The sequence below is a fragment of the Paenibacillus sp. FSL k6-2145 genome, from assembly GCF_037976585.1.
Classification (GTDB): Bacteria; Bacillota; Bacilli; order Paenibacillales; family Paenibacillaceae; genus Paenibacillus.
In genome coordinates this window covers 3,229,376-3,460,061 of the sequence record NZ_CP150267.1, presented here as the reverse complement: position 1 = coordinate 3,460,061, position 230,686 = coordinate 3,229,376, and the positions used below count along the sequence as shown (strand labels likewise).

Below are 230,686 nucleotides of genomic sequence, written 5' to 3'. Positions count from 1 at the left end.
CAATCCTTCCTCCACGTTCTGGGTCTATTTCAGACAATATGTAGTGGATTGGGCCGTGAGTGTTACGGGTGAGCATTCCATTGATTATTTCCAACAGAATCCCTTGTTGATTGCGCAAAAGGCTGCCCCTCTCCTCATTGGAGCTACTGGTGCACTGCTTCTGCTGAATCAGTCCGACCGGATAATCCCGGTGTGTTCTGCCATCAACATCACACTCATGACACTCCAGATGACCGATGACTTCACAGACACGCAACAAGATGCTGTGCATGGAAACTACAACAGCTACCTCTCCCACATATCCGCAGCACTGAATCACAACTATCCAGTTCATCCTCTAAGCGAACGTATACATGACAATGTATATAATACACAACTCATGAACTCTTACGTAGACATTGCTTATCGCTATAATCGTACACTGACATCGTCTAACTTAGGAATATCGCATCTCGAGGCGTTTAATTCTTATTTATGCAGCACTTTAGTACAAGCTGTTCAGGACATTACACAACGGAAGAAACGGCTCCTCCAAGGCGGGTTTCATCACTGGATTAGCGAGCAACAGTTAGGATTCTGAGCATAAGGACTAAGCTGATTCAGTTTAATTTTAAATATGAAGGGAATGTTGACGATGATGGTATCAGAGAAAACGTTGCATGAGGATATTATTGAAAAGGCTTGGACTGACGAGCACTTCAGACAACAATTGCACTCCAATCCGAAGCAGGCGCTTCGTGAAGCTTTCGGTATCGTAATCCCGGAGCACATTCAGGTGCGTACCGTTGAGGAGCAGCAGAATGACTATGTGCTTGTCATACCTCCCAATCCTTCCAAAGTAAATTATGATGTGAATTGCGGACCTTGGAGAAGTTAAACCGGGTGAGTTATTGGTAATGTAAGAAATTAGGGGTAGGAACAAAAAAAGCCGCTGTATCCTTCTGCGAGTTCGTCAATCGACGAACTCGGCAAAAGATACAACCGCTTCTGTTCCTACCCCTTTGGTGCTTGTAAAGCTGATCTGTCCTTGCATCGCTTCAACAATTCGGAATGTCACCATCATGCCCAGGCCTGTGCCTTTGATTTTATTGGAGAAATAAGGCTCGCCCAACCGGGAGAGTGCTTCCTCGTCCATTCCTTCTCCGTTATCCCTGACATGTACCTTAATCATTCCATCCTGCTTGTACGCCCAGATATCAATCTGGCCTTGTCCCTGCAGAGCTTCAATACTGTTCTTGATAATATTGATAAAAGCCTGCTTAAACTTCGAGGAATTGCCTCGAATATATAGATCTGGCGGAATGTCGGTAGTGATTTTACCACCTTCCAGATTAGCCATCGGTACAAGAATGCCTTCAATATGATTGAATTCATCCGAGATATTGAGCGAGATAATATGGTCAAACTCAGGTTTGGCAAAGGTAAGAAAATCCGTTATGATGCCCGAAGCCCGATCAAGTTCTTCCAGTGCAATTCGCACATACCCCTTATTTTTGTTGTCTTCCTGTTCCGTCATAAGTTGCAGGAACCCTCTTGTCACCTGAAGTGGGTTACGTACTTCATGGGCAACGGAAGCAGCCAGTTCGCTAATAATCTCCATCTTTTCGGATCGCTGCAACTCATTGTTGAACAGCTCCAGTTCCTTGGAATACTCTAGAACTTTAGTATGTTTTTCGGCAAAACGACTTCCGAGAATGGCAATCAACGAGATCACAAATGCAACCATGGACCATTTCCACCATAACAGATGATACGTCCCACTCCGCTGATAATACCACAACAGTTCAGCCACACTGATCAAGGCAAATGTACCAAATCCCGTTGCAAGCAGCATAGCTTCCCGATTTCGCTGCAGCGCTTTGGCGATGGTACCAACCAACAGGATTGTCAGCAGAATGACCAGCACAATGCCAACCACACGCTGTACGAGCAGATTGTAGAGGATCTCCCATTGCCCACCTGAAGTAACATAGATAAATAGAGAGAACACAGCGATAACTGAATATATGAATAGTATTTTTCGCAGTTTGGTGAAGATTCCATGCAGTCCTGGCCCGATAATCTGTTCAAAAAAATAACATAGCGCTGGCATACCCAGCAGCATCGCCAGATCAAAGACTACGGAATACAGGTCACCATATACCTGATAGAACGTATACAAAAATTGCGAGTACGTGATGATCATCGTGCCGATGGAACCCATCACGATGCATAGCGAGATCCATAATCCCTTATGGAATTTGCCAAGGAAGAACGTACAACTTAGCATCGTAATCGCTGTGAAAACAAAGGTCGCGCCCAAAATTACATCAATAAGTCCGTTATGAATATATTTCTCCTGTAACGCGGCATAAGGTCCAACCTGAACAGTACCTTGTATCCCCAGACGGCCTTTTTCATTTTGCGACCATACATAGAGCGTATCACCTGAATTTTCGCTGGATAAGGGCAGCAACACAGCATTATTATCATAATTGTAATGGTAGTTCTCGTAGACCTTTCGGTCTTCCAGATAAACAACAATATGATTGCCTTTAATGTTCTCAAATCGAATGGCTGAACTTTCCTCACTCAACTCAGGAATGGTCAGGCGCGTCCATAAGGAATTCGATCGATCCGTATTGCTATACTCTAACTTATCACTGCCCTGCTTTTCCCATATCTCGTCTGCTCCCTTAACCTCACTGATGAACCCTTGATCGTCAACGTTCCCCCATTTTACTTCCCATCCTGTAATGGATACAGGTTGCTGAACCGCTCCTGTAGTTGCAAAGACTATCCCATGTGGCATGCCTAGAATAATCAATACACTCATCCATAAGATGACGATAGCTTTGGGCACATTTTTCATTCACAGCACCTCAAAGTTCTAATTTTCCCTATCTTAAATTCTCTCATTTATCATTCGCCACCGTTTGTCACGTCACCTTCTTGAGATAAAATGAAATTTCACATTTAAGTCGATTTATAGTCTTATTTCCATTTTATTGTTAAAGTTACCCGATTAATCACGCAAGTCTTCGAACTGGTTCACTATCATTTCCCGTTCTTTCTGTTCAACTTGACTGCGAAATTCAAGCCACTGCTCTGTCTCCTCATCATCATAGATGGTCCATATGTCTGAGAAAAGGAAATCCCGTAACTGTACAACTTGCCCGGACCATATACCGCCTACCCAAAACAAACCATCCGGACGACGGATGACGGTACGGGAGAACCCGGGTGTGGACGCCTTTTGTCCGATACGGATGCGTGTGATCATATTGCCCAGTGTGAACCAGTCCACATGAAATTCCTCCCTTACATATTCAAGCTTCATCATAACATAGGCAAAACAGGAAAAGCTGTAAAAACGGTGGCTGCGATTCAATCCTTTGTTCCGGGTGTAATGGTTTCTCAAAGCAAACAAACACGCTAAGGAGATGATTACAATGAATGAGCCACATCGTACGGTTGAGGTGGAACATAAGGATGTTCAGCATAAATCGGATTCAAGTATGGTCGCTTCCACATTTATTAAATATGCCGCATATATCATTATCTTTTTCGGATTCTTATACTTCTTGGTTAAATATGTATTCCCCAAATTCTAAGGCATTCATATCGTAGTGAACACCCGGAGATAATAACCTGTGCAAGATTACAACACTAGCGCTTTGGGTAACTACGGGGTAAGAAGCATTTGGGCAACCGACAACGAAAGGAAGTGTTACTCATGTCTGACAAACCAATTAGTAACGAAGAGAGCGACCGCTATTATGACCGTTATCAGAGGTCCCGCGATATTCCGCCAGAGACAGAAGTCCCGGAAGGCGATATGGATACCTTTGATGAAGTTTCCGGCAGACGGATTGTAACGGAAGATTCGGATCTGGCACCCGTAGCCGCAACTGCTGTGGACGAGCCGGAATTGGATTCACGTTTGGCTGAGACACCGCTGGAATCTGTACCGGATGCAGATCTTCTGCAACCGAACAGTCCGGTTGATCCTGCTGCACCCGATCCGGATGCGCTGCATGGTACCGATCTGCTTAATGGTGCTGGTGCGGATGCCAAACCGGAGAACGACATTCCACCACGCCATTAACGGCTGTTATGACATCCTGAATGAGGAGGTGCATACACGATGAAGGAAGATCGCCAAAAGAAGGTGCATGAACCGGTTAATCTCGTGACCGAACGGGATATTGACCCGGACTTCGGACTGTTCACTGAGGACTCCTTCCCCGAAGCACTTGAGGACGAGGACCAACGTGATGCGGTCGAGCATGCCATTCCCAAAGAGAAGGCTTCTCGTAAGCCCTCTTCGGATGACTAACTTATATAGATCCGTAGTAGACTTAAAAAAGATGACGTCTGTAATTTCACAGCGTCATCTTTTTTGTTACCTGTAAGTTCACTTACTCTTAGTGATTTAGCATCATCGCTTAGCGGAAACCTTACTTGTCACGGGCAGTTTGTGATCCAATCCTGACCACTTGGCTACAATCGCAGTGATGATCAATGCCACTCCATTAATAATAAATATCCAGCGTATCGGCAGCCAGCCACCGAGAACCCCACCAATGATCGGTCCCGCCATCGTCCCGATCTGGGCAGCGGACTGATTCAGACTAAAGGCCCTTCCCCTGAAACTTGATGCGGTAGCCTGCACAATCATGGCGTTAATTGCCGGAAATACAGCCGCAAAGAATAAACCATACACAAATCTTAAAATGCCGAATGCGATATAACCTGTTGTAAAGAACTGCAGAAGATTCCCTACAGCCCCACCAACCAGTCCAATGATCAGCACTTTACCGTATCCAATCCTTGAACCAATCTTGCCCCACCGCGGCGCCATAATAACTGTTGCTACCCCCACCGCTGAGAAAATAATACCCGAGCTGAGTGAGGCACGATCCGGCTGAACGCCCATCTCCATCACATAGACCGTCAATAGTGGCTCCAGAATCATGACAGAGAATGTACATATGCCCATCATGCCAAGCACCGTCATAAACAAACGATTTGCTCTCGCTTCACGAATGTCATCCATGACGTGGGAACGAGCTTTGTTCCGGTTGAAGTTCTCTTCTTTTACCCAGAAGGTTGCGATGATTGCTGAGACTAACACAACAATAGCCGAAAACAAAAATGCATTCCGGTTGCCATAATAGTGACTCACCACGCCACCAATTAACGGTCCAATAATACCACCAGTGGCTCCTGCAGTAGACATAATACCCAGTGCATAACCGGTCTTCTCCTCAGGTGTATTCGTGCCTACCAGAGCAATCGCAGCTGGAACAAACCCTGCAAGCAGACCCTGAAACAATCGAACAACAATCAGCGAATACGGGTCCTGCACGAAATAATTGATTAAATACAAGACGGCAAGGCTGTATCCCGACCGGATCAGCATCGGCTTGCGTCCGTATTTATCAGCCAGTGATCCCCAGAACGGAGACACGAGTGCACTCGCGAGAAACGTAATGCCAAATGCCAGTCCTGACCATAACTCCAGGTGATCACGAACCCCCAAGTCAGCACTTAGAAACAGGGGCAGAAATGGAATCGAGATCGAATAGGCGGTGCTGCAAAAAAATACACCAATCCACAATATGACCAGATTGCGCTTCCACGAGAAGTTCATATACCCGCACGCCCTTTCCGTTACTGACGCCGGGACTGCCGTGTATTGGAGCGGACGGAACAGACCCGTACGTCCCGATGCGGAAGCATTTTCCTTATTTTACACCCATCATTCCACGAAGGCCATCCCTTGTTCACCACAAACACATGTATTACATTGCCATCCTGTCCACAAAAACGGTATGATAGTTGGGTAAATATCCAAATATGATTTGGAGAAAATATATAATGCAGAGATGCAAGGAGGAACGTTTTCATGTCTTTACGGTGGAAAAAAAATACAGTGGTCTCGCTGGTAATCGCGATGCTGCTTATCGTCATTAGTGGTTGTGGACGCCCTTCGAGTGGCGCTACAGAAACACCAGCTCCAGTTGAACCAACGGGTCCCAATCCGGTAGCTACCATTGAAATGGCAGATGGACAGAAGATCGTCATTGAGCTGTATCCGGAAATTGCGCCCAATACGGTGAACAATTTTATTTCACTAGCGAATCAGGGTTTCTATGATGGCACAATCTTTCACCGTGTTATTCCAGGTTTCATGATTCAGGGCGGAGATCCAGACGGTAATGGTCGAGGTGGCCCAGGGTATGCCATTAAGGGTGAATTTACATCCAACGGTCACAAAAATCACCTGAATCATACCCGCGGAGTCATTTCCATGGCACGCGGAGATAATTTGGATTCGGCTGGTTCTCAGTTCTTCATCATGTTAGCTGACGCGGATCATTTGGATAACGCCTATGCTTCCTTCGGTAAAGTAACGGAAGGCATAGAAACTGTGGATAACATTGCAGCTCAGGAAATCGGTGAAGGTGATAAACCCGTTAAGGATCAAGTTATGAAAAAAGTTACGGTAGACACCCATGGTCTGGAGTATCCAGAACCGGTAAAAATGCCTTAATTACCATCCTTGCCAAATGGATGATACTCCATGGTTATGATTTGTAATGAACTCTAAACAAACAAAAGCTCTGTCCTGTGCGAATTTCGCAAGGCAGAGCTTTATTTACTGATACTAATGATAGCGGTTACATCTATGACTTTATAAAAAATGACCTCTTCCGGCATCATCCTCAATACATCCATCCCATCAAACGTAACCAGCCGATAATCGCAATCCATAACGGGCAGCTAAAGGCAACGCCCCATGCAAGCCCTTTCAGTAAACCACGGTTTACTTCCACGAACAACGACTCCTTTCTCCAGGGAATAGTCGCAGTATCGGTAATAGTATATGATTTTATACCCGTTTTCATTCGTCACGCAACCCTCGTTTTCCTGCTTTTGTTGCGCAGATTCATGGAATGCTTTACGGGAACCTGATATACTATGACTACTGTACGTTAAATGGAACCTGATTCATGTTTGGAAAGGAGATTTTCCTATGGCAAAATCCAAAAAACGCACTCCTGCTCCCAAAGCAGCAGTAGCACAGGATAAACCCACAACACTGAAGGATCTGCTTAGCAGTGATGTGCTGGAGAAGCTGAAAGCTCAGGCGGATGAAGCCAAGGCTGCCGAAGCGGCTCTTAAAGAGCAGGAACGTCAGCAAGCAGAAGAAGCTCGCCAAGCGGAGCAGAAGCGCCGGGATAACGACTTCGAATATTTGCTTAATAACAGCGCTATGGACTGGAAGAAACATAAGTAAACCAGGGCATGACCTGAGGGTGTCTCCTACCATTCACATGCCAAAATAATATTACAGCAGACAGATCATGAAGATGATCTGTTCAAAGAACAGGACCGCATCGCGGTCCTGTTCTTTTTGATATATACACATATGATTCACGCGTCTTGAGCCGGGTATGTTAGAAGTAGAGCGTACAACGATAATCTAACTCATGGAGGGATCAGAGATGACAGAACAACGTTTGGAAGGCAAAGTCGCGATTGTAACCGGAGGTGGATCGGGGATTGGTCAGGCTACCGCTATTCGTTTCGCCGAGCATGGAGCCAAAGTGTACATGCTGGATCGCACACCCGAAAATGCGGAGGAAACCAAGCAGACGATTGAAAAGGCTGGCGGAGAAGCGTATGTGATCGAATGTGATATCTCCAAACCGGATAATGTGCAGAAGGCGATCAATCAGGCTGCGGCTGAAGCGGGTAAACTGGATATTATATTTGCGAATGCCGGTATCAACGGAACGATGGCCCCGATCGAAACGATGGAAATCGAGGACTGGGACCAGACGATGGAGATCAATATGCGCGGAACCTTCGCAACCGTCAAATATGCCATCCCCCATCTGAAAGAACATGGCGGCAGCATCATTATCACCAGTTCAATTAACGGTAACCGGGTCTTCTCAGGGATCGGTTTCTCTGCATACGCTTCCAGCAAAGCGGGACAAACTGCGTTTACAAAGATGGCTGCACTGGAGCTGGCTCGTTATAAGATCCGTGTTAACGCCGTCTGCCCAGGAGCCATCGATACCAACATTGATGATAACACCTACCCGTCGGATGATCTGAAAGAAGTACAGATTCCTGTTGAATTCCCTGAGGGTCATGAACACCCGCTCAAGGGCGAACCTGGAACATCGAAGCAAGTGGCAAACCTCGTTCTGTTCCTCGCTTCCGATGAAGCCTCTCATGTTACAGGTACACGAATCTATGTGGATGGTGCGGAATCTCTGCTCCGTGGATAAAATATAAATATAAGTTGGCCCCCTTTCAGGGACAACGCCCGAATATCCCGCAAGCGATCTGATCCGGTCAGATTACTGCGGGATGTTTTATTTATAAGAAGTTTATAATCCTGCGCAGTTGCAACTACAAGGATTATCACTACACTGCGGAACTTTTACCTTTTTTCACACGATGCTTCAACCGATCTGGAATGGCAAAGAGCAAAATGTACATCAGCGAGAACAAAACTAGCGCAAGTATCTCTTCCCCAAGGATGTACATGGGATACGGACCTAACATATCAAGCACCGAGGGTGTACTCGGCTTGTGTCTCAAAAACATATAATTCGCGTCCAGCAAAACATCTACAACGTATACGATTAGTGCTGCCACATTCACAAATATCATCGAACCTGCTACAGATCTCCAGCTAGGTCGCAGCTGTTCCACCCAGGTCATGTATAGTAAAGCCAGAATGATACAAGCATGAGCAACGAAAAATTGAATGAATCGAAAATGTGCATAACCATAACCCAGATTAGGAGTCAGGATCGCCATAAGGGCTCCAGCAATGCCTGCAAACAGTAGTGCAGAATGTAACAATCGACTGCGTGTCAGTAGCAACAACGCCGATAATAGCAGAGACAGACTGCATAATTCGAGTGGCAGTGACGTTTGCAGGCTCCATATCTCTCCATACACATACCAGAGTTGCAGCACAATTTCGCAGGCAAACATGATAAAGGCCAGAACAATCCGCACTATGCGGCGTGCCCTCTCTGACCATGATCGAAGATGGTGTCGAAGCAAAAACAACAGTACAATCAATACTGTAATTACGCTAATTGAAACGATATGTGAACTGGAGAACAGGATAAACGGCTCTGCGTCATAAGGGTCCAGCCATGGTGGATACGCCATGCATCTCTTCTCTCCTTTGCAAGGATCTTACCAACATTATCTCTCTTTAATGTTAACTTTTTCATTTTGCCATTGAATGAAAATACTGTCCAGTTGGAATTCTAAATAAGCATTGTAATTTAAATATCTTTATGTTAAGATAAATTCAGGAACAAAACACACAAAAAGTTAGTAACTTTCTTAACCGAAATAACAATAAATATAGCACTCAACAAACGTTCAACTGAACTTTTACGCGATAACGGAGAGGACAGAAATAACCTGAAGAAGCGAAGCGTTCGCCTAAAAGCTTTCTGAAAGAAAGCTACATCGGAAGCATATGCTTTCCCCGGATTTCCCCTTTCAAAAAAGGAATCAAAAAATCTGGGGATAACAGCGATCGGAAGGTTGTTCTGTCATCGTAGTATCAGTGTAAATAATCCTTAGTTGAACGTATAACCTAACTAGGAGGAATTATTATGCAAATCAAAGGACTTCACCACGTATCAGCTCTAACAGCACATGCCGATCAGAACTATCGTTTCTACACCAACATCATGGGTCTGCGCCTCATTAAAAAAACGGTCAACCAGGACGACGTGTCCGTCTACCATCTCTTCTATGGCGATGAGAAAGGTAATCCGGGTACCGAACTTACCTTCTTCGAGATTCCGATGGCCGGACAGACTCGTGAAGGGGTGAACAGCATATCTGGAACGTCACTGCGCGTTCCAAGTGATGCGGCACTTACGTACTGGCAGCAACGTTTTGACGAATTCGAAGTCCCACATGGAGAGATTGTTGAACGGGGTGGTCGTGCCACGCTCTCGTTCACAGACTTTGAAGGACAACGTCTGATTCTGGTCTCGGATGAAAACAATACAGGTGTCGCTGGTGGTAAACCATGGGATCAGAGCCCTGTGCCTGCCGAGTATGGCATTGTAGGCCTAGGCCCTATCCATCTTACGGTAAAAGATGCTTCCCTTACCGCTCCGGTTCTTACCGAACTGCTCGGTTTCAGAGCTAAAGGAAGTTACCCTGCCTTTACTCCAGGTCAACCTGATGTACTCGTTTTTGAATCCGGCGAAGGTGGCAGCGGCTCAGAGGTGCATGTTGAGGAACGAAATGACCTCGCCCAAGAGCGTCCTGGACGTGGCAGTGTACACCATGTTGCGTTCCGTGTGGATAATGAGGAAGAGCTCAAACAGTGGGTAGAACGGGTTCATAACTTTAAATTCCCTAACTCCGGGTTTGTAGATCGCTTCTACTTCCGCTCCCTGTATTTCCGTGAAGCAAATGGTATTTTGTTCGAACTTGCAACCGATGGTCCGGGATTTGATACAGACGAAGAATTGGAGCATCTGGGTGAATCACTGGCGCTGCCTCCGTTTCTAGAAGGACGCCGCGCTGAGATTGAAGCGAACCTGAAACCACTGGATACCATGATCCGCTAATATTCGTAACAAAACGAAAATAAAAACGATGTTCACCAGGCAACTCTGAATACCGGATACGGTTCAGGAATCGCCTAGTGAATCATCGTTTTTTTATGTTTATGCTTGCCTTGCCCCTTCTGTAAGGTAGCAAACTTGCAGATTGTGTTTTACTTCGTCAGATACGATGTTGTGAGCGGTACAAACAGAGCCGAACCCGGATCTTCAGATACAATCTCTACATAGACAGCGTCTGTACCTTTAACATCCACATCCAGACTCATCATACCGCTTTCTGGAGTGATATTGAACTTTTTGAGTGTCGCGAGATCCTGATCATAGATATGAATCTCCTGATTTCCTTTCAGCGCGGCAAGTTCCAAGTGCAGAGAAGAATACTTTTTACCCGTATTAATCTGGATATCATCCCCCTGTTTCGTAGGATCATTATGCAGATAAACATCCTTGTAATCCTTGCCTTTATATGTGGTATCCTTAGGATCTTTGGTGTGCCAAGCGGTAGATCCCAGTACGGATGTTCCAAGTGCACTCAGCGTTACTTTTCCGTTGGTTACGGGCGCAGATCCATTCGTTCCGCCAATCAGGACGGATGAAGTTGCACTGTCATACGTGATCTCTGTCCCAAGCAATGATCCCACAGCACGCACAGGCAAATAAGTTGTTCCGTTGTAAGTGATAGGCAACACCGTTTTACCATTGGCATCTTTGGCTGTCACCGTGGCACCATCCATTTTTAGCGTAATCTTGCTGTTTAGATAGGCTTTAATCTGTTCCAACCCTGTTGCTGCGAGTGCACCCGTCCCGATCCCAAGCGTTAATGTGCCTACCATCAAACCCAGTACAACCTTTTTCTTCATCAAAATCCCTCCTGAATGTTAAAATGATTTGTCCTTTATACATTTAATCGACTAAAGTGATAATGTCAATTGTTTACTGCATTTTTAGTACAAAGTTCCTATCTGTAGGCAGCACAAAACGAGGCTGTATGTCCCGATTTTTTTCAGCCTCGCCCTGTTTCCCACTGTCTATATGCGGAGATAGGAAGATATTCTTGTCAGATGTTCACTTAACTCCACACTCGATAACTTTCAATTCCCGCTTTACTACGATATCAACAGGATGATATCAATCAAAAGATTCATAATATTCTTCTTCATACACTTCCATGCTGTACTTCAAATCTACGGCTTTCCACTCGCCATCTTGATACTCATAAGTGAATGTCAGATCACCCGCATATAAAGCCGCACCGTAAGATCCTGCTGCTGATACGACAAGCTGACCATCTTCTACACTGTAATAGGTTACTCCACCGAATCCCAACTCTTCGTTATATACGCCGCCACTCGTATCCTCCTCGATCCGTAAAGGTTCTGCTTGAACGCCATCAACGGCGACATCAACATCCACACGGTCTGATCTAACCGTAACTTTTGATTTCACATGCTGTTTTGCAATCTCATCCAAAGATTGCATCTTCATCTCTTCCAGCGTTACCGGATTAATGATACGTGCTTGTCCCAAATAAATACCTGTTCCATGACCTTTCGTGTACAAAACGATAATTTCTTTCTGGCCGTCTCCATTCAGATCCAGCTCGTGCACTTCGGGTTTGTAAGACCCGCCTTCTCCCTGCCAATCACTAAATTCTCTTGTCTTGCCGTCCACTTCCAAAATCATTCCGTTGTATATATATCCTGAACCCTCAACTTTCATAGGGTATAATCTGACGTTCTCATTCTCTGGAGCTACCGAAACATATTCCTCATTCACAGGAATGGATTCCTGTGTTGTCTTCGCTGTGTCATGCAGTTTATCTATATTGGAAGCCTCGACCTCTGCGGTCTGGCTGGATTGATCATCTATATTAAGCTGTTTTTGCGATTCATTCATGGTTCTGGCAGCCGAAGTTGTACTAATCGTAGCTACCGCCAAAATAATCATCAGCAGGATACCTGTCCAAGTTTTCAATATACTGGGCTCCTTTATCTGTTGTGATAATCCTATTATATCTTCATTTATCGCCTGCAAGTTGCGAATTTGTTAATCTTTCATAAAATAATCTTTACAAATTTCCGTTTTCACGAAAGAACGTTCGGCTTTAACCAGAATAAGCAAATTATCATACCAAAACTGTTCTCCAAAAACAAAAAAAATCCCGAACACAGCTTAAGGCTGCATTCGGAATGCTTTGGTTTTGTCCAATAACCGATCGGTTAATTGTCTCAGTTCTTCCGCCGAGGATGAAATCTCCTCCATGATGGCTGTCTCTTCGTGTGCGGCATCCATAATTCGTCTCGCCTCATCCGAGAACGATCCGGCTTTCCCCTGGATCTTCTTCACATGACCGTGCGTTTGTTCCACGCGACCAGTCTGTTCTGCAATCTTGGAACCGATATCATGCGCACCCTTCATAAATATTTCCACCGTTCCTGTCAGTTCATGCAACGTCTGATCCACAGAGACGGTCCGCTCCGATTCATTAACCACGAGACCATGCTGCTCATGAGACAGTTGGGCTGTCTCCCTGATCCGCTGCTGCACACGACTAATCAGCTCATTAATACGGTGTACCGATTCCTTACTTTCGTCTGCCAGCTTGCGGATCTGCTGCGCCACGACTGCAAAACCAGAACCTTCTTCGCCAGCTCGTGCAGCCTCAATGGAAGCATTCAGGGCAAGTAACCCTGTTTCCTCAGCGATGTTTTTGACAGATTGGGTAATTACCTCGATATCGGAGGCTTCCTTCTCCAGCAACAGCATAATGTCGCGGGAACGATTGTGCGACTCGGCCAGCTCGTCCATCCCTTTCATCAACGATGAGAAAGTCTGTTTTGTATGATCCACCGATCGTTCCATCTGACCGGACATCTCTGTCATGTCCATGGACTGGCTATGCATACGCTGGAAATCGTTCAGCATCTCATCCGCAGTGATCAGAGATTGATGGGAAGTAACCTTCTGCTCTTCTACGCCTACCGCAATATGATCCACCGCATCCGACATCATCTCGATCTGTTCGGCGGCCTGGGTAATCGCTTCACTCAGAGACTGTGCGTTCTGTGAAGTCGTTCTTGTACTGTCTGCAATATCATTTACAATACTTCGAAGGTTAGAAACCATTGCGCGAAAAGCATCATATAATACGGTAAGTTCATCTTGCGTGCGTCGCTGCGGAATTTCGGTTGTCAGATCACCCGCTGAAACCTGTTGCGCAGCCCGGGACAGGTGGACGATTGGACGAGTCAGCCAGCGTGAGGCAAACCATCCCAGAATCCCGTTCCAGCATACTCCCATGATCAGGATAATCGATATGTATACCCAATTCGGAATATCTAACGTAATCCAGTCTTTGACAAAAAATATAAAAAAGCCGCTAGTTCCGTAGGTAATAATCGAAATCAGTACCAGACCTGCGACAGTCTTTGCTCCTAAAGTCCATTTCATGTGCACACCCCGTAGTCCTTTTTTCCTATTTTACCAATCATGTACCAAATTTCATGTGATATACATCACTGAAACCGTTCTATTTCCCCCATACTTGCCGTTCATGCATGACTTCTCTACCATAAAGCGCATAATGTATAAGACAAGCTTGGCCGCCCCTCCCTTTCTTAAAAATTGAATAATATTCCATTTAAATTCCCTAATTTTATTTATTATCGGCACAAGAGGCCAAATGATTTAGATTGGCATCCATTTTGCTTAAATGATATACTGAGTGCGCTTCAGCAACGCTGGAGCCGAACTATTTTTATTGATGCCACTGGAGGCGAACGAGATGTCTACTATGTCCACACGGACGGAGAAAGATTTTATCGGTGAAAAAGAAATCCCGGCTTATGCTTATTACGGAATTCAGACGGTACGGGCCGTGGAAAACTTCCCGATTACCGGCGTTCCGGTACACCGGGAGCTGATCACGGCTCTGGCTGCGGTGAAGAAGGCAGCAGCGATTACCAACATGGAGTTGAAGATGCTGCCAAGCAAGATTGGCGAGGTGATCGTCATGGCGGCTGAAGAAATGATGAAAGGCCATCATCTGGATCATTTTATTGTAGACTCCATTCAGGGCGGTGCAGGCACCTCCATGAATATGAATATGAACGAAATTTTGGCCAACCGCGGGCTGGAACTGTTAACCAAAAGCAAGGGAGACTACTTCCATTGCAATCCCAATAATCATGTGAACATGTCCCAATCTACTAATGACGTGGTTCCTACAGCACTGCGCATTGCGGCGTACCAACTGTCGGAGACGTTACTCGCTACCATGAGAAGACTACAGGATGCGTTCCGTAAAAAAGAAGTGGAATTCAACGATGTGGTCAAGGTTGGCCGTACCCATCTTCAGGATGCCGTACCTATTCGCCTTGGACAAGAATTCGGAGCTTATGCCCGTGTAATCGGACGGGATATTGAGCGTCTTGAATTCGCCAATCGCCGCTTGCTTACCATTAACATGGGTGCAACTGCGGTAGGTACAGGACTCAATGCCAAACCCGAATATATCGTCAAAGTTACAGAGCACCTGTCAGCTGTTACCGGACTACCACTACAAACAGCTGAGGATCTTGTGGATGCAACCCAGAACACTGATGCCTATCTGGAACTTTCAGCGGCGCTGAAGGTATGTGCGGTTAGCCTTTCCAAAATCTGTAATGACATTCGCTTGATGGCTTCAGGCCCGCGTGCAGGATTCAATGAATTGCGCCTGCCACCGCGTCAGCCAGGTTCGTCCATTATGCCGGGCAAAGTCAACCCCGTTATGGCGGAAGTCATTAACCAGGTATCCTTCCAAGTGATGGGGAACGACCATACGATCTGTATGGCTTGTGAAGCTGGTCAATTCGAGCTGAATGTCATGGGCCCAGTTATTGCGTTCAACTTGCTGCAATCGCTGAAAATTATGAATAACGGCATCGATGTTTTCACGCGTTATGCAGTTGAAGAGATGGAAGCTAACCGTGAGCGCTGCGAATTAATCATGAACCAAAGTTTCAGTATGGTTACGGCGTTGAACCCGCACTTAGGTTATAATGTGGCAGCTTCCATCGTGAAGGAAGCGCTCAAGACTGGACTTTCCTTGCAAGAGATTATTTTGGAACGCGGATTGCTGACACCGGAAGAACTTGAAGAGATTCTGCATCCGGAACAGATGACTACACCAGGGATTGCCGGAGAACACTTCCTGCGTAATATGGAACGTTTGTAGGTGATCAGGAAAACTGGTGCAGCAACCTAAACACGAATGATTAACAAGAACCCCCGCAGACCGTTCATCCGGTTTGCGGGGGTTCTTGTATACAGAGAAGATAAGACGCCAGCGATTCGATTAAGCCCATCGTTTCCGCTCAAGGGAAGGCAGAATCTGAAGTTCCTCCCTGTACTTGGCAACCGTTCTGCGGGAGATAACAATCCCTTCCTCAGCGAGCAGTGTGGCCAAATGACTATCCGAGTATGGACGCTGAGTCTGTTCCATGCGAATGATTTCTTTTAATCTGCGTTTCACCGCTGATGCTGATGTTTTATCCCCTGACGTTGTACTGATTCCGGAGTCAAAAAAAGCCCTGAGTTCATATACACCATGTGGGGTCTCAATGTATTTACCGTTCACCGCACGACTTACCGTTGATTCATGCATGCCAATCTTCTCTGCAATAACAGCCAAATTAAGTGGTTTTAACGCGGATGGGCCTTTGACCAAAAAGTGCTTCTGCTCTTCCATCACGGCTCCCAGCACACGCACTAAAGTCCTGCGCCGCAGGTGTACACTCCGAATGATAGCCCTTGCCTCTGCCGCGCGGGTTGCCCAGATCTCGTCAGGCACCTCTTCCCTGATCCAGCGGATGCACGCTTCATTCATCGATACATGAGGGTTACCTGCCGCATGCAGGCTAAAATGGACCTCACCGTTACGAAACCCAACAATGGCATCCGGAATAATGTAATGTGGTCGTTCCGTACATCCGATGGATCGGCAGGGCTTAGGATCGAGACGTGTAATATAGTCGTAGGCAACCTGAGCGTCCCGTGAAGTCATGCCTAATCGACTCCCTGTTCTACCTGGGTGAAAAGGAACCAGTGATTCCAATCCCGCTTCCACCATCCGCTCCGCATTCAGCGCTGCTGATGGATCACGTCTAATCTGGAGCAACAGACATTCTTGCAGATTCCGCGCCCCTATACCAGCAGGGTCCAGCGATTGGAGAAGCTCCAGTCCCGCTGCAATCTTGCTCATCGGAAGCTGAAGAACTGCTTGCACCTCTGCCAGTTCCACCGTCAGATAACCATCATCATTGACGCATCCTGCCAAATACACAGCCATATTTTCCAATTCGTCTGGAAGTGTCATCACTCGAATTTGCGCAATTAGCAATTGTTCCAATGTAGGTTCTGCACCTTTAGCCTGAAGCAACGGATCATAGGAATCATACCTGCGCTGATCTATCCGCCTTGGAATCCGTGCGAGGGGCGCAGCTTGTTCTTCCAGTTCAAGTACTGGATTTTCCTCCGCCGCATCCAGCAAGTAACGGGTCAGATCCTGACCAGACATGGTTAGCAAATGAAAGGATTGTTTCATCTCCGGCGTGATGGACAGCCGAATACGTTGTTCCTGTACCAACTGAACACCTAACATCCGTTTCCCTCCTTATGCCTTCGGCAATAAGCATCTGTGTTTCTTATCCGAACAAAAGGATTTGCAGGGATAATAGCATATTATTCAAGCAAATGTAAGAAGTTTTTAGTTGGAACATGAGTTTCTGTCTAGTATTTCTCCGATACCAGCTTCGCCTGTGTAAACAGCAGCAGATAGTCTCTTCCACCTGCCTTGGAATCCGTGCCTGACATGTTAAATCCGCCAAATGGATGTGTGCCTACCAGTGCTCCAGTACATTTCCGGTTGAAATACAGATTACCCGCAAAGTATTCGCGTCTTGCCTGTTCCAGATGTTCACGATTACGTGAGATCACCGCGCCGGTCAAACCATAGTCTGTATTATTGGCGATATCCAAAGCGTCCTGGAAAGATTCTGCTTTGATGAACGCAAGCACAGGTCCAAAAATCTCATCTTGAGCAATCCGGGCTTTCGGATCAACATCGGCAATTATGGTTGGTTCAATGAAATAACCTTCAACGTTCCCTGTACCGCCACCGTGTACAAGACGCCCCTCACCCTTGCCGATTTCAATATATTCCGTGATCTTTGCATATGCCTTGTCATCGATAACCGGCCCAACCTGACTGCCAACTTCAAGTGGACTGCCCATCGTCAGTTTCTGTGTCCGTTCAATCACTTTTTGCAATACTTCATCATATACATCCTTATGAATAATGGCGCGGGAACACGCCGAACATTTCTGTCCTGAGAAACCAAATGCCGAAGCGGTAATGGACTCTGCCGCGAGTTCCAGATCACTGTCACTGTCTACAACGATGGAATCCTTGCCGCCCATCTCTGCAATAACCCGTTTGATCCACTTCTGACCTGGAGCTGTTCGTGCTGCACGTTCATTAATTCTCAGTCCTACATCTCTGGAACCGGTGAAACTGATAAATCTGGTGAGCGCATGATCCACGAGATAATCGCCCACTTCACTGCCTGGTCCTGGTAAAAAGTTCACGACGCCATCCGGCAGACCAACTTCTGCGAGCAGCTCCATAAACTTGGCGGCAATCACCGGAGTTGTGCTGGCGGGCTTTAATACCACCGTGTTGCCAGATACCAGTGCAGCAGAGGTCATGCCTGCCATAATCGCCAGCGGGAAGTTCCAAGGGGGAATGACAACGCCCACGCCCAGCGGTATATAACTCAGTTCATTATCTTCTCCTGCAATCCGCACGAGGGGCTGCGGTTCACTCAGTCGCTGCATATCCCGTGCATAGAATTCCATAAAATCAATGGCTTCCGCTGTATCCGCATCCGCTTCAGGCCAGGTCTTGCCAGCTTCATAAACCATCCATGCGGAGAACTCATGCTTGCGACGACGCATAATGGCAGCTGCTTTGTATAGATAACGTGCCCGCTCATTCGGGTCGGTATGTTTCCATGTGTGGAATGTCTCCGCCGCTGTCTGAATAGCCTTTTCGGCCAATTCCTGATCTGCCTGATGGATCGTTCCGACAACTTGATTCTTGGCTGCGGGGTTCACGGAAGTTAACGTGCGGCTGCTTGTTATTTTTTGCCCACCAATAATGATCGGGTATTCCTGCCCAAGTTCAGCTTCTACCTGACGAAGTGCGTCTTCAAATGCTTCCTGGTTCGCCTGGACTGCAAAAGGTGTGAATGGTTCGTTAACAAAAGGGATATTCATCAATGATTCCTCCTTCAGGATGTGGGGTTCGCTGGCTGCTCGCCTGAATTATTTTGTATGTTACTCATCACCAAATATATGTAGCAAAATCCGTGCCAACTCCGGTTGGGATTGAAATATTTTTCTCGTTAAATTCAACTACTGAAAATTTACACGGGCCACTCCGATGACAGAACAACCTTCCGATCGCTGTTATCCCCAGATTTTTCGAATCCTTTTTATAGAGGGAAAATCCGGGGATAAAGGCGAGCGCTCCGCTTCTTCAGGTTCTTTCTGTCCTCTCCGTTTTGTGTAAATGTTTAGTCCAATTTAAATAGATAATTTTCATGAAAAATAGTAGACCATCGCCAAATCTGGCACGTTTCTTGCTTGAATTAAGTTAGCACAATGCTGAAGGAGGAAACGAAAATGAGTGTGGGAACGGAAATATATCGCAAAACCTTATTAACCGTGGCAGGCAACAAAGCTGTAGAGAACCTGTCCATTAGATATGGTAAGAAGCTGGCAGGCAAGTTTATTGCAGGAAACACCTTGGAAGAAGCTCTCGAAGAGATCCGCATACTCAATAATAAAGGCATTATGGCTACGCTCGATCATCTGGGCGAAGGCATCACCCGCCTGAGCGAAGCGGCATTATATAGGGATGAGTATGTACGATTGGTAGAAGGCATTGCACGTGAAAGGGCAGACTCCAACGTCTCGCTGAAACCAACCCAGATGGGCCTCGCACTCGACCCGGAAGAGGGTTATCGAAATATCCGTACCGTTGCCGCACAAGCCAAATTGCATGATCTATTTGTTCGAATTGATATGGAGGATAGTCCATTTACTCAAGCGACGCTGGATATTGTTCGAAGACTGCACTCGGAAGGACTGCATAATACAGGCACAGTATTGCAAGCCTACCTGCATCGCACCGAAGAAGATACACGTGATATGATTCGGGAAGGCATTCGGCTTCGTCTGGTTAAAGGTGCTTACAAAGAACCCGGATCAGTCGCCTATCAGAATGCTTCTGAAGTCATTCATCAATTCAAAACGATGATTCGTAATCACCTCGACCAGGGTGTGTACACTGCAGTTGCCTCGCATGATGATCACATCATTAACTGGACGAAACAATACGCCAAGGATCGGGGAATCTCTCCGGATGCCTTTGAATTTCAGATGTTATATGGTCTTCGCATGAGCGAACAGGAACGTCTTGCCAAAGAAGGCTATCGCATTCGTTGTTACGTACCTTATGGCACCATGTGGTATCCGTACTATACCCGCCGTTTGGCTGAAAAACCGGCTAATCTCTGGATGGTCGTTAAGAATATGTTCCGATAGTTATTTTCCAGCTGTATCAATATATAAATAAAAAACAGCAAAAATAAAACCATGCTGCCTCTTTCTTTCTGGGCACATGGTTTTTTCTGTACAAACACTTTACCAGAGCATCCAACTTTCCTTTTCTCCGGTTCTTCTCTTAATGTCTAAAAAATTAGCATCCCCAATTTTAAATGTCTATTTTTTTGGACACACCCATTTATTAATCAAAATTACAAGCTCGAAAAGGCTAACTGCTTAACTGTTGAATAAGAATAGAAGCATTAGCATTGGTCTGTGTTCCACCTGCTAGTGTTTGCAGACCAACAGCTGATGCGCTGGAATGATTCCGCAATGTCAGCACATCACCGGGAGCAGCCGTAATAATGACCATGCCTGGATTCGGTTGAGTGCCAGCTCCTGAACCATAGACACTGCCACCTACAGGGGCTCCGTTTTGATAAAGGGTGAATTGGTTTGCCTGCACACCTGCAACGTTGAAAAACACCGCATAGTCCCCGGCATTACCAATAATAATCGCAGCGGTATTGGCCGTGTGAGTAATACCGGTAAGATTTGCGTTGCTGTCGAAGATTACATCCGCTTCAATAGCTACAGTTTGAGCTGATGTATTAAAAATATAAGCGTACGAGGACAACCCTTGCCCTGCTGTACCGGTTGCTCCAGTGACGCCTGTTGTTCCGGTAACCCCAGTGCTTCCCGTTACTCCCGTAACGCCTGTGGATCCTGTTACTCCAGTAGCTCCGGTGCTTCCCGTTGCTCCCGTAACGCCCGTGGCTCCTGTTACTCCAGTAGCTCCGGTGCTTCCCGTTGCTCCCGTAACGCCCGTGGCTCCTGTTACTCCCGTAACCCCCGTGGCGCCTGTCACTCCAGTAGCTCCGGTGCCCCCTGTTACCCCCGTAATGCCAGTGGCTCCTGTTACTCCGGTAGCCCCGGTACTTCCCGTTGCTCCCGTAACGCCCGTGCCTCCTGTTACTCCGGTAGCCCCAGTACTTCCCGTTGCTCCTGTAACGCCAGTGGCTCCTGTTATTCCGGTGGCCCCTGTGCCTCCTGTTACTCCTGTAACTCCAGTGGCTCCTGTTACTCCCGTAACCCCCGTGGCGCCTGTCACTCCAGTAGCACCGGTGCTTCCCGTGATGCCCGTGATGCCCGTCGCTCCTGTCACTCCAGTAACTCCTGTGACGCCCGTGGCCCCTGTCACACCCGTTGTGCTCAGCGTTTCTCCCAACAACTCCTGGGATACCAATCGGTGAGCCGCGACTAATTCGCCTTCGCCATCTTTACCCCATACGGATATTTGTGCTTCTGGAGCAGCCGTGTCTGAGGTTGAAAATACAAACTCAAAAGCATCAAAATTCCCATTATAAACTTTGGTGATGACCTGATTAGGTGATACATTGAGCAGTTCTTCTACATATAATGTTCTGACTCCATTAAGGTAATAGCCCCGAAGAAGCACCGTGAACATTTCTGTCGCATTCCGGTTATCGATTTTGACCGTAACGGATTGAGTTGGTCGGATCCCCGCTATCCCTGAAATATTATTCTCAATGGGCCCAGTTGATAGAATGGCCATTTCATCACCCTCCTTTGATTCTTCTTCATGCGGATTGCCTTCATATAGCATTATTCAGAAGTTTCTTAGTGGTTTGGACAATTCATGTACTATATGAATAATCACTTCAACTGCCGTGTAGCAGATTGAGAGATAACAGTTTTAATCAAGTAACTCGAATGTCAATTTAAATAACTCAACCCTCACCTAGATTATTGAATGGCCCATACGAATTAGCATTAATTCCTTTTAATAATAATAAAAGGGAATTCAAGAAATGAAAATCCAACATTTATCTCTTCTGTGCCGACAACATGTATGCTTCATGTCAAAAAATATATACACACCTCATTTGGAAAGTTATAATATGGGTAACCATCATTCTCCAGTCATTTCATAAGCAGATCACTTGTAAGTAACTTGTGTAAAAGAAGTTGTTTCCAAAAGTTATGTTCTAATTGAGGTGATACCGATGAAACATTTACTTCCAGAATTAATGTCTTTATTGCGTACGGATATGGATGTTCTGGATACAGACCTCTCCACACTTACCATTCCGTCATCAACATCGTTGGTAGATGCCTTCTGCTTATTCGACACATCTTCTTATCTATTCATTCAGGATGATGGACCCCTATTGGGATATATCGCCGTATCCGATGTTTTGCATGCCATGATGCATGCACATCGCCTAATAGAAGCTTATTTTGAGACCACACTGGAGACAGCGGGTTCAGCTCTGACATTAATTAATGAAGATGCCAAGGTGGCCTACTGGACAACTGGCGCGGAGCATGTTTTTTCGATCAGCAAAAAAGACATCATCGGACAACCCGCAGCGGACTTTTTTCCTCCAGATCGGCTACAGTCTCTCAAGACGTTATATACCGGCGAAACGGTCTATCGCAAACAGCATCAGCCACGGCCCGACCTGTTCGCCCTTATTAATGCTCGTCCTGTCCAACTGGATGGACATATTGTGGGTGCAGTTGCTGCCGAAGTGGATATAACAACCGAAATCCGATTACATCAGGAACTATTACATATGACCTCCAAAGTCCAGCATCTGGAGAAAGCCGTTGCTCGGCTACGGCCCGAATTAGATCCATTCGCCAGAATCAAGGGCAGCAGCTTGGTCATCAAGCAGTGCATGGAGACCATTCGCAAGATCAGTACCACCTCAGCAACCGTACTTATCCTCGGAGAGAGCGGCACAGGCAAGGAGTTATTCGCCAAAGCCATTCATGATCTTCGTGAATTGCAGACTGCACCATTTATCGCTATTAACTGTGGGGCAATCCCTGCTTCCTTGTTTGAAAGTGAATTATTCGGTTATGAGAAAGGCGCTTTCTCCGGAGCTGATCCCAAAGGCAAAAAGGGCAAGATTGAGCTTGCCGAAGGGGGGACTCTTTTTCTGGATGAGATCGGTGAGATGCCATTGGAATTACAAGTGAAACTGCTTCGGGTGTTGCAGGAGAAGAGTTACTTTCCTGTGGGGGGAACGCGAATGAAACAGGCCGACTGTCGGATTATTGCTGCGACCAATCAGAATCTATTAAGTATGATTGCCCGCAATCAATTCCGGGAAGATCTCTACTATCGGCTGAATGTCATTAACCTTGTCATCCCTCCTTTGCGTATGCGGAAGGAAGATATATATGAATTAACCCAGACGTTCCTTCAAGAATTCTCGTTGCTCTATAACCGTCATATTGAGTTGGTTCCACCTGAAGTGTTCAAGTTGCTGTTCCAATATGATTGGCCAGGCAATGTACGTGAATTACGAAATGTGATCGAACGCCTGACCATTCTGACGACAGATGGTGAGGTGAAGCAGGAATATCTACCTGATACCCTCACTTCCCTCACCATGCAAGAACAGTCCGAAGTTCAACTGACATCCGGAATTCATTCACATGCCAACATCGAATATCAGCAACGTCAGGATTCGGCGGGAGCAGAACCAGAACAAGAACCTCGAACGGTTGCAAATGTGGACGAATTAGATACCTCGGATGATTCCGAACTTGTCTCCGGTGTTACCTACCAGCAAAAATTGGACACCTATGAGGCGCAACTTCTAATTCAATATCTGAAAGCAGCAGGTGGCAACAAACGAACACTCGCCAAGCAACTTGGCATCTCCCGGGCAACGCTCTATAATCGCATGAAGAGGCTTGGTCTATGACCAGCCTCTTCTTGTCTTTATTATCAGTATGATGAACGAATAGAACCCTACAAAATCCGCGCCAAGCGAGTCAGCGCTGTTCTGAGATGGCGATAGAATGTCGCCCGACTCATGGAACACGTCTGGGCTGCGGCAGTTGGATTGCCAGCATGCGTCCAGTAGGCCGCGTATAACAGCATCTGATCCTGTGGAGATAGGCCATGTACTCTGCCTTCCAACAGATCCATGACATACAGCTGTAACTGGATTCCATCCTTTACTCCTCTAACCCTGCCAGCATATTCATGCAATTCTCCCGGGGAACGAAGATCCCCCAACATCTTGCGAACATCCTGTTCAGTCCAGATTACACCATCCACTTCCGTTGTTTCCGGCTGTATACGATCCTCTGTTGGTTCCGGAGCAAGAAGAGACATGACCCACTCTCCGAATTGCCCATTACGCAAATCCAAATCAAGTACGTCCGCCTGGTCCTCAAATCTGTCGCAGACACGAGTGCGGGTTCTTCGCATCCGGAATCCAATACTCTGCAAAAATAGTTTCAGGTGAGGGTTCGTTGCAACGAGCATCGCTCGCGCACCATCACCCAGTAGAGACAGCCGGTCCAGTGCCATGTATCCCACCAGTTCTTCTCGTGTATAACCAGGCACATCATCTCTTGCCGTAGCTAGCAAAGCAAAGTGAGTATCACTCTGATCCGGGTCATTTTCAAGTTCCTGTGGTGTGAAGCATTCATGCATCTCATTTGGAAAATATCTTAGTAACAACTCACTACTCTCCCTATGTACAAGGATGGTAATGAACATGGCAATTGTCTCCCCAAGCTTGTCACGCATTAATACAATTCCTTCGGGATAACGATGTGCCAGTTCATCCAGGAAGGGGCCATAGGATACCGCCTGCCATGGTTCCACGCTGTATTCGCACCATTGCTGTAACAGGCTGTGCAGAACGGGCAGATCCTCGCTTCTCATCGTTTCGAGAGGTGAGAACAAGGAATCACGGGACACATCCGCGTACTTTCGGTATTGAAGCATGGATTCCTGACACAGCAACAGCATCTTCCTAGCGATCTGGCGACGCTCACGCGGCCCCGCCTGTTCATGCAGCGGTTTCAGTAACTTCACGATCTTGATACGCATGGTCTGCAACCGATGAGGCTCACGTTGGCGAAAATCTCGTAGTAGATGTACTCTGGCCATATCATGCAGGGCAAGACCATCCGGGCCGGAACGGATAAACGACATCTGTCTCAGCATGTGGTACTCTTCTTTTGTCACGGTCATATCCAGTACTGATGATAATAATTCCTGATTGGCTGTCTCAAGCAGTGTTAGTACCTCCACCACAGGATGCAGCCGGGGTGTCGTAAGTTCCAATAATAATCGAGCACTGATCATATGTGACAGTTCAGCCCATTCGGACTGCGGAAGATTCCTCCTCTGATCCGCAGCTTCTACAGCAAGGGCCAGCCCCAGCGGATGCCCATCGGTCATTCTCGTAATGGTACCTGCCATCCCCTGATTCAGAAAGCCTGCCACCGTGATGTATTCCGTAATCTCATCAATTGTGAAATGTTGAAGCCGCATCTGTATAAACCTCTGATGTAATCGGGGATGTGTCCGCCAGGTGGACGCCAGCTCCGGGCGTGATGTAAGAATGACAAGTATCCCTCTTAACGGAAGTTTGGATACAAAGACTTCCATGAACCAGCTTTCTAACAGAGCAAGCTCTTCATAATTATCCACTGCCAGAACCAATCTCTTCTCGATTGATGTGTCTCTCAGCAGACTCAATGGTCGCGGGGATCCTTCACTATCCATTGTTTCCAAGCCTAATGTAGAGGACAAATAATCCATAAAAACGGAAGGAGTCGCCCCACATGATCGACCATCCATCCAGATAGCCGTCGCACCTCGATCCCGAGAGACAGATAACATCTCTGAAAGCAAGGAAGATTTACCAATGCCTCCCATGCCCGTAATTGAAAATATGGTTAATGGGGCTTCCGGATGATTGAACCACCGCTCCAGTGTCGTCAGTTCCTTGGTTCGACCAATGAAACGTTTGCCATCCTCAAGATATTTGTCGTATTGAGCCTCACTACTGTTTCCCATATATGTCCTCCGTACTAGATACTGGTACTTTTAATATACTTTTTTTCCTCACAAAATTGAGACTATATTGAGACGCGCAATTGCATGTGAAGTGATAGAATCTTGTTAAAAGCCAATTTATAGGAAATATTCAAAACAGCGGACATGGAAACGTTTAACACGGTATATAGACGCCTCCACGCTTCTTCTCAACGTAATGAATCATTCCGCCGATCAAGCACAGCCAACATGCATATGAGCATTTACTGATCTCGAATTCATGCTTCCCTTTCATACCCTACTACCAGCCCGATATTCCAGGAAAGGCGGATTTGTGTGAGAATAAACCTCGATATCTGTAATCTGAGCGGACAACTTGGAATCAATCCCAAACGACTTAATGAATGGCTGCACCAAAGTAGCATTTCAATGGAGGACAATGAAGCAGAACAGGAAGGACGTCCCGACCGGTCGTCACCCCCGTATCGACTGGCTGCTCCTTCTTCATTATCACTGGCACCTTCCTCCGGTCAAACGAAGCTTTATCGGGGCCGACGCTCCACTTCCACTCTGCAACGCCTGCCTGCTTCATTACGACATACCCGGCGGATTAGTAAAAACTGCTAGACTGTGCTCAAGGTAGTGTAAGATCGATGCACAGTCTGTCTTGCATCCCTTTCACCTCATCAAGAGGATTGCCACTGTCCATTCTCAATCATCGCGTGCGCGAGCAGCGCCATCTCCAGACAGATTCTTCTCCCTTGATCCATGTAACCTGGACCCATCAGTTCTTCCAGCTTCTCCAGTCTGTTGTACAACGTTTGCCGATGAATAAATAACTGGGCGGCCGCATCCCGCTTGGAACCAAAGTTCTGCAGGTAAGCATCTAACGTCTCTACCAATCGCAGGTGATGCGTTTGGTCATGTTCAATCAACATACCCAGGTGATCCTGGACAAAGGGTTGCAGGAAGGATTGGGGTAACGCCTTTAACATTTGATATATACCCATACGTTCGTAAAAGTGAACATGTTCCATCGGATCTACCGATCTCGAAACTTCGATCACCTGATAGGCCTCCTGAAGGCTCTCCGGCAGGCTGGTCAAACGGTTGCGTAACTTGCCAAATCCCACATGAATCATAACCTGTTTCAAGTTACGACTGGCAAACCGTTTCACGTCCTGGGCAATCCCTTCCAGTAATCGCAGCAGTTGATGACGTGCAGCAGCCGTTACCGCTTCCTTCGCACAGCACAGATATACCTGGTTGTTCTTCAGCATAATCAGGCTAGGCAGATTGTTCTTCTTGAGCAGGGAACGCAGCAGGACAAGAACATCCTGATGATTAGCTTCCATTCGCTCCCGGCCTGTACCCTTCAATCGATGCTCAATCTCGATGACACCTCCTGCAAACCAGTACTGTCCCTTTACCAGCAAACGAAGCCCCATTCGGGTCTGAGCCTGTTCCTCCTGATGGATGTTGCCATTCATCAGATCCTGGATCAGTTCATTCTGATTGCGGACCATCTTCTCCTCAAGAAACTGGGAACGAAGCGTGAGCGCTGCCGCCGCCTTCGCCGTATAATCGAGCAACAGCTTGAGGTACTCTACGGGAGCAGACGGATGGACGATCATGCCTACAGCGGAGAATACCTGCCCGAAACAGACGACCGGATGACACAGCAGAGCCTTCTCTTCGTCTATGTGGAACCATAATTCAGTATCTGAATCATTCAAATCCAGATGTTCTACCTCCTGCTCATACCAGGTATAGATGGCCTGTTCCATCTCCGGAACAAGTTCGGGCACAAAACTGCCTGGCTCCATGGACGAAATGTACACCACCGGTTTGGCAGCGTACTCATACAGCAGGTTCAGCACAGCAGACATATCCGTACTCTGTAATGTTCGTTGCTGAAGTTGACGGGAGTATGCTTCCAGACTTTTCAGCAACTGGTGTTGATGATTAATGAGCAGAGAGTGAATATCCTGTGTAATCTCGACAAATCGGACCGGTTGTTCAAATACGATCAGCGGAAACTGGTGTCTGTCCGCCAGTTCAATCAGTTCTTCCGGGATTCCGTATATGCTGGTACCAAACTCCACACATAGCCCCGCTGCCTCACTGCCGATGAGCTGAAGCAGATACTCTTCGCGCCCTTCTTTCGATTGAAGCCATAGTCCAGTGGATAAAATAAGATCATGGGGGCTTACGAATGGAGATACATTTGTAATCTCCAACACATGAACCCAGCCAACCTGACGGTTCACTCCATCCTTCCCTGCCGCTAGTCGTGCTCGGCCAAATACCGGACGTGCAAGGATATCTTTGATCGTAAACACACGGTCATTTCGCAATGGCGATCCCTCTTCGTGTTATTTTTTCTTACATTATAATCCATGGACAAATGTCCTGAACAGTCTTTTTCGACAATATGTTGAGTTCAATTCCTAAAGATTAGACATCAAGTAAGGTGCAAAACGATTATCCAAGTCATAAACTTGTAGTATAAGCTAACAACCAATAAATGGACGAGGTGCATGGTGATGAGAATCGGAATTCCCAAAGAAATCAAGAACAATGAGAATCGTGTAGCAATGACTCCGGCCGGGGCTGCTGATTTCATCAGAGCCGGTCACCAGGTACTGATTGAACAAGGCGCGGGGATCGGCAGTGGATTCACGGATCATGAATATCAAACTGCGGGCGCCGAGATTCGGATTGATGCCAAGTCAGTGTGGGCCGAGGCCGATATGATCATCAAGGTGAAAGAACCGCTTGCCAGTGAATATGGATATTTTCGTCCGGGACTGATTCTGTTCACATACCTGCACCTCGCAGCGGAACCGGAGCTTGCCAAAGCCCTTATTAAAAGTCGGGTAACGGCTATTGCGTATGAGACGTTGGAGGTCAACAGTGCTCTGCCCCTGCTAACCCCTATGAGTGAAGTTGCAGGCCGCATGGCCTCCCAGATCGGAGCACAGTTACTGGAGAAGACCGAAGGTGGCAAGGGCATTCTGTTGTCCGGTGTACCAGGCGTCAGTCGGGGGAAAGTGGTCATTATCGGTGGCGGAACGGTGGGAACAAATGCAGCCAAAATTGCTATTGGTCTTGGCGCCGATGTGACCATCCTTGATCTGAATTTGAATCGTCTGCGCCAGTTGGATGATATCTTTGGCAATCAGATCCACACACTGGTATCCAGCCCGTCCAACATTGCAACAGCTGTTGCGGCGGCAGATCTGTTGATCTGTGCGGTGCTGATTCCGGGCGCCAAGGCGCCAACGCTTGTCAGCGAGCAAGTGGTTAAGACGATGGCACCGGGCTCGGTCATTGTGGATGTGGCGATTGATCAGGGCGGGATCGTTGAGACCATTGATCATATCACAACACACGATGAACCGACCTATGTGAAACATGGCGTCGTCCATTACGCGGTGGCGAACATGCCGGGCGCCGTGCCGCGTACGTCTACGGTGGCGCTGACCAACGCCACCATGCCTTATGCGCTGCAGCTGGCGAACCACGGTGCAGCCGCCGCGATTCGCGGCAGTTCGTCCATTCGCAGCGCGGTTAACGCGCTGAATGGACATATCACGTATGAGGCGGTTGCCCGTGATCTCGGGCATGCCTATGTGCCTGCGGGTCAGGCGCTGGAGAATACCGCCGCTGTCCAGTAATCTGGATATGATCGTTCCACCCGGCGCCTTGTCGCCAGGCCTGTGGAACGCAATAGAAGCGCAAGTCGGGCAGATGATGTTCCCGGCTTGCGCTTCTTGATTTTTTTCACATATAGGATAGCTTGTTGGTTGGTATAAGGCCTTTTGGTTCCTCCGGTTTTGGTGTTTCAGACTGCTCGCTCACTGCACACTTCGCGGAAGTTGCAATCCCGGCAGGACCGGTGCGATGGCATCGCTGTGAAGTAGGTGACGTCCTTGGGACGGTTATAATACTCATCCTCCACACAGGATCGCATCTCCTCAATGTAACGACCCACGTTCTCCTCCACCTTCCGGATATCCTCTTCTGTTGCTGTAAACTCTCGGTGTTTCCCGGTTAACAAGTACTCCACTCGCAGCTCAATCTGCTCCAAAGGAATTCGGTAGTGTTCTCTCACATAGGATGCGTACAGCATTAGCTGATCCGAGAAGTCATCTTCCTTGCCCGTCTTCCAGTCCACAATGACAATGTTGCCGTTACTGCGCCGATACAACAAGTCCATCTTCACATAAACGCGCGTATCGTGCAGCATCATGGTATCCCATTTCTCAATCTCCAGAATGTCCGTACTTGCCCGGGACAAGTCCTCCCACGTAAGCGTCTGGTACAGGTTACCGACACAGGCCGAAGCCCGTTCCTTAATCGTGGCAATCCGGTCATTCAACGTATCATCCCCGTAATAGATCTCGGACAGCATCGTGCGATTCTTGGGGTTAAGTCGCCACTGATCCGCGTCCATTGATTCCACATACGCCTGATTCAGCAGCTTGCGTATCGTCTGTTCCAGAAAGTGTTCACGCGGTTTGTCTTTGCCCTCTTCCCTGCTGCGTACCGCCGACTCACACATCCGATGCGCGAGGTCCCCGAAGACAAGATACAGATTGCTGAGCTGCTTCAGACGGTACAGACGAACCTGCATCTCATCAGCAGAGTCTGCCTTCCAGCCGTTATGGGCACCGTAATAATGATAATAATATTTGCGCAGGCACTCATCGAACATACTCGCCCGCGACTGCGAATAAGACCACTGCGGGTATTGTGCCATAAGTAATCTGCCTTTCTGTATGCCGGATCTGTATGAGATCCCTTAATGCTCACAGTATAAAGCCCGGGCAACCTTGCCGCAAGCGCGCTTCCGTTATTTTCTTCTGACGCAACCGTTTCCGATTCGATCCGTATCGTTTATATAGTAACATCACCAAAAGATGAAATTGCGGAGCAGAACGCTTAATATACTTTATAGAGGGCAGCGAATCCGGGACCTGGATGCTAGTACGGGTCTAGCCCGGGGCCAGTGCGGGCCCGGCGCTAACGAATCTCACACACCTTATCACATGGATCATGAGGTTTTACGGAATCTAACGAACCCCAGACACGCTAATTAGTCTTATTTCGATTGTAGAACGTGTTTATTGCAAGCAAATAAGCCAAAAGCGTGTCTCTGATTCGTTACATTTTCAGATCTGCCGATTTTCGTGAAATAAGACTTACTCCGTTCGTTAGAAAATGATTATATGAAAAAAATTGTACAGGCATATCCTAAAAGGAGGCACCACCCATGAATCGACCGGATTGGTTCCAGGCGGAAGAAGCATTACAACAGATCCAAGTCATCGGAAGCGACCGGAATGAGCTCGTGAACATCATCGGCGATGTAGAAGGATTAAAATGCATTGGCACAGGTACAGACGCGGCTGTATTTACGTATGACGGCTTGCCGCAGTATGCCTTCAAGATGTACTCGGATCATGCCTTGGACAAACTCGAAAATGAAAAGCAGGTGTACGAACAGCTCAAAGGCCTGCCATACTTTCCTACCTATTACGGCAGTGGCCTGAACGTGCTCGTGATCAGTTTTGAACCCGGGGATACCTTGCTGGAATGTTTGGAAAAAGGAATCCCTGTCCCCGAGCAGGTGATGCTCGATGTGGACGCAGCGCGAGAAGCCGTTCGCAGCCGCGGGCTGAACCCTCGCGACATTCATCTAAAAAATGTAATTCTTCAGAACGGACGTGGGAAAGTGATTGACGTATCCGAGTATATTCAGGACGGCAATGACAATCGCTGGGAGCATCTTGTCTGGGCCTATCACAACATCTATCCACGGATCAAAGGAACGCCCATATCTCCACGCATGCTGCAAACGATCAAATGGGGATACAATCAGTTCGATCATGCCAACGTCAAAATGGACGACCTCGCCAAGAAAGCCAATCGTCTGTTCTCCAGATTTATGAAATGAGCACGTTGTACACATAGATAATTATCTTGATATTATTGAATCAAAACCACCCGGATGAACGCCTTGAATTGGCCTTTATCCGGGTTATTCTTTGTATATGTGCCTATGCGCATGATTATTGTTACGGTAATCACTGCTGTGTGTGCTCCACTTCTACTTCTACTTCTACTTCTACTTCTGCTCACAATTTCGACTGCGAGTTACTTAGGGTTACAACCATCTTTATAGACATTTTATTGGAGACTACGGCTAAACTGGTCGCGCTCAACCTTCTTTTCTCCCCCGCCCCTGCGAGGGGGTCATGCCCTTGTACTGTTTGTATAACTTTGTAAAATAGTTGGCGTTGTCGCAGCCGACTCTGGCGGCGATCTCTGTAATGGTCAGACTACTGCCTTGCAGCAGTTGCTCTGCCTCACTCATCCTGCACCCGTTCACGTATTCCACAAAGGTACGTCCGGTCAGCTTTTTGAACATTTTGCAGAAGTGATACGCATTCAATCCCACATGACTTGCCGCTTCCGTAACAGACATCTTACCTGTGGGGTCCGCTTCAATCTGTGCAATCAACTGTTTGAAACGTTCGCGGTTTGGAAAATACGATCCGACCGTTTTATCCGGTAGCTGCTGCGGCATAAAGGTACGCGCAAGCAGGGTGAACAAGGCATGCAGCTTGGATTTCACCACGAGCTGATAAGCCGGGGGCTGTAACGCCATTTCCTCTACGGCTTCATTCAGCAAAGAATAATAGCCTACGCAGGCTGTGTTTTCCTCTGCCGGTTTGACCGGAAATCTCACTCTTCCTTCCAAATACGGCGCGACATATTGCTCATGCACAGGATCATGAGTGAAATCATGGAACAGTGCACGGTTCACTACAACGGAATCATAATGCACATCCCCCTCATCCAGAGCATATCCAACATGCAATGTGCCTCCCGGAATGATAATGACCTCACCTGCTCGAACCACATAAGGTTTGCTATCAATATGAAAAAGCGCACTTCCCTTGCGCATGATAATCAGTTCGAAATGTTCATGCCAATGCAAATACAGAATGCATTCTTCAGCTTTCATATCTGAACACCGATTTTGGAACAGCTGAAATGGATGTGATTTATGGTCAATTCGGGTATTTTCGTGAAGCGCTTTCAGATCCAGCACGACTTCTTCCCCCTCTTCACAAGATCCGACTAATATTACACAAGATTGTGTAGAGCCATCCCATTAATGCACGGCTATAATGAGTGTGTCACGAAGTACTATAAGCCAATATTGGAGTGAATTACAACCATGAATAAATCATTACGCATCGGTACCCTTGTAGGCGGGCAGGACGCCGTCCGCGTTATCCCGCAGATCATGCAACATGGCTTTGAATCATTTAACCTGACCTTCTGGCAAACAACTGGTGATCTGGACCTGGCAGAGACAGCCAAACGTGTCCGTGAAATCGTGGACGAACAAGGTATTGTCATCTCCGCGGTGAGTGTATTTGGTAACCCGCTCACAGGAGCCGGAGACAACGCCGATACATTGGCAAGTTGGGAGCGAGTGATCGATAATGCACAGCTCTTCGGTGCAGATATCGTCTCCGGGTTCACTGGAAGATTGACCGATCAACCCATTAACGAGTCCATCCCCCGGTTCAAGGAAGTATTTGGTGAACTGGCACGCCGGGCAGCAGACCGGGGTGTACGCATTGCTTTTGAAAACTGTGATATGGGTGGCACCTGGCAGACAGGCGACTGGAACATTGCCCATAACCCGACGGCCTGGGAGATGATGTTTGATGCTGTTCCAGATGAAAATGTCGGGCTGGAGTGGGAGCCTTGCCATCAAATGTCCAGCCTGATCGATCCTATTCCACAGCTACGCAAATGGGCTCATAAAGTCTTCCACGTACATGGCAAAGATGCCACGATTGCCTGGGATATTGTCAAGGAATACGGCGTACACGGTCCACGGGAATTTGTCTGGCACCGCACACCCGGCTTCGGGGATAACAACTGGGCAGACATTATCACCATTCTGCGTCAGAACGGTTATCAGGGCACGATTGATATTGAAGGCTGGCATGATCCCGTCTACAAAGACGAACTCGAAATGACCGGACAGGTGCATGCATTGCGATATTTGAAACAATGCCGCGGCGGCGATTTTGTGCCTAATCCGGTATAGGAAACCATGCGAGCTGTATAACACAATCCATACGAAGGAGATGAGAACATGACTCATCCTTATCGGGTAATTATCGCTGGCTGCGGTGCTATGGCAAACACGTGGGCGGACTATGCCTTGCAAAGGCCGGATACAGAAATCGTCGGACTGGTCGATCTGTATGAACAGACAGCCATTACTTTTGCTACAAGACATGGCCTCACCTGCCCTACGTTCACCGATATCCGTGAAGGCATTCAAGCGACTGGCGCGAATATCGTATTCGATGTCACGATTCCGGCGAGTCATTACGGCATTGCCATGACAGCCTTGAAGGAAGGATGTCATGTATTTGGCGAGAAACCACTAGCAGAGTCCTTCTCCGAATGCACAGACATTGTGCAAACCGCTCGCAGCACAGGACACATTCAAGCCGTCATGCAAAATCGCCGGTTCGATCCGCGTATCCGCGCCTACCAGCACCTCATTTCCGGCGGGGCTATAGGGCAGGTAGGTTACGCAGGAGCCGACTTCTTCCTCGGGCCACACTTCGGCGGATTCCGGGATATGATGGATAGTCCGCTGCTGCTCGATATGGCGATACATACGTTTGATCAGGCACGGTATATTCTCGGAGCCAACCCGGTATCGGTGTACTGCCATGAGTTCAATCCTCCAGGTTCCTGGTATCAGGGCAATGCGATGGCGTTATGTATATTTGAGATGTCTGACGGGTCCGTATTCAACTATCGCGGATCCTGGTGCGCAGAAGGTGTACCCACATCATGGGAAGCAAGCTGGCGCGTAATCGGTGAAAAAGGAACCGCCATCTGGGATGGTCATGATGACATCTATGCTGAAGTAGTTGCTGCGCAAAGCCTGGATGCTGACGGCAAACCATCCTTTTTCCAGCCAAGTGAGCGGATTGAAGCGGAACTGCCTGTCATGGACAAAACAGGTCATCACGGCTGTCTCGAAGACATGTTCGCTGCACTGGAATCCGGACGATTACCTGAGACCGATTGCAGCGATAACCAGTTCAGCATGGCCATGGTCCTCGCTTCCCTGGAAAGCGCCCGCACAGGCCAGAAAGTGTTCATCGCTGACCTGCTGAAAAACACATAGCGAAGCGCCTGTGTTTTTCAACTAAACAAAGCCCAAACTGCTGAACTTTGCAGTTTGGGCTTTGTTGTTTTTTTACCTACTCTCCTATTCTAAAAATGATATCGTTCAAAAACAGTCGTGCTCGATAGTAAAAGTAGTGCAGGGAACGAAATCGATTCTGAAGAAGCAAAGCGTTCGCCTTTATCACCGGATTTCGACTTTACAAAAGGCGATCAAGAAATCCGGGGATAACAGCGATCAAAAGAACGATTCGTAACCGGAACGGCCACTTTGCAGGCATTGAGCAATTATTTTTTTGAACTACGTCACTTATAGAATTCCTTTTTTCATTGCCTTATACACCAGTTGCGAGAACAGGCTGTTGGACCAGGCGAACCATGGTCTGGTGAACGTGTTGGGATCATCGGCGTGGAAGCCTTCATGCATATATCCGGTACCCGCATCCGTACTTTCCAGCAATGCAATCATCGCCAGTATTTCCTCGTCATTGTCTGCGGTTAAGCCCTGCATGGATAACGCCATGTGCCAGATGTATCCCGGAGGGGTGTGGGGGCTACCTATTCCTTTGGCTACCTTCCCTTCATAATAGAATGGATTTTCCTTACTCAAAATGAATCGCCGTGTGTTCTGATACACCTTGTCTTCAATCGAAGCATACTCCATATACGGAATGGACATCAGTCCAGGCGTGCCCGCATCATCAATCAGACAAAAGTTACCGTAACCGTCCGTCTCATAGGCATAAATCTGTCCATACTCTGGATGACGATAAGTACCGTACAGGGAGATACCGTGTCGTATTTCTTCTTCCAAACGAGCCATCCGGCTTACCAGTTGTTCATCCCTGAACACCCACTTCGCGATCTCCCCCATCTGACGCAAGGTTACCGCAGCGAACATGTTCGCCGGAATATTATAATGAAAATCACAGGCATCATCACTCGGACGAAATCCGGACCAGATCATCCCCGTGTAATTTACGGGCATACCCAATCCTTCATTACGCAGCGTATCATGGGCTGGACAATTTCGACGCATGAACCGGTAAGGTGATTGCTCTGTGTGATGCTGTTCTGTCTCCCATAGTTGTACGATATTCTCCATCACTTTCTTGAAGCGCTCATCGAATATATCCGTAAGTTCCGTCTCCCGCCAATATGTATAAGCCAGCTTCATGGAGAAACAAAGGGAATCCAGCTCAAACTTCCGTTCCCATACCCAAGGTGACATCTCCGTCTCATCATTAGCATCCCAATGCCATCCATTCGCCGTTTCATTGAATGCATTGGCATAGATATCCTTATCAGCGTAGAACGTATGACGTTTGATCAGGCCTCCAATGATACGCTGCAACTTCTCATCATTCTTCGCAAGTGGAACATAGTGCATGACCTGCTCTACGGAATCCCTTAACCACATGGCGGGAATATCCCCTGTAATTACAAAGGTTGTTCCATCATCGAGCAGCTTTGTAGTCGTTTCCAGCGTATTGGGAAAACAATTGCGAAATTGAGCCAGCAACCTCGGTCGATGTTGCAAACGCTCGTCCGCCTCAGTCAGAATATCCTGCACAGCTTGCGGTAATTCCAGATGCGGCATAGGGATTTTCGGTAATCTGAACTGTTCCATGGATGTTGTCTCCTTTGAATTGAGGTTTTATGTATAAGTTGACAAAAGATTATTTACACTGGCACTACGATGACAGAACAACTCTCCAATCGCTGTTATCCCCAGATTTTTTCGATCCCCTTTCTCAAGGGGAAATCCGGTGATAAAGGCGCACGCTTCGCTTTGTCAATTTTTTTCTGTCCTCTCCGTTATCGTGTAAATGATTAGTTCAACTTATATAGATTGGTTTAGATTGACTATATGATCCTAACACTATTGTTATTTTTGTTATGATAAATTATAATAACATTATTATTTGTAAGTGTACTGTGTCAGAAGATGATCGTCAAATGAAGGAGTAATGATATGTCACGCAAAGTATCCATTCAGACGCTGGCTGACCAGCTCGGATTATCCAAATATGCCGTCTCCCGCGCACTCAGTGGCAAGACGGGTGTCAGTGAAGCGACACGCGCACGGGTACTGGAACTCGCTCGCGCTTTAGGATATCGCCAAAGTACTCCGGGTACTAACAATATTCCTGCTGCAAACCATGCAGATCCGTCCGATCCACCGTTTGCTCTCATATGCATGAATCAGCTCAACCGCGGTGAACCTCACTACTGGCAACGTGTTCTGTCTGGCATGATCTCCGCCTGTAATGAGCGTGGTTGGCATCATGCCATCGTATCTCCCTCACTCGGAGTGACGGACGAGAACACCTCTCCCGAAAAAGCTATTGCTCCTCACTTGGACTGGGAACGTTGTGCCGGGATTATTGTCATGGGGGCTTTCCCGCATACGGTTCTGCAACGACTCTCTCAGACGGGTCGGCCTATTATTTTGGTAGATCATCAGGAACCCCTGCTGAATTGTGATACGATCAGCCATGATAATCTGGAAGCTGGCATCACTGTGGCTAGATATCTAATGTCTATGAATTGCCGACGGATCGGCCTCATCACAGATGATGGTCGTGCTGCCAGCTTCGCGCAGCGGAAGATCGGGATTGAGTTGGCCTTGAACCATTTTCATGTGGATACCAGTCATACGACCAGCTTCAGGGAATGGAACATCCCATATGAGAATGGGGAATGGGTTAACCAATTGGCTGCCACCATTCAAAACATGCCAGATGATGAACGTCCCGATGCCTGGATCGGTGTTAATGATGATATCGCCTTGCAGTGGATGTACAAATTACAGGAGATGGGCATCTCCACACCTAAAGATTGCCTTGTCATCGGTATCGACAATGTACACTCTGCCGTTACGTCTTCCCCGCCTCTGACCACAGTTAATCTGTGTAAAGAGGAACTCGGACAGCGTGCCGTAGAGGCTTTGCAACGCCGGATCGAACGCCCGGGGACGCCAAAAGAAACGGTTATGTTATCGACTACGTTGATTCCAAGGGAATCGGCATAATTCGGAAAGGGTAACCGCTCTTTTTTGAAGATGCATTCGTTAGGTACTTGCTGTCCCCGTAAGTCTGGTGCAAACGAAAGAGGCCCCGCATACCATTATGCAGGGCCTTTTCGTATATTAGGCTTATATGCTTATATGTCTATACATCCACACTTAAATCTGTTGATCCATCCTTATACATCCATTCGAAGCGTTCATTTACTTCATGGCTGTTGATTAAAATAGATGTACTAATCGTTATTTCAGCCAAGGTAGACTATTGTACGATGGAAGGTCCACTTCCCAATTCACATCACGATACTCTCTATTGACTACTGTTCTTTTCAAAGTGAATTTTGTACCCTTTTCTTCGTTAAACCCCCGAATTTTTAATTGCAGATCATCTTCAACGTATTCACCGTTATTATTAGGTTGATCCGGATAACCGTTCACTTCAACAGGATACTCTTTTCCATCCGAATCTACTGCAACCCAGCGATCACCCATGAAAGCATTTCGGAACGTCCCACTCCCCTTCAGAACTAGTGAATACCCTTCCTTTACATCAATCTTCGGAGGATCATACGATTCCATCAGTGGCTCGTACTCAAAATCATAGAATAATATTTTATCTCCAAGCTGTTCAAATTGTGCAAAAGTATAAAAATTCGTGTCCTTACGCCTCTTATTCAGATCAACTTCCACTGATTTCTCTTCTTTCACCGGCAGGGTGTAACCATCCAGAACAAAGCGAATGTTCTTCGCATCTACCGTTACCAACGCAGGGTCCCATGTCTCTGACAACTTCAACGGCCCACCGTTCCTTAAGTCACTCTGATCTTGGAGCTGGAACTTGGCTTGACGGGCATCTGGTCTTATTCCATTGAAAATTCGATATTCATTTGTTTCAGGAATCTCAAGATGGTAGATGATACTCATATAGCTCGCCCAATTCTCATCAACTTTGGCACGAAGTTCATCATCCAGACTCACATTCAGGTCAAGCCGGGTTCCGTTTGGCGTGCGTACAAGCTGTGTCATATCAAGCTTTAGTCCTTCTGGCGTCGTATATGTGTTATCCATAGAATTTTCAACAGCCAATGATTTGGCTTTGGTCATATCGATCTTGAATTTGAAGCTCCAATCCACCGTAACATCTCTATCTTCGTAGGATTTCTTCTCGTAATCATAATATCTGCCCACATTTAAATTACGCAGTTCACCCCGCACGACCACTTGATCCGGAATTTCATCATGAAACTGGAATAACAATCGTTCAGTTAGAGGGCCCTTTGTTCTTGCATCTCTTGCAAGAGTGGCAACCTGTCGCCCCTCTTCATCAGTAACATGAATTCTCCCCAACTCAGGCAGAAACCGTGATACCCCTAATCCATCAGGTGTTGTTTGTTGCATGGTCATTACCATATGAGATCGGTCTACAAGCACGTCTTCAATTTTAAGCGTGTAGCCCTGGTCATTGATATTGATATCCGGATTAACCACAAGTCCAAGAGGTTTAAGACGTTTATAATCATCCGCAAAATAGGAATATTTCAATGCTTCAGGCACAGGTATGTTAGGCAATGGCAGACGATCCACAGCATTTACCGCGGGTTGTGCTGGCTCTGCTGTTCGTTCGAAAGCAAACCAGGCCCCTCCGGCAAAGATCACAACTGCCGCTGCAGCGATACACGTCCGGCGCATCCAATGCGCTCTCTTGGATTTTTTCATGAATGGATGCTCGTCTTCTCCACTTTCCATGGACACCCCATCCAGCTTCCGCATGACCTTAAGCGTAAAATCCGCATCCGGCTCCTCACGGTACAGGTGCTCCTCCCACAACCGATCTTCATCCTTTGAAATAGGCTTCATACGTAGCTAAACCTCCTTTGCGTTCCATTTGCTTCCTCAGCGTTTTTTTACCGCGGTAAAGGGCGTTGCGCACTTTGGTTGAACTCATGCCTGTAATGTCTGCAATCTCTTCATAGCTCAGCTCGTTTGTGTACTTCAGTAATAACACCAGGCGATACGATTCCGGTAACTGTTCGAGCTGTCGATATATTTCACGCTGCATCTCTTTATGCAGCACACGTTTTTCCGGTGTTTCATTACTGACAGGTTCGATCCCTTGATCGACCGGAGACATCACGGGTTTCTTTTCCCGTATAAAATCCCGCATCCGATTCACCGCAATGGTGTACACCCACGACGAGAAACTGCTTCCCTCCCGCCGCGACGGGAGATAACGATAGATGCGAATGAACGTATCCTGAGCGAGATCCTGTGCATCCGGATGACTCGCGCCCATTCCGCGCATGATGCCGTAGACTTTATTTTTATATCGATCCACAAGCACGGAGAACAACTGCTTATCCCCTGCAACAATGCGCTGAATAAGCTCCTCCTCCGGTATCTGTTGAGTCATGTAATCCCCCTTCTCTACAGCTTCCATGCATGGTTCTGTACTATATAGACGGAAGCCGTTCCCGAAACCTCTCACTTTATCCAAAAAAAAAGAATTCGCCCTTATCGGCGAAGCCGACTGGGTGAACTCTGCTTACTTGCCTCTTAATCTTCCCTGTTCTTCTCCGCAACAAAATCAGCAAGCTGGGAATAGATGGCCACAATCTCATCCATCGACATCCGCACGAGTCCACTGGACGAGGGAGCGACAAACTCCTGAATCTCCTTGACGACCGGGTAATCCTGGAATCCCCATTGCACTTTGGTACGTTTGCTATACTGGGTGTACACTCCTTTTCCGACAAAACAGGCGATGTCCGGTCGGTATTCCTCCAGCTTTTGCCGCAAAATCTGGCGTCCTTCTGCATATTCTTCCTTCGTAATATCTTCCATACCTTTAGTGGGCCGGGCCACGATATTTGTGAATCCGTATCCCAGCTTCAGCAACTCTCCATCCTCTTGTGCATCATATAAACGCGGGGTTAATCCCGACCGTTCAAGGATGCGCCAGAACCGGTTTCCTTTGTAAGCATAGTGATGACCCGTCTCCCCAGACGTAATGCTCGGATTGAAACCAATAAACAATATCGATAAACCAACATCCAGATGATCTGGAATCATGACGCAACCCCTCCTGATGTTTTTTAGCCAATTCACACATTCGGTTGTGTATAAAATGATATAATGAGCAAAGCATTTTCGAAATCGGATTGAAATTTTCATGAAAAAGGAAGCTGAACTAATGATTGCAGACATCATGCTTGAAGTCGTCCTGCCCGTCTTTCTCCTGATCGCCGTCGGGTCCTGGATGCAAAAGGTGTTCAAGCTGGACTTGTACACCCTCGCCAAAATCAATTTCTATTGTATTACCCCCGCAGCCGTCTTTATGAGCATGTATCACTCGGATATGTCCGGGGAACTGCTCGGGACTGTGACACTCTTTTACGCAATATATGTATTGATTCTCTATATTGTAGGTTCTGTAGTTGCGCGTTCACTTAAGATGAATAAAGGCATGAAGGCTGCCTTCAACAACAGCATTATGCTGGATAACGCAGGCAACTATGGACTGCCCATCAATGCACTGGTATTCCGCGGCGATCCACTCGCCTCTTCCATCCAGGCGCTGGTCATGTCTTTACAAGCATTACTGACGTTCACCTATGGCGTGTTGTCCATTCAGGGCGCGAAGCTCAAAGGTAATTACCGTGCCGTGATTATTGGATTTCTTAAAATGCCTGTTCCGTATGCGCTCTTGCTGGGGATTCTGTTTCACATGTGGAAGGTTCCCTTGCCTACGTTCCTGTCCATGCCGCTGACCTATGCGCAGCAAAGTATGGTTGCCGTGGCGCTGTTGACACTCGGAGCACAGATTGTAAAATATCCAATCCGGCTGTACCGTCTTGATGTGTATATTAGCACATTTTTGCGTCTCCTGATTGGCCCCGCTATCGGGATTTCAATTGTGCTACTGCTTGGATTGGAAGGTATCGCTGCACAGGCACTCATTATCGCTTCGGGTATGCCGACCGGTGTCAATGCATCCATTCTCGCGGAAGAATACGATAACGAACCCGATTTTGCAGCCCAGACGGTACTGATCTCAACGTTGCTTAATATAATCACGATTACGGCACTGATCTCTTATGCCAAAACGTTCTAGTTGAGGAATGTCCATAAGTACATTCTCCTTGAAGACCAAACTAAAATTTACAAGTCCACGCCCCCTATAGGGGGTTGTGGGCTTCTTTGTTTATACTCTTCGTCCCATTTGCAGGAACAAAGTCTTACGAAAAGCACTAATTTAACCCAACCAAAGGACTGTTTTGCGCGTCAATTCCTTATTATCCGTTGCGAATAAACGTTTCGACCTTTAAAATTAGTGGGTAAATATTTCACAGCGTTTCATTTTTGATATATACATAATCTGTAGAAATTCTTAATTTTATCTTCCACGAGGTGAATGTCGTGACCAGGATTATTGTACCGCCTGAGCAGCTTCAGGCAATCTCCAAGCAATTTGCTCAAGCTTCGGAACATAGTCGTAGCATGATTAACAATTTAAGCAGACATATAAGTACATTACAAAGCCAGTGGTCGGGAATCACACAGGAGCGTTTCTTTCAGAACTTTCAGGTGGCACATCGGCAAATGGAAAGATTCTCCAGCTCAGTCTCTGCGATTGGCACGGAACTACATACCATCGCAACTCGTTTCTCACAAGCGGATCAATCTCAGTGGCATGGTGTACAGACCAGTACAAGCCAATCCACTTCCGGGAAAGATGTAAAAACGACGCTATCAGATATATATGATCAAGGAAGTAAGTCCTGGAATATAATTAATGGGATTCATGGGAATGTAGGCCTGATTGGAACAGGATTATATTCTGCTATGGCTACGTCCATGGTACTCTCCAAAACGGTTCATTTCAAAGTAGATCCCCGGAACTCTAGCCGTGCCAAAGTCCATAATGCCCCGTGGGTGAAGGGAAAGGGGAATTCCTTTCTGAGTAACATGGCACGTAAACTGGATAAACAATTCCGCAACCCCGGTCTGGTTATGAAAGGATTAAAGGGCTTTGATCGACTAGCAGGTAAATTAAAAGTAGGTGATATCGGGCTTGGTTTCAACAAAGCCAACAGCTTCGGTCAATGGACCCGCAATGTTATTGCCGGTGTGAATAAAGGTCAATACGGTATGAAAATTTCCAAAATCCCTACAATGATAAGCAAAAAACTGTTCCCTATCAACGTAGGACTTAATGTTTGGGATGAAGGGGTTAAAACGGTCTCCAAGTATAAGGAAGGAACATTAACCAAAACGGATCTCGCCGTGTCCACATCGAATATCGTGATCAAGTCTGCCTCTGCAGGAGCCGGGGCTATTGTTGGCGGGACCCTATTATCGTTCGCCGGGCCTGCAGGAACAGCAGTTGGAGCTTATGTAGGCGGAGCTATAGGTAGTTATGCCGGAAAACATATAGCCTCAGCGGCTGAAAAAGGGATTAGATGGGTTAGTAAACTCTTCAAATAATACTTAGGAGGTATCCATGCAGTTCGTTACATACCAACGCAAATATGCAATACGTCATACGCTGATATCTGCTCTTTTTATCATAGCTGGACTTGTCTTGATTGGTGATGTTATCTATGGTGACAATAGCGTTCTGCAAACCTTGTACTTTACTAGTGCGGCATTCTTAAGCTTTTGGTTTGTGGGACGTCTGTTTATCTGGAACATCACGAGAATATTTGGAACAAACATTTTATTTTCCTTCGATCTGTCTGGCATTAAGACAAATGCAGGAAAACAGTTATCTTGGAAGGATATACGTACCATTGATTTCGTAGCACCGGGACTAAACAAATGGATCCAGCCTACTCCATCCTATTACTTATTCAAAATGGTTGATGGAAAAAGCTATAAAATATATACGTATAGTCTTCTGAAACATCAGGAAAGCGACATTCTTAAAGTACTTCGAAAAACTTGGAATGAGCACAAATGACCTTTTAAAAAAAGTAACCTTTATCTAACAATCTACATAGAAAGTAGGCGGTTAAGCTCATGAATAAACCACTTGTTACCTTATCCATTGAAGAATTCGGATTTGCGCTGGCCACACTTGGCGCAGAGGACATTGCAGCCGGTCTCCTAAAACCGATGTATGGCGAGTTATCTGAACAACACTGGGAACTCGTTCTAAGGGCTGCCTCTCACGGTCTTTTATCCAAAGGGCTGATCTTGCATATGGAAGATACCGAGATAGAGATCGAGCCGGAGTTTTTGAAGATGCTTATGCATTTTGCCCAAAGCCGCAGCATGATTAGAGCGTACTCAGACAGCCTTGAACAAGAAAAGGTATTAACTATTCACAAAAGTACAGATAACAACGATACATACCTCTATCATTTGGCAGTGAATCAACGTGTGCATTTGTTCACCTGGACAGAACCTGAAGAATGGGAAGAGGAACTGTTCCAATTTTACATAGGGCAACACAAACCATTCATTGATCAACCTACTCAGTTCACGATAACGGAGGAACAATGGAATGTCTTGACGAACGAGGAAAACCGTATTTTGTTAGATAGATTCATGGACGATTGGGAGCTACCTCTAGAAACACGCGAGTTATTGAAGGTATGGTATAACTCTTTTGAAGCTTCTGGTCGTAGTGTGGATAACCTCAGTATCATCAATTATGCCGAAGATGTAATTCCTCTGCCTGATCAAGCTCTCCTGCTGCTTCATACCGAACAAGGTATCTGGAGCATGACTAACAGAGATTCCACCAGCGAAAATAATTCTAACATCGAGATTGACCAGCATACCAATTCCTCCTTTCGTAGACAATTGCGAGAATGGATCGATCGCTTCGCGGTTCCTGTCTCCCATACTTAAAAAAAAGTCCAAGAGCCACCACCTTTGGTCTCTTGGACTTCTTCCATTATTTAACCCATGAACTCTCAGCTGCCTGCTCAGCTACTTGTCATGCAGCCTGCCATAGGACTATGATTCAAACGTCGTTCGTTCCGGGAACTTGCCGCCTTCCCTGAATAAACATCGTACCAGTCGTTGCGCGGCTCGGTTAAAGAAAAAACTCGGGCTTACCCCATCCACCTGAACAGGTTCCAGTTCCCTCACACTTTCCTTGATCTTATTCATCTCAATGAGCCCCATCTTTCGCTCATTCGGTCCGAATCGATAAATAACCTTCTCATCGTCCTCCGTCTGTTTCACCAGCAGAATTACAGATGCCATACAGGTTACCCCCTATCGTTACGTTATGAGATTCCATTAATCACTTGCCTACTATAATTATTACCCAGATTCTAGGGGAAGGATATAGGACTTAAGTTAGTTATACCTAAATTAAATATCCTGATGTAAAGATTCTCCGAAATGAGTCGTTAGGCTTACTAACACCCTGCTCACGCTATCCTTTTGGATAGTCACTGTCATGAAAGTGCGTACTGCCCAAGTCGTTTTTCTCCGTTTATACTAACCATATCTTGAATTTCAAAGGAGAGAAACTTATGACTACAGCTCAAATATATAGCCACGGTGTGCCCTGGGAAGAAGCATTTAGCGTTGCTCAGGGATACAGCGTTAACGGTACGATCTACATTGCAGGACAATTTTCGCATGATATGCAGGGAACGTTTATTGGTGTCGATGATATTGAAGCACAGGTTCGCCAGACACTGGATAACTTGGATCGTGTGCTCGCAGGATTCGATGTGACCAAGTTGAACATTGCTGAACTGGAGATTTTTCTGGTTCACCCGCAGGAGCATCTTGAGGCATGTGTCGCCGTGTACAAAAAGTATATTGGTACGCATCGTCCGGCTGTCACGATGGTCGGGACCTCAGGACTCGCCTTCCCTCATCAACTGATTGAGATTCGCGCAGTTGCACATACAAACTGATCCAGATCATGTCAAACGTTGCAGTACAAAGCACACAGGCGTGATAAGGAGCTTGCTTTAACGAAGTTTATACGCCGAATAAGCTGGTTCGGATTTACTCCGAACCAGCTTCATCATCATTTCTTCTTCTTTTACCTTCGCACTTTACAAACGCGGGTCTACTCGCTCTGACTCCATCGAAAGCGTCGCCAGCACGCATTCATGAATTCGTTCCACTGGCTCTCTGCGTATAAAGCGCTCAATACCCTCCATGCCCAAAGCACTCTCCATTAAGGCGTGACGTTCTTTTTTGGATGTTTTGCGTTTACGAAGTCGGGACAAATTCTCGGGTGCCAGGTAATCCATCCCATAGATGATGTGCAAATATGCACGTCCTCGTACTTTAATCGCAGGTTGAATCATTTTGTTGTTATTCCAGGCGCGGAACGTTTCAGGTTTGATCACAATCCCCTCATGACCTTCCGCCGTAATCTCATCCCACCAACGAATGACATCCGCTTCATCTGCCTCACTTGCGATCATGCGATATTCCGTCTCCATCATCAAGGTCGACATCCAGGCGAACTCACGGTTTTGTTCCATATGCCATTCATGTGTTTGCTCCCAAAATGCTCCCGTGCTATGGGCAAGTGTGTGGAACGGCGCAATCCGAATGTCCCCGATATCATCCACATCCCAGCAGTATTTTTGGAATACATCGCGGAACGTCTCGGCATTAGCGAGTTTACCTGCTGTCTCCTGCAACCACTCATCTACCTTACGACCTGCTGCTTGAGCTTCGCGCAGTTTGTCCAGTACCGTAGAGCGATCCATAAGCGAGGCTTCGGCCACATGTGCATATTGCGAAGCAATCAGCTCACGCGCCTTCAGATTCCAAGGTACAATCTCCGCATCGAGCAATACAAATTCGGTCTGATGACGATCAAAATAACCATCTGCGGTCAAATCAGCATGTAACCTTGAGAGCACAGCCTGCTCTATCGAAGGGTCAAAAAAGGATCGGCCCGTCCGGGTCACAATGTTCCCCAACATCGGCCTACCCACTCGCTGCACCGCAGCTTGCTCATCGCGGAAGAGAAGTAAAATGGCCCGGCTGCCCATGTGTTTTTTCTCGGCAACCATACGGGTAACGCCCTGTAAGCGATAATACTGGAACGCATCCTGTGGATGCTCCAGATACCCCTCCACAGAACAGACACCCGGCGGCGGACTCATCGTAGGCGGGATGTAGAGCAGTTCTTCCAGCGGTACAGTATAATGGGAAAACGTATCAATTGCCGTCTTCGCCACCTCACCGTGCACAGACACGTCGAGTTTGGATGCTGTCTGAACCGTGAAACCCTCCTTGAACTTACGTATGTTTGGCGGAGCAAAACGCCGCTGTTCCCAGCGCTTTAATGGACTATCCGGATCTCCAGCATAATCCTGCTTCGCCGGAACACTGACTGCCTCACGTTCTGGCATTCGCCAAGCAGTGAGCATGCCACCAAAAACGACACCTTGATCAATGTTGACCGTATCATTCACAATCGTAGGATATGGACGGGGATCATGTCCCCAGACGATGCATTCACCCGAATTGTGATCCACATACCAATCCTTGCGCACTGGCCGACCCTGCTCATCCGTACCTTCCACATCGCCATACCGGCAGTAATCCTGAATACGTTTGGACTGTTTTCCGATAAAATGATCTCGTATCCCTGCGTGTGCCACAACCACCTGTCTTACCCCATTTCGGGAAAAGACCAGATGAGATGGTGCATCAAGCAAAAAGGTCCTAAGCTCTGCACGTACTCGCTTTGCTGTCTCTTGGCCGTGCTCCTGCTCAAACTGTAGCAGTTCCATCTCCACCCGTTCGTCACCATGACTCAGCGTAACGTCTCGACCATCCAGATAACGTGCGATCTTCCAGCCGTGATTACTGTCAATCATGTAGGCGAGCTCGGCGGTACAATGACGTTGCCAGAACAACAGACATTGTAACGATTCTGGCCCACGGCTCGTTACGTCACCAACGGAGACCAATTTGCGTCCTTCAGGGTGACGATACAGGCCACTTCCGTCCTTGTCCACATATCCGAGGCGCACGATTAATTCCATCATTTCATCATAACAACCGTGAATATCTCCGATGATATCAATACCTGTACCCATGTCAGTCACCAGCGGATTGGATGTGCGGACAAACGTAATCTCATCTGGCCGCTTCAGCACATAACTGGCATCGAAGCCATCCTCACGGATCGAGCGTAATGTGCGCTTGAACTGCTGCACCTGTTGTTTCACCCGTTGACGGCCACGCGGATACTCCCGCTGGGCATCACGTTCCAGTAGTTCTTTTTCCGGAATATCCAACACGACAGCAATCACAGGCACATGAGCCTTTCTCGCCACCTGAATCAGGCGCTCGCGATCCTCGGGATACAGATGTGTCGCATCCACCCAGGTCAGCTTGTTCAGGCGGCAGCGGGTTGCCAGCATCGCCTCCATCGCTTCAAATGCTTTGGCCGATACTTGCTGATACTCCGCATAGATCACATCCGCTTCACTGCGGGGACGGTGTTTCCAATCCACATACTCATCATCTCCAACCAGCATGCGGAATTGATCGGATGAGACGGCTTCCGTGCGGCGAATGACGCTTTCTGCAACAAGACGATCCAGCAACGTACTTTTGCCACTGTTGGACGGGCCGACAAGAACGACAATGCCTGCGTTGGGTAGATGAATCTCACGCTGTCTTTCCTCCGTCCCAATTTCCCTATCCTGCTGCCCTCTGCCTACATCCGAGATTTCGTTCGGTGTTACTATTCTCCTCATGATTGGCTCTCCTTTCTCCGCTCAAAAATGACCAGTTGGGTAGGTTTTCCATAACCTTCTGCATGCTCACCGATACCTTTAATTTCATAGGCATAGTTCCCTTGTTGCGTCCATTCCTCACACCGGGAAACCAGCTCCGCACGGGTCCACTCAAAGCGATGATCATGGTGGCGAAAGCTTTCCTGCTCCATTGCATACACTTCGTTATATTCCTTGTTTGGTGTAGTGACCAGCAGCACTTCTGGCTGATATTCGTTCATGATTGTATCCATAATTCCGTTTAGACGATATTCCTCAATATGCTCAATCACTTCGCACAGGATCATAACATCCTGGTTTTGCATCTGCTCGTCAAAATAAAACAGTGAACCAATGATTGGTTCCGGCATAGCCACCACTCCTGAACGCCCCTCCAACTTAGTAAAGCGCTCCATGGCCCGGAGCCGCGACTGACCGGAAGGTTCAACGGCCAGAATTGCCTCCACACCAGGAATGTACGCCAAACGGGCAGACAGCTTGCCTTCACCCGCTCCCATATCAACAATGCTCCGTTTGACTGGCAACGCTGCAACCACATCTGTAATCGCACGATAACGCAACTCGTTTAACCGCACAGGAGGTTCAGATTGTTCAGATTGCCCGCCATCTCCTCCAGCTGTACCTGTATCTACATCAGCAATCTTTGCATCACCATCTTCTATCTCTGTATCTGCATCTGTACCTTCACCTGGACCTCTAGAATCTGCATTCAGTTGCTTCTCATCGCTATCGGACTCGGACCCCAGGTACTCTTGTTCTCCTTCTTCCTGATGCCCTGCTTTATTCTCCTGAATAATCGCTTCCGAGGTGTGGCCTATTCCTCTCTCCTGTCCAAAGGACACAGTCAAAGCACCCTCTTGACGCTCATACTGCCGAATCAGTTCGGTAAAACGCAACGTACGCTTCACAATGAGTTCTTTCAGTGGGTGAGCATCCAGCCAGCCTTCACCATACCGTTTGATTTTATCGATCTCATCTTCACTGATGAAATAATGTTTGTAATTATCCAGCACTGGAATCAGTAGAAAAAGCTGACGCAGTGCATGTTGTACCGTATTACGTCCACGCAGGATGATATGGCGAACCGTGCTTTTACTTTTCAGATCAAATGAATACGATAGTTCTCCACGCTCCACCGAAACGGCGTATCCTAATGGCAAGAATAATTCTTCCACAACTCGATCCGGCAGATCGGACGCCACTGGGCCAAATGTCAGTTCCAACTCAAAAGTATGACCTACCCATTGCACATAGTCTTCCTTGGGCTTACCATTCAGGGCCGTCCCTAGCGCCCCACGTATGTAGGAGCAGAACAAACTGCTGGTCACGAACTCACGATCATTGATATATTGCGTTATGTCATATCCATCGGGTGTACCCCTGACCAGATCCACAGGATCAGGCTCGGCATGAATCAGCACTTCCGTTTCGTTCTCTGTAGTTGTGGTGTACACCATTCTTACACGCACGCCTTTGTCTACGCGGTCATATATATTCAGCGGATTCTTCGCTAACAAATGGGATACGACCGCCGCGTCAGCGCCGCTTGCTTTTAAGATCAGATGCATCAGTTCTCCTCCTTAATATATGAAAAATGTTTCACGCACTAGACAGTGTCTTCAAACCTGCTGAAAGCCCAAGCGTTCTTAAACGTCTCGGAGCCAGAGCAGCACAAGTGCATGATGGAGCGCTAACGAATCGCTGGCGTCTTATTTCATAATGAGAAGCACCCCCGGAAACCTAACGAACCCCAGTCACGCTATATGGAGCTAAACCGCCTTTTTCTATCCTTTTATCCGACTTTTTCGGAAAATAACGTGTCCCATGTTCCTTACATTTTAAAAAGGCACCCTGGAGGCCACATAGGACGTCCTGTGTTCCTTAGAACATACTCTCCCTAGCAATTGCAACTCGTCACAATCGGCCAGCCGACCTGAACTTTAAAACGTTCGGGACGCGGACATTCATCATCGAATCGCTCGCCTGGGTGAGAAGAAACGCCCTAATTGTTCCCCCACACCTCTTGCAATGCCAAACGGAAAATCCGATCCAATTCTTCAAATTGAATTATTTGCTCATTATCCATCTGTCCGGCCAGTTGTTCAAAATGCTCGATCTTCTCCGCCAAAAAAGCCTGTATTGCGGGCAACTGTGGCTCCAGATCCAGTTCCTCGCCTGCCTTTTTCCGGCGCAGCAATTCATGAATCTCCGTATATAGCGGTGTAGTCGCAGGTACAAGTTCTTGCACCAACTCTTCGAATGCCATCGGCGGCATCGCATCATAACGTTCGATCCAGCCACAAGCGAGCAGTGGGCGCAGCACATAGAAATACTTTTTGATCTTCACCTGTTCACCCTGCAAATAATCCCGAAAGTTTCCCTTCGCCATATTCAGATAATGGTACATACAGGACTTAGGTGAGAAGGTCAACGGTGACAGCGCACGGATATGCTGTGCCACGTTATACTGTTCATCATACTGAATGGGGGATTGCAGCCACTCCAGTAACGGTGGATTTGATTTGCGAAACAGCTTCAACGCCTTGCGCAGATCCCAACCATTGATATCGAGCTGGTCACTGATTGGGCGTTCGATCACATCCCTTTTATCCTCAATCGACAAGTACCATTCCAGCGGTCTTACATACAGAAAACGCACATCATAATCGCTGTCCTGAGAAGGAAACCCCCACGCCCGGCTGCCTGATTCACAGGCATAGATGATCCGTACCTGCTCCTCCTGTTCAATCTGCTTCAGCTGTTGTCTAATCGTATCTCTCATTTCTTCATGAACGTAGGTCATGGTCAGCCGCCTCCAAATTCCCTCAATTAAATCTCTATCTCTCTAACCCGGTTCGCGAGTGTATCATATCCTGCCACAGTCTCGGCAATATACGTCAATACCGTTTCACTCCAACCGTAGATGTAAAAGGTTTTGCCATCCCGTGGCGCTACCATTGCCTGCCGATAAGGTGCTATATCCACAATAAATGCCTTCAACTCCGGATTCATCATCCGGCGATATCGCTCAAGCTCAGCATATAACGGGCTGCCTTCATTCTGCTGTTCATCGGTGATCATAATGATCTGATCCACTTTTTCTCCGATATCCCGAAGTTCCCGCACCGGTCGACCCGTGTCTGTTCCACCTTGTGCGCGAATACGGTGAGCTTGGAAAAGAATGCTCTCATCCATCTTGGGACGAGCATCCTCAACCATATGATCGAATAACCAGAACAGTGCGTTACCTCGTGTTTGTTTATAAAGCGCCAGTGCCAGCACCGAACCAATCCGTAAATAATCCCCTTGCATGGAACCGGAGCGATCTAGGAAAATAGCCGTTCTTCCCGGCAGCGTTGGCAGGTTGCTAATGGATAGCTCCACCGCTTGCCGCAAAGCATCCCGCAACTCTTCCCTCGCAATCATTTCATATGCACTGGCGAATCGGAAAGGTAAGATTCGCGACTTGCGCAGGGCTTCTGCATCCGTTAGACGGCCCGTTACGTAATCGATATTTTTCGATTTTTCAAAAACACCTGCCCGATCCATTGCATTCAGATGGCGCAGCAACGCAAAGGTCGGCATCTGTGACATTAACGCCTCCCACACCGTACGTGTAGGTTGCATGATCGAGGTGACCACCGAATACGGCAGTTTACCTTTCTCGATCAGATGCATCCGACTTGCCGGGTTTGGGGTAGCTTTCAGCTTTTCCAGCGCCTGCAACTGCGGCAGTTCCGTAAGATCCACCTCATGCCCGCGCAAATAACGAAACAAGGCTTGCTGCTTCAGATCTATCGGCTTGGGGTGTGCTGTAGCGATCATATCGCCCAGACTGTATCCACGCCCACGTCCGTTGTATTTGATCGCCCAGTATTCGCTGATCCCGTTCAAAAAGAGACTCACCTGACGCTTCACCGCTCGGCCGCCCTGCCCCCGACCCAATCCTCTCAGAATGGTCAAAAAATCAGCCAAATCAGCCGGTGTCTGTACGACCTGGGAGAACACCTTTGCAAAATGATCCACATCCACTTTGGACAGCAGTGCCAGCCCGTATAGAGGCTGTAACCGCATCAAACCTTCATTACGAGCATAGACCAGCGCCCGCGCCATAAATCCTGCATCAACCTCAGCCATCTCCTGATGACTGACCATCGCATCGTCCATCAGTTGCTGGGTATCTGCATAGAACGTATTGTTCAATGTATTGGTCATCAACATCTGTATATATTGTTCCTCTACCAATCGCTCATAGGCTCCGTAGCCCCCATGATTACGTGTCATTGGCTGAGGTTGATTAAATAATTGTTTCGCTCTGCTCATCACTCATGACCTCCCGGTGTGAGTCTATTTGCTGTTCTTTCATAATAAAATGTTCCGAGGAAAAAGGTGGGAAGGTATAATACCCGCTCTACCGCTGAGCTACACCGCCATGAACGGCGGCGATTGGATTCGAACCAACGACCTGGTCGATTAACAGTCGAAGTAACCCTCCCTGGCGCCTCGGAACCTTGATCCACAGCGCTTGTTGCCGCCCCGCTTCACAACCTCATTATGCCTCACGCACCTACACGCGAACATGGTAAAAGTATGACGACGACTCAATTTCTGAAATTGAGTCGACCTTCATAACTTTAAAATGAAACCTGCCGCTCATCCTGCTACAATGAAGGGATAACAAGGAGTGAATATTCATGGCAAGAGAGAGTTTTGACAAAGAAATTCAGTTCTTACGCATGTTATCCCTAACAAGCGGTGCATATAACCGTAAACAGTATGCCGAGCGGCTTGGCATATCCGTACATACCTTTGATAAAACCAATCGCAGATTAAAAGAAATCATGCAGACCGTCGCCGACCAACGCTCAGGTGCCGAAGCAAGCCGGGAAATGGCGGATCTCGTCCGCTTCCAGTATGGCGAATCCGCTGAACCAATGCTGCTCTTCCTCTTCCGCGCCAAGTCGATGAAAGAGACTGAAGTTCAGCGTCTTTCCGTCCTTTTGCATACCCTACAAGATACAGCCTTAACCGCGATGGAACTGCTGGACGCCTGCTGTGCTGAGCTGCCGGAAGATCTGGCACTACCTGACGAGAAAACCATTCGCTCCGACCTGAAGTATCTGGAAGAGGTTGGGGTTATTCGAAAAGAGCCGGGTGGCAGACCGTATCGATATGCTTTACAACAAGATGTCCTTACCGAATTAACGGTGGAGGAACAGCTGGAGTTGTATGATTTTGTAGATATGATGGCCAACACCCAGGTGCCTTCCGTACAAGGGTACTTATTGCGGGACAGTTTGAAGAAAGCCATTACGGCAAGTTTTCCGCAAGAAGAAGCTACTGAGCCCTATATCTATAAGTATCACTATTACTCTCGTATCCTGGACGAAGCTCATCTCTACACATTGCTTAGTGCGATTCGTCAGCGCAAACGTGTGCAGTTCCTATACTATTCACCGAAAAAACCATCCAGCTACAGTTCACAGAATACGAATCCACGCTTTGAACGCGAAGCAGATGGTCGATCCAACCAGATCGTGCCCCTTGAAGTGATTTATGACCATCAGTATGGTCGTTGGTATGTAATTGGATATCAGGGGCGCCGCGGCTTTGTTAAATTCCGGATGGAAGGCATAACCCAACTGGAGGAACAGGATTCAGTAGAAGAGGAATACATGCTCGAATTGAAGCAGCAGTGGACCGACATTAGTCGCTACAGTTGGCTCGTGGATACGGGGAATACGGTGACGGTTCAAGCACGCTTTTTCCACCCTGAGCGTGGTCAGCGCAACTTCATTCTGGATCGGGTTCGTCTGCAAGGTCAATGGGGCAAGATTATACCCGAAACGGACCATACCTTTCTCTACGAAATCCAGGTCAACGGTACCACCGAGATCAAACCGTGGTTACGGAGTTTTGGCTCAAGCTGCGAAATAATTGCACCTCAGAGACTACGCCAGGAGATGATCAAGGAATGGAAGGAGATTGCGGAATATTATGAACCTGTTCGAGAAGATGTTCAATTACCAGATGATGACACGACTGAATGAAACCGGACTGTTCACCTGGACCTCACAGGAACGGGCCTGGCTTCGCATGATGCTGAATCACCCTGCTGCGAGAGAAGCACTGAGCGCTGTAACATTGGATAAAATGTACAACATGCTGAATGGTGAGCAGGACCTGAACCTTCAAGATTACCTGACCGAAAAAGCCAAAAGCGAAGAAAACAGTGTCTCTCACCCACTACTTCGACAGTTAAGGCTAATCATACTGCATCATCAGGGATTTCGAATGACAGGCCGCGTCCGCAATGGACGCACAAGCCATGATGAATTTGGTTTTCCGTATAAACTGGAGTATTCCATGGTCAAAAAAGAATGGTATGTGCTCTGGTACGCCCCTCGCTTCGACAAGCTCATGTCCACCAAGCTGCACAGCATCGTTACCATGGAAGCCCAACCGGTCGAAACGGATACCGCTTCTGGTTACACTGCCCGAATTGCTGCGATAACAGAGAAGCGTAAAACGACCATCACCATCGAGGTACTGCCCGAGTTCAATCAGGAACTGTCCCGAATCCTCTATGCCTTCTCCTGCTTCGAGAAACAGGTCGAGTACCTGGAAGCCGAGCAGACATATCGGATCGAGCTGACCGTTCCGCGCAATGAGATGGATTACGTCTTATCCAAAATGCGTTTTCTCGGCAAACGGGTTCGAATCGCTGACCACACAGTGCTGCGGGAGCGAATGTCCGAAACAGCTGCCAAGGCATTGGCCCGTTATGCGGAAAAAGATCCTGATATGCATCCCGAACGCTCCAATGAAGTTCAGCACCACCAACGCGAGAAGGAACCTCTTGCGAAAGCCGATGGTCATTGATTTGGTCCCATACACGAAAAAAAGGTCTGGATAATCTCATCCAAACCTTTTTTTGCTATACCTGTTTGTTCGTGAAAATATAATAAAACTAGCAGCGGAAAGCAACTCTACTTGTTCCACTTACGTTGCTCCACCACTGCTGGCAGCCGAGTTCCGTCTTTTGTTAATCGCGTGCACGCCCATGACCACTGCAATTAATTCATACGTGTCCAGTTGTTCCGACTGGTTATCTAATACAAATGCCCCTGAACTAAACCAGCCACTGGTGCGACGGAAACTGGCCACGATGCGGCCACCGCTGCCACTTATATCATATTCCTGCGAAAATGCTGGAGCAGACACATCATACGTACCGCGTGATCCTGCGTCATATTCATACTTTTTACTAAAAAAACTGAATCTCGCCCGTAACACACCCAGATGTCTCCCATCTGCTGCAGTGATGTCCCAACGATTCGTTAACATGCGAAATTTGCCGCTGCAGACCAGTCCCGAGTTATCTGATACATCGAGCGAAGAACCAAAGACACTTTTCAAATCCAGATGCCCTGCCTGTTCCTGATTCGGATTCATAATCTCGGTGTAACCCGCGTTAAAAAAGTTATCCCGGAAGTATAGTTCCATAACGCTTCCTCCTTTCGCTTACATATCCTTTTGTTCTCTTTAACCTAATTTCGCTTCGAGCACACAATATATCTATATATACGTATAATTAATGGTAGTGGATTCAAAAAGTGGATTATTACTGGATGTAAAAAAACGAGCAACCCTGGTTGCTCGCATCATGTTCAAGTTATCCTGTCATCAGACTTCAACTTTTTTGTTGTTCAGATAAATGGTAGCCCACACCAAGATGACCGCCACAATGACTTCAAATACAATGCTTCCCCACATGCCGTCCGACCATAATACACCATTGGCTGTGATTGCAATACCTGTACTTTCTTCCGTATACCGGAACATCTCATTTGGACTGAAGCGTCCAGTCGTAATAATATTCTCCAACCAGCCAATCAGATTAACGAGGACAAAGAATGCAACGATTCCGATCCATGGTCCTGTTCTCCAGCGGAAGCTGCCTGCAATCGAGATCGAAAGGAAGATAATGACGGTCATGAATACCATAACCCATGCGCTAAACAGCAACAAACTAATATAATCCGAAACATGCAGACCCGAAAGATCAATATTGCTAGCCATGTTCATTCTGAGCTTCATTGAGATATAGATGTAGGCATGAGTCGTAAAAATAATGACTAACCCCAACCCGCAAAGTAGTCCAAAGATCAAAGGAGACAACACATGTGATAGGCCCGTTACGGGTAACAGACGGCGATTATAAGAGCGGATATTGGACGTGTATGTTTTAATCATTTTCACATAAATAGCCACACCAACTCCAACATAACCCATAATGCCAAGCACAATCCCTGTGACCTCAGACACGAAAAGGGAAAGCCCCACTTGAGCGATAATCAAAATAACTAGCCCAGCCAGCAGTGTATTCCAGTTCCTTCTAAAGTCATACTTCAATAATGTCATCATTCCGCATAGACCTCCTTGAACATCTCATCCACACTTTTCCCATATTTCAGACGGAGCGTTTCTACTTCTTCCCGCATCACCAGCTCGCCCTCGCGAATAAAGACAACTTCATCAAAAATCCGTTCGATATCATTCACAAGATGCGTGGAGATGATCAGACTGCTGTCTTCATCATAGAACTTGACGATCGCATCCAGAATCTTGCCTCGCGCAACCGGATCTACTCCGCCAATCGGTTCATCCAGCAAATACAGGCGAGCCTTACGAGAAAGTGCCAGTGTTAGTTGTAGTCGTTCATTCATACCTTTCGACAGATGCCGTACCCGGTCACTCTCGACAAGGTTCATGAAGTCCAGCATCTCCCGCGCCTTCTCCTCATCAAAATCAGCATAGAAATCGCGATAGTACGCAATTGCATCCCGCACTCTCATCCAATTTTCGGTTAATGGACGATCCGGCATAAATGAAACCAGTGACTTCGTCTCCAGCCCAACGGGCTTACCTGTGACTTGAATCGTTCCACTGCTAGGATGCAGCAAACCTGCAACCAGCTTCATGAGCGTACTTTTGCCACTGCCGTTGCTACCCAGCAGACCTACGATTCGGCCAGGAGCAATATCCAATGTGATATTACTGAGCGCTTTCTTATTGCCATATGTCTTATTGATCTGGTTCAGTTCAAGGATGTTACTCATGTGTTGTTCCTCCCTTTCCTTCCGCAACGGCATCGGCTACGATGGATAAGATATCCTGCTCTTCGATCCCCAGTTCCTGCATTCCGGTCAGAAAGCGTTCCAATAATTCACCGGCCATCTCTTTTTTGATCGTCATAATCTTCCGCTCCTCACTGGTCACATATCTGCCCAAGCCCCGTTTGGTTTCGACCACTTCTTCCCGCTCAAGCTCCTGAAATGTCCGTTGTACTGTATTGGGATTGATCTGTAATTCAGCCGCCAGTTCACGAACCGAAGGAATTTTGTCACCTGCCTGAAGTGTCCCGGTTACAATCTGTCTTTTGATATACTGCATGATCTGCAGATAGATTGGTAAATTGTTATCAAATTCTATAGTCACAAAGCTCTCGCTCCTCTCTGTACTGGTGTGTTAGTTACATAGTACACTAGTGAAATAGTGTTGTAAAGCCCATTTGTTATAAATATATAATCGCTCAGTTGATGAGCAAGCTTTGGTTATCCAAATACATACAAAAAAAGAGCAGATCGTGAAGATCTGCTCTGCATAACTTATTAGTCGTATTGTTATCTTATTCATATGCTTGTCCAATAAAAAAAGAGCCAGCTACACGATATCTAAAGGTACCTTACCTTTAGGCGCAGGAAATGCCTCATCCAACCGTGTGAGTTCCTCTGGTGTCAAAACGATATTCACTGCTGCTGCATTGTCTGCCACATGATTCAGCTGTACCGCCTTGGGAATCGCCATCACATCTCCGTCCCTGATCACCCAGGCTAATGCGATCTGCGAAGTTGTAACTCCTCGATCCTGCGCAATCTTCTGAATGACTGGATGCTCCAACAATTCACTGCGAAGTCTGCCCCCCTGAGCCAGTGGACAATACGCCATTACAGGAACGCTACGTTCCCGCATCCACGGGAGCAAATCATGTTCAATACCACGCGAAACTGCATGGTAAAGCACCTGATTCACCATGCACTGAGAACCCTCTGGCAAACTCCATAATTCCTGCATATCCCTTGTATCCAAGTTTGAGACACCCCAACGCAGGATTTTACCGGATTGCTTCAATTGTTCCAAGGCCTGGACAGTCTCTTCAAGTGGTACTCCTCCGCGCCAGTGGAGCAGATACAGATCCAGGCGATCTGTTCCTAAGCGCTTGAGACTACGCTCACAGGCTGTAATCATCTGCTTGCGATCTGCATGATGGGGATATACTTTGGATACGAGAAAGACTTCATCACGCAGGCCTGAGATGGCCTTTCCCGTAACGACTTCTGCCCCACCTTCTGCATACATCTCCGCCGTATCAATCACGGTCATTCCCAGTTCAATACCGGAACGTAGTGCCCGTACTTCTTCTTCCTGGCTGGATTGCTTCTCTCCCATGTACCATGTGCCTTGTCCTATCGCGGGCAGGGCAGTTCCATCTGGAAGCATAACCGTGCGTGTCTGATCACCATGCAACATCTATATTCCTCCATTCTGAAGACTCTATGGATATTGACTCTAACGACGATTATACGAATCATAAATCATGTTATCACTCACATGTCTCCAATGGCTCATCATCATGATATACAACTGATCCAGTGGCATTGTGAGGCTACTTTGGGCAACGCTGATGGTCGCATCGACCATATTGCTGTTGACCGTCATCAATTTGCGTTTCATCCCGTTCTGGCGATCCAGAAAGGCTTTCTCGTCCCGCAATTTGACCCCAATCATTTTCTGTCCCATCAATTCATACATAAAAATATTCTCAACGTCTCTCCAGGCCACTGCCCCTCCTGCGGTATAAGAAGATGCATCCACAAATCCACCCTCATCGATCACAAAAGAAGGTTCCTTCTTAATCATCTTTACCAAACTGTAGCAGAAACATAGCCCAAAAAACAAAATGGATAGAAGTCCAATCACACCCGAGAGGATGGAATCATTCGTACTTGAGGAACTATCAAAAATCAAAAAAAATCCGGCTGCCACAAAAAGTGCTGCCCCTGCCGTAAGCCACGCCATTCGTTTCCGGTTTGGATATTCTACATGCTGTTCATAGGATGTGCTCAATGTGACGTTCCTCCTTCATTACGACTGAATCATACGCCTTCTATATAAACGAATGGTTATGAACCAAATACCCGAATGTAGAACAGGAATTGCATTGTCCATTAAACCAAATTCACCGAGGTTAAACATTAAATTAAGACTATTTTTCATCATTTCTGCGCTTATTCAACATTAGGATTCGTCATCCTTCGAGCAAATCCTTTTAACACACCTATATGAATTGAACAAAGAGTGTTTGCACTGACCACTCCGATGACAGAACAACCTTCCGATCGCTGTTATAAATTCGCCCCTCCCATCCTTAGTCATATTGTCCTGTCCCTAGCTTTCCGTTAATATAAATGGAAAGGTTAGGAAATTAGCCAATTCTAATTCATGGTGGGAGGACAAACAATGATGAGTCAGCGCGGCATAACATCGGAAGATCTTTATCAGATTACATGGGTTAACGATCCAACTCCGTCCCCTCAAGGCGGACAACTGGTATATGTAAGCCGGAAAACGAATGAAGCACGTGACGGTTATTGTTCTCACCTAAGACTGTTGCATCTGGGGAGTCAGAAGGACAGGCCCTTTACCTCTGGAGAGAAGGATCATTCCCCAGCCTGGTCGCCGGATGGGTCCCAGCTTGCCTTTCAACGAGAGGTTGAGGGAAAATCCCAAGTGTGGATTATCGCAGCTGATGGCGGAGAAGCCCAGCAAATCAGTCACCTGAAACATGGCGTCAGTTCCCTGCTCTGGTCACCGGATGGTCATACTTTACTTGTGAAATCATCCGTGGATATGAGCGGAGATGAAGAATCAGAACATACAAATCCTATAGACGATAAACCCAAACTGCTGCAAGAACATGTCGTAGACCGAATTCGCATGAAATCAGATGCCAGTGGATTATGGAACGGTCGACGTTCCCACCTCTTCGCTCTCGCACCGATCGATTTGGAAGCAATTCCTGTAACTACAGGTCATTATGACGTTGGAGACTACGCCTGGTCCCCGGACGGAACATCCATCGCTTGGATTGCGCAGATGCCTGAAGAAGGCGAGGACCATAATGATTACACCCTAACCAATCATGTGTACCTTGCCAAAGCAGACGGATCGGATGTGCAGCAGTTAACCCCGGAAGGATATACGTTCAGCCGACTGGCTTTTGCACCCGATGGACAATCCATTGCACTGCTAGCCAGTGACCGTTCTTATGGAAATGCCACGCTTGTGAAGCTATATACCCTTCCTATATCAGGTGGTGAACCCGTATGTCTGAGTACGGATTGGGACGTACAGTTAAATCACAGCATTGTTGGTGACATGCGATCACATCTGACAACCACAGGGCCTGTATTCAGCAGGGATGGTTCTTCAATCTTCTGTCTGGCGACTATCCATGGTAGTGTCCGCATCGTCAAATTCGCACGAGACGGCAGCAGTGCTGACTATATATTGCCTGACGAACGGGAGATTTATCAGTTTGCAGAGTTGGACAACGGGCGAATCGTTGCTGCTGTAGCCGATACACAAAATCCTGGTGATCTCTATATGTATGAACAACCGGAAGATCCCGGGGTAGAACCGATTCAACTCACCCGCAGCAATCCACAGCTTGAGGATGAGATCCACCTTAGTACACCGGAAACCTTCTGGTTTAATTCCTCAGATGGCCTGCGGCTGCAAGGATGGATCATGAAACCTCACGGCATGGTCGACGGGGTCAAAATCCCGACCATTCTGGAGATTCATGGCGGCCCGCACATGATGTATGGTTTTACATTTATGCACGAATTCCAGATTCTCGCCGCACAAGGCTACGCTGTTGTGTATATCAATCCACGCGGTGGCCTCGGATACGGGCAGCAGTTTGTAAACGCCTGTCGCGGAGATTATGGCGGTGGAGATTATCGCGATCTCATGGAGAGCGTGGATTATGCCCTATCCCAATATGAGTTTATCGATGAATCCAGATTGGGCGTAACCGGGGGCAGTTATGGTGGCTTCATGACCAACTGGATTGTTGGACACACGGACCGCTTTAAGGCCGCTGTTACCCAGCGTTCCATCTCCAACTGGCTATCGTTCTATGGTGTCAGTGACATTGGCTATTTCTTCACAGAAGATCAAATTGGTGGTAACGCGTGGGATGACACGGAAAAACTGTGGAAACATTCCCCGCTCGCTTATGTCGGCAACGTCAGTACTCCGCTACTCATTTTGCATGGCGAACAGGATCTGCGGTGTCCGATTGAGCAGGCCGAGCAATTATACATTGCGTTGAAACGACGCAAACAGACCACTCGTCTTGTTCGTTTCCCAGGTGCCAACCACGAGTTATCTCGTGGAGGTCATCCCCACTTAAGAGTACGTCGTCTGGAGCATATTGCCGGTTGGTTTAACGAGTACTTGTAACGGACTAATATTTAGACTATTAATTACACTATTAATTTAGAGTATAGACCAGATATAGATTCAACCCTAAAAGCCGTCCAATGAAATCTGTTATGATTTCAACGGACGGCTTTTGCTGTTCACCTTTTATAGAAGGAAAGATTACTCTTCGCCCCACACTACGGTGATTTCATTCAGATCCTTGTTGGTTGCAGACACCGAACCTGTGATGGTTACGGCATATTTCCCATCTTCACGACCGACGATGCTGAAGCCGTCTGCCTGGATATCCTGAGTGTTCTGGCTCAAGTTTTTGGTCTGGTAGTAGTCTTTGTAGGATGTTCCAACGGTTAGCAACGTTTCTTTGGTTGTGTAGGTGAGAACAACTTTTTTATCACCATCCATTATGTTCTCAATGAGACTTGTTGCCTTCGCATCCTTAGGTAATGGGAAATCTGCTGGCAGATACTTGGACTTTACGCCTGCTGCCTGTGTGTTCGTAACTGTGGATGGTGATGTCGATCCGCTGTTGCCTGTGGATGGTGATCCACCAGAGGAGCTTGAAGAGCCGATGCTTACTTTATTGTTTTGGGAATCATACTTCACTTCGGTCTTCAACGCATCTGCAATCGAACGAACGGGGAGATATGTACTGCCTTGATATGTAATTGGCGCAAGCTTTTTGCCCTGGTCACCTGTCGGTGTAAATTTCTGTCCGTTCACTTCGATGGCGAGCCCATGGTTTAGATAAGCTTTGATCGTCTCCAGTTGTGTACCTGCATATACACCTGCCGATCCGGTTAACACCATGCCAAACACACCCGCAGCAATCAACCACTTTTTGCTTTTCATCCCTAAACGCCTCCTGAGTTCAAATGTCACCCTTATGCATAATACGATTCAAGACGATCGCTCGATGTACGCGAAAGACTCATGTAGTTATGCTCATCATGTATGGGCACGAGCTTATTCGGATAACAGCCCGTTGTTCCACCAAATGTTAGCAATATAATAGCATCTAACAAGAGGTTGTAAACGATAAATGGACAAAACAGGACCAAGGGCGTACAAAAATAGTCTTTGTTGTATGCCTGCTCTTCTCTGGCTCGTTAAGTTGTTCTTATATGAATAAAGTCCTGAATTCCGGACCATACATATGAAGCAAATCATACACGCACAACAGTTGCGAAATTAATCAATGTATTAGATAATTATTTGTCGATTTGTGGTCGAAGGAACGGAACTCAAGGGGGATTAAATACGATGAATAACAATAACAGTACATTTGACCAGCCTATTAACCGGATCTCTACCGGATCAGAAAAATGGGATGCGCTTGAGGATATCTTCGGCGCTGCTGATGCGCTTCCGATGTGGGTGGCCGATATGGATTTTGCTGCTCCACCATCCGTCATTCAGGCCCTGCAAACACGGATGCAGCACGGGATTTTTGGTTATACAGTACGGACTGAAGCGTATCATGCAGCTGTTGCAGACTGGATGGAACGGCGTCACAACTGGAAAATTAACGATGACTGGATCGTATTCACTCTAGGTATTGTGCCCGCACTCAGCATTGCTGTACAACGATTCACAGAGCCGGGAGATGCAGTGGTCATCCAAACTCCGGTGTATGCGCCCTTCTATGAAGTAGTACGTGGTCAAGGTCGTGAACTGATCACCAATCCTTTAGTAGAGAATAACGGTCATTACACGATGGATCTGGAACAACTGGAATCCAGCTTGCAGACCGGTCGGGTCAAAATGCTGATTCTGTGCAGTCCTCATAATCCGGTTGGACGGGTATGGACTCGTGAGGAGCTTGAAGGACTTACGTCACTGTGTCTGCAATACAACGTACTGATGGTTTCAGATGAAATCCATGCCGATCTTGTTCATCAGCGCGGAACTCATACACCTCTGACCCTGATCTCGGACGCCGTCTCTGATCTAAGCATCATCTGTACAGCTCCAAGCAAAACGTTCAACATTCCTGGCCTCTGCACATCCAACATCATCATCCCCAATGCCAAGTTACGGGAATCGTTCGCGCAGGGTGTAAAAACAATGGGACTTGCCAATATCAGCACACTGGGGGCTGTTGCAACCGAAGCTGCATACAACGGAGCCGAGGAATGGCTGGATGAGTGCATTGCCTATATCCGTGGAAATATGGAATATGTACAGCAATATGTTGCGGAACATATGCCTCAGATTAAAATGCCTCTGCCCGAAGCAACCTATCTGTTGTGGATGGATTTCCGGGAACTGAATATCCCACATGCACAACTATGCAACATGCTTCTTCATGAAGCAGGGCTGGCTTTCAATGACGGGAGCTTCTTTGGAACAGAGGGTACAGGGTTCATGCGTATTAATGTAGCCTGTCCACGTTCCACGGTTGAAGAGGCGATGCGCAGGTTATCTGCGTTGCTAAGCAATTTGTCGGGCAAATAAGCTGTCAGTTACATCAATGTACGTTGCGAACAGAACGTGTACGGTTCGTTAAATGGCGAATATTTGTCAAAAGGGAAAAGGGGTGCCCCATAGTCAAGTCCATGACTCACATTCATGGTCAATGACTTCACAAGGGGCACCCCTTTTGTATTCGATCATTTTATTTATTCAAAACATAATTAAAATTACAGTGAAATCGATATCGGCATCGGAGTAATTCTGTCGCACAGCCTGTCCAACAAATCCCGATCATGGCTTATGATCAATAGCCCCAGATCACGCTGGCGAGCCACTTCCATCACGGTATGCCAGATCTGTGCCTGAGTGATCGCATCCAGCATCGTTGTCATCTCATCTGCGATCACATAACGTGTCGCTGTACCGAGTGCTCGCGCCACACAGAAACGTTGCAGTTCTCCACCGGATAATTCACTCGGCCTACGGTCCAGCCAGGTTTGCTGAATACCCAAAGCTTCGAGTAAATGCTCATCCTGCACAGACGCCTCTTGCAGCACGCGACTCATTCGCCAGCGTGGATTCACAGCCTTCTCCGGGTGCTGGAACACCAGCTGAACCGGACATACTCCTGTACGTGGGAGTGGTTTCCCATCCAAAAGGACTTGCCCTGCAACAGGTTCGGCATATCCTGCAAGAATGCGACCAAGGCTTGTTTTCCCACAGCCACTTGGTCCCCACAAGCCAACTACTTCTCCCTGTTGCACCTGCATGTTCATCTGTTGGAATACCCACGACTTTTGATCGTAACGGTAACTCACATCTCGTGCTTCAAGTGACATGGAAACACCTCACTTCTCCGCCCCGTATCTGACGAAGCTCTGGACGTTGGCGGGTACATGCAACGGTTGCCGCGCTACATCGGGGAGCAAATGAACATCCTGCTGCAATCTCTAGACCCGCCAATGGCTGGGAGCCCGGAAGTGGCTGAAATCCATTCTGCGGCAACGCATTCCAGAGCGCTTTTGTATATGGATGACGCAGACGTTCTCCATTCCCTTTAAAATCATCAACCAGCGCCGTCTCTACATTGGCACCCGCGTAAAATACAGCGATGCGATCGGCTGCCGTGAGGGCTGTCGTGATATCATGAGTAATCCATAGAATGCTTACACCTTGATCTGCGAGTACGCGAAATTGTTTCATGGTCTCGGCCAGCACTTCGGGATGAATGCCTGGTGTCGGCTCATCTGCAATGATCAGCTTGGGTTGACCCGTGGTCGCTGTAGCCATCAACACCCGCCTTGCCATACCTCCGGACAACTCAAACGGGTATTTCCCGGCTGTTCCTTGAGGAAGATGATAACGATCCGTCAGCTCCTGCTCCGTCTTTTTCAAGTGGGATCGAGTCATGAATCTGCGCTTCCTTCCCACATCTTGGGTTACCGGCTGAACTTGTCTCCCCACCTTCATCAGCGGGTCCAAATAACTGACGGATTGCGGGATCAACACCAGTTCGTCTCCACGCAGATGAAGCTGCCGCTCTGGGGTTAAAGGCTTGCCTTCATAGCTAATTCTACCTTCCAACCTGGCATTGGCAGGCAGGATGCCCATAATGGCCTGCGCCAGCACACTTTTACCCGATCCACTTGCACCTACAACTGCCACGATCTCACCCTCGTTTATGGAAAGATCCAGATTCTGAATGACATCAATCTGTTCGTGTCCAAACCAACCATTAGCACGCCGAAATGACACCGACACTCCCTCAATATCAAGCAGAGCCATATTTACCTCACCTCCCTTGAACTACCTGTTCCGTCATTGTCTTCAGACTGTTGCCCAATACATCAAACGCACGAACAACCAGCAACAGTGCCAGTCCCGGGAAAAAGGCAAGCCACCACATGCCAGCAGATAAATATCTCATCGACTCTGACAAAATAATTCCAATTGCCGGTTGTTGCGGGGACAACCCCAGCCCCAGAAACGTAATGGCTGCCTCATGCAGAATCGCATGGGGAAAGATTAGCAGTACGCCCACGAACAGTTGCGGGACCAGATGTGGCAGCATATGCTGCACCGCAATTTGTAACCGCGATTGACCTAACTTATGTGAAATCTGAATGTATTCTGCGGATTTCAGTTGTATCATCTCCGCTCTTACAATCCGGGCCAGATTCGGCCAGTGAGTCAGCGCAATCGCTGCCGCCACTCCTGCCAAACCTCCACCAAATACAAAGGCCAGCATAACCAGCGATACCAGATGAGGTACACTCAGGAACAGGTCGATAATCCATGAGATCACCCGGTCAGCAGTCTTGCTTGAAGCGGCTGCCAAACCCAATAACATTGCGATCATTCCACCACCACATGCAGCAAGTAATCCCACTTGAATGCTGGTTGCCAATCCTTTTAACGTGCGCATGAACATATCTCTTCCGAGCCAGTCTGTGCCAAATGGATGCGCCCAGGTTGGAGCCAAATTCCGATCCATTAGTGAAGTCAGCGTAGAACCAGCCGGAAGCAGCCTGCCCGTCAACCACACAACGGCAATCCAGATCACCGCGAGGCTTCCCCAGATCACCGCTCTTTGACGAGGATTTCGGAAATGTTGATTGCTGGCAGCCGTATAATCTTTTCTCGTTTGGCGTGTTGTTCCTGTTCCTTTTCCAGTCTCAGCTTGTAGTAACCCCGGATTAATGCTGTACCTTGCCTCTTGAGTCGCAGTTTTCACTTTCTGTATTTTGGCTGTTTCTGTCGTCTGCTCAGAGGAGCGTTCTACCGTCTGCTTCATGACATCAGCTCCTCCTTCATCCGTGGATCGATCAAGCGATACAGAATGTCTGCAACCATATTACCTGTAAAAACAAAAATTGCACTGCACATCACAAGTCCGAGCAGCAGTGGAACATCTCCACGTAACCCCGCCTGAACCGTTGCCTGACCAAGGCCAGGGTATGAAAATACCTGCTCTGCAAGCACAGCCCCACCAAACAGTTCACTGAACGAAGCAAACTGTAGCGTTATCGCTGGCAAAACAACATGTCTGAACCCATGTCTACGGAACAGCTGAAATCCACGCTCACCCCGCGCTCTTGCAAACAGAATATAATCTGACTCCAGTACATCCGTAAGCTTCTGCCGGGTATGCAAAGCGATGGAAGCTACCCCAGTCAAACTGAGGGTCAAAGCTGGCAGAATCATATGAATAGCCCGATCTCCCCAAGTGACCTGATCAGCCGACATCCCTGCGGGTACCCCAAGGCCAACTGGAAGCCATCCGAGCCACACCCCAAATACCATCAGCAGCAACAGCGCAATCCAGAATACCGGCGTGGAGGCCAGCGTATAACAATACCAGCAGATTAGACGATCCAACTTCGAATCCCTTCTCATGGCAGCAACTACACCAAGAGTGAAACCGAAGATACCAGATAATAGCCAGGCTACAGCCATAAGCGCTACAGAATTCATGAATCGTTCCTGAATAATATCTGCTACAGGCTGTCTGTAGATCATCGATGTCCCCAAATCTCCCTGTATCAGTGCTTGTCCCCAAGTTAGCAATCGTTCTGTAGGGGATTCATTCAATCCCCACCGTTCTTCGATAAGACTGCGCTGTTCGGCGCTCACCCTGATCATGTCTCCACCAATGTAGGCTTCGATCGGATCAACAGGAGAAAATTGCATTAATATAAACGACAACACGCTGACTCCAACCAATAAAGATACAAGTCGCAACATTTTAAAACCAACAAATCTGGCCCATCCATTCATGCCTGTCATCCAATCTCTCCCCAATTCAGGCTAAAGCTACCGCTGTGCTTCTTATTTCGTGCTGTTATCCCAGGACCATTCCTCCAGATTGGATGTCACCGGCCAGCCGTGACCATGGGGGTGGATCTGTTGCTCGCCAATGTTCAGGCCGTTCTTAACCAGATACAGATGATCTATATTTACGAGCCATGCCCATGGCGCATCCCCCTGATAACTGAAACCTGTTGTTCCATCCCATTCCGCTTTTTGCCAGAACGGCAATGCCTCTTCTTCACTGGTGGCCTGAAGGGCCTTCTCCATCCAAGAATCCACGACTGGATTACTGTACAGTCCTACATTGTAATATCCGTCTCCCTTGTGAGTACTGCTATAGAGGTTATACGTCTCCAATGGATCATGACTGCCCCAACCAAATAATACGGCATTGGAGTAAGCCATCTTTTTTGTCTCTTCACGGCTTTTGCCTTCAACATTGATCTTAATTCCCGCTTGGGCAACCATATCCGCAGTAGCTAACGCCAGGGATTGTCTTGTTAAATCACCTGCAAAATAAAGCAGACTGAACTCGGCCTTAACGCCGTTTTTCTCAACGATACCATCCCCATCTGCATCCACCCAGCCACCAGTCGCCAGAATGCGCTTTGCTTCTTCGAGATTGGCATCCGTAAATACAGCTTCTGCGTTGCTCCAAGGCAGATCATCACTGACGGAATAAGCTGGACGACCGTACCCTTCCAGTACACCCTCAACCAAAGCCTTACGATCAATCACAACGTTCACCGCTTGGCGAATCGCCAGATCGGATGTCACATCATTCCCTGCGGGAAGACCATCGCCCGACTTGGCACCAGCAGGCTGCATGGGGAACATGATGCCCCGGTTATCTACGGTTTTCACGGCCTCTAAGCTCATGCCATTCACCTGTTGTTTGCTAAACGCTGCCGGGATAGCAGCGATATCCACCGTACCTGCCTGTGCAGCGGCGTAGGCTGCATCTTCATCCAGATAGAGGAAGGTGAGTTTGTGGAATGCAGACTTATTACCGTAATATTCTTCATTGGCTTCCACGATGGCCTGTTGTCCTTTGTCCCACTGAACCAGCTTGTACGGTCCCGAACCGACCGGATGTTCCCCATAATCGGCACCATAGGCATGTTCAGGCACAATACCAAGTGTCGTCAGCAGACTGATGAATGTAGACTGCGGCGACTTCAGTGTAAATACGACCATACTATCATCAGGTGCCTTCACATCAGCCATATTCGTCAAATCAATCACAGACCCACTCTGAGCAGCCGTATCAAACGTAAATTTCACATCCTCAGCCGTTAGAGGCTCCCCATCCGAAAATTTCACATCATCCCGAAGTGTAACCGTCCAGGTCAGCCCATCTTCACTAACCGAGTATGCCGTAGCCAGATCATTAACCAGTTGTAGCTTGGCATCCCGCTTCAGCAAAGTACTCTGGAAAAGTGGTGAACCATATTGCCCCCATCCGGTTGTTGGATCAAATCCGCCTTCCGGCTCGGTGCCAACGGCCAGCACCAATTCGTCTTTGGTTGAGGTTGTTCCTGACTGTCCATTCTCTGCTGACGAAGCTGTTGGCGCTGTGCCCTGTGCACAACCAGATAAACCAATGGAACATACAAGCAAGATGCCTAATCCTGTTCTAACTTTTCGTTTTCCCCATCTCCATGAAAATCTGCCCATTCTGGTCGTTCCCCCTCTAAAGTTGTACTGCACTCACTTATTTCGTGTTACTTTTCAGAGAAATTGTAGCACAAAACACAAATCATATGTCAACAAAGTTAACTTCACAATCCATATTTTTTCATATATTTGATTTAATAATTAAAAAATTCTTTAACCGAGCATTTGTAGCGCTCTATAGAGTCAGGTATTATAACAAACAAAAAAACAGACGGTTGGCATCTAACCAATAGTCTGTTTTTTAGATTTGCTATACTTTCATAGAAATTACACTCGTATTTGTCTTACTCCGTAGAGCAATGATGATGGTTGTGACCATGCTGCCCGGTACTTTGATTGTGATCCAGACTTTGATCCGGGTTGCCATCCTGATCATGACTCTGAGCATGAGCCAGTTTGTTGAGTTCATCCACATAAGTCACAGACAATTCTGCATACAATACCCCTTTTTGCACCTGGATCTGTTGATGCAGATGACGCAATCGCCCCAGATTCCCTCGTACGGCAATAACCTCCAGGCATTGGTCATGGTTCAGGTGTACGTGCATATTGGAAATGATGTCATGATGCGCCTCGTGCTGCAGCTCCATCAAACGAATGGGAAGATCACTGATATGGTGATCGTAGACCATCACAATGGTGCCGGCCACATCCTGGTCGGATTGTAATGCAGAAGGTTGCAGTAATGTTTTGCGAACAAGATCACGGAAAGCCTCGGATCGGTTTTTGTATCCCTGTTCCTCAATATACTGGTCAAACTGCTCAATCAGAGGTGTAGGAAACGCCACCCCGAACCGGGTCAAATCTTCTTTATCTGCCATACTTCTCCTCCTGCGCCCTCATTTGCTTCGAGTGTACCACAGACTTGTCTGCTCATCGACTATACTGTTGCATGAATCGTACTGCTGAATGTATCGCCTGTTGTCCAGCGTCACTCTCCAGATCAAATTGATAATCATGTCCCAGCTTCTCTGATGAGTTCGAGAAAAACAAGGTTTCCACCTCAACATCAAGGCGCTTCAATACTTGTGCCAGCTCAATCGATTGACTGGTCAACGGGTCATCATTGCCTGAGGTAATAAATGCAGGCGGGTACGCTGCTGTGGCCTGAAGCACGGTCGACATTTCATGCAGACGTGGATAGTCTTCGAATGTTTTGACTCCCGTATATGACCAGAGAAATGTCCGTATGAGTGGAAAGCCTGTATTGGCTACCGTACTTAGATTGTATGGACCACAGAATAGCAGAACCCCACGCAACTCTTCTGGCTGGGCGGCTGGTGTTATGTTCATCAGGTTGGCGAGAGAAGAATTTGTCACCACTGCCGCAGTCTGACTTGCAATCTGGGCACCTGCCGAATTGCCTGCAAGAAATATGTTTTCCGGGTCACCCTGATACTCACTGACATGGTTTTTCACGTAAGTCAATGCCTGATTCGTCTGGATCACGGGAATGGGATATTTCGTATCCGGTGCGAGCGCATAATTCATACTGACCACAACGTAACCCTGCTTGGCTAATTGAACGGCATAATCTGCGATATCCTTTTTGTCGCCCAAGACCCATCCACCGCCATGAACCCACAACACAACAGGCAAAGGTTCCGATGTTACGGAAGGATAATAGATATCCAGCGTACTGTCATTACTCCCTTTGTCTGCATAGGGTACATCCGCAACACGAATTATCCCATCCGAGAGCATAGTGTCCTTGCTATTTGTGTCAGGATTAGTAGTTTCAATTAATGACTTTAATAAAAATACCGTTATTTTGGGTGTCCATTGTGTACCAATCCCAATAAAAACTATGATCAAAATTAGTACCATGCTGGGAATCCAGTACCATTTACGTTTAAACCCTCTTGCCCCCGTACGTTTCGTTTCTAACTTGGACTGCAATAACTTCACCTCGTTCCATCATCATCGAAGCGTCTTTACGTCTAAAGTTGTGTACGTTGCGGAGAGGACCGGGTTTCCTCTTATTTGGGTCTTTTGGCAATTTCCTGTCTGACTTTCACATATGTAGTGGATACTTTTTGCTCCAGTGTATGAATATTTTGTTTCGAGCCTGCCCACTTCTCTGCTGCAGAAGCCAATGTGTTCAATGAGCTGAGTACACGCGACGTTTGGCTTTGCTTTGTACTCTGTTTGAACTGTTGGAGAGCGTTGGAATATCGTTCTTTTGCCAGACTTGCCTGTTTTTTAGCCGTTTGAATCTGTTTCTTCGCGGAGTCAGCCCCTGCCAGCATAGCTCGTAAACGTTTTATTTCAGCGCTCTTCCATTTACGTGCTTCAGCAAGTTCCTTTTTCTTGATCCGGATGTCTTCTCTGGCAAGCTTCACAACGGGTCTCAACGTCTCTGCCTGAGTGCGGATTGCTGCACTCCATTCCTTATTTTTGATAGCTTTGGCTGCATCCAACTGTCTATTGACAGAACTATAGAGGGCGAATAGCGGTTCGTATCGGGCTTGTGTTTGCTTTACCTTTTCAGCTAGAGCTGCGACCTTCGCAGCATCGGTTTGTCTTATTTCTACACGTAATCGCTCCAATTCCGCGGTATTGGCGGCATGAAGTGTCTTTATTTTTTGTTCCCAAGCCTGCTCTTGTGTCTTCCAGTTCCCCACTTTCTCGTATGCTTGCTTCAACGTTAACTTGGTTTGTGCATCGGCTTTGATCAAAACGGAGTCCCAGGCTTTCTGCGCGGTTACGCCAAGATCTATGCCCGCAGCCTCCACTGAAGAAGCAAAATAGATCGTGCCTGCGCTGAACAGAATTACAAGCCCTATAAACAGGCGTGATCCGAAAATAAGATGAGTCAACGATGGCAATTGACGAAACCGGACGTTACTTTGTTCCATCATGTGACTATGGCTACCTGCTATTGGAGAAGGGAATAGAATGTCACTCGTCTCCATTAAAGCTATATCCGCTGTAACTATATCCTCGATATGCTGTCGCCCCTTCGTTTCTTCCAAAAATCCGTGATGTTCTATGAAGTTATGCGAGCTTGTTCTTTCCAATAGGGAACAACAACATGCCATGGCCTCCTGTTCATTTATCGTTCCCTTCCATGCTTCTGTTTGCATGCGTCTCTAACACCCTTTCTTCTAAAATATTTAGCAGAATAGCCAACGAAATCAGCGAACGACAAAAAAGCACCCGCAAGTCAGGCATTTGCCTGCTCTTACGGGTGCTTCCCTCATAAGCCGTTCCATATGAGATTCGATTGAACGAGTCGCTCGAACCTTTCCTTTTTCTAATATATTCCATTCGTTGTATCTGGTCAAGTCGTACTAGTTTAACTGGTCTAATATCAACCCTTCAAACAACGGGAGAACCCTTCCCGCATTTAATCAACAACGTATACAGCTCAACTTATTGATTGACCAAAATAGCTTTCATTGCCTCGGTCAGATCCTCTTCTTTTAACATCATATAGATGTTCTCGCCACGAATTACATTCAACTTGATCTGATAAACGGTATCTTTCTCTGTTAGATAACCAGACCGTTGACGTTTGAGCAAATCGCTAATGATTTCTTTGTTTTGGGTTGCTATCTGTTTGTTACCACTTAGATTTCCATCGATATATTCGGGCTGCGGTGTAGCCCACTGAAGCGAACCCGGACTGTTAATCTCCTGCTTCGCAAACTGAGCGGAGACAATCTCATCTGACTGGACAAGCAACTGGTCGTATAATTTGTTCTCCTTCAGCCAAGCCAATACCCGATCATAGCTAGGTTTGATCTCAAAATTCCACATCTCCCTCGGTTGAAATGGATCTTTCGAAGTAGAGTCCTGATTCATCTCCGCGTAAGCAAACGACTGCCACGAAGATCGCTGTTCTTCATAGGTCTGATCCAAAATGTCCTGTTTCAACAATGCTTTGAACTCACGGACTTGCTTCGGATTGCTAATATAAACCTTCCGGTATGAACTTATGGCAGAGCGAATGCCGAAACTTAACGCATCTTCATCCAGCTTATACGTTTCAAAGGCGACTCTTTTGTAATCCTGGGACTGTTTCAGAGCCATTAATTCTTGATGGAATTCCGCTTCTGGAATGTAGTATTTACGTTTCATCACCTTGCCGTTATCCAGCTTGTAGTTAATAAATACATACTCATCGTTACGCATACCCGAATTGATCGGATCATTCAGTAAAGGAAGATCGGAATCCACAATTTTTTGATGAAGAGCGATAACTGCCCCCATGTATTCCGGATCATTAGAATAGAGGTGAGCATCGTCCTTTTTCTGAGTGACACCGTTACTGTAGGTATAACTCTCCCCACCAAGCTTGATGCTGTTCACCTTGCTCATTTCAGGCACTCGAGCGGCGTATCCATTCCAGTCGGCAATAGGTACGTACAGTATCAGACCAGCGATGATACCATATAGAATCAGCTTGGGTAGCAGCCTGCTGCTCCAGATCAGCCATGTTTTGCGAATAATCATCTCGGCAACGATATAACCTACAATTCCGCCGAGGATATATCCGAAGATTCCCCACCCAGCTGATCCTCTTGGAGCAATCATTGTAAAGTAACCTCCGCCAATCAGAACCAATGTAAACATCAATCCAAAGCGGAATATAGGTTTTATAAGTTTAAACGTAACTGCTTGAGTAGCAGATTCAACCTGTCTCTTCGCATAAAGTAAATAGGTTAGAGGAATAAACAGGATTGCAAATATAGCATAGATAATTAACTCCAGACGGATTACAGGGAGGTTACTGATCGAACCCACACGCAGGACAAGTGAGAGTTTCTCCGCATTAAAGCCCACTTCTTCAAAAGCATATCCGAGCAAATAATGCTGGAGATGAAGTGACATAATGAACCATACGACAACAGGTAACAAGACGAGTGCGTACACGGTGAGTCCCTGCAATACAGATTGACCAATACACATGCCGACCGCTACAGTTAGCATGAACATAAATAGCGAGTAGATACTCATGCTCAAGCCCCACATCCAGATTGTACTGCCATCGAACAAAAACGCAGGTTGATCCAGTACCGCCCATACCCAGCCGGTAATCGCAGTTGTAATCCAGATTGGAATCAGGATCATGGCATATCCGGTCAACAGATTAATCGTTAATAGATGTTTACGACGTAACGGCAAACTATGGAACAGATCCGAAGGTGCACCAGATTGAATGTACCGAAAAAGAAAGATTCCAGCCGCTACGGGCAGTGTGATAGCGAACAAAATCTGCACTTCACCATTGGCCTGAAACAAACTTGTAATCTGCTGTGGCACATCTCTGTACTCGGTAGCAATATATAAAGGTAACGAGAACAACAATGTGATGAGAAATAAAATGCCTATCCATCCATGCTGTCTGAAATTTTGGATCAGGATGCCCCGGTTACAGAACAATCGGTTGAATATCATACCCTGCGTCCTCCATTTCGTAAATAAAGATTTCTTCGAGCGTCAAAGGCAGTACATCCAGCAGATACGGATCATGTATACGGAATTGATCCGTTACCTGTTGTCGGTTGCCTTTGACAATGTACAGGGATACACTTCCCCGTTTCTCTTCATGTAAAATATCAATCTGCTCATCCATGGCTTTGGCATGGTCCGGGTGGCGGAAAGCGACTTGGATTTTATGCGTATCGGCCTTCAGATCATCAAGATCCTTCTCTACAATAATTCGGCCTTTGTGCATAATCGCCACATGGTCACACAGATCTTCGATCTCACGCAAGTTGTGGGACGAGATGACAATGGTCACCTGACGCTCAGCTGCTTCCTGGAACAGCAAGTTTTTGATCTGCTGACGCATGACCGGGTCAAGGCCATCAATCGGCTCATCCATCAGCAGCACTTCAGGCATACAGCTAAGTCCCAGCCATACGGCTGCCTGACGGCGCATGCCTTTGGACATGCGATGCAGCTTGCGTTTTACATCCAGTTTGAACACGGTAGCCAGTTGCTTGAACCGCTCCTCATTCCAGCGTGGATATACCGAACGATAAAATGCAGCCATCTGAGTTATTGAAGATTGCGGGAAAAAGTAGGGCGAATCGGCCATAAAGATTGTGCGGCCTTTGAGATCCATATTTTCATAAATCTCATTATCTTCGATACGAACAGTCCCGCTGTCCTGACGGTAAATACCAGCCATCATTTTGAGCAGCGATGTCTTGCCTGCCCCGTTGGAACCGAGCAAACCATAGATCGACCCCTTATGTATGTGCATCGTTACGCCATCCACTGCCTTTTCCTGTTCAAATGCTTTGACGACTTGATTCAGCTCAATCATGAGGCTCCTCCTTCTCTATACGGGCCATCGCTTCCTCAAACAAAAGCGTCATATCCGCTTTGGTCAAACCGGAATACGAAGCTTCTGCAATCAACTTCACCAGAGACTCTCTGATCTCATCTCTCATGGCTTCATTCGGATGTTCCACAGACGATGATACGAAGCTCCCTTTTCCCTTCAAAGAATAAATGTAACCTTCACGTTCAAGCTCGCGATACGCTTTCTGAATCGTATTTGGATTTACGGTCAGCTGCGTGGATAACGCACGAACGGAAGGAAGCTGCTCGTCGGGCTTTAGAATACCGTATACGATCATTTCTTTGACTTTGTCCACTAGTTGCTCGTAGATCGCCTTACGGCTGCGTACATCTAATTCGAACATCCCGCACCTCCTTTCTGTAAATGTGTGAAATAACTTATGGGTTTTAAATGACTGTATCTGAGGTGTATGTGCAAATATCTAGGTGTAAAAAGGCGTTACCTAAGCTGTACAGCTGTAGTGCCGTACTATTCAACTCTTAGGTGTATTAACTGTACTACTATTATTAATACAGTTAAATCGAATTGTCAACCGTTGACTTTGACTTCTTGTTTTATTGGGAGTACGTTAATAAAGAGAGGTTATATGGTTCAAATGACATATATAATTTTGGAAAGCAGGTTCATTCCGGCTTAGGACGCGGCACGATCAGGGTGGCGTTCACATGAGGTGAGGCAAAACGGCTATCTGAAGCGATGTGGCTAGATGTGGCTACTCGAAGTGATACGGCTACCCAGAACTTTGCTTGACCGCTTTGACAGAATTACATGTAAAGGTTGTTCAGGTCTTTCCCCTTCCGTTATGATGGAGATGAAGTATTGTTCAATAATCACTGTATCTTGGCTACTTTTTTGTGCGCATTTAATCTGATTGATTGTTAGGTCTGTTATGCGTTATATATTTTGTTTTGCGTTATAGATCTGTTGTCTGCACAGTAGTTGGCTGTTCAGCAGGCAGCTATATTAGAGTTAGCGAGACTATGTACTTGCTTTAAGTTCGGGTTTGCACAAATGAGTTTACACAAATGAGCTACTATGTAGGGATCGGGTGTAGAGTCGGCCAGTTATTCATTTGGTTTGTGGTAAATAATTCGATGGGATATATGATTAACGTTAATTGGGTCGGGGCAGTCTTCAGCCTTTTCAATCGTTTATCTGACCTTTTTGAGCGCCAACTCGTGCTGTCCGCACTGAGCATACATATTGTAGATATGTCTTTCAAAGGGTGGACACAGACATGAGAAAGCACTCTGGAGTTTGATTTCTACATATAGATCATTTGTAATTTTACGTCCGAAAAAATCTATATGTAGTGTGTTATTTTAAAGGATGGGTATAGTACCTTTTTAGAAAAAGTGTCCACTCTTTGAAAGACAAAATGAAGATAAATGTCCTTTCATAGTGGACAAAACTATGTCCGAATTCCATTTATATAAGTTGAACTATACATGTACACGGAAATATAGAAGGCAGTAATAACCCTAAGAAGTGTAGCTAAAAGCTTGCTGTAAGAAAGATATTATGGAGGCATAGGTTACGCTTCGAATACCTCACAAGGAGAATCCGAGATGAATGAACATAGACAGGATAAAGAGCAGAATAATGAACCAAACGCATCATTCGAAAATAATGGACACCACGGGGATTCAACTGGGAAAATAAACACTTCAGATATAAGTCCGGTACACGCAAATTCATCACAACGTGTGTTAATTGTAACCGCGGTTGATGCGGAGAAAGATGCGGTCCTCCGTGGTTTGGGAGACACGGGCGCGGAAAGATTTGACGTCATCGCAGCGGGCGTTGGCCCAGCCTCGGCCGCAGCAGGAACAGCCGCTACATTGGCATATGCCGTAGCGACTGCAAGCACTAGGGCGTTGGCGCAGGGTTCTACTGCGCCAAGCCCATCCGATGTGGCACAGGCATCTGCCACATCTTCAAGGCCGGGGCCCCTTGCCGGAGCCGGATCTTCACCAGCCTACATGCTGGTGATCAGTGCCGGCATCGGCGGCGGGTTCCCCGGCCGGGCAGACGTCGGCTCCCTCGTGGTAGCCGACGCCATGGTTGCCGCCGATCTGGGCTCGCAGACGCCAGACGGCTTCCTTAGTGTGGACGAGCTCGGATTCGGCTCGTCTATTGTAGCGGCGGACGCGGAGCTTGCCGCTCGCCTGCGCCATGAGCTGCAGCGGGCCGGGCTCGCTGTCAGCGGAGGCACTGCGGTCACCGTTTCCACGGCGACCGGAACAGCGGAGACGGCCGCGGAGCTATTGCGCCGCGTGCCGGATGCCGCCGCCGAAGGCATGGAAGGCTTCGGCGTGGCAACAGCTGCCCAGCAGTTCGGCGTGCCAGCACTCGAACTGCGGGCCATATCCAACGCGGTCGGTCCACGCGACCGCGACGCTTGGCGCATCAAGGATGCCCTCGATGCGCTTCAGACTGCAAGTTCCATTTTACGGGAGGTTATTACATCATGAAAATTGCATTTTCCCCTTGTCCAAATGATACATTTATCTTTCACGCGTGGGTGCACGGGTTGATCCCAGGCGCACCTGAGCTGGATGTCCGTTATGCTGATATTGATATTACCAATGGTCTGGCGGCAAATCCCGATGGACCTGACACACCTGAAGTGATGAAAATATCTTATGCAGCACTGCCATACGTGTTGTCTGACTATGCTCTGCTTCCTGCTGGAGGCGCACTTGGCAGAGGTTGTGGTCCTTTGGTTCTGACCGCAAATGGCACGACCGATCCAGCATATCTGTCTGGACGACGGGTTGCTGTGCCTAGTGAACGCTCGACAGCATATCTATTATTCCGTCTGTGGGCAGCGCAAAATGTTCCCGGCGGTGTAGGCGAGATTGTGGTCATGCCATTCGACCAGATCATGCCTGCTGTGCGAGACGGCAAGATCGATGCCGGACTTGTTATCCATGAAGCACGCTTCACGTACCAGAACTATGATCTCAAACTGATGACCGATCTTGGTAACTGGTGGGAAAGTGATACGGGTCTTCCGATTCCGCTTGGAGCGATCATTGCACGTCGCAACATGGATGCTCATGCCCTCGCCGGATGGGCACGCGCCTCCGTTGAATATGCATGGGCGCACCCGGATGAGTCGAGAGCATACGTTATGGAACATGCCCAAGAAATGGACCCTGACGTAGCTGCACAGCATATCGGACTGTACGTTAATGAGTTCAGCGCCAACCTGGGTGATGATGGTTACGGTGCAATCACTGCACTGCTTGGCCGCGCCATGAAAGAAGGACTCGTTCCTGAGTTCGACCTTGATCTGTTGCGAATCTAACTTTACTTTAATTTGAGTTAGTTTCTCTTCGCTCTATATCTAAAGAACACAGCACATCTTATTTAGCCGAATAACGTGGTATGAGAATTCTAAAGAATCCCAGACACTCTATTTAGCTAAAATTCGTTCATATCACCGACAAACACGCCTAATGCCACACAATAACGCTTCTACAATTCGTTAGAAATTGGAATGTGCAGATTTTCGGCGAATAGCGTGTACTCGGTTCATTATAGTCCGTCCCACGGTGTTCTGAGGAGCAAGCTTCGTTGAAGCCTATCCGGGGTATTCGAAAGTCGTTAGAAATTAGTATGTGCGTATTTCCAGCGAATAGCGTGCGCTCGATTCGTTAAAGTTCTGCATAGGGTACATTCGTGGATACAACTCTTAGCTAGCCAGGGTGATGGTCGTGTTCTAACGTCTTGTTTTTGTAAGAGCTTGGTTACTTCGGGTTAATAGAGGTTGTATTCAGAAGCTTAGAAGGCTCACGAATCGGAGTCTATCCTTAAACTCCCCCGCACCTATTACGCTGAGTCCCTACTTTCCAGCAAAAGTTATATAAGCCTTACCGGGTTTCGAGTTTGTAGTTTCGGATTTCGGGTTTCGAATTGGCCGTTTGCGGTTTTTGGTTCGTGGTTACGGTTTTAGAGTCTAGGCGAAATACTTGCATCAAGGTACTTTGCTGCAAACTAGTGGCCTTACTAACCATGTTTGTCTACACGTGACACACAAAATAGAAAGAGCTGTCCCCTAACGTCAGACAAATGACGTTGGGACAGCTCTTTTTTCACTCTATATTCAACTTCATATCTATACTCATATCTATCACTCTACTCAACCCAAGATCGAAGCAGAAAGAAACCCTTGCAACTCCACGCTCTCCACGTCATCTTGAACCCTACTGTAACCCATTCCCAACCCACAGCTCTCCCTTTCACAACTGCGGTCTACGAATCCAACCATCCCCTACGAATCAGCTACAACCGTGCGGATCATAATCCGTAGCGCATCCAACATCATGGGAATAGGCAGCGAAGGAACGGAAGGCTGCAACACAGCCATCTCTGTAGAGGCGGGAAAGTGTACAAATCCGGCACGGATCGGAAGTTGCCCTACTCGAATGTGATCCAGCACCCGGTACATTGTGTTGTTGCAGATATATGTACCTGCTGTATTGGACACGGCAGCGGGAATACCTGCTGCGGACATGTCATTCACCATGGCACGTATGGGCAACGTGGAGAACAAACCGTCCGGGCTGCCATCTGCAATGGGCTCGTCCACAGGACGCTGCCCCTGGTTATCTGCGTAGGAGCCAGGCGGAATATCTTTGACATTCACGGCGATCCGCTCCGGTGTGATGGACGTTCTGCCCTTGGCCAGCCCACAGGCGATGACAACATCTGGCCGATAGGCTTCCATCTCTGCGATCAGCAGGTCTGCACATTCATCGAAGTGCACGGGCAACAGTACTGTTTTTAGCTCAGCACCCTCGATCACTTCGTTTGCAAGAGCCTCCATTAACACCCCCGTCGGATTCACCGCATCCCCGCCAAAAGGTTCAAACCCGGATATCAGAATCTTCACCATCACATGTCAGCTCCTGTCTGTTTACTCCGATTTGTAACGCAAACCCCACTGGCCCCGAATGGTGTCCATCAGCTTCATAATTTCCAGAGATTCGTCCAGTTTAATGGTATTGCTCTCCGTGCGGTCTTCTAGGATACAGCGTCCCGCTTCTTCTGCCTCAAAAGCATAACCAATGCACGTTCGATCATCCGTGAACTTCTCCGGCTCATCCTGACCATTCACATGCAGATAGGCTTCTTTGCCCGCCAGGAATAAAGGGAGACGAATCTTGCCTTCCGTACCGTATATGACCGCTTCATTGCTGAGGTTCAGACGAATGGCAGCACTCAGTGACGCAGAACGTCCCTCGGAATAGGACAATAATACGGAAAACTGCTCGTCCACACCCGTCTCACCGATATTGGCCGTACTCCATACATGCTGGGGCTGTTCGCCAAAGATCATCGAAGCAAAAGAAATCGGGTACACTCCTGCATCCAGCAATGCGCCCCCACCCAGATCCGGATTAAGCAACCTTCCTTCCGGCTCCCAGCCAACACGGAATCCAAAGTCTGCCTGGAGCAAACGTACTTCACCGATTCGTCCTTCTGCAATCCATGCTCTGGCTTGAGCGATTGGTGGCAAAAAGCGTGTCCACATCCCTTCCATCAGGAAAAGGTTGCGCTCCCGTGCCGTCTCCACCAGTTGCTCCAACTGACGCGCATTCATCGTAAACGGCTTTTCACAGAGCACCGCTTTACCTGCCTCCAGACAAGCCATTACATTCTCCTTATGCACAGGATGAGGTGTGGCCACATAGATAATATCTACCTCAGGATCCTGAAGCATCTCATCATAAGAACCGTAAGCGCGTGCAAAACCATATTCAGCTGCAAACTTCTCCGCACTTCCCGCTGTCCGTGAACCTACCGCTGCTTTCTCTGCGTTCCCGGCATGCTCCAAATCCTTTGCAAACTGGGATGCAATCCATCCCGTGCCCATAATGCCCCAGCGTACTTTGTCCCGTCCCACTACTTCTGTCATATTAAAGCCTCCCTACTGCAATTTGAGTTGAAAAGGTTCATGATTCAGATCAGGCCAACATGTTATCCCCTTTATTTTACCAAAAAGAAACGCTTACGTCAGAAAACGATTTCGATTATGTGCTTTCAATAGAATTCAAGCTCATCAGGGCCTCGAACATATCTGTGTACATTTCAATTCTCCAGTAGATTTGCTAAGATTATCAGCAGACTAGGGCCAAGAAGTCTTGTCCCTAAACATACTTGTAACTAGCGACAATCTGGTTAAACTATCGATCACATCTGATAACGGGATCATACCCGTGTGCTATTCATAAAACCCTGACTATACTGCAAACGCGCTTTGGACAAGGCAGCCAGTAATCATAACATCATGCAAAACGCATCAATAGTTGTTCAAGAAAGACCTACAGGTCCAAGAAAATATGGTAAGTTCCAGATTCAATCATTATCTAACTGTTCAAAAGAGAGGAGGTCGCATAGCACCATGACTACCATTCCCGGTACCACCCACAGCGGCATGAATCCACACATGTTACATCAGCAGACAAGTCCCAATGCAGAAAAGGAATCCTCAACCCGGGCAGGCCTGGATGCCTTCCTGAATGATACCCTGATTGAACTTCGTCAGGCAGAACATATAATAACCCGTGGGAAATGGCGCTGGTCCACAACTGAGCTAGCTCATCATACCTTCATATACATGCACAAATTCACAGGCCAACTGATCATGAATGAGACCGAATCCCACGTGGTTCGCAAATCAGCTTGTCTGTGCACACCAGGAACTGCAATTGAACTGATCGGAGATGAAGACCATGATATTGAACTGTATATCATTCACTTTGATCTGTATCGGGCTACGGAGAAGACAAAAGCCAGACGAATCTACGAACGTGAGCTCAGTTCACCTGTTACAGGCTGGATTCAGGGCCCATTTTACGGTATACAGCGCATTGCCGCACAGCTTACACAATTAACCCAAGAAGGACTGGAAACAGGCTTGAAAGCACAGCTCCTCCTGACAGAACTGTTACATATACTCTGGCCTCAAGAAGACCAGACTGACGTAGTGGCTGGACAGGATGAACCCGAACAGTGGCTTAGGTCCACCCTGCAATACATGCGCGAAAACTACATGCACGAGATCAAGCTGGAAAAGTTGGCTGAACTGGCTGACATGCATCCATCCTATTACTCGCAGCTATTCAAGAGCCGCATGCAGAAAAATCCGATTGAATACATCACTCATCTGCGTATGAACCGGGCCAAGGAATTGTTGCTCACTTCCGATCTGCGTATCCGTGATGTGGCTCGTGAAGTGGGTTACCGTGACGAATTCTATTTCAGCCGACGTTTCCGGAACCATGCTGGATATGCCCCCACTTCCTATGCGAAGCAGGTCCATCGGAATATCGTGTCGCTCTCCTATCCATACACGGACCACCTGATGACACTTGGCATCACGCCATGCGCAGCTCAGATTCAGGGCCACCTGCCTCATATGCCCAAATCGCTGGCACTGCCCTTCCACGCTTATGAACCGTGGGAACAGGGACGTCAGGCCTTCCTGGATGTAAATCCTGAATTGATTCTGACCAAGGACAATGCAGCTGCCAAAGCGATGGAGCATATTGGCGATATCGCCCCCATCATCACGATTCCCTGGAACCAGACAGACGTCTTTGGTCATCTGCATCAGATTGCATCCATAGTGGATCGTACCCAAGCAGCCACAGATTGGCTGGATCGACATGAACGCAAGGCAGAGCGTGCACGCAAAAAAATCAAGGAATTCGTCGGGGACATCACCGTTGCCGTTGGCACGTTAACGCCTAAAGGTCCACGGATGTACAGCCATCGCAACTTCGGACATGTCTTTTATCGAACCTTGCAATTGGCCGCTCCTCAGCGGATTCAGACCGAACTGGCTGGCAAATCTCCCGGCGTTGGATTCAACTGGCTGCCCTTCACACCAGGGGAATGGGACGGACTGGAGGCAGATGTGCTAGTACTGGCGATTAATTCTATGCATGAAAAGGCAACACTGTTGAAAGAGATGGCTTCGAATTCACTATGGAACAGCCATCCTGCGGTAAAAAACGGACGTGTACATCTCATCGACTGGAACTCATGGGTCGTATATGCTCCATATTCCATCAACATCCAGCTCGATGAAGCGCTCTCTATGTTGACGAACAAACCTTCACTTTTGTAATCTAAAAAATGTCCATCTCCAGAATCTTAATTTATGCCATGTACGGGCCTGAATTAAGATTCTATAATGATCACTAATTGATAATGATAATCAATAACAATGAAATGCGTTGTTGGTACCAAAGGAGTGACCCGTATTCAACATCCGGGACTGCCACATCGTCCGTCTAATTCAAAAAAATCTGCAGTGACCGTTGGGCTGACGTTTTTGTCTGCCATAGCCATACTGCTGCTAAGTATGTTTGTCGCAATCTCTTTAGGTGCCAAAGGGTTAACGCTGGAAACCGTATGGGCTGCCATATTTCAGTACAACCCAGCTTTGACACCACATCAGATTATTCATGAACTGCGGCTGCCTCGTGTCCTTGCCGCGGTTATTATCGGTGCTGCCTTTGCCGTTGCAGGAGCTTTAATGCAAGGTATTACGCGTAATCCGCTGGCAGACACGGGCATTCTGGGCATCAATGCTGGAGCCACTTTTGTCGTAGCACTGAGCTTTGCCTTTTGGCCCGGACTGCCGTACGGCTGGATTATGTTTTTATCATTCCTGGGGGCTGTTCTCGGCACACTGCTTATCTTCCTGCTTGGAATGGCAGCACCTGGTGGTCTGAATTCCATCAGACTGACCGTTGCCGGAGCCGTTATTGCAGCCATGTTAACCTCGCTCAGCACAGGAGTTGCCATTTATTTCGACCTGAGTCAGGATCTGGCCTTCTGGTATGCGGGAGGTTTTGGCGGAATAGAATGGCGGCATCTCAAGCTTATTCTTCCCGTGCTGCTCGCCACACTAGTACTGATCATGCCACTCGCCCGGCGTGTATCGCTTATGTCACTCGGTGAAGAAGTAGCGATTAATCTCGGGATCAACCTGCGCTGGACGAGGTTTCTCGCCCTCGCAGCGGTTGTTGTGCTAGCTGGTGTGTCCGTGTCGGCAGTAGGCTCAATTGGATTTGTCGGGCTCGTCATCCCCCATATCTCACGCAAACTTTTGGGTGTGGATTATCGACTCATCATTCCGATGTCTTCACTGCTGGGAGCGATATTACTGGTGCTCGCCGATCTGGGATCACGCATCGTGAACCCGCCCGAGGAACTCGCGGTAGGCATTATGGTCGCTTTTGTCGGTGTACCGTTCTTCCTCTATCTGGCCCGTAAAGAAAGGAGGGCCTTGTAGCGATGAATTTTAATACACCCTCACGAGGTAAACGTTCGATAGTTGTCAGTATCACTCTGCTCTGCATCGCCATTGCCGTTATTGTGATCAGCCTGAACACGGGAACCATTCGTCTCTCCCCAGTGGCTGTGTTACAGACTTTGTTTGGTAATGGCAGTTCGGATGATCAAATTGTACTGTTTGATTACCGACTTCCTCGCATCCTTGTAACTGTACTGGCCGGAGCAGGACTTGGTATTGCTGGAGCAGCCCTGCAAGGGATTACCCGCAATCCACTGGCGGACCCGGGTATTCTGGGATTACATGCGGGGGCAGCATTTGGACTAATGGTGTTTGTTAGTCTCTCCTTTACAATGGATGGCTCTGTGGCCTTGCTGATCCCGTTGTTTGCTTTTGCAGGCAGTGTTGCCGCCGCTCTGATCATCATGCTGCTGTCCTATGATCGGCACAACGGCGTATCACCCATTAAGCTGATTCTGGTGGGAATCGCGGTAGCGGCCGGGTTCCATGCGTTGACACTCTACCTATCCCTGCGTCTGGATGAAGACACCTATTCCTTTGCCGCTCGCTGGTTGGCAGGTAGCGTCTGGGGCCGGGATTGGATTCATGTGCAAGCATTGCTTCCTTGGGTGGTGTTATGTATCTCGTACATCTGGAGTCGATCCAAAACGCTCGATGCCTTCAATCTTGGAGATGCTGCCGCAACCAGTATCGGGACACCTGTCCGATCCCAGCGTATTATTTTGCTGCTCTGCGCCGTGGCCTTGTCTGCCGTTAGTGTATCGATGGCTGGCGGGATCGGCTTTATCGGTCTGGCAGCGCCACATCTGGCGCGCAGGCTTGTCGGTCCGATGCATCGGCATCTGATCCCTGCTGCCGGACTCATCGGTATGGTTATTCTGGTGACCGCCGATACGATCGGGCGAACGATCTTTCAGCCTAACGCCATTCCGGCAGGCGTGGTGGTTGCTGCGATTGGTGCGCCTTACTTTTTGTACCTTTTAGTACGAAGCAAGTGATCTTTTTTTTCAAAAAACAATAAAGACATCCAAGAGATGTTCAAGGAGAATGTGACTACCCATGTTAAAGAAAAATCTTATGCTTGTCATGAGTATCTGTCTGGTGCTTGTGCTCGCAGCCTGTGGAACGGCCAATAATTCATCATCTGCTTCTGACGGATCGTCCACGGATACTTCAAGCAAAAATCAGGACAACAGTGCAAGTTCAGGAGAGCCACGTATTGCCTCCATGTCGATCCATCTGACCAATGATCTGCTGTCTCTCGGTATTACTCCAGTTGGTTCCGTTATCGGTGGCGAAGCCAAAGGTTTCCTGTCCCATGTTGCTGATCAACTTCAAAATACAACGCCACTTGGTCCGGTTAAAGACCCGGATATGGAAGCTTTGCTTGCCCTGAAACCCGATGTGATCTATCTGGACGAAGAATTCTCCGGTGGTGATATTGCCAAATTCGAAAAAATTGCTCCGGTGCATGTCTTCAATCTGGATGACGGTACATGGCGCGATCATCTGAAAGACATTGGCAAACTCGTGAATCGCGAGAAGGAAGCCGATCAATACATTCAGGACTACGCGACCGAAACGGAAGAAGTGAAATCTCTGATTCAAGACACGATTGGTGATGGAACAGTAATGGCGATCCGTGTTACTGCCAAGGAATTACGTGTGTTCAGTACACGTCGTCCCATGGGTCCCATTTTGTATGAGGATCTTGGTCTGACTCCTGCCAAAGGGATCACAGATATCGATTCGACTAAACCGTATCAAGTCGTCTCCCGTGAAATATTGCCGGACTATGATGCAGATGCAATCTTTGTGGTTGTGAATTCGGATGATGAAGCCCAGACCATGTTCAAGGAGCTGCAAAACAATCCGATCTGGCAAGGTCTGAAAGCAGTCAAAGCCGGTCATGTCTACCCGATTGGTGCACAACCTTGGCTCGATTACTCATCGATCGGTAATAAAATGGCCATGGATGAAGCCAAAGAAATGTTCTCCAAAAAATAAAGTGTCCGATACATCTGATACCTATCATCTATAAAAAACAATAAAAAACCTCACTTTGAATTGGAACAGCGTAGGTATGAATCATACTTACGGTATATTCCCCTCAAAGCTGAGGTTTTTTGCGTTGGATCTGCCAGCAAGCTGCAGTCCATCCTCTTCCACCAAGTGCGCTCACAGTGTACAGACAATGACCTCAACATCCGTATCGGCAAAAGCTTTCTGGATAATCGGACTGACTTTCTCCCATTTCAGTCTGTCCAACCCGCATCCTATTCGGGGCATCGCCAGTTTGGTAATACCATCCTTCACACACACGTCTCGCATGGATTCTACCGCATTAGTCAACGATTGATACGTCGGCTTATTGGAGAACTTTGCCTTGGTGACCAGATTCAGCGTCCGTCCTACCGGATAACATCGTCCAATCTCAAGTGGCTCTTGTCCCGCCTGTTCTTGAAGATTTTCCAAACCGAATCGTTCGCGAAACTGTACCGCAATGCCCTTGCCCATCCTTGCATCGGCTGATATGCAGTGTGCAAGCGTGTACTCATCCCCCAGTTCAAATAAATCCTGTTCTCTCTCATGAAACTGCATCGCATTCATCTCCTTTTGTCCTGCTTCCTTCTTCAAGCTACATCCTTTGTTCTACTTAATTAGCCCTCTGCCAAAAAACGTTGAAATGCCTTTAATGTTCTCTGACCTGCGGATCGATCATATACCGCAAATACAATTCGTTCAAAGGAGTCCTTAAATCCCTCTCCCACTAACACATCATGAAAATACTTCGCCACCACTGCCGGTTCATTACGAAATACGCCGCAACCGTACGCGCCCAGAACAATCGTACGGTGACCGTTGGAAACAGCCACATCCAGAATATAACGAATACGTTCCTTCATCACGGACTCAATCTGTAGATCATCCGCTTCTCCACGCTCTTTCACCACACCCGCATTCACCGCTGGCGCAGTAATGAATGATGATACATAATATTTGTCCAGCAATCGGTCTTCGTCATCCCGGATCACCGGAACATCCGGTGAATAGATCATATAATTCGAATAGAGACCCGATCGCTGTTTGCGATTGTACTCGTACATTTCATCCATTTGGGTGATGCACGGGTATAGTCCTGTCGCTCGGGCCAGACTCTCTTCCTGTGCCTGACTTCCACCAAGGAAACCGCCGCCCGGATTTTTCGCCGATGCAAAGTTCAGACAGACCACATCTTCTCTTCCTTCAGCTACCGTCAAACGTAAAGCAGCTCCAAGTGTAGTCTCGCCAGTAACTTCAATGCGACCCGGTGCAGCCTCAACTCCAGCGGATGGGGCCGTGGGTTGAATTCCAACGTAAGCTTCTGTACGAAGCTTTTCTCTGAGCGCGGACAATTCTGCTGGACGGTATAACACCGAATTTCGGATGGCTTGCTGCACATCGGTACCTATCTCAACCTTGCGATCATACCCATTTACGTATTGCCCTTCATCCAAAATAGCCAACGTCTGCTGTGCGATATTAGCCCGAATAGTACGTGGATTGGAGCCGGCAATACCACTTGATCTATCGAGTTTACTGTTGTTGCTGTATCGCCCACTGCTATTGTTTTTATCCTGTTGTTGATCACTCATCTGAATCACATCCTATATCTTCTCTTAGACGGGTCAAAATCTCACCCAGCCAGTTGGTTCCCCGCCATGTTCTTCGATTGCGAATACGCCGGTCTTCCTCCGCCAGTCCCACACCCCAGATGCGATCATCCGGACTTGCTTCCACAAGAGTCGTTCCACGAGTGGCGCGCAGCGCGGTTAGCAGTTCTTCATTTTGTGTAAATTTGGCCCAATTCCCCTCGCAAACGATGCGCTGGCACTCAGCTTCCCATAACGTCCGGTCGAAACCTGCGACCTGTCTGCCCAGCTTTTTTTGCACCGAAGCAGAGCTTGCCTTCAGAATCTTGTCTGCGATGGTCTGGTCACCAAACAACAGTGCTTTCTGGTGCATCATGTATTGCTCCGCACTCGTGTAGTGAACCCCGTTCACGGTAAAATCCGCCGGGTGCCACTGTGAGAACGGAGATTCAGTCCGCCAGAAAAACGTAAACTTTTCCATCCATATCCCCTCTTTACATGCTCCTCATGTATGCAATCATCCCGCAAACATCTTGAATGACTTCATTCGATTTCAGTGATGCACACCATCTTCTATAAGTTCTGCCTCTCTGGATTCAATCTGTATAAGCGTGATGGTCGATGACCGGCACTGCTCGCATACTCTCCTGTCTCAATGACCCAATCGGCGATTTTGCGCCGGAAAGCGGCAGCCAGCAGTTTTTTGCCACTGATGATCTCATGTACTTTCTGAAGTGCAGTCAGCGTAAACGTCTCCGGCATCAGATTAAATGCAATATCCGTGTACTCGATCTTGGATCGCAGACGCTCAAGCGCATAATGAATGATCTTGGCATGATCAAATGCAATCCCCTGAACCTCCCCCAACGTCAAACGATGGCTCCGTACTTTTCCTTCTATTGTTTCTTTCGTCTCAACAATTGCCGATAACTCTTCTGTTCCATTGGTCAAAATCAACTGCAGCCTGCGTTCTGTCACACGTCCACGCTCATGGATATGGCGTTTCTCTTCCAGAAGTCGCTGTTCCACCCGAAACCAATTGGCCTCACTGGCATCATCGCCAGCCTGAAGCTCCAACTCGCTGCTATCCACCAGCGCCATATAGGAACAGCTGATGACCCGTGTACGCGGATCTCGCTCCACATCTCCCCAGGTGTACAGTTGCTCCAAATAAATATCATCCAGCCCCGTCTCCGTCAACAATTCCCGCCGAGCAGCATCTTCCAATGATTCCTGCATGGAGACAAATCCACCCGGTAACGCCCACTGTCCCAGATAGGGATGGCCACCCCGCCGGATCAGCAGTAACTGGAGTTCGGGTTCCGCGAGCTTGCGATAGTTCTCCTGAGCCTCACTGCGTATCGTAAAGACCAACATGTCCACGGTGACGGAAGGACGTTCGTAATCACCAGCATTATACGTTTCCAGAAACTGTTGTTCACTGATATGTACCTGTTCCTGTTGCTCCCGGTAATCGGGAGCTTTTCCTCCAGAGGAACCTTCATAAGTCATAATAACCAAACTCCATTCTGTTATTAACATTATGTTATTAACAATTAGATAATATCAATTTATCACATCATTTTATGTCAGGTCAATATTTCCAGTCCAAAATAAATGATCTGTATTCACTTGACGATATGTCAAATCGAACTTAAGATTTAGTTAGTCGACTAACTAAATGTGCGTGTTCAAAAAGTGTGGTTTTCAGTACCGAGAAGATGGAATGAAGGTAGAAATGGAGTAGATGATATGAACCCAGTCCAAAACGATCGGTTAATGGGACAGCTATCCGAACTCGTGAAACTGAAACGTTACAAGGTTCATGAGAAACTTGTGAACCACCCCGAGTTATATCCGGGGCAGCCCCCTTTGCTGTTCCAGCTTGAACGGGAAGATGGCCAATCCCAGAAAAATCTGGCCGAACAACTTCAGCGCAGTCCCGCTACGGTGACCGTCATGCTTAAGCGCATGGAGTCATCCGGTTATGTGAGACGCGAAGCAGACCCGAAGGATCTGCGCAGTCTGCGAGTCTATCTGACGGATCAGGGGCGCTCCGCGTTACAAGAATTGAGAGAAGTGATTCAGGAGTTGGAACAGCAGGCCCAGAAAGATTTTACACCAGAAGAATCCCGGATCATGTCTGCACTTGCACAGCGTATGCTCCAAAACCTGCGTGAATCCTGAGTTGATGCAGACTCGCGACATCGTTTAAAAGAAAATACTTATGCAATGAACATTGAGGTGATTCCCTATTGTGGACGTTAAAACGATTCTTGACCCCGTATAAGTCGGCGGCGATCGTCGCCCCGCTGCTCATGGTACTTGAGGTTACCATGGACCTGCTCCAGCCCAAACTGATGTCCAGCATCGTGGATGATGGTGTGCTTGCAGGCAACCTTTCCCATATCATAACTACAGGTCTGATCATGCTACTTGTTGCGTTAATCGGCTGGGTTGGCGGCGCAGGCTGTACACTCTATTCAAGCAAAGCTGCCGTTGGATACGGCACAGATCTGCGCCAGGAACTGTTTGACCATATTCAAACCTTTTCCTTCCGTAATCTGGATACGTTTCAGGAAGGATCTCTGATCACTCGTCTAACCAGTGATATCACCCAGATGCAGACCTTTGTGCAGATGCTGCTGCGGATGTTTATCCGTTCGCCGATGCTGATCATCGGTAGTATCATTATGGCGTTTACGATCAGTGTGAAACTGGCTTTGATTCTTATTGCGACTGTGCCGGTACTATTTATTATTTTATTTATTCTGATAAAAGCTTCCTATCCGCTGTTCGCCAGTGTGCAGAGCAAGCTTGATCAGGTCAATGCTGTGCTTCAGGAGAATCTTGCTGGCATTCGAGTCGTCAAGGCGTTTGCACGTGCACGTCTGGAGAAAAAGCGCTTCAAGCAATCCAACGAAGATTACACTACAACCGCCGTCAAAGCCTGGCGTATTGTAACGCTGAATGCACCCGTGCTCAGCCTGATGCTGAACGCTACCATTGTAGCGGTGCTGTGGTTCGGAGGTTTCCAGGTAGTCGGAGGCGATATTGCTGCTGGAGATCTGATTGCTTTTATCAACTATGTCACGGTTGTACTCTCGTCCCTCACGTCCATCGGCATGATGATGATGAGTTTCTCCCGCGCCAAGGTATCTGCTGCACGGATCAACGAGGTGTTACATACACAGCCGGATATTCAATCGGGAACCGACAACTCCGGGAATGTGCAGTCACCCCCGACTACCCGTGATCAATCCCAATACCAAACGTCTTCCCTTTCCTCACGCACAGACGGTCAAGTGGAGTTCAGAGACGTATCTTTCCGTTATGACGGAGATCATGCACTCACCGGCATTAACCTGAAGGCTCGCCCGGGTGAGAAAGTGGCTCTGATCGGTTCAACAGGTTCAGGCAAAACCTCGCTCGTGCAGCTGATTCCCCGTCTATACGATGCTTCGCAGGGTGAAGTGCTCGTGAATGGAGTGAACGTTCGCCACTGGGATCTTCAGGATCTTCGCAGCCGTGTGTCCATTGTGCTACAGGAATCCATCCTCTTCAGCGGCAGCATCCGGGATAACATTTGCTTCGGCCGGCCCGGTGCAACGGATGCTGAATTGCGTGCTGCGGCACAAGCTGCGGCAGCGGATGATTTTATTATGAAACTGAAAGACGGGTATGACACGGAACTGGGGCAACGCGGCGTCAATCTGTCCGGTGGGCAGAAACAGCGTATATCCATTGCACGCGCCCTGCTCATGCAACCGGAAGTGCTCATTCTGGATGATAGCACCAGTGCTGTGGATCTGCGCACGGAAGCGAGTATTCAGAAGGCTTTGCAATCCTTGATGAAAGACAGCACGACCTTTTTGATTGCACAGCGGATCTCTTCCGTGAAGGATGCAGACTGTATATATGTCATTGATGAAGGACAGATCGTTGCCAGGGGCACACATGATGACCTTATGGCTCATTCATCACACTACCAAGCGATCTATTATTCGCAGCAACGGAAGGAGGATGTTCAATTTGGCTAAACCTGCATCTTCCTCCATTCAACAAACCGTCGTGCCTCCGATCGGAAGACCCGGACCAGCGGGAAGAGGACCTGTTCCCAAAGTCCGAGCCAAAAATGCTCGCCATGCTCTGATTCGGGTATGGTCGTACATGGGACGTCATCGCAAAGGAGTCATTGCTGCATTGGTTCTAACCGCTCTCGGCACACTGCTCAATCTGGCAGGGCCTTATCTTCTCGGCCGCGCCGTTAACGAACATATCGTTCCCAAAGTAACAGCGGGTTTACTGAAGGAATGTCTCCTCTTGCTGAGTGTTTATGTCTTTGGTTCGCTCCTGATGTGGGCTCAATCCTATGTCATGATTGGTGTGTCCCAACTGACCGTTAAAGATCTGCGTCATGCGTTGTTCTCCCGACTGCAAGAGCTGCCTGTCAGCTTTTTTGATAAAAATCAAAGCGGGGACCTGATGAGCCGGGCCACCAATGATATCGATAACGTATCTACAACGCTGAATCAAAGTGTAACCCAACTGATGTCCAGCGCCATTTTGCTCGTTGGCTCCTTGTCGATCATGTTTGCACTGGATGTTCGGCTTACCCTGCTCAGTCTAGTGACTGTACCCTTGATTACCATCGCCACTCGCCTGATCGCGTCAAGAACACGCAAACACTTCACCGCTCAACAGAAATTGCTTGGTGAGCTTAATGGGTATGCTCAGGAAACTATTGCTGGACAAAAAGTCGTAGCTGCTTATAATCGTCAGGATCAGGCACATCAACATTTTGAAAATCTGAACGAGAAACTTCGCACATCCAGCACACAAGCCCAGACCGTTTCGGGTCTGGTTGGACCTACAATGAACGTGATGAACAATATCGGGTTTGCCATACTGGCTTCTGTAGGTGGATGGATGGCTTATCATGATCTAACATCCATCGGACTGATCGTCAGCTTTCTCGCTTACTCCCGCCAGATTGAGCGGCCACTCAACGATCTAGCCAATCAGTATAATTTGATTCAGGCTGCAATTGCAGGTGCTGAACGTGTATTCCACATCATGGATACGCCTGGTGAATACGTGGAAGAACAGAAGAAACAACTGGATCAGATTCAAGGCAAAGTGGTATTTGAAGACGTCTCCTTCGGGTACAGTGCGGAGCGAGACATTCTGAAGAAGGTTAGTTTTACTGCAAAACCTGGTGAGATGATTGCACTTGTTGGACCCACCGGCGCAGGCAAAACGACCATTATCAACCTGTTGCCCCGTTTCTACGAGATTACAGGCGGAAGGATTACCATTGATGGATGTGACATCTCGGAACTGGAGAAGGATCAACTTCGTCGGCAACTCGGCATTGTACTTCAGGATGCATACCTGTTCTCGGGTACCATTCGCGAGAATCTCGCCTACGGCAAGCCGGACGCAACGGATGAACAGATCAGACAATCGGCTGAGCTGGCGAATGCACATTCGTTCATCCGCAAACTGCCACAGGGCTACGATACCCCTATCATTTCCGGGGGAAGCAACCTGAGTCAGGGACAACGACAACTGCTGACCATTGCCCGGGCAATTCTGGCTGATCCGGCCATTCTTATTCTGGATGAAGCAACGAGCAGCATTGATACGCGTACAGAGATGAAGATCCAGGAAGCGATGCGCACATTAATGAAAGACCGGACCAGCTTTGTCATCGCCCACAGACTGAGCACGATTCGTGAAGCCGATCAGATTCTCGTCATTGATGATGGACAGATTGCTGAACGGGGAAGCCATGACGAGTTGATGCAGCAACAAGGATTCTACTATCAGTTACATCAGGGACAGCTCAATAAGTCGAACTAAAGCGTGTCTGCAAAGCTACTCCATGCCGAAGCGGACCTTAGCGCTTACGGAGCAAACAAGTGCGCTCTATCCTGAATGTGGGGAGAACATTTCCTTCTTGTGCGAGTAAACAATCAGGACGCCGTAAAAGCGGAGTTTCTCTATTCCAAATGAAAAGCTCTGCTCCGTGCCGGGCGGAATTGGAGGACATCGTCCAGCTCGCGGTTGGAGCAGAGCAAGAGCGTAAGCTAACGAATCTGAGGCGTCTTATTCAAGCTTTTAAAGCTCCCTCAGAAATCTAAAGAACCTGAGAGACGTTATAATCAAACAAACAACCCTTTTCAGCGTTTTTTTCATGAGATTTGGGAAATAACGTGTCTGAAGTTTCTTACAAATTAAAGTGAGGACCTGAAGGCCAAATAAGACGTCCTATGTTCCTTAGATAGTCGACTACCCATTCGCCAGGATCAGCCACGCTTGAACTTCAGACTTTTATACGCTGACCTCCATCATCATATCGCTTACTTGAAATTGCAGACACACTCTTATATAGCAAAAATGATCTGAACCGATGTGGAATCCACACATTAGTTAATCGAAATATAAACGCCGCACGGGGTTCTTCAGGACCCATGCGGCGTTTTTTTGATTTTATTTAATGACTATTTAATTGCTATCTCTGGGTCAGTTATACGATTTACGTCTCCATGGGCAGATGAAGCGTGAAGGTGGAACCAACCCCCATTTCGCTATGGACGGTAATTTTACCATTGTGATCCTGAACGATTTTCTGGCAAAGTGCAAGTCCAAGTCCCGTACCTTCTTCTTTGGTTGTATAAAAGGGATTAAAGATTGTGGATAGCGAATTTTCCGGAATGCCGCTTCCTGTATCTGTAATTGAAATGAGTACTGCATCTCCTTCCTGCAACAAATCCATATGAACCTCACCAGGGTCTGTCATTGCTTCAAAAGCGTTACGAATCAGATTGATCAATACCTGCACAATCTTATCCCGATCCATGTTGATCACGACTGGCTCATTAATCATTTCAAGCGTAATTCGATGCCCACGGGATGCCGCATCTGACTCGGTCAAAGACATTACTCGTTCAAGGCAGTGCCCCAATTGTTCCGGCTTCATGTGATTGGCATGTGGTTTGGAAAACTGCAAAAATTCAGCTGTCAGATCGGTTACTCTCGTCACCTCACCCATAATCACTTCATACCATGGCGCGATATTAAACGCTTGTCCACGGGAAAGCTGCAGGAATCCCCGGATTGCGGTAAGCGGGTTCCGAATTTCGTGAGCCATACCCGCGGCCAGTTCACCAACGGCCCTTAGTCTTTCGGAACGAAATACTTCTTCTTCATTTTTCAGCCACTTGCTGCGCTGTTGTTGAAGCAGCCTATCCTCGGCTACCGTCATAAAGTGCTGCAACGAATCCGACATCTCCGGGTACAGAGAGATGCTGTAGCTTACCTGGAATCCTTGAAGCTGCACGGATAACAGTGACGACATTCGTTCTTCCACATCCTGTATCTCCGGCAAAACGACCGCAAATCGGTCTCCTGCATACCGGGATATGCCATAGGCTTCGGTGAAATGATTGCTGATCATCTGACCTGTACCTGTGATTACCGTACACCAAGGATCTTCTGAATCTTTTTTAAAGCCGCTAAAGTTATTGACGTTCAAAAGGACAAGCAAAAAAGACCGTTGCTCTTCTACTGTCTTATGTAACACCTCCATGTAACCTTCGTAATTCAACAGTCCGGTAAGCGGATCATGCAAGGTCAGGAACCGATTTTTTTCCCGAAGCCTGCGCTTCTCGACCTCACTGTTGATTAAGGTATGATACAAAAAAATGATAACAACCGAGGTTAACAGGTCAAATAACGAAACCAGCAAAGCATATGTATCTACAGGCACATACGAAAGCCGAATCACCGTATATTGCAGCATAAGCAGCAACGAAATCGGCAAGGTCTGCGCCAACCGTGGTTTGTCCTGGATCATTGAAATAATGAGCATATAATACAGCATGTTACACCAGTTGAGTTCACTGAAATAGTGGAATATCCCGAGAAAAATCCACTGAAACTTTCGCAGCACAGGATATCGTCTCTCCCCATAAATACTTGCTACCAATAATGTCGCCGAAAGTGACATTATTGCCATATGAGGGGTAAGCCTGAGAACATAAGAGGACAGAATGACAAGCAGACAACCTAGCGGGAATATCACCATTTTCATCGTGTAACTAAGCAAACAGCCTCGCCCCCTTTGACATAAAACTCACATCAAACAACTTATGTACATGTATTATATCGATTATGATTAGCTGATGTTGTCGATTAGTGGAGGCTCGTCAAATTCGCATGAATGTATAAATTATGAAGGCAATAGGACATATGATGTAATTGTAATCAACAAAAGTGAAACAATTCCTCTTCGCATATCATTATTGTGGTACAATACATTAATGGATTAATTTAGGATAAATTCTTAGTTATGGAGGACATCACATGACAACACAACGAAAACCACTGGGCTTCGGAACGGGGCCTTGCCTTTAACTTTCCATGGGGCAAAGCAAATTTTATGATCAGTCATTATCTTCTTAACTTAATAAACATACCGATTTATAGCAACGGAACTCAAGGACTTCACATTCCTTTTGTAGTAGCAGCCCTCTTCTGGATTCCAGCCTTCTTGATTGCCAAAAAATATCGTGCGCATTTTGGTACCAGTGTATCTTATAACGTCGCCGGATTTATGTTGCTCTTATGTATCATTGGACCAGTTATCCCCGTTATCGATTGGATGGTCAATGGTTAAACAATTAAAGCCAGCTCTCTATATCCCGAGGGCTGGCTTCTTTGCTGCTTTTCCATATAAGATGAACAAATTATTTACACGATAACGTAGAGGTCAGAAATAACCTGAAGAAGCGGAGCTAAAAGCTTTCTGAAAGAAAGCTACATCGGAAGCATACACCTCGCCTTTATCCCCGGATTTTCCCTTCTAATTAGAAGGGAATCAAAAAATCTGGGGATAACAGCGATCAGAAGGTTGTTCTGTCATCGGAGTGACTGGTGTAACCTCTTGAGGCTCATCTTATTTCTTTGCCATATACTTACGGATGTCAAAAGCCACAGCAGCAACAATGATCAATCCTTTGATAATCAACTGCCAGTATGGACTCACACCGATAAACGTCAGGCCATAGTTAATGACCCCGAAGATCAGCACTCCCGCCATAACTCCAGGTACTGTTCCAATACCTCCCGCCGTTGATACGCCGCCTACCACACATGCGGCAATCGCATCCAGCTCATACATGTTACCGTAATTGTTTGTTGCTCCACCTGTTCGTGCTGCCTCAAGCACACCACCCAGACCATACAGTGCACCCGCAATGGCATACAGGGCAACCAGGTTGCGTGCCACATGAATCCCGGATACATGTGCTGCCTGAATGTTGCCACCGATCGCGTACATGTTTTTGCCGAGACGTGTTTTGTTAAAGATCACCCAGCAGATTAATGCCACCGCAATAGCAATGAGGACAATATACGGGATGGAATAACCCCCGCCCAGATCAATGTATCCAGAGCCAATAACGGTGAAATCGGGTCTCAATCCTCCAATCGGCTGTGACTGGTTGGGTTCTGTATCAAAATAAATGGAGTTCAGTCCATACACAGCAACCATTGTACCCAGCGTTGCGATAAAAGGGGGCACATGTAATTTGGCGACAATTAGTCCATTTACCAATCCCACGAATAGACCCGCGGTAATCCCGACAAGGATCGGCAGACCCACCCATAAGTGGGGCAGATCGGGGAAGAAGCGGTTGGCATACTCATCAATTTGCAGCATCGATGCCGATACAACAGCCGTCAGACCAACCACCCGTCCAGCGGACAGATCGACCCCGCCCGTGACAAGGATAAAGGCTGCACCGAGCGCAATAATAGCCCGTGTGGAGGATTGCTGTAAGATGTCCCGCAGTGTGGAGAAGGCAAGAAAATTCGGATCGGCAATAGCTATACCAATGATGAGCAGAATCAATACGATAAAGATGGCGCGTTGTGTTACATATTGTTTCACTTGATTGATCATCTGTGTGTTCATCTGTTTCCCTCCTGACTAAGCCATCCGCTGCTGCGCGGCCAGCCTCATAATATCCTGCTCTGTTGCCTCGGCTCCGTCCACGATTCCGGTGAGACGCCCTTCGCTCATCACCATAATGCGATCCGACATACCCAGCAGTTCGGGCATCTCCGAGCTAATCATGATAATGCTTTTGCCTTGACGAGCCAGTTCCGTAATAATGGTGTATATCTCGAACTTGGCCCCTACATCGATTCCACGTGTCGGTTCATCCAGCAGCAGAATCTCCGGGTCGGTCAGCAACCACCGGGCCAGTAGAACTTTCTGTTGATTACCGCCAGACAGGTTGCGAATCAGCGTGTTAACTGAAGGCGTTTTGGTTCTAAACTTCTGCGTCTGTTCCCGTGCCTCTTCCCGGCCCTTCTTCTCGTCCAGCAAACCCACACGATTTCGGTAGCGCCCCAGACTGGCAATGATTGTGTTCTCATACACCGACAACACCGGGAATATCCCTGTAACCCTTCGTTCCTCCGTGAGCAACGCAATGTTATGACGCTTCGCTGCTGCGGGGGAGTTAATCTTCACCTTGCGCCCATGAATCGAAATCGTACCTGAAGCGAGTCCACGCAGTCCGAACAAGGACTCAATCAGTTCTGTCCGCTGTGCTCCAACCAAGCCGCCAATGCCGAGCACTTCACCTTTTCGCAGCTCAAAGGATACATCACGAAACGATTTGGACTGGTTTGATGTCAGCCCCTCGGCTTTTAATATCACTTCACCGGGTACGTTCGTCCGTTCCGGGAAACGTTCGTCCAGATCACGACCCACCATGCGCGTAATAATCAGATCTGTCGTTAAATCCGCAGCATCCCAAGTCCCGACAACGAAGCCATCACGCATGATGGTCACTTCATCCGAGATCGTCAGGATCTCCTCCATCTTGTGGGAAATGTAGATTATGGATACGCCGCGACTGCGCAGTTCATTAATAATGGCGAAGAGCTGGTCCACTTCCTTGCCTGTCAGGGAAGAAGTTGGCTCATCCATGACGATGACTTTGGAATTGAACGAGACCGCCTTGGCGATTTCCATGGATTGAATCTTGGAGACAGACAATGTTCCGGCCTGAGCCTTCGGATCAATATCCAGGTTCAGGTCCTTGAACAGAGATAGTGTATCGGTATACATCCGTTTCTCGTCCACCAGTATTCCCCTCATCGGAAAACGACCCAGCCAGATATTCTCCATCACCGGACGATGCGGGACCGGGTTCAGCTCCTGATGAATCATGGATATGCCATGCTGAAGTGCCGCTTTGGAATTCGGAATATCCACATCCTTTCCTTCGATGCGTATCGTTCCTTCATCCGGGTGATACATCCCGAACAGACATTTCATAAGTGTGGATTTGCCCGCTCCATTCTCTCCCATCAAGGCGTGAACCGTCCCCGGCTTCACTTTCAATGTGACCTGACTTAGTGCCTGCACACCCGGAAATGCTTTGGAAACTCCTTTCATCTCCAGCAGGTAAGGTGACTCCATCTTGTATCCTCCCTTCCATATGACCGGCAAAAAAGGGACGCTACCCGAATGTCGGACGTCCCTGTCTCGTGCTGTTATTGGGCGTCGGCAATGTTGTCTTTTGTAATCTTTTTGTATGCAATCCAGACGTATTTACCATCTGTAATGTCGTATTTGGTATTTTCCTTCGTTGGTGTCTCACCTTTGGCAAGTACCGAAGCCAGTGCCACCGTGGCTGCACCCTGATTCTTGGCATCATTAAGCACCGTGCCCAGCATCGTGCCATCCTGTAGAGCCTGAATGGCTGGAGCTGTTGCATCCACACCTACAACCGGCATCGATTTGCCATCCTTGAAGTATCCGGCTGCTTTCAATGCCTCAATGGCTCCCAAGGCCATGTCATCATTGTTCGCGAGAACGGCTTCAATCTTGTCGCCATGGGAAGCCAGGAACGCCTGCATTTTCTCCTGACCCTTCACGCGGTCCCACATCGCCGTGTCTTCCGCCAGTGCTTCCACTTCGATACCGGCATCCTGGATCGCCTGAACCGAATATTTGGTCCGAAGCTCTGCATCCTGGTGACCCGGTTCCCCTTTCAGCATGACGTATTGCAGTTTGCCATCGCCGTTTTTGTCCGCTTCCGGATGTGCTTTCCAGTAATCCACAATCAGCTGTCCAGAAATTGTACCGGACTCCTCCGCTTTTGCTCCTACGTAGTACACCTTATCCCACTTGTTCATATCTTCAGCCACTGGCTCACGGTTGAGGAATACCACTGGAATGTTTGCTGCCTTAGCCTTGTCAATGATGACACCTGCCGCCGTCCGGTCCACCGGATTCACGGCCATTGCATTGTATTTCTTGGACACAAACAGATCAACTTTCTCGTTCTGGGTTGGCTGTGCATTCTGGCTATCCACGATATCCAGGGTCGCAATACCTTCCGCTGCTGCGGTCATCGCATTACGTACACCCGTCATGAATGTATCATCGAATTTGTAGATGGCAACACCAATCTTGGGCGTTTCCGTACCGGCTGCTGTCTGGCCTCCTGTATCTGTTCCCGTACTTCCACCTGCACTGTCTCCGCCGCTGCTACACCCCGCCGCCACAACCATACATGCCGTAATCAACAGTGTCATCCATGTTTTCTTCATATCCTAATGACCTCCCCCAAGTTCATTCGGCTTCACCGATGTCTTTATTATGAAAGGGTTTACATTAAATTCGAATACAATATCTTCACCTGTTCTATCGAAATCTTCCTCAAGTTAAAAAACACCTTCATTTCTTCATTCAGCATTCGTTCCAACATTCGTTCATTGTACAAAAGGAAACAACAGCTTCTGGTTATCCATCCAGAACATATTGTCGGTACTAACCAGCTTCGTCTCAAGTAGCACTCTCGCTTGCACCTGTTGATTATTCAGCCGCGCAACGGCTTGATTCAATCCCAGATAACCTGCACTGTATCCATTCTGGACGATGAGATGATCAAAGACCCCTTCCTGCAATTGCTCCAGTTGCTGTTGTTCACTGCCGAATCCAACAATTCTTACCTTGTCCGCAGAGTTGCGTCGATTCAGTTCATCGGCTGCTCCCAGTGAAGCAGGTTCCTGAAGAGTAATAAAGCCATCCACCTCCTGCTGGTCCAGCAATTGCTTCGCAGTCTGCCAACATCCATCCCGTGTATTACATATCGATTTGGGTTCCACTTGGATGTCAGGATACTGTACCAGGACTTCCATAACCCCCTGCTCTCTCTGAATCAGGCCGGAATTAACAGGGTCTGGACCTAATAGGGCTACATGCCCTTTCCCTTCCAGAAGCTCCGCCATGGCCTGACCCGCCTGTCTCCCCGCCTCAATGTTATCCATGGAGATGATGCTGGTGATGCCTTTCACGGGAAATTCATCGTTAAGCACAATAACAGGAACGATGTTTCCATCGGAATTCGTTGTCTGTGCCTCCTGAATGATATCGCTAAGTACCTTCTCACTCAGGGGATCAACCAATAGAGCTGATGCCCCCTGTTTCAGTGCCAATGCAGCAGCCTCCACCTGAGCCTGCTCTCGCGCACTGCGAGACAACGTTTGGCTGTTGGGATTTGCCTGTTTAATTTTCATCTGACTTCCATCAGAGTCTGGAATGGCAGGTGTGTACATATGACCATCGGAAGGGTATGCTTCCACGGTAATCAGTTCCGCCCCACTCTCTTTGGCAGCCGCTTCGGCACCAAGCCGGATAGCTTCCGCAAGTTCCCCAGTTCCAGCTGGTGTAATCAGCGCAATACGTGGTGGTAATACCGTTGCATCCGGACTCGATAGGCCACAGGCACTGCTTATAAGCAGACACAAGCTTGCAACTGTCAGAGTTAATAACCGACGTTTCCGAATTCCAGGGAAGCTCGCAGCAACCTTTTTCCAAAAAGTACGAATATTCAATCCTTTAACTCTATGGTCATCGTGCCTATTCACTTGGTTGTCTGCCATCAGGCTCGTCCTCCTTCTGCTGCGATTGAATGGGGATCCGAAGCCAGACCGTGGTGCCTTCTTCCAGCTCACTTGCAAATTCAAGTCCGAACCCCTCCCCATAATAGAGCCGGATTCGGTCATGGACGTTGCGTACCGCTACGCCGGAGCCTGCACCGCTTTTGACCACAGGAAGACCACTTAGTAATCCCGACATCTGTTCTTCCGTCATGCCGACCCCATTATCTGTAATGCGAAACACCAGCTTGTTGTCCTCACGATAAACATCGATCTCAATACGTCCTTCGTCCATGTGGTACTCGATGCCATGAACAATGGCGTTCTCAATCAGGGGTTGGAGCACTAGCTTTAATGTCAGGCATTCCAGGAGCGTCTCATCTGCATGGATGGTAAAGTTGAATTTGCGCTTAAACCTCATCTGTTGAATCGTCAAATAATGCTGCGCATGCTCCAGCTCTTCCCTGATCGTGATAATCGTTTTACCTTGACTTAGACTGATGCGGAACAGGCGGGAAAGAGACGTGATCATCGTGATCACTTCCTCATTACGGCTCATACCTACCATGCGAACCACGGAATTCAGCGTATTGTACAAAAAATGCGGATTGATCTGGGCCTGCAAGGCTTCCAGCTCCAGACGCCGCTTCTGTTCCTGTTCGTGGATAATCTCATCCATCAGGGTCCTGATTTTATTAACCATCAGGTTGAAGCGACGAGATAGTCGTTCAACCTCCAGCGGCCCTTCAATAGGCAACTCCACGTTGAAATCCCCGCGCTCTACGGCCTTCATCTTACGTTCCATTCGCCGAATCGGACGAGTCAGACTGGAGGATAAGAACAGCGAGACGAGAATGACCAGCACCAGTACAACGATCAATACACGAATGAGATATCCGTTCACTTCCTGACGAGTCGTCATAATCTCATCTAGATAAGCAACACCGACGATTTTCCACCCGATATTGGCAACGGACTTCACGGTATTCAGCCTTTTCTGTCCATCTGCTTCATCTTCGTAACTGCCGGAAGCGACCAAAGCCTGTTCGATATTCTCGCTTTTGAGTCCCATATACATCAATTGCTGCTGCGGATGGTACACGATATTGCCCGCACTCTCATCGATGATATACACGTATCCTCGTTGCCCCAGACTGACCCGACGGCTCAGTTCATCCATCTGTTTGAAATTGATATCGACCAGCAAAATAACCTGCCGATCCTGACCATTTTGCCGTATCGTTATGCCTTTGCTCATGGAAACGACCCATTTATATGGGCCTGTGTACATGTTCTGAATATGAGGTAACGAGAAACTCAGGTGATCCGGCACACGAAGCGCAGACTGAAACCACCCTTGCTGTGTCACATGGGCACTCGGTTTTAATTCGGCTGTAGGTCGGTTCTTAAGCAATTTCCCCGTGGAATCAAGCAGAGTAATCGAGATGATATCTTCACGACTGCTGAGCAGTGTGTCGAGCTGTTTGTCCACCAGTTCCCCTTCCCATGTCCCGTCACGCAGCATGTGTTCCTCAATGGCACGGTACAGATGAGACATGCTGCGGACGTAATCCTCCAGGTTATAACTGACCTGATCTACAATCTGTCTCGTCGTCAGTTCCGCACTTCGCTCGGCAGCCTGCGTGAACTTGTCATGCAGAAGCATTGCCATGATGGTCAGCACCAAGACGATGAAAACGGAAAAGGACCACGTAATAATAAACCGGATACTGCTGACTCTGGACGAACGCAGCCGGGAGCGTAATTGAGGTCCCATGGACTTCACCCATCTCGAAAAGAACTTCATCGGATCGAACCTTCACTTGCCGTCTGAGAAGCCTGTTTACGATATTCTTTGGGCGAGACGCCAATATGTTTTTTGAAACAAAAACTGAAGTAATTGGGTTCAGCAAAGCCAACCTGCTCCGCAATCTCAAATGACTTCAGCTCTGTCGAGCGAAGCAGTTCACGCGCTGCCTCCATTCGAATCTGCATCAGGTACTGCAGGAAGGTAAGTTGCACTTCTTTTTTGAAAATGCCACAAAAATAACCGGAGCTGATATGCAGATGTCCGCACACCTTCTGAATGGACAGGTCCGGGTCGGCATAATGCTCTTTGGTGAAGACTAATGCCTGCTCAACAATATCCTTGTATACATGCTGGCGACCGCTGGCAATGCGATGTTGTACGAGTAGACAGACCTCCCGTACCTTCTTCTGTGCCTCAGTAAGACCCGGCAGTCGGAACAAATCCGCATACAACTGGAACCCTGCACCAAAGATGTCTTCCATTTCTTCCCCTGATGCCTGTGCGGCCTTCCATACTGTTGTTAATACTTCAATCAGATAGAGCTGAATATCACTTCGCCCGTGCTCCACGGTAATTTCCCGGAAAATGATCGCAAGTGCTTCCTCCAGCTCTGCCTGCGTACCAGCCTTCAGACAACGTGTTAGTGTCTGCTGCTTCAACTCGTCGAACCGCAGTTTGCCCGCTGTCTGTCGCTCCACGTCCGCGATGTATATGATTGAATCCGTCCCGGGCACAAGCCGATAATCCAATGCCAGCAGGGCATCTTCATAGGCATGATTCACATCCGCGAGTGTATCGACAATCTGACCAGATCCCACCGTAGCCGGGATACGTAAATAGTGGTTGATGCTGCGCATCACATTTTCCAATGCCTTCTGTTGCCGCTTCGCTCCATCTGTACCGCCCGAACGATCCACATAGAGCAGCACAATCGTCTCCTGATGCATAAAGGCATGACCAGCCCCATGCTCAGCCCAGACTTCTGCCGCAATGTTAAGTGCAGCAAAGCGTTTCAGTTCAGCATCCTCAGATTGACGCAAGGAGCCTCCGGGAACGAATATCTCAGACTGATCCGCTTCCTCAGATGTTGCTTGGTTATGTCGCTGCGGAGGCTCGTTGAATACTCCCTCAGGTTTCGCCTTCTGCACATCTCCTTCCATATGCAGTGTCAATACGGACACCCCATAGCGTTCTCCTGTCAGATCCAATCCACATTGTTTGGCTTTGCTATGAATATATGTCGAGGATTTCTGCCGATGGAGTAAGGTCGCCATCAGATCTGCCTGTAATAAAGGCAAACTGGTATGATAGTGCTCACGCAGCTGCTGTACATCTTCACGCTCGGATACTTCAGCCGCCATCTGGGCGCGCAGTCTTGTGAGCAATTCGGTGAGGTGTCCTGCCGAGAACGGCTTCAGCAGATATTCATCCACACTTAACGAGATGGCTTGCCTCGCATAATCAAATTCATCATATCCAGTCAAAATGACCACCTTCACGAGTGGATTACGCTTCCTCAATCTTTGCGCGAGTTCCAGACCATTCATGAATGGCATGCTGATATCCGTCACCACAATATCCGGCTCTACCCGCTCCGCCATCTCCAATGCTTCCCGCCCATTCTCAGCCAAACCGACAATCCGCAGATCGAGCGCTTCCCAATCGACCTCTACAACAAGTCCTTCACGCACATCTTCTTCATCATCCACCAGCAGTACCCGGTACACGATTGGATTCCTCCCTTTTATGACGAGCCTTATGCCCTAGCAACGAATAATATATGTAGCATTGTGAATCATTTGATTTCTTATTGCCCACCGAATTGAAGCAAAATGCAAAGGGATCATATAGAGCTGTTCCAAGGTTGCCATCATAATATACAATATTATCAGGGATATGTAATCGCTTTCTTTATTAGAGGTAAGGCAACCCTGTCGGGCACTGCCTAAGTGAAATGGGTAGGATAGTATATGAATGCTAAGCGTAGGTTAAAGTAATACAAACACGGGAAATTTCGAAGCGCTTCTAATAAGAGGTGTTTTGATTCTGACTATAATTCAGAGTCATCATTCTTGTTCTCTACGATGATTCGAACTTAATGCTTTAAAATAAATCATTGTTGTATCTGGGTTGGTGTGTCCCATTATCTCGGCCAAGCGGTGCAGTGGCGTATGCTCAGCCATGGCGTAACCAAAACGATGACGCAGGTCGTGTGAACTCAGTCCTTCCAGCCCTGCTGCTATCATTACTTTTTTAATCAGGTGGCGCAATGCTCTCTCCGTTAAACGATCATTTGTCTTCTCTGAAGGGAAAAGGTAAGCAGGATCGGTAGGTAGATCAGATAAGTACTGATTCAACATTACAATACACTGCATATTCAAAGGGATCATACGTTGCACGTTGCGTTTATCGGCTCTAACTGTCAGGTGACCGCTTCGTCTACCTAGTTCGATATCATGAGGCTTGAGGTTGCATACCTCCATCGTTCGCAAGCCTGTGTGAAACATAAGGGTCAAGATGGTCTGATCACGAAGGGAATTACCGTTCTCCACTGCCGCGAGGAATGCCTGCTCTTCTTCGGATGTCATTCGGCGTGGACTTACTTTGTCTTCCGGAATGAATTTTAATGGTTTGGAAGGGTCATGACTGAGCCTGGATTCCAAGACAGCCCATTTGAAAAAACGCTTCAGCGTAATCAACCTTCGGTTAATGGTGGCTGGCTTCAATAACATAACTTTGTGTGCATCTTCGCGATAGTTGACTAAAGTGGATGTATCTACGTCTTCGATTCGCAATGTCATTTCTTCGCTAAGCATGGTGCTTTCCTTGTACCATTCGATAAAGTGCTTCAGATCACTTGCATATTCCTTCACGGTTTTGGGATGCAATTCATCCTCATTGGTAAGCATATGAATGAATTCTTCTATCGTCGGTTCCCGCTGCACCGATATGCCTGATGACTGATTCATTAGAAAATACCTCCAAATCTTGACTTATATTAGCGGACATGGTATTATAATATTAATCGATACATTAGCGGACATCAAGTTCGTGGTTTAAATGCACCAGGTGAGTGTCAATTTTAAATTATACTCGTCATAATGATCGGCTAAAAACTTATTTTTTGGAGGAATCACATGCAAACAGGTACAGTGAAATGGTTCAACGCGGATAAAGGATTCGGCTTTATCGAAACTGAAGAAGGAACAGACGTATTCGTTCATTTCAGTGCAATTCAAGGTGAAGGTTACAAATCTTTGGACGAAGGTCAACGCGTTCAATTTGAAGTAACTCAAGGTAACCGTGGACCACAAGCTGAGAACGTTACTAAACTTTAATTATATGAAAGCTGCCTTATTAATAAGGCAGCTTTTTATTTACTCATAGGTGTCACAGCAAAGTTTCCACATCCCAAGAATGAAAGCGAGGTATTCCCATGGATAAAGAACAATTGATCACAGAAGTAGCTAAGGCTGGCGGTTTCTCCAAGAAGAATGCTGAAAAAGCTGTAACCGTTGTACTGGATTCGATTCTCGAAGCTCTCAAAGAAGGTAAAGAAGTTCAAGTGGTTGGATTTGGGAAATTCGAAGTACAAAAGCGTGAGGCAAGAACGGGAAGAAGTCGGAGAACAGGCAAAGAAATTCAACTACCTGCAGGTAAAGTTCCTGTATTCACAGCAGGCTTAAGCATGAAAGAAGCTTTAAATTAAACCACGTAACAAACGTAACAACCCATTGAAAAGAGGTTTTTATTCAAACACACAATGATAATATGGATTTAAATGTCGTGTTTACTACCGTTGATGATATCATTAACTTTTATTCAGGCAAACAGACAAACTCGGATCATGCAGAAGCTCATACTCATTTAAAGCCCCCATCAGTACAGTCTGATTGCAACCTACGACCACCCACCCGCTAAATTAACATTTCATCTTGGACAACAAGAGGCCCTGATCCGCTCAAAACGGTCCAGGGCCTGATTTGCTTGGAAGCCGGCTCCGTCAGGTACCAGCTTTTTTTGTCTTTTATGCACAACCATCCTATTTGCTGTTCAGAAGTTCGCGCACGATCTGTAGATCATATGTAGAGACAAGGCGTTCCAAATGTGTATCCAGCCATTCCTCATCCTGATCCCACCACTTCAATTCAATTCCAGCAGCAGTGCAATCGTCTCTTCGTCAAAACGCTTTTTAACAGTCTTGGCTGGATTACCACCAATAATCGTATAGGGTTCAATGTCCTTAACAACGGTTGAATTGGAGGCAACGATTGCCCCGTCTCCAATCGTGATACCAGGCATGATCGTCACATGTTGTCCAAGCCATACATCGTTCCCCAGTACCGTGTCACCCTTATATGGAAGTTGTTCCAGTGTAGGTGTCACACGCTCCCATCCTCCACCAAAAATGTTGAACGGATACGTGGTCATACCCTCCATCCGATGATTCGCGCCATTCATAATGAATGTCACACCTTCCGCAATTGCACAGAACTTGCCAATGACCAGGCGATCACCAATAAAGTCATAATGATGCTGTATCCTTTCATAGAATTGCTCTGGCGGATTCGTGTTATCGCTATAATACGTATAATCACCAATGTCCACGTTGGAACGCGGCGGCAGGTTTTGAATGTAACATACCGTACGGATATTCTCATTTGGGAAAAGTTTTGTTTTATCAGGGGCCATATTGTAGTCCCTCCTTTTCCCTATTGTAACAGATAGTGAACTACACACCACCTAAGAGGCGGGGTGCTTCTTGGTCAATAGAGCAACTGCCCCAAGTTTACCCAAGCTTACAGGTGAGTTCCTCACCCAATGTATGCCATTTAGTTGGCGAGTTGCAGTAGATTGAGGGCCGCATTTCGATCCCGATCATGTACGGTCTGGCAGGATGGGCACATCCATTCGCGCAAAGCCAGATTTTTTACCTCCACATTTTTGTAACCACAACTTGAACATAGCTGACTGCTAGCATAGTTCTTGGGTGCAATAATCAACGTTCGCCCATACCAAGCGGCTTTGTATTCGAGCATCGAGCGAAACATGCTCCACGAGACTTCAGATATGGCTTTAGCCAGCTTGTGGTTTTGCATCATATTCTTCACACGCAGGTCCTCCATGACGATCACTTGGTTATCGCGAATCATTCGGGTCGACACGTTGTGCAAAAAGTCCTTTCGCTGGTTTGCTATTTTCTCGTGAAGTCGAGCAGCCTTTAGGCGTGCTTTGTCCCGATTTCGGCTACCTTTCTGCTTTCTGGACAGTTCTCTTTGCAGCCTAGCTAAACGTTTTTCCGAACGACGAAGGTGTTTAGGATTGGTAATAACGTCACCCGTCGATGGGATGGCAAAGTCTTTGAGGCCCAGATCGACGCCGATCTTGTTTTGGCTTCGTGGCAAAGGTTCAATCACGGTTTCAACCAACAAGGAAGCGAAGTATTTCCCTGACGCTGTCTTGGAAATGGTGCAGGATTTGATCTTTCCATGGAGGCAACGATGCATCTTCACTTTAATTCGGGTCTTCAGCTTAGGAATTTTAAGCTTCCCTGCTTCAATCGCTATGGTTCCATTTTGGTTATTCGTTGTGAAGCGATCACGTCGATTCTTCTTGCTTTTGAAATGGGGGAAGCCGACGGTTGGATCACGAAAGAAATTCTTATATGCTTTTTCTAAAGAAAGTTGTGTGTTCGCAAGAGCAAGGCTGTCGACTTCTTTCAACCACGAAAACTCTTTTTTATACTGCGCTGGTGTGTTGCGCAGCATCTTTTTCGTTTGTTTGTAATGCTCCATCTTGTCTCCCAGCATCTTGTTGTAGATGAAGCGAACAGAGCCAAAAGCTTTAGCTAGATATTGCTGCTGCTCTGGATTGGGGTATATGCGATATTTGAAGGCTTTTAGCACGTTTTCACCTCACTTCTCCCCTTGAGTTTCAATATACTTTCTTATGATTTCAATGGGTGCTCCACCCGTGGTCATCAGACAATAGCTCCTTGACCAGAAATACTCTTTCCACAGTTGATACCGAATGGAGGGAAACTCTTTTTTGATCAGTCGAGAGGAAGCACTCTTATATGCGTTAAGAAATTTGGAAATATCCGTGTTAGGGTGAGCCTTCATAAGAACGTGAACATGATCCTTGTCATGATTCCATTCTTGTAACGTGATGTTGTAATTGCACTGAATGTATTCGAATATCTCTTTCAACCTATTCGATATTTCATCACTTATTACTTTTCTCCGATACTTTACGACTAGAATAAGATGATAATGAAGCGAGAACACTGAATGATTATTAGAGTCTAATTCCACATATATCACAGCCTTTTTTTATATTACGACTGAACAATTATATTATAGCCTGGGCTAATCCAAAGGGGAAGACCGTTGCCATTCATCCTATCTCTTTAGAAGTGAGGGAATTCTGACAACTTAGGGTTAAATTTTAAATGGACTAGGCCGGATTTTGATGGGATGTTCGCTCCGTCTAACCTGAAAAAGCAGAGCAAAAAGGGATTCGATCTGACCATCGAATCCCTTTTCTCGTTCTCCATACAACAACGTTGATCTGCAGGAGATATTTCTTATTTGGATGTAAGGCTTACTTGTGCAGCGGTTTGATCCCAGTCCACGGTAAGTCCCAGTCCTTCTGAGATGAAGCGTACAGGCACGAGTGTGCGACTGTTTTGAATGATCGCTGGTGCATCAATTTCGAGTGTCTCTCCATTTACGGTTGCCGTACTGCTTCCGATCTTGAGCACAAGGGTCTGGTCATTCAGAACCGCTGTTACCGTCTTCGCCATTTTGTCCCAAGTCACTTCTGCACCCATCTCTTCGAGGATTGCGTTCACAGGCACCATCACTCGGCCACTTTGCTGCAGCGGGTCCTGATCCGGGAATGTGATCGATTTACCATCGAGTGTTACGGTAATGGTTTTGTCGTTTGTTCCGGATGAGGTATTCGAACCTGTCTCTTCCGAAGTCTCAGGCAAAGGCGTTACTTCACGTCCGAGTTGCTCTTGCAGATTCACAAGACGGTTTAGTGCAAATGTCGTCAGTGATCCGGCTGCCATGGAGCCCATACCTCCGCCTCCACCGCCGCCAAAGTTACCGCCAGGGCGTGTCTGCGTATTATCTGTACCCGTTGTTGCATCTGTTGTACCGTTTCCAGTTGCGGCACCCGGCTGAGTCCAAGGTGTTGTTCCATCTGGAGGAGTCATTCCTTCAAAACCTTCAGGCGGCGTCATACCTTCCATACCCTCAGGTGGTGTCATTCCCTCAAATCCTTCTGGTGGTGTACCGCCCATACCACCTGCTGCATCTGCATTTGCAGAATAAGCAATGTTGGATTCAAACTGTTCTGTCGTATAGAATTTCGTAGGATCTGCTTCTACATAAGGACGAATCTCATTGGCAAGGCCAGTAATACGATCCTGAATGCCTTCCATATAGTCCGTCAGTTCATTGACGTAGCTCAAATATTTTTCCTTATACTCCGGCACAGCAAGCAGGTTATTAATCATCGGTACATTTTCCATGCTAATGCCCAGTACGGGCTCGTCCACAGATACGTTTGTTGCGTTGGTGTTGGTCGTGGTTGATCCGGTTGTTGTGCCACGTCCGCCTCCACCCGAGTATCCGTTGAAAGACATGTTAAAGTCCCAAGGAACAACGGTGAACTTGCCAGCGGCATCACTGTAGAGCATGTAGTTGTGTCCTTTGTCGCCGTTATAACTGTCATAGTTGCCAAAAACCATGTTGCCTGCAATATATTGAAGTGCTGAATCTACGTCCAGTACACTTTCAATATCGCCTTTTTCACCTTCTGGCATCTCGTTCAGCGTTTGAATGAAGGTTTTGAGTTTGGTTTTGTCCTTATCCGTACCCAAGTCTTTGGTGATTGTACTGTAGTCACTGCCCTCTTCATATTGAAGATAACTCTTCTCATCCGTATCATAGAGGACGCCTTCTTCGTAATCCTCACCGTAGTTGCGCTCCAGATAGCTGTCATCTACTGCTTCAACGCCAGTATAGAAACCCACCAGCTCGCCGTTAACGTACAGATTAACATAGTTTGTCATTGGTACATCCATGCCAATACTCCGCAGTGCTTCATAGTGAAGAACTTCACGCATGTACGACGGATCGGCGTAGTTGTTGTTCAGTACCATTTTGTCCAGTCCAAGCAGCGTTTGTGTTTTGTCGTATTTATCAAACTTCAGTCTGAAGCTGTAACGGTCCGAATCTTCCATTGAGGCTACGGCTTTCAGGGTCAGATTGCCCTTGGTGGAGAAACCGACGTTGTCCAGCTTGTTGCCGTCCACTTCCACACTAACATTCTTATAATCCTTATCGAGCGGACTTTCGAGCATGCTCTTCCAGTCTGCATCATCAATCGTTACATTCACATCAATGACGTTATCCGTCTGGAACAACGATTCATAAGCTTGCGTCACGCCTGCACTCGTGGTTGTCGCTGTACTTTCTGCAGCATATGCTGCATTCGGACTTCCGATCAGCCCAAAAGATGACGTTACCATGGTCACGGATAATGCCGTTACTGCAGCTTTTCGTAATAAAATATTCAAGTGTTGAATCCTCCTTCTTGGTTTCTGTTAAGCAACTGTGGCTTATGTAAACATGTTAGGGGATGAACCTTTAGTGAATCTTAAACGCGATAAACCATAAAAATAAATAGTATGTATCACTATGAAATTTTCATGGATATACAAGAAATATAATGAAAAAAGCGCAAATATAACCTTAGAACCGGTTCATAAGTCCTATTTTGTTGCAAATATCTAACATTAATATGCCTTTATAACGATATATCTGAAGAGTAGAACTTACCTGGAGTTCATATACGTGAATAGCAAAACTCATTATGAAAAACTTTTAGAAACAAAAAAGAATTTGATCAGATAGGTTATTTAGGGACGATTTCACAGTTTTCAAGTTAACAATTACATAGCGTGTACAACACCAGGATAAGTCCTTCGTCACAATCGTAGAAGGAGTGAACAATCTTGTTAACTAAGCTTCGCTGGAGTACCATGCCTTTCTTCATTAAAAATTTGGTGATCTCGTTTGGTAGCATCACCTTGATTGGTATTATCCTGATTACTGCGGCTTACCAGCTGCAAAAAAACATTCTGGTTGAACAGCTGCACGATCAGGCTACCGTCATCACCCAGAAATGGTACGACGATCTCGACACTGCCAAAGTGGCAGAAGCGGCTAAGGAAAAGAGCTACTCCGGTCCTGTACAGCAGGAAATGAAAACTTATCTCGATTCCATCCATGAGTTCTATCCAAACATTGCGCAAGCGTACATTTTTGGTTCAGAACTTGAGCAAGGAAACGGAACGTCCATCATCGCGATTCCAACGAACCTGTTGGAACCATTCGAGGAAGGTAATCTGCCCGCAGGTGCCATGTACCCGCTGCCTCAGAATAACGTTGTAGTGCTGGAACAGATGAAAAAGGACGGAAAGCCTGCCTTCAGTGATTTCTACACGGATGAATACGGAACTTGGACCACTCTGATCTATCCAATTAATAACGCAGATGGCTCCATGTACGCTGCTCTTTACTTCGATGTCGATGCAAGCGCGGTTCCAAAAGGACTGAACGAACTACTCACGTACGGTTTGATGTTCCTGATCGGTTTCCTGATCCTGTTCATGGTGTTGCAATTCATTTTGCTGAAAAGAACGTTGCTTCCGATCCGCAATCTGATGAAAGGTATCGAAGAAGTCAGCACGGGTAATCTGGACGTAACTATCGATACCGGGCGAGATGATCTGGGTATCATCAACGAGAAGTTCAATGCGATGATCCATCGCTTCAATACAACCATCTATAAAGTACAGAATACTTCGCATCACCTCTCGGAATCCTCCAAACAACTACTGGGCATTTCCGAGAAAAATAATGTGAACATTCAATCCATCAGCACCAATATTCGTGAAATATCTACTGGACTGGTGTCACAGGACAAAGCCACTGTGGAGAACGCACGTGCCATGACAGAGATGTCAACGGTAGTGCAGACAATCGCCAGCAGTTCAGCCGATGTAGCGGATGAAGCACTCAGCATGGAGCAGCGCTCCAGCACGGGTAATGTGGTGATGCAACAAGTCATTGAGCAGATGCGCCTGATCTCCGGTGCGGTGCAAAATACGTCAAAATCTATTCAATCGTTGGAAAACAACTCGAACCAGATTAGCAACATTGTTAATCTGATCACGGAGATTGCCGGACAAACCAACTTGCTGGCACTCAACGCTTCAATCGAGGCAGCCCGCGCAGGTGAAGAAGGAAGAGGTTTTGCGGTGGTTGCAGGCGAGGTACGTAACCTGGCAGAGCAATCCCAGGAATCAGCGAAGCAAATTCGACAGTTGATTGAAGAAATTCAGCGAGATATCATGCAGTCTTCCGAGGCGATGCAGTTGGGTTCCATGGAAGTCACCAAAGGCTTGGAAGTTACCCAAGAGACTGGCGTATTCTTCGAGAATATTCTGACTGCTACGAATAAAGTTGCAAACCAGATTCAGGATATCTCCAGTTCTACTGAAGAAATCTCGGCAAGCACACAGGAAATGTCTGCCACGGCCGATGAACTGTCTGCCAATGTCAGCAAGGCAGCAAGCAGCAGTAAACAAATTGAGCAGTCAATCGAAGAGCAGGAAGCCTCCATGGCTGCCATTGTGAGTGCCTCCGATGAGCTCTCGGTTGTATCCGAGCAACTGCAAGAACTGATCTCATTCTTTAAAGTACGCGCAGAATAGAATTAATAGGATACAGATAACAAGAATACGACACAGTAAAAACCAAGGCTCATGAGTGACTACACTCAAAGCCTTGGTTTTTTGTTGTTATCAGGGTGGGTAGGTTCTATACCTTCCCGGTATCATTTAACAGACAGTGGTGTCATCAACTGATTGTTGAACCTCCAATCCACTATAATCCTGCAGCTGCTTTAATTTCTTTTCTCTGAGAAACGATTAAAGATTGTAACTTTTCTGTTCCAAATGCACCTGCTGAGAAAGCATTCGCTTTTGGATAATAAACCATTCGAAAAGATGTTCCATCTTGAAGGTGCACACGTAAAAAAATCCCTGTCTCATGCTTGAATTTCTTATATACCTCATCAAAGCCAACATATCGCAATGGCAAAAGCTCGTTCATGAATTCGGATGCGACGTCTTGGGGAAAGTCACCGATTGGACTGCCATCAATGCCGCTTTCAAGGCTGACTTTTTCCACTTTGCCTTCAATGTCCATCAGGTCTCCCATTGTCTTAGCATTGGGATTTTCTTTTGCTTCATAAACCTTATTATTCGCTACCACGCGATAATGCGACTTATAACCTTTTAGTTCATATATAACAGTTCCAATTGGAAGATATGCCGCATCACCATTCTCGGTCACATGATCCGCACACGCATGCTCGTTCAGCATGTAGCTCACTTCCCCTACCCTATCCCCTATTTGCTCTGTAGGTACCACTTTGGCCCCTTCGTTGTTTTGAAAATATGTAACATTATGAATCATCAGAAAATCAATCCATTCAATGGTTCCCGGGCTTCGCTTCGTTGATTCCTTTGAAACTTCTTCCTTAACCATTTCCTGGGGTTTGGATGTTATTTCTCCCTTATTCGATGTTCCGCAACCAACAATAATGACTAGAATCAAAAGTATACTCAAACGCGGGCTCCAATATTTAAATAGTTTCATTCTCAATCACCTCAACCTATTAAACGGATTCAACTAAGACATAGTTACGAGTTTTTTTACGATCAGCTATTCTAGTCGGGTATTGGAGCGCCATCACATTCACAGCTGTCTGAGACTGATACTTCTTCCCCCTGAATAACATTCTTCATCTCCCATCCGTAATATGACAAAGCTCACATCCTCATTCCCTGTTTAAGTGCTACATTTGTTAACGACTAACTGACCAAAATAGTAATGCGGTCAAAATAAAGTTGAGATTTCCATTATCCTTTCAACCTATAAGGAGGTGTATATGCCATGAAAACGATAGATCGAAGGCAGCAGGTGATGGACTCTGCCGAGAAATCCTTTGCCCTGTTTGGCTACAAGGCCACAACGATGGAGCAGGTAGCGAGACTTGCCAATGTGGGCAAGGGAACGATCTATACTTTTTTCGAAAATAAAGAAGAACTGTTCAGCGAGATTCTGCGCTCAATCATTGCTGATATGAGACAGATTACAGAGCAGACGGTGAAGGAAGAGAACTCCTTTCTGGATAACGTGCATATGAGCATGGATTCTTTGCTGGAGTACCGGCAGGAACATGAGCTGTTGATCAAGCTCTTTCAGGAGGTCAACGAGTTCGGTACACCGCAAGCCAAGGAAGGTTTGCAGAAAGTGGAGACAGCCATTCTCGAATACCTGGAGCGTCAGGTCAGTCGTGCCATGGAGTTGGAGCAGATTCGCAGGGACGATCCCAAGCTGGTTTCTTTTGTCCTGCTGAAGCTGTATGTCACCTTAACCTCGGATTGGAACAAAGCACATCCTACGCTGCATAAGGATCAGATCAAGGATTTTGTGGGCCTCTTTCTCAAGAATGGCTTATCCCCCACCTAGAGAAAGGCATGCCGCTAGATTCAACACATAATAGAGATAGAACAAACGGATTAGCGTAAGGATAGGGAGAGAACATGATGAAATCATTCCACGTATTTGGGCAGGATCTGAAGTCCGCCTTTAAGAAACCAAAAGTATTTATTCCAATTCTCGTTGTACTGTTCATTCCGGTGCTGTATAGTGGCCTGTTCCTGAACGCATTCTGGGACCCCTATGGCAAAATGAATGAGTTACCTGTGGCCGTGGTCAACACGGATCAGGGTGCAGTCTACAATGACAAATCACTCGAGGTCGGTCAGAATCTGGTCGATGAATTGAAAAAAAGTGACGATTTCGACTGGCAATTCGTGACTCGTGAACAAGCAGAACAAGGTATGCAGGCCAACACGTATTATATGACGATTGTGATTCCGGAGGACTTTTCCACCAAAGCAACAACCCTGATGGATGAGCACCCTGAGCCGGCAGACCTGATCTATGAGCCCAATGAAGGATACAACTTCCTTGCGGGTCAGATTGGCGGCACGGCGGTCAAACAGATTCGCTCCAAAGTCGCTGCCAAAGTCACAGAATCGTATACCGAAACACTATTGGATCAGGTCGAAAAAATCTCTGGCGGTTTGGCGGATGCCGGAGATGGCGCAGGTCAGATTCATGATGGTGCGATTAAGCTGGATGAGGGTGCTGCTACATTAAAAGAGAACCTGTCTAAACTGGCCGCAGGCACCGACAAACTCGAAACGGGCATAGTTTCCTTAAAAGAAGGTACGTCCACTCTCTCCCAAGGCACAGGTGATCTTCATACTGGCGCAAGCGCCCTATCCAGTGGGCTGTCCCAATTGGCAGCAGCAGGCACGAAGTTAAGTGATGGAGCAACACAAGCTGAAACAGGCGGCAAACAGCTACAGGCTGGCCTTCAATCCGCTCAGGAAGGCGCATCCAAGCTGGATGCAGGACTGGCGGCTTCCGAGGAAGGCAGTGCAAAGCTGACTGCTGGGCTGCAAAGTTCTGTTGAGGGCAGTGGCAAAGTTAGCGAGGGTGCCAAAGCGGTTGCACAAGGGCTTGCCCAATTAGCTGAAGCCAGTCCGGAACTGGCCGCAAGTCCTGCTGTGCAGCAGCTACTGGCAGCCAGTCAGGCCGTAGCCGCCGGCAGCGAACAAGTGTATCAGGGTGGACAGCAATTAGTCGCTGGCAGCCAACACCTGTATGCTGCACAACAGCAACTACATCAAGGCAGCAGTCAGTTGGTACAGGGTGAACAACAACTGGTACAAGGAGCTACGCAGTTGTCCGCCGGACAAGAAAAGCTTGCAACAGGGCTGAAACAATTCAATTCCAAATTATCCGAAGCAGCCGCTGGAGGAGCCAAACTTGCGGATGGTTCAGCTCAATTGAATGCTGGTGCAGGCAAGCTGGTTGCAGGTGTAAGCCAGCTTACAGAAGGAATCTCAACCCTGGCAGATGGCTCACATAAGCTCGATGACGGCGCCGGTCAATTAAAAGAAGGTACGCTTAAGCTAATGGACGGCTCTGGCGAACTTGCCACCAAGCTGAATGAAGCGGCTGAGCAGACGGGTAGTGTGAAGAAGACCGATGAACTGGTAACCATGTATGCAGAGCCTGTTCAAGTCGATGAACATAAATATAATGAGGTACCTAACTATGGTACAGGATTCTCGCCATACTTCCTGTCACTCGGGCTGTTTGTCGGGGCATTGATTGCCACATTGGTAGTGCCAACACGCGGCAGCACAGTTAGTGAGGCAAGTGGCTGGAATCGTTTTGTGAGTAAAACGCTGTCCTTCACGCTCATGAGTGCTGTACAGTCCCTGCTTGCTTCATGGCTGGTCTTGTACGGTTTAGGTCTGAATGTTCAGAGCGTTCCATTGTTCCTCTTGTTCAGCTTTGTTACCAGTCTAAGCTTCATGTACATCATTCAGGCACTGGTAACTTGGCTGGAGAATCCGGGTCGTTTCCTCGCGATTCTGATGCTGATCTTCCAGCTTACGACCAGCGCGGGCACCTTCCCGCTCGAACTAATTCCAAATTGGCTGAAAGTGTTTAATCCATGGCTGCCTATGACCTATTCGGTAACGGGTTATAAAGCAGTCATCTCAAGTGGACAGTTCGGCGTAGCTTGGGATCAGATCGGGATTCTGTGCATCTTTGCTGTGATTGGGCTTGGAGGAACCTTAACGTATTTCATGGTGCATCGCACCCGTGAGGTTGAGGACGTTAGCGGTGAGGTCGTACTTGACCTATAAAAAGTAAAATAAAAAGCAAAGGCGTGTACCTAAGCTCCACCCTCTTCTGGACAACAAGGGGTGTCGGCTAAGGTACGCCTTTGCTTTTTTAGTTTAAGATACAATCTAAGTTTGCTAACTTCATATTTCTAGTATGTAGAGTAAATTTCAGAACTTGAGATAGCGAAACTAAACAATAGCACGAGCAAAATAAGTAATACATACATCGCTGTACCGATGATTCCACAAACAAGTCCAGCAATGGCTAATCCTCTGCCTTGCTCCATGCGAACTCTGATCTCTTTGAAGGCCAAAGATGCAAATATAATCGCGACGATGCCGATTACAATACCCACGTAAGGAATCGTGACGGACAGAATCCCCAAAACTAGTGATACAATCGACTTACTATTGGTCTTTGGTACTACATAAGGCGGTGGTGGCAATGTGTCATTAAAATAACGATCCACATCATTTTCGCGATGTTCCAAGGTAAATCCTCCCTGTTCTTTAAGTATGTTCATTATAATTGATTAATAGGAAAAATAATATCCATATTGTGTTAATAATGAATTACTATTAGATTTATTTTATTCCCATCATCCCCGGACACGCATATATAAATTCATAAGCTTATAGATTGTACTTCAAGGATATGAATTTAAGAACCGTTTATCCGTGTGAAGATATAAATCAAGAATACCTCTAACATATAGATATTATTATAGTCGTAATACTTTTCTGAGTATCTTTGGGGGATCACTACGATGAAAATCGATAAAGTAATGAACATACTTATGATTGTGATGCTTCTACTTATTGCTTTTTATCAAAATAATGTAGCGGTATTATGTTTTAGTATTGTTTTGTTTGGAATCATGAGTTACACCACTTATCGAATTCGAACACGTTGGAATGTAGTAACTTATATCGTGTTGACCCTGGTATTGATGATCTGGAACATATACCTGTGGACATAAGCTATTTTTTCAAAAAAAGAACGAAATCCCTTATTACTTATAGGATTGCGTTCTTTCCACATTTCTTAGATTTGAAGTTTCTTCTATCCTTCCACTTCCACCCGCTGCAAAAACGTCCGGGTACGTGCAAGCTTTGGATTGCCAAAGATCTGTTCTGGCGGCCCCGCCTCTGCGATCTCACCGTTATCCATGAAAAATACACGATCCGCAACGTCACGGGCGAAGCCCATCTCATGCGTGACAATCATCATCGTCATGTTTTCCTGTGCAAGTTGTTTGATGACACGCAGCACTTCCCCAGTCAGCTCTGGATCGAGCGCCGACGTCGGCTCATCAAACAGGAGAATGTCTGGTTGCATCATCAGTGCCCGAGCAATGGCAACACGCTGTTTCTGGCCACCGGACAGATTGGCCGGATAGACATCAGCCTTGTCCGACAGTCCTACTTTGCCGAGTAATTCCAGACTGCGGTACCGAATGACGCTTGAACTTTCTTTTTTCAAAGCCTTCGGTGCGAGTTCCAGATTAGCCTGTACGGTCAGATGCGGGAACAAGTTGAAATGTTGGAATACCATACCCATACGATCCGTCATCTTGCGAATATCCGCGGCACCCGCGTAACGGCCATTATCAACCAATGTCTGATCCTGAATGCGAATCGTTCCACCCGAAATATCCTCCAGATGAATCAGGCTTCGCAGCATCGTACTTTTCCCCGAACCCGAAGGCCCGATCACGGCAATTACTTCGCCTGGTTCCACGTTGAAGGATACCTGCTTCAGCACATCAAGTGTACCGAATGATTTTCTCAACTGATTTACTTCTATTATATGTGTCATATGCAGACAGTCCTTTGATTGATCAGATTTAATTTATTCAAATGAAAATCGCTTCTCAAGTGCCTTGAACAGCACGGTGAGTACAAGTGTCATGAGCAGATACATAACCGCCGCCACGAAGAAAGGTAACAGCTGTATGTCGCGATTTACCGCCGCTTGGGCGTAATACAACAGCTCAGGTACAGCCACGGCATAGAGCAGTGCCGTATCCTTGATGAGCGTAATGGACTCATTGGCCGTTGCGGGCAATACTACACGAATCATCTGAGGAATAATGACTTTAGTCATCGTTTGCCACTTTGTTAACCCAAGTACCTTCGCTGCCTCATGTTGCCCTTTATCAATGGAAAGCAGTCCGCCCCTGAAGATTTCAGCGAAGTACGCCGCATAGTTTAGGATGAACGCAATCCCCGCTGCAACAAAACGATCAAACACCAGATACTCTCCAATCACCGGAAGCAACGGTAAACCGAAGCAGAAGAATAGAATTTGGAGCAGTAGCGGTGTTCCTCGCATCACATATACATACGTATGGGCAATCCATGCCAGTGGTTTAATTTGGCTTCTCATCGCAAGCGTGACCGCAAATCCAAGCGGTACGGATAACACGATCGCCAGCAAGAACATGAAAATGGTGGTCTGCGCACCCTCTAACATCGGTTTTAAAATGGTCGATAGATAATCCCAACTCATTGTTTTGTCTCCTCTAATCTGTTAACCCCGCATTCCTCTGGGGCATGAATCGCTCCAGCATGGAATACGGGGTCCGTTTTGTTTCTAACTATATATCAGGTGTATAACCTGCCTATTTCAGAACCTTATCTTCACCCAACCATTGAGTGGAGATTTTAGCCGCTGTTCCATCTGCATTCAACTCATCCAGCGCTTTTTGCAGCTGATTCAGAAGCTCTTCATTGCCTTTTTTGATACCAATGCCATATTGTTCCGGTGCAAGAGATTCATCCATCAGTTTGAATGTTCCCTCTTCTTTGGACATGTAGTATCTCGCTACCACTTCATCAATGATGACCGCATCCAGACGTTTTGTCTTCAGATCCGTCAGTGCAAGCACGTTATCCTTAAATTCGGAAGCTTTGACTTTATCCTTAAGCGGACTTGCTGCCAATGCATCTGCCGCGGAGGACAGCGCCTGCAATCCCACATTTTTGCCATCGAGTTCATCCAGCTTGGTAATTGGTGAGTCTGCCAAGGTAATAGCAACTTGACTGTTTTCCAGATACGGCTTCGTGAAGAGCACTTTCTCTTTGCGCTCATCTGTAATGGTGTACCCGTTCCAGATCATGTCGATCCGGCCACTGTTCAGCTCTGACTCTTTGGAAGACCAGTCGATTGGCTGGAATGTGATTTCTTTACCCATTTTCTCCGCTGCAGCTCTTGCGTAATCAATATCAAAACCAACAATTTCATTCTGCTCGTCCCGGAAACCCATTGGAGCAAACTTGTCATCAATTCCTACAACAATCGTGTTATCGTCTTTGCTTGCGGAACCGGAACAACCAGCCACAATCAATACACATATACTAATGAATAATAGTAGAATCGCTTTTTTTCTCATCTCTCGAACCCCTCCATGTCTATAACCAAAACCCAAACGCTTTAGTTCGTTACCACGTTATCAGAGATTTATAATAACATAGCATGGGAGAAGAGTCGAGTCTCTTGCCTATTTCCTTCTATTTCATGCAGCTTAATTGTCAACAATCTGTGAAAAAACCTCTTTCACTTGTGCCGGTTCTACCAGCTTCTCGCATATTGGAAATCCCAATTATGTAGCCCCTTCAACTCCGTACCCACTCATTGATTAGCAACATTTCTCTCTCGCTTTTCGTCTGGAAAATATTAGGGAGGTGGATGAAATAAAATTCTTCAATACGATAAGAACATTGACCACATTGGTTTTTCTTTCAACTATGCTGATATTATCCGGCTGTAATCCTACTTCAAGTCATGATACAAAGGAAGTCGAAATGGGATCAAAACAGGTTCAGGAACCGGAACCCAACTTACCTCAGAAACTGCCTACGCCAACTATTCAGAGCGAAAGCGGCATCTCTATTCCGGCTATACAGGGCAGTTATTGCTGGGGAGGCACCTGCGCTGATTACGCTAGTCTAAATTTTGAAGACAACACTCCGGTCCAAGTTCTTGCCGGTGAGGATTTATCCATAGACATGGGTATAGATATCCCCCCGGATGAGATAAGTATTTCTGAATATGTGGACAACCGCAATGCATACGTTACTTCTTCGGATGGGACCTTCCAACTTCCCAAGGAACCAGGGACACATTATTATGGAGCATTTGTCCGCTGGCCTTCCCCTCAAGATTCACAGATCAGCCTGGGAGATACTTTTTTTACGTTTGTGGTTCGTGTCGTTGAGAAAAAATAGAATCAAACAGAGCCCCTCCAATACTGGAGAGGGCCCCGTCTACTCTTTATATTTCTTATTCATTTTTCTTAATTTTCATATTCCGTTTATATTTCGTTGTTGTACATCCTGCCTTTATTTATTGCTGCACTTTCTCGCGATCTTTTCCTTTATCGGATTCACCCGCGTTTTTGTTGGCAGCATCGCGATCCTGCTGCATCTCTTCAACGGTTTTCACCTTGAGACGCGCGGCGCCCTCATATTCCTTCGTTGGAATCAAGTTACCTGCAGCAAGTCTTGCTTCTGCGGCGGCAATCGCATCTCCATACTGCGGCAACCACCGGGCCTGTGCAACCAGCATCTCGTCGACCATCTGCCAGATTTCTTTTGGATTACATACGGCACCCACGAGCGGGTCCATCATGAACGCCTGACGAAGTAATTTGTCATCTCCGTTCACCGCGGCTTCAACCGCGAGCCGTTGCACGGAAATGCTCACATTACATACCGCAGCAGGGCCAAGAGGCAGATCCCCTACATGCGGCATAGAGATACCGTTGCGATCCACATATCCCGGTGCCTCAATAATCGCATCATCCGGCAGGTTCGAGATTACTCCATGATTAACGGTATTGAAATGTCCACGATAGACACGTCCCGTCTCCAGCCCTTCAATAATGTACGAACCGTGCTCCTCGCCCCGTTTTTCCGGAATGAATTGCATCGGTTCATCCTTCATCCAGTTTGGAAAATCAGTCTCGAACCAGTTGCGCCCCTCGGTACACACCCGCAAATATCCACCCGTCTCTCCGTTGATCCAGTTGCCGAGGTCAATCCAGTCGTTGATCTCTTCCGGACGTTTGCGGTACCACGGCACGTATTCACTCAGATGACCATTTGATTCTGTACTGTAATATCCGAAGCGGCGCAGCATATCGATCCGCACTTTCTCAGTACGGCTATACTCCGGATGTTTTTCGAAGGCTTCGAGCAGGTCACCTGTAAGGTCTTTACCTTCATGAGAAGCCTGAATATACCAGGTCTGATGGTTGATGCCGGCACAGACAATATCCACTTCACTCTTTTTCAAGCCAAAAGCTTCTGCAATCTGATGATGACCATGCTGTACGCCATGACACAGTCCGATCGTCCGCACACCGCCGTACTTGTTGCAAGCCCATGTGAGCATCGCCATCGGATTGGAATAGTTCAAGAGCAGCACGTCCGGTGCGCTCTGTTCACGAATATCTTTACAGATGTCCAGCATCTCGGCGATTCCCCGTTGTCCATACATAATGCCGCCTGCACACAGCGTATCGCCAACACATTGGTCTACCCCATATTTCAGTGGAATATCCACATCTGTTGCAAATGCTTCCAGTCCCCCAACACGAATCGTACACAGTACATACTTCGCATCTTTCAACGCTTCTTTCCGATCCGTGGTTGGCTGAATCTGAATATTCAATCCATTCTCACGGATATCCCGCTGACACAGCTCAGTCACCATGTCCAGATTGTGCTGGTTGATATCGCAGAAGGCAATCTCGATATTGTTAAATTCCGGTACCGTGAGCAAATCCCTTAGCAACCCCCGTGTGAATCCGATACTTCCTGCCCCGATAAACGCTACTTTAAACGACATGCCTATGTCCTCCCCTAATCCGAATCTTTCGCTTCGGTTAATGACTCTCTTCATGAAATCATTGTACCAACGGCAAAGGGGGAAGCGTTATCAAAATCATGACCTGTTCAAGATCTTGTTGTCAAAAATCCTAACTTTTACGCGCCATATCCACTAATCCATAAATATTCGAAAATAACTAGAATCGGCTCATTCATCCGGCGGGTACTGACTGACATGTCGTTCCATAGAGGAGCGAAATTCAACCGGCGTACGGCCTGTATATTTTTTGAATAACATATGAAAATACTGACGACTGCCTACACCCACATAGTCGGATATCTCTGAAATGGGGATATTGGTTTGCTGAAGCAGCATCTTGGCCTTCTCCATTCGAAGCATCGTCAGGTAATCGGTAGGTGTCCGCTGCGTGTGCTGACGAAAAATGCGATGTAAATAACCCGGATGCAGATTGACGGCTGCCGCGATATCCTTCATCTGAATATTTCGATCCATATTGTGATGCATGAATTCAATAGTTCGTTTGACATACAGTTCCGCCTGATCTGGCGCACTCCGGCTCATCTCTCCGCGCAGACGTGCAACACGAACCAGCAACTGGATGAACAGCGTACGCACCAGCATACCCTGTTCCGGGGACGAGAGATTCCGGGCTTCGCGATGATGCGACCGTTCCTCTGGCGGAATGATCTTCATCGGCGCAGTTGATCTTCCTTGCTCCATCAGACCGCGATGATCAAGTTCCAGCACCAGACTTTTCATAATGTGATACACCTCTTCCGGATCAGGCAGTACCAGGTATGGCGAAGCATTAGTTAGTAAAGTATGGACTTCTTCCTCTTCCAACGCGAGCTGACGGATGGATAACTGTCCGAGAGGTGAGCCTGAGAATCCAAACTCCACATTGAGCATCCGGCAAGGGACACCATCTTCCACCAGCAATCGGTGCGGAACATCTGCATCGAGCATAATGAACTGCCCTTTTTTCAAAACGCTCTGCTCTGAGCTCCCATCCGGCATCCGCACATCAACCCGGCACATTCCCGAAATAATATACATGATCTCCATGGAATCATGATGGTGATAGGACATACGGTAGTTGTCCCACTGCTTGTAATAGTACGCGTAGAAACGTGGCCCGCAGTCCTCTGTTCGCAATGCCTCCTGATACAGGCTTCCTGTCCAGCGCTTCGTGATGCTCATGTCCATACCTCCAGTCCTCAACAAACGATCCTCACTTTTCTCCATTGTAGCAATTCTATAGGTTGAAAATAAACTGTCTTAGTTAAACGCCTCATTGCGTTATTTTATTAGATAAATATATAATTAGCATGTTATCTAATTATTGTATGTGACTGTCTATACTTAAGGAGGATTCTAATCATGAGTACCACCTTTCATTTGGTGAGACATGGTCTCAAAGAACGACGAATCGGAGATGTCTCCCTCACTTCCAAAGGGGTTTTACAAGCCGAAGCCACAGCACTTCATTTTGCCAGAGCTACCTATCTTGTTACTAAAATCCTGACCAGCCCACTTCGACGAGCCCGAGAAACCGCAAGTATGATTGCCCGCCACACCCCTTCCTGTATAACCGAAGATCCTCGCCTGCGCGAACGTGCCAATTGGGGCGATTGCCCGGATCAGTCATTCGAAGAATTCATTGCGATGTGGGATCGATGTACGTCTGACCCAGATTACATCCCACCCGTGGGAGACTCGGCCAAACAGGCTGGTGAACGTCTGGCCTCCCTCCTAACCGAATTAGCTAATGAAGAGCCAGAGAACAGTAACATTATTGTGGTTGCACATGGTGGACTCATTACTGATTTTCTGGTGCAAACCTTTACCGAGCGCGAGCTTAACGTCTGGCATTCCGATTTTATTGCTATGCAGAACCAATTGATCCCCGAGTGCTCCATCACCACATTGATCCATGATGAAGGTAACTACACAATTAAAGCGTTCGCTTCTACCGAGCATCTATATAAGTTGAAATAAAGATTATTAACACTGACACTACGATGACAGAACAACCTTCCAATCGCTGTTATCCCCAGATTTATTGATTCCCTTTCTAAAGGGAAAATCCGGGGATAGCTTATGCTTCCGATGCAGCTTTCTTTCAGAAAGCATTTAGGCGAACGCTTCGCTTTTTCAGGTTTTTTCTGTCCTCTCTGTTATCGTGTAAATGATTAGTTCAACTTATTTAGACTTAACTTATGTAAAAGAATGATGTAACACGGATGGCTGGGAAAACGCCAAGCTTTATCCGCAGATCCTTATGTGAAAAAAGCTCTGAAACTCCATGTGCGAGACACATTGGAATTTCAGAGCTTCCAAGCTTCGATAAAAATACTTAAAGCGGATGACGTTGCGTTACGTTACAGTCTGATCATGAACACATGTTATGTTGTTATTGCTAGCTATTATTACTCAAGCCTGTTTACTTTCCGCCCTTACCTGGCGTGTAGAACTTAGCCAGCGTTACTTTTGACCACTCAATATCCGATGCCATGTAAAAGGACGGATAGGAAGGCTGGTTATATCCACTGTTCTGTCCGGCAATGCCGACACGATACATCGCATCATGCATCAAGGTGTACAACTTGCGGTCCGTTTTCTCGGTACTGAGATAGATACGAATCGCTGAGCTGTCCGTGGTTCTCACCAGCATCTCTTCCCGCCAATCCCCGAAGATATCAGCCACGAGAGAAGGCGTACCTTTGGTGTGATTGTTGGTCAATGTGCCTGTTGCCGTCAGCAACGTGCCACGATTCCAGTCTTTGATGGTTGGTGTAACATCAATCGCACCATCAACGATCTGTGTCGTCATATCGGCAGCCCAACGTATATTCATATTGGTTCCCGGTGCTTGATCACTGATTTTCTCACCCTTAGCTGTCCACAAACCTACAGCCCATGTCTCCAGTCCACGACGAGTCGGATCAACATCCCCCACCATGCCACGTCCGGTATCTTTCCCCGTGTACCCACCGTAGATTACTTCTCCGGTCTTCGCATCACGCAGGGAATAACCGTATGGCGCCCACGGACCACCCTCGTGAACCATGAAAATCTCTAGTCCCGGACGATCTGGGTCGATGTCTGCCACATGAAGAGCATCCCCATGACCCAGACGGGCAATGGTTCCCGGTGCAGCACTTTCGGCAGGCATCAGGTCTGTGGAGCTGTACAACACACTTCCATCATGATCAATCGTAGCGGAGCCATAGATGATCTCCTGTTTGCCGTCTCCATCCACATCCGCCACACTGAAATAGTGCGCACCCTGAGTTGTAATGGAGCCATACTGCGGATCTGTGCCATCCACCCCATGTGGCCCATCATTAAACGGGTTCTTCATCGGTGTCCAGCCGCTGTCCACTTTCCATTCCTTTTTCAGCTTCTTGCCGTCCCAATTGTAGGCAACCATCGTTGAACGTGTATAATATCCGCGTGCAAAGATTGCAGATGGTTTCTTGCCATCCAAATACGCCACGCCTGCCAGGAAACGGTCCACACGATTCCCCGGTTCGATCCGTGCCATGGCATAATCGCCCCACATCAGGCCGTCATCATGACGTTCAGGTTCATAGGGAATGGTCTCCAGCTCTTTGCCTGATTTGCCTTCAAATACCGTAACATACTCCGGTCCATCCACGATAAAACCTTCGAACTTGCGCAGCTCATTGCGGTTGCTGCGTTCTACTGCGTACACATCAATGAAATAGTCGGCCAAGCTCTCGGCATCCTGCTGAGATAATGGGTAGTTATATTTTTTCTCCATTCCAAAAGCCTCTTCCAATGTTGCAGGCCAGTTGCCCTTCACAACCTCGTCGTGTTTATGCCAGTTCCTGAACATATCCACCACGTGATCGTAGTAACCATCCGCACTTAAACGATAATCATCTTCGTTCGAGTACCCTGCCTTGCGATCCTGCTTCGGAAGCGTGATGTATTTCTCGGAGGTCACTTTTCCTTTTTTGTTATATTTGATAATCTTCGTGCCCGGAGCGGTCTTGAACATCATCTCGGCTTTACCATCCCCGTCAAAATCATAAACGAGCATCTGTGTATAGTGAGCACCTGCACGAATGTTGACCCCAAGATCAATTCGGTACAGCAATTGTCCGTCTATGGTGTAAGCATCAATGTAGGTTTTACCGGTGTATCCTTTCTGCGATACGTCCTTGGCATTGGAAGGGTCCCATTTGACGAAAAATTCATATTGGCCATCCCCGTCCACATCACCCACACTCATGTCATTGGCAGAATACGTATAAGCTTCTCCGGCAGGCGTCACACCATCGGCGGGTTTTTGCAGTGGAATGTCCACATACCCGTTCGCCCAAGGTTTGACGGATGCACTGCGTTTGCTCTCCTTGCCCTTCTTGTTCACCGCTGCCACTTCATAACGGGAAGACGATTTACCCGCGGAATCTACATAGTTGGTGCTGTCGGTGACCGTAGCGATCTTTTTGCCATCACGATAGACGTTAAAGTCCGTACCTGTCAGCCCTTTGTCGCTATACCCTGTGGCCTCGTCACCAAGCAATCTCCAACTGAGAAAAACACCTTCAGATGTCGATGCAGCCACCAGACCGCGATCCAGATATTCCAGTTGAATCTCTTTCATGTGACTGCCCCCCTTATTTGATTGCAGGCCAGCCTCCGTCGCCATATTACCGTTGGAAGCTTCCGCTCCCGTAACGCCAGCTGTTCCTCCAATGAGCAAAGCTACGCTAAGTGCCGAAGAGAGCACCTTGGCTGCAAATGGCATACGAGCCTTCCTGCGACCGGATTGCTGACCTGACACCGATCCCTTATGTACCGGCGCTGTTGTTTCTGAGTTCATCCACCTTCACGCTCCTTGAGACAGAATGGGTAACGCTTGTACACATCGATGATGATTAGACGTTCGATAATTCATAGAGGCCTTCTTCGAAAGAAGATTTCAACACGTAATGATTACGCTTACAAAATTAAAAAAGAGAAATCAGCTTGCCCGACTACCAGAGTGCGGTCCCCCTTCCATTCTCTTTCCAATCCGAGCGAGGTGATCCCGCCCATCGGGTTCTATTATAGACATCCTGCCTGCCAGACCCTAGGCAAATATCCGTCCAAAACGATCAATAATCAGTGTTTTTAGGAGTCATTTAGGAAATAAGTACTTGCAACTCTGAGGGTTATCCGTGCCGGTTACGAATCGTTCTTATGATCGCTGTTATCCCTGGATTTTCTTCCATCCCCTTTCCAAGGGAAAAATCCGTTGATAAAGGTGAGATGATGCTTACGAAGTAGCTTTCTTGCAGAAAGCTTTCAGCTTCGCTTCTTCAGAATCGATTTCGTCCCCTCCACTACGTTACTCAGTTGATCAAGAACTTCAATCTAGAATGACTCTTGTAATGCATAGCGAAAAACCGCGATCCTCTAACACACTGAGGATCGCGGTTAAGACAGTTACAAGTAAAGCTTAAGGCTCAATACCCCATACCAGGTTTCCACCTTGGTAGAGTGTTACCTTGTTCCAATCCTGGTAGGATGTTTTCGTTGGATCGAAAGAGTAGTCATTCGTCTCGTCAAAGTTGGACCAGTCTGTTTTGTACATGCGAAGCTGGATGTCTCCAGTCTGTCCACCAGCCTGAATGCTGCCAGCGCCAGATGTGAAGCTCAACTCCACATACGAGTCTGTGAAGGTACGCTGGATATTGGCTCCGCCAACTTGAGCATAATCGATGGCAGAATCCATCGCAGCCGAGCCTTCTTTGGAGAAGTAGTACCGGATCTTCAGATCACTCAGATTCACAGCAGTACTACCCAGATTTTTGATGTTGAAATACGGTTTGATCTGGCTATCTTGAGCATTGGTATCTCCAGCACGATATTGCACGACAAGATCACTCGTTGGTACAACGACACTTTGAGGTGTCGCGGAAGCTACAGCGGAATTGGCACTTTGCCCTGCTGTATTCACTGCACTTACCACATAATGATACGTTGTGCCGTTCGCGAGGGCAGTGTTGGTGTAGGACGTACCGCTCACATTCGCCGCGATCGTTGTGAACGGACCTGTTGCACTCAGTGCGCGTTTCACATTATAACTTGTTGCACCTGTAGAAGCAGTCCACGTCAGGCTCACCTGTGCATTGCCTGCGGTTGCTGTGAGAGCAGTCGGTGCAGCTGGCGCCGTTACCCCTGCAACCGGTGTAGCTGTAGCTGTGACAGAGTTAACACTTTCACCTGCTGCATTGGTTGCCGTTACCACATAATAATAGGTTGTACCGTTGATCAGGCCGGTGTTGCTGTAAGATGTTCCACTTACATTGGCTGCAATCGTTGTGAATGGACCTGATGCACTCAGTGCCCGCTTCACACTATAACTTGTGGCCCCTGTAGAAGCAGCCCACGTCAGGGAGACTTGAGCGTTACCAGCAGTAGCCGTCAATGCTGCTGGTGCTGCCGGAGCTGTTGTTCCGCCCGGAGGATTGCCTCCACCGTTACTTGCAGGAAGTACAGGGAATGCGTTTTTCACCAGTGCCACGAATTGATCATGGAACCAGTGACCCGATACCGGAGCATTAGGCAACGCACCTGTTAATACACCATCCCGAGTTGTGAAGGTTGGATCACACATCCGGTCGAAACCTTTGCCTTCGTTATTCGGAATTTCGGAGCTGGAGCCATCGGATTCACCCGGAGGTTTCACCCATACATAAGCATCCAGATGCGCTGGTCCTGGTGCAGCCTTAGGTGCTTCACCAATACCTGCGCCACTGGCATTACACCAGTTCCCCCGATGCTCCCGGCGGTCTACACGTCCGGAATTCACATAATCGTTGATGTTGCTGCCCGTAGCAGATGCTGGACGGTTTACCCCGCCCCACCCATTCCGGCTAGTATCAATCAGGAAACCTGTGCTGCTTGGCCATCCAGCTTGTACGAAATCGGCATACAGCGCAGCGGTGAAATCGGTTTCGTCAAAATAAGGATTCCACTCATAAAACTTGGCAGATTTAATCGGTTGTCCACCGATATTAAGATCAGGGTTAGACAGGTTCGGCTCCCCCAGCGGTGTAGTGTTCGCTGTATTTGTAATGAAACCATCTGCACTGCTCAGACCCGCGGCTGTCCCTTGCACAACACTTGTATACAGCGCGACTGCTGCAGAACGGTTGTTATCCCATCCAAGCCAGCCAGAGTGACCGATATCCAAATAGTTGTACACATTCGGAATGGCGTGCAGCTTGTCCAATGCATACTTCACACCCGCCTCATAGATACCTGTTGAGCTGGCTTGACCACAAGCTGGTGTACTCAGGTTGGTCACAAGGTTAGGCAGACTGTCCGGTTCAATGACGGCAATAATACGAATATCCTGATACTTCGGATCTGCGAAGATATCTGCAATGACATCAATATAATCCGTTTTATATGTCTGCAGTGCCGCCTGTGTTAGTGGAAGTTCACCATTCGATGCGAGTGCATGACAATCCCGTCCGGGCAAGTTATAGATAACAAATGAAGCGGTGATCGGTGTACCCGGTTTCTTTTGAGCAAGTGCAGCGTCCAGATGTTCCTCGATGCTCTTGCGTCCGGCATTGTTCACCCCGCCATTAATCGCAGCAATCCGGTCAACCCATACTGCGGTTGGATACGATTTGACCGTCTCCATCTTGGCCTTCAACGATGCATCGTTGGTCAGTGCAATGGACGTATCTACGAGAGCCGAATAGTCCTGGTTCAAATAAGCCGTTGCCCCTACAAATGGATTATCCACATGTGCTTCAGCCGCCTGAGTCAAGCCTGGAGACAATCCAGGGAAAATCCCCGCAGCGAGCAGCGTTGCAGCCAGCATTTGTTTTACACCTTTGCGCAGGATTTTCTTACCTCTCGATTTGGTTTTCAATTTAGTCTTCATAGTTCCACCTTTCCTTTAGTTAGATTGGGTTGTACTCATGTCTGATCCTCTGTGTCATTATGATGCTTAGCACGAAGAGAACGTTCGGATGAGTTGGTTGTATCACCTCCAAAAAGAAATGGTTGTATAACTGGAATCTTGAGCAAACAAATGGTGTGTGAGGGCGAATCATGTGAATGAGTATAATATGGTGGGTGTGGTTGAACGTGTGTTAGACATGAAGAAGTGTGAACAATGACTTACGGGATGTCTGATTCCCAAATTCGGTAAGCGCTTTCTTCAAACAGTTAAAAAAAAGGTCTTCGCCTATCCATCTACAAACATGATGTTCGGTGTCACCTCCTTATGTTCTGATTATACGACATGTAAATATTACTGTAAATTGAATTATATAAATTTAATTATATTTTTTTCCATAATTCAGGCAGGAATCTGGACATCCCTTGCTCCAAACGACACACGAGGTTCATCCTGGCAATCTGCCACAATGAACCTCTTGTTTTTCAATGCCGAATGAACCCGCTTGTCTAGATAGTCATTATATATAATGCCTTGTTCTTATATTCCTACATCTAAGGCAAAACGACAATGTCTCCCGGTTTTAAGCCACTAACCACTTCCGTCTTGTCCCCCGATTCCATTCCAGCCTGGATGGTCAGCGGCTCGGTCTGTCCGTTCCCTTTGTCTAACAGTACGTAAGGTTCGGTCTGATCTCGCATGATCGCCAAGCTGGACACAACCGTCACTTTATCCTTACGCATCGTCTCGATATCCCCTTCCAGACTCACGCCTCCATACATTCTGGTGTCCGGCTTCAGATCAATGACCACGTCAAACTGTGAAGCTTGCTTGAGGTCCGTATCGGTACTCTTGCGGGCGAATTTGGATACCTTACTCACCTTCCCGGTGAATTGCAGGTCTTTCTGCGCTGTCATTCGCACCTTAACTGGCATTCCCACCTTGAGCCTGAACATTTCTTCCTCACCAACAATCGTCATAAATTTCAGTTTGCTGATGTTTGTAATGGACCCGATCAGCTGTCCTTCCGTCACTGCACGTGTCTTGCTGTCCTCTTCATTCATCTGAAATATACCGGAAGCAGAAGCATACACAACAGACTTACTTATTACTGCCTGCTTTTTCTGTATCTCCTTCTCCTTGAGGACCAGTGCTTTTTGATTCAACTCATTTGTCAGGCGTTTGCCTTCCCGGTCTGCAAATGCCTTCTTGCGCTCCTCTTCCGTCACGCCAAGCGCCTCGCTCATATTTGCCTGATCCAGGCTAACCTGATTCATCTTATTTTCCAGCTGGGCTTTCTCCAGATCACTCTGCAACTGTTCTACTTCTGTTTGTAACGTGGAAGTATCGAGGGTAAACAGGATATCGCCTTTGCTCACCTGCTCACCACTTTTCACATGCCACTGCTTGATGTTGGAAGCATACGGAGCAAAAATATCGGTCTGATCGGTGTATACGGATTTCCCCTTCACCTGTATCGTTTGCGTCATCGTTTCCTGTGTCACATCAAAGGTAATCGGGGGCGGAATTTCTATAGGCGCCTCCGGTTTTGGCTTGTACTTTTCATACAGCCAGTATCCTGCACCTGCCAAAAGTACAACGGTGATGATGATTTTAATCCATTTCTTCATGTGCCCAATTTCCCTTTCGCTGATAAAATTACATTGATTTGATCACAGTTAATGCATTGGTCCGAGATGCGCTGATTGCCGGATATATACCCGATACAATGCCAACCAGAACAGCAAAAACGATGCCAAGTGGCAGAGCCGACTGCTGAATAACGACGGTCATCGGACCATTCATCTGATCTGCCATCTGACTCGCCAGCAGACTGTTCACCCCGTCGAGGGCAGCAAAGGCGATCCCCACACCAGCTATGCCGCCCATTAATCCAAGCATCGCTGCTTCTGTAATAAACATCTGACGGATCTGCCACAGATTTGCGCCCAGCACCTTCATCACACCAATCTGTTTACGACGCTGATGCGTGGACATAATCATCGCTACAATAATGGATAATGAGGCCAACAGCATGATAAAACCACCGATCCCCAATGCCGCTTTCTGGTACATCGCCAATTGACCTGCCATCGCTTCCTCCTGGAACAGATTACTCTGTGTGTTTAACGTCAGCTTTTTAATCTGTTCTTCCACCTGGGATACATAACGTTTGTCCTCAACCTTGACCAGAGCCGAGTTAAGATGTTTGGCCGCACTGCTGTCGGCCTGCTGTAATCCAAGCTCATCCTGCAATGCACGAGCTGTATCGAGCGGCAGATATACTTTTTTATCGTTTTGAGCGCTCATATCATCCATGTTGGAAGGCTTCATCAGTTCTCCAGACACGCGTATAGAACCACTCATTTTGGTTTTACTCGCATTTGCATAATCTTCATATCGAAACTGAATACGCTGCTGCACCAACTGATCCTGCTTCGCAGACATTTCCGTAAACTGTTCCAAAAGCTCGTTGTTATATGGATCAGCATTCAACTGCTCAAATAACTTCTGAGTTACTTTGGGGTCCACGAGTCCAAATGCAGCCCCATAACTGGTCACCGCCATACGACCATCTTCTGCCCCACGTCCCTCAGCATATTTGTATCCAAACCCGCCCAGGGTCTCCAGCTGGGTACCAATGACCTCAACATACGTGCTGCGACCATCCGGAAGCACCATTTCCAGCGAATCCAGCTTTAACATGGGAGCCACGGCAACAACATGGGGTAGTCTTTGGATAATCTGAATCTTTTCCAACGTCAATGCTCCCCGTTCAAACTTCGATGTCTGACCATTCCCCTTGCCGTTCCCAGTACGTATGCCTTCATTGGGTGTAATCGTGATTTCATCCATCTTGTAATTGTCGTTCAATGTTTTCTCGCTATAGGTCTGTACGGACTGCCCTACGCTAAGTGCAATGATCATGGCGGCAGAGCCGATGGACAGCCCCATCATGCACAGCAGTGTAACCATTTTTCTGCGAATGATCTGTCCCCAGGCCATACGTGCTACATCCCGTATTCTCACATTTCCTCTCCTTCTGCCTCAAACTTCCCTTACAGCCTCTTCGACCAGTATTCCATGTTGCAGGGTAAGCACAACTTGCATCTGCTCCGCGACCTCTGCTTCATGTGTCACAATGACAAAGGTTGTATTCATATCCCGGTTAAGCTGCTGCAAAATCGCAATAATCTCTTCCTCCGTCTCGGTATCCAGATTCCCGGTAGGCTCATCTGCAAAGATCACCGAGGGTTCGGTAATGAGCGAGCGTGCAATACTGACACGTTGTTGTTGACCGCCCGATAACTGAGACGGGAACAAGTTTGCTTTTTCTCCCAGTCCAACCTGTTCCAACAGCTTCAATGCTTTTGCTTTGCGTTTTGAAGGGCTTATGCCCATAAACACCAAAGGTAACTCTACATTTTCCCGGATCGTAAGATTAGACAGCAGTTCATAGGATTGAAAAATAAACCCGATATGACTACGCCTGAACTCAGCCAGGCGATTTTCACTGAAACGTACAATATCTTGTCCCGCAATTAGAATCTTGCCCTGATCCGGTTTCATCAGCCCCGCCATCAGATTCAGCAGTGTGGATTTGCCCGAACCAGAACTGCCCAGCAGGGCTACCATCTTGCCTTCTCCAATCGTCAGGTTGATATCCTGAAGCACCGGCACGGTTCCCTGGCCATTGCGGAACGAGTGGGATAATTGTTCAACTTGAAGCATTGCTACATGTCTTCCTTTCTACTTGCTAAATATGTAAAGAGGTTGTTCAAAAAAGTCCGCTTTTGATTACGAAGGATGTCTAATGACATCATCAACATCGAATATAGAATTCAGCCGAAATGTCCGTTGCTCACGTAGTTTGCCTACGCTCCGCTACTCCATTTCTAGCTTCATTCCATCTTCTCGGTACTGAAAACCAGTCTTTTTTGAACTTGTATGTAAAGATTCGCGTAGAACATTCCCTTTTCATTATAGGGTCGAGATGTATCTGGGCTGGCCGGAGTTGTATCCAACTTGTAAAATGTCATAACAAAAAGACCTTGTCCGCAGAGGAGATATCACCAGCTCCACCAGACCAAGGTCTTAATATTCGTATACCTTCCACAGCTTACCAAGCTCTGAAACTAAAGCGGTACAACTCACTTTTATCCATCGTACTGCCCACTGCAAATAGCTCATCGTCATTCCACTTCAGATTAGTAAAGTTATCAATATTGCGGTAGATCACCGTATCGGACGAAAGCTTGCTGTCATTCAGGTAAGCAACATGCAACTCACTCTTCTGATTCTGATTGTCCATCGGGTAAAAGTAAGCTATTCGCGATTCATCTGCATCCAGTTCGAAGTTCCAGATGGAACCTTTTAATACCAGATCATATTGCTCCTGCGCGGCACGATACCGATATAGCCCCTGTACCTTATTCATCGTTCCCTGGATGAGCATGTCACCATTTTTCAGCAACTTGAATTGTAGAATGTCTTCCATTGCAGCATACGCCTTCACTTCATGCCCGTCCTCAAGCGATACACGATAGATGGCATACTTGTCTTTCAGCATCACCAGCATATAAAACTGCTTCAGATCTTCGCTGACCTGCAACACATCCATTACGATAAACGTATCATTCGAACTTTTCCCTTGTTTCGGTCCTGTGAACATGCCCATTAGCTCATCATACGTGTAGATGACTTGATTCGTCCCCTTGCTCAGATCAACTTGTTTAAATAACAGATCATCCTGACCAATGTAGGATTCGTTCCCTACAAACACTCGATAATACGAGTTGTCGTTCGGAAGCTTGCGACGTTTCCCATCCTCAATCACATACTCATACGATGTCTTCTGTGCCTGACCCGCCCGGTACTGGGAGTATATAATTTTCTTGTGATTTGGACTGATTGCAACGCCATAATCCGTATTACTCGCAATATTCTTAACTTCATTATCATCCAGATGCAGGAGAGACAGCTGAAGCCCTGAATAGGAAGGTTCCGATTGATTCAATATAATCGTGTTCCGGTCTACCACTTCAAAATCAAAGATCGCGAAGTCATTCGGAATCTTGGTCGCCGACTCGATCTGAATCGTACTGCTCGGTGGTGGCGCCAGACGACTGTTGAATTGCTCACTTGGCAATATTACTGTTCTAGGCTTGAGATTTCCGATACTGAACAGGCTTCCAATCCCAAAAATCCCGCTGACAAACGTGATCAACAGCCCGGACAGCATCAATATGTCTCGGTGTTTACGCCAAAATCCAGGATGTCTCATGCGTTCATTTCCCCCGGAAGACTGATATTTACTTGTGTCCCTTGCCGCATGATGCTCTTCATCTCCACTGTTCCTCCATGACGCTCAACGATGTTCTTCACAATAGACAGACCCAGCCCGGCACTGCCCTTCTCGGCTCTGTTGATTCCTTTATCCTGGTAAAAGGGTTCAAATACATGCTGGAGCGCTTCAGCACCGATTCCTTCTCCCTGATCACGGATCACAATAGCAATGGAATCACCTAACCGGAAGGATTGCACTTCGATGATGGAGTTCACATCACTGTACTTGACCGAGTTATCCAGAACGTTGAGGAAGACCTCCTTCAGCTTATCACGATCCCCCTGTAGATACTGATGTTCCTCCAGCTCATAGTGAATGCCTATATTGTACTTACTGGCCTTAATCGACATATCCTCGCAAGCTTCACGGATAATATCGGATACATCGATACGTTCGAATCGGTACGCCTGAATGACCGCAGACGAGACCGAAACCTCCAGAATATCCGCAACCATCGTGTTGAGACGCTGGCTTTCCTTGATAATATAATTCATGCCTTTGTCAAAAAAGTCCTGATCGGTAAATCCGTTATCCCGCAAAATCTGGGCGTACCCCAGGATCGTTGTTAGTGGTGTCTTCAATTCATGCGTCACATTGTCAAAAAAGACTTTGCTTCTCGCCTGTACTTGCTTCACTTCGTCCCGTTCTCGCTCAATCACATCAATCTGCTCCCGAACCCGATTAATCATGACAGTGAAGCTTGAAGCCAATTCACCGATCTCATCCTTGGTTGTAATCTGAATGTCTGCATTCAGACTTCCCTGGGCCACTTCCGCAGAACGTTTCGTGAGTACACGGATGGGTTGTGTAATTTTCCGGGAAATAAAGATGGATGCGATAAATACAAATACGAAAATAACCGCTGCAAACAGCTTGATCGTATTCTGGAACCGAAGATTGCGTTTGTACAAGTCCGTGTAATCCTTCTCCAACTGTACAATGCCAATCAATTGTTGATCCATCTGAAGTGGGAAGGACAGACTGGAGGTGACCCGACCTTTATCCACAACGGTGGTGTAAGCGATCCGGGATTGTATGGCTTGCTCCACATCAGGATGGTCAGAGCGCTTGGCAACATTAACCTCGCTGCCAGCAGATCCGTAAGGCGAAGCATCAGGACGGTATACCGTAATCTTTCCGCCAACGGCTGATCCAATCTGCTCCGCGAGCTCGCGACTCCCTGCTTCAAGCGAGTCTCTGCTCATGCGTTTGTTATGTATCAGGAAGTACTGATTCAGCGCGATGTCCAGATTTCTTTTGGATTGCACCATATCCTCATGCACTTCCCGGTACATATTCTCCTGAGCTACCTTATTGGACAGAATCAACAGGACGGAGAATCCGATAAATACAATGACCGAGAATAGCACCACCATTTTGAACTGGATCGTCCACTTCATGTCTGTACCTGAATATTCAGCTTGTACCCCACACCGAATACCGTTTCAATCATCGAAATGCCTTGCACACCACTATCCAGTTTCTTGCGAATCCGTTGCACATGAATGTCCACCGTTCGGGTATCCCCTGCAAAATCAAATCCCCATACCTTATCCAGCAGTTCAGAACGTGTATGCACCTTACGATGATGGGTCACGAGAAATAACAAAAGATCATATTCTTTATTCGTGAGTCCTGCCCGTTCCCCGTCTTTCCACACTTCCCGTTCATCCTTGCGGATCTCAATATGCTTGCCTAGCCTTACCACCTCATAGGACTGATTCTCCAGTGTCTCGCTGATCAGATCAATCCGGCGAAAAATCGCCCGAATGCGCGCAACCACCTCACGGATATCAAAAGGCTTCGTGATATAATCATCCGCCCCAAGCTCCATGCCAAGTACCTTGTCCAGCATGTCCGACTTTGCAGTGATCATGATGACAGGTATCTTGGAGTTCACAGATAGTTGCCTGCACACATCAAAACCGCTCATATCTGGCAGCATCAGATCCAGCAGGATCAGATCCGGCTTCGAATCCCGAAGCAGATCCAGACCCTCTTTTCCCGTAGCTGCTTCCTTGATCTCAAATCCTTCTTTACGTAACGAATAGGACAGTATATCGCGAATGGACTCCTCGTCCTCAATAATTAAAATTTCTTTTTGTCTCATGATACCTTCGTAATCTCCCTGCTCTATGAATTTCCTTCATCTGCCTATATTTTGTATCCCAAGCCGTATGCTTGAATAGAGGGAAGCACGAAATGTTACAACTCCGATACAACTCTGAACCTTTTGGAAACAACATCCCGATATACTTGGATCATAAGAGACTCATACCAGACCGGACCCAAGCCTGATCTGTATCCAAGGGGGATTCACATCATATGAACAGCACACTAATTAATGATGCTTATGTCAACTATAAATCAGAAATCACAAGGTATCTATCCCATATCGTCAAACAACCGCAAGACGCAGAAGATCTGGCACAGGATTGTTTCATTCGACTAATGAACGTTACCGTGGATATCCCTGAAGACCGCATTCTCTATTATCTCAAACGCATTGCCCGTAACCTGGCGATGGACAGCTTCCGCAGGCGAACCCGTACACTCAGACGAGACAGCCGTCTGGAGGTACCTACCCATCACGTCGATACACCCCACCTTGAAATTAGCGAAGGTGTTCATGATCTTGTCTCCCATATTAACAACACCGAGCATCGTAAAATATTAGAACTTCGCCTCATCCATGGATATTCCATTAAGGAAACGGCAGAGCTGGTGAATCGCAGTGAAGGCATGATTAAATCCTCTGTCTTCCATGCCGTCAATCGAATTCGGGCCAAAGTCATCTCATAAGAGATGACTTTTTCTTTAGAAAAATCATTAGTGACGGCGGATGGAAGTGTTAAGACAGGATCGAATTACCTATGGATATGTCAAAAGACCCAATTTTACAAATATCGAGTTAATTTTTACAAATTGTTATGACTATGTGAGATTTTCATGTGGTAGAATATGGACGAACTCATGAATCAACTAATATTTGGGAGGGATTTGGTTGGGTAAATTAACAGGTATGCGAGGAGTATTTCTAAAATCACTCCTGGCATTGTCCATGGCTTTGCCGCTTCAGATCGGATTATGGAACGGAGATGCATCGGTTCATGCGGAAGGGCCGACAGACCCGGCACCGTTCATCCAGGCAAAGGTTGTGAACCAAAATGCAGGTAAAAAAGTATTGTTCGACAACTCTCACGGCCAAACGGCTGGAGCTGCAGACTGGGTCATTGATGGAGGTTTCTCCGACTTCGGGAATGCACTCGCGAATGATGGTTATTATGTCAAAGAACTTCGCAAGACAACTCCATTTACCTATGATGATCTGAAAGAGTATAACGTATTCGTTATTGCAGAGCCTCAAATTCCTTTCAAAACATCCGAACAAGCAGCACTCAAACAATATGTTGAAACGGGAGGCAGCATCTTCTTTGTTGGAGATCACTATAATGCCGACCGTAACAAAAACCGCTGGGATGGCTCTGAAGTCATCAACGGCTACCGTCGGGGAGCTTTTGAAGATCCAACCAAAGGTATGAGCACCGATGAGCGTAACTCGGATGCCATGCAAAATGTAACTAGCACGGACTGGTTGTCCGATAACTTCGGCGTACGTTTCCGCTATAACGCACTTGGCGATATCAACGCTAATATCGTTGTACCGGCAGATCAAGCCTTTGGCATCACAGAAGGGGTATCGGCTGTAGCCATGCACGCCGGTTCAACACTTGCAATCACCGATCCGGAAAAGGCAAAAGGTATTGTGTACCTGCCAAAAACCAACGCAAAATGGAATAACGCGGTGGACCAAGGTGTCTACAACGGTGGCGGGATTGAAGAAGGTCCTTACGTGGCCGTATCCAAGCTGGGTGCAGGTAAGGCTGCCTTCATCGGTGACTCCTCTCCAGTAGAAGATGCATCACCAAAATATTTGCGTGAAGAGACAGGCACACGCAAAACAACTTATGACGGTTTCAAAGAAGCCGATGATGCCGTGTTGCTCGTGAACACCGTAAACTGGCTCGCTACACAAGAGAACTACACAAGCCTAACTGAAGTGAACGGACTTGAACTGGACACAGCTACAGCGCTGCTGCCATTCGAAGAGCCAGCTGCTTCCACAGAACCACAGGCTGAACCTTGGGCCGCACCTGCTGCCGGATATAAGTGGTACGATCGTTCCACGTTTAAGGCTGGTTCTTATGGTGGACCTGCATCCAGCGCAAACGCTGCTTACAGCTTCGTGAAACAGGATACCCTTCCGAATGCAGAAGACTTCCAGATTCGTGTAGTTGTGGAGAATATGGCTCCAAACACAACCGTATCCGGTTATAGTGCCGGTATCTATCTGACTGGCGGAACTCAGGTCGCCATGATCCAGAATGAAAGTGGTACATGGCCAACTTCGTACGGCTATAGCTCCACATTCAGTGTAACCTCGGACAGCCAAGGTCGCGGGATCAAAGACCTGAACGTCCGTATTAAACCGGGTACAACTGGTGCTGCCAGCTTGCGTCTGCGTCTGAATGGCAGCAACCTGATCACCAATGCCGTGACTGTTGGCAATGTGCCAGCAGAACAGCTTCCAGAAGAAGAAGGACCGATTCCAGCAGCTATCACTGTTGCTGAAGCACGCACCAAAGCGGTTGGCACTACCGTAACTATCGAAGGTGTTGTGACGACAGAACCTGGTGCATTTGGTGGACAAGCCTTCTATCTTCAAGATGAAACTGCTGGAATCTACGTATTCCAGCATACTAGCGGCTTCCATGCTGGTGACAAGGTGAAAGTAACGGCAGCAACAACCATCTATAACAGCGAGTTCGAGCTTACGGATATCGTTGCGATTGAGAAAACAGGTACGGCTGCCGTACCTGCTCCAATCGAAGTTACAGCAATTACAGATGCGAACCAGGGTCAACTGGTTCAACTGAAAGATGTAACGATCGAGAATATCATCAGTGCTACACCAGTTGGATCTTTTGAATTTGACGCGGTAGCAGCAGATGGCACAAACACACATATCCGTGTAGACACCCGTACAGGTGTGACGGAGACTGCCTTCCCTTATGCTGCTGGTGACAAAATCGATATCACAGGCGTTTCCGCTATTTTCAAAGACGTATATCAATTGAAACCTAGAAGCTTGAATGATTTTGTACCTGCTGAAGATCAAGGTGGAGGCGAACTGCCTTCCACTCCAGCTGCGGGAGCACCGGGTAAACCGGTGCTTTCCTCTGATAGTGGATATACAACCGGCCTGTTCGAAGGTTCGTATAACGTAAGCATGAACCTCTGGTGGGGCGAAAATGGTTCCGAGTACAAGCTGTATGAGAACGGCGTTCTGATCGATACACAGAAGTTGACTGCGGCTTCACCATCGGCTCAGTCCTCGAAAACCGCCATTACAGGTAAAGCCAACGGCACGTATACCTACGTAGCTGAGCTGACCAATGACAAAGGCACAACACGCAGTGACGAGCTGACAGTTCAAGTAACGAACGCTGCTCCCGGGAAAGCGAACTTGTCCCAAAACAACTGGGATGGTGACGGCAACTACAACGTATCCATGAACCTCTGGTGGGGTACAAACGCTACTGAATACCGTCTCTATGAAAATGATGTTCTGATTGATACACAAACATTGAAAGCTGCTACACCAGCTTCTCAAAGTGCTACAACGGAATTGTCCGGTCGTGCTAACGGAACGTATACGTACCGTGCTGAGCTGATCAACGCCGCAGGCGTAACCAGCACCGAGTCAATTACGGTTCAAGTAACCAAAGCGTTGCCTTTGGCTAGCTAAGTCTCAGCTAAGAAGCCTAACGTTTAACCAAGCAACTAAAAAACCGAAACCAACATTGCCTGATTCACAGGGCAACATGGTTTCGGTTTTTTAGTTGAAAGCACATATGTCGGTAAAACGGGTGAAGTGGTCACGTTTTTTTTGACAATCGTGCATGTAGAACCTCTCCCCAGAAAGTAGACACTTGCAGCATTAATGATAGTTATGCCGCTCCAGCCTTTCCAGATTGCTGCACTTCCTAGGCGCTAACGAACCTGACAGATCTTATTCGGCCATTTTGGCCAAATTATAGAATCTAACGAACCTCAGCATCGCTATTGAGCTACATTTCAGTTCCCAAAGGATCAAATCGGACAAAACGCAACATATAACGTCACTACGATTCGTTAGAATTCCAGTGATGCCTTATGAGGCATTATAAGAACTCTCAGGTTAGTTAGCCCACCTCCTGCAAAATACGCTACATGGTTTAAATCCCTTAGCGAAGATGTAGAGCGCCTGTTCATTTCAATCGTTCCGGCTCATTCCATTTCTTCCAACCTAGAATACTGTTCCATACAGCAGCATAAACAGCTAGGGTGGCAACACTGATGACAAAAATCCAGTTTATGTTGGGATACGGATAACTTCTTCCCGTGAAAACGATCAGAATTGCACTAAGTCCAATATTCTCTATGTTATGTTTTTTAAACTTCTGAAAGATCATTCTGTACAGTAGTAGGAGTACCATAAACCCAATCCATATAAAATAAAATGTTTTCATAGGTCACCTTCCTTTTAAAAACTCACTTCTTGTATGGATATCTAAGAGTAGTATTAATTAATATCCTTAATTCCCTTTATATAGAAACCTATTAATATTACATGTAATTGGAAAATAATTCAATCATTTTTATAGATATTCTTGGAACACTCTTATTCCTTAACGGTTAGCTGTGCAACAAGAACGCACCGTTGTTTTTTGCAGACAAAAAAAAAGACTATCCCTGCCAATATTCTGGCACCGAATAGCCCTCTCTTCTTCCGCTATCATCTAATCTTACTTTATCATCTAATATATTCTTAACGCCACATTAACCTACACCAATTTCTTACGGATATAACCCGAGATCAGGTCGATAATCGTGATCATCACGATTATACCCAGCAGGATTATACCTACTCGCGGCCAGTTCCGAGTGCTAAGTGCAAAGATCAGCGGTGTACCAATCCCCCCTGCTCCGATCACGCCCAGTATGGTCGCGGAACGTACATTAATCTCGAAACGATACAACGTATAGTTTAAGAATCCAGGCATAACCTGCGGCAGGATGGCAAACCACAACTGCTGCATGCGATTGGCTCCAGAGGCAAGCAGCGCCTCAGATGGGCCATAGTCGATATTCTCAACTTCATCTGCGTATAATTTACCCAACATGCCGATGGAGTGTAACCCAAGGGCGAGTACCCCTGCAAACGATCCGGGACCTACTGCTTTAATGAACAACAAGGCCATGATAATCTCAGGGAACGTGCGGATAAAGCTGAGTACCATTTTGCCTGCACCCGAGATGGAACGATGCCCACTCATGTTACGGGCAGACCAGAATGCAAACGGAATACAGAGCACAGCCGAGATCACGGTACCCAGCACGGAAATCGCCAGCGTATCCAACAGTCCGCGCAGCAAGTCTTCTCCCTCAGGCAGATATACAAAATCCCAGTCCGGTGAGAAAATTCCGGCGACAATGGCCTTCATAATCTGAGCAGCGGTTTCCTTGAACCCAGTAAACGGTACACCGGCAAGCGCCCAGACATACACAAGGATCAGCAGTAACACAATGACCCAGCGAAGCGGGTTCTTCCGTGGTTTAGGCCGGATGCGGCTTGTTTCATTTTTCATCATAGCAATTTCTCCCGCAGCTTAGTACTTACATAATCAATGATCAGAACGATGACGAGGGTAAACAGAATGATTACGCTGGTCTTGTCATACTCCAGGAATCCAAGTGTGGCCTCATAGTAGAGTCCAATTCCTCCGGCTCCCACCAGTCCGAGAATGGCAGCAGCACGTATATTAATTTCGAAGGCATACAGCACATAGGATGTGAACTGGGCAGCCAGTTGCGGCACTACGCCATATACAATGAGCTGAATCCGGTTCATACCAACAGCCGTCATCGCTTCTAGGGGCCCCTGATCAATGGTTTCCAGCGTCTCATAGGTCAACTTCGCAATCAGACCTATCGAGAACACAGCCAGTGCCAAGATTCCGGGGATGGGCCCCAAACCAAATACAGCAACGAACAAAGCAGCAAGCAGCAGATCTGGCACGGTCCGAATCAGGTTCAGCAGAAAACGTGCCGGATAGTAAATCCAGCGACTTGGCATCAGGTTACCAGCACAGATGATCGAGACTGGTATCGCAATAATCGCACCAATGGTTGTCCCAATCAGGGCCATTCGGATCGTTTCCAGCATGCCTTGCACGATATTATCAAAGTAACTCCAACGGGGTGGGAACATTTCCTTTAGCAGATCCAACATGTTGGGAAAACCTTCAAACAACTCTGTAAAGCTGGCATCCGTCTGTTTGGCACTGGCCCACAGAAGGAGCAGAATGATCACTAAGGTGAGCAAATGTTTCGTACGCCCAGGCGGCTTCGGGCGATTCACAACCTGAGACGGGCTGGAACCAGGTTCCTTCCCTACTCCGCCTGAATTATGAAGTGGAACGTTGGACTGCCCCTTCATACCACAACTTCTCCCTGCTCATGCACAGCCTGCTTGTCCAACAATTCGTCAGCCAGAATCGGTCTGCCGTATATTTCTGCAAAGCGCTCATCCGTCGCCTCTTCCACCGGACCGTCGAATACGACCTCGCCTGCTCTCAACCCGACAATACGGGTCGCATACTCTCTCGCCAGATCAATAAAGTGAAGGTTGACGATGGTCGTAATCCCAAGGTCTTGATTGATGCGTTTCAGGTCATCCATGACCTGCTTTGTTGTAAGCGGGTCAAGTGAAGCAACCGGTTCGTCGGCCAGTATGATTTTTGCTTCCTGTGCAAGTACACGAGCAATAGCGACACGCTGTTGTTGTCCACCAGACAACTGATCTGCACGGGAATAAGCTTTCTCCGAGATATTCACACGATCCAGTGCAGTGAATGCCAGTTCAATATCCTCTTTTGGAAAACGACCCAGAATGGTACGCATGGTGGAATGATATCCAACGCGTCCAGCGAGTACATTACGAAGTACACTGGACCGTTTCACCAGATTAAAACTCTGGAAGATCATGCCGATGTCACGTCTGATCATGCGTAGCCGTTTGCCTTGTGCCTTGGTGATGGAACTTCCGTTAATCAGAATCTCGCCCTCACTAATGTCGTGCAGTCGGTTAATGGAGCGTAAGAGTGTTGATTTACCCGCACCGGACAGACCCACTACAGCAATGAATTCACCCTGCTCAAATTTCAGATTAATATTATCCAGGCCCTTGGTGCCGTTAGCGTAAGTTTTGGTAACGTTATGAAGCTCAATCATGACAATATCCTTCTTTCATTCATAATGATCAACCATACATGAGTCCTTGTTATAATGGCACAAGCCAGCGCAGCGTAGATCACGCTGAACTGGCCTGTCCATTGCTACGATTAAGCTGTTCCCATCCAAGAAAGCTACTACAAAGTGAACAGATCCCGAACTACTTTTGGATCAAAATTATTCACCTTTCACTTTTTCGCCATACTGACGAACGATCTCAAACTTGCTATCATCGGACTCTACATAACCTTCATGCGTATAGATTTCTTTGATGATCTGGTGACCTTCAGTATCTTTACCGATATCGATGAAGGCTTGTTTGATCTTCGCAGTCCAATCTGCATTCATGTCTGTACGAACGGCAATGGTATCGTTAGGAATAGGCTCAGTGAACGCCAGTACACGTGTATCTTCAAATACAGTCGGATAGTCTTTAGCTACCGTGTTGCGGGCATCTTGGAAAATAGCTGCTGCATCAACGTCACCGTTCAATACAGCGATAACACCTTGGTCATGACCTTTCAACGTTACAGGTGTTACATCTTTTAATGGATCAATGCCTCTGTCCAGCAACAGACCTGCTGGCCATACATAACCTGCGGAAGACGTTACGTTTTGGTAAGCGACTTTTTTACCTTTAAGATCTTCGATGGATTGAATCGGAGAATCTTTTTTTACAATGAACATGGATTTATAGGAATCCGCCAACTCTTCGGTTGGAGCACCTGTCTCATCATTTACACCAAAACGTTGTGCTTGCAGAATAACTTGTGCAGCGCCTTTTTCTTTAGCCAGTACATAAGCTGTCGGAGGCAAGAAACCTACGTCTACTTTGTTGGAAGCCATTGCTTCAATAATTGTGTTGTAGTCGGTGGATACGCTGACTTTTACCGGAATGCCCAGTTTGTCACCAAGCAGCTTCTCCAGCGGTTTCGCTTTAGCTTCAAGCGTATCTGCATTCTGGGAAGGAACAAATTGAACCGTCAATTCGGTTGGCACATAACCTTCGACAGCTTTCTCTGTCTCTGCCGCAGACGTACCGGATGCATTCGAACTCGCATTATCCCCGTTAGCCGAATCTGTTGTACTACTACTAGACCCACAAGCACTCAGAAACAGAACCAAAATCAACAATGGTAAAAATAAAGCAGACTTCTTCAAACGAACACCCTCCAAAGAGTTTCTATTTTTCAGTACTTATCTACTATAGTTGCCAAATATTAGCGCGATGTGAAACGGAATTTGGAGTTTTGTAAAGTTTCCTGTCAGGCTGTCAGCAGGTCTTGTATCTGTTAGAATAGGCTCATTATGGTTGAAGATATAGGAAGAACATTGGAGATAACGGCATATACTTCGGTTCTTCAGCCTATTCTGTCTTCTCCGTTTTATGGTAATTCCATATATCTGAACTTATATATTAGAGGAGATTGTAAAATGACATCCACAAACCATACGGCAAGCTTCGACATTCTGTTCACCAGTGATCTGCACGGGGCCATCCGTCCCATTCATTACAATACCAATGCATACCGCCCAGTCGGACTTGCCCTGCTAGCTTCCCTGATTCGTAAGGAACGTGAACGTTCACCTGAGCTCATGCTGGTGGATAACGGAGATCTGCTGCAAGGATCACCCTTGGCCTCCTATGCAGCTTCACAGGTTTCCAAAAACAAAGTGCATCCATTCATAACAGTATTGAATGAACTCGGTTATGATGCTGCGGTGATGGGCAATCACGAGTTTAACTATGGTCAGAATCTGTTGCACGGAGCGGTTGACGCTTCCAATTTCCCCTGGCTGTCTGCCAATATTGTAAAAGATGAGCAACCAGACGTACCTGCCTTCGGTCCTCCGTATCTAATCAAAACATTGTCCACGGGTGTCAAAATTGCCCTGTTGGGCGCAACTACGCACTACATCCCAAACTGGGAGCATCCGAAAAATATTGAGGGGTTACAGTTCCTTGATGCCTTGGAGACGATTCGTGCATGGGTTAGCTATATCCATGAGCATGAACAACCAGATGTAATGGTTGTCAGTTATCACGGCGGATTTGAGAGTGATCTGGAGACAGGCGAGCCAACCGAACGGTTAACTGGAGAAAACCAAGGCTATTCCATCTGCCGGGACATCGAAGGGATCGATGTGTTGCTTACCGGACATCAGCATCGTCAGCTTACCGCTAATATTCATGGTGTAACCGTCATTCAGCCGGGATTCAGTGGAAATGGTGCGGGGCATGTATCCGTTCAGTTGGAACAATCATCGGGCGGGAAATGGCAGATTACAGATAAGAAGGCTCGGTTGTTACTTCTGGATGAACATAATGAAGTTGAACCTGATGCAACCGTCATGAAACTGACGGATGTGCTGGAAACTGAGGCACAAGCATGGCTTGATCAACCTATTGGCGAGGTGGCTGGGGATTTATCTATCACCAATGCTACGGCTCTGCGACTCAAGGCACATCCATTCATTGCTTTTGTACATCAAGTGCAGATGGAAGCGACTGGAGCGCAGCTCTCCAATACCGCCATGCTGAGTGAAGAAGCTCGCGGTTTCGGGAGTCACATCACCGTTCGGGACGTGTTATCCAACTTCATCTACCCTAATACTCTGACGGTGCTGGAGTTGAGTGGTCAGGATATCCGGGAGGCACTGGAACAAACGGCTCGTTACTTTGAAGTGAATGCTTCTGGCGAGGTGGCAGTCAATCCGGCTTATATGGAACCCAAACCTCAGCATTATAATTACGATATGTGGGCTGGCATGGAGTACGAACTGGATATTTCCCAACCTGTGGGCAGTCGAGTTGTGAAGTTGGAACGTGAAGGCAAGCCAATGGACATGAATGGCACATACTCTGTGGTGATGAACAGCTACCGCGCTGCTGGCGGCGGGGATTATGCAATGTATCCGGGCAAAAAGGTACTGCACGAAGGTGCCACGGACATGGCCGCACTGGTGGAAGATTACATCCGCAGACATCAACCGTTAACGGTGGAGCAGGCGGATAACTGGAAAGTTATTGGAAGTTAAATGAGAAAGAGCAGGTCCTGTGATCAGGATCTGCTCTTTTGTTTTCAACCTATAACTTCGTATAGAAACGTAATGTAGTTGATTTCAGCCTCATAATTTCAATACATATTGGAATTGAACTGACCATTAGCTTAAAGAAAAAACAACCAGTTGGTTGACCGGCTGCTTACTTGTTCTTATTTGAATTTTCCTATCCTGTCCTGTCCTGTCCTGTCCTGTCCCGTTATCCGATATATTGAAGGATTAACTGATATATTGCTATCGAAAATCCTAAGATACTCGCTTTCATTTTAGATGGATGATTTCTTTCGCTGCGAATCAAATATAAGAAAACCACAATAAACCCTGCGGGGATCCATAGCTCAAAGACACCTTTTGTTGTACTTTGAGAATAAATTGGAGTAATGAACGTACTAATCAAAAAGTAAAAGAAAACCGTAAAACGTCTTGTTTCTAATTGCTTGCTCCACCTTACTAGAATGAAAATAATAATGATTGCGATAATCATAATGTGTAAAGGGGGAAAAAGAAGAGCAGCATTCCCAAATTTGAATTCCATTCCACATTGCCCTCCTCTCTTTTAATGCATCACATGACTGACTACAGGCATACATGTAAAAATTCATTCTCATGCTTCAAAACCGCTGGCAACCTTCCAAATACAGACCTATTCCAATATATCCTTATTTTAACATACAATCACATTTCCATTTTCCATGTTTATTCAATAAAATATGCAAAAAGAGCAGAATTGAGGAGCATCGTGCCCTCATCCCTGCTCATTTTACATACCTACAAGTTTTCTAATTCATGTCACATAATATCCAAAATGACTACTGTGCCTTTTTACGCAACTGACTGTAATACAGCTCGCTGTAGAAACCGCCTTGTTCCAGCAGCGCATCATGCGAGCCTTGCTCTAGTAGATGCCCATCTTTCAGCACCAGAATTCGGTCGGCCTGGCGGATCGTGTTCAGCCTGTGGGCAATGACAAAGCTGGTACGGCCTTGCATCAGGCGTTGCAGCCCTTCCTGAATTTTGATCTCCGTGACGGTATCAATACTGCTGGTTGCCTCGTCCAGTACGAGTATCGATGGATCTGCCAGAATTGCCCGGGCAATGGCGAGTAATTGCTTCTGCCCCTGACTAATGCCGCTCCCGTCGGCCTGGAGCACTTTGTCGTATCCATCCTTCATTCTCACAATGAAGGAATGGGCATTAGCCAGCCGGGAGGCTGCTTCCACCTCTTCATCCGTTGCGTCCAGACGGCCAAACCGAATATTTTCCCGAATTGTGCCCTGAAACAGAAATGAATCTTGTAGTACAAATGCCATATGTGACCGCAGATTCTCACGCCGAATGGTGGTCATATCGCGACCATCTACCGTTAATGTGCCACCTGTTGGATCGTAGAAACGGGATAATAGCTGAATTAATGTTGTTTTCCCCGCTCCGGTCGGACCTACAAGGGCAATCATCTCCCCCGGTTTGGCTTCAAAGCTGATGTCATGCAAAATGTTACGCCCTTCATCGTATCCAAAGGATACTTTGTCGAAACGAACGGCTCCCTCTACCTTGTCCAGAGATACCGCTGCCCCTTCATCCTTCGCTTCCTCATCTTCGTCCAGCACCTCGAATACGCGCTCAGCCCCCGCAATTGCGGACAATAACGTATTCCACTGATTCGCCAGATCATTGAGCGGACGGGTGAATTGACGAGCATATTCTACAAAAATAATAATCACCCCGACTGTAACCGAACCCTGAATCGCCAGAATACCACCGATGCCTGCAACAATCGCAAAGCTCAGGTTGTTCAAACCATTCATCAGTTTCGGAATAAATCCGGAGATCGTCTGTGCCCAGAAACCGGAAATCCGGATACGGGTATTTCGTTCCTCAAAACCGCGAATCACCCGCTCCTCTTGGGAGAATGCCTTAATGATTCGCTGCCCGGATAATGTCTCTTCAATGTAACCGTTAAGTTCACCGAGATTACGCTGACGCTCCTTGAAGAGTGGTCCCGTTCTGCGCGTAATCCAACGCATACCAATGGCCATCAAAGGCACAACGATAAAAGTAAGCAGGGTCAGTAGCGGACTGAGCCAGAGCATAACCCCAAACGTTCCGAGCAGTGTTAATACACTTGAGAAAATCTGGATGGCCGAGCTGTTCAACGTACCGCTGACATTCTCGATATCATTGGTCACCCGACTCATAATCTCCCCCTGCTGGCGTTTACCGAAGAATGGAATCGGCAGCTTGTGCAGATGGGAGAACAGATCATACCGCATGCGGAACACGGTCTCCTGTGCAATTTCGATCATCCATATATTTTGTAACCAGGATGTAAGCGAGAACAAGACATACACTGCGGTTAATCCAATCAGAAACCGAGTCCAGCTTGAGTCGGCTTCCCCCGCGATGAAATCATCCACGGCCACCCCTACCATGTAAGGGCCAAGCAAAGCGAGTGCGGAGCTGGCAAACACCATCAACAGTACCATGGACAGCTTGACTTTACGTCGTGCCAGATAGGTCCAGATACGACCTAGCGTACCTGACCAGTTCTTCGCCCGCGCCTTGGGTTTGCGACCACCGCCTGACCGTAACGTCTCCGGATCAATCGGTGGCGGGGGCTGACGGAAAGGCTCAATGAATGCTTTGAACATGCTGTGCACCCTCCCCGTATTGTGATTCATGAATTCGACGATACAGCTCTGACGATTCCATCAGGTCTTCATGTTTTCCCTGTCCAATGAGTTGTCCATCATCAAGCAGCAGAATCAGGTCCGCCGAAGTGGTTGAACTGATCTTCTGGGTGATGATAAACGTGGTACACGACAATTCTTCCAGCGCATCCAGCAGTCTGCCTTCTGTAGCTACATCCAGCGCACTCGTACTATCGTCCAGAATCAGAATTCTTGGTCTACGTACCAGTGCTCGTGCAATGGAAAGTCGCTGCTTCTGTCCACCGGAGAGATTCACTCCCCGTTGACCCAGCAATGTATCATAACCGTTTGGTAAATTCTCAATCGTTTCATGGATCTGCGCGCGCTTCGCGGCTTCCACGATCTCCTCCAAGGTAGCATCTTCCTGGCCCCAGGCAATATTCTCCCGAATGGAACCCGTAAACAGGACAACCTCCTGAGGCACATAACCAATCGCACCACGCAACATGGACAGATCCAGCTCTGATGCATCGGCACCATCAATCCGAACCTTTCCTTGATCCTCTGTATATAACCGCGGAATGAGCTGTACAAGCGAAGATTTGCCTGAGCCAGTTGCTCCCATAATGGCAATGCGCTCCCCCGCTTTTGCCGTGAATGTGATGTTATCCAGTACTGTAATTTCACTATTCGGATAACTGAAGCCTACACTGCGGAATTCAACCGCTCCCTGCACAGCACGCTGTTTCTTCGCCGGGTATACAGATTGCGGAAAATGTGAAGATTTCACAGATCCAGCAGATGGTGCAGACGTTGATAACGACTTCGTCTGTTCAGTCTCCGATGTATCCTCCGTATTAAACACTTCATTCAGCCGTTGAGCCGAAGCGCTTGCTCTCGAGAAGGTTACCAGAATCCATGACAACGCAGACATGGCACCAATTGTGCGAAGCAGGTAGTTAATGACGGCGACCACTTCACCCACGGTTGCATTACCGGAGGCAATGTCGACTCGTCCAAACCATAACACGGCGATGATACAAACGTTCATCATCAGCAGCATGAACGGCATCGTGGTCTCCGTCAGGCGCAGCGCGGAGATTGTGCCTTTCATCAGCTTGCCGCTGAATCCGGCAAAGCGTTCGATCTCATGGCCCATCCGTACGAAAACACGGATCAGCCGAATGCCTGTCAGATTCTCCTGGATGACTCCATTGACGGCATCCAGTCTGCGCTGCACATTGCGGAACAGCAGCGCTGCCTTTTTGATCATCCACACTACAACAATGAGCAGTACAGGCACCATGACAACCAACAGCAGACCCAACCTCGGGTTCACGATCACTGCCATAATCATGCTACCAATCACCACCAGGGGCACACGTGTCATGAATCGCAAACTCATGAAGACGGTGTCCTGAACCTGGGTCACGTCCCCCGTTAATCGGGTAATCAGGGACGATGTCGCGAACCGGTTAAAGACAGCATAAGAGAACGTTTGCACTTTCTCATACAACTTCTCCCGCAGATCGTATCCGAACCCCAAGCTCGCATGGGATGCAAAGAACGAACTCGCAATTCCGGCAGCAAAAGCCACAACAGCACTGCCGACCAGCACGCCACCCCATAACCAGACGACAGACAAGTCTCCCTGTTGAATGCCGTTATCAATGATCTTGGAGATCAGATAAGGCTGAGCCAGCTCCACCGCAAGCTCAATTAACATCATGACCAGGGCTGCAATCGCGGCAACTCGGTACTTCTTCAAGTAGTACAACAGCTTGATCATAAGCATTCCTCCGGCTCGGAGCACCCTAAACCGATAACACGTTCCAGCTCAGAGCCTCCATTAGACATGTTGTTTTCTCCACAGCGTCCAATATGTAATCATTTCTATGTACACATATGGTTATTATAGCGTATTTTACAATGCCGCTTCTATTCTTATTACCCTACTTTTCCCAATACAATAAACTTCTCATCATTTTGGCAGTAAAAAAGGAAGGTCTCCCTTCCCCACGCTAGTTAAGTGCTTACAGCTGACGTAGTTTTTCACTTAGATGCTCCCGACGTTTCACCACATATTCGCGAATTCTTTCCGGTTCACCTGCAAATACATCCATGGGCCATTTCATGTAAGGATCTTTATTGACATCTTCACGAATCTCATTGTGCAATCGATGAACTAGTGGCATAATTCGCTTCTCTGTAAAAGCATTCATCAGATGCTGCCGCATCAGCTTCTTATATTGTTGACGGAAACTGCGGAATGCCAGCAATCGTCCGGTAAGTCTGTTATACCCCTGAATACGAACAAGATTGGGGTCAACTCGTGTTCCATAACAGTTCCTCCCCCAAGTACCCTCATAATCCCAAGGCAGGATGCCATATTTTCCACTTTTGATTTTCTCATACCATGTGTAATTCTGATGAAATCCATCGAAGTTCCCTGTGAGCACAGCTCCGCTTAACCAGCGTAAATAATTGTCCGTATCCACCCTCGACTGTAAAAAACGAAACAATTCCAGCTTGGACTTTGTGTTCAACTGCTGAATAAAATTACGCAGTCTTGTGCGGTCCACATCTTTGCCCCGAATTAAGCTGTACCCAGATAATAGATCGGTACTTGTTGAAGAGGTATCCGAATTTATCGTAAAACCAGCATGATCATTCACTGCATAGAAGATACTGCGCACAGGGATTTTCCTTTGGCGAAAAAAGAAGGATTTCACCCCTTCAATCCGCAGGTATACACCCAAAAGCTGCCCGTTCAGATAGAGTACGCAGTGTTGTGTAGACGGTGCGGGTACACGAATCGACTCAAAAAACCGAAAAGAAAGTGCATTGCGCAGCAACGAAGGATCATCATACTCCGCATTAAAATGATACGTCCGGCTGGCTGTACGAATCTCAAATGATTTTTTGGGATAACCGCGTGTATGTCCTCCCCGGTATCGAAGCCGGATCGGAAACGGCTTGCCGTCCATCTGCATCGTGCTGTTTACAAACGTCTCTGACCATATATTGGACGTTAACTGTTGATATTCGGTTGGAGACAAGCTGATATGGTAGACAGGTAGAGCCATTTCCATCCGCCTTTCGAATACCTGTAAGATTCGCCCGTAGGCTCTTACACCATCCTATGCAGATGCACAGAAAGTCGTACGGGCGAATGCACACTCCTGATACTTATCACATCCGAATTCACTTGTCATAATGCGGAATAACCGAGTTATTAATCTATAAATATACATAAATTCTAATAGATTATAGCCAAAATAATATAAATATAGTTAACTGGCTAGTCCCTCCAAGAGGCATGTCACATATGCTTAAACTACAGACAGACACGAATGACGAATGGAAGGGATCACAATCACATCCACCATTTTTGTCCATCTGAACTTATATCATGGAAGGGGTCAAACACAATGTCTATGAATGGTCAAGGAATGAGAGGTTTGTTGGGAAGAGAGATTAAGATTAACCGGGGAGGACCTGATTCAGTACAAGGTACACTTACGGACGTACGCTGGGACTATATGGCAATGAATTGCAAAGAAGGGATTGTCTACGTTAATGAATCACATGTCAAAAGTATAACAGATACAGGTCGTTCCGGTGGTAACCGAAATGCAGCCATGGGGAACCCAATTCCTTCCAATACGTTTCTGGGCGTAATGCAAGCACTCCGCTTCCGCCGTGTTCAGATTAACCGGGGAGGACCTGAAAAAGTCGAAGGCATCCTGGCCGATGCCAACCAGAACCAATTGATCATGGCTTTGAAAAATCAGGAGATTGTTCGTATTCCGATGCAACATGTGAAATCTGTATCCCTCGTACGTGGTGGTGGGAACAACAACAACAATAACAATAACAGTAGTAATACAAGTCAAGGGAACCAAGCAGCCCAAGGTAATCAGGCGGCTCAAGGCAACCAGTCGCGTGGCAACCGTTCTCAAGGGAACCAAGCAGCTCAAGGGAACCAATCCCAGGGTAATAAGTCCGGCGGCAACAAGTCACGGAACAATCAAGGCAATCGTTCTCAGGGGCAACGAGTTCAAGGCAACCAATCCCAAGGAAATAAATCTGGTGGTAACAAGTCGCGAGGCAATCAAGGCAACCAGTCCCGTGGCAACAAATCCGGCGGTAAAAAGAAGTAACTGAAATAAACTGAAAACTAAGTTATTTACCAGCTTAAAGGGGGGAATTATCATGTTGATCTTCGTCGCATTAGTCTTGATTGGTGTGCCTTTTTACTGGATCGTTGCACCGGGAAGGCCCACTCCATCCCATGAACATCTGCTTCAGGCTTCGTCAGGACTTCTCCCCCTGGGAGGTGAATCACAGTAAATGCCTGACTACCAGTTGTGGTTAACCTTCGGGGTCTTTATCATCACTGTCATTTTCCTGATGTGGCGTCCTGGCGGATTGAATGAATCTATACCCACCTCGCTTGGCGCCCTTCTTCTTATTTTAACTGGAGTGAGCAGCTATGCTCACATTGTTGGAATCTTCGGGATCGTATCTGGTGCAGCCGTAACAATTCTCTCTACCATTGTCATGTCGATTATTCTAGATAGCATCGGTTTTTTTCGCTGGATCGCTTTGAATATGATTGAGAAAGCGAGAGGTTCCGGCTTTCGATTGTTCTGGCTAATTCTATTACTTTGTTTTCTCATGACCATCTTCTTCAACAATGATGGCAGCATTCTGATCACAACTCCGATTATTATTCGAATCTGTTCTATACTTCGTCTGAAAATGCATCAACAGTTGCCCTACCTGATCTCCGGTGCCCTCATCGCTACGGCTTCCAGTGCGCCAATTGGACTTAGTAATCTGGCTAACCTGATTGCTTTGCAAATGGTTGGCTTAAATCTGAATACTTATACTCAGATGATGTTTGTGCCATCCATGCTTGCGATTATGGTGATGACCGTACTGCTATTCTATTATTTTCGCAGAAGTATTCCCAAAGTTATTCATCATTTCCCTGTATCCCTGCAGCCTTCATCAGGTTCAGGATATCATCCGCTACAGACAACTGAATCCGAGAATAAAGTAGACTGGTGGTTGTTCCGTGTCTGTATTGGTATCGTTGTCTTTATCCGTGCAGGATATTTTCTAGCTGAGCAAGTCGGTATACGCATGGAGGTAGTTGCAATCACTGGTGTTATTCTCATGCTCGCTGTGCGTTGGTATCGCACTCGGACTGGACTCAAAGATGTGATAACACAAACGCCTTGGCATATTCTACTCTTTGCCTTCAGCATTTATGTTATTGTAGATAGTCTTCACCGCGCAGGTATGACCGCATCGATCATTCAGTGGATGAAACCGATAATAGAAGGAGGAAATGCCAGCATCATTGCTGTGTCGGGGTTAATGCTCACTCTGCTTTCCAATCTATTCAACAATTTGCCCTCCGTCATGATTGGGACCTTTGCTGTTACAGATCTTCCACTAAGTGAATCTCAAATGCATCTTGCATATCTTGCGAACATTCTGGGAAGTGATATCGGAGCCTTGCTGACGCCTATTGGCACCTTGGCAACGTTAATTTGGATGTATATATTAAAGACCCATCATATTCGAATCTCCTGGAAACAGTATATGAAAGTTACCTTTATTGTGATACCAATCAGTCTAATTGTTAGCCTAATTTCACTCTATATTTGGACATCTATTCTCTATTGAGAGGAGGAATACTGTGGAACTTCTTACGCATTGGCTGGGTAAATCCGTCGAATTGGAGCTATCTGGCTGTAAACTACCGATCCAGGGTGAGATCATTGATGTAGGCCAGGATCTGATTGTAGTCTACGGAAACCAGCGATTTGTTTATATTCCACTTCATCATGTTCAATCCATGCATGTCGGCACAGCAGATGATTCAAGCATGATTGTGCCAACACCTGACCCCGAGATGGATCACACCAACATCTCTTACCGCAAAATACTGATGAACGCCCGTGGACGATTTAGTGAAATCTCCATCGGAGGTAAAACATTGCATGGGTATATTACCAATATTATGAATGACTACTTTATGTTCTACTCTCCGTTATATCATTCTATCTATGTTTCCATTAATCATCTGAAATATATTATTCCTTCTCCTACTAACAGCACACCCTACTCCCTTAGTAAACAACATTTCCCTATGCAACCTTCATCCATGTCACTCTCCCGTACACTTGATCAGCAACTTCATAAAATGATAGGTGAACTTGTTGTACTCAACCTCGGCTGCAAGCCTTACCGAGCAGGGTTATTGAAGAATGCAGACAGCCACTTGCTTGCGTTGGTAGAAGCAGATGGGACTTCTTTAATTATGCATACCGATCATATCCAAACCATTCATCTCCCTTGAGTATCAAAAGAACACAAAGGTTCATCTGCCTATGGCTGATGAACCTTTTTTTCAACTTTATATCCTACCATCTTCTACGTCCACGATCACCCCGCCAGTCATCATTCAACTCGCTCAGGCGATCGTACGTCTCCTTATATATCCGAATCACGGCCTGAACTTTGATAAAATCGGTATCCTCAGGTCCAAGTCCTTCCATAAACATTCTCTGAATGATCTGTTGGAAGAATTGCACTCTGGCCTCAATCTGTTCTTGCTCAAGCTGTAATATGTCTTCGAAACTGTGGTTCCCTATGTAATCCATCAACTCATCATCATGACTGGAATAATCTGCGTTTCTTCGATCTGCAACCCATTCATCCGGCTCATTGGACTGGAGGTTAACACTGGTGCGCAATTGTGATAAGATGATTTTCTCTTTGGCCAACATGACATGAAAGTCTTTGTTACGGAGCAGTTCAGACACAATCAGACTGCACATTTCACGATTTTGGATCAGTATGCCGTCAAATGGATGTAGCGTCCACTCGCCGTTTGCATAATACAGGTTAAAGTTAAAGAACTCACTGCCATATTTGTATTGAATATTAATCTTGGTCTCATCAATAATCTCAAATGAAAAGTCCAGCATGTTCAGCAAGCTCCTTCGCACAACCCCAGATTTTAGCTATATTCTATCAAATAAATGAAACAAAGAGACGCACTCAGCGTCCCTCGTAGAAAATAAATACATGTAGCAATCTTGATACGATATACAGCGAGTCTTACCCTATTACCCTAATCCAAGAAAGATCCTAATGCGCTGGAATCCGGTTTATTTTTCTCCGGAATAGCAGCAGCCTTCGGCCCTTCCAGACCCAATCGATCACTCATTTTGGCGTTAAGTGTTGTCATCTTGTTGGTATAGTCATTACAGCTCTCGATGATCCGGCGATTAGACTGCTCGGACAGATCCAGCGCAGACATCAGATCACCCATCGCCTGATTGACCGCTTCAAGAGACATGGCCGGTTTGGACAACAGTTCATTTGTTTTCTCTGTTGTTGTCTTCAACAACCTGGCGTTCTCCTTGAATTGATCTTCAATCGTCTTATTCGTAGCTTCCACAGCAGAAATGACCTTCTCCTGATCATTAAGAGCCATCGCAATCATGGCCGAAACGGTGATCAGATTCGCTGTTTTATCAATGGCGTTATTAACGGAATCAATCAGCTTGTCATTGTTATCATTAATAATGTCGGTAGCTGCGATCGCCTGATTGTACAGCATGATCATCTCTGTCATGGATTGGGTACGTGTTACCACTTTGCGCAACCCACGCTCCAGATGTGCTTTACGATTCTCGTTCTCAGGCTTGGCGATCTCGGTTTCGAACAATGCTTTCAATTGATTACCAAAAGAGATTTTGGTCTGCAGATTGTAGATCTCCTGAATGGAGGAACGTTTCAATTGACGCATGTTCACGATGCTTTCTTCCAGGTTGTCCTTGCCGTCCCGCAACCCGTTAATGATGGCATCAATGTTCGTGCGAACGGATTGATAACGGTATACATAGTTTTTCAGCGGGCTTTTACGTAACAACTTCCCGACAAAACTCACATTTTTACTCTGCTGCAAACTCTCACATTCATCACGGAGCTTCAGGATCATGTTGGATACCTCTGCCCGATTCCCGGACATCAGTTCATTGACTGGACGATCAAGCAGCTTGAGAGTCTGTCCTGCTCTCTCTTGTGTTTTCACGCCCAACTTGCCGATATCATCCATTAAGGTATCCAGGTGAGCCGGATCACTTTGGGACACTTTCTGAATAAGCTGCGTTGCTTCCTGGTTAATCCGTTGCTCATCTTCCTGCTTCAACTGAGCCCATTCCGTTGCCATGCCAATCCCTCCTATAATTCAGAGCTGTTATACCGTTGATGTATTAGTTCCGCTTTGTTCTGAAGCTCCATTAAGTCTTTATGTTCAATCGTTGATACAATATCCGATATCTTGGAATCTACGTCTCGAAGACCATTCAGCAGCATACGCCGATTATTGCGTTTGGCTTCTCCACTTAAACGCAGAAATGGATTAATAAAACCGTTCAGGTCTTTCAAAATCAGTCTGCGCACCGTATGGTTAATATCCCCGTTGTTTAACTCCTGAAGGGAAGGAATCACACGCTGAAGACGGGCAAACAACGCCAATGATTTCTCCACGATCTCATTATCCAGCTCGTTCTTCTGACCTTCAGAGATGATCATATCCTCCAGAACCTCCAGGTATTCAATCACTGGATCAAATACAGGATCTGGTTCGGTGCGGGAAGGCTTCGCTTGTTCTGAACCCGCATGTTGTGCGGGAGTGGAGCTCGAATGGGGCTGAGCCAGAGAAGCTTCTCTTGCCCCTGTTGGCACTGCGCTTGGCGCTTGTCCACCATTCAAGCGGGATGGTTCATTTCCGATATCTGTAATGGGTACAGGGGCTGATGACGAACCCTCGACCTGTGTGCGTGGCGTGGATCGTGAAGGAATCAGTCCCCCGACCACAGTTGCCAGTGCCGGAATTGCCCACGTGATGACATCCGGTAGAAAAGGACTCGAGATTGCCGCGAGACCATAACCGACCAATGCGCCTATACCTATCTTCGTTTTCCGTAACATTACTTGTCCTCCTGCCTTAACAACACATACAGTGCATATTCAAAAAGTCTGGTTTTCAGTACCGAGAAGATGGAATGAAGATACAATGGAGTAGCGGAGCGTAGGAAAACTACGTGAGCAACCACAATGTTTCCAAAGGAAACATACTTCGTAAGCCTCCCGCTTATTTCGGCTGAATTTCAACTTCGATGCTGATGATGCCGTAAGGCATTATTCGTAATCAAAAGTGGACTTTTTGAATAACCTCTCATCCGTATTGTAAAAAAACCATCCAGAAGGTGTCAATGTTGAGGAAAATTCTCAGCTAGACGTGGTGTACTCCGCTTACCTTCTGAACGTCGATTATAAATGGCTGTTCGATATGACTTCCCAGTATGCCAAATTTCGGATGAAGTGGTCCAATATCATGGCCAAGTGCCGACTTGACCGCCAGATAAGGGAAGTTTACACCGGACAGACAAGACATGTGCAACCCACCCGACATACGCGGATTGATCTCCAGCAGCTTCGGTGTATCCTTGCGATATTTCATCTGAATATTAAAATTATAAGGAATCCGATATACCTCTGCCACATTGCGGGCAATCGCCAGCAATTCCTCGTTTTCTTCAAGCAAACGCAAACGTCCTCTTTCTTTTCTACGTGGAATAGCCGTTAATAGTTTCCCATTGCGGTCCGAAAGACAATCAATGCTGTATTCATATCCTTCCAGTACCTCCATCACCATGACGTTGGGAAAGGACGGAGCAGAAGAGAACGCACGCAGGGCATCTTCATACGAAATGGAGTTAAGCGCGTATCCGAACAACTCCTGCAACGGATCACGCTCATTGTTGATCACCCGGAATCCCATGCCGCCCTCACCATTACATGGTTTGAAGCATACATCATGTCCACGTGCACGCAGCGCCTCATAGGCATGCTGGAATTGTGCAGCATTACTGACCGTGAAATAATCCGGAATCTCCATAATGCCTTTCTCACGCACCGATTCATAGAACCGGTCTTTCTCCATCAATTGTTCCAGCAATTCCGTGTCCGAGCATACGATAACCCGTGTACCGATCTCTTCGAACAGGGAGATATGTCTGCTGATGTCCAGCATGTTCCAGCGTGGAATAAACACATCAATCTGATGACGACGGCAAAAGTCGAGGCAAAAATCAACATATTCCCGGCCCGTTACACGCGGTTCAACTTCAGCAACATCACAGCCCTGTAATGCCATGTGTCCCGGATCAGGATGAGTACCGTAGATCTCAAATTCCATGCCGTCCTCATTGTCCCGAATCGCATTCATATAATGATACGTTACAGAGAACCAACGGTTGAAGTAAATCTTCATTTTTTTCATTTATACGGTCTCCCTTATCTCGGCATGGTCTATCTGGGTCTGTTGATCGTTATGAATACGGTGGACGTAATCGAGAATCTCATCTGCTGCAAAAGCACCGAATTGTTTCGTAAATTGATACGGTACTTGCTCAGGTACACGCTGTCTCTCCACATGTAACTCTCCGTGGGACGGAGCAATAGCATGCTGCGCAAAGTCCAGCAAACAGCGATCCAGCAAGGAATCGCCCGAAGCAATTACAGGCACATCGCCAATGCGTTGCCTAATATGCTCCACTGCAGCTCGTTTGTTCACGGCCGAAGGCACCAGATAGAGCTTCCGACCCTGAATCGAACTCTCCCATCCCAGCGTCTCTAACACCCGAATCTTTTCCGCAATACGCTCCATTGGAAGCTTGTCACGTTCGATCAGCAATGCAAAGAACAGCTCATCACACAATCGCTGGTTAATCACCCATTCCGGGCTCAGCACATCATCAAATAAATCCAGGATCTCTTCGGAAGCAGCTGCCTGCTGACGAAGCAAAGAACGAATATGCAGATTCCATTCATCGTCTACCTGACCATCAACAATAATGTTGCCACCATTACTCGTCACTGCATATTTCGGAATACATTCGGTCTGAAAAATATGAATGCGCCGGTACTGCTCCACGGTACGTGTCGTCACAGGCATAAATACAATGTCTTGTGGCAAAGACTGCAACCGCTCCAGTGCATATGCTGACATAAAAGCGGACAACTTGCCGTTAATCCACTCTGCGGGAACAAGTCCCGGTGTATCTTCGGGAATACGGAGCGCACGACGGGAGTACACCAGCGTCTGGTCCAGATCACTTGCGTAGATCATCATTCTCCTCCACCTCCCAGGGATTGAATAATGCCGCAACAGGAATAGGTTAGTCCGGGATATACCTCAACCGGCACATTTCTGTCTCTGGCGAGCATCATGATATGTTGCAAATCCGGATTATCCAGACGGTCCACAAGAATCTTCCAGGGGACCCGACGCAATAACACCCGGGTTGTTTCTCCGATTCCAGGTTTGATCAGATTGATGTTCGCAATGCCAAAGGATTGCTGGATGGACTCGATATCCTGCCAGCCTTTCCAGGTGATTTCCGAAGTATCGGTAGCATTGTCGTCCGAGCGAATCTCCACTTGGTCCATCATTTGCGGAAAATGCTGAGCAATGGTATCCACGTATTCAGTCGACACATCCGCAGAGGACCATTCACGATACCATTTGGCTCCGTGAAAATCTGCCGGCCCAATCAGATCATCGCGAAGTACTGTACGGCTCACCAGTCCTGATACCGTGGAATTCAGACAAGCGCTAGGAATGAGATAATCTTCCCTCGTCCCAAAGGTGCCTGAACATTGCCCCGGATCGGCCAACACGGCAAGATCATCATCGAGGCTTACACCATAAGTCCGCTCCATTTGGTCACAGGACTCTTTCAGCACTTTGCGAATAGCCCCTTTGCCTGTCCAACCGTCTACAAATTGAATGGCTGTTTCCAGACCATGCTGCTGTAAAATATATAAAATTGCGTTCTCGTCCATACCCTTGCCACGAATAATTGAAATGCTATAATGCGGAATCGTCACCTTGTATTTCAATTCAATATAACGCTTGATCAGGATGCCTACAGGTGTTCCGGCTCGAGCCAGAGATACCAGCACCAGATTCAGTCCCCTGCGCTCTACAATCTTCTCAGCCACAATGGCGGTATGACGAGCGATTCTTGCAGCGGATTGTTCCAGCGTCTGATGGAACAGCTCGATGTATTCTTTTGTGGGCTGATATTCCACGGGCAGCATCTCCGAATAATGAACCCCGGATTGGATCGCCTGCTCCCGTTCACCCGTTCCCTTTTCCAGATCCACATGGCTGATATCCTTCAGTAGGAAAACAACGTCCGATGCAGCATAACTGCCCATCGGTTCGGGAGACTGAATCTCACGTTGTCTGATTAGCTCCAGTGTAGTTAAGTTCATTGCTCGTTGTCCCCTGTCTTCTCTGGCAAGCCGCAATACACAATATGAATGTGTCCGCATCCCAACTGCTCCAGTGCCTTCACCATCGGTTCCATTCGTTCTTCGGACATCTGTCTCTCCAGCAGAACAAAAATCTCATCATATTGTCTCGGGGCGATGTTATAGATAAAGTTACGAACAGATGCGTCTTCCGGTGAGGCATATCCGGCACCACTACGAACAGCATATCCTGGAGCCGGATGTGTATGGATTGGACTGCGGGTAGTCGATTGATACAACACGCCTTCTCCCATCTCGGCAGCAACACGCATTGGAATGTACATGAACTCCCCTGTTCCCATCACCAACGTCCGTTCTCCCTTACGCTGCGACCGAAGTCGTTCTGCGATCCGGCTAATCTCCTGACGTAATACGCCATTATGTCGGGATTGCATACCAAACCTGCCCGTATGCTGGACATAGCTGGCTGTGCTACGTTTACCTTCACCATCCTCCGAAGTGGCATGAAGCTGATGGAAGACATCTGCAACGATAGAAGTCTGAAGCGTTACGGCAGGATGGGATAGCTGCTCATCTTGCTGTGTTGCTTCCAACTGTGGAGTACCCACTACTTCAATACGGCCCTTCAACAGGCTTAACGGTGTAATGGTAATTCCCAGTTCAGCTTCCAGCTCGGCAAATCGATTCTCGTCCGCTTCCGTACGCCAGTCCAACAGTGAAGCAATCACATATTGCTTCCGTGGATATCTGGCCTGAATATCCCGAATGATATTCAACGTGGTTTTACCGGTCGTAATCTCGTCATCCACCAGAACAATCGGGCCCTCTCCTGCAAAGGCTTCATGATCCAGCGCATAACAACGATGAGCCATCGCGTGGGAATGTTCTTCTTCAAATTGAATATCTGGATGCATCGCTGGAACATATTCGCGAGTGGTGTGAATATAGGAGGCTTGATCAGCAAACATCTCATACATGCTGTGGCCCAGCGCTGTAGCTGTCTCGGCAAAACCAACAAAACGAATTATTTCCGGCAAACTCAAGCTTTCTTGCAACAGCATGTTGTACACTTGCCGGGCTTGCTTGGGATCAATCAATCCTTTGACCATTTCCCGTTTCCACTCGGTGATCTGAACTTTCGTCTCTTCCGTCTTTTCAGTCAGGTGCTCATATAACAGAACAGCCAATGCCGCACCGCTCAGAAGCGAGGTATACGGGTTAACCGGGATGTGCTTGCCCAGCAGTCTGCTTACAAACAGAAATGAACGTTTCTTATTGATTCGTGCGGCCATGGAAAATAGAGATTCTAGTGGAAGTTGCAGCGGGTTATGTGTAACCTGAACGTTCAGACTGAATTGATCAAGAATTGGGAACGTAGTTATGTTGTTGCTCATGCTTGGGCAAGAGCCCGACAAAATGCTGCTGTTCATGTAACACCCCATATATTTGTGATCGGATTAGAATTCGATTCGCCCAGCTCAAGTGTGGTTTAATCTCATTCATTTTGTTATAGTAATTACTTTTGAACACACCCAGGCTACCGTCATTACGGGCGATGATGTCTTGGGCATCGGAATATTCCTCATGTGTAACAACGTACATCGCTTGTACGGGCTTAATATGAGAAGGATGAATGATCGTTTTGCCTACAATTCCATTTTCCTTGTCCATCATGACTTCACGCATCAATCCATCCATTGTGTTCGTAATATATTTCATTCTCAGATGCAGCCCTGATTTGCCAAGGGTTTCTTCGAATGGAGTCTGTCGTAATTGAGGTTTGAACACGCGCTCCCGCTGACTGAAATATTCCCAGACAGGACCAGAGATCACATACGGCTTGTCCATTCGTCCGAACAGATTGATAATATCGGAGATGCAGTCACGGATCGTGGCGATATCGTATATGGTCAATTCCGGGCTTCGGCGTAGTCCAAACAGGCTGGAGAAATCGGTCGCGCCAATGCGTACATTGAGCACATATTCAACATTTTCATCGAGGATGTTTCGAAGGCCCAGTAAGGTCTCCCAACGTGTCTCCCGATATATAATTGAAGCCGTTTCCAATATAGGCATTCCATAGAGAACGGGATAATGATCCGGTTTCCGTTGATTATACTTGCGGATCTGGTCGAAATAGGCTCTTCCATTGCCCACACAAAACTTGGGCAAAGCCACGCCTGTCAGCATGGACACCAGTTCTCCCAACGTATCAATGAGACGTTCCAACTGTTGTGGTGAACGTACACGAGCAAACAGAAGAGGCATTTGATCCTGACTCAGCATGCCTGTCTCCATATAAGTCATCAGTTGAGTTAGATGCTGTACCAGACACTGCTCGGCAAACTCTACTTGGTCGTCACCCACAGCGTCCTCCAGATCAATAATAATGGTCGTCAGACCTTCATGTTTACCATTCATAATGTCGTCCGCGATATGTGTGCGCGTCGCGGGCATATATAAAGCAGCCCCAACAGCATATGCCAGTAGATCTTTGGATGTCCGGTGATTGAACGAGACGGGTGAAGAGAAAAATAAAGTATCTTCTTCTTCCAGACTCAAAAAGTTAAAATATTTCAGGATTGTCTCCTCCTCGCACCTTTGGCAATAGCCAATCTGCAATAGTTGATTCCAGCTGTCGGGGCATAAAAACCAATCCCTCCTTAGTCTGGAGGGATTGATGGTCTATTATCGAGGATAACGTTGGTCAACAGTATCCTTGCAATGGTGCTGACCGATACAGCGTTTATATATTGAATAAATACAAATGATTACTTTCTTCCCGCAACCCACTGCATTCCCCAATCATGAGCCTCGTCCAACGCCTGATGCCCATTATAGAACTGCACAATTCGTTCAATACTGAATGTCTCATTGTTCACATTGCGTAACATCGCGATACCACACATGCCAAGCGGGCTCCCATATTCATTCATTCGGACAATGATATCCGGGCCGTCCTTCTGCTGGATGGTTACCACACCGTCTACTTGAGACCAGTTGGCCACACCACCATAAATATAGGTGAATACCAAGATGCGCTCAATTTCCGAGATGCGGGCACCATTAATCCGCAGATTTTCTCCCGTCTTAACCGATCCCGTCCGGTCATCCCCATCCAGTGCAATATAAGGGAAACGGTTGAGTGAACCAAACGTCTGTCCCAAGGCCTGAATCACATCTCGTGTACCATCCTTCATCTCGAACAGGCAGCCCAAGTCCAGATCCACACTCTTGCTGCGACCAAATAACCCTTTGCTACCCTGTTGATTCCAGTTGAGGTTAATCAGGATTTCACCAAGTCCCCCCGCATTTTTCTTGAGGTTAATGGTGTCCCCCTTCTTCTTCAATTCAATTTTGCTGAAATTGATCGAATTCACAGGAGAAGGCGTCGGTTCTGGTGCAGGCACCGGGGGTGGTGGAGTCGGTGCAGCTGTCGAGGGAACGGTTGAAGTCGTTGGTGCAGGGTCCGATCCACCATCCACATCCACACCAAAGTTAGCGCAGAGTGCATTCAAACCACCTGCAAAACCCGACCCTATTGCATTGAACTTCCATTCTCCGTTATGACGATACAATTCACCGATGACAATCGCGGTCTCTACTGTAAAACCGCTTCCCAGATCATATCTCATCACTTCCTGACCTGTAGCTGCATTGGCAAACCGTAGAAAACCATGCTGAACCTGTCCAAAATGATGGCGTCGTGCTTCACCGTCATGAATCGTCAGGCTGAAGGCGATTTTCTCAATTCGGGCAGGGATTTTGCCAAGATCAATGGCGAATTGTTTCTTCTCGCCACCAACCTGTCCACCATCCATATACGTGATGAACGAGGTAGAGGGCTGATTATAAAAGATAAAATCCTCATCTCCAGCCACTTTATTGTCTGAACCCAGAAGGAATGCTGATGTGTCCAGCTCCACACCCGAGGCTGCCTCCCAACCAATGCCTACCGTTAGACGGGACAAGCCCGGATTGGTTTTGGTCAGATCACTCTTCTGGCCTTTCACGACAGAAATCGCCATAGCAGACTCACCTTTCTATGCCAAGTTATTGTGCATCCAGTCCGTAATTTTTGCATAAAGCAGATAGTCCACCTGTGAAGCCGCTGCCGACCGCCTGGAATTTCCAGTCCGCACCTGCACGGTAAAACTCACAGAACACCACAGCTGTTTCTGTAGAGTAGTCTTCTCCGAGGTCGAACCGAAGTACTTCCCGATCACTTGCAGCATCTACAACACGAACAAAAGCGTTGGAGACTTGTCCAAAATTCTGCCCTCGTCCATCTCCATCGTAGATCGTTACCGTAATTCCGATCCGGTGAATGTGCGCAGGGATTTTGCTGAAATCAACGACAACTTGCTCATCATCGCCGTCACCCTCACCCGTACGATTATCACCGGTATGTGTCACTGAACCCGCACCGCCGCTTGGATTGTTGTAAAAAACAAAGTCATCCGTACCTTTGGCTTTTCCATCTTCGTACAACAAAAAAGCCGAAGCGTCCAGGTCAAAATCGACTCCACCACTATATTTGTTTGTGTCCCAACCTAAACCAACTACCACACGGGTAAGGCCCGGATTCGTCTTAGTCAGGTCAATACGTTGTCCTTTGGCAAGACTGATCGTCATTTGTTTTTCCACCTTTCCAAAATATGTGATTAAATGAAAAGGAGAACCGTCCAGGAGACGGTTCTTCCCATCCTGTAAGTCGTTCTGTACGTCCTATTGCAAACCGTAATCGCGTGTCAATCCAACCAATCCATCCTGGTAACCACTACCAATGGCACTGAACTTCCACTCACCGTTATGACGATACAATTCACCAACAACTACACCCGTTTCAATGGAGAAGTCTTCTCCCAGGTCGAAACGAATCAGTTCTTCGTTGTTTGCTTCATTGACGATTCGCACATAAGCACGGGAGACTTGTCCAAAGTTCTGGCTACGTTCTGTAGCTTCGTAGATTGTAATGGAGAATGCAATTTTCTCTACATTTGCGGGTACGTTAGGCAGGTCGATATTGATTTGCTCATCATCACCATCGCCATCTCCTGTACGGTTGTCACCGGTGTGAACAACAGAACCATTTTCATTTTGTGGATTGTTGAAGAAGATGAAGTTTTTCTCGCCTTCTACTTTACCGTTTGCATTGGCACAGAATACCGATACATCCAGGTCAAAGTCTTTTCCGCCATCATACTTATTGGTATCCCAGCCCAAACCTACTGTGATTTTTGTCAAACCTGGGTTCGTTTTAGTCAGATCGATTTTTTGACCTTTAGAAAGATTAATTGCCATCGTATGATCATCCTCGCTTATTTGAGTGTATTGTAGTTATCGTGACACATGAATATCAGGATTATTGTCGATTTAGGTTAAATCTTGTACTTAGGAGTACCTGCGAGCGAGTTCGTTGATATGTACCGCATGGGAACCCTCTCCAATTGCCGAGAATTTCCATTCGCCTCCATGACGATACAATTCACCACAGATCAACGCTGTTGAACCTGTGTAGTTATCGGATAGATTGAACTTCACGAGCTCACTGGAATTTTTACCATCCAGAATACGAATATAAGCCTTCTCAATCATGCCAAAATCTTGCTTGCGATTGACACAATCGTAGATATTAACAACGATTAATACTTTATGAACATCAGCAGGAATACGGGACAGATCCATTTTGATCTGTTCGTCGTCACCGTCTCCCTGTCCTGTTAGATTGTCACCTGAATGGATAACCGAACGACATGCACTTTGCTTGTTGTGGAAGCAAACCAGGTTGGAATCCTTGACCAACTTGCCTTCCTCATTCAACATGATCGCCGATGCATCACAATCGATATCCGCTTGTTTTTTTCTTCCAAAGAAACCTTTGGCAGTTACCGGGTCCCAACCGAGACCAGCAATCACCTCAGTAAGTCCTGCATTGCCTTTGGTTAAATCAATTTTCTGTCCTTTGACCAAATTAATGCTTGCCACTGATTTTCACCTCCCTTCATATGTAAAATAGCTACTTAGAGATTGAATTCACTCGGGTTCAGTCCAAGTACGATGCATATCTCGGCAACAACTCTTTTCTCCTGATCATCAAAGTTGCCATCAGCTGAACCAATCGCACTGCATACGCCCACAATAACGCGTCCTACATCCGGCTTGGCTTTGAATTTCCCAATGGCTTTCAGCGCTTCCTGCTTCCCGATCTCTGGAGAGAACTCAAAGTTCGCGACATAATGATTAAAACGTGTAATCACTTCAGCCATATCAAATACTTTCAATTCCTGACTCAGGTTGATATAACCGGCCATCTTGTTCTTTTCCGCTTCGTCAATGGAACCATCTGCAAAAGCAACCAGTGCACACCCTGCAACCACGGCATCCATAAAATCTTTATTTTTAAACTTTTTGACTTGCTCTTCAAGTCCTTGTTTTGTTGAATTTAACCAGCTTTTAAATGAACTCATACTCAACCTCCAATAGTTTCAACCTGGTGTTCCGTACATTATTTTCAAGATTTTTCAGTAACTTTCATGTCTACATCATGTTGAATATAAGTTAAATTATTCCTTAACTATACTCTGAAATACGGCAATATTCTACATTAAAAAACAATTAATACCTTATGATACGCATCGTTCTGGATATAGTTTCAAGCGAGATGCGAGAACTTTCTATTCACTTCATTTTTCAGTCTAATATTCCCCTATATGAAGCCCAAACATAAAAAGGCTCTGATCAGGGGATCAGAGCGCTTATTTCTACCAACACCAAAATTATAAATCTTATGAATGATTCGAATCCTTGAATTCACTCTGCTTTTTCAAAATCAGCCTGTTGTTGTTCATAGATTTCATAGAAGTCGTCCCAGACTAGTACATTATCCTTTTCCTTGCCCCACCAGTCTTTGTACCATGCTTCAATCTCCGGGCCACCGCCTTGCTCCCACTTCTGCTGTGCTTCCGTAGCTGCCTGTTCGATCGTATATTTGCTTCCGCCAATGATGGAACGGGTAAAAATATCGTTGATCGCTGTTGTCACATTGGTCAACTTCACCTGAAGCTCCTTGGGTAGCTGTGGCATATGTTCTGAATGGGTAACACCCTCTCCTACCGGAAGATCCGTCATGTATACCTCACGCGCTTCCTTGAATAGTCGAAGTCCTTCCTTCTGCGACGGGATCTCTTCGCTGAACAGCATTTCTGTGTACCCGCATTTGCCTTCCTCCAGACGGCTGTACAACATGGCGTAATCGCCTGCCCAGCTGATCTCCTGCTTGTATTTCTCCTGATCAGAGATGCGCGGACAGCCTTGATCGTTCAACGTATAATGCGTGTTTTCAAATCCATTTTTGAAGGTTCGCCCTGACTCTGTTTTGGTCAGAAAATCGATATATTGCATAACTGCTTCCGGATTTTTGGCTCGCGCATTCACAGCTGCAGTCATCTGAACGGGGTTATTCCACACCATCGTGTGCTGTCCTACGGACGTGGTTGGCAGAGCGATGACCTTTAATTTGGCCTCAGGAACATTCTGCATCAGTGTATCCAGTTCCTTCGCTGCAAACCCGGTATAATCCGAAGTCATGGCCGCGTACATACCGATTTTGCCATTCAGGAAATCCTGCTTCGCCTTGGCCCCGTCCTTGTCGGTCAATAAGTCCTTATCGACCACACCTGCTTCATATAATGCACGTTTGAATGCCGTGGCTTCTTTCATGTTGTTGGGACCAACCACCATCTCCCCGTCCTCCACATTCACCCAGTTGGCGTTGTACATATAGCGGAACAGACCCGCTGTATCGCCGAACTGAAATCCACCGATGCCATATGTATCATTAGCTCCGTTTCCATCGGGATCATTCTCCGTGAAGGCCTTGGCTACCGCCAACATCTCTTCCTCATTGGTCGGTACCTCCAGATTCAACTTTTCCAGCCAGTCTTCCCGTATGAAAAAGCTCGTTAGTGGAAACACCTCGTTCATACGTCCCACTTCATAGAGCTTACCATCGCTTTTGATGCCAGCCTTCTTGAGCTGGGGATATTTCTCCATCAAGGCTTTGTATTCCACACTCGAGTTCTCGATCAACTCATCCAGCGGCATCAGCTGTTTCTGATTAAACAGTGTGTTGCGGATGGGCGTACCGAATTCAAAAATGATATCTGGTGCGCTGCCAGAAGCGAATAATACGTTAAGTTTCGACTGAGATTCCCAGCGGGGAACTGCTGTATATTTTACATTAGCCGGGCCATTCTCGTTAATCCACTTGGACCACATATTATCTTCGATCGTACCCATGCCGCTTGGGACCGCGCCCCGATCATAGATCGTTGACGTGATGTTCCCCCTGTTGCCTTCACCTTCCGCCTGTTCGCTACCGTTACCTCCTGTACATCCCGCCAGCAAACCACCGATCAAGCCCAGAACGAGACCCGACTTCATCCATGCCTTCATCGTTAACGCCATAGATAAGACCCTCTTTCTCTCCTGTAATATGAACCCATGCGGGTTAACCTTTAATTGATCCAAGCATGACCCCTTTAACGAAGTACTTCTGCAAGAACGGATACACTGCCAAAATGGGTATGACCATCACAATGACAGCTGCTGCCCGGATGCCTTCCGGGGTCAGATTCGATATCATCGTTGGATCGGTAAAATCCTGTACATTCAGATTGGACATAATCATATTTTGGACGAGCACAGTCATGTTGTATTTGGACGTATCATTGATATAAATCATCACGCTCATGAACGAATTCCAGTAACCCACGCCGTAAAAGAGAGCAATAGTCGCCAGCAAAGGTTTGGATAATGGCAACACGATTCGGAACAAAAGCCCCAGTTCACCACAACCATCGATGCGCGCAGCCTCGTCCACTTCCCCCGGCAGATTTTCAAAATAAGATCGCATAATCAGCATGTTGTACGTGCTCACCAGACCCGGTAGCCAAAGCGCGCCGTAACTGTTCACAAGACCGAGATTTTGCACGACCAAATAAGTCGGGATGAGTCCACCGTTAAAAATCATCGTGAACACCATCGCCATCGTAAAGAAGCGCCGGTGATAAAAATGTCTACGTGACAGCGGATATGCCGCCATAATCGTCACCGCCATGCTGAGCCCTGTACCGATCAATGTGATCTCCACACTGTTCCAGAATGCATTCAGAATCGGCGTTCCCGTAATTAGGCTGTGATAGGAGAACCATGTGAAATCGACGGGCCATAACCCCACTTGACCTGAAACAACCGCTCTCGCATCACTAAATGACAAGGCAACAATGTTCAGTAAGGGCAGGATACAGCTGACGGCAACCAATGACAACAATACATAATTGATTAGATAAAAGACTTTTTCTCCTTTGGTTTTTCTCATGCTGTTCTCCCTCCCTACCACAAACCTTCGTTAAATCGCCGCGCGATATAATTTGCACTGAAAATGAGGATAAATGCAACCAGTGATTCGAACAATCCCATCGCCGTTGTCAGGCTGAACTGTGCTCCCTGAAGACCGGTGCGGTAGATATAGGTACTGATTACATCCGCTATCTCATTGACATTGGAATTCTGAAGCATATACACCTGGTCGAATCCGACCTCCATCACCCGCCCCATCGACAGAATCAGCAGGAGAATAATGGTGGAGCGTATACCCGGAAGGGTGACATGCCAGATCTGGCGCATTTTGCTGGCCCCATCCATCTGCGCAGCCTCGTATTGGCTCGGATCAATGGTCGTTAGTGCCGCGAGAAAAATGATGGCATTGAAGCCCATATCCTTCCAGATCCCTGAGCCAACAAACACCGCTACCCAGGAACCCTTGTTGTACATGAACGGATAAGGTGCTCCCGTCCAGGCCTCGACCCAGCGGTTGACGATCCCATTTTCCAAAGAGAACACCGTCATGATCATCATCGCAATGATGACCCAGGAAAAGAAGTGTGGCATATAGACCACCGTCTGCACCGTTCGCTTAAAGGCCATGTTTCGCACTTCATTCAGCATAATGGCCAGAATGATCGGAATGGGAAACCCGATAATGATACTTAACAGACTGAGGAACAAGGTGTTACGAATAATCTCCACCGTGCGCGGATCACTGAACAGCGTCTGAAAATGCTGAAAGCCCACCCATGGACTGTTCCACAGCCCATCATAGAAGTTGTAGTCCTTGAAGGCCATGACCAGCCCTCCGATGGGTGCATAACGAAAGGTAAGGTAGAACATAATCACCGGAACAAACATCAAGATTAACGGTATATTCATCTTGAATCGTCGAAGCCGCTGCTGCCGAATCCGATGCTTCATTTCACTATCCGGCGGTTGTAATCCAGACGGCGGACCTGCGGTCAGTTCCCCCTTCACATCCATCACTCCTCTCTGCTGTTGATGTACTATAGTTGTATTTTAGATAAAAATGTAAGCGTAAACATTTGTTATTTAACGATCCTTTTATAATTTTCTACGCAAAAATAACCCCACATGGTGGGGTTGACCTTGGAAACGAACAGATATTAAGAGGAGGCTTCTCTTTAATTGTGACCCTGCAGCAGTTCAAGGAGGATTGTTACCGGGCACTTCACTTGGCTACTTGCTTGCGATATTCGCGGGGCGATACCCCCGTCATCTGTTTGAATACGGTTGTAAAATAACTGGAGTTATCGAACCCGGTCAGTTCCGCGATATCTGCCATACTCTGCCGAGTGCTATGCAGCAGCAGTTTCGCCTTATCAATTCGGCGCTTGCTGACATATTGGCTAAAGCCTTGTCCTGTCTCTTTTTTGAACAAATGGCTCAAGTAGTTGGGTGTCACATGAACATGGGCAGCCACGGCCTGCAAAGTGCATGTGCTGGAATAGTTCATTTCAATATACTGTATAACTCGTGTAACGACATGATCCTGCTGTTCCTGAGTTAGCCGCATCAGCATATCCACCCACTCTTCGCTCTTGCATCTGGCCCAAGCGATGACTTCAGGTATGGTATGAATCCAGAGCAGTGGATCTGGGGCAGTTGAGTCCATACCACCGGATTCCTGAGGCTGAAGCTGTTGTACCAGTAAGTCCATCATGACCTTCATAAGCATATGAATCTCCGCTTTGCCTTGTGACAAGCTCATCCCGGACGCTTCTTCTAGCAACATCTCGATCCGATTCATTATCGCTCCGAATTGATGGTGGAGCAGCAACGAAGTCAGTTCCTCTCGCAGTCTCTCGGTACGGTCCACCTGGCTGTATTGTTCCCTGATCCGAATGTCGGACTGTTTCCGGCGATATCGTTCATGTGCCTTTTGTAACACCTGACATGCTTCATCAAGCGAGAACGGCTTTAACAAAAATTCAATTGCCCCATACCGGATGGCACGCTGTGCATATTCGAACTCACGATATCCTGTCAAAATGATAATCATAATGTCCAGTCCACTCTCGTGTATGCGTTCGGCCATATCTAGACCATCCATCACAGGCATGTTGATGTCCGTAATGATCAGATCAGGTGTGCAGCTGTGTACAGCCTGTATCGCTTCTTCTCCATCGGCCGCTTCCCCAACGACCTCCCACCCGAGGGGGTTATTACGAACCAGATGAATCAGACCCTGACGAAATAATGCTTCATCATCCACTACGAGCATACGTCCATTCAACAGAACCTACTCCTCTCAGTCACCTGAATTTCCCGGCATGAGTCCTCACCGATCTGATAAGGCAAACGAAGACGTACTAGCGTTCCCTCTCCCACAGTCGACTCGATATGTACACCGTAGGGTTCACCGTGTATCAACTCAATTCTTCGAAGTACACTCCGCATGCCAATGTGCTGACGTTCCTCATCTGCATGTGCCACTGGCGTCATAATGCGTTCAATGACCGATGCATGCATGCCGCAGCCGTTATCTGAAATTTCAATGATGAGCAGATCCGGCTCTCCTTCATGCCCGTTTTGCCGCGAGCCACGAATCTCCAGATGGCGGTTGCTCCTTTTGTCCGAGAAGGCATGAACAAAAACATTCTCCACGATGGGCTGAAGCAACAGTCGGATCACCTGACAGCGAAGCAATTCAGCAGAAACGGCAATTTCAATCGACAAGGCTTCCTGATACCGGGCCTGCTGAATCTGCAGGTAATGATCAATTTGCTTCATCTCATCCTGCACGGTCGTCAGTTGCTGCACGGGTTCCAGCGTATACTGCAGCATCTCGGACAAGGCAGTGACCAGGCGAGCCGATTTCTCATCACCAAGCATATAGAACTTCCAGAAAAACATGCTCAAGGTGTTATACAGAAAATGGGGATTCAGCTGGGCCTGAATAGCTTTGAGTTCAGCTTCTTTTTCACTGAGCTCCCGCTCGTACACTTCATGTATAAGCGTATCAATCCGGGAAGCCATTGCATTGAATCGTTCACCGATGAAACCGAGCTCATCCCGTGTCTCGATCCGTACCCGTGTATCGAACTGTCCATCACGCACTCTTTTCATCGCGTTGACTAGACTCGCAAGTGGACGCAACAGTCTGCCGCTAATTACGGTAATGATGAACCAGGAGCATAATATGCTGGCTACCGCAGAAAACACAGCAACTTTTACAATGATCTTTCCCTTGTTCTGAATCTGAGCGAGTGAGACCTTGCTGACCAGGGTGAAACCCGCTTTGTCTGACGTTTGCTTCGTATACAATTGGGTTGTTCCCTGCTCGTCCCTGATCTCAGTCGCCCCTAGGCTTAGCTCGGTAAGTGGTGGTGGATCCGCATCCTGATTATGAAAGGCATAAAGAAGCTCACCATCTGCGTCAAACAAGTAGACAGCAACTTCCTCGTTCAGTCGCAGATCTTTGAGATACGATTCGAACAACGAGGTGTTAAACAGAATTAACATTACGCCATAGGTCTCCAGATCAACAGACCGCATTAATCGTCCCGCCAAAATCCAATTGGATTGTTCCTCCTGCAAGAAAGCATCCGGCCCCAAACGATTCCAACCATATTCGCCGCCCGTTCCTTCCAGTCTATGAACCATCTCTGCCAGATAGGAAGGATCCATCTGTTGAAATGAGCCAGCAAAGGCGCCGAGATTAAATATGTTTTCCTTCAGGTCATATATGCGGAGCCCCATGATCTCCGGTGCATCCAGCCTTACCTGATACAACTGATCATCCAGTTCATCTTCCAGCTTCATCTGATCATAGGACGAGATGCCGGAGGTCTGTGCTTTGATGGCATTTTTTACGGAGGGATTCAGTGTGATATAATCGGTGACTTTATACATGTCGTGTACCCTGGAATCCAGACGTGCAAGAATCTGCTCTGCGGTAAGACTATACTGGCGACTGACCTCTTCATTGAACAGGTCGATATGAATGCGATAGGTGATCAATCCTGTGATTCCGGAGATTAAGACCGTTGCGGTAGATAAAAACAAGATTAGCTTCGTTTTAAATTTAAAGCGTTTACAAAAGTTCATCCACCACATATTTCACACACCTCACCTATATTCCGTACATGTCTTACTCCTAAAAACATATCATACACCTATTGGAAAAAACCAGAAAAACCCTGACCCCGCTTCAATCGGTAGTCAGAGTTTGAAGGCATGTGATCCAGACATGTTACCGGGATGATCCAGATTAACTCTGGATCACGGCATTTTTATTCCCCGTAAATCTCTTTGATCCGTTCTTCCTCATTCGTAGACAAAAGAACATTAAGCAACCCCATCGCATTATTGGCATCGGTTCTCGTCGTCTTATACATCTCGGCAAACGCCGCTTCATCCTGCTCCGGGTCCATCGCAGCAAGCTTGCCCCACGACGTGCGGGCCTTGTCGTATAGCGTACTCAACGTGATGTCACGCGGATGTTGTGCAACAGGTGCCATGGATTCAAATTTCGCTGTGACCCTGAAGAAATCCTTGGAATCCTGGAACGATGTACTGTTATAATCCTTATTTTTCATCGCATCTTCGGTGATCAGCAGACCTTCACGGGCGATAAACAGTGTTTTCACCATGGCACGCTCCAGATTGGTTGCTTCTTCCCAAGTTACATAAGATTCATCAGGTGCTTGTACGGTTGTAAAAAAAGGAAAAGCATCATCAATTAACCGCTGCGAATCGGAATGAATCGGCACCCCTGCATTCATGTCCACAACGGCATCGCTATAATTGGCTACATTAATATTTTTGGAACCTTCCTCACTGACCCGACGCACCGGATAATCATTCAGAGGGATACGGATATAACCAAGTTTATCCGCATACTGCTGCTTCAACTCTTCCAGTGTGGAGTCCTTTCCAATCTTGCCGTCGTCAGCTGAAGAAGATTCTTTTGCGGCTGAACCTGTCTCCTCACTCCCATTCGAACCGGTTGCTGCGGTTTCTGTTACGGCAGCATTCGAGCTGCTTGTCTCTGACGAAGCAACTTCTGTACCGGAAGCAGGCTCCGGCGATGACGTCTCTTTCGCTCCGCCACCACAAGCTGTCAGAATCGCTGCCAAACCGAGCATAACTGTGAACGTCTTTATCGTATAATTCCATTTCATCGTATAATCTTCCCCTATCGTATGTATATTCCTGAGAACCATTAACCTCTGCTCCAAGACTTGAACACTTACTTACAAAAATATCCTTTCATATAACATGCTTGATTCACACAATTGGACATGGTCTACATTCTATCATAAGTTAAAAATCGGTTGTATACGACGATATACCTGTGTCTAAAGCCTTTTACTAGGCGCGCATTAACTACCACCGCAACACAAAAACACTGCCGCCCGTATGGACAACAGCGTTCATGAAACGTAATTATTTGATACCTTTAGCCTTCTCCATATGCTCTGACCGAATCTCAGGATCCGTGGAATTGACCGATGATAACAGAGCGTAGATCGCCTGGATATCCTTCTCTTGAAATACGGTTTCGGGAACCTCTGTCTCAAGTCGTTCCGTCTTGCGCTGAATCGTCTCCACCAATTCATGATCGTAGATGATCAGTTCATCCGAATTCACATACCTCACAGCAGGATCAACACTGATGCGGCAACGGTTGGTGAAGGTCACCATGGAGACGAGACGTACTCTTTTGTAGTCTCCGAGGTGTGCATGAATGGCTTCAACATGGGCACGATGCTGCATGAGCGGATTGTACATTTTGACCCGGCTGCTGCTGACTGACCAATTGGCCTCTCTTCTTCCGCCGCGAATCTCACCTGTCGTCAGATTTCGGGTTTCGATCACAAAGATTGCCCGAGGGCCGATCACAACATGATCAATCTGCGAATAACCGGAGCGTGACTTTGGATTGGTAACGAGCAGGTCGTTCAGCACTTTATATTGACTTGGAAGACCAATCAGCTGATCTGCTGTACTAGGCTCCTCCGGCTGGCGTGTCCAATCCCCTTCCGCTTTTTTCTTGCGCTTACTACGGACCATACGCGGGGGAATGGCTGTCGTTGATGGTAACGCTGAAGCGGAGGCTGTAATCTGGTTCGCAAGCTCTGGTTGTGTCTTGAACAGAGACAGGATTTTCTTGAACATGGGCAAGCTCCGTTCTATTATAGTGTGGGTTACGGGTGACCATTACAGGAGGAATAACATCCTTTGACATATTCATTATGTAAACTTCTATTACTTATGTCGGATAAAGCGGGGTAAAAATAAAGGGAAAACGATCAAAATCTCTCTAAAACGCAAAGTACATATGAACATTTAACCAATTCCGTGACTTTAGACGCATAAACAAACCGCAAAATTGAAAAAAAGCAGCGCAACCCTTTCCTGAATAGAAAAAGAATACGCTGCTGTTCTCTTGGATGTTAAGCCTGAAGATAATAGGTGTAGAGCACCTGTGTACCCTTCTCTTCCAGACCATTATTCGCTATTTCCTGATACAGAGATTCGGCCAGAGCCAACCCAGGTGTTTTCATGCCCATCGCTTTTGCAGACTCCAGTGCAATTCCCATGTCTTTGATAAAATGTTTCACATAGAATCCAGGCTCATAATCGCCTGCGATCATGCGCGGACCGAGATTGCTGAGTGACCAGCTTCCGGCTGCACCGGTAGCAATGCTCTTCAGCACGGTCTCCGCGTCCAGACCAGACGTCTTGGCATAGGCTAGTGCTTCGCATACGCCCATCATGCCAGAGGCAATGGCAATTTGGTTGCACATTTTGGTATGCTGTCCGGCTCCCGCCTTGCCTTGCAGCACAATGTTGCTGCCCATCTGCTCAAACAGCGGACGCACGGCTTCAAAGGCCTCCGAACTACCACCAACCATAATGGACAGCTTCGCGTTCTGCGCTCCGATATCACCGCCCGACACAGGTGCGTCCAGTGCATGCAGTCCTTTGGCTTCCGCAGCTTCAAAGATTCGTGCAGCCAGTAACGGACTGGATGTTGTCATATCAATCAGATATGAACCCGGTTTCGCATTGGCTACAAGCCCATCCTCACCGAGATAAATCTCCTCCACATCCTTCGGATACCCCACCATCGTGATGATGACATCACACGCGGCAGCCAGTTTGCCTGGTGTGTCATGCCATACGGCACCCTCTTTAACCAACGCTTCCGCTTTGGCAGCAGTTCGCGTGTACACATGCAGCGGATACCCTGCTCTCTGGATGTGCCCAGCCATGCTTTTACCCATCACGCCTGTACCAATAAAGCCAACCTTAGTCTCTCCAGGTACCTTAGTCGTTATTGTCATCGCAGGTTTCCTCCCTATTTCTCTAAGTTTTGTGGGGTGCTTGTTCTGAGATCGATAGCTATATCTGTATGTTAAAGCTTTCGTACCCCGCCGTCTATCTTTTGTCTCCAAATCTAGCGAACCGACATGCGGTATTGGTTCGGGGACATATGAACGAAACGTTGAAACGCACGGTTCAAATTACGTTCAGAATAGCCTACCTTTTCAGCAATTTCTGTAATGGTACAATCGGTGTCCTTTAGCAGTTGCTTTGCTTTTTGCACTTTCATATTCATCAGATATTCGATAAAGGATACTCCCATCTCCTTCTTGAAAAGCCTGCTCAGATAGGAGGGGCTGACGTTCACGAGTTCCGCACAATCCGAGAGGGATTGGACACCTTCAGGTTGAAAGTTAAGGTGCTCGCATACACGCTGCACAATATGACGGGATGAATGTGTACGGAGGTCTTGACTGATCTCTATGCATAGCGGAAACAACACACCAATAAACCAATCATGCATCTCTCGTGACGTCTGATTTTCCTGCAACTGATCGAACAAGTTGCCACCAAGACGTTCAAGCATGCCTGGCCCTTTGGTTTCCATAGATTGAATAATGGCCGACAACAGCATGTGGTAGCCCTGGATCATGATTGTATACGATTCGGAACCACGGACCCTTTTGGAAAACCTGTGAAGTACATCTTCAGCTTCGGAAAGGGTGCCATTCCATAATGACTCCATCATCTCCGTCTCCATCTCTCGTGGATACATAAACACCGGATTTCGCTCGATCGCTACAATATTTTCGTAAAACAGGACATTCTCCGCATCGTCAAACAATCGGTATTGCAGCGCAAGCTGTGCTTCCCTGAACGACTCTGCTACAGTTTCAAGTTGAACTGAACGGCCCACACCAACCGTAGCAGAGAAGGAGAGGTACTGATTCAGAGCATCATGAATATCCTCTGCATAGCGACATACCCTCTGCCTTATATCAACAGAAGACATCTCTGCATCAAAGTGTAATATCGCTACCGAGTCACTATCATTTTTATCCACCACGTATCCTTTAAGATCATCATTCTGACTGAGCAGTTCCTCCATTACATTTTTCAAAGCGAAAACAATGACAGGACCTTCACTTGGTAAAAAACGTTTCTTCTTCACCAGATTCTCTACTTTCACCACCAGCACAATGTACTGTCCTTCGGTTGAAACATCATGTCTGGCGCATTCCTCAGCAAACGGAGTGCCTCTCCATGAACCGCTGAATTGCAAGAGCTTCTGAAAGAAACGATCACGCAAATCAGGTTGTATGCCCTCAATATAACGATTAAGCTTCTCCGTCTGGTCGTTGAGATAACTAAGTGAAGACCTGATATATTCAATTTCGTTCCCTTGGGGAGTTGACTCCTGCCCATTTCTGCGCAGATGTTCTCCGTAACGCAGCAACTGTTGAATTGGATTATAGGCCAGCCGTGAGCTGAACCAGGTAAGCAGTAATCCAACGAACACAAAGATCGACACACAGATCAGGATTAATACGCGAATCCAGTTCAACTGGGCAATCATCTCCCGCTCCGGCAACTGGGACACATAGGTTCTTCCCATTGATGCCCCCACATAAGCCACAAGTTCGTTACCCTGCTCTCCCTTCAGTACGTCATGCCCTGACCTTTCCCTCCCCTCCAGATACGCAATCTGCTGTAATATGGCATCATCAGACGCCGCTGTACCAATCGCCTGGGGTCCGTCTGTATGCAAAATAATTCGTTGATCTGAATTCAAGATCGCCAGGGACTGATCTTCCAGACTAACGGAATAACTTCGTAGCAGACTTCGCAATGCCTGTTCTTTCATCTGCAGAATGATCACCCCACTGGGTGGCCCCTGACCCATGATCGGCAGTTGTCTGACATAGGAGATATAACCCGCCTCTCCGGACCCTGGCAGATACATCCATCCTGCCCCTTGGCTTCCTTCAAGCGCGACCTTCATATCCTGCTTCTCTCGGTAATCTACCAACGGGACCAATCCATAATAATGGGATAAAACCATATCCGTTTTGCCGTCAAAATAGATCATTTCTTCAATAAGATTATTGGTGTTTTTGTGAAGTTGAAACAACTCCAGCAGATCCAGATGCAGAAAGTAATCGCTCTCATAATTGGCATTCCCCAGTGCATTACGCATCAAGGGACCACTGGCGAGCTGCATCGATTCATGCTCAATATTGGACAGAATGTTCTCGACCCGGTCTTTGAGCAAATTAAGAGAGGCCATGTTGTTATCCTGAAACTGACCGGTCAACTTGATCATAGAAAAATGATAATAAGCACTTCCGGCAAGCACCACCGGAATGACCACCGACATGCAGCCCAGCCAGATCAGCCTTTTCAAATACCCATTCGTTGCGAACCAGCGATCCAATATGGATTGGACGGTATGCATGATACGTCTCATGGATTCACCCCCGTGTGCTGCCTTATGCTCATTACCCTCAACTATTAGGGTTCATTATATCAAGAGCGGTATGCGGATACACTCCCAAACATCAAGTCGGGGAACGTTTATTTTCAATTCACCTTCAACCCATTGCGTTTTCAGAAGATTTTCGGTAATTAAGGCTTCCGCTTCTCCTGCAGGACTCCCCTCACCAGAGCCCACCGTAATCTCAATATCGTGGAGCGGAAGGACGGAAGACAATGGTCTGCGTCCTGCTCCGTTGACCAGATGAATAAGCAGCTCGTCGTCTTTGCGAAAAACCGTTAATTGTAGTCCCGGAATTGCTGTCACAGATACCGTTGCCTTTCCATCCAGCAGAAGGTCTACGGCGTTAGCAAAGAGTCTGAAATGTTCCTCCAGCTTAAATTCCTGGATTAGACTGCTAAGCGAAAAAGGTAAATAACACGCCTTCCCCCCTCCAAGTGTACGAAGCAGTGCCAGCGGCAGATCCGTCTGCTTCACAGCCAGTGAAGCACGTTCAGGAGGTGCGCCGACACTTTCCAAAGGAGAAAATGGAGGCACCAATGTTGCCAATACCTGTACGTCTGTATCGATCGGTTGGCAGTACATTACCTTGCCGCGATGGGGGATAAGTTCGGTCTCTTCCAATTCACGCTGCAATGGGTTCGTGTCCTTAGGTGTGTCTATGCCTACAAGTGCCGAAGATTCGAAGCGCAAATAAGAAGCGAATAAATACTCACTCTCTTGCATTTCCCCGGTAATACCGAACAGATCAGCCATAAGGGACTTGCTCTGCTTTTCTTCCACGGGCAACTGCCCTTCTGCAAACACACTGCCTCCTTGACTCACATATTCATGTAACGTTTTTGCAAAATCAGGCGGATACGTGCATCCTTCAGGCAAAAGAATGACCTGGTACCGATGCAGATCCACGCTTGCCAACTGTTCCGGCAGAATCACATCAAACGGAATTTGCTTATGAATCAGCGCTTCAGCCAGACCTTCTGCAGAACGGTCTGCATTCCACAGTAATGCTACCTGACATACCGGCTGTGCACCGTCCATATATGAAGCAAGTTTTGCCGCATCCGTGTTGACTTCCCTCACCGTACGCAAGATTCGCTTATCCGTAATTGTATCCGGAATTCCGGTCAGGGAGTGCCAGAGTTGGCCTCCATTGGCCGGGATCTGCGAGAGCCAGAACCGGTACTCGGCTGGTGGAAGCCCCGTGTGGCGCCAGTCCATCCCCGGACAGGAATGAATGATGCCGAAGGGATCTGGACGTCCAGGAACGGAGCGCCCCACTTTGATACTAAGCGCCGGCTGCCAAAATTCCGGTATACGTGTATGTCCCAGTGACAGGACATCCTGTGGCTCCGTGCAGAGCATATCCGTAATGGAAACCCTCTTCTCCAGATGATCCCGGTGCAGATTATAGTACAGAATCATTGGTACTTCAGGTCGGACAGTCTTAATCTCCTGATACATCCGTCCCAGATTATCATCGAAGCAACGTGCAGCAAAATCGGGTTCGAGCTCGGCAGACGTTCCAGGCAGATCCGCACCATATAGACCTCTATATTTCTCCTGACATTTGGAGCATTGGCAGAAGACATATCCGGGGGCGTTAAAGAAAACACCGTCGATCTCATAACGTTCCAGCGCCTCCCGAATGACTGGAACAGCCAATTCCTCGTTCCGATAACCCCCGTTAATGCAGGTCGACATGAGAAGCGGCCAATGACCCGGGCGTGTAGCCCCAATAATATCCGGTTGCCCTCCTTCCTTACGTGTAAACCATTGGGGCCGCTGCAGATAGACGGAGTCCTCTGCCTTGCTGAAATCAAAGCGGGCGATAAATCGAATTCCCCGCTGATGACAACTGTCGATCAACTCCCGCAGCAGATCACTGTCTCGGGACAAATAGCCATTATGCACATGAAAATTCACTTGGGATGAATACCAGGCATAGATCCCACCGGTATTGAACACCATCGCATTGGCGCCCATCTCCATGATCTGATCCGCAAGCTTTTCGGGATTAATCTTTGCCGTATCCTTGACCTGCATATTGGGCTGGATGATGCTTAGCGGCTGCTGCCACCATGGACGATGTTCCTGCTCGGTTATTGGGCTCTTCATCGCTTCTCCTCTATTCCGTTATTGTAGGTTGATTGAATTGATCGTACGCTTTGGCCATTTCCTGGTACGCCTGCTTGATGTCAGGCTGATTATTCAATTTGTCTACATAGGCTCTGAGTTGTTCCACACTGGTTTGACCGACAATCGTCCGGGTTAGCATGGAACTGTATTCGTCTGCGTATTTAGGCCACGTTTCTCTCCATGCTTCTGAAGTGATGACTCGATAGAAATCAATCTTGCCTATCTCATCAAAGTTCTCGACTTCCTTGATTTTGGCATCATTATAAGCCTTGTCACCAGAAGCACTGATCACCTTGCCCCATTTGGCGTAAGCGAGCACTCCCGCCCCTTTGCTGGTCGTATTCACTTCCTTAACTCCCTGTTCCGTCAGAACCTTCTGACCGTCCTGTTCCGTATAATGAACACCTTCAATTCCATAGTAAGAGAAATCTGTCATCTCCTGAGAAGCCGTCATGTCAAAATACTTCAGAAGCTGCTTCACCTTTTCTTCCGGCACCTTTTTCGAAATATAAAATCCACCAGCTACGCCGGTTTCCAGCCCGACTGCCGCATCTCCATGAGGACCTGTCAGGGACAGATTCAGAATCTTCGCATCCGGTTGGCCGGATTTCTTCATGGCCTGCTCCCATTCGTGATCCCACCAGATTGGACGTCCATAGGAAGCGGCCCGATTGGTCTTGAAGAGTTCCTCAGCCTGGCTTTCTTTCATGACGGCATACTCTTTCGATAACAATCCATCCGCATACAATTCACGGAACCACTCAATCATCTCGATATACTGAGATGTTAAGCCGGGGCTCATCAACCCGCCGTCATTATCGTAGGTGGGATTATAAGCTCCGAATCCCGCCTGGAACATTGCTGGTGGATTGTTGATGAACAATAAGCCGACGGTATCCTTATTCCCGTTGCCATCCATGTCACTATCTACAATCTTTTTCAAGACTTCCCTATACTCTTCGAATGTCTTGGGAATCGGCAGGTTCAGCTTCTTCAGCCAGTCCTCCCGAATCTTCAGCCCTCCATCAATACGAGAGCGGGAACGCGGCACCGCATAGATTCCTCCATCGACTGTCAGATACTTCAGGGCATCGGGTGCAAGATTCTCCTTCAGATTCGGATATTCGCTGAGATCTCCAAGGAACGGCGTCAAATCCCAGAACGCACCATTTTGAATGGCAGTAATCAGAGTTGGACGAATCTGATTCTGGTAGGCTACCACTTCGGGCAGGTCACCCGACGCGAGCAGCAGATCCAGCTTCGTATCCAGATCTCCAGAGGGTACCCATTCGATATCCAACTTGGCATTCGTTCGTTTCTCCCATTCTGTCCAGTATTCATTGTCCATATCAGGAATCTCATTGTATAAGCCTGCAAACATCTTGATATTCAGCGTCTCATCTCCCCCAGATTCCCCTATACCTGGATTAGTGGCTTCTCCCGATCCACTGCACCCGGCAAGCATGGAAACGGTCAAAAGAATGCAGAGCCAAGTCGTCCATCGTTTATTGAGCTTTTGCATTGTTATTTCCTCCCCTAAAACCTTTTAGTAAGCGTTTGCATATTTATTGATAAACATTTTGTTTATTCACTTTGTAACCGTCACCCTTTGACCGAACCAATCATGACCCCTTTGGCAAAGTGCTTCTGCAAAAATGGATATACGATCAGGATCGGTACCATCGCCAGTACAATGGAAGCCATTCGAATCGTCTCCTGCGGCACAACACTTTCGTCACTGGCTCCCGCCTGAGCCACGGCGACCGAATTCGAATCGATTACAAGAGTTTTGATGAGTAACTGAAGCGTCCATTTGCTAGAATCGGATAGATAGATGAGTGCATTGAAATAAGCGTTCCAGTGTCCCACTGCGAAGAACAGCGTAAACGTCGCGATGGCTGGCATCGATAACGGAATTATGATGCGGATGAAGGCCGTCAGGTCACTGCATCCGTCAATCTGTGCCGCATCCTCCAATTCGGAGGGCAGCGATTCGAGAAAGCTTTTAATCACAATGAGGCTCCATGCATTCGTCAGTCCAGGCAGAATCATGGACCAATATGAGTTCAACAGCCCCAATTCCTTAACAAGCAAGTAGTTGGGAATAATGCCGGCACTGAACACCAAGGTGAAAATGACCAGCCCCATGATCCACTTATGACCGGGTAACGACTTCTTCGTTAAACCATAGGCCATCGTGAAGGATACGATAATATTCAGTATGGTGCCAACCACCGTAATAAACAATGTGCTTTTGAAAGCGTTCAGGAAGCTATTCGTTGATAAAATGTAACGATACGACTCCAGCGACCATTTTTCCGGAAAAAGATAAAACTTCAGCGGCACATACACTTTCGGATCGGTAAACGATACGCTGAACACGTACAGAAACGGGAAAATGCAGGCTAGCGAGATCAAGGCAACCAGGCTGTAATTGATCCAGTCAAAGAGTGTCAGACCTTTTTTCTGCACAACAAAGCTCATTTCTTATCCTCCTGTCCAAAAAGAACAACGACCCTCCGGATTAATAGATTCCCTCGTGTCCAAGTCTTTTCACAATTTTGTTGGCAGCCACAATCAGGAACAATCCGACCAGACCTTTGAACAGTCCTACGGTAACTCCGATGCTGATCTTCCCTTGCAAAATGCCATACGTGTAGGAATACGTATCGAATACCTCCCCTACCGAGCGCACCAAGGGGTTCATCATCAGCAGGATCTGTTCAAAACCGGTATCAGCCATGCTCCCAAGGCGTAGAATGAGCAAAATGATAATTGTTGGCCGAATGGCTGGCAAGGTAATATGCCAGATCTGCCGGAAACGTCCGGCGCCATCCACAACCGCTGCTTCGTAACGCTGAGGATCGACCCCCGCCATCGCAGCAAGGAAAATGATTGTCCCCCAACCGGCTTCCTTCCACATGCTTTGGGCGGTAAGTAAACCCCAAAAATAATTCGGTTCGGATAAAAACGAAATCGTGTCTTTCCCACTCTGCGCAATCAGTTTGTTCACAATGCCAACGTCGGTGGAGAGCAGGAAAAACGTCATGCTTGCAACAACAACCCATGACAGAAAATGCGGTAAATATACAATGGATTGATTGATGCGTTTGAACGTCTCATGCCGGATTTCATTCAGCATCAGTGCCATCAGGATCGGCAGTGGGAAATGGAACACCAGCGCGATCAGATTGATGGCGAGTGTATTGCGCAGCATGATATAGAAGTTGGAACTGCCAAACAGTTCATTGAAATGCTTAAATCCCACCCATTCACTGCTCGTAAATCCAAGGAATGGATTGTAATCCTGAAAGGCGAGAAGCAGTCCCCAGAGGGGAACAACTTTGAATAATAAGAAGTACAACAGCCCCGGCAAAATGAGTAAATAAATCATCCGGTGTTTGTACATGCGCGATAGCAGACTGCCGGATTCCAACTTGCCACTTGAGCGGCTTATTGTCTTTAACTGGGTGTTCATCGGCTACATCACCTCTCTCTTCGAGGCATGATCCATGCCAATTACAATGGCCTCATACCGTGCCAACATAGGGAGGCTAATCCTTGTTACACTTGCCTCTCTCTTGATGGGAACAGCTTTGGACGAACACAGGGAGTACGCATGTATGGATGTGCCGATGTTGTTAAGTTCAATTGCAAGGTCATATAACGGTAACGCTTCCATATATGTCGTGCCATTGAAACCGGACAAGTTCAATAGCTGAACCAACAGGTTGCCATCTTCCATTTGGTTCAGGAACAGCTCTACACTGGCTGGAAGGTCTGTTCTCAATGAGCGTTCTCCAATGAACCGATCGAGTATATCCGTCACTGCATGTTTGTGATCTTCGAAACCGTGTTTGTAATACAACGCACCTGGATTCCAACCGTAATAGATGCCTGCCCCACGATCAACATATTGGGTGATCCCCAATCCGTAACTCTCTCCCATCTGATGACCATAGGCCCGCTCCGGTGGACCAAAAGAGGCTGGTTCGATATAAGGCATATATCGCTCCGTATGCGATGGATTGAACTGCATCCGCGAAAAACCGCCGCTGACCGTAATCCAATCCCGATCCTTCAGACTGGGAAAGAGATCATTGTCACCTACATGCAAGTAGGCGGCAGGCAGCATATCTACATCCCCTGAGTGGACAACCCCAAACCATTCCTGCAAACATTCCGCATCATTCTTGAAGGCATTGCCTGTAGCAAGCAGCGCTACTCCCTGACTTTGCACTTCTTTTAATGCTTCTAATGTTAGTGGTTCAGGACGTTGCATCCCGGGCAAGATGACTACTTTCACTGCGGCGAGTTTATGCGCCATGGCTGCAATCCGTTCTTCCACGATGACATCAAACAGTATGTGGGCTTCTTTTAACATTTTGAACAATCCTAGATATTCCCTTCCCGCCCCAGCCGCGGACGGTTTGATCAAAATCACTTCTGCCATGGAAGCGAGATGCCCATAGATATGTTCATGGTCTGCATGATAGCGGAAGATACGCTGTGCCACGGGAAAGTTCCTTCGATCCGGATATCCCTCAAATGCCCCAATGACACAGAAGTCCAGCCCTGATCCGTTCGCGATATTCTGAAGTAACCGCACTTCAGTCTCATACGGAGAAACACCTGTGAACCGGTAGGTCAGGTCGATGGCATTGATGCTGCAATTGCTGATCAGCTTGTTATCCCAACTCTGTACGACAGAAGCTACATTTTCAGAAGCAGAGTACTGCCATAAAGGTAAGGCACGGGTAAGTGATGTGTTGGATTCCTTGCGAATGATATCGACCTGGTGAGGATGGTAGGTGCTGATTGCCACATGAGGCCAGCGGGATTTAACCAAGTCATGAATTTTACTCAGAATCTCTCTGGAAGTGACCTCCTGAAACTGAAGATACGCTGCATGCAGCTCATGCTCAGGGCCTGTATAGTCCAGTAGCTCACTCCCGCAGATCTCTTTGAAACGACGCTGACAATTGTCACAGTAACAAGGACCATAATAGTTACCACTGTAATCCCAGTGCTGATAACCAAACATATTGAAGAAAATGCCGTCCACCGGATACTTCTCCAAGACTTCCGTGATGGTTTCGAGCGATTTTTCCTGCTGATACGCACTGTTCAGACACGTATGCACAATGCCATAATAATTCACTTCTTGTCCTTCACGATCACGATAAAACCATTCCGGATGTGCTTCAAAAAGCGATTCATGGGCTTTGCTGAAATCAAAACGGGCGACAAACTTCATATCCAGCTCATGCGCCTTAGTGACGGCTTCCTGTAGCACATCCGCATGAAGATAAGGTGTGACGTATTGGTGCTCCAATGTGGAAGGATAGAAGGCAAAGATGCCTCCCGCATTCATCATCAACACATTGGCTTGAAACTCCTGAAGTTCTTTCATCAACAGGTCCACATTCATCCCCGCATCGATCTCACGGAGATTGTTCTGAATCAGGCGAAGCTGGTTCGAAGACCACCAGTTCATTCGCATCGTCCTCCTCTTGTCTGCGATGTACTTTAACCGTATACCTTGGATGACAGGCACAGTAGGGACATTTTTTGCAGAAATCGGTTAGGAAATATATGTCTGTTCTACAGAGCCAATGAACAGTATGAAGGCATACACGCCAGATATGGCAGACAATAATTGTCCGTTTGCTACTTTGTTGAGTTTTTTGATTCAAAAAAACTGAAAAAGGAATCAACTTCCTGTATGCTGTACAACCTAACGGAAACTTCCTTCATTGGAAAGGAGGATTCCCATGAGTCGTGAAAAAGGTCAAATTACCATTTGGTTGTCCTTTTCCATCATTTTATTAAGTGCCGGACTAGTCTGCCATGTCTTGTCCATTCCGGCAATTCTCGAAGCGGGCGGCAGAGATGGATGGTTGTCTGTTGTAGCCGCCGCTCCATTGTTCATGTTGTTCCTATGTATGATGTATATCATCATTCGGCGAGTACGTGGACAGCGATTAACAGATTGGATTACCCGAGAATTCGGGGCGGTACCTTCCTGGATCTTCCGGATCTCCGCTTCCATTCTGCTATTCACGCTTGGCACACATACGTTGTATGAGACAACCAACTGGACCGTATCCACATATCTTCAATTCACGCCACCTTACGTTCTGGCTGGTGGCGGAGCACTGGTTGCTGCGTGGGCAGCGGCTAAAGGCATACGCTCCATTGCGATGACTTCCAGTCTGCTGCTGCCCTTTGTCATTTTGCTTGGTTATTTTGTAATGTCCGCCAATATGAAATACAAAGACTACAGTCTATTGTTCCCGATTATGGAGAACGGCATGGGTCCCGTGTGGCGGGGTATGATCTACTCCTTAGCCGGTCTTATGGAAATCTGGATTCTTATGTTATTCCAACATGAAGTCAAAGGCAAAATTCGTTGGTGGCATGTTCTGATCCTAGGCGTGTTTATGCTCAGTATGGCGATAGGACCAACGATCGGAGCCATCGTGGAATTTGGTCCCGAGGAAGCAGCAAAACAACGAAACAGTCCCTATGAGCAATGGAAACTTGTGAATATAGGCAAACTGTTGCAACACGTTGATTTTCTGTCCATCTATCAGTGGCTTAGTGGTTCGTTTGCAAGGGTGGCCATATCCATGTATCTCATCGTGGATCTGCTGAATTTCCGCAGACCGAAGAAACGATATATCGCCATCCTTACCATTACCGTCATCATGAGCTTCATGGCGATGCAATGGTGGCGCATTGATTACGTCGACTATTACGTGGATCATATTCAGTTCCCGGTCATGCTCGCTTATGTATCCATCGTTACCGTAATATTGACCATTGCCGCATTAATCCATAAAAAGGACAAGGAGGCTCCCGATCATGCCGATCTCAACCCAGCCCAAGAATAATCCTGACGTTGAACCGTTCCGAATGAACGAGCATAACCTGAATACCTTTTTTGCCGGATCTGACGATGTCATCATCAATAGTCATATGATCGGAGAACCTCCGATGCAACTCCTTATGACCTATTGCAGCGGTATGGTAGATAGTGAAGCGATCTACGATATTATTCTCCCGGAACTCAAACGAACATATGAAAATACACACTTTATCCGTACATCCGACATTGAAAAGTGCATCAGCCTGGATTGGACCCGAATGGATCTGCAAGATCCGGCATTTGGAACTGAACTGATGTCTCTCCGTGTTTTTGAAGGCCATATGTTGATCTGTATTCCTTCCCTGCAAACCATGTGGAGTATTGATATATCTAACATCCCTACTCGAACACCGGAGGAATCAACCACCGAAGTTTCGATTCGTGGGGCAAGAGATGGGTTCATCGAACCACTTGCCGTCAATGTTGCCTTGATACGCACCCGTCTGCGTACGAACCAACTGGCCTGCAATATCGAACTGATCGGTACACGTTCTGCCACCAAGGTGGCATTGATGTATATCAAGAATATCGCCAATCCGGAGCTGATCGAAGACGTCCAGGATCGGTTGCGTAAGATTGAGACGGAACGCATCTTGACCGCCAATGAACTGGAAGAATTGCTGTCGCCTTCGAAGATTACTTTGTTTCCCGTCACCCATTATACGGGCAGGCCTGACTTTGCTGCAGAATGTCTCCTGAACGGACGTTTTATCCTCATTGTAGACGGCAATCCCAGCGCCATTATTGGGCCAGTCAATTTGTTTCTTTTGCTCAAATCACCGGAGGATGCCAGCTTTCCCTTCTTGCCTGTGAACGTAGGACGGATGCTGCGCTTTCTTGGCCTGATGATCACCGTATTCCTGCCTGGCTTTTATATTGCGCTGACATCCTTTCATATGGATCAGATCCCCTTTCCTCTAGTCGCGACGATATCGGTTGGACGCATGGGACTTCCAATGGAATCGGGAGTGGAGATGTTTCTCATTATGCTGCTAATGGAGCTGTTCCGAGAGGCGGGGGTACGTTTACCAAGTGCCATCGGCCAGACATTAACGGTCGTTGGAGGTCTGATTATCGGAGATTCCGCCATTCGAGCCGGCATGGTCTCTCCCCTCATGATTGTCATTATCGCAGTTACCGTCGTAGCTGGAGCAACCATTGTGAATCAGGTCATGACCAGTTCTGTGCTGATCTTGCGGTTCCTTTGTTTTGTCTTGGGGGCATCCCTCGGCATCTATGGGTTCATCCTGTCGTTGATTCTGTTCCTCATCTACCTGACTGATCTCAAATCATTTGGCATTCCGTATCTCACGCCGTTAACACCGCTTCATTTCAAACAAGCGATAGCTTCATTATTTAAACTGCCAAAGGGGTTAGGTAAACGAAGACCCGTCTATCTTGAGACTCAAGAACCGCGTAAGAAAGGAAACGGACGATGAAACACTTGTTACAGCGATGTTTGCTGGGTCTGTTAAGCCTATCGATGTGCGTGATGACAAGCGGATGCTGGAGTGCCTTTGAGATTCAACAGGTGGACTACGCCAAAGCCTTTGGGATTGATTATAAGGACGGCATGTATCACCTGTATGTACAAACGCTGGATTTTGCCAGTGTCGCCAAAAGTGAAAGTTCAACCAAAAGTGCAGATACGCCGCCTGTTTGGGTCGGACATGCCGAAGGGAAAACCATGAGTCTAGCGCTCAACGAACTGTTTCGTACGGCTCAATTACACATGGCCTGGGGGCATGTTACAGCCATCGTTATGGCCGAAGGTGTACTCACCAGCAAACACATCAAAGAAGTGTTCGACATGCTGGGACGTTTTCCAGAATCCCGTTATACAACCTGGGTGTATGGAACACGAGAGCCACTGGAGAAAATTCTGAGTGCAACGTCCATGTATAATATGTCGCCACTGGACAGCATTCTTCACAACCCGCTCCCGACGTACATGGAAGAATCGTTGTATCCGCCTGTGCTTAGCTTTAAACTCATTGCAACACATAATGATCCGGCTACCACGACGTATCTGCCGAGTCTTGCATTGAACAATACCCAGTGGGCTGAGAATGAGAAGAAACATGATTTGTTTCTGGTGGAAGGGGCCTTTTTCGAGAAGACTGGCTATGACTTTGAATACTTTCCACGCAGTCAGCTTCCCGGTTATCACTGGCTAATTAAGGACATGCGGCGTGCTCCCTTGCTTGTGCAGAAGGATGGAACGATCTATGGAGCACTCAGTGTAGGCTTGCCAAAAATAAAAATTAAACCTGTCATTCATGGGGAAGAGGTCAAGTTCAACATTGACGCCCAATACCTCACCGCCCTGTACGAATACCTGGTACCCACCTCTTATGAAGAGATGATCCAGATTAGTGAAGTGAAGTTACGTGAGCAGATCATGCAGACCTATCGTCATGGCCTTGAGCGTGGTGTCGATATTTACGGCCTTCAGGAGAAGCTGTATCGCAAAAATCCAAAGCTCTGGCGTAAGTTATCAAACAATGGCAGCAAGATGATGCTTACCGAAGACTCGATTCAGGATCTGAAAATCCATCTCACGATTCCGTATACAGGGAAATATAAACGGAAAGTGTAGGAAACGCGTAAAACACCCCTTGTCCGTCTGGAGCCGGATAAGGGGTTTTAAGTTTATGATGTCGTTCGTTTGCAATTCGAATCATGCGGATCTGTTACTGCGAAGTTTCCATTCCATTAGCCAGCCTATCAATATGGAGAAAGATAGGCCGAACAGCAGGATCGGCACGTTGTAAAACAGTGTGTTCGTGTATTGGTTCAGCCAGCCAAAACGGTACACTGCCGAATTCGGATCATTCGTAAATCCATTGAGTTGCATTCGTAAGTCATCGATAATACGTAACTCCAGAAAGACTGACAACACACACAGTAGGAGAGCAATCAAGGGTACATAGACATGCACCTTTCCTCCCCAGCGCTGACGCTGATCATATAACCACCATTTGGACAAAGTTGTCGTCCAAATACATAGAATCGGGAAGGTCAGAAGAGATGGAGCTAACACTAGAAGTCCCAGGTTACCGTTACCAGACACTCCTCTACCAGGATCATGCTGGAAGGTTAATCCACGAACAGCACCAATCATGAGTACATTCCATATGAGGAAGATGAAGTATGGCTTGTTGATTCTTTTTAAACGACTCATATGTTACCTCCTAACCTCACTATCGAGAGATGAGTAGATGACGTGACCTTCGTCGTTCAACCCTTTTATGTCCCATATCATCTCGTGAATCGGCCGCTGGATTACCGCATACCACAACCTGCGGCTGGATTGATCGGAAGATGATTCCACGATTTCCGCTTCCAACCGTGAAGATGCCAGATTTGGTTCGTAGCGAATATGCACCTGGGTAATGTCAGCATCGTGGAGATACCCGTATATAATATAGATCATTTTGCCTTTGGACTCCTCGTATCCTGATATATGAGAAGAAAGCGGCTCGACCGGATTATCCTGCAGACCACCGCCTATTCTGGCCAGTTCGGAGAACCACATCTTTTGCTGGATCAAAGCAGGAGTCAGGTTATTCGTAGTGAGATCTTTATATAATACCAATTGTGTTCGCGGTTCAATAGTTGTAACTAGCTTCACCTGTTCGGCATTAATACCATTCTTGCTGAGCACTGAATCGAGGTCCTGCGGACCACAAGAGCGTATCAAAAACAAAGTTGCAGCGAGCAATACAAAGAACAACACGTACGCTACCTGTTTACGGTTGCGTGTCTTGAGCATAGATTAACGTCTCCTTAAAAATTGAATCTTTATAAACAATTAATTATCGTAGAAATGGTATGTCAGATAGTGCTGTCCCGAAGTAATCTACCAGCATCCATGCAGCGATCCATAACAATGGCAACTGCATGATCCAGTAAGGAAAGATGTATCTTTTCTCATGATAAGAAACCCATCCCGAAACCAAAGCCGCAATAACACAAAGTGGGTATGACATCAGTATCTTGCCTTCCAAACGACTTGCCACCTGATACTCAGAAGGAGTGGGTGCAGCGAGCGACATTCCCATGCCAAATGCGATCAATGGCCAGATCAGTAATGTCAGACCATATATTAAGGTGAAAATCATGATGTACAAGAAACTTATTTCTTTTCTTCTTATATCTTTGCTCAACAATCGAACTCTCTCCCATGTGTTCATTTTATTTAAAAAAAGACATCCAACGGCCGCTTACTCTCAACTAACTTTCACTTCTTATAATAATGCATTACCCGCAACCGAGTAGTCAGGATTAACGTCTGAGGAATGAGCACAAAGACAATATACATAAGTACAATTAACCATAGATGTGCGGCAAAATGTTCTGCACCGAAGGATGGCTTCGGACGTTCAATCCAATACCACCAGCACGGGATGGCAACAAACCATGTCAATCCCGTGGAGATGAACATATCTTTTATATCACTCCATAGAAAGCAGAACAGCGCGACGAACAAAATAGGACCTGTCCAGGAATCCAATATCGGTCCCCAGCTCTGGAAGACAAAGATAATGGCAGGATACAGGAGGTTAATGGTCCAGCGCCAAATGTTATTAGTGTATAGATTCATTATTTTTCACCTCGTTACGTACCGTTGCAATTTCACGTGAAAATACAGGCTACAAAAATTTGCGAAGATATGTACTCTCAATTTTAAAAGGTTATTCAATTACATACTGGGAAAGAAATGAAGAGAATAAGCATGATTTTGGATATTATAGCTCATACTACCTTCAGGAAATTATCGAAGGAGTGACAGTATGAGGTTAAAAAGTATCATCGCCGTTGGAGCTGTGTTAACGTTCTCAACTCTGTTATGGGGCTGTGGTAATGGCACTGCGAATAATGCTTCCCAGCAACAGAATGACACCGTTCGGTCGGAGAGTTGGAGCGATCCCAAACGACTAGAAGCTTCTCATCTCGAGGCACTTGAGCGTATGGAAAAAGATCATATCCACCGAATGGTTTCACTTAGTGCAAGTACAGATGGAGACAAAGTGATGACCACACTTGAACGATCGAGCCAAAAGTTGGAGGAAATGCGACCGCTCGCCGAAATGCTCCAGTATGAAGGACATCCGGCATTATTACAGCGAATTCAAGACATGTCCAGTGATATCCAAGGTTCCAAATCCGTCATTGCTGAGATGAAAAAATTGCCTCAGGACGGTAAAATTAAGATCCAGTCTGAGAACTCCGATTCCTTGCATCACATCAGCAGCTTCCGTGATTACCACCAGTATATTCAAGAGAAAATTCAAACATTGAACAGGAATACTACTGATATACACTAATCAGTTATAGTACTGCTTACCCAAGGGAGTAAATAGTTAGGTGGGAGGATTACTTCCTATCTGACTATTTACTTGTGAGCAGATATAGACAATTACAATTACTGTATCCTGCTGCAACCTTCCATGAATCGTACGTATCTTCTGTTCCTGTTGCACGAGTCCTTGCTGCAATTGCTCGCATTGTTGAAACAGCTCTTCGTAAATCCGACAAGGATCGGAATATTCTGTCTATGTCCACTTCCCTCCTGCTATCTACATATAAATAATATTAATGTTGATACTGATCAGCATTACGAAATCTTCTCTCCTTCGTAAAAATTAAAATAAGGCAATTCCGAAATTTCCTTATATCTTATTATCAGTTATATAGGTATCCATAAAAACTCTTCTCTGTTTACTGATCTAAAAAGTTAAAGTATATTATAATGTGCTAAGTTAACATATATAGGAGGTTTAAGATTATTTTTAATAATATTCAATCTGTATCTTTTATACTTTTAATCTTATCCCTTATATTGGGAGGTTGTAACTCTATAACGAATCAAGACAAGATTATTGAAGAAGCCACTCAAGTGGGTCATCAATACTTCATTAATCACTATAATACTGAAGTGGAATTCATTGATCATAAATTTATGCCGAAAGATCTCAGCCACAATATTAGTTTGAGTGGACATGTTAAAAATAATAAGGAAACCGAAATCACTATCATAATTGATTATGATACATTTGAAGTTCAAACAGCTGTTGTACCGAAAGAGTTACTCGACAAGAAAATCAAATAAGTTCCAACAAGGAGTGGTAGATGTGCTCAATAAAAAATATCGCACACTTCTAACGCTATTAATAATAATTGGTTTAAGTATCACTGTATTTTGTGCTTGTATGTCCAACGAGCAAAAAGAAATTGTACAAAAAGCCGAGATCGCAAGCCTAGCTTATTTTAAAGAAACCTATGGAATTGATGTTGAGTTTACAGGCCACAAGTTCATTCCGTCTGACTTGTCTCATACGGTGTCACTGACAGGGTACGTAAAAGGAAATAAAACCCAAGAAATATTCTCAATGGTGGATTATGATACTTATGAAGTCAAAACAGGCTCAGTGCCCGAAGACATCAAACCTCTTAAGTAGATGTGTGATAATTAGGCCCGTCACTGACTAACCTCAACCTATTCTCTCCATTTCCTCTTCATTCCACCCACAACGATACCCAGATGAACATGCTAAATAACAAGACTGGGGCAAGTGCTCCTGTGGCTAATATGATCCAAAGTGTCGCGGGCTTGATCTTTTGGCAGTATGCATCGATCTTGCGCATCCGGTCTTTGCGCCACTTGGCGAACCTGAGCTGTCTGACCATCCGACTCAGAACTATTTGCCGCTGCTCGCCCTCTTCCACATCTTCAATCGCACGCTGCAACTCCTCATATAATTGAGCCTCTTCCTGCCCAGCCACTGTAGGTGTAATCATCTGATCCTTCCTCCCATGAGAACATTATTGAGATACAGCTTCTCACTTATTTGAACCATCATTAATACGCCTGTATTCTAGTCACTACCAACCTAACTAAACCACTACTTAAATAACACATTACAGACCTTCAAAGTTTGAAGTTTTTTTAAAAAATGAACAACCCAAAAAGCCCGGGCATAGCCCGGACTTCGTAGAATCATGTTAGAACTATTTAACTGAGTGTTATTTAGCCAGCGTTAGCAATCAATGCATTCAGACATACTGCACCCTGCGCACGCACATTAACAACAATGATTGGCGTTTCCAGCATGTCATGCATCCAAGACATATACTCTTCTACTTTTTCGTTCGGAAGGATCGTCAGAATAACCCCTGCAAATCCACCACCATGAATCCGACAAGCGCCGTCACCCAGGTTTTGCAGATAATTCTCCGTCACAGCCAGCGCAATGCCAATCTCTTGCTCCTTCACAGCACCACTCTGATATACATTCTGCAACCACTTCCATGACGAATTACCAGACGCCGTAATCAATTTCAGGAAATCAGCAAAACGTCCGTCACGCAATGCCTGAACCTGACCATCGACACGATTGTTTTCTTCCAGGAAATGAAGCGCACGCAGCACGGCACGATCCCCAGCAGCTTCCCGAACCCTCTTGAGGTTGGCATAGATGGCGTCTGCTGTAATTTCCCGAACATACTCACTTCCCAGTGCCTGAGCAACCGCTCTCATCTCATATGGCACAGCAGCGTAATCTTCTGTCAGATCGGCGTGGTTACCACCAGTATTTACAATGACTAATGAGTAACCGTTCTGTTGGAAATCCCACTGAACAGGTTCAATGACAGGCTGTGCAGGATTTTCGAAATCAATAGAAATCAGTCCGCCGTACGCACAAGCCATCTGATCCAGCAGACCGGAAGGTTTGTTCCAATAGTGGTTCTCCGCATACTGACCGATTTTCGCCATTGTCACAACATCCAGTGCACCGTCATTATAGAAATGATTCAAAATCGTACAGATCAGCATCTCAAATGACGCCGAGGAACTCACTCCGGATGCCGAGAACACATTACTGGAGAGATACGCTTGAAAGCCGCCTACCTTATATCCGAATTCTCCAAATCCCGCAGCCATACCACGAATCAATGCTGTTGTGCCATCGTCTTCTGTATTTGGCGTGAGGTCCGTGAGATCGATTACATATTTCTTTTCATAACCTTCTGAGTAAAACGTAATAACCGACTCCGAAGTTGGTGCTGCCACTGCAATCGTATCCAGCGTAATGCTGCCTGCGAGCACTTTACCATGGTTATGATCCGTGTGATTACCGCCAATCTCGCTGCGTCCTGACGCGCTGAACAACTTGCTTCCTTCTTGTGCGCCAAAGTACTCTTCAAACGTTGCGTTCAGCTTTGTGTAACGTGCTGTCTGTTCCTCTACTTGTGATTGTCCATACATTTGGGCAAGCAGCGCTTGGCCCTCCGTGGATTGGATCAGATTCAATGGTTGTGTCGTCATTAATAATCCTCCTATGGATATGCAGCTTTTTATTTTTTGACTGTTGATGAACGTGGTTGTCGCGTCTGTTTCATACCTTATTCCTCTCCCATTATCTCAGCTTCGTAGCGGAAAAGGTAGGGTAGAATTGAAAGTTTGTAAGCGTTTTGTGAAGTTATTTAATGTAAAAATAGGATTGAAAACCATTTTGTAATAACTTAAATTTGGTATAAGTGAAAACACATTATTTTCCAACCTCGGAGTTGCTATGCTTAACATCTTATTGGTGGAGGGAACGATGAAAATCAAGTCAAACTATACCAAGTTATTCGGTGCATTTTCGCTTACATTTTTGGGTGATGGACTTACACTGGCTGCGGTTCCTTGGCTCATATCAACCCTTACAAGCGATACGCTGTATGCTTCTGTCACCATGACGGCACTTCGTTTACCCTGGCTACTATTCAGTCTGCCTGTAGGTGTCCTCATCGACCGTTACTCACGCAAACATATGCTGATTGGGGCAGGCTTTACGCGAATGATCCTACTGCTTGTCCTGACGTTATGTATCTGGGGAGGATGGGTGAGCATTCCGATTCTGGCACTGTTCATGTTTGGGATTGGCCTGAGCCGAGTTGTATTCGACAGTACAGTGCAGACGGTGATCCCACAACTGGTAGATGAGAGTAAGTTGGAGAAAGCAAATGGGCAGTTCACCGCCGGACAGTTAATCACAAGTGATATTCTGGGCGTTGCTCTGGGAGGATTTATCATAACCCTGCATATTGTTTTTCCTTTTGCCATAGACACCGTAACGGCTGTTATTGCTCTGCTTTTTTTAATCAGTTTGAAGGGAAACTTCTATCCAGGGGATACGGAAACAACCCAGAAGGAAGTTCGCCCGATGAAAAATTGGAAACGCGAGATGTGGTCCGGTATTCAATATGTCTATCATGATCGTTTTCTCCGTGGATTAGCCATTCTGTCTGTCACCATTACGCTGATGTATTCCATCATTCTGGCTACTCAGATCTTCTTTGTACGAGATGTGCTTCAGTTGGATGCCTTTGCATTCGGTATCCTTATCTCCATCGCAACGATCGGCAGCATTGTAGGGAGTCAGGCTGTTGCATATATGCGCAAGAAATGGGGTACAAAACAATTGATTATTTCCTCCATTCTGTGCATGGGAATCATCTACGGTGTGGTGGGTCTTACTACAAATGCATATATGGTAGGCGGCCTGTATTTCTGTGCTGCATTTTTCATTATTGTCTACAATGTTACCCGTTCCTCCATCCTGCAGCGTTCCGTTCCTAATGAGATGCTTGGCCGGGTCGGAAGTGTGTTTCGCTTTTTGTCCTTTGGCATTAGTACCATCGGTACGCTTCTCGGCGGATTATTGGTGCGGGTTAGTGAAACGACTTTCGATCGCGTGTTCTCGCTCCAACTCCCTTATCTCTTATTAAGCCTGATCTATATCCTGTCTGGTCTGGTGTTCGCGATGAAGATGAAGAACCGTTCAGAGAGCCAGCAGCGTAACATCAACGCTTGACTGTAACGTAAGGTCATACTTGATAATGATCTCAAGCTTACATGAAGGAGAGATTAAGGATGAAGATTACCGCGTTACGTTCAGATCAAATCTATGAGGAGATCATCCAGGCTCCACCCGATGAGAAATTGGAGTTATACCGCGAGCGAATGATGAGTCCATTCATGAACAAATGGAACATTCAACAGATCCCGTTTCGCTCTCAAGAGCCTCACGGCTTCGATGTGATCATGATGAATAACTTTATGAATATTGCTCCCGCAGATATCACACCTGAGATTAACGCATCGTTAGCAGCGATCTCGTCCGAATCATTTTGGCAACTGTGTCATGAAGCTGTTCGTACGAGTCTATCGACCTTTACAGATCAAGGGATTGAGCTATCGGTCTCCGAGTATCTATATACGATTTTATTAGGCGATAAAAATAGCCCCTCACTCATGATGAACGAAGGCATCAGCGGAGATGGTGGAATCCCGGGTTATATTATTGCGAACCTGATCCCCAATGGGTATACTCTACCTCGTATCCAATCCGTATTAGCCCATGAATGCAATCATAATGTGAGATATCAACATATCCAGTGGAATCCACAGATTACGCTTGGGGAAATGGTTGTTAGTGAGGGGTTGGCCGAGAGTTTTGCGACATCCCTGTATGGAGAAGAGTTGTTAGGCCCCTGGGTAGCTAAAACGGATATGGAAACTTTGAATAAAGTAATCAAACCGAAGATGAAAGACCAGCTGCATGTCACCGGTTTTGACCAGATTAATCCGTATCTATACGGCGATGAACTTGCCATCATGCAAAACTTCACGCCCGTAGGTATGCCCTATGCGGCTGGCTATGCCTGCGGTTATCACTTAATCCAATATTATCTGAACAAAACAGGTACACCGATTACCGAAGCCACCATTACTCCGGCAAGTGTCATCCTTGCGGAAACAAAGGACTTTTGGAATGAAGACACCCTATTTCACCGTTAAAGATATCATCCAGATTACAGGTATCACCAAACGCGCATTACATTATTACGATAAAACCGATCTATTGAAACCGAGCAAAGTCGAGGACAATGGCTATCGGTATTATGATCAAGAGGCACTCGGGAATCTGCAAATGATTCTGTTGTTCAAAGAAATGAATTTCTCATTAAAAGACATTGCAGCCATGATGCAACTCTCCAAAGAAGAACAAAAAGATATTCTAAGAGAGCATCGCAGTACACTCGTTCAACGAAAACAAAAGCTCGAAACCATCATCGACCAGTTGGATGAGTATGTGGATGGGACGGATATCTCTCATCTTCATCTGTTTGACGACTCTTCCATCCTGTCCATTCAAGAGCAATATGAATCCGAAGCGAAGTTCATCTACGGAGACACCGAGAAATATCAGGAATTCGAAGCTACTGTGAGCGAGCGGTCTGCGGAAGAACGAGAAAAAGCCTACCAGCAGTTCTCGGTCAACATGGAGCAGGTATTTCGGGAGTTGGCGAAACATCAGAATCTGTCTCCTGCTTCTGGTGAGGTGCAAGCGTTAGTGCGTGAATGGAAGAATTGTCTGGAACAGTTTATGGTCTGTGATGATGAGATTTTGAGGTGTATCGCTGAAGCCTATACGACGGATCGCCGCTATGCGGGTTATTTTGATCAGTTTGGTGATGAGGAATTTTTGAGGTTTTTGTATGAAGCGCTTATGGTTTATGTGGAGGGGGAGGAAAAGTGACTTTGTGTGAAGTGAGAATTCATCACTAAAAGAATTAAATGTATGAATCAGGCTCAGGAGGTAACTCGATGCAAATGTTTCTTCATATGGCTATACACTTGATTACGGGCGGAACAATTCTATTACTTTTTCTAAATAAGCGGTTATCTCTTACTAAAGACTATATAATCACTATTGTTTTGGGATCTATTATTGCTATCACTCCTGACATCACTAAGTACTTTGGTGATATATTGTTACATTCTCTTGCTATGGTTCCCTTAATTGGAGCTGCATATGGCTGGATCATCTATAAAACCTTAAACGTTCGGTTCTTCTGGGCATGGATAAGTACGATGGCCACATTATTGATCGGGCATCTTCTTATAGACTTTCTTGGTAATGTTCTATCCTTTTACGAACCAAGAACAGAATTTCGCGATCTTGGGATCAAATAATGAACTCATCATTTCTGCGTTGTTAGCCCTTGCCACTGCAATCACATTAATTTATAAAAAGGTTAAACCCATTGCAATAGTTTCATTAGTACTAGCGGCTTCATTTGTTGTAAGCTTAGGAATTTCTAATGCAATAATAAACTACTCTTTGCAACAACGTTACTCTTTCAAAGATCCACAATATATTATTGTCTATCCAGATAATACCCCATTTCAATGGAACTATTATGTAAGAATTGATGAACTCACTATTATTTCCGGCAAAGGAAGTTATTTCACAGTGACAAAATAATCCCGGACGCATGATGCATCCGGGTGATCAGTTCATCAGCCAAGTTATTTGTAATGAGTTGAGTTTAACGTTAAGCTTCGTCGACATCGATCAGATACACCCGTTCCTGGAATCCACCGCGCTCCTCGGTTTTGTCAGCCCGCAGCTTATCCAGCTGCGCCGCATTCGCCCCGTGTACCTCTGGCAGCGCTCGGATCACTTCGAGCATGTCGGCCAGTTCTTCTAGCGCTTCCTGATCACTCGCTGCACTCATGTATTCTTCCGATTCTTCGCTCAGCTTTGTTTTTAATTCTTGCTTATATTCCTCCGGGTCCAGAATGCGTGTGCGGCATTCCTTACCGCTGGATGTGATGATATTTGGAATCTTGTCCCGCACCAATTTGTTGTATGTAGGCATGTGGTATAACATCCTTTCTGCTTTGGAGGTTTTCCAGCTTCACGTCAGAATCTCCCTTTTTGCCATTATACCCTTTGCTATGGAAGGAGCTAGGTTAATTTTGTAAAGTGGTTGGGATGGAACGAGGAGATAAAAATAACCCATGACTACTCGTATTCGAGTTGAAATGGGCTTTCTGCCATTATTAATGTCTAATTGTTCTGCATCAAAATCTGGTTCAGAAGGATTCTAAGCCAACATTTTCGAGACAATAACATTCGTATCCATCATTTCTTTATCAATCTCGATCAAGCAAGTGTCATCATCCATAGCTGGTTCATAACCGATTCTAACCTTCTCAATTGCATACTTGTTCTTAATATCAAGAATATACTCTATTAACTTCTGAGCTTTTAACGTTGTCTCTGAAGTTTCTCGGCTGAACAATTCCTCTTCAGGAAAATTAATTACAATATCTCCAGATTCCTCATCAAATGAAAATACAATCATCACGTCGTTAAAGGTATGGCCCAGGTTAAGCTGAGACAATAATATATTCCCCGTTCCCTTAGGAGAAAGAATCTCTTCAAGGCTCTCTATTTGCTGAAATTCAATATCGTTTTCACTACGGTTATCATAAAAGTGAGAACTTTTGATCCGATCCACCTGAATGTTCAAATCATTTTTAATGAATTGATCCAGATTATTTTTGTTAAAATCAATTAAAATGATTTCTAAACTTTCCACAGTACCCCCCTCTAACATCAGGTAATTCTTCATATCACATCAATTCGGTATTGTAGGCGGATGTAGTTGCTTATGTTCCAACCCAAACCATTGCTCAATATGATTACATAACAATGGAATGTCTTGAATCGCTTGCTCACAGATCTCTTTATATGAATCTTGAAGCACTTCCTCAAGTTCCAAATTCACCTGATATGCCTCAGTTTGTTTAGCACGGTGCACATCCGCTGGCTCAATGACATAATTTTGATTTTTGGTTAAAGGACTTACATAGATCATCCACTCAAGGTTTCCCTTAAAGTGCTGAATACAATGCTTTAATTGCTCGTAAAGCTGATCAGCGTTGTGGAATCTAAAATAAAAACCCGCAGGTTTCTCATATATCCGATTCAGATTATACATCTCTGTTCTATTCCATTCATACGAACCTAATTTGGCCAAGGTATACGCCATAAGTTCCGGTGTAAGGACCTCTTCTTTGTTCTTCATATAAATACTTTTTGACACCATGCCACCCACTTGAGAGTCCATTTGTTCATTTGTTGAAAGCTATGTTTTCCTGGTTACTTTCAAGAATCTTATTCTTGCATACCTGCCAGCACAGTTGTATTCTCCATCATGATCATCAATAAAGAAATTTCCTGTTACATATGAAAAAGTAACCATCTCAGAAAGTTGTTTCTTCTTAAAATCAAAGATGATATTTTCTAAGGTTTGCCCCATCCACTCACCATATCTGTGATGATGCAAAGTAATTACTCACGATCTCTGTTAATTCATCATTTCCAAGTTCTATGTTGGTCAAGTAGTATACAAAGAATTCATTGATATGTTCTTCTTTAAACAAACTCAAATATTGGAATGCTGCCAATAACATGTCGTCCTGTGAATAACGATTTTCTTCCAGCCTCTTTTTGGCAACCTGGATCATGTCGTTCGTAAACGTATCAAACTTCGTCCTGATTAACGTATTTAAGACAAAGTAAATCTCTTCCTCGTTGTTACTCTCCAGAATATCTTTGATTTCGATATCCTCTAACTCTTCAAGATATAATCTAGCCTTAGCTTGATTAAACGCCCGTAGAGCCTTGGGTTCATCATTGTAAAACTCTTCCCAAAATGTCATGTAAGCAATCTCTCTTGGCAATCTGGCTGATGATTGATTAGGCTTATCTAAGATAGTCCAGTCACCATTTAGCTCATCCGAAACTACATTAAATAGTGACGAATCATAAGGAACAACCCGCTTAGCATCATTTTCAATCCTGTAATACGTATCTCCTGAAGGAGCAGACTCTATCTCAAATACGATATATTTTTGATCAGATGATAAATTGGTATGTAATGCTAATGTATCTTTAAGCTGAACTCTCATCAGCTCACTCCAATTATGTTAAAGTCACCATCTATATCTATGATCCAAAACAAATCATGTTCGTCTGCCCTAAGCTTCTTGGGCATGAATACTTTCAACTGAAGGGACGGGTTGATTTTGTAAAGTAGTCGATTGGATTGAGGAGATAAAAATAGCCCATGACTACTCCGTATATGAGTTGAAATAGGCTTATTTTTTCGCATTATTCCTCAATGGATTGAATGGCATATTCTATATCCTGCTCCATATCCAGATCAGGATACTTCTTTTGCAATTGAAGAAGACAATCTATAAATGCCCTACTTTGGAATTCAGAAGATAGATCTTCAAATATCTCACTAAGCCAATATAAATCTTCTTCTCCGCATTGATTTAGAAATGATATGGCGCTCTGCTCATTCTGTTTTAGAATGTCAACCATCTCATTCCATATCGTTTGAATAGCTGGATCGTCGGGATGTAAATCTTTTCTCTTCTTTACTAATGAGATAACTTTTTCACTGTAGTCTACCATGGTTCGCTCTCCTCACGGTTGTCTTGAGTTATCTGGAGTAATCGTTCCGATCTGTCCATCGTTCTTGATCACTCCTACTCTAACGTTATTATAGTTTCCAAACATCCATTCACCGTCACCCTTAACTCTATTCTCAGGCAGATTTGCTACATGCTCACCTGATTTTTTGATATCTTCCGATGTCCACTCCTTAGGGAACCAAGCTTGGCCCTCTCCACTTCGCTTTGCTTTATTTTTGTGATTAGGTATATTACCAACCCGTACACCGTTTTCATATTCTTTAGTAATGTTAAATGCGATCTTATTTTTAAGTAAGTAATTAATATTATCTTGACCGTGACCGCCATTGATCAATCTATTTTTAGAATTGAAATCCCCAAGTGAAGCATGGTTAGTTCTTTCATTGCTTACTGAAAATCTTGCACCAATCATACCTTTTGGAAATCCTAATCCTTCTTTCGGAACGTTATAACCCCTACTGCGTTGCTCCCGCCCACTGAGACTGGATAAATCCAATCCGTGCAGTCAGGTCAACTACTGCCTGCCCTGCTAAATCTGTCTGGATACATGCAGCAGTTGCTCTGGTGTCACTTTAATTGTACTCATAGTATTCTCCGCCGTTAGAATTATGATTTTACAATGTTAGCAGAAGTTTGTTTGCAAATGCATCCACCCATTATCCTGATTTTCCCTTTCTTCAAATGAATACTTTTCAGTACTTATAATCCTCCAGTCCCATTCCTGTGAAAAGAACCTCCAGATCATCATGGCACGCCTTTTATCAGAAAAACTTTGTTGAATTATCATTCAATCGAGTGGCTAACTCCTCCAATATGTCTTCCGTTCGTTGAAGAAGCTTTCCGATGTTATCAAGGTCTAAATATTGATCCTCTTGGCGTTCCTCTAAAGATGACATATGTTGCATCGTACCGATGAACAAAGCGATATCCAACCCGGGTTCAGTGTCCGTATGCACTAAAGGTAAGATTTCGTTCATGGTGAGTTCCTTGGGTGGATGCGCTGAATGATACTTATGGATATATAATGCCTTGATCATGGAGACCAGAGCCCAATCGCACAGAATCAGGCAGGCTTTGAACTGATTATGATTACACATGATGGCCGCAAGTTTGAGATGATACTGGGAAAGTCGTTGATATTCAAATTCATCATTCTGCCAATTCTTGTAGGAGTAAGCGTGATACAAGGTTATCAACTCCTCAACATATTAGTTTAGAATCCACATTACATTCAAACACTCTGTATGTTTTTTTAACTTTTGGGCAAGATACAAACAAAATATTACTACATAGTAGTTTTAAACACAAACAACTTATTATCTATTGGTTAATTAACGATGAATCTTTCTCTACACTTCTAATTAAAGAGAGGTGTTCATATGTCCGAACTTTTAGAATTAGTGGGCGCGAGAATAAGAGATCTAAGAAAGTCTAGAGATCTGTCTCAAGAAGCATTAGCTGAAAATGCGGGGTTTAATCCAAGTTACATTGGCTTTATTGAACGAGCAGAACGAAATATATCTTTAAAAAATCTTGAAAAGATTGCTGCCGCTTTAGATGTCGGTGTATATGAATTGTTTACATACGTTAAGGAGCGTGAAGATCTCTCGCATGATGATGCCAATATTACTAAGATCATTTCTCTTTTAAGAACCCATGAACCTAAGCACATTTTAATGGTGCTTAATATAATTACTGAAATCTTCGATACTTATGATAAAAACTAAAATAACGAGGAGCATACCGATCCTACACGACCGGAATGTTACCTCGTTATTTTCATTATTCCTTCATCTTTTATTCACGTAATTGCGTACTATATTTACTTTATTATGTAATTTAGACATTGAACATTTGTTCGTCTTACGATAAAATCAATATACATTCTACGTTATTACGTACGTAAGACAGGGGGATGCCTATGAACTTTAGTTATAGTTTTCCAGCGATTCGCGGGGTTCAAGCTGGAAGAGATTTTTATACAGTAATGTGCCCATTGAAATTAATACCCAGGATATTTCTTTTTGATGAGGAGGAAATTCCGGCCGACCACCGTGCACAACGTTTAATGAATAAATCAAGAATTCCGGATATTACGAACTATATTCTTGAGAATCCTAAAGATTATATTTTCTCTTCGTTAACTGCATCAGTAAACGGCGAGCTAATTTTCCAGCCACAATCGGAAGAGTTTAAAGATCTTGGTTATTTGAATATTTCTTTAGATGCTCAATTTCTCATTAATGACGGTCAACATAGACGCGCAGCTATTGAAGAAGCTCTCAAAATTTCTCCTGAACTTGGCGACGAAACGATATCCGTAGTATTCTTTCATGACCTTGGACTTCTGCGCTCTCAACAAATGTTTTCGGATTTGAATCGTCATGCAGTGAATACCACATCTTCAATCGGAATTCTATACGATCACCGTGATCAACTATCTTTGATCACTAAAAGTTTAATTAATGAAATTCCTTTATTGGAGCGGTATACGGATCGTGAGAAAGTATCGTTGTCCAAAAATTCTCCTAAATTGTTTGCTCTGAATCACATTTTCAATACGATCTGTAAACTGTTAGGCAAGCGTAAAGGTGAGTTAATCTCAGAACCCGAGAAAAAATTTGTGTCTGAGTTCTGGGCTCTTCTTTGTGTTTCTATATTGGAATGGCAAGATGTACTCAATAAGCGAACCTCGCCAAGAGATCTTCGTATTGGTTCGGTTGTAGCGCATGGTGTATTTCTCGAAGCTATTGGTATAGTCGGCCACTATCTTTATCGTTATCATGCAGATCAATGGGAGTTGTACGTAAAAGAACTCTCCAAAATCGACTGGAGTCGCGATAATAAAGCGGATTGGTTAGGCCGTGCTTATGGACAAACCGGACGTATTAACAAGACAAATGAGACCATTCAATTGACTGCAAATCTCATAAAATTTAAACTAGGGCTCCCCTTAACAGAAGCCGAGCAGAAAATTGAAAATAAAATAAAAGAAGGTACATCTACTGATGTTTAACATATTTAATACTGGAAGCAAGTTCGTTGAAGCCAAAGAACTAGTCAAAGAAGTCTATTTAGCAGATGAGAAGCCTTGGGTCGTAGGTTTCAGTGGGGGAAAAGACTCAACGGCAGTTGTACAGCTAGTCTTTCAAGCCTTATCCGAGCTTGAACCTTCTCTTTTGAAGAAAAAAGTGTACGTCATTTCATCAGATACTCAGGTAGAAACTCCTTTAATTATAGACAAAATCACGCGAACTCTTGGACGAATACAAAATAAAGCACTCGCTGTAGGTTTGCCTATTGAAACACACAAGGTACGTCCAAAAGTTGAACAAACCTTTTGGGCCTCTATTATTGGAAAAGGTTATCCTACTCCACGTCAAAAGTTCAGATGGTGTACGGATCGTTTGAAAATCGAGCCTGCTAACCGTTTCATTCTTGATAAAGTAGATCAGTTTGGTGAAGTGGTTATGTTACTAGGAGTTCGAGATTCCGAAAGTTCAACAAGAGCAGGAGTAATGCAATCTCATACTATAGAAGGTTCAAATTTAATGCGTCACTCTACACTTCGAAACGCATTTGTTTTTGCTCCGATTCGCTCCTACACTCTTGATGATGTATGGGAATTTTTATTGCAGTATGAGTCACCATGGGGCGATGATAATAATGAACTGCTTCAGCTCTATCAAGATTCAAGTAGTGAATGCCCTCTCGTAGTAGACAAAGAGATAAAAGAAAGTGCAGGTTCTTGTGGAAACAGTCGTTTTGGGTGTTGGACATGTACAGTTGTTAATGAAGATAAGGCGTTGAGCGGATTTATTAATAACGGTGTAGATTGGTTACGTCCATTATATGATTTTAGAAATTTCCTTGTTCAAATACGTGAAGACCGTACGAAAAGACAAAAACATCGTATGAATGGCGAAGTCTATCTGACAACAAATTTAGGCGGAATAGATCCTGATGATTTGAGTCATCCGAGAATCTACAAATCTGAAATGAAGCATTATATTGAAGAAAATAAAATTAACCTTGCTTCTGTGGAGGAATTGGATATTTTAATCGTTGATGATGAGAATCCAGATGCTCTTCCTAAACGTTTTGGCGTCGGTCCTTTCACAATGAAAGCTCGGGAAGAAATTCTTCGAAAATTATTACAAACTCAAGAAGAAATTCGCCAAATGCATGACCCTAACGTTGAATTAATCACATTTGAAGAGCTTAAGGCAATTCGGAAATATTGGCATGACGACCTACAGTGGGAAGATCGACTTCCTCTGATCGTCGAAGAAGAAACAGGTATAGTTTACGATTGGCATCAAAATGATCGTCCTGTATTCAAAGAAGACCAAGTTACCGATCTTGAATCTCTTTGTCAAGAAGAAGGAGTCAACCTTAATCTTCTTAAAGAATTAATATCTGTTGAGAAAGAATACTCCGGTGTAAAAGTAAGAAGAGGACTATTCCAGGCATTTGATAAAACACTCAGACAAGATTTCTTACATTTATAAAGGTGGATAAATAATCAATGCACATTCAAAAACTGGCTCTCCGAAATATAGGTGCTTACCATGGAGAGCTCAATAAATTTGATTTCCGTACAACGGCTAACCGTAACGTAATACTACTTGGTGGGAAAAATGGTGCTGGTAAAACGACAATACTAGAATCTTTAAGAATCGTTTTATTTGGCTCTATGGCATATGGTTTTGTTACTGAGAATGAACCCTATTATCGTAAAATTAGAACATTACTGAATCGTAAAGCAATTAATGAGAATGTGACTGACGCATTTCAGATTACTCTTGATTACAGTTCCACTGAGGATTTCGAATTACATGAATATTCATTAGTAAGAAGCTGGCGAATAAAAAATGATCGTATTCGTGAGAGTTTTGCAGTTAAACGTGATAATCAATTCTTATCTGCTCAACAAACTTCTGATTTCCAGAGTCGATTACGTGAAGAAATGCCTCCAAAATTATTTGAACTTTGCCTTTTTGATGGTGAGGATATTTCGCGTATTGTTTCTGAAGAAAAAATTCCAGAGTACTTGAAAGAGTCAGGTAAGATTCTATTTAATCTGGATCTATTCGTAAATTTGGAAAAGGATCTGAACACATACCGAATACAATATGCTCAGCAAAATGCCAGTGCAGCAGAAGAAGTTGCTCAGTATGAAAAACTCGAGATGGAGATTAATCAACTCAAAGCAACAATCGACGAAAAACAACAGCTTACAGTGCTCCATGAAGAAGAGATAAACAATCTGAATGATGCTATTAAACAAGATAAAAAGGATTTCGAAATTCACGGTGGCTTACTTCAGGAAAAAAGACAAGAAATTGTTTCTAGAATAAACGTCATTGAGAACAAACGCAAAACGAATTCAGAACATGTACGGCATTTCGTCTCATCTCTTCTTCCCTTCTTTATAGCGAGGAAACAGCTCCAACAAGTTGATTATCAGTTAAATGCTGAAAAACAATATGAGTCATATGAATATGCTGCGAACACGCTTAAACAAGATAAATTAACTTCTCTTCTTACTAGTACTCTGGGAAAGTACAAAGAGATTGATAACTTTGAAATGAAGGCTATTTTTGAAGGTATCCTGAATTTAATTAAACCGAATCAAACGGAATTAATACATCGTGCATCGTTTGAACAACGTAGCGAAATTCATAATTTAAATAAACAACTTGAAGGCCTTAATATCACCGATTATGTTAACCGTTTTGATGAAAATGCTATATTGTTAAAAGAATCTCAAGAATTAAGGACTCAATTAGAAACAAATGATCAGGCCAGTGAGTTTAAAGAACTTCTTGAACGAATAGAGCAAAAAACAAAACATGTTGAACAGCAGAAAATGTTAATTGAGCAACTTGGATCTGAAATTCAAAATCATTCAGAAAGCTTACATGCTAAACTCTCTCAAAAAGATAAAGTAGAAGAAAAGATTAGAGAGTACCATAAATCAGAAAAGTCATATGAAATGACAGAGAAATTACTTACAGTTAGTCAACGTTTCAGAGAACGGCAATGGCGTAAAAAACTTGATGACGTTGCTAATGAAACTGTGCGTATGATTGACGTACTCTTCCGTAAGAAAGATTTCATAAAACGAATTCATATAGACCACACTTCTTTCGAATTAAAACTATATAACTTAGTAAATCAAGAAATTTCAAAAGAACGCTTATCTGCTGGCGAAAAAGAAATGCTCATGCTCACTGTAATATTGGCGATGTTTAGAGTATCCGGCTGGAAGCTACCTTTTGTATTCGATACTCTCATGGGAAGATTGGACCAAGACCACAAAAAGTCACTTATTCAACATTTTATTCCGCGTTGTGGAGAACAAGTCCTTATGTTTACAACTGATTCTGAAATAACGTCGGAACAGTTTCCTGTGATTGAAGAAATTACAACACGCTGTTACACCTTAGAATACGATGCGTCTCAAGAAAGTGCAGTAATAGTAAAAGACCGCTACTTTGATATCATAAGAGAGGCGGTACAGTAGTTATGAATTTCACTTTAAAAACATCAAAATATGCTAAAGAGATTCTCACGCAACTACATGCTTCCACCGGAATCACGCCTAATATTCTAATCCGTTATGCTGTTGCTCTATCTTTAAGAAACACTACCCAGATTGTGCCTATTACTAAAGATTTCACAGACGGATTAGTGTTGAACCGTAGCACCGTTACCGGAGAGTATGACTATGCCTTTCGTGCAATGATTACACAGGCCGCAGGTCGTGAATTAACAGATGAGGAATTCTTTCCTTCTTATTTCAGTGCTCACTTGGAACGTGGAATCCGAGCCTTGGCTTCAGAGTATAAAAGCGCGGGGAATTACGAAAAATTCATTCGTAATTTGTTATTCTAACGAAAGTAGTGATCAATATGTTGTATCTGGATAATAGTGCTACAACAAAAATCCATCCTGAAGTATTGGAAGTAATGCTCCCTTATCTTCAAGAGGAATATGGAAATCCTTCAAGCAAATTTTATTCCCTTGCTGAGAATGCTAAAAAAGCTGTGGCTACCGCTAGAGATCAAGTTGCCCAACTATTAGGATGTGACTCAGACGAGGTTGTATTCACAAGTGGAGCTACTGAAAGTAACAATATGATTATTAAGGGTGTAGCTGATTATTACAGTCATAAAAATAACTCTTCAAAATATATATTAACTTCTGCCGCTGAGCATCCTTCTGTACTCGAAACAGTAGAGTTTCTGGGTGAACGCGGGTACAAAACGAAGTTGCTTGATGTCGATAATTATGCAAGAGTGAATATTGAAAATGTCAAAGAAACAGTTGACCAAATCCCCCCTATTCTTACTTCGTTTATGTGGGGGAATAATGAGACTGGATCACTAAATCCCATTGATGAACTTTCCGATTTCTTCACAACCAATGGTCTATTCTTCCATACTGATGCAACTCAGGTTATAGGTAAAATACCTGTTGATTTGCGGAAGCACAGAGGAATTCGCTTTCTTTCCATGTCAGCACATAAAATAGGCGGCCCAAAAGGTATCGGAGCCGCCATTATACGAAAACAATCTAAAGAGATTTTTACTCGCTTAACCCCTCTTCTTCACGGGGGAGGACAGGAAAACAACTATCGAAGCGGAACACTAGCTGTCCACAACATAGTTGGACTAGGTAAAGCAGCTGAGCTAGCATCGCAGAATGTAGAGAACAATGCCACACGTCTTGCTCAATTGGAGAAATATCTCGTCGATCTACTCAAGGAAAATATTGGAGATAAGATCACTTTCAATAGTGATGAAAAAGATAAAATTCCAGGACTAATCAGCCTTCAATTCATAGGTGTAAACAATGAGTTGTTGCTCAAAAAACTTTCCAGCTTCATGGCTCTATCCACTGGATCAGCTTGTAGCTCCAGTAAACCAAGCCATGTTTTGAGCGCAGCTGGAAAGTCACTGGAAGAGGTAAGACAGACGATTAGAATCACATTAAGTGCTGATTTAAGTAAAGAAGAACTGGATCTGTTCAGAGAATTAAAATGAATTAACTTTTCCCCATCTTATAGGATGGGGAAAAGTCTAATTATTTCCAGGGGATAAGATCGCTTTTAGATAGTTATGGTGATCTTCATTAATGAAAACCAAACCTTCTCCAGATTCATTTTCGGTTTTGACATTGAATCCATTCTGTTTCAAATTTTCTATTATTTGTTGAAGAATATCCTCTGTAATTTCTTCTAACCAAGAACTCATTTCCGTGTTATCAAACAGTGCATTAAACAAATAGGGATTTTTAGAATAAATAGTATTTATACTCTCTATAAATTCTCTTTTATACTGAAAAAGAGTACTGTAAAATTTATGGATGTCAGTATAATCTGCCTCCAATTTAGAAACATATAAATTTTTTTCTTTTACTTTAAACTTTATTTTTATCTCACAATGAACTACTTCATTCTCGTATTTACTAACTGTAAATCGAATTCCAGTTCCATTATCAAAATCCTTTATTCTTTCCATTCCAAGAAGCGAATCTATGGTCAGTTCGACTAATATTTTTTTATTAATCCTAAGTCTTAATCTTTCATATTCACTGTATTCGGTTTCGGTCATGAGAAAAATATTATGGGCCCAATAATTTCTGAAATCATATATTCGGTTCCATTCTTGAACTAAGTCTGGCTTAATATGTGAATAAATGTCTTCAGAGAATAAATTAGAATTACTATATATTGATTTTTTTAACTCATCAATTTCTTCAATTATCTTATCAGTTATTTCTGAAAAATCTATATTACTTTTTTTATTCCTGAATTCTTCAATCTTATTATCTAAAATCTCTAACCTTTCAAATATTTCATTCTTATTTTTCCCAATATTCTCTTTAACAAACCCCCCTAAATTTTTGAAATTATAGTCATCTAAGGGATTAGCGAGATATTTAAAAACTTCGTCCTTTCTTCCTGTTTTTCTATCAAAGGTGCTATCGTTGGATGTTAGATATTTACTACTCCAAGATGTCCCTACTTTTCGGAGCATCTTAATTTCAATTAAATTCCGAAAATTCCTTTCCAGTTCATAAATAGAAGAAGATATTTTTTGTAAATGTTTAGCAGTTTGAGAATCGTAGAGTATTGTTAGATAAAGTCCATCTATCCTGCCTAGAATCTCTATAATTTTTTTCTTATTCTTCTCAAAATTTTTTGGAATTTTCATCTTATCGTATACCACAAAAAAAATATGTTCTTCGATCAAGTTTATATGGTAGTCGATATCAATAAATTCCTTGAGGATTTCTTTCAAAGTTTCAGTACCATAGTTACCTTGAAATTGAAGTATAAACTGAGTGTAGTGTTGTTCCAAATTCATCACTCCATATTCTTATGGGTATTTTAATTAACTTCGAGCGTTGTAGCTGCTTGTTCTAGAGAGTCATTACCTGTTGATTCTACTGAAATTTCTTTAAGCAAGTTAACCATGTCTCTCTGATTTAATCCGGATTCCTGATACCCGCTTATACTTTCATCAACTACTTTTAGGTAATTGGAGAATTCCTCTATAGAGCCCTTTTCTAACGAGAAATAACCGTTATTATTCAAAAAACTTTTATGGATGATTTTAGATAATAACTTGTTAATCAATTGTTTATTGTTCAAGCTGATATTTTGTTCATTTAGATTTTTATTGCATTTTAAGTAATCTTTGATCGATTCACTACAGTCTACTGATTTATTAACTCTGAATACATAATCAAATATTAGAGTATCGGGAAGTAAGTTATCTAATATTTCACACATTTTTTCGATCAAATTAGTAAAACTCCAATCCCCCATCACTGAATCTTCTAATTCAGCAAGCATATGCTTTGCAATATTACTCAATACAACTTCCTTTACATAAAAACTTATATCGTGTGGGTTGGATCTGATCTTGTTAAATATATAATCCCAAAATGCAACAAAAACCCCATAATAACCTGCATCTTTATAGTAGTATTCTTTATCTTCTACTGTAATGGGATCTATCTCCTCTAGAGCGTCTTTAAATTTTTCTTCTAGGAAATCTTCAATTTTTTCTATACAATTTAACATGTGTGAATATACAATTTTCTCCTTTGACTGCTTTCCCTCCCATTCAATCATATCTTTATTTTCTAAATGTTCAGAAACGTATCTTAACCCTATCAAGTTACTTGTAGTTGTAGAGAATCTATCTGAAACATTATTTTGTACTTTGGTACTCTTATCATTAATTGTATGAAATAATTTCCTATGAAGCTCAGGACTAAGTTCCTCAATGATTAGAAAAGGAATTTTTATTTTATCAAAATCATTCATGCTATCTGGATCTTCAAGTATCTCATTAATAGCTTTTATTCTATGTTGCCCATCAATAATCGTTAAGCTTGACTGCTCAATTAGCAATTTATATGTTGTGTGATCGTATTTCAGCTTACCTGAACTATTCATTATTACTGGAGGAAAAAATATTCCATCCCCTTCTTCTTTCATATATTTTATTATTAAATCAACACTAGCATCATTAATTAATCTATTCATAGATTGATCTTTTACTAAGTTAACATATCTTTTAACATCGTTGTAAGACATGAACCCACTATAACAATTCTTTGTATTCCAACTATATACAACCGCTGTTATTTTATTACTTTTGTTTGACATATAGACCCTCTCTGACAATTTGATGGGAACTACTCATATCTATTAATAATTTTATCTATCCCCTATCCTACGACAATTCCCAAAATGCCTTATCCCGCATCCAAATCGGTTGTCCCGAACCAGCCTTCACGATACTATAATGTTTTTGCAACGATTTAATCCTGCTCATTATGTTATCCTCTTCTGACTTACTCTGCGTGCTAAACACCATTCGAATTTCCTTAGCAGACATTTCAGACACATTATGCACAATCCATGTCAAAATGTAATTCGCATAGTCATTATCAGAAGTTGAGAAATGGCTCAAGAACTGCGTAGATAAGATTGTGCCAACACCATACTCTCTTCCTTCTTTTAAAATCTTCTTAATCGAAGTAAAGTCTTTACTGAGGAAATTATCCGCCTCATCAACCAAGATCATTCGTGTAATTTCACGATAAGCCCCTTCTATTGCACTGTGCCCAAACATTTGCATTTGGTTATAGAAAACATCGAGTGTAATGGATACTACAAGGTTTTGAATACTCTCGCTGTATCCAGACAGATTAATTACTGTGATCCCATCAATCATATCGAACAACGAAATGGTTTTGGAGGAATCCGTTTCAAACACTTCAGTTTCATATAACTCTTTAAGTGCCGCATACAGAGAATCAATTTTAGAGTTTTCTTTACCAGCATAAAGTTCGTATATATCACTCATCGTTGGAGCAGGTAAATCCCAAGTCGTAGAATCCCCTTTAATAATGCCTTTATTGGCGTATGCTTCCATCATTAAATCCTTCAATGTAATTGCTTGAACTTGTCCAAGATTGAAAGACCTTACAATTGTGTCTGTAAGAGAGTTACTTGTATGAAGGGGTAATAAAGGTTTTATTGGTTCTGCCATATACAAAGATAAGGGATTAAACGGCAAATGATATAGATTATATACCTTAGCATTTGTTTTTTCAGTAAAATCAGGCTTGATATAATCACCTTTATAGTCAAAAATCAAAATACCTATGGGAGTTTGATTCACGTTATCATAGCTATTACGACTTAACTGCGTAATCAATGATTTCGTGAATTGTGTTTTCCCCGTTCCCATCGTTCCAATGATTCCTGTATTGGTGTGCATAATCTTATCCGTTGAAGTAGGGAACCATTTAACCTCTTCATTCGAAGTTGCATTATGTCCAAACAAAACTTCAAGCGGCTTCATCGGTTCTTGATGATTCAAAGAACTATGATGTAACTCAACTGGTTGATCATCAGCTAAGTGCGTGGTAGCTGCTACTTCACCAAGTCCTGTTTCATAATGCTCACGAGTTTCAGCAGCAAGTAACACATGGTCAGTAACCTGAGTCATTCCAGACTTTTTAGAAGAATCATATAAATTACTCAGCAATTGCTCAGGGGACAAATCCCCTTGATTACTCTGTATATATTCCTTCATCTCTTCAACACTTTTGAGTATGAATTCATATCCACTCTGTTCAGGATAGTCATAGACCATCACATTATCGTTCATTTTGATATCGGTAAATACGACATCCTTCTTAAATGAGATTACTGCACCTTGACCAATATACTGATCTAACGTATCTACAATCGTATACTTATCATTAAGAAGACGTTCGCGAACATCATGGTCCGTAATTTGACTCCATGATTGTTCAGGCCACACTGAATAGAGCTTCATTTTCTCCGCACTTGCAATCGCTAGCTGAATAAAGAAATTACGATATAGTACAGCTTGAAAATTCTTCTCATCGCCTGTTAAGAACTCCATTAATAGCTGCTTGGTTTCTTTTACTTGTTTTATCGCTTTATCTTGCACGTTAGCCCCGTTATATCCTATTTTGACCTCAATGGGGTAAAAGTGAACAAACATCTCTTGGTCAGAAGGTTCTACACCAATCAATAACAGATCATCACTATAAGAACCGAATCTACCCAATTTTTTAGCAGAAAATAAACCTTCAGATTGTCTTAGGCCAGTCCCACCTGAAATTCTAAGAATTTCTTCCATCGAGATTGGAATCCATATAATATTGCTGTGTGCATATGCAGCAAGGGATAGTTTTACCGCAGAAAGAATACTGATTTTTTCCTTTGGAAAATAGTTCTTCTGAGCCAAAAGACGAAGCAGCCAATTCCCATTAATCGCATTAAAGAAATTGATAATTGGAGGCAACACATGATCGTCTACGTACAGCCTCTGATGTCCAAGGAATTCTTTAATTAAACGCTGATATTGTTTAGATCTTCTGGTAACAGTGATCGCGTCAAAACCACTAGAGGATGTATATTGATCACTGTAATGAATAACAAGCAACTCTTTTTTAGCATCACTATTCTTGAAAAAACTCAGGTCTACTTTTGGCTCAATAAAAGTAACCCAATGGGCTGAATCGTAGACTTGATCTAGTTGCTGTTTATGATCTGCAGAGATCGCAGTAACAATATTAATATCCTCTTGGTAATTATCAAGAGTTCGGGCAACTCTCAGTAAAGAATTTAATTTCGGTACCATTTTCAATAGTGGAGCTTCTTGTGTCGGATAATATCTCGTTCCGAATCCCGTTTTGTAATCTTCGTTGATGAATACAGAAGGAATACCTGAAACAAGTCCGAATAATGAAACTCCCGTAATAATCTCCGAAGCATTGCTTGTAGCAATCTGCTCGATTTTATTCATCTGATAGAAAGTAACATGACTGTACTCGTAACGATCCGTATCCACATTTTTAGAATAAAACTTCACTTTGTCTCGGAAAACATTTAACAATTCTTCTGCGTGATATCCATCCAATTCCAATTTGAGATTGAACTGTTTGGCAATCTCTTCTGCATCTGTATATTGTGACATCTCCTCAAAAACATTGTTGATTCCTTTTTCAGCATAGATGTGAATTTCAATAGGGAGTAGGTTCCCTTTTTCCAAGTTATCTTTAAGTTGCTTCTTGTAGTATTCAAAAAGACCTTGAAGGATTTCCTGACAGTCTCCCATATTAATCGTATTAATTTTAAGCGGGGCTCGACGATCTAATTCAAAAAGATATCCGAAATGACCAGTAAATTCTTCAATTTTTTCTTGAACCAATTTATTCACAAAGGTTTTGGATGACTCGAATCTTGGTAAACTTTGATCCATGTAAGAAGCCCACTCATACGAATCACTCATCTCAATTGCCTTATACAGTTTGGAAGTGAAATTAACATACGGCAATAGATTCGTAGGTCTCATGGAATGCAACAGCTCATCATTGATTGACTCGTCACCAACCAATTGATTTAATTGCAATTGGTAAGCCAAATGTAGAGGATGTAATGGTGTAAATAGCCATTCTGGGTTTATATGATTTTTCTGAATCGTTCCAACTAAAACAAGATCTCTTTGGGTCTGGTTTAATGACTGACCGTTTTGTAATTGTTCAAGCTCCTGTAAATACACATCTATATAGTTACGGGCTAGCACAGTATAATCTTCATCGAAATAGGCTAAACTTGGGAGTAAATCGTTAGTTCTAAAGTATCGTAATAAATCGCAATATGCCTCTTTTAACGGTTCAGAAACTGAAATAGCTTGCGGAACAATCTCTCCTAAGTTATCTTCGAGAAAAAACAAATGATTGGTTTCTAAGAGTTTGCGTTCCCTCTCTAAATTACGTTTGAATTCTCCTTGAGCAAAAGTCTCCCTCGTTCCTTGCACGATCTTCATCTTTTCATTCTCTATGCGATAGGTAAAGTGCTCTTGCTTTTCACGTTTCAGCTTCCACACGCTAAAACCACCAATAGGAACAGGTCGTTCAACTAAATCCTGCACAGCAAATGGAATACTTGTATGAGGAAGCTGGATGTTAAAATAAATCATTTCTTCATCACTATTATTTTCATCATTGCGAGAAACAACTAATTCCTGTTCCTCAGTAATGTCAAATGTGCTGTGCGATTCTGTTAAATTAACTTTGGTGATTTCTGAAGCATCCTTATTGAAAAACCAATGTTCCGCATCTGAATTAATTAAAAGATACGAACCCTTGGATTTTGATAACGTAATGGCATAAGACGTTTGTATCGTCTGAAGAAGCTTGGACTGTGTCTCAACCACTGTAATTCTAAATTCATAGGCTGGAGACACCTCTGTCTTGTATTTCACACCATAAAATGTAGTCTGTCCAACTTCATGTTTTAAGTGTACGCGGATCTTCTTACCTGCTTGTTCCACCTGTATTGGCTGTTTAATTTTAGTTTCATTGATATACTGATTTTTGATAAAATCATTAAATGTAAACTCTAATGAGATATGTTCTTTTTGATCAGGATTGAATACGATAATGTTTCGTTTACGTTGCTTACTCTTGGTCTCGCCATCGGCTCTCTCCCAATACTCTAACCCTTCCAAAGTCAACTTCTTACCAGCCTCTACATACTCCAAACCTTTTCCTTCTAATTTTTTCTGATTCGATCTTCGTACCGAACCAAAATCAACATCCTGCCACGTTTCAGACTCGGATAAAACCTTGATCCCCTGATCATCAAAATGCCGCTCCAGGCTGACCTCAGCAGAACCATATTGATGGGCTATTTCAACGTCACTATATAACGAATGGTTTTCCTTTAGTCTTTCTTTAATTTCCTTAGGAGTTCTAGGAGTATTGAAAAGCTCTGCATCATAAAAAATTCCAAAGTTTCTATATTCATGCTTATTCAATTTTTCATTGTTTAGCACAGTAAGTATATTCTCGTAGTCAAATAAGTTTACTCTCTCATGAAGTCCCTGTTGAGCTTTCATGGACTCAATCGAGAAGTTAAGAATTTGCTTCTCTTCTGAGGATAGATTCGATTGCTTCATCATTTCTTGCAAATCTTTTTCAATTGAATCAATATGAAAAGGCATACCTTCTTTTGCAAACGAAGTCATTCCCTGAACCAAACTATCTAAGTTTGAATTGTGGATTAAAAGCATAGCCAAATCTTTAAAAGGATCTTCATGTGTGCCAACTTTATTCCGTAATGTTGTAAGAAAGTCTGGCGTGATCTCCTCAATATTTGATGCGATTAATACCTTGGTTTGATCATAATTTAAAGTGTGCGATTGATAGAATCCATCCTCAGTTGACATTGAGAACGGACTAACTCGATTAATGTCCTTAATTTGATTTACTAGATTTACGACTTGTTCTTCACGTTCAAATTGAATATGATATTTTTCTCCTGCCTGAATATTGACCTCGCTCAAAAAACGATCTACGAGATGAGCAAGATAACTATAAAAATGCTTTGACATAAATAGCATCCCCACTATCACTTTTTTTCTCTAGCAAATTCAACTTTTCAAAATACTCAATGATGGAAATTTGAGTATCTCTATCATAAATAATTCCTCTCACTTCGAATTGTTCAAATAGTTTCTTCAATCTGATTTTAGGCTCATCTTTAATGATAACTTTAGTAAAGAATAATAAATAATCTGTATCCAGAATTAACATCTTACCAGATCTCCCCCTAGATTTGAGGAATGTTCTCTGACAAAAATGAGTAAACCACGTCTTATATTCGTTATACGGTTTGGAACGAAATGAATTATTAAACTGGTAATCAATCATTTGAAATAAAGTAGATAATTTATTTAATACAGGCAGGTCATAAGTTTCAGGATTTAAGTTCATTTGACTCCACTTTACATCGGATAGACCCTCACGATATTGTTCACTCAACTTATCTACATCTTCTTCGATCGCAAGGATTTCTTCATATGTACCTGAACGAAGTATTTCGGAGATCTCTTGATAGGAAAGTAACTTCCCTACTCCTTCAACTGAAATATTAAGCATTTTCAGAAAATTCACATGAGTAAACATACGATTAATCGATCGCTCAATGTTTTTCCATCCGTATTCGTAACTAACTCTGGTTTTCGATAGTCTTTCTTCTTCTTCAAATGTAAAATAAATGGGCACTATACTCTTCTCGTATTTGGCAAACAGAGTTTCATTTCTACGAGACATTTGAGTCATATAGAAAAAATAATAGTAAGATAGAAGTTTCTCAAATTGTTGAGTGAATAAATCCTGTTTCGTAGAAAGCCATTCAAAATCTACAGCAAATAATTCAGAGATTTCTGGTAATAACACAGCAAACTTTCGGGATTGTGCCTCCTCACTTTTCAACTCTGGTAAAGCTTTGAATATTAACGAACTCATCAAATCATCCGTCTGATGTTCTTCTTTACTGATTTCCCATGCAGCTTTTTCATTCCATAAAACCGCATAAAGAAACTCAGCCAACTTTCTGTTCTCGTTCTCAACTGTATTGATATAATAAAGTGTCTGAGGATGGAATAAAAATAGTTGATTGTTTTCGTCAATGAATAAAGTTTTAATCATCTGCTTGAATTCATTTTTTTGATTTATATCTTTGAACTCAATGGATTTTAGTACATCTTCGACTAGTTGATCGGGGTTCGCTTCTGAGGACATTCTCTTTTGCCCAACCAGACGCAAAAACTCGCCTACAACTTCCTTAAGGTTGAATTGCATATCTTTAAATTTTGTGTTGTAAGGTAAGAGTTCAACAGGAATTTTGGGGTTATGCCTAATGGAAGAATCAAATTTGAACTTGTCCTTAATAGTTTCTAAATCCAACTTATACTCCATATTTTCACATCTCCGTATATGAATATTGGTCGAATAACTCATCGTAAGTTAGTCTATAACGCTGGGACTTGCCGAACTTTTTACTTTCAAAAATAAGCTCATTTTTGTCGTTTCCTTTACTACTCAACTGATCTATGAATTCAACAAACTTGATATATTGGAACTTGTCTTTCTTATTCGGTCGATAACCGTTCTTGATTCGAATCAACAAGGAATATAGTGAGAAATCAATATCGATTTCGACCGGAGTTCCGCCTTTGGGTCTGAAAGCAATCGTTAACATTGGCAGAAATTTCATTAATATCTCTTCTACTCTAGATTCGACTCGTTCAAGCGCTGGTTCGATTTCGAGCTTCTGTAAAGCGTAATAATGCGTCTGTGGTTGTCCAATTTGAACATATATAAGTCCGCCATGTCCCTCACCATTCCATTTATATATTGCATCACGAACGTCTTCTCTATAGAGCTTGGATAGCATATTCCAAGATCTTCTATTCCAATGAAATAAGTAATTCATGTATTGATCATAGACCTGATCCTTAAATGAGTCGTGTTTTTCTTTCGGAACTAAATAGTATAAGTATACAAATAACTTAACTAACTCATTTCTGAAAGGAATACTCTTTTTGTCTTCTTCTTTCCACGGGGAGTGTGGAACAAGAGATTTTGCAAAATACGGTGCCCTATTAACGTCAATATATAGGCTAAACAAATATGCGCCGTCTTTTCTAGATTTAAAATCTATCAAATGCTGATCAAGTAACTCAGTACGATATTGTGTTGGATTGATATGATTTATGGCTTGATGTATAGCAGATGCATCTTCACGATCAAATAGCTGAAAAGGAAGTAGACATGACGTATAAGATTGAAAATCCTGATGTTTGATTAATTCCATTAACTTCTCATGATCTATATTATCCATTGAGGAGGGAACAATTATATTGTATATAAAGTCCAGCAGAGCCCGAGTCGAAATAATAAGCTTTTCTTTTACCATCGCTTGAATCAATAAATCAATAATTTTGTCTTGGATATCCTCATATTGTAATAACTCATAATTTTGAATAATAGGATTTTTAAAAACAACCTCGGGATGTTCAGCCTTCTCTCTTAGATAAGCCCTATAGAACGGATTCTGTTCTGTATCCTGAGTAATTCTTTGTAAAATCCCTCTAATGTAACTAGAACGAGGACCTTGTTCCGTTAGCTCATACATGTGATAATCACTGAAATTCACATATTTGAAAATGTGATCATCCTGAGACACTTCCTCTGTAATCACAGACTCCATAATCCTCTTTGCATGTACAAATTCTTTAAGCCGAGTGAACTCCTTTCCTTCCTCTGCATCAATAAAGTTATTCAGAGCGCCCAGATTAATGGCTAAAACAATGGTTATATTCGGACCCGTTCCAATCTCTTGATCTGAAAACGGCTTTAGTACCTTGGCCAACGTTTCAATTGAAGTTTTCCGAGGAGAGAAACTCTCCGTTGCATCATTATGTAAATAAAATCGTTCTGGATCAGCTAAAAAATCATACTTATCTTTTAAGTAAGATAAGATATGTGATTTACCATCGCCCACTCCGCCACACACCAATATTAACTGTGGTTCATTTGTTTGATTGGCTTCTAAAATATAGTTTTCTAGTTCCTTTTCTACTGGTCTTTGAACATGCATATATTTTTTAAATTCACTGAATCCCTCAAGATTCTCTACAGCTTCCTTCGAAGACTGCTTACAGCGCTTAAGAACATCAATGAAATGAGTATTTGTAGACATGCCCCATCCTCCAAAACACATTTTATAAATCTCCACAAAAAAAGACATAGTTCTCCTATAGGAACCATGTCTGTCATCATACGCTGTTTACTGTGTAATAGACCATGCTTTGGTCCCGCATACATAAAGTTAAAAATGAAATAATTCATACATGCAATAATGCGAAGCACTAATCTACAATAAATGACTATTTATAGGATAAATATACCACACTTATGGTTCTTAAGGTACAAAATTAAGATTTATAGGTATTATTTCCAAGCGACCTACGCATGTTTGAATATGATTAGAACAAAAAGCCTGCTTAAGATGTCCGATTTCTTTATAGTGCTAATTCAAACAATACACTTATTCGCCACCGCCACCATCTTCGCAGGCATCTCTTCCCGCAGTCGCCATACAAAGCTCATCGGTTTGTTCCCCTCGTGACTCACATAATCCGCTTCACCCAGGAAGACAAATGGAGACGTATAGTTATGTTCCTCCTTATACTCCCGCACGAACAGCGCGATCCGGTTGCCCGTCTCTCGATGATGGATATACCGCTGCGCGGTAGCCGTATGCTCCGACACCCGGCTCTGAGTTTGCCAGTGGAATAGGTGTTCGTTGATCGCATAATCCTCGTACAACGTTGAGGGTGAGAAATCTTTGTCCGATTTGTTCAATGTAATGAAGAAGATATCCGTCTGTTCATCGGCAAAATACTTCACACCTTCGCGGAAGGCGGGCGATTGCTGGGCATTCCAATAACCAAAGGCGGCAAGCACTTGGTCTATGGAGTACATACAGTGGATATCCAGTGGACAAGTGTACGTGAACGAATTACTTTTATCCACAAATCGCAGATGAGCCCAATTATATTTGAAAA

194 protein-coding genes and 1 pseudogene (2 of these 195 cut by a window edge) are annotated in these 230,686 nt (G+C 45.9%); 66 read left to right on the top strand and 129 right to left on the bottom strand.

What is annotated here, in order from left to right; translation table 11 throughout:
• Both NZ043_RS15225 and NZ043_RS15220 read left to right on the top strand, forming a co-directional pair.
• Positions 1 to 580, top strand: partial view of a hypothetical protein gene (locus NZ043_RS15225; protein ID WP_289391405.1) — the 3' portion only. It extends 368 nt beyond the left edge of the window; the window shows 580 of its 948 coding nt (coding positions 369-948); its start codon lies beyond the left edge, outside the window; the stop codon is at positions 578 to 580.
• A gap of 54 nt (positions 581 to 634) precedes the next feature.
• On the top strand, positions 635 to 877 hold the full coding sequence (locus NZ043_RS15220; protein WP_091015589.1) for an NHLP leader peptide family RiPP precursor: 243 nt from the start codon (positions 635 to 637) through the stop codon (positions 875 to 877).
• Positions 878 to 952: 75 nt separating this feature from the next.
• Here NZ043_RS15220 and NZ043_RS15215 read toward each other — a convergent pair whose 3' ends face one another.
• On the bottom strand, positions 953 to 2,851 hold the full coding sequence (locus tag NZ043_RS15215; protein WP_100526916.1) for a HAMP domain-containing sensor histidine kinase: 1,899 nt from the start codon (positions 2,849 to 2,851) through the stop codon (positions 953 to 955).
• Between the two features lie 153 nt (positions 2,852 to 3,004).
• A complete protein-coding gene (locus NZ043_RS15210; RefSeq protein WP_017690238.1) occupies positions 3,005 to 3,286 on the bottom strand; it encodes a hypothetical protein in 282 nt (93 codons plus the stop codon).
• A gap of 145 nt (positions 3,287 to 3,431) precedes the next feature.
• Between NZ043_RS15210 and NZ043_RS15205 the strand changes: the two genes are divergently transcribed.
• From NZ043_RS15205 to NZ043_RS15195, 3 genes are all read left to right on the top strand, one after another.
• Positions 3,432 to 3,593, top strand: a complete 162-nt coding sequence (locus tag NZ043_RS15205) for a hypothetical protein (protein WP_017690239.1) — start codon at positions 3,432 to 3,434, stop codon at positions 3,591 to 3,593.
• Positions 3,594 to 3,715: 122 nt separating this feature from the next.
• Entirely contained in the window at positions 3,716 to 4,087 is a 372-nt protein-coding gene (locus NZ043_RS15200) for a hypothetical protein (protein ID WP_036611534.1), read from the top strand.
• Between the two features lie 39 nt (positions 4,088 to 4,126).
• A complete protein-coding gene (locus tag NZ043_RS15195) occupies positions 4,127 to 4,318 on the top strand; it encodes a hypothetical protein (RefSeq protein ID WP_289391395.1) in 192 nt (63 codons plus the stop codon).
• Positions 4,319 to 4,420: 102 nt separating this feature from the next.
• Here the strand turns inward: NZ043_RS15195 and NZ043_RS15190 are convergent, their stop codons facing one another.
• Positions 4,421 to 5,635 (bottom strand): MFS transporter, encoded by a 1,215-nt coding sequence (locus tag NZ043_RS15190; protein WP_091034073.1) that lies wholly within the window; start codon positions 5,633 to 5,635, stop codon positions 4,421 to 4,423.
• A gap of 255 nt (positions 5,636 to 5,890) precedes the next feature.
• Between NZ043_RS15190 and NZ043_RS15185 the strand changes: the two genes are divergently transcribed.
• From NZ043_RS15185 to NZ043_RS15175, 3 genes are all read left to right on the top strand, one after another.
• Positions 5,891 to 6,538, top strand: a complete 648-nt coding sequence (locus NZ043_RS15185; RefSeq protein ID WP_091034076.1) for a peptidylprolyl isomerase — start codon at positions 5,891 to 5,893, stop codon at positions 6,536 to 6,538.
• Positions 6,539 to 7,021: 483 nt separating this feature from the next.
• On the top strand, positions 7,022 to 7,285 hold the full coding sequence (locus NZ043_RS15180; RefSeq protein WP_036612099.1) for a YqkE family protein: 264 nt from the start codon (positions 7,022 to 7,024) through the stop codon (positions 7,283 to 7,285).
• Between the two features lie 208 nt (positions 7,286 to 7,493).
• Positions 7,494 to 8,288, top strand: a complete 795-nt coding sequence (locus tag NZ043_RS15175) for an SDR family NAD(P)-dependent oxidoreductase (RefSeq protein WP_036612094.1) — start codon at positions 7,494 to 7,496, stop codon at positions 8,286 to 8,288.
• 139 nt (positions 8,289 to 8,427) lie between these two features.
• Here NZ043_RS15175 and NZ043_RS15170 read toward each other — a convergent pair whose 3' ends face one another.
• The gene (locus NZ043_RS15170; protein WP_339312526.1) at positions 8,428 to 9,189 is read right to left on the bottom strand and encodes a TIGR02206 family membrane protein; all 762 of its coding nucleotides are present in this window, start codon (positions 9,187 to 9,189) and stop codon (positions 8,428 to 8,430) included.
• Between the two features lie 458 nt (positions 9,190 to 9,647).
• Here NZ043_RS15170 and NZ043_RS15165 point away from each other — a divergent pair, with 458 nt between their 5' ends.
• Positions 9,648 to 10,622 carry a ring-cleaving dioxygenase gene (locus NZ043_RS15165; protein ID WP_339312524.1) on the top strand — a complete coding sequence of 325 codons (975 nt, stop codon included), beginning with the start codon at positions 9,648 to 9,650 and terminating at the stop codon, positions 10,620 to 10,622.
• Between the two features lie 149 nt (positions 10,623 to 10,771).
• On the opposite strand, the gene NZ043_RS15160 is transcribed toward NZ043_RS15165, so the two are convergent.
• The 3 genes from NZ043_RS15160 to NZ043_RS15150 all read right to left on the bottom strand — a co-directional run bounded on the left by NZ043_RS15160 (position 10,772) and on the right by NZ043_RS15150 (position 14,069).
• Positions 10,772 to 11,479 (bottom strand): stalk domain-containing protein, encoded by a 708-nt coding sequence (locus tag NZ043_RS15160; RefSeq protein WP_091034085.1) that lies wholly within the window; start codon positions 11,477 to 11,479, stop codon positions 10,772 to 10,774.
• A 268-nt stretch (positions 11,480 to 11,747) separates the two neighbouring features.
• Positions 11,748 to 12,593, bottom strand: coding sequence for a hypothetical protein (locus NZ043_RS15155; RefSeq protein ID WP_339312521.1), 846 nt, complete (start codon positions 12,591 to 12,593; stop codon positions 11,748 to 11,750).
• 198 nt (positions 12,594 to 12,791) lie between these two features.
• The gene (locus NZ043_RS15150) at positions 12,792 to 14,069 is read right to left on the bottom strand and encodes a methyl-accepting chemotaxis protein (protein ID WP_091034089.1); all 1,278 of its coding nucleotides are present in this window, start codon (positions 14,067 to 14,069) and stop codon (positions 12,792 to 12,794) included.
• A 334-nt stretch (positions 14,070 to 14,403) separates the two neighbouring features.
• Between NZ043_RS15150 and NZ043_RS15145 the strand changes: the two genes are divergently transcribed.
• Positions 14,404 to 15,837: an aspartate ammonia-lyase gene (locus tag NZ043_RS15145; protein WP_091034092.1), complete on the top strand. Its 1,434-nt coding sequence runs from the start codon at positions 14,404 to 14,406 to the stop codon at positions 15,835 to 15,837.
• A gap of 120 nt (positions 15,838 to 15,957) precedes the next feature.
• On the opposite strand, the gene rpoN is transcribed toward NZ043_RS15145, so the two are convergent.
• The gene (gene rpoN, locus NZ043_RS15140) at positions 15,958 to 17,262 is read right to left on the bottom strand and encodes an RNA polymerase factor sigma-54 (RefSeq protein WP_091034094.1); all 1,305 of its coding nucleotides are present in this window, start codon (positions 17,260 to 17,262) and stop codon (positions 15,958 to 15,960) included.
• Between the two features lie 128 nt (positions 17,263 to 17,390).
• A complete protein-coding gene (gene pruA / locus NZ043_RS15135; RefSeq protein WP_076251309.1) occupies positions 17,391 to 18,938 on the bottom strand; it encodes an L-glutamate gamma-semialdehyde dehydrogenase in 1,548 nt (515 codons plus the stop codon).
• A 408-nt stretch (positions 18,939 to 19,346) separates the two neighbouring features.
• On the opposite strand from pruA, the gene NZ043_RS15130 reads away from it, so the two are divergent.
• A complete protein-coding gene (locus NZ043_RS15130; protein ID WP_133386643.1) occupies positions 19,347 to 20,270 on the top strand; it encodes a proline dehydrogenase family protein in 924 nt (307 codons plus the stop codon).
• 229 nt (positions 20,271 to 20,499) lie between these two features.
• On the opposite strand, the gene NZ043_RS15125 is transcribed toward NZ043_RS15130, so the two are convergent.
• Complete coding sequence (locus NZ043_RS15125; RefSeq protein WP_339312516.1) at positions 20,500 to 21,846, bottom strand: collagen-like protein; 1,347 nt, start codon at positions 21,844 to 21,846, stop codon at positions 20,500 to 20,502.
• Positions 21,847 to 22,297: 451 nt separating this feature from the next.
• On the opposite strand from NZ043_RS15125, the gene NZ043_RS15120 reads away from it, so the two are divergent.
• Positions 22,298 to 24,013, top strand: coding sequence for a sigma 54-interacting transcriptional regulator (locus NZ043_RS15120; RefSeq protein WP_133386642.1), 1,716 nt, complete (start codon positions 22,298 to 22,300; stop codon positions 24,011 to 24,013).
• A gap of 47 nt (positions 24,014 to 24,060) precedes the next feature.
• Here NZ043_RS15120 and NZ043_RS15115 read toward each other — a convergent pair whose 3' ends face one another.
• Entirely contained in the window at positions 24,061 to 26,130 is a 2,070-nt protein-coding gene (locus NZ043_RS15115) for an ATP-binding protein (protein WP_133386641.1), read from the bottom strand.
• Between the two features lie 315 nt (positions 26,131 to 26,445).
• Here NZ043_RS15115 and NZ043_RS15110 point away from each other — a divergent pair, with 315 nt between their 5' ends.
• Complete coding sequence (locus NZ043_RS15110; RefSeq protein WP_339312512.1) at positions 26,446 to 26,736, top strand: hypothetical protein; 291 nt, start codon at positions 26,446 to 26,448, stop codon at positions 26,734 to 26,736.
• Positions 26,737 to 26,795: 59 nt separating this feature from the next.
• Here NZ043_RS15110 and NZ043_RS15105 read toward each other — a convergent pair whose 3' ends face one another.
• A complete protein-coding gene (locus NZ043_RS15105; RefSeq protein WP_339312510.1) occupies positions 26,796 to 28,466 on the bottom strand; it encodes a PucR family transcriptional regulator ligand-binding domain-containing protein in 1,671 nt (556 codons plus the stop codon).
• Between the two features lie 189 nt (positions 28,467 to 28,655).
• On the opposite strand from NZ043_RS15105, the gene ald reads away from it, so the two are divergent.
• Entirely contained in the window at positions 28,656 to 29,789 is a 1,134-nt protein-coding gene (gene ald / locus NZ043_RS15100; protein WP_339312508.1) for an alanine dehydrogenase, read from the top strand.
• Between the two features lie 167 nt (positions 29,790 to 29,956).
• Here ald and NZ043_RS15095 read toward each other — a convergent pair whose 3' ends face one another.
• Positions 29,957 to 30,874 carry a PD-(D/E)XK nuclease family protein gene (locus tag NZ043_RS15095; protein ID WP_091034120.1) on the bottom strand — a complete coding sequence of 306 codons (918 nt, stop codon included), beginning with the start codon at positions 30,872 to 30,874 and terminating at the stop codon, positions 29,957 to 29,959.
• Between the two features lie 513 nt (positions 30,875 to 31,387).
• Between NZ043_RS15095 and NZ043_RS15090 the strand changes: the two genes are divergently transcribed.
• A complete protein-coding gene (locus tag NZ043_RS15090; protein WP_133386638.1) occupies positions 31,388 to 32,071 on the top strand; it encodes a serine/threonine protein kinase in 684 nt (227 codons plus the stop codon).
• 264 nt (positions 32,072 to 32,335) lie between these two features.
• On the opposite strand, the gene NZ043_RS15085 is transcribed toward NZ043_RS15090, so the two are convergent.
• Positions 32,336 to 33,232 carry an AraC family transcriptional regulator gene (locus NZ043_RS15085; protein WP_289391381.1) on the bottom strand — a complete coding sequence of 299 codons (897 nt, stop codon included), beginning with the start codon at positions 33,230 to 33,232 and terminating at the stop codon, positions 32,336 to 32,338.
• 129 nt (positions 33,233 to 33,361) lie between these two features.
• Here NZ043_RS15085 and NZ043_RS15080 point away from each other — a divergent pair, with 129 nt between their 5' ends.
• Both NZ043_RS15080 and NZ043_RS15075 read left to right on the top strand, forming a co-directional pair.
• Positions 33,362 to 34,249, top strand: a complete 888-nt coding sequence (locus NZ043_RS15080; protein ID WP_289391380.1) for a sugar phosphate isomerase/epimerase — start codon at positions 33,362 to 33,364, stop codon at positions 34,247 to 34,249.
• A gap of 48 nt (positions 34,250 to 34,297) precedes the next feature.
• Entirely contained in the window at positions 34,298 to 35,353 is a 1,056-nt protein-coding gene (locus NZ043_RS15075; protein ID WP_133386636.1) for a Gfo/Idh/MocA family oxidoreductase, read from the top strand.
• Between the two features lie 309 nt (positions 35,354 to 35,662).
• On the opposite strand, the gene NZ043_RS15070 is transcribed toward NZ043_RS15075, so the two are convergent.
• Positions 35,663 to 36,982, bottom strand: coding sequence for a glycoside hydrolase family 125 protein (locus NZ043_RS15070; protein WP_339312503.1), 1,320 nt, complete (start codon positions 36,980 to 36,982; stop codon positions 35,663 to 35,665).
• Between the two features lie 345 nt (positions 36,983 to 37,327).
• On the opposite strand from NZ043_RS15070, the gene NZ043_RS15065 reads away from it, so the two are divergent.
• Entirely contained in the window at positions 37,328 to 38,386 is a 1,059-nt protein-coding gene (locus NZ043_RS15065; RefSeq protein WP_339312501.1) for a LacI family DNA-binding transcriptional regulator, read from the top strand.
• 237 nt (positions 38,387 to 38,623) lie between these two features.
• Here NZ043_RS15065 and NZ043_RS15060 read toward each other — a convergent pair whose 3' ends face one another.
• From NZ043_RS15060 to NZ043_RS15050, 3 genes are all read right to left on the bottom strand, one after another.
• The gene (locus NZ043_RS15060) at positions 38,624 to 40,237 is read right to left on the bottom strand and encodes a hypothetical protein (RefSeq protein WP_339312499.1); all 1,614 of its coding nucleotides are present in this window, start codon (positions 40,235 to 40,237) and stop codon (positions 38,624 to 38,626) included.
• Positions 40,215 to 40,790 (bottom strand): sigma-70 family RNA polymerase sigma factor, encoded by a 576-nt coding sequence (locus tag NZ043_RS15055; RefSeq protein WP_062832928.1) that lies wholly within the window; start codon positions 40,788 to 40,790, stop codon positions 40,215 to 40,217. Before NZ043_RS15055 ends, NZ043_RS15060 begins: the two co-directional genes overlap by 23 nt.
• A 143-nt stretch (positions 40,791 to 40,933) precedes the next feature.
• On the bottom strand, positions 40,934 to 41,449 hold the full coding sequence (locus NZ043_RS15050) for a mismatch-specific DNA-glycosylase (protein ID WP_339312498.1): 516 nt from the start codon (positions 41,447 to 41,449) through the stop codon (positions 40,934 to 40,936).
• 121 nt (positions 41,450 to 41,570) lie between these two features.
• Between NZ043_RS15050 and NZ043_RS15045 the strand changes: the two genes are divergently transcribed.
• From NZ043_RS15045 to NZ043_RS15030, 4 genes are all read left to right on the top strand, one after another.
• Positions 41,571 to 42,491, top strand: coding sequence for an AEC family transporter (locus NZ043_RS15045; protein ID WP_339312760.1), 921 nt, complete (start codon positions 41,571 to 41,573; stop codon positions 42,489 to 42,491).
• Between the two features lie 305 nt (positions 42,492 to 42,796).
• Positions 42,797 to 43,864, top strand: a complete 1,068-nt coding sequence (locus tag NZ043_RS15040; RefSeq protein ID WP_339312496.1) for a WXG100 family type VII secretion target — start codon at positions 42,797 to 42,799, stop codon at positions 43,862 to 43,864.
• Between the two features lie 16 nt (positions 43,865 to 43,880).
• Positions 43,881 to 44,339 carry a hypothetical protein gene (locus tag NZ043_RS15035; RefSeq protein WP_133386630.1) on the top strand — a complete coding sequence of 153 codons (459 nt, stop codon included), beginning with the start codon at positions 43,881 to 43,883 and terminating at the stop codon, positions 44,337 to 44,339.
• A 59-nt stretch (positions 44,340 to 44,398) separates the two neighbouring features.
• A complete protein-coding gene (locus tag NZ043_RS15030; RefSeq protein WP_339312493.1) occupies positions 44,399 to 45,235 on the top strand; it encodes a hypothetical protein in 837 nt (278 codons plus the stop codon).
• A 108-nt stretch (positions 45,236 to 45,343) separates the two neighbouring features.
• Here NZ043_RS15030 and NZ043_RS15025 read toward each other — a convergent pair whose 3' ends face one another.
• Positions 45,344 to 45,595, bottom strand: a complete 252-nt coding sequence (locus tag NZ043_RS15025) for a hypothetical protein (RefSeq protein WP_047841868.1) — start codon at positions 45,593 to 45,595, stop codon at positions 45,344 to 45,346.
• Between the two features lie 275 nt (positions 45,596 to 45,870).
• On the opposite strand from NZ043_RS15025, the gene NZ043_RS15020 reads away from it, so the two are divergent.
• Positions 45,871 to 46,263, top strand: a complete 393-nt coding sequence (locus NZ043_RS15020; protein ID WP_339312490.1) for a RidA family protein — start codon at positions 45,871 to 45,873, stop codon at positions 46,261 to 46,263.
• A 144-nt stretch (positions 46,264 to 46,407) separates the two neighbouring features.
• Here the strand turns inward: NZ043_RS15020 and NZ043_RS15015 are convergent, their stop codons facing one another.
• From NZ043_RS15015 to NZ043_RS15000, 4 genes are all read right to left on the bottom strand, one after another.
• Positions 46,408 to 49,086, bottom strand: coding sequence for a polynucleotide kinase-phosphatase (locus tag NZ043_RS15015; RefSeq protein ID WP_339312488.1), 2,679 nt, complete (start codon positions 49,084 to 49,086; stop codon positions 46,408 to 46,410).
• Positions 49,083 to 50,693 carry a 3' terminal RNA ribose 2'-O-methyltransferase Hen1 gene (locus NZ043_RS15010; RefSeq protein ID WP_289391366.1) on the bottom strand — a complete coding sequence of 537 codons (1,611 nt, stop codon included), beginning with the start codon at positions 50,691 to 50,693 and terminating at the stop codon, positions 49,083 to 49,085. Before NZ043_RS15010 ends, NZ043_RS15015 begins: the two co-directional genes overlap by 4 nt.
• Before the next feature lie 434 nt (positions 50,694 to 51,127).
• On the bottom strand, positions 51,128 to 51,928 hold the full coding sequence (locus tag NZ043_RS15005) for a nucleotidyltransferase domain-containing protein (RefSeq protein WP_339312486.1): 801 nt from the start codon (positions 51,926 to 51,928) through the stop codon (positions 51,128 to 51,130).
• Positions 51,929 to 51,954: 26 nt separating this feature from the next.
• Positions 51,955 to 53,448, bottom strand: coding sequence for a TROVE domain-containing protein (locus tag NZ043_RS15000; RefSeq protein ID WP_339312484.1), 1,494 nt, complete (start codon positions 53,446 to 53,448; stop codon positions 51,955 to 51,957).
• 371 nt (positions 53,449 to 53,819) lie between these two features.
• Here NZ043_RS15000 and NZ043_RS14995 point away from each other — a divergent pair, with 371 nt between their 5' ends.
• A complete protein-coding gene (locus tag NZ043_RS14995) occupies positions 53,820 to 55,175 on the top strand; it encodes a WYL domain-containing protein (protein ID WP_339312482.1) in 1,356 nt (451 codons plus the stop codon).
• Positions 55,123 to 56,007 (top strand): WYL domain-containing protein, encoded by an 885-nt coding sequence (locus NZ043_RS14990; RefSeq protein ID WP_339312480.1) that lies wholly within the window; start codon positions 55,123 to 55,125, stop codon positions 56,005 to 56,007. Before NZ043_RS14995 ends, NZ043_RS14990 begins: the two co-directional genes overlap by 53 nt.
• 120 nt (positions 56,008 to 56,127) lie before the next feature.
• Here the strand turns inward: NZ043_RS14990 and NZ043_RS14985 are convergent, their stop codons facing one another.
• The 6 genes from NZ043_RS14985 to NZ043_RS14960 form a co-directional block, all read right to left on the bottom strand.
• The gene (locus tag NZ043_RS14985; protein ID WP_091034173.1) at positions 56,128 to 56,631 is read right to left on the bottom strand and encodes a hypothetical protein; all 504 of its coding nucleotides are present in this window, start codon (positions 56,629 to 56,631) and stop codon (positions 56,128 to 56,130) included.
• A gap of 180 nt (positions 56,632 to 56,811) precedes the next feature.
• Positions 56,812 to 57,552: a hypothetical protein gene (locus NZ043_RS14980; protein ID WP_133386623.1), complete on the bottom strand. Its 741-nt coding sequence runs from the start codon at positions 57,550 to 57,552 to the stop codon at positions 56,812 to 56,814.
• Positions 57,549 to 58,247 (bottom strand): ABC transporter ATP-binding protein, encoded by a 699-nt coding sequence (locus NZ043_RS14975; RefSeq protein WP_339312478.1) that lies wholly within the window; start codon positions 58,245 to 58,247, stop codon positions 57,549 to 57,551. The genes NZ043_RS14980 and NZ043_RS14975 overlap by 4 nt, the downstream gene beginning before the upstream one ends.
• Positions 58,240 to 58,626: a GntR family transcriptional regulator gene (locus tag NZ043_RS14970; protein ID WP_036606428.1), complete on the bottom strand. Its 387-nt coding sequence runs from the start codon at positions 58,624 to 58,626 to the stop codon at positions 58,240 to 58,242. Before NZ043_RS14970 ends, NZ043_RS14975 begins: the two co-directional genes overlap by 8 nt.
• 225 nt (positions 58,627 to 58,851) lie before the next feature.
• Positions 58,852 to 59,718: an aldo/keto reductase gene (locus tag NZ043_RS14965; protein WP_289391362.1), complete on the bottom strand. Its 867-nt coding sequence runs from the start codon at positions 59,716 to 59,718 to the stop codon at positions 58,852 to 58,854.
• A 39-nt stretch (positions 59,719 to 59,757) separates the two neighbouring features.
• Positions 59,758 to 60,315, bottom strand: coding sequence for an STM3941 family protein (locus tag NZ043_RS14960; RefSeq protein ID WP_339312475.1), 558 nt, complete (start codon positions 60,313 to 60,315; stop codon positions 59,758 to 59,760).
• A gap of 393 nt (positions 60,316 to 60,708) precedes the next feature.
• Here NZ043_RS14960 and NZ043_RS14955 point away from each other — a divergent pair, with 393 nt between their 5' ends.
• Positions 60,709 to 62,718: a S9 family peptidase gene (locus tag NZ043_RS14955; protein ID WP_339312473.1), complete on the top strand. Its 2,010-nt coding sequence runs from the start codon at positions 60,709 to 60,711 to the stop codon at positions 62,716 to 62,718.
• 141 nt (positions 62,719 to 62,859) lie between these two features.
• Here NZ043_RS14955 and NZ043_RS14950 read toward each other — a convergent pair whose 3' ends face one another.
• A complete protein-coding gene (locus NZ043_RS14950) occupies positions 62,860 to 63,549 on the bottom strand; it encodes a stalk domain-containing protein (RefSeq protein WP_249911635.1) in 690 nt (229 codons plus the stop codon).
• Between the two features lie 411 nt (positions 63,550 to 63,960).
• Between NZ043_RS14950 and NZ043_RS14945 the strand changes: the two genes are divergently transcribed.
• Positions 63,961 to 65,154 (top strand): MalY/PatB family protein, encoded by a 1,194-nt coding sequence (locus NZ043_RS14945; protein ID WP_339312469.1) that lies wholly within the window; start codon positions 63,961 to 63,963, stop codon positions 65,152 to 65,154.
• 185 nt (positions 65,155 to 65,339) lie between these two features.
• Here the strand turns inward: NZ043_RS14945 and NZ043_RS14940 are convergent, their stop codons facing one another.
• The 11 genes from NZ043_RS14940 to NZ043_RS14890 form a co-directional block, all read right to left on the bottom strand.
• Positions 65,340 to 65,951, bottom strand: coding sequence for an ATP-binding cassette domain-containing protein (locus NZ043_RS14940; protein ID WP_339312467.1), 612 nt, complete (start codon positions 65,949 to 65,951; stop codon positions 65,340 to 65,342).
• Complete coding sequence (locus NZ043_RS14935; protein ID WP_339312465.1) at positions 65,941 to 66,897, bottom strand: ABC transporter ATP-binding protein; 957 nt, start codon at positions 66,895 to 66,897, stop codon at positions 65,941 to 65,943. The genes NZ043_RS14940 and NZ043_RS14935 overlap by 11 nt, the downstream gene beginning before the upstream one ends.
• A 7-nt stretch (positions 66,898 to 66,904) precedes the next feature.
• On the bottom strand, positions 66,905 to 67,906 hold the full coding sequence (locus NZ043_RS14930; protein ID WP_339312463.1) for an ABC transporter permease: 1,002 nt from the start codon (positions 67,904 to 67,906) through the stop codon (positions 66,905 to 66,907).
• Positions 67,903 to 68,898 (bottom strand): ABC transporter permease, encoded by a 996-nt coding sequence (locus NZ043_RS14925; protein ID WP_339312461.1) that lies wholly within the window; start codon positions 68,896 to 68,898, stop codon positions 67,903 to 67,905. The genes NZ043_RS14930 and NZ043_RS14925 overlap by 4 nt, the downstream gene beginning before the upstream one ends.
• Before the next feature lie 42 nt (positions 68,899 to 68,940).
• On the bottom strand, positions 68,941 to 70,599 hold the full coding sequence (locus tag NZ043_RS14920) for an ABC transporter substrate-binding protein (RefSeq protein ID WP_339312458.1): 1,659 nt from the start codon (positions 70,597 to 70,599) through the stop codon (positions 68,941 to 68,943).
• Positions 70,600 to 70,883: 284 nt separating this feature from the next.
• On the bottom strand, positions 70,884 to 71,420 hold the full coding sequence (gene nikR, locus NZ043_RS14915; RefSeq protein WP_339312456.1) for a nickel-responsive transcriptional regulator NikR: 537 nt from the start codon (positions 71,418 to 71,420) through the stop codon (positions 70,884 to 70,886).
• Between the two features lie 52 nt (positions 71,421 to 71,472).
• Positions 71,473 to 72,498, bottom strand: coding sequence for an alpha/beta hydrolase (locus tag NZ043_RS14910; protein ID WP_339312453.1), 1,026 nt, complete (start codon positions 72,496 to 72,498; stop codon positions 71,473 to 71,475).
• Positions 72,499 to 72,578: 80 nt separating this feature from the next.
• Positions 72,579 to 73,460, bottom strand: a complete 882-nt coding sequence (locus NZ043_RS14905) for a hypothetical protein (RefSeq protein WP_339312451.1) — start codon at positions 73,458 to 73,460, stop codon at positions 72,579 to 72,581.
• 514 nt (positions 73,461 to 73,974) lie between these two features.
• Positions 73,975 to 76,002 (bottom strand): hypothetical protein, encoded by a 2,028-nt coding sequence (locus NZ043_RS14900; RefSeq protein WP_339312449.1) that lies wholly within the window; start codon positions 76,000 to 76,002, stop codon positions 73,975 to 73,977.
• Positions 75,977 to 76,879: an ABC transporter ATP-binding protein gene (locus tag NZ043_RS14895; RefSeq protein WP_036606401.1), complete on the bottom strand. Its 903-nt coding sequence runs from the start codon at positions 76,877 to 76,879 to the stop codon at positions 75,977 to 75,979. Before NZ043_RS14895 ends, NZ043_RS14900 begins: the two co-directional genes overlap by 26 nt.
• On the bottom strand, positions 76,872 to 77,261 hold the full coding sequence (locus tag NZ043_RS14890; RefSeq protein WP_091034217.1) for a GntR family transcriptional regulator: 390 nt from the start codon (positions 77,259 to 77,261) through the stop codon (positions 76,872 to 76,874). The genes NZ043_RS14895 and NZ043_RS14890 overlap by 8 nt, the downstream gene beginning before the upstream one ends.
• A 1,330-nt stretch (positions 77,262 to 78,591) precedes the next feature.
• On the opposite strand from NZ043_RS14890, the gene NZ043_RS14885 reads away from it, so the two are divergent.
• Positions 78,592 to 79,392: a futalosine hydrolase gene (locus NZ043_RS14885; RefSeq protein WP_339312758.1), complete on the top strand. Its 801-nt coding sequence runs from the start codon at positions 78,592 to 78,594 to the stop codon at positions 79,390 to 79,392.
• On the top strand, positions 79,389 to 80,231 hold the full coding sequence (locus tag NZ043_RS14880; protein WP_036672450.1) for a 1,4-dihydroxy-6-naphthoate synthase: 843 nt from the start codon (positions 79,389 to 79,391) through the stop codon (positions 80,229 to 80,231). Before NZ043_RS14885 ends, NZ043_RS14880 begins: the two co-directional genes overlap by 4 nt.
• A gap of 966 nt (positions 80,232 to 81,197) precedes the next feature.
• Here NZ043_RS14880 and NZ043_RS14875 read toward each other — a convergent pair.
• Together NZ043_RS14875 and NZ043_RS14870 are read right to left on the bottom strand one after the other, a co-directional pair.
• The gene (locus NZ043_RS14875; RefSeq protein WP_339312446.1) at positions 81,198 to 81,821 is read right to left on the bottom strand and encodes a pyroglutamyl-peptidase I; all 624 of its coding nucleotides are present in this window, start codon (positions 81,819 to 81,821) and stop codon (positions 81,198 to 81,200) included.
• Between the two features lie 21 nt (positions 81,822 to 81,842).
• A complete protein-coding gene (locus tag NZ043_RS14870; protein ID WP_339312442.1) occupies positions 81,843 to 82,844 on the bottom strand; it encodes a Gfo/Idh/MocA family oxidoreductase in 1,002 nt (333 codons plus the stop codon).
• A 486-nt stretch (positions 82,845 to 83,330) separates the two neighbouring features.
• Here NZ043_RS14870 and NZ043_RS14865 point away from each other — a divergent pair, with 486 nt between their 5' ends.
• The 4 genes from NZ043_RS14865 (at position 83,331) to NZ043_RS14850 (ending at position 88,262) form a co-directional block, all read left to right on the top strand.
• Positions 83,331 to 85,061, top strand: coding sequence for an AraC family transcriptional regulator (locus NZ043_RS14865; protein WP_339312440.1), 1,731 nt, complete (start codon positions 83,331 to 83,333; stop codon positions 85,059 to 85,061).
• A gap of 99 nt (positions 85,062 to 85,160) precedes the next feature.
• Positions 85,161 to 86,234 (top strand): iron ABC transporter permease, encoded by a 1,074-nt coding sequence (locus NZ043_RS14860; protein ID WP_339312438.1) that lies wholly within the window; start codon positions 85,161 to 85,163, stop codon positions 86,232 to 86,234.
• Between the two features lie 2 nt (positions 86,235 to 86,236).
• Positions 86,237 to 87,253 carry an iron ABC transporter permease gene (locus tag NZ043_RS14855; RefSeq protein WP_091034232.1) on the top strand — a complete coding sequence of 339 codons (1,017 nt, stop codon included), beginning with the start codon at positions 86,237 to 86,239 and terminating at the stop codon, positions 87,251 to 87,253.
• A 61-nt stretch (positions 87,254 to 87,314) separates the two neighbouring features.
• Entirely contained in the window at positions 87,315 to 88,262 is a 948-nt protein-coding gene (locus NZ043_RS14850) for an iron-hydroxamate ABC transporter substrate-binding protein (RefSeq protein WP_289391343.1), read from the top strand.
• Positions 88,263 to 88,433: 171 nt separating this feature from the next.
• Here NZ043_RS14850 and NZ043_RS14845 read toward each other — a convergent pair whose 3' ends face one another.
• The 4 genes from NZ043_RS14845 to NZ043_RS14830 form a co-directional block, all read right to left on the bottom strand.
• The gene (locus tag NZ043_RS14845; RefSeq protein WP_289391342.1) at positions 88,434 to 88,856 is read right to left on the bottom strand and encodes a macro domain-containing protein; all 423 of its coding nucleotides are present in this window, start codon (positions 88,854 to 88,856) and stop codon (positions 88,434 to 88,436) included.
• A gap of 59 nt (positions 88,857 to 88,915) precedes the next feature.
• Complete coding sequence (locus tag NZ043_RS14840) at positions 88,916 to 89,890, bottom strand: TIGR02452 family protein (RefSeq protein WP_289391341.1); 975 nt, start codon at positions 89,888 to 89,890, stop codon at positions 88,916 to 88,918.
• Positions 89,883 to 90,368, bottom strand: a complete 486-nt coding sequence (locus NZ043_RS14835) for an NADAR family protein (RefSeq protein ID WP_339312431.1) — start codon at positions 90,366 to 90,368, stop codon at positions 89,883 to 89,885. Before NZ043_RS14835 ends, NZ043_RS14840 begins: the two co-directional genes overlap by 8 nt.
• A 92-nt stretch (positions 90,369 to 90,460) precedes the next feature.
• A complete protein-coding gene (locus NZ043_RS14830; RefSeq protein ID WP_339312430.1) occupies positions 90,461 to 91,399 on the bottom strand; it encodes an NUDIX domain-containing protein in 939 nt (312 codons plus the stop codon).
• A gap of 240 nt (positions 91,400 to 91,639) precedes the next feature.
• On the opposite strand from NZ043_RS14830, the gene NZ043_RS14825 reads away from it, so the two are divergent.
• The 3 genes from NZ043_RS14825 to NZ043_RS14815 all read left to right on the top strand — a co-directional run bounded on the left by NZ043_RS14825 (position 91,640) and on the right by NZ043_RS14815 (position 95,752).
• Positions 91,640 to 92,074, top strand: coding sequence for a MarR family transcriptional regulator (locus NZ043_RS14825; RefSeq protein ID WP_017690321.1), 435 nt, complete (start codon positions 91,640 to 91,642; stop codon positions 92,072 to 92,074).
• 68 nt (positions 92,075 to 92,142) lie between these two features.
• A complete protein-coding gene (locus tag NZ043_RS14820) occupies positions 92,143 to 93,927 on the top strand; it encodes an ABC transporter ATP-binding protein (RefSeq protein WP_339312427.1) in 1,785 nt (594 codons plus the stop codon).
• Complete coding sequence (locus tag NZ043_RS14815) at positions 93,920 to 95,752, top strand: ABC transporter ATP-binding protein (RefSeq protein WP_339312425.1); 1,833 nt, start codon at positions 93,920 to 93,922, stop codon at positions 95,750 to 95,752. The genes NZ043_RS14820 and NZ043_RS14815 overlap by 8 nt, the downstream gene beginning before the upstream one ends.
• A gap of 676 nt (positions 95,753 to 96,428) precedes the next feature.
• On the opposite strand, the gene NZ043_RS14810 is transcribed toward NZ043_RS14815, so the two are convergent.
• From NZ043_RS14810 to NZ043_RS14775, 8 genes are all read right to left on the bottom strand, one after another.
• The gene (locus NZ043_RS14810; RefSeq protein ID WP_256332322.1) at positions 96,429 to 98,000 is read right to left on the bottom strand and encodes an ATP-binding protein; all 1,572 of its coding nucleotides are present in this window, start codon (positions 97,998 to 98,000) and stop codon (positions 96,429 to 96,431) included.
• Between the two features lie 849 nt (positions 98,001 to 98,849).
• Positions 98,850 to 99,869, bottom strand: coding sequence for a galactose/methyl galactoside ABC transporter permease MglC (gene mglC / locus NZ043_RS14805; protein WP_017690326.1), 1,020 nt, complete (start codon positions 99,867 to 99,869; stop codon positions 98,850 to 98,852).
• A 15-nt stretch (positions 99,870 to 99,884) separates the two neighbouring features.
• Positions 99,885 to 101,390 (bottom strand): sugar ABC transporter ATP-binding protein, encoded by a 1,506-nt coding sequence (locus NZ043_RS14800; protein ID WP_339312421.1) that lies wholly within the window; start codon positions 101,388 to 101,390, stop codon positions 99,885 to 99,887.
• A gap of 74 nt (positions 101,391 to 101,464) precedes the next feature.
• A complete protein-coding gene (locus NZ043_RS14795) occupies positions 101,465 to 102,526 on the bottom strand; it encodes a galactose ABC transporter substrate-binding protein (RefSeq protein WP_036672480.1) in 1,062 nt (353 codons plus the stop codon).
• Between the two features lie 162 nt (positions 102,527 to 102,688).
• Positions 102,689 to 103,861: a substrate-binding domain-containing protein gene (locus NZ043_RS14790; RefSeq protein ID WP_339312419.1), complete on the bottom strand. Its 1,173-nt coding sequence runs from the start codon at positions 103,859 to 103,861 to the stop codon at positions 102,689 to 102,691.
• Positions 103,839 to 105,635 carry a sensor histidine kinase gene (locus NZ043_RS14785; RefSeq protein ID WP_339312417.1) on the bottom strand — a complete coding sequence of 599 codons (1,797 nt, stop codon included), beginning with the start codon at positions 105,633 to 105,635 and terminating at the stop codon, positions 103,839 to 103,841. The genes NZ043_RS14790 and NZ043_RS14785 overlap by 23 nt, the downstream gene beginning before the upstream one ends.
• A 26-nt stretch (positions 105,636 to 105,661) precedes the next feature.
• Positions 105,662 to 107,395 (bottom strand): response regulator, encoded by a 1,734-nt coding sequence (locus NZ043_RS14780; RefSeq protein WP_339312415.1) that lies wholly within the window; start codon positions 107,393 to 107,395, stop codon positions 105,662 to 105,664.
• A 339-nt stretch (positions 107,396 to 107,734) separates the two neighbouring features.
• Positions 107,735 to 108,637, bottom strand: a complete 903-nt coding sequence (locus NZ043_RS14775) for a tyrosine-type recombinase/integrase (protein WP_339312413.1) — start codon at positions 108,635 to 108,637, stop codon at positions 107,735 to 107,737.
• Positions 108,638 to 108,805: 168 nt separating this feature from the next.
• On the opposite strand from NZ043_RS14775, the gene NZ043_RS14770 reads away from it, so the two are divergent.
• The gene (locus tag NZ043_RS14770) at positions 108,806 to 109,006 is read left to right on the top strand and encodes a cold-shock protein (RefSeq protein WP_017690333.1); all 201 of its coding nucleotides are present in this window, start codon (positions 108,806 to 108,808) and stop codon (positions 109,004 to 109,006) included.
• A gap of 98 nt (positions 109,007 to 109,104) precedes the next feature.
• Entirely contained in the window at positions 109,105 to 109,377 is a 273-nt protein-coding gene (locus NZ043_RS14765; RefSeq protein WP_124117202.1) for an HU family DNA-binding protein, read from the top strand.
• A 333-nt stretch (positions 109,378 to 109,710) separates the two neighbouring features.
• Here the strand turns inward: NZ043_RS14765 and NZ043_RS14760 are convergent.
• The 4 genes and pseudogenes from NZ043_RS14760 to NZ043_RS14745 all read right to left on the bottom strand — a co-directional run bounded on the left by NZ043_RS14760 (position 109,711) and on the right by NZ043_RS14745 (position 114,258).
• A pseudogene (locus NZ043_RS14760) lies at positions 109,711 to 110,360 on the bottom strand (CatB-related O-acetyltransferase).
• 140 nt (positions 110,361 to 110,500) lie between these two features.
• Entirely contained in the window at positions 110,501 to 111,574 is a 1,074-nt protein-coding gene (gene tnpB, locus NZ043_RS14755; RefSeq protein WP_339312410.1) for an IS200/IS605 family element RNA-guided endonuclease TnpB, read from the bottom strand.
• A gap of 9 nt (positions 111,575 to 111,583) precedes the next feature.
• Positions 111,584 to 111,982, bottom strand: a complete 399-nt coding sequence (gene tnpA, locus NZ043_RS14750) for an IS200/IS605 family transposase (RefSeq protein WP_339312408.1) — start codon at positions 111,980 to 111,982, stop codon at positions 111,584 to 111,586.
• A 272-nt stretch (positions 111,983 to 112,254) separates the two neighbouring features.
• Positions 112,255 to 114,258, bottom strand: a complete 2,004-nt coding sequence (locus NZ043_RS14745; protein ID WP_339312405.1) for a CotH kinase family protein — start codon at positions 114,256 to 114,258, stop codon at positions 112,255 to 112,257.
• 465 nt (positions 114,259 to 114,723) lie between these two features.
• Here NZ043_RS14745 and NZ043_RS14740 point away from each other — a divergent pair, with 465 nt between their 5' ends.
• On the top strand, positions 114,724 to 116,460 hold the full coding sequence (locus NZ043_RS14740; RefSeq protein WP_339312756.1) for a HAMP domain-containing methyl-accepting chemotaxis protein: 1,737 nt from the start codon (positions 114,724 to 114,726) through the stop codon (positions 116,458 to 116,460).
• A gap of 172 nt (positions 116,461 to 116,632) precedes the next feature.
• Here NZ043_RS14740 and NZ043_RS14735 read toward each other — a convergent pair whose 3' ends face one another.
• Positions 116,633 to 117,409 carry a hypothetical protein gene (locus NZ043_RS14735; RefSeq protein WP_339312403.1) on the bottom strand — a complete coding sequence of 259 codons (777 nt, stop codon included), beginning with the start codon at positions 117,407 to 117,409 and terminating at the stop codon, positions 116,633 to 116,635.
• 297 nt (positions 117,410 to 117,706) lie between these two features.
• Between NZ043_RS14735 and NZ043_RS14730 the strand changes: the two genes are divergently transcribed.
• Both NZ043_RS14730 and NZ043_RS14725 read left to right on the top strand, forming a co-directional pair.
• Positions 117,707 to 118,285 carry a TetR/AcrR family transcriptional regulator gene (locus NZ043_RS14730; RefSeq protein WP_339312401.1) on the top strand — a complete coding sequence of 193 codons (579 nt, stop codon included), beginning with the start codon at positions 117,707 to 117,709 and terminating at the stop codon, positions 118,283 to 118,285.
• Positions 118,286 to 118,362: 77 nt separating this feature from the next.
• Complete coding sequence (locus NZ043_RS14725; RefSeq protein WP_133386592.1) at positions 118,363 to 120,549, top strand: YhgE/Pip domain-containing protein; 2,187 nt, start codon at positions 118,363 to 118,365, stop codon at positions 120,547 to 120,549.
• A gap of 128 nt (positions 120,550 to 120,677) precedes the next feature.
• Here the strand turns inward: NZ043_RS14725 and NZ043_RS14720 are convergent, their stop codons facing one another.
• The 4 genes from NZ043_RS14720 to NZ043_RS14705 form a co-directional block, all read right to left on the bottom strand.
• A complete protein-coding gene (locus tag NZ043_RS14720; protein ID WP_133386591.1) occupies positions 120,678 to 121,019 on the bottom strand; it encodes a DUF4190 domain-containing protein in 342 nt (113 codons plus the stop codon).
• Between the two features lie 572 nt (positions 121,020 to 121,591).
• Complete coding sequence (locus NZ043_RS14715) at positions 121,592 to 122,347, bottom strand: amino acid ABC transporter ATP-binding protein (RefSeq protein WP_105600916.1); 756 nt, start codon at positions 122,345 to 122,347, stop codon at positions 121,592 to 121,594.
• A 33-nt stretch (positions 122,348 to 122,380) separates the two neighbouring features.
• Positions 122,381 to 123,040, bottom strand: coding sequence for an amino acid ABC transporter permease (locus tag NZ043_RS14710; RefSeq protein ID WP_076331811.1), 660 nt, complete (start codon positions 123,038 to 123,040; stop codon positions 122,381 to 122,383).
• Positions 123,041 to 123,152: 112 nt separating this feature from the next.
• Positions 123,153 to 123,923, bottom strand: coding sequence for an amino acid ABC transporter substrate-binding protein (locus NZ043_RS14705; protein ID WP_076331810.1), 771 nt, complete (start codon positions 123,921 to 123,923; stop codon positions 123,153 to 123,155).
• A 412-nt stretch (positions 123,924 to 124,335) separates the two neighbouring features.
• On the opposite strand from NZ043_RS14705, the gene NZ043_RS14700 reads away from it, so the two are divergent.
• Complete coding sequence (locus NZ043_RS14700) at positions 124,336 to 124,758, top strand: hypothetical protein (RefSeq protein WP_339312397.1); 423 nt, start codon at positions 124,336 to 124,338, stop codon at positions 124,756 to 124,758.
• Between the two features lie 118 nt (positions 124,759 to 124,876).
• Here the strand turns inward: NZ043_RS14700 and NZ043_RS14695 are convergent, their stop codons facing one another.
• Together NZ043_RS14695 and NZ043_RS14690 are read right to left on the bottom strand one after the other, a co-directional pair.
• The gene (locus NZ043_RS14695) at positions 124,877 to 126,382 is read right to left on the bottom strand and encodes an alpha-glucosidase/alpha-galactosidase (protein ID WP_339312395.1); all 1,506 of its coding nucleotides are present in this window, start codon (positions 126,380 to 126,382) and stop codon (positions 124,877 to 124,879) included.
• A 189-nt stretch (positions 126,383 to 126,571) separates the two neighbouring features.
• The gene (locus NZ043_RS14690; protein WP_133386587.1) at positions 126,572 to 127,585 is read right to left on the bottom strand and encodes an AraC family transcriptional regulator; all 1,014 of its coding nucleotides are present in this window, start codon (positions 127,583 to 127,585) and stop codon (positions 126,572 to 126,574) included.
• 180 nt (positions 127,586 to 127,765) lie between these two features.
• Here NZ043_RS14690 and NZ043_RS14685 point away from each other — a divergent pair, with 180 nt between their 5' ends.
• Positions 127,766 to 128,383, top strand: a complete 618-nt coding sequence (locus NZ043_RS14685) for a histidine phosphatase family protein (RefSeq protein WP_133386586.1) — start codon at positions 127,766 to 127,768, stop codon at positions 128,381 to 128,383.
• Between the two features lie 445 nt (positions 128,384 to 128,828).
• Here NZ043_RS14685 and NZ043_RS14680 read toward each other — a convergent pair whose 3' ends face one another.
• The 8 genes from NZ043_RS14680 to NZ043_RS14645 form a co-directional block, all read right to left on the bottom strand.
• The gene (locus NZ043_RS14680) at positions 128,829 to 131,165 is read right to left on the bottom strand and encodes a rhamnogalacturonan lyase (protein ID WP_133386837.1); all 2,337 of its coding nucleotides are present in this window, start codon (positions 131,163 to 131,165) and stop codon (positions 128,829 to 128,831) included.
• Positions 131,166 to 131,858: 693 nt separating this feature from the next.
• Positions 131,859 to 134,303, bottom strand: coding sequence for a glycoside hydrolase family 6 protein (locus tag NZ043_RS14675; RefSeq protein ID WP_206105809.1), 2,445 nt, complete (start codon positions 134,301 to 134,303; stop codon positions 131,859 to 131,861).
• Between the two features lie 572 nt (positions 134,304 to 134,875).
• Positions 134,876 to 135,952 carry an efflux RND transporter periplasmic adaptor subunit gene (locus NZ043_RS14670; protein WP_133386585.1) on the bottom strand — a complete coding sequence of 359 codons (1,077 nt, stop codon included), beginning with the start codon at positions 135,950 to 135,952 and terminating at the stop codon, positions 134,876 to 134,878.
• A gap of 28 nt (positions 135,953 to 135,980) precedes the next feature.
• The gene (locus tag NZ043_RS14665; RefSeq protein WP_133386584.1) at positions 135,981 to 137,351 is read right to left on the bottom strand and encodes an ABC transporter permease; all 1,371 of its coding nucleotides are present in this window, start codon (positions 137,349 to 137,351) and stop codon (positions 135,981 to 135,983) included.
• Positions 137,352 to 137,369: 18 nt separating this feature from the next.
• Entirely contained in the window at positions 137,370 to 138,053 is a 684-nt protein-coding gene (locus NZ043_RS14660) for an ABC transporter ATP-binding protein (protein WP_091015773.1), read from the bottom strand.
• Positions 138,054 to 138,441: 388 nt separating this feature from the next.
• A complete protein-coding gene (locus tag NZ043_RS14655; protein WP_339312389.1) occupies positions 138,442 to 139,605 on the bottom strand; it encodes a hypothetical protein in 1,164 nt (387 codons plus the stop codon).
• Positions 139,602 to 141,068 (bottom strand): HAMP domain-containing sensor histidine kinase, encoded by a 1,467-nt coding sequence (locus NZ043_RS14650; protein WP_339312387.1) that lies wholly within the window; start codon positions 141,066 to 141,068, stop codon positions 139,602 to 139,604. Before NZ043_RS14650 ends, NZ043_RS14655 begins: the two co-directional genes overlap by 4 nt.
• The gene (locus NZ043_RS14645) at positions 141,065 to 141,778 is read right to left on the bottom strand and encodes a response regulator transcription factor (protein WP_036606313.1); all 714 of its coding nucleotides are present in this window, start codon (positions 141,776 to 141,778) and stop codon (positions 141,065 to 141,067) included. Before NZ043_RS14645 ends, NZ043_RS14650 begins: the two co-directional genes overlap by 4 nt.
• Before the next feature lie 215 nt (positions 141,779 to 141,993).
• Between NZ043_RS14645 and NZ043_RS14640 the strand changes: the two genes are divergently transcribed.
• Both NZ043_RS14640 and NZ043_RS14635 read left to right on the top strand, forming a co-directional pair.
• Positions 141,994 to 142,470, top strand: coding sequence for an RNA polymerase sigma factor (locus NZ043_RS14640; RefSeq protein ID WP_091034338.1), 477 nt, complete (start codon positions 141,994 to 141,996; stop codon positions 142,468 to 142,470).
• A 259-nt stretch (positions 142,471 to 142,729) separates the two neighbouring features.
• Complete coding sequence (locus tag NZ043_RS14635) at positions 142,730 to 145,477, top strand: DUF5689 domain-containing protein (RefSeq protein WP_256332355.1); 2,748 nt, start codon at positions 142,730 to 142,732, stop codon at positions 145,475 to 145,477.
• 502 nt (positions 145,478 to 145,979) lie between these two features.
• Here NZ043_RS14635 and NZ043_RS14630 read toward each other — a convergent pair.
• From NZ043_RS14630 to NZ043_RS14610, 5 genes are all read right to left on the bottom strand, one after another.
• Positions 145,980 to 146,240: a hypothetical protein gene (locus NZ043_RS14630; protein WP_105600932.1), complete on the bottom strand. Its 261-nt coding sequence runs from the start codon at positions 146,238 to 146,240 to the stop codon at positions 145,980 to 145,982.
• 315 nt (positions 146,241 to 146,555) lie between these two features.
• Positions 146,556 to 147,359, bottom strand: a complete 804-nt coding sequence (gene phnE / locus NZ043_RS14625; RefSeq protein WP_036661541.1) for a phosphonate ABC transporter, permease protein PhnE — start codon at positions 147,357 to 147,359, stop codon at positions 146,556 to 146,558.
• Positions 147,359 to 148,210 carry a phosphonate ABC transporter, permease protein PhnE gene (gene phnE / locus NZ043_RS14620; RefSeq protein WP_133386579.1) on the bottom strand — a complete coding sequence of 284 codons (852 nt, stop codon included), beginning with the start codon at positions 148,208 to 148,210 and terminating at the stop codon, positions 147,359 to 147,361. Before phnE (NZ043_RS14620) ends, phnE (NZ043_RS14625) begins: the two co-directional genes overlap by 1 nt.
• The gene (phnC, locus tag NZ043_RS14615; RefSeq protein WP_062837418.1) at positions 148,207 to 149,004 is read right to left on the bottom strand and encodes a phosphonate ABC transporter ATP-binding protein; all 798 of its coding nucleotides are present in this window, start codon (positions 149,002 to 149,004) and stop codon (positions 148,207 to 148,209) included. The genes phnE (NZ043_RS14620) and phnC overlap by 4 nt, the downstream gene beginning before the upstream one ends.
• A 177-nt stretch (positions 149,005 to 149,181) precedes the next feature.
• On the bottom strand, positions 149,182 to 150,165 hold the full coding sequence (locus tag NZ043_RS14610) for a phosphate/phosphite/phosphonate ABC transporter substrate-binding protein (protein ID WP_339312382.1): 984 nt from the start codon (positions 150,163 to 150,165) through the stop codon (positions 149,182 to 149,184).
• A gap of 273 nt (positions 150,166 to 150,438) precedes the next feature.
• Between NZ043_RS14610 and NZ043_RS14605 the strand changes: the two genes are divergently transcribed.
• A complete protein-coding gene (locus NZ043_RS14605; RefSeq protein WP_339312379.1) occupies positions 150,439 to 152,043 on the top strand; it encodes a bifunctional UDP-sugar hydrolase/5'-nucleotidase in 1,605 nt (534 codons plus the stop codon).
• A gap of 223 nt (positions 152,044 to 152,266) precedes the next feature.
• On the opposite strand, the gene NZ043_RS14600 is transcribed toward NZ043_RS14605, so the two are convergent.
• The 4 genes from NZ043_RS14600 to NZ043_RS14585 form a co-directional block, all read right to left on the bottom strand.
• Positions 152,267 to 152,602 carry a hypothetical protein gene (locus tag NZ043_RS14600; protein WP_289391313.1) on the bottom strand — a complete coding sequence of 112 codons (336 nt, stop codon included), beginning with the start codon at positions 152,600 to 152,602 and terminating at the stop codon, positions 152,267 to 152,269.
• Between the two features lie 274 nt (positions 152,603 to 152,876).
• Entirely contained in the window at positions 152,877 to 154,715 is a 1,839-nt protein-coding gene (locus NZ043_RS14595) for an ABC transporter ATP-binding protein (protein WP_091034354.1), read from the bottom strand.
• Positions 154,696 to 156,504, bottom strand: a complete 1,809-nt coding sequence (locus NZ043_RS14590) for an ABC transporter ATP-binding protein (RefSeq protein ID WP_211081923.1) — start codon at positions 156,502 to 156,504, stop codon at positions 154,696 to 154,698. The genes NZ043_RS14595 and NZ043_RS14590 overlap by 20 nt, the downstream gene beginning before the upstream one ends.
• Positions 156,505 to 156,748: 244 nt before the next feature.
• Positions 156,749 to 157,801, bottom strand: coding sequence for a CotH kinase family protein (locus NZ043_RS14585; RefSeq protein ID WP_249911692.1), 1,053 nt, complete (start codon positions 157,799 to 157,801; stop codon positions 156,749 to 156,751).
• Between the two features lie 345 nt (positions 157,802 to 158,146).
• On the opposite strand from NZ043_RS14585, the gene NZ043_RS14580 reads away from it, so the two are divergent.
• Genes NZ043_RS14580 through NZ043_RS14565 form a run of 4 tightly spaced genes read left to right on the top strand, consistent with a single transcriptional unit; the run spans position 158,147 to position 161,091 of the window.
• A complete protein-coding gene (locus NZ043_RS14580; RefSeq protein ID WP_339312375.1) occupies positions 158,147 to 158,878 on the top strand; it encodes a hypothetical protein in 732 nt (243 codons plus the stop codon).
• 52 nt (positions 158,879 to 158,930) lie between these two features.
• The gene (locus NZ043_RS14575; protein WP_161799422.1) at positions 158,931 to 159,068 is read left to right on the top strand and encodes a hypothetical protein; all 138 of its coding nucleotides are present in this window, start codon (positions 158,931 to 158,933) and stop codon (positions 159,066 to 159,068) included.
• Entirely contained in the window at positions 159,069 to 160,415 is a 1,347-nt protein-coding gene (locus NZ043_RS14570; protein ID WP_047841808.1) for an arsenic transporter, read from the top strand. It abuts the gene before it with no gap.
• Between the two features lie 13 nt (positions 160,416 to 160,428).
• Positions 160,429 to 161,091 carry a DUF2642 domain-containing protein gene (locus tag NZ043_RS14565; RefSeq protein WP_105600947.1) on the top strand — a complete coding sequence of 221 codons (663 nt, stop codon included), beginning with the start codon at positions 160,429 to 160,431 and terminating at the stop codon, positions 161,089 to 161,091.
• Between the two features lie 64 nt (positions 161,092 to 161,155).
• Here NZ043_RS14565 and NZ043_RS14560 read toward each other — a convergent pair whose 3' ends face one another.
• The 27 genes from NZ043_RS14560 to NZ043_RS14430 all read right to left on the bottom strand — a co-directional run bounded on the left by NZ043_RS14560 (position 161,156) and on the right by NZ043_RS14430 (position 193,909).
• The gene (locus NZ043_RS14560) at positions 161,156 to 161,722 is read right to left on the bottom strand and encodes a hypothetical protein (protein ID WP_339312372.1); all 567 of its coding nucleotides are present in this window, start codon (positions 161,720 to 161,722) and stop codon (positions 161,156 to 161,158) included.
• Positions 161,723 to 161,868: 146 nt separating this feature from the next.
• The gene (locus tag NZ043_RS14555; protein WP_036606281.1) at positions 161,869 to 162,972 is read right to left on the bottom strand and encodes a toxic anion resistance protein; all 1,104 of its coding nucleotides are present in this window, start codon (positions 162,970 to 162,972) and stop codon (positions 161,869 to 161,871) included.
• 11 nt (positions 162,973 to 162,983) lie between these two features.
• A complete protein-coding gene (locus NZ043_RS14550; RefSeq protein ID WP_105600950.1) occupies positions 162,984 to 163,736 on the bottom strand; it encodes a hypothetical protein in 753 nt (250 codons plus the stop codon).
• A 304-nt stretch (positions 163,737 to 164,040) separates the two neighbouring features.
• On the bottom strand, positions 164,041 to 165,090 hold the full coding sequence (locus tag NZ043_RS14545) for an ATP-grasp domain-containing protein (RefSeq protein WP_091034385.1): 1,050 nt from the start codon (positions 165,088 to 165,090) through the stop codon (positions 164,041 to 164,043).
• Complete coding sequence (locus tag NZ043_RS14540) at positions 165,091 to 165,939, bottom strand: HAD family hydrolase (RefSeq protein ID WP_133386835.1); 849 nt, start codon at positions 165,937 to 165,939, stop codon at positions 165,091 to 165,093.
• Complete coding sequence (locus NZ043_RS14535) at positions 165,939 to 167,090, bottom strand: cysteine protease StiP family protein (protein WP_105600953.1); 1,152 nt, start codon at positions 167,088 to 167,090, stop codon at positions 165,939 to 165,941. The genes NZ043_RS14540 and NZ043_RS14535 overlap by 1 nt, the downstream gene beginning before the upstream one ends.
• Positions 167,087 to 168,520 carry a phosphoribosyltransferase family protein gene (locus NZ043_RS14530; RefSeq protein WP_133386573.1) on the bottom strand — a complete coding sequence of 478 codons (1,434 nt, stop codon included), beginning with the start codon at positions 168,518 to 168,520 and terminating at the stop codon, positions 167,087 to 167,089. The genes NZ043_RS14535 and NZ043_RS14530 overlap by 4 nt, the downstream gene beginning before the upstream one ends.
• Entirely contained in the window at positions 168,450 to 169,670 is a 1,221-nt protein-coding gene (locus tag NZ043_RS14525) for an HpcH/HpaI aldolase/citrate lyase family protein (protein WP_084650429.1), read from the bottom strand. Before NZ043_RS14525 ends, NZ043_RS14530 begins: the two co-directional genes overlap by 71 nt.
• Before the next feature lie 191 nt (positions 169,671 to 169,861).
• A complete protein-coding gene (locus tag NZ043_RS14520; protein ID WP_105600957.1) occupies positions 169,862 to 171,118 on the bottom strand; it encodes a TerD family protein in 1,257 nt (418 codons plus the stop codon).
• Positions 171,119 to 171,143: 25 nt separating this feature from the next.
• Positions 171,144 to 171,725, bottom strand: coding sequence for a TerD family protein (locus tag NZ043_RS14515; protein ID WP_036606267.1), 582 nt, complete (start codon positions 171,723 to 171,725; stop codon positions 171,144 to 171,146).
• A gap of 93 nt (positions 171,726 to 171,818) precedes the next feature.
• Positions 171,819 to 172,394 carry a TerD family protein gene (locus NZ043_RS14510; protein WP_091015801.1) on the bottom strand — a complete coding sequence of 192 codons (576 nt, stop codon included), beginning with the start codon at positions 172,392 to 172,394 and terminating at the stop codon, positions 171,819 to 171,821.
• 90 nt (positions 172,395 to 172,484) lie between these two features.
• Positions 172,485 to 173,078, bottom strand: a complete 594-nt coding sequence (locus tag NZ043_RS14505) for a TerD family protein (RefSeq protein ID WP_062837433.1) — start codon at positions 173,076 to 173,078, stop codon at positions 172,485 to 172,487.
• A 35-nt stretch (positions 173,079 to 173,113) separates the two neighbouring features.
• Positions 173,114 to 173,560 (bottom strand): tellurite resistance TerB family protein, encoded by a 447-nt coding sequence (locus NZ043_RS14500; RefSeq protein WP_036606259.1) that lies wholly within the window; start codon positions 173,558 to 173,560, stop codon positions 173,114 to 173,116.
• Positions 173,561 to 173,903: 343 nt separating this feature from the next.
• Positions 173,904 to 175,559, bottom strand: a complete 1,656-nt coding sequence (locus NZ043_RS14495; protein WP_133386572.1) for an extracellular solute-binding protein — start codon at positions 175,557 to 175,559, stop codon at positions 173,904 to 173,906.
• Between the two features lie 43 nt (positions 175,560 to 175,602).
• Positions 175,603 to 176,472 carry a carbohydrate ABC transporter permease gene (locus tag NZ043_RS14490; RefSeq protein WP_036606256.1) on the bottom strand — a complete coding sequence of 290 codons (870 nt, stop codon included), beginning with the start codon at positions 176,470 to 176,472 and terminating at the stop codon, positions 175,603 to 175,605.
• Between the two features lie 14 nt (positions 176,473 to 176,486).
• Positions 176,487 to 177,404 carry an ABC transporter permease subunit gene (locus tag NZ043_RS14485; RefSeq protein ID WP_047844113.1) on the bottom strand — a complete coding sequence of 306 codons (918 nt, stop codon included), beginning with the start codon at positions 177,402 to 177,404 and terminating at the stop codon, positions 176,487 to 176,489.
• Positions 177,405 to 177,675: 271 nt separating this feature from the next.
• Positions 177,676 to 178,740: a response regulator gene (locus tag NZ043_RS14480; RefSeq protein WP_076332964.1), complete on the bottom strand. Its 1,065-nt coding sequence runs from the start codon at positions 178,738 to 178,740 to the stop codon at positions 177,676 to 177,678.
• The gene (locus tag NZ043_RS14475) at positions 178,737 to 180,512 is read right to left on the bottom strand and encodes a sensor histidine kinase (RefSeq protein WP_339312367.1); all 1,776 of its coding nucleotides are present in this window, start codon (positions 180,510 to 180,512) and stop codon (positions 178,737 to 178,739) included. Before NZ043_RS14475 ends, NZ043_RS14480 begins: the two co-directional genes overlap by 4 nt.
• A gap of 227 nt (positions 180,513 to 180,739) precedes the next feature.
• Positions 180,740 to 181,630, bottom strand: a complete 891-nt coding sequence (locus tag NZ043_RS14470) for a hypothetical protein (RefSeq protein ID WP_133386571.1) — start codon at positions 181,628 to 181,630, stop codon at positions 180,740 to 180,742.
• A 265-nt stretch (positions 181,631 to 181,895) separates the two neighbouring features.
• A complete protein-coding gene (locus NZ043_RS14465) occupies positions 181,896 to 182,627 on the bottom strand; it encodes a nuclease-related domain-containing protein (RefSeq protein WP_133386570.1) in 732 nt (243 codons plus the stop codon).
• A gap of 278 nt (positions 182,628 to 182,905) precedes the next feature.
• The gene (locus tag NZ043_RS14460; RefSeq protein ID WP_091034406.1) at positions 182,906 to 183,799 is read right to left on the bottom strand and encodes an NAD(P)-dependent oxidoreductase; all 894 of its coding nucleotides are present in this window, start codon (positions 183,797 to 183,799) and stop codon (positions 182,906 to 182,908) included.
• 113 nt (positions 183,800 to 183,912) lie between these two features.
• Positions 183,913 to 186,246 (bottom strand): helix-turn-helix domain-containing protein, encoded by a 2,334-nt coding sequence (locus tag NZ043_RS14455; RefSeq protein WP_339312363.1) that lies wholly within the window; start codon positions 186,244 to 186,246, stop codon positions 183,913 to 183,915.
• Between the two features lie 54 nt (positions 186,247 to 186,300).
• A complete protein-coding gene (locus NZ043_RS14450; RefSeq protein WP_133386568.1) occupies positions 186,301 to 188,391 on the bottom strand; it encodes an alpha-amylase family protein in 2,091 nt (696 codons plus the stop codon).
• Positions 188,392 to 188,401: 10 nt separating this feature from the next.
• Positions 188,402 to 189,934, bottom strand: a complete 1,533-nt coding sequence (locus NZ043_RS14445) for an extracellular solute-binding protein (protein WP_076332970.1) — start codon at positions 189,932 to 189,934, stop codon at positions 188,402 to 188,404.
• A gap of 80 nt (positions 189,935 to 190,014) precedes the next feature.
• Positions 190,015 to 190,896, bottom strand: coding sequence for a carbohydrate ABC transporter permease (locus tag NZ043_RS14440; RefSeq protein WP_076332971.1), 882 nt, complete (start codon positions 190,894 to 190,896; stop codon positions 190,015 to 190,017).
• Positions 190,897 to 190,936: 40 nt separating this feature from the next.
• Complete coding sequence (locus NZ043_RS14435) at positions 190,937 to 191,890, bottom strand: ABC transporter permease subunit (RefSeq protein WP_091034419.1); 954 nt, start codon at positions 191,888 to 191,890, stop codon at positions 190,937 to 190,939.
• A 3-nt stretch (positions 191,891 to 191,893) separates the two neighbouring features.
• Positions 191,894 to 193,909: a family 10 glycosylhydrolase gene (locus NZ043_RS14430; protein WP_076332973.1), complete on the bottom strand. Its 2,016-nt coding sequence runs from the start codon at positions 193,907 to 193,909 to the stop codon at positions 191,894 to 191,896.
• 277 nt (positions 193,910 to 194,186) lie between these two features.
• On the opposite strand from NZ043_RS14430, the gene NZ043_RS14425 reads away from it, so the two are divergent.
• The 3 genes from NZ043_RS14425 to NZ043_RS14415 are packed head-to-tail and all read left to right on the top strand — an operon-like array spanning position 194,187 to position 197,942.
• The gene (locus NZ043_RS14425; RefSeq protein WP_133386567.1) at positions 194,187 to 195,308 is read left to right on the top strand and encodes an endospore germination permease; all 1,122 of its coding nucleotides are present in this window, start codon (positions 194,187 to 194,189) and stop codon (positions 195,306 to 195,308) included.
• Positions 195,280 to 196,782, top strand: coding sequence for a spore germination protein (locus NZ043_RS14420; protein ID WP_091034427.1), 1,503 nt, complete (start codon positions 195,280 to 195,282; stop codon positions 196,780 to 196,782). Before NZ043_RS14425 ends, NZ043_RS14420 begins: the two co-directional genes overlap by 29 nt.
• Positions 196,779 to 197,942, top strand: coding sequence for a Ger(x)C family spore germination protein (locus NZ043_RS14415; protein WP_133386566.1), 1,164 nt, complete (start codon positions 196,779 to 196,781; stop codon positions 197,940 to 197,942). Before NZ043_RS14420 ends, NZ043_RS14415 begins: the two co-directional genes overlap by 4 nt.
• 81 nt (positions 197,943 to 198,023) lie before the next feature.
• On the opposite strand, the gene NZ043_RS14410 is transcribed toward NZ043_RS14415, so the two are convergent.
• The 4 genes from NZ043_RS14410 to NZ043_RS14395 all read right to left on the bottom strand — a co-directional run bounded on the left by NZ043_RS14410 (position 198,024) and on the right by NZ043_RS14395 (position 199,949).
• Positions 198,024 to 198,527, bottom strand: a complete 504-nt coding sequence (locus NZ043_RS14410; RefSeq protein ID WP_133386565.1) for a hypothetical protein — start codon at positions 198,525 to 198,527, stop codon at positions 198,024 to 198,026.
• Between the two features lie 3 nt (positions 198,528 to 198,530).
• Entirely contained in the window at positions 198,531 to 199,118 is a 588-nt protein-coding gene (locus tag NZ043_RS14405) for a hypothetical protein (RefSeq protein WP_133386564.1), read from the bottom strand.
• A gap of 43 nt (positions 199,119 to 199,161) precedes the next feature.
• Positions 199,162 to 199,512, bottom strand: coding sequence for a hypothetical protein (locus tag NZ043_RS14400; RefSeq protein ID WP_133386563.1), 351 nt, complete (start codon positions 199,510 to 199,512; stop codon positions 199,162 to 199,164).
• 74 nt (positions 199,513 to 199,586) lie between these two features.
• Positions 199,587 to 199,949, bottom strand: coding sequence for a hypothetical protein (locus tag NZ043_RS14395; RefSeq protein WP_133386562.1), 363 nt, complete (start codon positions 199,947 to 199,949; stop codon positions 199,587 to 199,589).
• Positions 199,950 to 200,139: 190 nt separating this feature from the next.
• Between NZ043_RS14395 and NZ043_RS14390 the strand changes: the two genes are divergently transcribed.
• Complete coding sequence (locus NZ043_RS14390) at positions 200,140 to 200,673, top strand: hypothetical protein (protein WP_133386561.1); 534 nt, start codon at positions 200,140 to 200,142, stop codon at positions 200,671 to 200,673.
• Between the two features lie 807 nt (positions 200,674 to 201,480).
• Positions 201,481 to 201,807 carry a DUF1433 domain-containing protein gene (locus NZ043_RS14385; protein ID WP_133386559.1) on the top strand — a complete coding sequence of 109 codons (327 nt, stop codon included), beginning with the start codon at positions 201,481 to 201,483 and terminating at the stop codon, positions 201,805 to 201,807.
• Positions 201,808 to 201,865: 58 nt separating this feature from the next.
• Here the strand turns inward: NZ043_RS14385 and NZ043_RS14380 are convergent, their stop codons facing one another.
• Together NZ043_RS14380 and NZ043_RS14375 are read right to left on the bottom strand one after the other, a co-directional pair.
• Positions 201,866 to 202,147 carry a hypothetical protein gene (locus NZ043_RS14380; protein ID WP_133386558.1) on the bottom strand — a complete coding sequence of 94 codons (282 nt, stop codon included), beginning with the start codon at positions 202,145 to 202,147 and terminating at the stop codon, positions 201,866 to 201,868.
• 229 nt (positions 202,148 to 202,376) lie between these two features.
• Positions 202,377 to 203,675, bottom strand: a complete 1,299-nt coding sequence (locus tag NZ043_RS14375; RefSeq protein ID WP_133386557.1) for a galactokinase family protein — start codon at positions 203,673 to 203,675, stop codon at positions 202,377 to 202,379.
• Between the two features lie 277 nt (positions 203,676 to 203,952).
• Between NZ043_RS14375 and NZ043_RS14370 the strand changes: the two genes are divergently transcribed.
• The 5 genes from NZ043_RS14370 to NZ043_RS14350 all read left to right on the top strand — a co-directional run bounded on the left by NZ043_RS14370 (position 203,953) and on the right by NZ043_RS14350 (position 207,666).
• On the top strand, positions 203,953 to 205,209 hold the full coding sequence (locus NZ043_RS14370; RefSeq protein ID WP_165980349.1) for an MFS transporter: 1,257 nt from the start codon (positions 203,953 to 203,955) through the stop codon (positions 205,207 to 205,209).
• A gap of 59 nt (positions 205,210 to 205,268) precedes the next feature.
• The gene (locus tag NZ043_RS14365; RefSeq protein ID WP_133386555.1) at positions 205,269 to 206,195 is read left to right on the top strand and encodes a DUF2268 domain-containing protein; all 927 of its coding nucleotides are present in this window, start codon (positions 205,269 to 205,271) and stop codon (positions 206,193 to 206,195) included.
• The gene (locus NZ043_RS14360) at positions 206,170 to 206,937 is read left to right on the top strand and encodes a MerR family transcriptional regulator (protein ID WP_133386554.1); all 768 of its coding nucleotides are present in this window, start codon (positions 206,170 to 206,172) and stop codon (positions 206,935 to 206,937) included. The genes NZ043_RS14365 and NZ043_RS14360 overlap by 26 nt, the downstream gene beginning before the upstream one ends.
• A 68-nt stretch (positions 206,938 to 207,005) precedes the next feature.
• Positions 207,006 to 207,374, top strand: coding sequence for a hypothetical protein (locus tag NZ043_RS14355; RefSeq protein ID WP_133386553.1), 369 nt, complete (start codon positions 207,006 to 207,008; stop codon positions 207,372 to 207,374).
• Positions 207,361 to 207,666 carry a hypothetical protein gene (locus tag NZ043_RS14350; protein WP_133386552.1) on the top strand — a complete coding sequence of 102 codons (306 nt, stop codon included), beginning with the start codon at positions 207,361 to 207,363 and terminating at the stop codon, positions 207,664 to 207,666. The genes NZ043_RS14355 and NZ043_RS14350 overlap by 14 nt, the downstream gene beginning before the upstream one ends.
• Before the next feature lie 70 nt (positions 207,667 to 207,736).
• On the opposite strand, the gene NZ043_RS14345 is transcribed toward NZ043_RS14350, so the two are convergent.
• From NZ043_RS14345 to NZ043_RS14315, 7 genes are all read right to left on the bottom strand, one after another.
• Positions 207,737 to 208,063, bottom strand: coding sequence for a nucleoside triphosphate pyrophosphohydrolase (locus NZ043_RS14345; protein WP_133386551.1), 327 nt, complete (start codon positions 208,061 to 208,063; stop codon positions 207,737 to 207,739).
• Positions 208,064 to 208,291: 228 nt separating this feature from the next.
• Positions 208,292 to 208,789 (bottom strand): hypothetical protein, encoded by a 498-nt coding sequence (locus NZ043_RS14340; RefSeq protein ID WP_240768249.1) that lies wholly within the window; start codon positions 208,787 to 208,789, stop codon positions 208,292 to 208,294.
• 39 nt (positions 208,790 to 208,828) lie between these two features.
• Positions 208,829 to 209,299 (bottom strand): hypothetical protein, encoded by a 471-nt coding sequence (locus NZ043_RS14335; RefSeq protein ID WP_339312353.1) that lies wholly within the window; start codon positions 209,297 to 209,299, stop codon positions 208,829 to 208,831.
• A 217-nt stretch (positions 209,300 to 209,516) separates the two neighbouring features.
• The gene (locus tag NZ043_RS14330; RefSeq protein WP_133386549.1) at positions 209,517 to 210,164 is read right to left on the bottom strand and encodes a hypothetical protein; all 648 of its coding nucleotides are present in this window, start codon (positions 210,162 to 210,164) and stop codon (positions 209,517 to 209,519) included.
• Positions 210,165 to 210,366: 202 nt separating this feature from the next.
• On the bottom strand, positions 210,367 to 210,678 hold the full coding sequence (locus NZ043_RS14325; protein WP_133386548.1) for a hypothetical protein: 312 nt from the start codon (positions 210,676 to 210,678) through the stop codon (positions 210,367 to 210,369).
• Between the two features lie 12 nt (positions 210,679 to 210,690).
• Positions 210,691 to 211,110 (bottom strand): EndoU domain-containing protein, encoded by a 420-nt coding sequence (locus NZ043_RS14320; RefSeq protein ID WP_133386833.1) that lies wholly within the window; start codon positions 211,108 to 211,110, stop codon positions 210,691 to 210,693.
• A 349-nt stretch (positions 211,111 to 211,459) separates the two neighbouring features.
• Positions 211,460 to 211,885, bottom strand: coding sequence for a hypothetical protein (locus tag NZ043_RS14315; RefSeq protein ID WP_133386547.1), 426 nt, complete (start codon positions 211,883 to 211,885; stop codon positions 211,460 to 211,462).
• A gap of 192 nt (positions 211,886 to 212,077) precedes the next feature.
• Between NZ043_RS14315 and NZ043_RS14310 the strand changes: the two genes are divergently transcribed.
• From NZ043_RS14310 to NZ043_RS14285, 6 genes are all read left to right on the top strand, one after another.
• Positions 212,078 to 212,425 (top strand): helix-turn-helix transcriptional regulator, encoded by a 348-nt coding sequence (locus NZ043_RS14310; protein ID WP_133386546.1) that lies wholly within the window; start codon positions 212,078 to 212,080, stop codon positions 212,423 to 212,425.
• 194 nt (positions 212,426 to 212,619) lie between these two features.
• On the top strand, positions 212,620 to 213,714 hold the full coding sequence (gene dndB / locus NZ043_RS14305; protein WP_339312348.1) for a DNA sulfur modification protein DndB: 1,095 nt from the start codon (positions 212,620 to 212,622) through the stop codon (positions 213,712 to 213,714).
• On the top strand, positions 213,707 to 215,209 hold the full coding sequence (dndC, locus tag NZ043_RS14300; RefSeq protein WP_127547359.1) for a DNA phosphorothioation system sulfurtransferase DndC: 1,503 nt from the start codon (positions 213,707 to 213,709) through the stop codon (positions 215,207 to 215,209). The genes dndB and dndC overlap by 8 nt, the downstream gene beginning before the upstream one ends.
• A 17-nt stretch (positions 215,210 to 215,226) precedes the next feature.
• On the top strand, positions 215,227 to 217,227 hold the full coding sequence (gene dndD, locus NZ043_RS14295; protein WP_133386544.1) for a DNA sulfur modification protein DndD: 2,001 nt from the start codon (positions 215,227 to 215,229) through the stop codon (positions 217,225 to 217,227).
• Between the two features lie 2 nt (positions 217,228 to 217,229).
• Positions 217,230 to 217,598: a DNA sulfur modification protein DndE gene (gene dndE / locus NZ043_RS14290; RefSeq protein ID WP_133386543.1), complete on the top strand. Its 369-nt coding sequence runs from the start codon at positions 217,230 to 217,232 to the stop codon at positions 217,596 to 217,598.
• 17 nt (positions 217,599 to 217,615) lie between these two features.
• Positions 217,616 to 218,749, top strand: coding sequence for a cysteine desulfurase family protein (locus NZ043_RS14285; protein WP_133386832.1), 1,134 nt, complete (start codon positions 217,616 to 217,618; stop codon positions 218,747 to 218,749).
• Between the two features lie 36 nt (positions 218,750 to 218,785).
• Here NZ043_RS14285 and NZ043_RS14280 read toward each other — a convergent pair whose 3' ends face one another.
• The 6 genes from NZ043_RS14280 to NZ043_RS14255 form a co-directional block, all read right to left on the bottom strand.
• A complete protein-coding gene (locus tag NZ043_RS14280) occupies positions 218,786 to 220,069 on the bottom strand; it encodes a hypothetical protein (protein ID WP_133386542.1) in 1,284 nt (427 codons plus the stop codon).
• 29 nt (positions 220,070 to 220,098) lie between these two features.
• Positions 220,099 to 221,388 (bottom strand): DGQHR domain-containing protein, encoded by a 1,290-nt coding sequence (locus tag NZ043_RS14275; RefSeq protein WP_133386541.1) that lies wholly within the window; start codon positions 221,386 to 221,388, stop codon positions 220,099 to 220,101.
• A 67-nt stretch (positions 221,389 to 221,455) separates the two neighbouring features.
• On the bottom strand, positions 221,456 to 226,663 hold the full coding sequence (dptH, locus tag NZ043_RS14270; protein WP_206105808.1) for a DNA phosphorothioation-dependent restriction protein DptH: 5,208 nt from the start codon (positions 226,661 to 226,663) through the stop codon (positions 221,456 to 221,458).
• Positions 226,644 to 228,032 (bottom strand): DNA phosphorothioation-dependent restriction protein DptG, encoded by a 1,389-nt coding sequence (dptG, locus tag NZ043_RS14265; protein WP_165980347.1) that lies wholly within the window; start codon positions 228,030 to 228,032, stop codon positions 226,644 to 226,646. The genes dptH and dptG overlap by 20 nt, the downstream gene beginning before the upstream one ends.
• Before the next feature lie 4 nt (positions 228,033 to 228,036).
• Positions 228,037 to 229,818 (bottom strand): DNA phosphorothioation-dependent restriction protein DptF, encoded by a 1,782-nt coding sequence (gene dptF, locus NZ043_RS14260; protein ID WP_165980346.1) that lies wholly within the window; start codon positions 229,816 to 229,818, stop codon positions 228,037 to 228,039.
• A 335-nt stretch (positions 229,819 to 230,153) separates the two neighbouring features.
• On the bottom strand, positions 230,154 to 230,686 hold the end of the coding sequence (locus NZ043_RS14255) for a DEAD/DEAH box helicase (protein WP_133386537.1). 2,605 nt of this gene lie beyond the right edge of the window; the window shows 533 of its 3,138 coding nt (coding positions 2,606-3,138); the start codon falls outside the window, past its right edge; the stop codon is at positions 230,154 to 230,156.

Bases quoted from the DNA above. Each gene is read 5' to 3' on its own strand.
- NZ043_RS15200 (WP_036611534.1), top strand. From the start codon at position 3,716: ATGTCTGACAAACCAATTAGTAACGAAGAGAGCGACCGCTATTATGAC.
- NZ043_RS14485 (WP_047844113.1), bottom strand. From the start codon at position 177,404: ATGAAGCATCGGATTCGGCAGCAGCGGCTTCGACGATTCAAGATGAAT.
- pruA (WP_076251309.1), bottom strand. From the start codon at position 18,938: ATGAATATCCCTTTTGTTAACGAACCATTCACACCTTTTGCAGTCCAG.
- NZ043_RS15195 (WP_289391395.1), top strand. From the start codon at position 4,127: ATGAAGGAAGATCGCCAAAAGAAGGTGCATGAACCGGTTAATCTCGTG.
- NZ043_RS15035 (WP_133386630.1), top strand. From the start codon at position 43,881: ATGCAGTTCGTTACATACCAACGCAAATATGCAATACGTCATACGCTG.
- NZ043_RS14645 (WP_036606313.1), bottom strand. From the start codon at position 141,778: ATGAGACAAAAAGAAATTTTAATTATTGAGGACGAGGAGTCCATTCGC.
- NZ043_RS14330 (WP_133386549.1), bottom strand. From the start codon at position 210,164: ATGAGAGTTCAGCTTAAAGATACATTAGCATTACATACCAATTTATCA.
- NZ043_RS15025 (WP_047841868.1), bottom strand. From the start codon at position 45,595: ATGGCATCTGTAATTCTGCTGGTGAAACAGACGGAGGACGATGAGAAG.
- NZ043_RS14550 (WP_105600950.1), bottom strand. From the start codon at position 163,736: ATGTTACGGAAAACGAAGATAGGTATAGGCGCATTGGTCGGTTATGGT.
- NZ043_RS15090 (WP_133386638.1), top strand. From the start codon at position 31,388: ATGAATCGACCGGATTGGTTCCAGGCGGAAGAAGCATTACAACAGATC.
- NZ043_RS15215 (WP_100526916.1), bottom strand. From the start codon at position 2,851: ATGAAAAATGTGCCCAAAGCTATCGTCATCTTATGGATGAGTGTATTG.
- NZ043_RS14725 (WP_133386592.1), top strand. From the start codon at position 118,363: ATGAAATCATTCCACGTATTTGGGCAGGATCTGAAGTCCGCCTTTAAG.
- NZ043_RS14825 (WP_017690321.1), top strand. From the start codon at position 91,640: ATGAACCCAGTCCAAAACGATCGGTTAATGGGACAGCTATCCGAACTC.
- NZ043_RS15070 (WP_339312503.1), bottom strand. From the start codon at position 36,982: ATGGAACAGTTCAGATTACCGAAAATCCCTATGCCGCATCTGGAATTA.
- NZ043_RS14470 (WP_133386571.1), bottom strand. From the start codon at position 181,630: ATGAAATGGAATTATACGATAAAGACGTTCACAGTTATGCTCGGTTTG.
- NZ043_RS14380 (WP_133386558.1), bottom strand. From the start codon at position 202,147: ATGATTACACCTACAGTGGCTGGGCAGGAAGAGGCTCAATTATATGAG.
- NZ043_RS14850 (WP_289391343.1), top strand. From the start codon at position 87,315: ATGTTAAAGAAAAATCTTATGCTTGTCATGAGTATCTGTCTGGTGCTT.
- NZ043_RS15080 (WP_289391380.1), top strand. From the start codon at position 33,362: ATGAATAAATCATTACGCATCGGTACCCTTGTAGGCGGGCAGGACGCC.
- NZ043_RS14540 (WP_133386835.1), bottom strand. From the start codon at position 165,939: ATGATCTACGCAAGTGATCTGGACCAGACGCTGGTGTACTCCCGTCGT.
- dndE (WP_133386543.1), top strand. From the start codon at position 217,230: ATGAATTTCACTTTAAAAACATCAAAATATGCTAAAGAGATTCTCACG.
- NZ043_RS14660 (WP_091015773.1), bottom strand. From the start codon at position 138,053: ATGCTTCAAGTTGAACAATTATCCCACTCGTTCCGCAATGGCCAGGGA.
- NZ043_RS15130 (WP_133386643.1), top strand. From the start codon at position 19,347: ATGAGTGTGGGAACGGAAATATATCGCAAAACCTTATTAACCGTGGCA.
- ald (WP_339312508.1), top strand. From the start codon at position 28,656: ATGAGAATCGGAATTCCCAAAGAAATCAAGAACAATGAGAATCGTGTA.
- NZ043_RS15115 (WP_133386641.1), bottom strand. From the start codon at position 26,130: ATGGGAAACAGTAGTGAGGCTCAATACGACAAATATCTTGAGGATGGC.
- NZ043_RS14900 (WP_339312449.1), bottom strand. From the start codon at position 76,002: ATGATATTCAACCGATTGTTCTGTAACCGGGGCATCCTGATCCAAAAT.
- NZ043_RS14630 (WP_105600932.1), bottom strand. From the start codon at position 146,240: ATGAAAACATTTTATTTTATATGGATTGGGTTTATGGTACTCCTACTA.
- NZ043_RS14395 (WP_133386562.1), bottom strand. From the start codon at position 199,949: ATGAATCTATACACTAATAACATTTGGCGCTGGACCATTAACCTCCTG.
- NZ043_RS15120 (WP_133386642.1), top strand. From the start codon at position 22,298: ATGAAACATTTACTTCCAGAATTAATGTCTTTATTGCGTACGGATATG.
- NZ043_RS14510 (WP_091015801.1), bottom strand. From the start codon at position 172,394: ATGGCAATTAATCTTTCTAAAGGTCAAAAAATCGATCTGACTAAAACG.
- NZ043_RS14995 (WP_339312482.1), top strand. From the start codon at position 53,820: ATGGCAAGAGAGAGTTTTGACAAAGAAATTCAGTTCTTACGCATGTTA.
- NZ043_RS14390 (WP_133386561.1), top strand. From the start codon at position 200,140: ATGAGGTTAAAAAGTATCATCGCCGTTGGAGCTGTGTTAACGTTCTCA.
- NZ043_RS14980 (WP_133386623.1), bottom strand. From the start codon at position 57,552: ATGATGACATTATTGAAGTATGACTTTAGAAGGAACTGGAATACACTG.
- NZ043_RS14595 (WP_091034354.1), bottom strand. From the start codon at position 154,715: ATGTTCAAAGCATTCATTGAGCCTTTCCGTCAGCCCCCGCCACCGATT.
- mglC (WP_017690326.1), bottom strand. From the start codon at position 99,869: ATGAACACACAGATGATCAATCAAGTGAAACAATATGTAACACAACGC.
- phnC (WP_062837418.1), bottom strand. From the start codon at position 149,004: ATGATTGAGCTTCATAACGTTACCAAAACTTACGCTAACGGCACCAAG.
- NZ043_RS14515 (WP_036606267.1), bottom strand. From the start codon at position 171,725: ATGACGATCAGTCTTGCCAAAGGACAACGTATTGACCTGACTAAGACG.
- NZ043_RS14940 (WP_339312467.1), bottom strand. From the start codon at position 65,951: ATGTCACTTGAAGCACGAGATGTGAGTTACCGTTACGATCAAAAGTCG.
- NZ043_RS14430 (WP_076332973.1), bottom strand. From the start codon at position 193,909: ATGAACTGGTGGTCTTCGAACCAGCTTCGCCTGATTCAGAACAATCTC.
- NZ043_RS14770 (WP_017690333.1), top strand. From the start codon at position 108,806: ATGCAAACAGGTACAGTGAAATGGTTCAACGCGGATAAAGGATTCGGC.
- NZ043_RS14840 (WP_289391341.1), bottom strand. From the start codon at position 89,890: ATGAGTGATCAACAACAGGATAAAAACAATAGCAGTGGGCGATACAGC.
- NZ043_RS14895 (WP_036606401.1), bottom strand. From the start codon at position 76,879: ATGATTGAGCTGAATCAAGTCGTCAAAGCATTTGAACAGGAAAAGGCA.
- NZ043_RS14680 (WP_133386837.1), bottom strand. From the start codon at position 131,165: ATGCCATTTGCAGCCAAGGTGCTCTCTTCGGCACTTAGCGTAGCTTTG.
- NZ043_RS14735 (WP_339312403.1), bottom strand. From the start codon at position 117,409: ATGAAACTATTTAAATATTGGAGCCCGCGTTTGAGTATACTTTTGATT.
- NZ043_RS14425 (WP_133386567.1), top strand. From the start codon at position 194,187: ATGAGTCGTGAAAAAGGTCAAATTACCATTTGGTTGTCCTTTTCCATC.
- NZ043_RS14325 (WP_133386548.1), bottom strand. From the start codon at position 210,678: ATGGTAGACTACAGTGAAAAAGTTATCTCATTAGTAAAGAAGAGAAAA.
- NZ043_RS14370 (WP_165980349.1), top strand. From the start codon at position 203,953: ATGAAAATCAAGTCAAACTATACCAAGTTATTCGGTGCATTTTCGCTT.
- NZ043_RS14590 (WP_211081923.1), bottom strand. From the start codon at position 156,504: ATGATCAAGCTGTTGTACTACTTGAAGAAGTACCGAGTTGCCGCGATT.
- NZ043_RS14920 (WP_339312458.1), bottom strand. From the start codon at position 70,599: ATGGGCAGATTTTCATGGAGATGGGGAAAACGAAAAGTTAGAACAGGA.
- NZ043_RS14675 (WP_206105809.1), bottom strand. From the start codon at position 134,303: ATGAAGACTAAATTGAAAACCAAATCGAGAGGTAAGAAAATCCTGCGC.
- NZ043_RS14795 (WP_036672480.1), bottom strand. From the start codon at position 102,526: ATGAAGAAAACATGGATGACACTGTTGATTACGGCATGTATGGTTGTG.
- NZ043_RS14695 (WP_339312395.1), bottom strand. From the start codon at position 126,382: ATGTCGTTTAAAGTAGCGTTTATCGGGGCAGGAAGTATCGGATTCACA.
- NZ043_RS15145 (WP_091034092.1), top strand. From the start codon at position 14,404: ATGTCTACTATGTCCACACGGACGGAGAAAGATTTTATCGGTGAAAAA.
- NZ043_RS14990 (WP_339312480.1), top strand. From the start codon at position 55,123: ATGAACCTGTTCGAGAAGATGTTCAATTACCAGATGATGACACGACTG.
- NZ043_RS14440 (WP_076332971.1), bottom strand. From the start codon at position 190,896: ATGAGCTTTGTTGTGCAGAAAAAAGGTCTGACACTCTTTGACTGGATC.
- NZ043_RS14275 (WP_133386541.1), bottom strand. From the start codon at position 221,388: ATGTCAAACAAAAGTAATAAAATAACAGCGGTTGTATATAGTTGGAAT.
- NZ043_RS14415 (WP_133386566.1), top strand. From the start codon at position 196,779: ATGAAACACTTGTTACAGCGATGTTTGCTGGGTCTGTTAAGCCTATCG.
- NZ043_RS14500 (WP_036606259.1), bottom strand. From the start codon at position 173,560: ATGAGTTCATTTAAAAGCTGGTTAAATTCAACAAAACAAGGACTTGAA.
- NZ043_RS14975 (WP_339312478.1), bottom strand. From the start codon at position 58,247: ATGAGTAACATCCTTGAACTGAACCAGATCAATAAGACATATGGCAAT.
- NZ043_RS15150 (WP_091034089.1), bottom strand. From the start codon at position 14,069: ATGAAATGGACTTTAGGAGCAAAGACTGTCGCAGGTCTGGTACTGATT.
- NZ043_RS14490 (WP_036606256.1), bottom strand. From the start codon at position 176,472: ATGAGAAAAACCAAAGGAGAAAAAGTCTTTTATCTAATCAATTATGTA.
- NZ043_RS14700 (WP_339312397.1), top strand. From the start codon at position 124,336: ATGGGATCAAAACAGGTTCAGGAACCGGAACCCAACTTACCTCAGAAA.
- NZ043_RS15030 (WP_339312493.1), top strand. From the start codon at position 44,399: ATGAATAAACCACTTGTTACCTTATCCATTGAAGAATTCGGATTTGCG.
- NZ043_RS14880 (WP_036672450.1), top strand. From the start codon at position 79,389: ATGAAAATTGCATTTTCCCCTTGTCCAAATGATACATTTATCTTTCAC.
- NZ043_RS14655 (WP_339312389.1), bottom strand. From the start codon at position 139,605: ATGAGACATCCTGGATTTTGGCGTAAACACCGAGACATATTGATGCTG.
- NZ043_RS14950 (WP_249911635.1), bottom strand. From the start codon at position 63,549: ATGAAAAGCAAAAAGTGGTTGATTGCTGCGGGTGTGTTTGGCATGGTG.
- NZ043_RS14460 (WP_091034406.1), bottom strand. From the start codon at position 183,799: ATGACAATAACGACTAAGGTACCTGGAGAGACTAAGGTTGGCTTTATT.
- NZ043_RS14945 (WP_339312469.1), top strand. From the start codon at position 63,961: ATGAATAACAATAACAGTACATTTGACCAGCCTATTAACCGGATCTCT.
- NZ043_RS15125 (WP_339312516.1), bottom strand. From the start codon at position 21,846: ATGGCCATTCTATCAACTGGGCCCATTGAGAATAATATTTCAGGGATA.
- NZ043_RS14435 (WP_091034419.1), bottom strand. From the start codon at position 191,890: ATGAACACCCAGTTAAAGACAATAAGCCGCTCAAGTGGCAAGTTGGAA.
- NZ043_RS15180 (WP_036612099.1), top strand. From the start codon at position 7,022: ATGGCAAAATCCAAAAAACGCACTCCTGCTCCCAAAGCAGCAGTAGCA.
- NZ043_RS14545 (WP_091034385.1), bottom strand. From the start codon at position 165,090: ATGAAAAAAATGAAGATTTACTTCAACCGTTGGTTCTCTGTAACGTAT.
- phnE (WP_036661541.1), bottom strand. From the start codon at position 147,359: ATGAAAAATGAAACAAGCCGCATCCGGCCTAAACCACGGAAGAACCCG.
- NZ043_RS15075 (WP_133386636.1), top strand. From the start codon at position 34,298: ATGACTCATCCTTATCGGGTAATTATCGCTGGCTGCGGTGCTATGGCA.
- NZ043_RS15060 (WP_339312499.1), bottom strand. From the start codon at position 40,237: ATGAAGCCTATTTCAAAGGATGAAGATCGGTTGTGGGAGGAGCACCTG.
- NZ043_RS14965 (WP_289391362.1), bottom strand. From the start codon at position 59,718: ATGTTGCATGGTGATCAGACACGCACGGTTATGCTTCCAGATGGAACT.
- NZ043_RS14345 (WP_133386551.1), bottom strand. From the start codon at position 208,063: ATGCCTACATACAACAAATTGGTGCGGGACAAGATTCCAAATATCATC.
- NZ043_RS14830 (WP_339312430.1), bottom strand. From the start codon at position 91,399: ATGACTTATGAAGGTTCCTCTGGAGGAAAAGCTCCCGATTACCGGGAG.
- NZ043_RS14705 (WP_076331810.1), bottom strand. From the start codon at position 123,923: ATGAGAAAAAAAGCGATTCTACTATTATTCATTAGTATATGTGTATTG.
- NZ043_RS14935 (WP_339312465.1), bottom strand. From the start codon at position 66,897: ATGGCTCTGCTTGATATTGAGGGAGTGTCGGTGTCATTTCGGCGTGCT.
- NZ043_RS14580 (WP_339312375.1), top strand. From the start codon at position 158,147: ATGTCTATGAATGGTCAAGGAATGAGAGGTTTGTTGGGAAGAGAGATT.
- NZ043_RS14930 (WP_339312463.1), bottom strand. From the start codon at position 67,906: ATGAAGCAGACGGTAGAACGCTCCTCTGAGCAGACGACAGAAACAGCC.
- NZ043_RS14845 (WP_289391342.1), bottom strand. From the start codon at position 88,856: ATGCAGTTTCATGAGAGAGAACAGGATTTATTTGAACTGGGGGATGAG.
- NZ043_RS14420 (WP_091034427.1), top strand. From the start codon at position 195,280: ATGCCGATCTCAACCCAGCCCAAGAATAATCCTGACGTTGAACCGTTC.
- NZ043_RS14955 (WP_339312473.1), top strand. From the start codon at position 60,709: ATGATGAGTCAGCGCGGCATAACATCGGAAGATCTTTATCAGATTACA.
- NZ043_RS14775 (WP_339312413.1), bottom strand. From the start codon at position 108,637: ATGAATCAGTCATCAGGCATATCGGTGCAGCGGGAACCGACGATAGAA.
- dndB (WP_339312348.1), top strand. From the start codon at position 212,620: ATGAACTTTAGTTATAGTTTTCCAGCGATTCGCGGGGTTCAAGCTGGA.
- NZ043_RS14835 (WP_339312431.1), bottom strand. From the start codon at position 90,368: ATGGAAAAGTTTACGTTTTTCTGGCGGACTGAATCTCCGTTCTCACAG.
- NZ043_RS14690 (WP_133386587.1), bottom strand. From the start codon at position 127,585: ATGAGCATCACGAAGCGCTGGACAGGAAGCCTGTATCAGGAGGCATTG.
- NZ043_RS14535 (WP_105600953.1), bottom strand. From the start codon at position 167,090: ATGAACTTAACTACACTGGAGCTAATCAGACAACGTGAGATTCAGTCT.
- NZ043_RS14575 (WP_161799422.1), top strand. From the start codon at position 158,931: ATGTTGATCTTCGTCGCATTAGTCTTGATTGGTGTGCCTTTTTACTGG.
- NZ043_RS15190 (WP_091034073.1), bottom strand. From the start codon at position 5,635: ATGAACTTCTCGTGGAAGCGCAATCTGGTCATATTGTGGATTGGTGTA.
- rpoN (WP_091034094.1), bottom strand. From the start codon at position 17,262: ATGTTAGGTGTTCAGTTGGTACAGGAACAACGTATTCGGCTGTCCATC.
- NZ043_RS14555 (WP_036606281.1), bottom strand. From the start codon at position 162,972: ATGGCAACGGAATGGGCTCAGTTGAAGCAGGAAGATGAGCAACGGATT.
- NZ043_RS14570 (WP_047841808.1), top strand. From the start codon at position 159,069: ATGCCTGACTACCAGTTGTGGTTAACCTTCGGGGTCTTTATCATCACT.
- NZ043_RS14640 (WP_091034338.1), top strand. From the start codon at position 141,994: ATGAACAGCACACTAATTAATGATGCTTATGTCAACTATAAATCAGAA.
- NZ043_RS14310 (WP_133386546.1), top strand. From the start codon at position 212,078: ATGTCCGAACTTTTAGAATTAGTGGGCGCGAGAATAAGAGATCTAAGA.
- dptG (WP_165980347.1), bottom strand. From the start codon at position 228,032: ATGGAGTATAAGTTGGATTTAGAAACTATTAAGGACAAGTTCAAATTT.
- NZ043_RS14790 (WP_339312419.1), bottom strand. From the start codon at position 103,861: ATGGCAGACAACCAAGTGAATAGGCACGATGACCATAGAGTTAAAGGA.
- NZ043_RS15045 (WP_339312760.1), top strand. From the start codon at position 41,571: ATGATTGCAGACATCATGCTTGAAGTCGTCCTGCCCGTCTTTCTCCTG.
- NZ043_RS15165 (WP_339312524.1), top strand. From the start codon at position 9,648: ATGCAAATCAAAGGACTTCACCACGTATCAGCTCTAACAGCACATGCC.
- NZ043_RS15010 (WP_289391366.1), bottom strand. From the start codon at position 50,693: ATGCATCTGATCTTAAAAGCAAGCGGCGCTGACGCGGCGGTCGTATCC.
- NZ043_RS15095 (WP_091034120.1), bottom strand. From the start codon at position 30,874: ATGGCACAATACCCGCAGTGGTCTTATTCGCAGTCGCGGGCGAGTATG.
- NZ043_RS14925 (WP_339312461.1), bottom strand. From the start codon at position 68,898: ATGACAGGCATGAATGGATGGGCCAGATTTGTTGGTTTTAAAATGTTG.
- NZ043_RS14650 (WP_339312387.1), bottom strand. From the start codon at position 141,068: ATGAAGTGGACGATCCAGTTCAAAATGGTGGTGCTATTCTCGGTCATT.
- NZ043_RS14355 (WP_133386553.1), top strand. From the start codon at position 207,006: ATGCAAATGTTTCTTCATATGGCTATACACTTGATTACGGGCGGAACA.
- NZ043_RS14865 (WP_339312440.1), top strand. From the start codon at position 83,331: ATGACTACCATTCCCGGTACCACCCACAGCGGCATGAATCCACACATG.
- NZ043_RS14320 (WP_133386833.1), bottom strand. From the start codon at position 211,110: ATGATTGGTGCAAGATTTTCAGTAAGCAATGAAAGAACTAACCATGCT.
- NZ043_RS14375 (WP_133386557.1), bottom strand. From the start codon at position 203,675: ATGACGACACAACCATTGAATCTGATCCAATCCACGGAGGGCCAAGCG.
- NZ043_RS14670 (WP_133386585.1), bottom strand. From the start codon at position 135,952: ATGAAGAAATGGATTAAAATCATCATCACCGTTGTACTTTTGGCAGGT.
- NZ043_RS14710 (WP_076331811.1), bottom strand. From the start codon at position 123,040: ATGAGTTGGGATTATCTATCGACCATTTTAAAACCGATGTTAGAGGGT.
- NZ043_RS14985 (WP_091034173.1), bottom strand. From the start codon at position 56,631: ATGGAACTATACTTCCGGGATAACTTTTTTAACGCGGGTTACACCGAG.
- NZ043_RS14875 (WP_339312446.1), bottom strand. From the start codon at position 81,821: ATGGTGAAGATTCTGATATCCGGGTTTGAACCTTTTGGCGGGGATGCG.
- NZ043_RS14765 (WP_124117202.1), top strand. From the start codon at position 109,105: ATGGATAAAGAACAATTGATCACAGAAGTAGCTAAGGCTGGCGGTTTC.
- NZ043_RS14530 (WP_133386573.1), bottom strand. From the start codon at position 168,520: ATGAACAGCAGCATTTTGTCGGGCTCTTGCCCAAGCATGAGCAACAAC.
- NZ043_RS15000 (WP_339312484.1), bottom strand. From the start codon at position 53,448: ATGAGCAGAGCGAAACAATTATTTAATCAACCTCAGCCAATGACACGT.
- NZ043_RS14905 (WP_339312451.1), bottom strand. From the start codon at position 73,460: ATGATGGAACAAAGTAACGTCCGGTTTCGTCAATTGCCATCGTTGACT.
- NZ043_RS15160 (WP_091034085.1), bottom strand. From the start codon at position 11,479: ATGAAGAAAAAGGTTGTACTGGGTTTGATGGTAGGCACATTAACGCTT.
- nikR (WP_339312456.1), bottom strand. From the start codon at position 71,420: ATGGCAGATAAAGAAGATTTGACCCGGTTCGGGGTGGCGTTTCCTACA.
- NZ043_RS14285 (WP_133386832.1), top strand. From the start codon at position 217,616: ATGTTGTATCTGGATAATAGTGCTACAACAAAAATCCATCCTGAAGTA.
- NZ043_RS14450 (WP_133386568.1), bottom strand. From the start codon at position 188,391: ATGAAGAGCCCAATAACCGAGCAGGAACATCGTCCATGGTGGCAGCAG.
- NZ043_RS15005 (WP_339312486.1), bottom strand. From the start codon at position 51,928: ATGACCTACGTTCATGAAGAAATGAGAGATACGATTAGACAACAGCTG.
- NZ043_RS14445 (WP_076332970.1), bottom strand. From the start codon at position 189,934: ATGCAAAAGCTCAATAAACGATGGACGACTTGGCTCTGCATTCTTTTG.
- NZ043_RS15205 (WP_017690239.1), top strand. From the start codon at position 3,432: ATGAATGAGCCACATCGTACGGTTGAGGTGGAACATAAGGATGTTCAG.
- NZ043_RS14855 (WP_091034232.1), top strand. From the start codon at position 86,237: ATGAATTTTAATACACCCTCACGAGGTAAACGTTCGATAGTTGTCAGT.
- NZ043_RS15170 (WP_339312526.1), bottom strand. From the start codon at position 9,189: ATGGCGTATCCACCATGGCTGGACCCTTATGACGCAGAGCCGTTTATC.
- NZ043_RS14455 (WP_339312363.1), bottom strand. From the start codon at position 186,246: ATGAGACGTATCATGCATACCGTCCAATCCATATTGGATCGCTGGTTC.
- NZ043_RS14730 (WP_339312401.1), top strand. From the start codon at position 117,707: ATGAAAACGATAGATCGAAGGCAGCAGGTGATGGACTCTGCCGAGAAA.
- NZ043_RS14635 (WP_256332355.1), top strand. From the start codon at position 142,730: ATGGCTTTGCCGCTTCAGATCGGATTATGGAACGGAGATGCATCGGTT.
- NZ043_RS14860 (WP_339312438.1), top strand. From the start codon at position 85,161: ATGAAATGCGTTGTTGGTACCAAAGGAGTGACCCGTATTCAACATCCG.
- NZ043_RS14585 (WP_249911692.1), bottom strand. From the start codon at position 157,801: ATGGCTCTACCTGTCTACCATATCAGCTTGTCTCCAACCGAATATCAA.
- NZ043_RS15050 (WP_339312498.1), bottom strand. From the start codon at position 41,449: ATGATTCCAGATCATCTGGATGTTGGTTTATCGATATTGTTTATTGGT.
- dptH (WP_206105808.1), bottom strand. From the start codon at position 226,663: ATGTCAAAGCATTTTTATAGTTATCTTGCTCATCTCGTAGATCGTTTT.
- NZ043_RS14560 (WP_339312372.1), bottom strand. From the start codon at position 161,722: ATGCTGGACTTTTCATTTGAGATTATTGATGAGACCAAGATTAATATT.
- NZ043_RS15175 (WP_036612094.1), top strand. From the start codon at position 7,494: ATGACAGAACAACGTTTGGAAGGCAAAGTCGCGATTGTAACCGGAGGT.
- dndD (WP_133386544.1), top strand. From the start codon at position 215,227: ATGCACATTCAAAAACTGGCTCTCCGAAATATAGGTGCTTACCATGGA.
- NZ043_RS15015 (WP_339312488.1), bottom strand. From the start codon at position 49,086: ATGAGGAGAATAGTAACACCGAACGAAATCTCGGATGTAGGCAGAGGG.
- NZ043_RS15020 (WP_339312490.1), top strand. From the start codon at position 45,871: ATGACTACAGCTCAAATATATAGCCACGGTGTGCCCTGGGAAGAAGCA.
- NZ043_RS14800 (WP_339312421.1), bottom strand. From the start codon at position 101,390: ATGGAGTCACCTTACCTGCTGGAGATGAAAGGAGTTTCCAAAGCATTT.
- NZ043_RS14715 (WP_105600916.1), bottom strand. From the start codon at position 122,347: ATGACACATATAATAGAAGTAAATCAGTTGAGAAAATCATTCGGTACA.
- NZ043_RS14740 (WP_339312756.1), top strand. From the start codon at position 114,724: ATGCCTTTCTTCATTAAAAATTTGGTGATCTCGTTTGGTAGCATCACC.
- NZ043_RS14465 (WP_133386570.1), bottom strand. From the start codon at position 182,627: ATGTTCAAGAAAATCCTGTCTCTGTTCAAGACACAACCAGAGCTTGCG.
- dptF (WP_165980346.1), bottom strand. From the start codon at position 229,818: ATGTCTACAAATACTCATTTCATTGATGTTCTTAAGCGCTGTAAGCAG.
- NZ043_RS15065 (WP_339312501.1), top strand. From the start codon at position 37,328: ATGTCACGCAAAGTATCCATTCAGACGCTGGCTGACCAGCTCGGATTA.
- NZ043_RS14360 (WP_133386554.1), top strand. From the start codon at position 206,170: ATGAAGACACCCTATTTCACCGTTAAAGATATCATCCAGATTACAGGT.
- NZ043_RS14785 (WP_339312417.1), bottom strand. From the start codon at position 105,635: ATGGGACCTCAATTACGCTCCCGGCTGCGTTCGTCCAGAGTCAGCAGT.
- NZ043_RS14520 (WP_105600957.1), bottom strand. From the start codon at position 171,118: ATGGCGATTTCTGTCGTGAAAGGCCAGAAGAGTGATCTGACCAAAACC.
- dndC (WP_127547359.1), top strand. From the start codon at position 213,707: ATGTTTAACATATTTAATACTGGAAGCAAGTTCGTTGAAGCCAAAGAA.
- NZ043_RS14870 (WP_339312442.1), bottom strand. From the start codon at position 82,844: ATGACAGAAGTAGTGGGACGGGACAAAGTACGCTGGGGCATTATGGGC.
- NZ043_RS15220 (WP_091015589.1), top strand. From the start codon at position 635: ATGATGGTATCAGAGAAAACGTTGCATGAGGATATTATTGAAAAGGCT.
- NZ043_RS14890 (WP_091034217.1), bottom strand. From the start codon at position 77,261: ATGTTCGAATTAGATGTACGCAGCCGTAAGGCGATCTACGAGCAACTA.
- NZ043_RS14365 (WP_133386555.1), top strand. From the start codon at position 205,269: ATGAAGATTACCGCGTTACGTTCAGATCAAATCTATGAGGAGATCATC.
- NZ043_RS14335 (WP_339312353.1), bottom strand. From the start codon at position 209,299: ATGGTGTCAAAAAGTATTTATATGAAGAACAAAGAAGAGGTCCTTACA.
- NZ043_RS14600 (WP_289391313.1), bottom strand. From the start codon at position 152,602: ATGGAATTCAAATTTGGGAATGCTGCTCTTCTTTTTCCCCCTTTACAC.
- NZ043_RS15055 (WP_062832928.1), bottom strand. From the start codon at position 40,790: ATGACTCAACAGATACCGGAGGAGGAGCTTATTCAGCGCATTGTTGCA.
- NZ043_RS14495 (WP_133386572.1), bottom strand. From the start codon at position 175,559: ATGGCGTTAACGATGAAGGCATGGATGAAGTCGGGTCTCGTTCTGGGC.
- NZ043_RS15185 (WP_091034076.1), top strand. From the start codon at position 5,891: ATGTCTTTACGGTGGAAAAAAAATACAGTGGTCTCGCTGGTAATCGCG.
- NZ043_RS14685 (WP_133386586.1), top strand. From the start codon at position 127,766: ATGAGTACCACCTTTCATTTGGTGAGACATGGTCTCAAAGAACGACGA.
- NZ043_RS14405 (WP_133386564.1), bottom strand. From the start codon at position 199,118: ATGCTCAAGACACGCAACCGTAAACAGGTAGCGTACGTGTTGTTCTTT.
- phnE (WP_133386579.1), bottom strand. From the start codon at position 148,210: ATGAAGGGGCAGTCCAACGTTCCACTTCATAATTCAGGCGGAGTAGGG.
- NZ043_RS14605 (WP_339312379.1), top strand. From the start codon at position 150,439: ATGACATCCACAAACCATACGGCAAGCTTCGACATTCTGTTCACCAGT.
- NZ043_RS14410 (WP_133386565.1), bottom strand. From the start codon at position 198,527: ATGAGTCGTTTAAAAAGAATCAACAAGCCATACTTCATCTTCCTCATA.